The following is a 230686-nucleotide window of genomic DNA, read 5'->3' as shown; positions in this document are numbered from 1 at the left end:
TAGGATCTCTTCAATATGGCGGTTTCCCACGATATTGCCAACATGTACATATACTCGATCTAGACTTGCGAGGCCTAAATTCTCACGTAAATCGATTGGCTTACCAGCTGCTGTAGCGTTGGGAGCGTTATAGATTACGCGTACATGTAATCCTGGATAGCTTTTCCTATACCACTCCGCGATAGATTTATTAACTACAAACACCACTCCACATTGTCGAATGAATCGTCGTTCAATAAATTTGAATAAAAGACCTTGGAAACCTCGTGCCGTAGAGGTCTCGGTCTCTAGCTCGTGAGTATCGTATATCAACGCAGCTTGATGCCGTCTGGCAATAGCTGCGCATAGGGGTAAAACTGCTACAGAGTGAGCATTCACCACTGAGACCGGTTTACGAAAACACCAAATGAATACACTTAACGACCACCGAAGTTGTTCAAATATTCGGCCTAGCGACGACTTTGGCCTTCCCCTGATCATTCGTCCGACACGGACGATACTACGAACGGAATCTAGTTCTTCGATTTGGTCCAAACCTGGGGAGTTTTGGCCACAGACAATCACTTCATCGAAAAGATTCGACTCTGCTACGGCTAAGCTCTCTCGCATAATTCGACTGGCGTTAATGATAGGGGCTGGATATATATGTAGGTTCGAACCTAAACTCATCGTTGCTAGGACGTCTTTCAGTATAAGATTCTGACCGTATAGGCAGAAATTAAATTATTGATTTGTCAATAATTGTATTTTAATACGATCATTGATATTATTATTTTTTATCATTTTCTTTAGATCGAATAAATGATAGCTATAATTTATTTATGCGTACCATTGAATTTTTCCATCGTTACGTGGCCTTCTTGCGTGATTCCATCGCGACGAAACACTGTCTTCACTGTGCCAAAGATAATCTCAAGATCTAACAAAAAATTTCTCCGTTGAACATACTCAACGTCGAATGATAACTTTTTTCCCCAACTAATCGAGTTTCGACCACTAACCTGGGCCAGCCCGGTTATTCCAGGACGGACCAAATGCCGTCCTGATTGCTCGCTCGTGTAGTAGTCCATATATTCGACGAGTAATGGACGGGGGCCCACGAAGCTCATGTCCCCCCGCAAAACATTTATTAATGAAGGTAACTCGTCCAGACTCGTTGAGCGCAAAAACTTTCCGAATTCGGTTAGTCGGTCGGCATCGCTAAACAGTCCATGCTTCTCATCAACTTCAAGCATGCTTCGAAACTTATAAAGTTTAAAAATCTTGCCATATAATCCGGGGCGTTCCTGAACGAAAATCACAGGACTTCCCAGTTTGATGCGCACAGCAATCGCCGTCACGCAAATTAGTGGAGACAGCAGGAGGATGCTCGTACTCGCCCCAACAATATCAAGCCCACGTTTAACCGAATCATACGGACATTGATTCAAACTGATTTACCTCTCTCAACAAATTCATATATTTTTTCCAGTACAAAGCGACGCTGGGCGGCAGTCATGGCCGAACCACTTGGAAGTGTTAGATGACTATCAAATATTTTTTCTGACGCTCCAGAAATTTCTCCATGAAACTCTGCAAAAATTGGTTGAAGGTGCATCGGCTTCCATAATGGACGGCTTTCGATGTTCTGTTCAGAGAGGAACTTCGAAAGCTCAGCGGTAGTCCAACCGGTTATCGAATTATCAACGGATATAGCTGTCAGCCATGCATTGTCCTCAATATCCTCTGATGTCCCAAAAACTTCGATTCCATCAATTTTTGAGAATAAATCTTTGTACTCATCGCGCAGGTTACGACGTTTCAAGATCATTGAGTCAAGTCGCGAAAGTTGTGCGCGTCCAAGTGCAGCTAGAATATTACTCAAACGGTAATTGTAGCCAACATCATGATGCTCATAATGAACTACGGGTTGTCTAGCCTGAGTAGCTAAATAGCGTACTTGCTGGGCGATGTCTGCATCGTCTGTCATTAACATGCCACCGCCGGAAGTGGTCATGATCTTGTTTCCATTGAACGAAAAAGCCGAAGCTTTCCCAAAGCTCCCTACACATTTTCCCTTGTGTGTAGCACCCAAGGATTCCGCCGCATCAGATAATACCGGTATGCCGAATTCTTCTGCGATCTCGAGGATGCGCGTGTAGTCGATGGCCTTACCCAATAGGTCTACAGGAATGATGGCAGCAACATTCGATCCATTGGCGCGCAGTCGGGTGAGGCCTTTGCGCAATAATTCCGGATCCATATTGCCGGTCTCTGGCAAACAGTCAATAAAGTACGGTTCGGCCCCCGTATACATTATGGCGTTTGTGGTTGCCGCAAAAGTCATTGTCGACGTCACTACGACCGAACCAATCTTTGCGCCCAAGGTCAATAATCCTAAGTGCAAAGCTGCCGTTCCTGAGCTCAAAGCAATGGCGTGCTTCACGCCGATTCGCTCCGTCATTTCAACTTCAAACGCATCTACGTCTGGGCCTAGCGGAGCGATCCATCCACCTCGCATTGCCGTGAGAACGGCTTGTTCCTCAAGTTCCCCCACATCTGGGGGAGACATGTAAATACGTTCGCTCAAAACTGCACCCGCTCCTCATCTGACAACTGCGATTCGTCAACGCCAATAGTTCGTTTTTTCGATCCCATTCGTTCCATCCAGATATTCTCGTCCAGACAATCCGGACTCAAAGAATCTGCATGTGTATGTGATATCTGAGGGTGGAAGGGCCTTACAAGGTTTTCGTGCTCACCTACGAGAACCTCATGTAACTTTTCCCCCTCACGCAGTCCGGTGAAGACTATTTCGACTCTTTTTCCAGACATTGCGATCATTCGCCTTGCAATGTCTAAGATACGAACAGGCTTTCCCATATCAAGAATTAGCACCTCACCAGCACGACCGATACCACCAGCCTGGATAACGAGTTGACATGCTTCCGGAATTGTCATGAAGAAACGAGTTGCTTCTGGGTGGGTTACGGTCACCGGTCCACCGGATTCAATCAGAGTTTGAAAGGTTGGGAGCATCGATCCGCGGCTACCGATAACATTTCCGAAACGAACCGAGAGGTACTTCAGTCCTGTGTCCTCGGCGGCCCATGATGTGATCTTTTCTGCAACTCGTTTGGAGTGTCCCAACACGCTAGTCGGACTCGCAGCCTTATCGGTGGATATATTTACGAAGGTCGTCACCCCGACGGACCTAGCAGCGTTAACCACGTTGAGCGTACCTAGAACATTTGTTTTCCAAGCTTCGCGTGGGTACTGCTCCAGCATTGGCAGGTGTTTGAGGGCAGCGGCATGGAAGACTACTTCCGGCCTACGGTCTTGAAAAATATCCAGCAAGGTTTCGTTCTCGCGGATATTAGCAAGGACTACCTCGCGTGAATCGAGCAGCCCATTCCCCATGGTTCGCAACTGAGCATGTTGTAGGCCCGTTTCGTCACGATCCAACATGATCAGTTCTTTGGGGCCGAACTTATGGAGCTGCTGGCAAAGCTCGGATCCGATAGATCCGCCGGCTCCCGTAACCAAGACACGTTTACCGGTGACATAGTCTGCGATTTTCTCAATACCAGTATCTAAAGGCTCGCGGCCGAGGAGATCTTCAATCTTGATGTTCCTCAAATCGGATACGGTGACCGTTCTTGAAACCATCTGCTGGACGCTAGGGGTGATCAGCACTTGTAGCCCCGCCTCCACGCCATCGTCGGTTAGTTTTCGTAACATCGCTGAATCAGCGTTAGCAATGGCTATAACAAGAACCTCTGCGCTGGTTTCACGTGCCGTCTCAATAATTCGATTGGTACCACCAAGAACTTGAACAGTATGTAGTTTGAGCCGACGTTTAGATGGATCATCGTCTAGAAGACCAACCGGACGTAGTGGGGAATCGGGATCGGTCAACATACTACGGACGAGAAGACCGCCGGCGTTGCCGGCACCTACTACGATGGTGGGTAGTGCTTCTAAATCCGGTCTACGTGCCACTTCTAAGGAGATGCGACGAAGATAACGCACCCCAAACATCATCACCAGAGCCAGCGGAAACGCTATGAGGACCGTACTACGGGGAATTCCAACCGCGGTTCCAAAGATCAAGACAATAATTGTAAGAGCTAACGATTCAATAGAGACTGCTATGGAAACTGCTCTAACTTCTCCAAAAGATCCGTACGGGAAATGGCCTGAGTACAGACCTAAAATGAATCCAATACCGCTGTGCAGGAAACCAGCGCCAAATCCCAGCAGGATAACGGGTATCCAGGTTACCAATTCCAAGCTAAATTCGTATCGTAAGATAACTGCCACGACAAGCGAGATAAGCCAGATAGCACAGTCAATAATTAATTGTACTAGCGAACGCAAACGAGCGCTTCGTAGTTGAGCTTCTCTAAGCTGCACAATCCCCCCAGTTCCTTCTGAAGCCCCCAACGGACCATCTATTAGATTCTGCACTCATATTAGTAGACGCAACAAGCAGATACTAATCTCTGCTTACCATTGAAACCGAGAAAAACATACTCCGGTGTGCTAGCTTGGGGTAAATTCATATATTACTCTTGAGGGAAAGGTAATTATTAGACTGTCCTTACGACGAGAAATAACAGAATTTTTATGCGAGCTAAAGATATTGCATACAGAATAGGCTCTGGTAAGGAACATTTTCGGCTATAAAAAAGACTCATAAGCCGCGGTATAAACGATGCGTTGCCTCTTACTTGGTTCGGCCGCTTCCTGAAACTCCAAGTAAATTCAGAGTTAAAGCACTGAGCCATCATCGCGGGCATAATTCGTGAATCTGAAGTACTCATTTCAGTAACAGACAGCCATGCATCGCAAAGGATACTAGAAGTTGCTTCGACAATACTTCGTCACGCTAGGAGTCGATCTATCATTTAGTTCGGCAAATAGTTAGACTGAAATTCGAGATAAACATCCACATGCTTAACAAAACTCGCGCATAGCAAGTTCATAATTAGCGAGAGGTTAGTCATCGTTACAATCTCTCTATACCGTCGATCCATCCGGTCTTGAACTATATGATTCCACGGACCCGGTTGAAATTTACATTTTTCTTAGGCTCGTAACCTGCCTTCGAGGTCGAAAATAAGGCTTGCTGGCCTGCCTTTTTTGGCGTGGTCAGCTCACCGGTAATCCAGGTTCGAGGGTGCTTTGACCAGGAGTTCGCAAAGCACAAACGATTTCGATAGGTGATCACCTCGGGTTGCTGGAGGCTATCGCATTGGCGACCTGGTCCTATGCCGAGGTTCCCTGTACTCCAGGGGTCGAATACTTGGCCCGTTAATGCGCACATGACGAGCATGGTCCTGTGGGGCTCGTCGTCGCTGGGCATCGGCACCGCGCTACAGGCCGAACTTAGCCCCTTGGGCGTCACCATCAACAACGAAGGTAAGGGGTCCGAGTTTGCCACCGGAACCGCTGCACGTATGGGTAGCGTCCCGGCCCGGCTAACGTTCGCCAACGACACCATTCCGGCCTCCGGCTCAGCCCTTGTCACCGCGGACGGAATCGAGGACATGGGCGCACCATATGTCAAGCCTTTTCACGGGACAGTGTCGGGTGCCCCTATGTAAAAAGTGAAGCGATTTTCAGCTCCGGAACGTCATAGAGTGCCCCGTCACGGATCAAGGCGAACAGGACTGTGAGCCGTCGGTGGGCCAATGCGATGAGTGCTTGGTTGTGGCGTATACCCTGCGCACGTTTCCGGTCATAGTAAGCACGGCTGGAAGGGTCGAACCTGATCGAGGCGAAGGCCGAGAGGAAGAGCGCTCGTTTCAACCTTTTGTTGCCTTCAATGACTGGCGCGTTCGGACTTGATCCAGGTGCCAGACTGGCGTGTGGTCGGTGCCAGTCCAGCGTAAGAGGACAGTGCTGCGGCGCTGGTGAAGGTCTTGACGGAGATCACGGCGATGATGACCGCGGCGGTCCTGACGGCGACCCCTGGCATGGATGTCAGGACCGGGTAAAGAGGGTGCGCCTCCACCATGGTTTCGAGGTGAGTGGCGACGTCAGCACACTGGGCGTGCAATGAGATCAGCTGGCGAGCCATGTGCGGGATGACTAGTCCTGCCGCATCGGTGCCGACCACGATGACGCTTTGCTCGTCGAGCGCATCCATGATGGCTGCGGCCCAGGCGGTGTGCCGGCGGGCTCCGTGTTTCTTGAGTTTCGCATCGATCCGCGCCTTGCCAGCGTGCTTCAGCAGCGCTGGGGTAGGCCATGCAGCGAGGACTTCAAGGATGGCGTCATAGTCCAACCATGGACCTAAGAGCCGCTCTAAAGGTGGGTGGATCTGGGTGAAGAGCCCGCGGATCCGGTTGCTGGTTTGAGTGATCTGACGGGCCAAATCAAGATCAAATCCGGTGAGCATGCCCAGCGCTGCTTCTTCTTCGTCGGTGAGTTGGAGGCTGCGCAGGGTATGGGGCATGGTGCGTGCCGCATCAGCGATGATGAAGGCGTCTTTTTCGTCGGTCTTGGCCGTCCCGGGATACTTATCTGCGATGCGTCGCATGGTCAGTCCGGGCAGGTACGCGACCTGGATGCCCAGCTGTTGGGCTACCGCAACGGCCAGGGCGCCGATGGTGGCTGGCTGATCAACGATCACTAAGACATGTACTTGAGCTAAAAGCTTCTGATACACGGCGGTGAGTTTGGCTTCGTCGTTGGGCAGGGTTTTGTTCCAGATTTTGGTGCCGTCTTGGGTGACGGCGCAGGCCCAGTGGTCAGTTTTCCCGACGTCCAGTCCGAGGAAAATCTCGATGTCTGTGGTGATCATGACTAGTGCTCCTTTGAACTAGTTTTTGTACAAGGTCGACCAACAGTCGGTAGCAAAGTCTTACATCCACGTTATGACAGGCGTCCATTTTGGCGCCGCGCCCCTAATTAGCAATCACCTCGCTGCCATCCCAATCTCGGTGGCAACACCCCCCGGACTATTGGATAAGCAGGGGGTAGACACCATGCCGAGATTGGTCGGCCGGCAGCTCCTATATTCCTCGGAGTCAAGGAGCTGTCAACAACACAACGGGTTCGCGGACTGTTGGACAGGGCTGGTGCGTCATACCGCTTGACTCGCACAACCGCAGGAACTGCAGTGAGTGTGAAAACCGGCTCACCGTTCGTTCCCGAACTGGGCGAGCAGTACCGGGGCAAATTGGCCCTGTTGTGGATGGGGAAAAATGACTTGTCCTATGATCCAGCTACAACGGATAGTAACCCGCCTTCTGTGGTCATTGCACGCACCGATGCCACTTTCGACCGACTGGCCCCGCTGATTATGCGTTCCTTAGTTCTGGGCTATTTCCTAAACCAGAGCGTCCAATGGACTGATGCGGAGACGAGGGCGCGAATTGCGGAAGTCAACGCGGCACACGCCGCCCGGTACGGTGATCTTTTCCTCGACATTCAGGCATTCATGGTGTCCCCGCTGATCTGGGAGCTGGCCGAGGTAACTCCCACGGCGGACGACCTTGCCTATCAGGTGGACGAGCGTAAGCCGCTCTCCCTGTCTGCCGACAACGCCCAATTCAACGCCGCAGGGTACCTGGCCATTTCACGCCTTATCTACCAGCGACTCATCGAACTGGGCTGGTACGAGGAACCGACCCCGGACGTGGCATCACTTCCTGTCGTGGATAACTTCGACCGGGCGAATGGACCCCTCGCCGGTACCTACCCAAACAGTGGCGGTGTGCGGTGGGTAAATATGGAAGGAATGTACAACATTCAAGAAAGCAAGGCCATTGCCGCCAACACAACCAGTGACACGGTGCTTATCGAGACCGGGAGCGCAGGATGTTGACCTTACTGTTACGGCGACCCGGACTGAGTTCTCGAGAGCTGGCGTACTGTTCCGGTCGCTGGACCTCATTAACCGCTACGTGATATTCCTATTCGGTGAGGAAGGTATTCGTATTTACAGCATGGTTAACGGTGTGAGTACCGTCGTGGCCCAAGCAACTCCTGGATCAAACGCTGGAACACACGAAATCAGCGTGCGGATACGAGGCGCACAAATCACCGCCACCGTGGGAACCCTCGGCGCATTGACCTACACAATCCCAGACGTGGCGGCTAAAGCGGACTGGACAAAGGTCGGATTCCGCGATGCTTCCATCACAACCGCTGTTAACAACCTCAGCGTCACCGCTCCATGATCTAGAACGCCTGCTCAGTCTGATCGCCGGCGGAATGGGCGTCGGCGCAAAACCCGCGGTGACCGGATGCGGCGCTGTCACGCAAAGTGATCAGCGCATTGCAATTGTCCTCAGCTACTGGGGTGTCCCCGTACCCACATTTTCGCGGGCTGTCTTCCCGACCGGCAAACAAAGACAGGAGACGATCAAGCGGCGTATTCATGTGCCGAGTCGAACAGTTGCACTAATTGTCGGAGTCATGAGTTGGTGGCATTTGATGCGTAGGGCCGAACCTCAGCGTTCAAGTACCAGTGGTTCGATCTTCTTCCAAACAACTTCTGACATTTGGCGACTAAACGTTGCTGTGAGATGGTGCGCGTCCCGATATACCAGTAGGTTACCGATAATCGGGGGGCACGATTCCTTGTTGCAAAGGTATGCATTGAAGTCAACGAAGGCCGCTCCGCCGTTTGCCGCGGCGTCCTTCTCAGCCGCTGCAACATCAACCCTTAACTGTTCGCCACGGGGAATCAAGCACGGGCTTACATTGTCAACGTGCGCTGAAAGGCATATCGCCGGCGTCGCCCCGTTATCCGGAACATCCGCAATCACCGCAACGGAGGTCGATGACATCGCGGCGAGCGTGCGCTCCAAGCCTTCCTGCCAAGCGATGATAAATGGTGCATCCGAAACGAGCTGGCTGTCACCGTAGTTCGCGAGCAAGACTAGCGCGGGCTGCTCGGCGCGAATCCTTTCGATGACACCTGCCCGCCAAGTTTCACAGGCAGTGTATTCGACTCCCTGGTTCAGATTCGACGCATCAACAGAGTGGCAAGAGCTTTTCGTATTCGAGTCGAGACGAATATCGCCACGCTCCGCCAAGACGGCAAGTGCCGGGTACCAGCTTGCGGCGTGAGAGTCCCCGAACAAGAAAACAAGAGGGGCTTTACCATTTGTACCAATCCGGCAGCCGGAAGCGTCCGAAGAGTCAACGCCTCGGTGGCATCCATCAGCATAGATCGGGGGGTTGTCCGACGAAGCGCCGCGTAGGGCCGGGGTCAAATTCGATGGAACGAAGGCGCTGCCTGTGGGTGACGGCTTGGGCGGAGCCTCGGAGGCAATGTTGGTACTCGCCAAGGGTACGTTCTTCACCGCGATGAAGGAGCCAGACGCCAAGAGCACGACAACCGCAGAAGCAGCGATTGCAGCCAGACCGGTTTTCAGCGGCCTGCCCTGCGCTATCGGGTTCCATTTCATCGCCGGCTGCTCGATGAAGCGGTAAACTGCCCAAGCCAACGGGAATGCAACAAGCCCGAGAAGCAGTCGACCCCACAAAGGCAACGTGTTGTTGAGGCCAACGGCAGCTTGCGGGATAACTTGTAGCGGCCAGTGCACGAGATACAGCGAATAAGAGATTGCGCCCACTTGCTGAAAATGCCTCCAACCCAGAACGGTACTAGTGGACAAGCCGCCGTTCACTGACCCTCCGATGATGAGCAGGGCCGTAGCCAACACGGGGAGGGCTGCATTGAAACCGGGGAACGTAATTGTCGAATCGTATGCAAACGCCGCGGTGAGCAGGCCAGCCATTCCGATCCAAGACAATATTCCAGTGGCTGCATGGGGCAACCATCGGACTCCTGATCGCATCAAGAATGCGACCAAGCCACCAACACCAAGTTCCCACGCCCGAGTCGGTAGGGAAAAGAATGTCCACGATTGGGAGATGTTCATACCGACGAGGCACAGAAGAAATGAACCTACAGTCAGAACGGCAACGGCGACGAACAAGGCACGCTCTTTGCGCTTGAATACCCAGAAGCCGAGAGCAAGAATAATCGGCCAGAAGACATAGAACTGTTCCTCTATGCCGAGTGACCAATAGTGCTGGAATGCAGAAGGCGAGGGCTCGCTCAAGTAATTGGTCCCTTGGACCGCAAACAGCATGTTAGGCACGTAGGCGGCAGTGGCGACCGCACCGAGGAGCACCTCGCGTATCAGAAGCGGAGGCATCCAAATTGAAGCTGCAATTACTGTTAGCGCGGCAACTAATAGGGACGCCGGCAATATTCGGCGGGCACGCTTCGCATAAAATCTAGCGAATTGGACTCGACCAGTCCGATCCAAGGAGTCCAGCAGGTGTGTCGTGATCAGGAAGCCTGAGATGACGAAGAAGACATCGACGCCGACATACCCTCCACTTATCCCAGGGACGCCCGAATGGTAGAGCACAACTAGGAGTACCGCGATGGCACGAAGCCCCTGAATATCAGGCCGGAAGTTGCTCCTGCGTGAAGTCTCTGGATACGCCCCGTGAGAATTGACAAACAATTTCGTGCTTGATGGCATATCTGGTTATCCCCCGGAGTCAATGAACAAATCTCGGATAGTTTATCCAGTGGTCGACGCAATACCTAAACAGACGCCCAATGCGACTATCTGCCGGAAAAGGTGATCTGAACTGGAAAATTGGGAGTATCCGAACTTCCAAATTACCAATCCCCTAGATCGTCTTTTCTTTAATGGTATTGGCAGGTCTGGTTACCCGCTGGCAATATCGATGCCAACCCGTCATAGCGTGACTCACACCTTTTCTGGCCATTGGCTTGTCCTTTGTGCTTTGTGCTTTGTGCTTTGTCGCTGACGTGTCCACTGTGATGGGCTGGCCTCGTCCCCACGCAGGCCTATCTATGCTCACCAAATTCCTTTATGCATTGGACTTCCGCAGGCTCTGCGAAGACCGGTTCGCCCAGTGCGTCCCCGCCACCCCAACACGCCGGTCGGGAAAGATTCTCGGCACCCTCGATCTGTCGTTGACAGTTGGTGGTGTACAAGCCACTGATATTAACCAGCTGCGGGCCTCACTAGACTTGTTCGGGTCCGTAGCCATGGTCAGCCGATTCATCGGTCGCGCCAAAGATCAGCCAGAGGCATTCTCCTACGGGGCCGCCACCTTGACCCGCATCCTGCGTTCCAAAGTTTGGAATGCGGTCGGGCCACGGAATCCGGCCCGGTTGGCTACGGCAGCCAACCCGCTGATTATCGACATCGATGCCTCCCTGGTGCACGTGCACTTTCGAGACGGAGGACAGCGCTGGCACCTATAAAGGCGGGTACGGGTTCTCACCGATGATTGCCATGGCTGACTGCGGCAAAGTCAGCGGCACCGGCGAAGTCCTCGCCGGGCGTCTGCGCCCGGGAAACCGGGGCGCGAATTCTGTGAAATCGCATATCGAGGTGTTCGGCCAATCATTGGCTCAGCTGCCTGATGATTTCTACGACGAGGACAGTAACCTGGCCGGTGATGCTAAATAGTCTTAGTCGGAACTGCTGTTCTGACGACATGGTATTTTGGTTCTGAACACCGGGTACTGCTTTCAACTGCAGACAAAAGTCCGGTGATGGGTCCAGTCAATTCACGAGAGAAAGACGTTTCCGCCAGTTCGTCCACGTGGCAGCTAAGAACGAGGCGCTGAACATATCCCACACAGCGGCTCAGGTCCATGTGCAGCAAACGGATTGATCGAGCGCTCACTGCCGTCCTCGATACCCACCGCCACGGTCCCACCTGGTACGGAGACCCCGAATTCCACTGCGAACTGGGTCCAGTGAACATTAGTAGGTTCGGGGACCACCCAATATTGCTTTTGGGAGCCAGCGTTATTGCCGTTGGGGACCAGCACCTCCCGGATAGGTGACGCTGGCCGCCAACGGCTCCACTCGCCGGGAAGCATGACTGAAGATAAAACGACCGTTACCCGGTGGCCAGAAACGAAGTACCACGTCGTCAGAACAGCCGTACCATCCGACGCTATTTTGCAGGTGAGAAGATCCTGGTCCGCACCGATTGCGCCGGCTCGTCCCGGGAGTCCTTGCACCATCTGCATTCGTTGGGGCTCCAGTTCTCCATCTCGTATTCGCTGCCGGTGCTCAAGGAGCAGTTCATCCGGTGGATCGAGGAGAAGAAGTACTGGGAACCAGCGCTTACTGCTGACGGGCAGGAACGCGATGATGCATGGGTGATTGACTCGACGAAGGTCTTGGAGCTGAAGGACTACCCGCCAGGGTCAAGGATCTATGTGCGCGCTGAGCCGCTGCATCCCGAAGCGAAAGCGAATTTGTTCGTTACCGATGGCAATCGGGTGACCGCGTTCTTGACCAACAGCCCGCGGTTCAACGTGGCGTTCCTTGACGCCCGGCATCGTGCCCGTGGCCGGTGCGAGAACAGGATCAAAACGGCTCTTCAAGTTTTAGCGTGGTGAGCCCGAAAAATAAGTAAGGCCCGCAGTCCCTTCTGCGAAAATGGATGTTGTCTAGACAAACCATTACGCAAGGAACTACGAGCCGTGTTTAAGGATACCGGTGGAAACGACGCTGCGTCGATTCTTCTCAACCTCACTGACTACCGCGTCATCGACGCAACCCAAGAACCAGCCGGACGACAAGTCCTTATCGAGCCCAAAGCCACAGAGGCAGCCTGTCCAACTTGTGGGGTGATCACCACCCGCATCCACTCCAGACCAGTGCACCGGGTCAAAGACCTCCCAACCGGTGGCAACGACATTCAGGTCCTGGTGCGCAAACGCCGGATGGCCTGCCAAGAGACCGCCTGCGAACGCCGCTCGTTCGTGCAAACCACCGAACAGCTACCGTTGAGGGCCCGGATCACCACCAGGCTCTCTCAAAAGCTCGTGGACGAGATGAGCTGCGAACTGCGAGCCGTGTCCAGGGTCGCTTCTGCGTACCAAGTTTCCTGGCCAACCGTGATGGCACGGCTGAACATTGAAGGTGAGCTCGCCGGTGACATTGACCGGATGTTCATCGGCAGGCTCGGTATTGATGAGCACCGTTTTCGTAAGGTCCGCTACGCCCGAGGCAGCAGCGGGAAAGTAGTCAGGATTGAGCCGTGGTCCATAGTCTTCACTGATCTGGATACTGGGAAGATCCTCGATATCGTGGACGGACGGCGAGGTGCTGCGGTGAAGAAGTGGTTGAAGTCCCGGCCACGGTACTGGCGTCAACGAGTGCAGTACGTGGCCATTGATATGTCTGCGTCAGTTCCGAAAAGCGGTGCGGGAGAACCTGCCGAAAGCAAAGATCAGCGTGGACCATTTTCACGTCATCGCGCGCGCGAACCTCATGATCACCCAAGTGCGCCGGCGCCGTTCCCATGAAGTCCATGAACGCCGAGGCAGAGTGGCTGATCCGGCCTACAAGTACCGGAAGCTATTGACCTGCAATTTGGAGAACTTGTCGATCAAACAAGTTGAACGACTGAAACTGATCCTTGAATCAGATCCTGAGCTGGGCGTGATTTATGGGGTTAAGGAACACGTGCGGGAGCTGCTGAAAACCAGGGATATCCATGAGTTTCAATCGAGGTGGGCGGTACTGGAGAAATCTGTGAAGGCAACGAAAATGGTGGAGGCGAAGTCGTTGTTCCGGACGCTGACTGCGTGGAGGCGCGAGTTGCTGGTGTTCGTGAGAACCAGGCTGACTAATGCCCGGAGTGAGGCGGCGAATCTGACGGCGAAGAACTTGAAGCGGATAGGGCGGGGTTATCGGAATCATGCGCATTACCGTGTTCGGATATTGTTATACACGGCGGGCCTCCGGCCGTGCTGAACATCCTGCACCACGCTTAAACTCGAAGAGCCATCAAAACGCTCAAGAGCACGGGATTGGGCAAACTGCCGTATTGGTCTTTGGCCGCGAACTAGGCGTGGGCTGACCTGGCAATGTTCGCGGTGAACTTGGTCGCATGGTTGCAATTGGCTGCATGGCTTGGTGGTCATGAAGCCAAGTGCTGAGATCTGAAGCGGTGGAGGTACCGGCTGTTTTCGATGGCCGGGAAAATCGTCTCTGGTGGGCGGCATCGCCGACTGTTGATCTCTGAGATAGCACCAGAAGCACAGCTGTTATGCGAACTGGACAAGGGCATCGGCTTGTTGTTCCAGCGGTGGCGGCACGGTGAGCTGGCCGCCTGAAATGGTGGTTTCATTGTTTATTTGGTTTTGAAAGGTCTTGCAGTTCCAGGTGGGTGAAGATTGGCATTCAGCGTCGGTGCAATTGGCGCTCTCTGGCGTGGGTGAAATCAGGAATGGCCACCGGAAATCCTTGGTATTGGATTTCGGTGGCCGTTGGAGCCTCGATGAAAAACCTGGGTAGGTCCATGAACCCCTAAAGTCGAATGAGTAAGGAACCCCACGACAGCCCTACTCCAAATCCCGCTAATAATGCGGTCTCTCCCTCTTTCACCTCTGAAGCGTCGATTGCTTCGCGGAGGGCAATTGGGATAGATGACGAGACCGTGTTCCCGCAGTGGTCCATCTTCACAACGAACTTTTCAACCGGCAACCTCATTTTCTTACGTAATGTATTGAGCATAAATTTATTTGCTTGGTGGAATACGAAGGCGTCAACCTCATCAATTGATAGGCCTGCCTTACTTAGAGTTTTCTGAAGGGTATCTGGAACCACACGAAGTGTGAAGTTAAAAACCTCAGGCCCATTCATATAAAGATCGAATCCATTTGTTTCAAGACCGCGAGCTTCTGCAGCGGCCTCTTCATTAATTCTGTTGACGTCTCCGAGTCCACCGTTCGGAAGCACGAGGTGTTGTGCACCAGAACCGTCAGTTCCGTAATTGATGCCAAAAATCGACTCTTTGTCAGCATCCGCTAACAACAAAGTTGCTGTTGCCGCATCCCCGAAAATCGTTCTTACCGACTTATCTGCCTCATTTACATAACGACTGTATGTGTCGGTAGTTATCAAAAGGACTTTACTAGCTTGTCGCGTCTCCAATATGCCTTTCGCCAACCCAAGTGCATAGATATATCCCGAACAGCCAAGGTTTACATCAACTGCTCCAACATCTGTGGAAAGCCCTATTTTTTCTTGGACAATGCAGGCTGTAGAGGGGAGAAGGAAATCGGGAGATTGGGTACAGACGATTAGATAGTCGATGCTTTGCGGGTCAATCGAGTGTTCTGCAAATAATTTTCGAGCAGCTGCCTCTGCAAGATCAGAAGCTGTTTCATCGTCGCCCACTACGTGGCGAGTGCTAATCCCGGTCTTACTGCCAATTTTTTCTACAGACCACTCCGGATATTGATTCGAGAGCATCTCGTTAGTCAACTCGTGTTCAGGCAACACATAGCTAACCGCGGCAATACGTGCAAATAATGGCATGTCGTCCAGTCTTTCGTTCTATATTGCTCTTGCAGGGACCCCGAACACGGTGGTCCCAGGTTTAACTTGCCGTACAACAGTGCTACCGATTCCGACCTTGGCGTTTTCGCCAATCGTCTTCTTGGGCGCGACCATTACACCAGCTCCCAAGAAGGCTCCATCGCGTACGGTAACTCCACCGGTGAGGACACATGCTGGGCTTACAGTTACATACGCACCAACTCGAACATCATGCCCGACGACACAACCAACGTTAATGTGCGAACCGACGCCTATTTCGACATCAGCGGTTAACGTGACTTGCGGACAAATGATAGTGCCCTCGGACAGCGAGACTCGTTCACCTATGATTACTGAATCGTGGACAAAGCTAGGCATGTATGCGCCACGAGTTTGCATTTGCGCGGAAATGATCCGTCGTAAGGCGGGATCTCCGATTGCGCAAACTACTAAGTCTGAACGATCCGGAATGTATTCAATAATAGAAGCGACAACCCGATATGGTGCTTCTGCTTCATGATTATCATCGACAAAAACGATTTCAGTAATCGCAAGTTTTTTGAACAGCTTCGGGGCGGTTAATCGCCAGGACGCAATTTCACGACCGAACCCGCCTGCGCCGATAATGACTAGCCGTTTAGGGTTATTCATCCTAACGAGTATCCTCCGTCCAAAACCATCGCAGTACCCGTCATCCATCTCGATTCATGCGACAACAAGAAACTGGCCGCTTTAGCAACATCTTCGGGGCTACCAAGACCGAGCGGATGTCGAGCTTTGATGGCCTCGTAAGCATCATTACCGATCAGATTCGCAAGCCGTTCAGTCATCGGGGTCTCAACGATTCCGGGGCACAGACAGTTTACGCGTATGCCTTCCGCAGCGAGCTCTAGGGCCAACGATTTTGTTAGTGAAATGATGGCGCCTTTGGAAGCGGCATACGCACTTAGACCTGCTTCCCCGGTGAGCCCTGAGACGGACGACAGAAACACCAAGGACGATTTCGGATTTCTAATTCGCTTATCCCGAAAACCCTTCGCCATTCCCAGTGCCGATGTTACATTCGCGGAAAACATTTCATCAGCACGGCGCATATCTAAACTGCGCAACGGGGTGATCGCGTGAATTCCCGCACAGTGCACGAGCCCATCTAAGCGTCCCATAGACGCGACGATTTCTTTAAGGACTGTAGTACCAGAATTTTCTTCCGTTAGATCCTGAGCGACCGTTACATGCCCTTCACCGGCTAATTGGTCAAGCGTTACAGCTAACGCTGACTGATCGCGACCTACTAGTCCTACACGTGCTCCACGTTTGGCCAGCAATATTGCAAGTGCGCGACCAATACCAGATGAAGCACCTGTGACTACAATTCTCTGACCGATGTGAGAATCCATTACAGCCAAGGCTTAACCTTGAGTTGCTTGCTTTACGAGCTGGAAAATGTCATCAAGAGTTTCAGCTTTTTTCAAAGTATCCGCATTAATCGTGGCGTTGAATTTCTCGTCCATCTCCGCAATGAGGGAAATGTTGGCCAGAGAATCCCAGTCAGCGTCGTCCAACGACTGCGTTAGGCTCAACTCTTCTGGTTCGGTTTCCAAAATTTCTGCTGCGAGAGTAAGAAAATCTTCTATTTGCACTTAACTACTCCGATTCCGACAAGTCAAAACTTGTGCCTTAAACGTACTTTTCGACTCAGATTAGCATGAAGCTAATCATTCATGCTCTGTCGAATTCATTGCTACGGTTCTTGCCCGCCAGTAACCACAACTTGTAACCGGTACTTGCTTTGCGATTATCGTCCGATCATTCGTTTGGAAAGGATTTCAGTCTGTGGATAATTTCGGTTATTTAGTCAAACCGTACCCGGAACCATTAGGCCCCTCGCAGTTGCCGTTCCCCAAGCTGTCGTTGTCTCGCCTCAGTTGATTTTTACCTTGATGGGGTTTCGTAGTTCTGAGCTTCCACTCGTACGGACACCGCAACGATCCACGATTCAACTATGTAAGCATCGTAGTACTCGAATGGTTATTTAGACTCTGATGGTAACTCTGTAGACTTTTAACTTATTTACCATGTCTGGAATATTGCTTTAATGGTTGCTAAATTCTCGTAGCCAATATGAGTAATCCAGCCCTTGGCCGATAGTTCTGTAGGTGCTGCAACGACATTCACATGAATATGTGCAGGCAAAGTTCGCTCAAAAATAAATCTGGTACGAAACACATGATATCGGCTAGTAACGACCACTACAGAGTCCCAGTCTTGAGCAAGAACAAGATTGCTCACAGATAGGGCTTCTCCGTATGTGCTATCTAGCTCTGGAGTGAAACAAAACACGGAGCCTACGTCCGGTGCCCGACATATCTGGCTTTCGAGCCAACCCAATTCTGGTTTGACCACCGCACCACTAATCAATTGTGGAAACCAGGATACGACAAGGTTTTCTGACATTCCAGATTCATGGTATTCCAATGCAGTAGGCAACCGGTGCTGTCCTGGAGCCAATGAAACTACAGCATCCACGTGACGCACTGGCCCCGAAACCGGTTTAAGAACCATAGCGCTGATAAATAAGAACCAGACGAGTGCAACAACGGGCAACAGCAATACAGAAACAGCGATGAACTGTCGTGCCATCCCCATGTGACGAACGTTGTTGAACAAGGTTAAAATATTCATGGTCCCCATCCCACGACGTTGCTCGCCTCTAAATCCATAGGAAGCAACAAATGATCCATAGAAACCTTCTATTCCGGTGACGAAATTCAGAATTTCGACACCTGTAAATTTCTCCTACACGTCGGCCTGATGACCAATTTTACTCACGCAAGATGTAATTCAGCCATCCATCATTTTGCAGTGCACAATCAGTCCTTGTTCAACCGTTTTTTGTCAAGATAAGCCACCGGAAGAAATCGAAGAATCCTTCATAAAAATAGGTCAGGCGTAGGAGTGTTCACTCCTCTTTCGTATTCGGAAGAATTCGCTGCAGTTAGTGAGGAGGGCGAGCTATACCTGATTACTCGGGCAGATAGCGGAGACGTCGAAGCTACAGCAACGCTCAATGGCTTAGCATCGAACGTGATGATCCTGCCGAAGTGAAGCGGGATGGCCTAATCCCTTCGCTTATATACAGCAATGGACATCCCGGGAGTTGCACTCACAATGATGCCACGAGATCTCACCGAAAAGTTTCGCACAGAAAGCTACCTACGGTTCAGGGAATTATGAAGTCCGCGTCCGTCACCAAAGCTCCATGCCGAAAAATTTTGGACTAGCCTTCATGCCCGTGTCCACCGAAACCGCGAATCAGCTCGGGCAGATCAGCATTCCTCGACGCGACGGATCGAAGTTCATGATGGAACCGAGCTAAGAGTCGCTACAGTTCAGCTTTACGAACCGCGAATTTCTACAGTGGCGCGTACACCAACAAGGTGAGATCCGGAGCCTCCGCCGGAGTCAGGTTGTGCTGCTCGTACCGGGTGAGACCCTTATCGGGGTGTTGGAAGAGTCTCTCGCGTGTGCCGAATCCGGCTACATCTCGTTCCTTCCAGATCGCGGCGAACTCCGGTGACGCTTCCGATACGCGTGCCACGATGCCACTATCCCCCGAGGGGCTGAGCCAGCCCCGGGTTTCGGCACGGAAGCTGCCCACGAAGCTTCGGCTCTGCGTTTCCCAGTCCGGGAGCATCTCTCTTAGTTGGTCATCGGTGAATACCAGCCAGAGCAGGTTCCTATCGGCCTCATCCAGAGAATCAATGCGCGGATAGAGCTTCGCATAATCCGCGTTCCAGCCGATAATCGTCCAGTCCGCGGCAAGTAAGAACGCGGGGAAACCAAGTGCATCCACTAACCGTCGGAGTGCCGGAGTAAATTCGCTGGCGACTTCTGGTGTTTTTTCTCCATGCCCACCCAATGACAGTAGATAAGTACTCTCCACTGGAGTCAACCGGAAGAGCCGGGCCAGCGAGTCCAGCACCTGGCGCGACGGATTGATATCGCGTGCCTGCTCCAGCCACGTGTACCAGGTGACCGAGACCCCGGCGAGGGTCGCAACTTCCTCGCGACGCAACCCGCGTACGCGGCTTCGTCCAACCTCAGGCAGTCCATGCGAGGCGCGCTCGGCACGTGCCCGGCGGTCTTTGAGGAAACCGGCAAGCTCTTCCCTGCGTCGCTGACCTGCATTCATTCTTGATCCTATTTATCATGGTAGTAGTACTACTAGTATCAATGCCGTCTGGGTTTGGGGGCAAATCTATGATGAGATTTTAAAATGACCACATATCGTTCACACACCATCACTCACGGCCGCAACATGGCAGGTGCCCGCGCGCTGCTGCGTGCAGCCGGCGTCAACGGCGCAGATCTCGGACGCAAGCCGATCATCGCCGTGGCCAACAGCTTCACCGAATTCGTTCCGGGACACACCCACCTGCAGCCAGTAGGCCGCATCGTCTCCGACGCCATCATCGAGGCCGGCGGCATCCCCCGCGAATTTAACACCATTGCCGTTGACGACGGCATTGCCATGGGTCACGGCGGCATGCTCTACTCCCTGCCTTCGCGGGATCTGATTGCCGACTCGGTCGAGTACATGGTCAACGCACACTGCGCGGACGCGCTGATCTGCATTTCCAACTGCGACAAGATCACCCCGGGCATGCTCATGGCAGCCCTGCGCTTGAATATCCCTACCGTGTTCGTCTCCGGCGGCCCCATGGAATCCGGCCGCGCCACGCTGGTTGACGGCACCGTGCGCACCCTGGACCTGGTCGATGCCATCTCCGAGGCAGTGAACGAGAACGTCTCTGATGCAGACCTGCTGCGCATCGAAGAATCGGCCTGCCCTACCTGTGGTTCATGCTCGGGGATGTTCACCGCTAACTCAATGAACTGCCTGACCGAAGCCATGGGTTTGGCCCTGCCGGGCAACGGCTCCACCCTGGCCACTCACACCGCACGCACCGCACTGTATCAAAACGCCGGTAAGACCATCGTGGATATCGCCAACCGCTTCTACGCGGACAGCGACCAGACGGTATTGCCACGCAATATCGCCACCATCGAGGCCTTCGGCAACGCGATGACCTTGGATATCGCCATGGGCGGCTCCACCAACACGATTCTTCACCTGCTGGCTGCAGCCCACGAGGCCGGCGTCGAGTTTGGGCTGGAAGAAATCAATGAAATTTCCGGCCGGGTACCATGCCTTGCCAAGGTCGCCCCGAACTCCGCCGGTGCAGGGAAGATCTACTACATGGAAGATGTCCACCGTGCCGGTGGCATCCCTGCCATCCTCGGCGAACTGCGCCGCGGCGGACTGCTCGATGACACCGTGAACACCGTGCATGCCGCCACCATGGGCGAGGTGCTGGACGACTGGGATATCCGCGGTGGCAAAGCCACCGCGGAGGCCCTGGAATTGTGGCACGCCGCTCCGGGTGGTGTACGTTCCTCCACCGCCGGCTCGCAGTCAGCACGCTGGGAAGAACTGGATACCGACGCAGCCGAAGGCTGCATCCACTCCGTGGAACACGCCTTCTCCAAGGACGGCGGATTGGCCGTGTTGCGCGGCAACATCGCCGTCGATGGTGCGGTCGTCAAGACCGCCGGCGTAGACCCCTCCATCTGGACCTTCTCCGGACCGGCAGTGGTCTGCGAGTCCCAGGACGAGGCGGTGGAGAAGATCCTGAACAAGCAGGTTAAGGCAGGCGACGTAGTCGTCATCCGTTACGAGGGGCCAAAGGGCGGTCCGGGTATGCAGGAAATGCTCTACCCAACCTCATTCCTCAAGGGACGCGGACTGGGCAAGTCTTGCGCACTGATCACCGATGGCCGCTTCTCCGGCGGCACTTCGGGACTATCCATTGGACACGTCTCCCCCGAGGCAGCTTCCGGTGGAATGATCGCCTTGGTAGAAGACGGGGATATCATCTCCATTGACATCCCAACCCGCGACCTGACGCTGAACGTAGCTGATGATGTGCTCGCCGAGCGCCGCGAGCGTTTGCTGGCTACTACCGGTTACCGTCCAGCAAGCCGTGAACGCGTGGTCTCCCCCGCGCTGCGCGCCTACGCCGCGATGGCATTGTCCGCGGACAAGGGCGCCGTGCGCGACGTTGATCGTGTAGAGCGCGCACTGCGCGAAGCTGATGAACGAGCTGCTGCGGCTATGCGCATCACCACCGACGCGTAACCAACAACGCTCCAACAGACAAGGACCCAGAATGATTCATCTTCATTCTGGGTCCTTGTCTGTTCCTCAATGCCAAGCCGAGTCTCAATCTTTCCAAACTACTGCTTGCCGACCTGAGAAGTAGAAATGAACCAAATTCGGTATCAAGTTGGAACCAGATCTGTGGCCTTCAGGGTGATTTTCGGGCTTAATTCAACCGTAAAACAGACTGCCAGCGTTCGAATATCCCCTTTACTCCACCATGTCTCTTCAATGTATTCAAGGCAAGGCGACTGGAATCTCGAAAGCCCCGGGGGCGGAGGAAAACTCTCCCAGCCGCGCCCATACGAAGTGTCGGCAGGAACTTCAGGACAAAGCTCTGGTGCGCGGCGCAACTTAGATCAAGGTCATCATGAATACTGGTCCCGGTACGGCTGACTCGTTCGCGTACCTCATTCCAGAGAGTGCTTCGGAACGCCATATTTGATCCCCAAAGAGGAACCGTGGCCAGAGCAGAACCGAGCAGGAAAAAATATCCCACGGCGTAAAGAGCTGAACCTATGGAGCGGGTTCCTAGGGGTAAATCATAAAAGAACCCCGGACCCGTCAGCGCGTCGGTAGTCGGATCTTCAACGAATTTCTTGTCGATTCTCGCGAGCCAATCCGCCGGAGGCCGAGAATCCGCATCACAGCGCACAATAATGTCCCCAGTTGCGTTGTCATATCCTGTGGCTGCCGCTGCGGGAATGCCGATAATTTTTTCGACAATGACTGTAGCACCGGCAGATCGCGCGACCGTGACGCTAGCATCTGTGCACCCGTTGTCGACAACAATAATCTCGTCGGCCGGTAAGCTCTGACGTGCCAGATGATCCAGGAGAATCTTCAAATACTCCTCATCGTTGAGCACGGGGATCACAATGCTGATTCGCATATCTACTGAAACTTTCTACTCGAACTGATCCAATACACAGTTCCAAGGGTGCCTAAAATACCGGCGAGAATATCAGTCACGCTATCTAATATTCCCACCCCAATCTCCTGGGAAATCAGGTAGTAGCCGGCCCATTCCCCGACCTCCCAGAGCACTGCGGCCAAAGACCCGTATGTTAGAAGCACGAAGGCTAGATTCCGTTGCTGGGCTTGGCTGGCCCTCTGGGTTAGGCCTTTTCGGTGGACGAGGATGTCGTAGATCAAAACGGTAACCACCGCCATGACTATGAGGTGCATCGCGAGATCCAACCACCAGATGACTTGGTAGAGTCCAATCATGCTAAATAGCCCAGCGGAGATGAAGACGAGCTGGCCAGTCAGGTCTTGTGCACGCGATCCTGCGTAATATCGAAGCAGGCATGTGCCACCGGCAACCAGAGCCATCGCCGCAGCTGCGGCAGGGCCTGAACTCATCCACGCCAGGGGGACCAAAAATATCGCGCCAAGTCTCCATAGATCACTAGCGTGGAATCTAAAAGTTGCCTCGTAAGCAGTTGAGACCAAGGTAGGGATACCGTTCCTTCCCTGCTGTTTGCACCGTAGAAAATTGTTGTAAGCCTACTGCACAGAGTTCACTGGTTATCCGCGAGGTGCTGCATATCCCGCAGCTTTTTCCACGGGAGCGCACACCTGCTGAAATACCCAAGCTGATTACTCATTCTTGAGTTACTGCCCTGCTCCAGTTTGGAAACGTATTTTTCAACTTTGCACCTTCACAGCACGTCAGGGAACACGCTCCACTACCTGGAATCAGCGCCGTCCCAGCGTTGATGACTGCAGGATCGACCTGCTCTTCTCTGACCTGCGCTACTCTTTCAAGCACCAGGTCAACTAGGCCACTGACAAATGGTGAGGAAGTCCCCACACTTTCTGCGCGTAGAAAAGACATCCCTAGTTCTTGGGCTGTTTCAGCAGCCTCGGTGTCCAAATCGAATTTGACCTCCATATGATCAGAGACAAACCCGATAGGAACTACGAGCACCCCCTCGATGCCCTCTTGGGACAGCTCACGCATACGATCATTGATGTCTGGTTCCAACCAAGGAGTATGCGGAGAGCCCGAACGGGAGCAAAAGACCAGTTCGGCATCGAGCTTGTCATCCCCTTCAAGTTCCTGTCCGATCCAGTTGATTAGTTCCTCATGCTGCACTTGGTACCCCGGTGTAAAACGTTCGGAGGTGCCTTGCATTGTGGAAGGGATTGAGTGGGTAACGTACAGAATCTTATGACGTATGGGGTCTAGCTCGCCGGCTATTTCCTTAAATCGTGACAGCCCATCCCGCACGCATTTAAGCTCTGCACCAGCGAATCCGGGGTGGTTGTAGTACTGCCGAATCTTTTCAAAAGTGATCTTTAGCCCCTCACCGTCTAGGGTGCCCACCGTTTCAGCAAAGTCTTCACGATATTGTCGGCATGACGAATAGGAGGAGTATGCCGAAGTATCAATGGCTAAGAAATTCCTCGCACCCGAGTTAGAAGCATGCTCCCGAATAACATCGGTAAGATATGGGTTCCAATTTCGATTTCCCCATAATATCGGCGTGAGAATTCCGCGAGAGCTGAATTCGTTCTTCAGAGCCTGCAGTAGTGCTTGATTCTGTTCGTTAATGGGAGATTTGCCGCCGAAAAGGTAGTAATGCTCCCCGACTTCCTTGAGACGTTCATCAGGGATTCCGCGTCCGCGAGTGACGTTTTGTAGAAACGGAAGAACGTCTTGGGGCTTTTCGGGGCCTCCAAACGACATCAGTACTACTGCATCAAAGGGCTGTAGATCCACATTTTCCATCGGTTTCACTCACTGATTCGTCGTCTGAATTTGGTTTTACCTGCATAAATTTCGAGGTCATGGTGCAGTAGGCAATCAATGTCGGGACACGCTGCGAAAGCATGAACCCTCCGTGCCCAAATGTTTTCCCGCCGAAATTTATCAAGCTCACAAAAGTATCTTACCTAGCTAACAATACACTTAGTGAATAAAGCTGATATCGACTGTAATTTCACAGGAAACCTCAAGGGGCGCTGAAAGGGGTCCATGCGCGAATTAGACCCTTAGTGCTCCTCATTAAAACCGTCGGATCATATATGCGATTTCGCAACTTCACCGTCCGGCAGGCGGGCTACTTCTCCCACCAATTCGGATTCCTAATAGTGGTTTTTTATCTTGTCGACAGGTGAGGAATCAAGGGTCACTTCCCCGAAATAACGCGAATATTGCCCTCGCGAAAGCCCCAACCTAGATCCGGAGAAGCAAATCCCCTTCAATGACTTGACACCGATTGAGATTGAGAGCACACTAGATCGTATACGATTTGATGTACGACGAAAGTGGGAAAATCAAAGATGAGTAATCCGATTCCGGTCAGCGAAGAAACTTTCGCTCAGGCTGGCAAGGTTCTTGCAGTACACCTGAGCTACTCCTCGCGAGCAGCACAGCGTGGACGCACTCCTAAATTCCCGAGCTACTTCATGAAGGCTTCCAGCTCACTGGCAACCACCGGCTCAACTGTGGAACGTCCAGCTGGTACCGAATTGCTCGCCTTCGAAGGCGAAATCGCATTGATCATCGGCAAGGCTGCCCGCCGCGTTTCCGTTGAAGAAGCCTGGAGCTACGTCGGTTCGGTCACCGCCTCCAACGACTTGGGTGTCCATGACATCAAGTACGCGGATAAGGGATCAAATATCCGCTCGAAGTCCGGCGACGGTTACACCCCAATGGGCCCAACCGCTCTCGCTGCAGCCGAGCTGGATCCCGCCAAGCTACGCGTACAGACCTGGGTCAATGGCAACCTCGTTCAGGATGCAGATACCTCGGAACTGCTCTTCTCCTTCGCGCAGATCGTTGCAGATCTTTCGCAGCAGATGACTTTGCAGCCAGGCGACGTCATCCTCACCGGTACCCCAGCAGGCTCCTCCGTATTCTTCCCAGGCGACGTCGTCGAGGTCGAGGTCACCGACCTACTCACCGGTGCTACCACCGGCCGCTTGAAGACCACCGCTGTTGAAGGCACTTCCACTTTCGCGGACTTCGGCAACCAGCCAAAGGTCACCGATAAGGATAAGGAAGACGCTTACGGCGACCGTGAAACCGCAGGCATGCCGGCACTGGTCACCGGCAAGTCGGTACTCACCGATGATGTCCGTGAACAGCTCGCTACCGTAGCTACCGCAACCTTGTCAGCTACCTTGCGCAAGCGCGGACTGAATAACGTCAACATTGAAGTACCCGGTGCAACCAAGGGCATGAAGCGTGTCATCGGTACCGCCCGCACCCTGCGCTACATTCCAAACCGCGAAGACCTGTTCAAGGCTCACGGTGCCGGATACAACATGCAGAAGCAGTCAATTGATTCCTTGCAGGATGGCGAAATCCTGGTCATGGAAGCCCGCGGGGAAACCGGCTCGGCAACCTTGGGTGACATCCTGGCACTGCGTAGCCAGCAGCTTGGCGCCGCAGGCATCATCTCCGACGGTGGGGTGCGTGACCTTGACGCAGTCTCCGGCCTGGAAATCCCAGTGTTCTACAACGGTGCCCACCCGGCAGTCTTGGGTCGCAAGCACGTGGCCTGGGACAAGGACATCACCGTGGCTTGCGGTGGCGTCTCCGTCCAGCCAGGTGACGTCATCGTTGCAGATTCTGATGGCATCGTAGTGATCCCACCGGCAATGGTCGCCGAGGTCGCCGCGGAAGCCATGGTCACCGAGTCCAATGACGAATTCATCTTCGCCATGGTCCAGCGTGGCCACGGTATCGAGGGCCTGTTCCCTATGAACGCCGAGTGGAAAGCAAAGTACAACGCCTGGAAGGACGCCGGATCCCCGGATCTGGCCACCTGGGAGCTGTAATGACTACCTCCAAGTCAGAGGTCGCCTACGCGCTGGTCTCCGAACGAATCGTCAACGGGGCGTACTCCCCCGGATACCGACTCGTTCTGGGAACCATCGCCGAGGAACTGGGCTGCTCCGTAGTCCCGGTCCGCGAGGCGATCCGGCGCTTGGAGGCCGAAGGTCTGGTGCACTTCACCCGCAACGTAGGTGCCACCGTGGCGCAGGTGGATTCAACCCTCTACCTGCACACCATGCAGACCCTCGCGGTCATCGAACCAGCAGCCACCGCGTTGGCCGCGTCCGCCATGGACGAGGCTTGGCTGGCCAAAGCGCAGGATCTCAATGATCAAATGCGCCGGTGCCTGGAAGCGTTTGACCCGGTGGCCTTCACCGAGTTGAACAACGAGTTCCACCAGCAGCTCTACAGCCAGTGCCCTAACCCGCACATCTTGGATCTGGTCCAACGCGGATGGCGCCGACTCGCAGCAATGCGAGCCAGCTCCTTCACCCACATCCCGCACCGTGCCAAGCAGTCGGTGGAAGAACACCAGCATCTGCTGGAGCTCATCGGGGCGCATGCTTCTCCGAAAGAAATCGAAGAAGCCGCTCGCATCCACCGCACCAACACGCTCAACGCCTACCTGGCCCAGGCCAATATGGCACCCAGCGCCATCTAGACCCCATAATTTTTCATTATTTCAAGTCTTTCATTGATGAAAGCAACGCGAAAGGAAAACATCCATGAGCAACGTTCCAGAAAATCTCCCAACTCACCTGCAGCACTACATCGATGGAAAGTTCGTCGATTCCATCTCGGGCAAAACCTTCGATGTGCAGGAGCCGGTCAAGAACGAAAACTACGCCACCGTAGCTTCGGCTCAGCCAGAAGACGTTGACCTGGCAGTAGCCGCCGCCAACAAGGCCTTCAAGGAAGGTCCATGGTCCAAGATGCTGCCGCGTGAGCGTTCCCGCGTGCTGCACAAAATTGCTGACATCGTCGAGTCCCGCGACGAAGAGCTGGCACTGCTGGAGTCCTTCGACTCCGGTCTGCCAATCACCCAGGCCAAGGGCCAGGCCCGCCGCGCGGCTGAGAACTTCCGTTTCTTCGCTGATCTGATCGTCGCCCAGGTGGATAACACCTTCCGTGTTCCAGGTCGCCAGATGAACTACGTGAACCGCAAGCCAATTGGCGTCGCAGCACTGATCACCCCTTGGAACGTTCCGTTCATGCAGGAATCATGGAAGCTAGCTCCGGCCATCGCTACCGGCAACTCGGTCGTACTCAAGCCTGCCAGCTACACCCCGCTGTCGGCGGTACTGTGGCCAGAAATCTTCCGCGAAGCAGGACTGCCAGAGGGCGTCTTCAACCTGGTCTTCGGCTCGGGCGGAGTGGCCGGCGACTACCTGGTCAAGCACCCGGACGTGCCACTGGTGTCCTTCACCGGTGACAGCTCCACCGGCGCCACCATCTCCACCGCGGCGGCCCCACAGTTCAAGGGCTTGTCCCTGGAACTGGGTGGCAAGTCCCCAGCCATCGTCTTCGCAGACGCCGACCTAGACGCAGCACTGGATGCCACCGTCTTCGGTGTGTTCTCGCTGAACGGTGAGCGTTGCACCGCCGGCTCCCGCGTGCTGGTTCAGCGCGAAATCTATGATGATTTTGTTGCTAAGTTTGCGCAGCGCGCCAAGAACATCCGCGTTGGCCTGCCAAGCGATCCAAAGACCGAGGTCGGCTCGCTGGTTCACCCGAACCACTTCGACAAGGTCATGAGCTACATCGAAATCGGCAAGAAGGAAGGCCGTTTGCTCGCCGGTGGCGGACGCGCAGAAGGCTTCGAGACGGGCAACTACGTTGCTCCGACCGTCTTCGCCGATGTTGCTCCAGAGGCACAGATCTTCCAGGACGAAATCTTCGGCCCAGTCGTAGCGATCACCCCGTTCGACACCGATGAAGAAGCGCTGGAACTGGCCAACAACACCAAGTACGGCCTAGCCGCTTACGTGTGGACCACCAACCTGAAGCGTGCGCACAACTTCGCACACGCCATCGATTCGGGCATGGTCTGGCTGAACTCAAACAACGTCCGTGACCTGCGCACCCCATTCGGTGGCGTGAAGGCTTCGGGTCTGGGCCGCGAGGGAGGCTACCGCTCGGTGGACTTCTACACCACCCAGCAGTCGATTCAGATCACCCTGAACGAGTCCCACTCCCCTAAGTTCGGCGTCTAACCCACCTTCTCGCTTTTGCAAAGGAGCAAACACCATGGCTAAAGAAATCAATAACCCAATCCCTACCCCATCGGTTCCAGCGCCGGATATCCTGCGCTGCGCCTACGCGGAACTGGTCGTCACCGACCTGGCCGCATCGCGCAAGTTCTACGTAGACGTTCTGGGTCTGCACGTCTCCTACGAGGATGACACCCAGATCTACCTGCGTTCCTTCGAAGAGTTCATCCACCACAACCTGGTCCTGACTCTCGGCCCGGTAGCAGCACTGAAGGCTATGGCTTTCCGTGTGCGCTCCACCGCCGAGGTAGACGCCGCTGAAGCGTACTACAAGGAATTGGGTTGCCGCACCGAGCGTCGCGCCGAGGGCTTTGTCCGCGGAATCGGCGATTCGGTCCGCGTGGAAGATCCACTGGGCTTCCCATACGAGTTCTTCTTCGAGACCGAGCACGTAGAACGCCTGCACATGCGCTACGACCTCTACTCGGCTGGCGAATTGGTCCGTCTGGACCACTTCAACCAGGTCACCCCGGACGTGCCACGCGGCCGCGCTTACCTCGAGGACCTGGGCTTCCGCGTCACCGAAGACATCCAGGACGAAGAAGGCACCACCTACGCAGCATGGATGCACCGCAAGGGCACCGTACACGACACCGCGCTCACCGGTGGCAACGGTCCACGCCTGCACCACGTAGCCTTCTCCACCCACGAGAAGCACAACATCATCCAGATCTGCGACAAGATGGGCGCACTGCGCATCTCGGACCGCATCGAGCGCGGCCCAGGCCGCCACGGTGTCTCCAACGCGTTCTACCTGTACATCCTGGATCCAGATGACCACCGCATCGAGATCTACACCCAGGATTACTACACCGGCGACCCGGACAACCCGGTCATCACCTGGGACGTGCATGACAACCAGCGCCGCGACTGGTGGGGCAACCCGGTAGTCCCATCGTGGTACACCGAAGCCTCAAAGGTCCTTGACCTGGATGGCAACGTGCAGGAAGTTATCACCCGCACCGACAGCTCCGAAATGGATGTCACCGTCGGCGCCGATGGCTTCTCCTACACCCGCGAGAAGGACGAAGACGGCACCTACCGCGGCGAGCCTTCCAAGGGCTTCAAGCTCGGCAACCAGGTCTAGGACCTCGCCGAGGCAGCTTCCCTGAGCTGCTACGTGAAGATCCCGGGTCACCAGCGATTGAATTCGCTGGTGACCCGGGATTTTTGGCCTTCAAGCATGATTAATTAGCGGCGCACCGGGTAACGCAGGTGGAGCGCCGGGCCGCCAACCTCGCCGGCGGAGACCTTGACACTGCGTTCACCGGCGGGTTGCTGCGCCTTGGCCACGGCTACCGAGACAGAGTCGACGAAGTGGAATGGCACCTTGGGGTCCCAGCCCTTAGATCTTGGCAGGTCGTTTTCGTCCGCGATGAAGCCGTCCACCGACGCCGAGCCGCAAATGACAACCTTGCTCAAAGTCTCCTTCAAAAGTGCGGTTCATTACCGAACGAGTGGACAATACCTAAACAAAGTTCAACAGTGCGGCGAGAGATCCCCGAGCTCACAATGCGAGAGCTGCTTATGGCAACGGTCCGTAAAGCTTCCGGCCATTGCACATGTTGTATCCCGATTCATTCTCTCTCCCGTTCCCATTCTTTGATTCGCCCGTGGTGCGAAAGATTCCCGCATTCAAAGTGCCATGTCCATTTCCGAGTCATCAGCAATTTATCCTCTCCAAACATCACACCCGAGCTGGCAAAGAAGGAGCAATTCCACTGGCCAAAACCCCCTAGAATGAGAGCCATGACTGCAACACTGGTGGCCAAGGACCTTTCCGGGGGCCATGCCGATCGAACTCTCTTCTCCAAACTCAGCTTCACCCTCTCTCCGGGGGATGTGTATGGAATCGTAGGTGCCAACGGCGCAGGGAAAACCACGTTGCTTCGCCTGCTCGCAGGCGTTGACGAACCCATGGGCGGCACCGTCTCCACCGCACCCGATGGTGCATTCATCGGCTGGATGCCGCAGGAACACGACCGTCTTGAAGGCGAAACTATCGCCGGGTATCTAGCCCGCCGCACCGGTTGCGCGCAGGCCACCGCGGCCATGGAAGCGACCGCCGAGGCACTGGGTTCCGGGGCTCCCGGAGCAGATGACGCCTATGCCTTGGCCTTTGACCATTGGATGGCCTCGGGCGCCATGGACTTGGATGACCGCGCCCCTGAAGTCCTCGCGGAACTTGGCTTTGAGCTTTCCACCGACTCGCTGATGACCTCTTTGTCCGGCGGACAGGTAGCGCGCATCGCGCTGGCCGCTTTGCTGCTGAGCCGTTTTGATATCGTCCTGCTTGATGAGCCGACCAATGACCTCGATTTGGCCGGGCTGGAACGGCTGGAAACCTTTATCAATTCACTGCGCGCCGGCGTGGTGCTGGTATCCCACGACCGTGAATTCCTGGCACGTTGCACTACCGGGATCGTGGAGCTGGATCTGGCGCAGAACCAAGTCGCCGTGTACGAAGGCGGCTATGATTCGTATCTTGAAGAGCGGGACATCAACCGCCGTCATGCACGTGAAGCCTATGACGAATTCGCAGACAAAAAAGCAGATCTTGTCTCCCGTGCCCGCACCCAGCGTGAGTGGTCTTCCCAAGGCGTTCGAAATGCCATGAAGAAGAACCCGGATAATGACAAGCTGCGCCGCAAAGCATCCAATGAGTCCTCGGAAAAGCAGGCACAGAAGGTCCGCCAGATGGAGTCACGGATTAAGCGGCTCGATGAGGTCATCGAGCCTCGCAAGGAATGGGTGCTGCAATTTGAAATTGCGACGGCCCCGCGTTCTTCCACCGTGGTTTCCACACTCAATGAGGTGGCCCTGAACCGTGGACATTTCAGCTTCGGTCCACTGTCAATCCAGTTGAACGCCGCAGAGCGCATCGGCATCACCGGTCCCAACGGAGCCGGAAAATCGACATTGCTCAACTTGTTGCTGGGCAAAATCACCCCTGATTCGGGAAGCGCCTCGCTGGGTGCCTCGGTGAAGATTGGTGAAATCGATCAGGCGCGCAGCTACTTGCCCGCCGGGCTCCCTTTGGGAGAAGCATTCGAGCTCGAATTGCCGGAAATGACTTCGGCGGACGCTCGGACTTTGCTCGCAAAATTCGGCCTGAAAGCCAACCAGGCTGCTTCACTGGTCTCTGCGCTCTCCCCCGGTGAACGCACCCGTGCTGGTCTGGCTCTTTTGCAAGCACGTGGTGTGAACCTGTTGGTCCTCGATGAGCCAACCAACCACCTGGACCTACCAGCAATTGAGCAACTTGAAGAAGCTTTGGAATCCTATGAGGGTGCCTTGCTGCTCGTCACACACGACCGGCGGATGCTTGAAAATGTGCGCCTTGACGCACGCTGGGAAATAACAGACGGCCAGTTGACAGTACGGCACTAACTGTTGCCTGGCTTGGGCGGAAAATGTTGAGTATCGTCTATTACTCGATATTTCAAATTTTGGCACCGACCGGACAGTTGCTTCACAGTTTTACCAAGTAAGCTAAGGATATGGGAGCCGAGATTTTCAGTTCTTTCGACTGTAATGTCGACGCCTATCACCCAAGGATGTTTTCTTGAGCAGTAGTTCAGTACTGGACCCCGCAGGCCCGTCGGTCAAACCGGGAGATCCTAAAAGCTTTTTCCACGTCAAAAAATTGGTCGGCGACGCTGGATTAATCCAACGCCGCCGCGGACACTACGTTGGCATCGCCACCGTGCTGACGGTTCTCCTTGCAGGTACAGTTGCCGGCTTTTTCCTGCTCGGAGATAGCTGGTTCCAGCTGCTGATGGCCGGTGCACTGGGTCTGTTGCTGACCCAGTTCGCTTTCTTGGCCCATGAGGCGGCTCACCGCCAGATCCTTGCCTCGCACAAGCGCAACGACAAGCTGGGCCAGTTCTTGGCAAATATTGTTGTCGGTATCAGCTACCAGTGGTGGATGAACAAGCACAATAAGCACCACGCCACTCCGAACACCATCGGCAAGGACCCGGACATCGAGTGGGACACCATCTCGTTCCAGCCTGAAGATGCCAAGCGACAGCGTGGTTTCCTCAAGTGGATCACCGAACGCCAGGGTTACTTGTTTTTCCCGCTGCTCACACTTGAGGGCTTGAACCTGCACATGCAGTCAATCAAGTACCTATTCCAGGCTAACCGCGTGAAGAACCGCAAGCGTGAAATGACCGGTATTGCACTGCGTATCGCGCTCTACCTAGCTGCCATCTTCTACTTCCTGCCTGTCGGTATGGCATTTGCGTTCATCGGCGTGCAGCTGGCAGTCTTCGGCGTTTACATGGGTGCGTCATTCGCTCCGAATCACAAGGGCATGCCCATGGTTCCCGAGAATGCACGTATCGACTTTTTCTCCCGCCAGGTACTCACCGGACGTAACGTGATGGCCAAGTCCAACTGGGGAAACCGTATTCTTTCCCACGTCTATGGCGGATTGAATTACCAGGTCGAGCATCACTTGTTCCCATCGATGCCACGCGCCAACCTGGCTGCGGTATCAAAAATCGTTCGCGAGTACTGCGACGAGCATCAGGTGCCTTACACCATTGCCAGCGTTCGTGAATCCTACTCGCAGGTCATTACCTACCTGAACAAGGTTGGCCTCTCGGCCCGCGATCCATTCGATTGCCCGCTGGTTAGCGGATACCGAATCGTCTAGTTCGAATCACTTACAAAAAATACCTCGGAATGCACCAAAAGGTTCATTCCGAGGTATTTTTGTTTTTTACCAAACAACTACCCGGCTCGCTTCAGCGTTCCAAGTTCGGCATTTTCCGCATCCAGCACCAGCATGCTGTCACCATTGATCTGCGCGGTAACAGCAGAGGAGAGCCACGGGTCGATTCCAAGGCAGAACATCTTGGTGCTGCTCAACTGTTCAAAATTGATCTCTCCATCGTTGCCAGCCCATTGACCTGCGATACGGTTGCATCCGTCGTTGCCTGATACTTTCCCATCTGCTGAAAGTTCAATCCAAGGTTTACCTTGGGCCTGTTCGCCCCATACCCCCTCGGGCGCCGAAGCGCCACCGGAAGACGAGGCGCAGGAGGCCAAGGCAAACATCAGAAGTGGGATGGCTAGGACCATGGTAAGACGCTTCATCCCTCCAGCGTAGAGCGATCACAGGAGCCTTCCAACGACTTTGCCCATATTCGCCGGTACTACCCGGTGCGCCCCAATGCTCCGCCCAGCTTCAGGGTGTGGCGCTGCCTCTGTACCAGCTCAGGAAACCGCTGCTTCGTCGCGTTGTCCCCTGCGCAGATCTCCAATGGCCACGCACATGGTGATCAGCACCAGCAATGCGATGGCGGCAAAGGACAAGCTCATCGCGTTAGTCCAGCCCGAGATGTGATTGACTCCGTAGAAGATCGCAGTAATGACCGCAATGCCTACCGCCGTGCCAATACGTTGGGAGGTCTGCATCAGCCCACCGGCGCTGCCGGAGTTTTCCAGCGGTACCTCCATCAGCGTCAGCGTTTGGTTCGGCGAAATAATGAAACCTTGGGCCAGACCGATAAATGACAGTGCCAGCATCATCCACCAGATATTCAACCCCGCGCGTGCTTCCAGCTCCACTACCGCCACCGTGGCCAGCAGTCCGAACAGTGCACTCGCGGTACCGAACACGATCATCTTGCGCCCGATACTCATCACGTAATTTCCCGCCAATTGCGAGCTCACCGCAGAGAGCAGTGCCGCCGGAAGACAGATCAATCCGGCTTCCAGTGCACTGAAATCGAGTGCGCTTTGCACATAAATGGCCACGAGCACCCATACGCTGCTGACACCCATAAAATACAGTCCGGCAATCAATGAGCCGTTGGTAAAGCTGGAAATCTTAAATAGGGCCAGTTCCACCATCGGGGCACGGCCCCGCGCCTTATATTTCTTCTCCCAGTAAACCCAGAAGACCAAGATCGCTAGACCCACTACCAGCAGTGCCCACAGCGCAGGATTCTCGCGTCCCTGGACGAACGGAAGCAGGAAAGCCAACAATCCCACCGCCAGTAAGACCCCTCCCACGGGGTCTAGGTCCAGCTTTCCGGTACCGCGGATCAGCAAGGGGCGTGGCAACCACATCAATGCCAGTAGTACCGCGATGATTCCCACCGGAACGTTAATCAAAAAAGTCCAACGCCAGCCGGCATCCGGGCCAAGCCAGCCGATCAAAAAACCACCAAGAACCGGGCCAATAGCCACCGAAACGCCGATGACCGTGCCCAACAGTCCGTAAGCGCGTCCGCGCTCGTGACCTTTAAAGTGTTGTTGAATCATGCCCATAACCTGCGGGTTCAGCAGGCCAGAACCAAATCCCATAATAAAACGTGCGATATTCAGGCTGGTGGGATCCGGAGCTAGGCCGGCGAAGATTGAGGAGAGCGTAAAGATGACCACTCCGGCCACAAACATCACCCCGCGCCCCAGCACATCTCCGGCACGTCCGGCGGCAACTAACACCACGCCGAAGGTTAGCGCATATCCGGCGAGCACCCATTGCATGTCGGCTTCGGTGGCGCCGAGGGTGGACTCAATGGACGGCAGCACCACGTTGACAATGCTGACCGAAACCAATGACATAAACATCGTCGCTAGGAGCACCCCAAGCAAGCGCCACCGTGCCGCGGAGGATAAGGGCTCGGGCAGCTTTTGATCTCGCTGTGGCATGGTCCAACTTTCAACTGGTAGGCCGATACCTGACGAACTCCGCAGGAGGTCCAAAAATTTATGCGAACAAGTACTCAAGCGTCCAGGGCGAGGAAGTTATTCCCTAGTGATGCTCAGTTTCTCGCGAGAATCACTTCGATGGACAGGATCCGCATCTCCACTAGTTCAGCGAAGATCTCGTCACTGGTCTGTTCGGGAAGCTCAAGCGAAGCCCGACACATTGGCGCATCCACCTCTGGGTAGTTATCCAGCCAGCGTTCGGCCACGACTCTAGTGACTACGTCGCGGTATTGCTCCGGGGCACGGTCATAGGGGTAGTCATATTTCAGTGCGAAGCCGAGCACGTCCTGTTCTAAACAACGTGACAGACTGACCGCATTTTTTAGTGGCAGACCAATGTCTACAAAAAACTTCAGTAACCGTTCCAGCAACTCGGTGTGCCTCGGCCCGATATCGGCGGTCACACTTTCTTCCATTCCCACCAAGGTGGCGCGTGGGAACATCCGATAGACCTCACGTGAGCGGTTATAGGCTTCGCCCACGGAATCACGCCAGTTCTCCGGATCAAAATCGATGAACGGAGCCTTTTCCAAAAACTGCGCTACCGCGAGGTTGATAATCTCTTGGCGGTCAGCCACGTAGTTATACAGCGCCCGCGGGGTCACGGAGAACTCTGCCGCCAACCGGTGCATAGTCACCGCGGAGAAGCCTTCATTTCCAGCGATGTGCAAGGCACGGGCAGCTAGTTCGTCACGTGAGAACGTCGCCCAATTTGAGTCTTTTCGGGGTCGGCCTCGCCCACGCTTAGCTGGCGGTGTCGGCAAGGAATTTGGGGCGTCGCTCATAGTTCTATTCTAAGCAGTCGGGCACCTGTATTCCGGAAACTACTTGGCTGTTTGTCCTGCTGTCATCCATCAGATTCGATAACAGAACTAATACAGGGCCAAGAGCTTGCGTACCCGCTCGTGCCACAGTCCACCGGCGAGCGCTAAATGCCCGACGGCGAATGCCAGTCCCCCAACCACCCAGGTGTCGATTAATGCTGGATGGCCCAGGTTGCCGAGTGCGGCAGTTAGTCCGGCGGCAATTACCAAGATCCCGACAGTAATCAATGCTACTTGGACCCAGAATTTGCGGGTCGGAAGTAGGACTGCCAGCAGTCCCAAGACAATCGCGGGTGAAATGATCAGCCAGATGTTATTGGTGCTCTCGTCTAAGGCCGGACGCACCGCCCATACCAGTCCTAAGAGCACCAGCAAGGCACCTGAAATCAACCAGAGAGCTCCAGGATAAGCCATGGATCCACGCATCATGATCATCGGGGTAAGTACCTGCGCCCAAAGCAACACGGTGATCGGGATGAAATACAGCCCAATGCCCGCGGCACCAAAGATCACTACGAGCGTGAAAAGTACCGCGCCGAGTACTCCAAGAGTCCAGGTGAACTTATTCTGCGCCCACAGTCGCAGTGAGCTGAACAACACCGGCAGCACCGCAAGCCAGATGATCTGAGCTCCCACTGCAGCTTCCCACGTGGACAACATAGTCTCTGCCAACGCTGTGCCGTCTGGCTCGACGGAGGCAATAGGACCGAAGTAAAGCACCACGGCGGTCAGCAGAGCAAAGGCAAGAATCGGCCAGCCAAGAATTCGGTTCAAGAATTCTTTGCCACTACGTACCGCCAGTGCTTCGGGTTCGGTCCGCCGGAACTTTTCAGCTCGCATAGCTGCGGTACCGAGGTGCTCAAATAGCTCTACCTGATTGCGGCCGCGTCCGGGCAGTTGACGGATCTTCGCGTTGGTTTGTTCAATGATCCTGTTTCGCTCTTCAATGTTCAGGTGTCCCAATTCGAGGCGCAATTGATCCAAGTATTTGCGTGCTGCGCGTGGGAGGCGTGACTTCATGAGGCTTACTTTAGCCGGTGCGCTCCCCAGTTTGGCGGATGCCACCGTTGCGTCTGACACATGGTGCCTGATGACGTGGTGAGCCCTTTTCGTGTTTCGAAAAACCTATTTGCCGGCTCCTGCGGTCAGCCCGCCTACAATGTATTTCTGCAAGAACAAGAACAGTGCCATGACCGGGATGGCTGCGAGCACCGCACCAGCGGCGAACACCGACCAGTTTGAGGTGAATTCTTCAGAGACGTAGGAGTACAGCCCTACCGCTAGCGTTTGATTCTCCGGGCTGACCAATACCACGGAGGCGATCACGAAGTCGCTGGTGGTGGAGATGAATGACAGCAATCCCACCACTGCAAGGATCGGTGCCACCAGGCGCAGGATCATGGTGAAGAAGATGCGCGCATGCCCAGCCCCATCAATCTTGGCAGCCTCATCAATTTCTATCGGCACAGTATTGAAGAACCCATACATTAAGTAGGTGTTTACACCCAGTGCGCCACCGAGATACACCATGATTAGAGCAATCTGGTTATCGATACCCAGTGCTGGGTACACATCCCCCAGGGTCGTGAGCAAAATGAAGATTGCTACCACTGCCAGCAATTGCGGGAAAATCTGGACTACCAATAAGGACACCAGGCCAAAGCGGCGGCCTTTGAAGCGCATCCTGCTAAAGCTGTAGGCGGCGAGTGCACCAAGCAGCACGGACGCGGCAGCGGTAGTTAGTCCGATAAACATTGTGTTAGCAAACCATGCAGCGAAGGGACGCTGTTCATTAGCGAAGAGCTTCTCGTAGCTTTCCAAACCAATGGTGCTGAAGAATCCGTTGGAGGAAAGCAGGGTGCCGTTGGGATTGAGCGACGCGGAAAGAACATAGAGCAGCGGGAAGGCCGCGTAGATGCACAGCGCCACACCAATGAGGTGGCGCCAGCCGGTTGCCGCGAACCACTGACCGAAGGTTTTTTTCGGTCCCTTGGATGAGATTGAGGTTGCAGTGCTCATTAGTTCAATTCCTCCAGAGCTTTGGTCTGCTTAAAGCTGATGACCGCGATCAGCGAAACGATCAAGAAGATGATGATGGAGAATGCGCTAGCCAACCCGTAGTCGCGCTGTGAGCCGACGAACGCTACCTTGTACACCATCGAAATGAGGATGTCCGTGGAACCCACGTTCATGGCGCCGTCCGCTAGACGTGGTCCGCCCTCGGTCAGCATGTAGATGATGTTGAAGTTGTTGAAGTTGAACGCGAAAGAAGAGATCAGCAGCGGCGCTACGGATACCAGTAGCAATGGCATCTTGATCAACCGGAAGATCTGGAAGGGTTTCGCCCCGTCAATTTTCGCGGCTTCAGAAAGCTCTTCTGGAATCGATTGCAAGGCGCCAGTGCAGACGAGGAACATATAAGGGAATCCAAGCCAGAGGTTGACCCAGAGCACGGAGAACTTGGCTAGCCATGGGTCGGTAAGCCAGGGTATCGAGGCTCCGTTGAAAAGTACCTGGTTAACAAAACCGAAGTCCTTGTTCAGCATGCCTGCCCAGACCAGGCCGCCAAGGAATGCAGGGAACGCATAAGGCAGGATCGAGATGACTCGGTAGATCTTACGCCCCTTCATCCGCAGGTCGTTGAACACAATCGCAAGGAATAATCCAAGGAAGAAGGTCGTGGCGACCGAGAGAAATGCGAAGACGAAGGTCCACACGGTGACCGAGATCAACGAGCTGCGGATCGAGGAGTCAGTGATAGCCCGAGTGAAGTTGTCAAAACCTACGTTGATGGACCAGCCCGGCATTAATTGCTCACCATCCGGTGCGGTATAGGCGCCCACGCCGGTGTCGCTATATACCGTCCCAGTGATCGAGTCGGTCATCGTATCTGCACCCTTGTCGTAGACCAGGGTGGAAGTGTACTGATATGCGGTCCGTCCATCGGAGGTGCGAAGAGTTCCCTGGGTCGGGTCTTCGCTCATGGGCACCGCTAAGGACGTGACCTCCTGTTGCCGGCCAAGTAAATCAGCGAAGTTCAGCTGGGTGTATTTTCCAAGTGCTGCCGGGTCAATCGGTGCCAGAGGGTCATCGGAGTCCCCCACAAGCTGCTGCCCTTCACGCTGTACCAAGAGCGCCAGCCCGTCGGCACCATCCAGCACCGTCACCGGGTAGCTGGCCGAGTCAGGCACACGTTGCTGATTGGTTTGCAGCAGCGACATGATCGCGTCGTCCTGATCCGAGTTGTGCCCGGATCCATAGTTGGTAAAGGCGATATAACCGGTGTAACCAATGACAAAAACTTGGAAGATCAGCAGAAATACGGCGCCGGGTGCCAAATACTTAGCCGGCAGCCACCCTCGTTTGAGGTAGATGACGTTGATCAATAAGGTAATGACACCGATGATGCTGGCAATAAGCACCGCGTCTTTAGCTACTGCGAGGAAAATTGCAAATACTGCGGTAGCGTCCAGGACCGCCAGCGCGACGATCTTGAAGAGCATCGTGCCCAGTCCGCCGCTAAATTGGAGCGAAGTACTTTTTTCCCCGGAAGCACGTTCAGGGGCGGCTTCTTGTGGCGCGGTGGTTTTGAGATTCATCTACGTGGTCCTTGAACGATTCTGCCAGCGGTTATCGGTGTGGTTAGGCCGGGGTGTGAGTCCAAGACTTATACCCCGGCCAACGCAGAACTACTTGGAAATTGCTGCTTCGATGTCCTCAGCCATCTTGTCCCAGCGCTTGGCTGGATCTTTGGCCTTGCCGGAGATGATGTCAGCTTCTGCGACACCCCAGAATTCCCAGACCGCAGCCATTTCGGGAACGTTTGGCATCGGAACACCGTTGGCTCCAACTTCACCGAAGGCCGCAACTACTTCGTCAGATTTCGCGGCCTCGAAGGCTGCCTTGTTTGCTGGTGGACGGTCGCCAACCTTATAGAGCTCGGTCTGCACCGCCTCGGTACCAATGTAGTTGGTCAAAAATTCTGTAGCTGCCAACAGGTTTTCGGTCTTCGAAGAGACGAAGAATCCCTGGACTGCCACGAACGGTTGTGCTGGTTCGCCACCGGCGCTTGGGATTGGGTCAATGGACAACTCAATCTTGGCTTTTTCGGCCGCTTCGACGTTCCATGGGCCAGTAATCAAGAATGGTGAATCGCCGGAAACAAACTTTTCCTTGGCAATATCTGAGTCCACGGAGGTTTTCAGTGTGCCTTCTTTGCCCTGTTCAGCCATCCACTGAGCGAATTTCTCGCCGCCGGAGTTGTTCAATTCCAGCTTGCTGGCGTCATAGGCACCATCGGCATTGGTACCGAACACTGGTGCGCCGAATGAAGTCTGGAATGGGTAGAGATGGAATGGATCACCGGTTTCGGAGACCTGCACCAGGAATGGGAAGTCTGCCCCTGATTTTTCACCGGCAGTGATCATCTCGTCAAAGGTGGCAGGTGCTTTATCAGCCAGCTTGGTGTTGCGTAGCAGTGCCAAGTTTTCGGTGGCATAGGGGACGCCGTAGGCTTTTCCTTCATAGCTCATCGCGTTGACCGCGACATCCTGGAAGTCTGCTGCTTTGTCGCCCAGTTCTACCGGCTGAACAACGCCGTTATTGACGAGATTGCCCAACCAGTCATGGGCGCCGATGGTGATATCAGGACCCTTGCCGGTAGGTACCTGACGCAGGAAGTCTTCTTGAATCTTCGAGAAATCCTTGATGACCAGATCTACCTTCACGCCACTGGCTGCCTGGAAGTCCTTGGCCGCCAGTTTCAGCACTGGTTCACGGTTTGCGTCAACCCAGACGGTCAACGATCCGGCTTCAGAAGGCGCCGAGGCAGAAGCCACGGGCGAGCTGGAAGTGGTGGGTTCGGTCGTAGTGCCGGATCCGCCGCAGGCGGTCAGCGAGAGTGCGGCGATGGCCGTCATGGCCCCGCCGACAATCAGGGAGCGAGCGTTCACCTTCATTGGTGTACCTTTCGTGACAACCTCGGTCCAAGGTCGGGACCGGGCGGAACTGAGCGTCGAAGGTTTTCGACAAATATGTAAGCGTTTCCAGAGTGACATAAATCATTGACGTTGGCAACACTCAGCAAAGAATCAATCATTCTTCCTTGCTGCGCAAGCCCACCTCTACGCGAAGCAGAAGAATTACTGGAAGCGTTTACAAGCACGTACTCATCGCCTATCGTTATCGTCATGACTCAAACGCGCGCGCTTTCGACCACGCCATCAACCGAGCCCGGCTCGGAATGGTGGCGCACCTCGGTGATCTACCAGATCTATCCACGCTCCTTCGCAGACGCCAACGGAGATGGAATCGGAGATCTGCAGGGCATTACCTCCCGCCTGGAACAGCTGGCCACCATGGATATTGACGCAATCTGGCTCTCGCCCTTTTTCACCTCACCCCAAAAAGATGGAGGCTACGACGTCTCCAACTATGTGGACGTGGACCCGCTCTTTGGCACCTTGGCCGATTACGACGCAATGGTGGCCCGCGCCCATGATCTCGGATTACGCGTCATCATTGATCTTGTTCCAAACCACTGCTCCGATCAGCACCCCTGGTTCCAGGAAGCATTGAACTCCCCGGCCGGCTCCCCCGAACGCGATCGCTTCATCTTCCGCGACGCCGACGAAGGAACCTTGCCCAATAACTGGGAATCGGTGTTCGGCGGACCCATGTGGACCCGGACCGCCAACGAAGACGGCACCCCCGGCCAGGTGTACCTGCATATCTTCGATGCCACGCAACCAGACTTCAACTGGCACAACGAGGAAGTTCGCGCGATGTTCCGCGACGTACTGCGCTTCTGGCTGGACCGCGGCACCGACGGTTTCCGTGTGGACGTTGCCCACGGCATGATCAAGGCCGAAGGGCTTCCAGATTTCACCCCCGACCCCAAGGGTGCATCCATGGGCGGAACCGAAGAACTTGCCCCGTGGTGGGGCCAGGACGGCGTGCATGAAATCTACCGCGACTGGCGTACCGTCATGGATGAATATGAAGGCCAGCGCGTGCTCTGCGCCGAAGCCTGGGTCAACCCACTAGATCTAATGGCCAAGTGGGTGCGTGAAGATGAAATGCATCAAGCCTTCAATTTCCCTTATCTCAGCACCGGCTGGGATGCCTCGGCGCTGCGTGAAGTAATCAATGAGTCAATGGCCGCCTTCGGCGCGGTTGGCGCGCCGAGCACCTGGGTACTGTCCAACCACGATGTGGTGCGCCACGCCTCACGGTTAGCACTCACCGACGACAACCCGCAGGGTGAAGGCATCGGCCCACTAACCCCAAACCATCCAGATCCGGTCATCGGTTTGCGCCGCGCCCGGGCCGCCTCCACGCTCATGCTTGCGCTACCCGGTGGCGCCTACCTCTATCAGGGTGAAGAGCTCGGCTTACCCGAAGCCATGGAGCTACCGGACGAGGCACGCCAAGACCCGACCTGGTTCCGCACCAATCACGAGCGCTACGGCCGAGATGGCTGCCGTGTCCCGCTTCCGTGGGAAGCCGACGCCCCGGCCTACGGCTTTAATACCACCGGAGAAAGCTGGCTACCCCAGCCCGAGCAATGGGCCGGTTATGCCCGTTCATTGCAGGAAAACGACGCCGACTCAACCCTGCATCTATATCAAGAACTACTGCGTTTGCGCCGCGAACATACACTGGGTTCCGGAGACGTACAATGGCTAGCTAGCAATGATGAGAAGCTACTGACCCTGCAAAATGGCTCGGTTATTATCGTGATGAATTTTTGTGCGGACCCGGTTCGCTTACCGCCGGAGCTAGCAAAACTACCACGACTGGTCTCAAGCGCCTTGCAGGTCTCGGAGTCAAGCATCGAAGGCGAAACCGCGCTATGGCTTGACGCTACGCGAAGCTAACTGCCGGTAAGCTCAAAAAGTAGCTGTGGCGTCCACTAGGTGGTCGCCACAGCACTAGACATACTTCGTGAAAGGGTCATCGTGGCCAGCATCAAAGACGTGGCTGAGGCCGCAGGTGTCTCCATCGCCACCGTCTCTAGGGCCCTGTCGGGTCGCGGAAACGTCTCGGCCACCACCCTCGCGGCGGTCCGCCGGGCAGCACACGAGCTGGACTACGTGGTTTCCGCCAGCGCCTCAGGTCTGGCCTCGGGCCGCACCCGGAATATCGGCGTGCTGGTACCAATGATTAACCGCTGGTATTACGCCTCGGTGCTTGAAGGCATTAGCGCGGCACTGATGCGTGAAGGTTATGACACCACCTTGTATCAGCTGAGCAAGGAAGTGGACCAACGCGAAAAGGTATTCTCTGACTTCCTGCTACGCCAACGGGTAGACGCGGTCATCGCAGTCAACGTGGAGTTAGGCGAGGCCGAGATGAAAGCCCTGCACGCACTGGATAAACCACTGGTCGGAGTAGGCGGACCATTACCCGGCGCTCCCACCCTCTTCTGGGATGAAGAAGCGGTGGCGGCCTTAGCTACCGAGCACCTCATCGCGCTGGGCCACACACGTATCGCCCACATTGGTGGCAGCCAAGAAACCGACCAGGACTTCCACTTACCTACCCGCCGCCGGGCCGGATACGAGCGCGCCATGCGTGAGGCTTCACTGACCGTAGATGACCGGCTCTACCTGGGCGCCGATTTCAGCATGGCCCAGGGCTATCAGGCGGCAAAGCAGCTGCTCGGCCACCCGGTCAATCGTCCCACCGCCATTTTTGCTGCCAGCGATGAGATGGCTATCGGTGCGATGCTCGCCGCCCGGGACTTAGGCCTGCAGCTGCCCCATGATCTGTCGGTGATTGGTATCGACAACCACGAACTTGCAGACATGTTTGGGCTGACCACCATTGAACAGCGACCCCACCAGCAGGGTGAAACTGCGGTAGCCATGTTGTTGCGCACCATTCGCGGGTTAGAGCCGGCTGCGGGCCATCCCATTGAACATCGGCTGATTGTGCGTTCATCAACAACGCGCCCACCGGCATGATGCCAGCGAGCGCGTTGTTGTTGTTATTCAGTTCTACCTGCCATTAGTTAGCGAACGGTAGGAACTTCCTCGTCCTCAACTTCTTCGAGGTGCAGGTTACGTCCCTGCGTTTCGCCCACCCACAGCACCGCGGCCACGGAGATGATGGTCAACACCATAATGTAGATCGCGATGGAACCGGACCATCCGGTGGAGGTCAGCAAGACCTGCGCCACGGTAGCGGCGAAGGCGCCACCGAGAATCGAACCCAGTGCGTAACCAATCGAGATGCCCGAGTAGCGGATACGAGCCGGGAACATCTCGGCGTACATGGCCGACTGTGGACCGTAGGACAGACCCAGGCCAATGGTGAGCACGAAGATACCCACGGTGTAAAGCACGATATTTCCGGTGTCCACCAACATAAACATTGGAATCATCCAGACAAATACGATGCCGTAACCGAGCAAGAAGGTGTTCCGGCGTCCTAACTTATCCGAGAGCCAGCCACCGACCAGCGTGAAGATCAGCCAGCCGACTGAGCCAACGGTGGTAGCCAACAAGACCGGAGCCAGTTCCATCTTCAGTACCTTGGTGGTGTAGGAGATGAAGAAGGCGATCACCAGGTAACCGGCGGCGTTGTTCGAAACGAAGATCAAAGCAGCTTGCATCACCGGCTTCAGGTGCCCGGTCATCAGCTCCTTCAGCGGAGTGTGCTCGGCGGCCTTACGCTGAGCCATGGCTTTGAAGACCGGGGATTCTTCCACCGCACGGCGGATCATGTAACCAACCAGGATCAGCACGACCGACAGGAGGAATGGAATACGCCAGCCCCACGATTGGAACTGTTCTGGAGTCATCGAGACCCGCAGGATGTAGAGCAAACCAGTTGCCAGGATCATGCCGATAGGCACGCCGATCTGCGGGAAAGCTCCGAAGTAACCGCGGCGGGCCTTCGGTGCGTGCTCCACTGCCATCAGCGCTGCGCCACCCCATTCTCCACCTGCGGAGAAGCCCTGGATCACACGTAGAAGCACCAGCAAGATAGGTGCTCCGATGCCAATTGCGGCGTAGGTTGGCAGCACACCGATCAGCGAGGTGGCCGCTCCCATGAGGATCAAGGTCAGCACCAGAATCTTCTTGCGTCCATAGCGGTCACCTAAGTGTCCTGCCACGATGGCCCCCAAGGGGCGGAAGAAGAAGGAGATGCCAATCATGGCAAAGGACAGGATCTGGGCTACAGCTGGATTTGATTCACCGAGCGGTTCCAGGAACAGCGGGGTCAACAGCGTCGCGGTGAGCTGAGCGAAAATGAAGAAGTCGTACCACTCGATGGTGGTACCTACCAGGGTGCCGGCCAGAACGCGCCGTTCTTCCTGGGTACGTGATGCGGTTGTAGACATGTGCGAGTGTCCTCAGATGAAGATGCGGATAATTACCGACCGTTCGGACGGGTAATAGATACATAGTAAACTAGGAGTGACTGTCCTCACAAGCTGCATTAGTCACACTCCCGTCGAACAGTTCAAAAAAAGAATTCGCTGTTCGGATAAAGAACCCCTAGACTCGAATCAAGTACACCAGCGTCGAGCCTAAGGCTGACTGTGCACCGAAGAAATCGTGGCCAGCGCCGGAATGAAGAAGATGTCATCCTCGCAAACCCTATCCCGCGGAATTCGAGCCTTAGAGATCGTTGCCGAGTCTCCAGTCAACCTCACCATCGCGGAAATCGCCGAGCGGCTCGACGTCCATCGCTCCATCGCCTACCGGATCCTGCGCACGCTTGAAGAACACCGCCTGCTCAGCCGGGATGAATCCGGCAGGATTCGTTCAGCCTCTGGGCTGGCAGTCCTTGCCCGCTCCGTGCAGCGCGACCTGCAATCTGCCGCGCTGCCCGAGCTCACCAGGCTTGCTAATGAACTATCCATGACGGCTTTCTTGGCCGTCTGGGAACACGATATGTGCACCACCTTGCAGTCAGTTGAACCGGTGCACTCAGGAAGCGCCATTGTGCACCGCCCCGGCTCGGTGCACGGGATGGATATTGGCGCGCCAGGTATCGCCATCCAATCCCAATACACGCGCAGCCAATGGGATGCGATGGAGACCGGCATTGAGTACCGTGAGCCTGCGCGCACCGCACGGATTGAGGGATACTCCACCAGCGAGAACGAAGTGATCCAAGGCGTCACCGCCATAGCGGTACCGATTTCCCACACCGGCCCTACCCCTGCGGCCATCGCCGTCATCTTCGCTACCAGTACCGTCGACACCCGTGAGCACATTATTCGTGCGTTGAAAGAAGCTGCACTGAACGTGGGCGACGAACTCAGCTAAAAACTTGGTCCCCTCAGATTTAAGCACCGCAGGCTCCTTCCCCTAAGTGAAAGGAGCCTGCGGCTTAACGCTCTTTAGTTAGCGCACGCGTCGCAACGACGGAGCCTTTGCAACGATCAGCTTCATCAGCAGAGCCGCAAGCAGGATGAGGAACGCCGCAGCTGTAGAGACCCAGTAGGCCCCGAGGTAACCGGAAGATTCTGCCAATACTCCGGCCAATCCGTTACCGATTGATGTGCCCACCACGATTCCGGCCGACAGCAGCGTCATCACTGTGGACAGCACCTTCGGCGGAGCTACCTCGCCGCCCAAGGTCATGCCCGTGACGATTACCGGACCGACAGCAAAACCTGCCACAAACAGTGCTAAAAGCATCCACGGCACGGAGCTGGCATAGTGCAATCCAAAGCTGGCAATAGTCAGCGCCACACCGCAAGTGATCCAACGGTTGATCTGGCTAAATCCCTGTGGCCACGAAGCCACGGAAATCGCTGCCAGCGCACTGGAAAGACCCATTGCGCCATAGAGCAAGCCACCCTGATTGGAATTACCCAGCGCGCCGGCAAATGCCAGCGTGCCGGCGGCTGATGAGCCAAAGACCGTGCCTAAGCCAATCATGCCAAGTACTAGCGCACCAATGGCGGCCACTTGCGCCTTAGAGATGCGCACCTTCACTTCATGTTCGCCACTGCCATGCGGTTTAACCTCATCGACGGTGCGATGTTTCGCAAAGGTAGGAACCAGCACCACGGTGAGGACTGCAGCGATCAGCAGCGGCAAGGTTGGGTGTACCAGCGAGGCTAATAGACCTACGGCAACCGGTCCGAAGACGAAGCCAAGCTCGTCCAGCATGGATTCCAGGCTCAACGCCGCGGTGAGCACCTTAGGATTTTTTTGCTGCCGGCGCGTCATTGAAATCCAACGCACACGGGACATCGGTCCGACCTGTGGACCGCTGGCTCCTGCTAGCAAGGAAATCAGGACCAGCACACCGACCAGCATGTTCGAACCGCTATTGCCGTACCACGTCAACAGCAGAAGCAAAATGGTATGCAAGATTGATACTGGAATTAGCACCGGACGCTGACCGAAGCGGTCCGCGAGCATTCCGATACTCGGCCCGCCCACGGCAGAACCAAGTCCCACCATGGCCGCACTCAAGCCACCGAGTGCATAGGATCCGGAGCTTGCAGTCACCAAGGTCATCGACCCAATGGTGAGCATTGCCAGGGGCAATCTAGCAAAGAAAGATAGCGGAACGTAGGCCGTTCCAACCATAGGCACCAGAGAAGAGAACCCTGGCTTAGGTTCTAGTTTTTGGTTCGGTTCATTGGACAACATATGTTGAGTCAACAATTCTCCACAACAAAGCGTGTGTCGTCCCACGCCCCCCGACACACAAAATTTCCCAGACATGCCTGATGGCACTACTTTCAAGATACCAGCGTCTTGGTCAATGTCTAGTTCAGATAGTGAGCATCACTTCTGGGGTCATATCAATTGTGGAACCGTGCTGGGTTTTGATAACCGTCACTCGGTTGGTAATTCGTTGTTTCATCTCCGAAACATGGGACACCAGACCGATCATTCGTCCGCCTGCACGCAGTGATTCCAGCGCTTCCATCACCTGCTCTAGGGTCTCGGCATCAAGGGAGCCGAAACCTTCATCCACGAAGAGCGTCTGCATATCTACCGCACCACTGTGATGTGAGATTACGTCCGCCAGTCCCAATGCCAGAGCCAGTGAAGCCATGAATGTTTCACCGCCGGACAGCGTCTGAGTGTCGCGTTCTTTACCTGTCCATGAATCCCGGACGCGTAAGCCCAGCCCAGACTTTGAATTGCCACGGGTGGAATCATCATGATGCAGCGAATAACGTTCGGAGGACATGATCTTCAGCCGCTCGGTGGCGGCTTGTGCAACTTCTTCCAAACGCGCCGCCAGCACATAGGTACTCAGGGTCATCTTGTATTTGTTCTCTCCCCCGCCACGAATCACTTCGGCCAGATCGCGAAGCCTGCGATATGCATCCACTACCGGACCAGACTCGGCGCGGTACTCGCTCAGCGCGGCCACGGAAGTGCGAAGTCGCTCAAGCTGGGTCTGGGCGAGCACCTCATCTTGCCGTGCGGATTCGTAGAGTTCCTCAGCGGCCTTGACGTTCTCGTTCACTGTGGACTGCTCTTCCTCGGTGGGCGCGCCGATTCCTTGAGCAGCCAAGTCCTTGGCTCGCAAATGATCTTCGGAGGCTTTGAGAGTCGCGATGGCGCTGGAACGCACGGTGTCCTCGTGCTGCAGTGTTTGGTATTGCTCTCGTTTCTCGTCGCTCAGCAGGGCCACAACGTATTCCTTGTCGTTCACAAAACCGGCTTCATCACGTTGCTGGGTCCACGTGTCCGCCGCCTTTTTCGCTGCGTTGGCCGCGGCCAAATGGTCCGTAAGTGCCTTATGAGCACCATTAAAAACGGTGAATTCGGCCCGCACCTTCTTCACTAGCTCGGCAAGCCCCAAGTCGCTGCCTTCACGCAGCTGCGCTAGCTTCGCATCAAGCTCGTCAATCTGGGTGCTTAACGACTGAACTTGCTTGGTACCCGTGGCATGATCCAAGGCAGCCTGAGCGACCTTGGCGGTTTCCTTTTCGATACGGGCGCGGAGCAATTCAAGTTTTCGCGCCAGCTCGGTAGTCTCCGCCTGCTTGGCAGTGGCCGCATCAAGCTTTGTTTGCGCCAGTTCGGTCCGAGCCTTGCCGGTGTCCAGATCCGTATCTTTTGCGGATTCAGCGGCTGCCTCAAATTTGGTGGTCGCAACATCACGAATCTTGGCCTTGGTGCGTTGCAGTTCGCGTTCTGTCTGAACGACCTTCTCTAGCGCCTCGATCCGTTCGTCGTCGATGAGTTCGGCGTCATCCTCGCTCTGCGCCGGCTGGGGGTGTTCCAGCGAACCACAGACCAGACACGGCGAGCCATCTTCGAGCGCGGCGGCTAGACGCAGCGCGCTTTGTTCTAGCTGCATACGCTGCGCTGCAATCAGCTCAGTCTCGGCAGCGTTGAGTTTAAGGCTTTGCTCCGCATATTCGATGTCGGCTGCCGTTAATGATTTGTGCAACTTATCGCGCAGCTTGATCTGCACTACCAGTTCCTGCGCTGCTGTGAGTTCCTCGGTGGCTACTTGCTTGGCTCCAGCGGCAGCGACAAGATCTAGCTTTTGTGGTTCGGCCGCGATGTCATCTCGTTCAGCACGTAATTGCCCAAGAGTTTTCTCCGCATCTTCACGGATTTTCTTCTGCTTATTCACCTGTTCAAGAGCGTCTTTGAGATCTTTTTGCAGTTGTTCCTTCTTGGTTTCGTCGGCGAGCGCCGCGTTGAGCACCACGAGACGGTTATTCAGCTTCGCGGTTCGTGATCTAATCACGTCAAGATCATCAGCGTTCGCTTGAGCCCGAAGCTCATAACCATTGGCGACTTTCAGCTGGGACTCGTGCCATGCTTTGACGGTGGCTTCCAAGCTCTTCTTAGTTTCATTAACTTGCGCTTCATAGCCCCTAATTCCCGCGGCCTTACCATGAAGTTCCAAAGCCTGTCCGGCGCGTACGGCAGCGGGATGCTTTTCGCTGTGTTCGCTTTCTAAACCGCTCAATTCGGCGCGTCGCGCGAACACACGTCGGCGCTCATCCACTGATTTTTGGTTCTTCAGTGACTGCTCGCGGCGCAGACGCAACTTCGCCGTGCCCTCTTGGCGTGCGCAATGCATGGTGAGAATACGGGCATCATAGTCGGCGAACTCGGTCGCTAAGTCTGCCGGTGGCTCTATCTGGTTCTGAGCTACTTCGGGATCAGCTAGCTCGTGGCTAGCCAGGAAGGCGGTGGCGTCCTGACGAATACCATTTTCACGAGCGCTGAGCGTAGCCTCAATCTCCGCGGCCTTTTTACGTTCCTCGGTCAGACGCAGATTAAACTCGTCCTCGATTTTTCCGTAATCGCTGGTGTCGAAGAGGTTGCTGAGCAGGTCTTCACGTGCGGTGGCCTTGGCACGCAAAAAATCCGCGAACCCACCTTGCGGGAGCATGACCACCTTGGTGAACTGATCACGGTCTAGACCTAAAAGGCCACCGAGGATCTGCCCTACTTCATCATTACGGGTCGACAAGGCCTCCCACTGTCCTTTGACCAGTTCTCGCAGAGCACTGGAAGCCTTCTGTTCGGTGACCCCGTTCTTGCCACGCTTACTTGGGCGCATCCAGGCTGGGGAACGAGTCACCTCAAAGCGACGGTCCCCCACGGTCAATTCGCAGATGATCTGTGGTTCGAGACCTTCTGCTGCGTGATCCGAGCGGATCTGCCGACTACCGGCACGGTTTCCAGGCAACGAACCATAAATTCCGTAACAAATTGCGTCGAGAATACTGGATTTGCCGGCGCCCGTGGGGCCATCAAGTAAAAACAATCCGCCGGCCGACAATTCATCGAAGTCAACTTCTTCTACTCCGGCGAAAGGACCAAAGGCTTGGATACGAAGTTTATGAATTCTCATTTGCTCACCTGTGCTTCACGCGTGCTCCGGATCACCGAGTCGAGCAGTTCCCGTTCAAGTTCATCGGGCTGCCGGTCTCTGACATGTTCAATAAAGTCTGTGCAGACCTGTGCGGTACTTGTTGCTTTAGCCATCCGGTCTGAATACGTCGACTTTTCCTTTGCTTTGCCACCTTGTGGGTCAAAGGCGAGCACCACGGTGTCGGGGAAGCGAGTCCTCACCTTACTCATCGCATCTGCCGGGCGTTCCGGGTCGGTCAGCGTCACCTGACACCAAGCATCCTCGGCAAAGGCCAGTTCCTTATCGGCCAGAAGGTCTTCGAGATTCCCGCGCAGGATGGCGAGTTTTTTCGGTACCGAAAGCAGTATTTCTTCGTAACCGGTAATTCCCTGCGCATCGGTATCGATCAGCCAGATCCCCTTGCGCTGGTTCACTTCCGAGAAGGAGTAGGCCAGAGGAGAACCCGAGTAACGGATCTTCTCGGCGATGCGCTGGCGTCCATGGAGGTGACCTAACGCGGTGTAGTCAAAATTCTCAAAGAGCCGCGCGGGAACCACATCCAAGTTGCCGGTACTCAGCTCACGTTCCGAGTCACTGCCTTCACCGCCAGCGGCAAACAGATGTGCCATCGTCACAGACACGACCGGGGTGCCGCTCTTTCGTAGTTCTCCCAGGTGCTCGTCGATACGGTTTATGGCCGCTCCAACCACTGCCTCGTGACTGGCTTTATCCACCTGAAGCTCATCCATTACCATCCGTGGCTCCAGATACGGGATCCCGTACACGGCCACTCGGTGCCCCTCTGCTTCGAGAACCACCGGTTCGAGCATGCGTGAGGTATCAGCAAAAATATGTACTCCGGCGGAATCCAAGAGTTCCGAGGCGAATCCTAGCCGGGAGGCGGAATCGTGGTTGCCGCTAGTCAAAATCAAGGTGGCCCCGGTTTTGCGAAGTTCGGCCAACGCCCAGTTACACAAACGCACCGCATCCACATGGGGCAGTGCACGGTCATAAATGTCACCGGCCACCAACACCACGTCCACTTGGCGTTCGCGGGTGATATCGATGATTTCTTGCAGTACGTTGCGCTGGGCATCGAGTAGCGACGCACCATGGAAGGTACGACCCAAATGCCAGTCTGAGGTGTGAAGCAATCGCATGATCCCACCTTATGCAATACCTCGGACAGTTTGCGCACTAGAATGTACTTGTGAATGAAACCGGTGAAATTGCACTCCTGCCAGAGAACTACTCAGACAAGGTGTTCGCGATCCTGCTCGGCCTAGCCGACGGCGCAACCCACGCCCGGGACGATATCGATCCCGGTGCCACCGAACTACTCCCGCTCTATATGGTCGATGGGCTGCTTGAAGCCCTCGAATGGGCCAAAGACGGTGTGGGCAGCGACGAGTTAGCCTGCATGTGGCTCGCTTCGCTTCGCGCCTACTCTCAGCTAACTGGGTCCTTCCCGACCGGTGCGCCCGAGCCACTGAAGCGTTGGATTGATCTCGAAATGAAGAAGGTCGAGATTCATGACGGCCTGATGGCTGGCGATCCGCTCAACTTGTCGGGTCTAAAATCCAAAGATATGGGCCAACGCGGGCGTCCTACCGGTGTGAATGCGGACTCCACGGGCGTGCTTCCACGTGCCGCCGCGGTAGCACTGCTATCGCGCGTCCCAGAATCCACTACAGAGGCGTTATCCCGTGCCTCCGCGTATCTGACCCATGATGAGCAGGCTGCAAAAACCACGGTGGCTGCTGCCCGCATTGTCCGCTCCGCCATTGAACGCTCCCAGGCAGCTGGCAGTGAATGGGAAGCGCTGCTCGAAGGACTGGAAGGTCCCTCGGCGGATGCCCTGCGTCAGGTTGTGAGCGTGGTGCGCGATTCGTTGCACCTGTCCCCTACCGATGCCTATGCCGCTTACTTCAACGCCAGCGGCGCAGCCGAGGTAGAGGAAGAATCGGATATCGAGGCAGCTGATGCCCCAGTAGCTGAGGAAGACGACAGCCGTGATCCAGAAACCGACGCCTACGCGGTAGCCCTGCTGGCTGCCGTGTATGGTTCTGATGCTGTGGGTGACCGTCCAGCATCCGCGTTGGATGACATCATCTCCGAGCTTCACGACCGGTGGATGGCCTTGGTGGACTAACCCTCCCAAACGTTTTAGATGACTCGGCCCGGAACCAAATTTTTGGTTCCGGGCCGAGTCATTTGTACAACGTGAGACGTACCGCTAGAAAACTGCGGGTTCTCGCTTATCCCTTGGAAGGAACAAGTGATTCCTGTGGTTCCTGTGGCAGGTTAATTTTCTGTGAATCTGGGAAAACAAACTTATGCAGCGCCCACCAACGGAACACCATCGCTAGTAGTGTGCCGATAATCGGCCCGGAGATAAAGTCTGCTACTTCTTGGCTGAGAAAAGATACCTGCGGGTAGTGGAATCCCAAGATCCAGCGCGATACATATAGCGGTGCGGAGTTGATGGCAATGCCGATCAACGACACGGTAAAGAAGCCAATGGCTTGAATGCGCTTACGGTACGCGTCGTTTTGATTTTGGAACGTGTACTGCCGGGTCAGTACGAAGGAGACTACCGTCGCAACAGCATTAGCGATGATGAATGCCGTGGTTGGGTGCGCTTCAAGCACCGTGAATTTTAACCCGTAGTTGACTACCAAAGTTACTACGAAGCAGAATCCGCCAACTCCAATAAATCGCATGAGTCTAGTGAGCATGCCATTTTTGTTGTTCACGTATACCTCGTGGTGTTTAGTTGATGAAAAACTATTCGGACTGCAAGACTCAGCCTTGAACGGCCATTCCAAAGCCCTCGACTAGCTGCATGAATTCACCTTCCGAGATGATTTCCACGCGCTGGCCCTTATCGCGCAACTTCAGCACCTGCTTGGCTTTGTTGGTCAAACGTCCGTTAGCCAGATCCTGCGGAACAAATCCGTCGCCAACCACTAATGCGGTGGTCGCTCGGGTGACTCGCGAGGCGGTCTGTGCGCCATAGTTTGCCGCCCACTGTTTGGCCTTAGGCCGCGGTACCGAGAGGTTTCCGGTGAACACGATAACCTGCCCAAATAACGGGTGCGTTCGATCTGCATCCATATTTGGTTCGGGGTTCTCCCCCTCCTGCGGCCAGGAGCCAAAGGAATCTGAGGCAGGCATCGGGTGACCATTGGCCATCCAACCTTGCGCATCTCGGGTGGCACGGGAGAATTCTTCGCCCGGCTTCCATGACGCGGTGAGCCCCAACCCGACGTTGTAGTGATCCGCAGCGTGCAAGACGGAAGGAGCATCACTTCGCTGAGCGATATCGATCATTGCCCACGCGCAGGCTTCAGCGTCGGCGAGCGCCTGGTGGTGGTTTTCGATAGGGTGGCCGGCTTCTTCTGCGACAAACGGTAGCGAGTAGCTGGGCAAGTCATAGGCCTTGCGGGCAAGTTTGACCGTACAAAGATGTGCAATTTCGGGGACAGCGAGTTCGCTGGCTTCCGAGGCGGCACGAATGACTCCGGAGTCGAAGGCCGAGTTATGCGCTACAAGCACGTCGGATCCGACAAATTCGAGTAGATCTCCGAGCTTCTCCCCCACGCGTGGTGCGTCGGTGACCATGTCTTCGGTGATGTGGTGGATTGAGACGTTTCGCGGGTCGAAGTGGTCAAAACCTGCCGGCGGTCTAAGTAACCATTGTTCGGTTTCGACGATGCGTCCGGAACGGACCTTGATCAGGCCTACCGAGCAGGCCGATCCGATAAATCCGTTTGCAGTTTCAAAATCTAATGCTGTGAAGTCCAATGCCACGCATGACAGTTTACTCTTTAATGCTCAAAGGCCAGCATCCGAAGTCTAATGTGTGGATAATCCCTCCTCCTGAGTTGTGAATTCCGGAAGGCTGATATTCAACGACTAAACGTCTACTGACCTGTGACTCTGCGACAAAATGTCGATGTTGAATACGTGCGACAACACAGACTTGTCACACTCCCGCTTTGCAAGCACCGATAGCGAGTCGCTGATGCACGCACAGATGCCCTTGACACGTCGTAACGCATCAAGGGCATCTGGGCCGAACAACTACTAGGCTACGGTCGCTTTGCGCAGCGTCAGGTACGAACCGCCAGCCATCACTACTGCCACGACACCGCCCCACAGGGTGACACCTGCGGCGGTCCATGTCAGCGCCCAGGTCCAGAAGTTGCCCCAGAGCTGGTTGAAAGTCAGCAGTGCGATAACTCCGAGCAGCAGCACACCCAATGCTATGAAGAATACGAGCAGTCCAGTGGTGCGCCAGCGCATGTAGATGGTGGCAATCAAGAAGCCCACCATGAACAACAGCACCATCAGTACAAAGTAGAAGCCAATTTGTACCGCGCCATTGTTATCGGCCACCCATTCCAAGGCGAAGAACCGCGCATCCATCCACCATCCCCCGGTGGCCTTTTCGAGAAGACCCATCAGGTAGTAGAAGACGGACAAGGCCAGAGCACACACTCCAAAGAGCAACACCGTGCCAAGGTAAAAACTTCGGCGCGAAACGCTCATCGCTTGGGAGAACGGAAAGGTCAAGGTCAAGGCCTGGATTCCCAGTGCGAGAAAATACCACATCGGTGCCTGTGCGCCGCCGCCATACATTGTTCCTTCGCCACCGTTCTCGCGAACAATCCAGAAGATCGCTAACGAGAAGACAAACGCGCAGCCGAGAATCAGCAACGGCAAGCCAATAAAGACCCACTTGTTGATCAGCTGCATCCGAGCAACTTTGATTACGCGTTCCATGATGTCCTCTCCTTCGCTTGATCTTGGTGTGATGCAAGGACGTTGCGTCCCATGGCAGTTCGGACCACCAGCTGCTGCAGCGACAACGGCGACAGATCAAGACCGAGTTCTTTGGCTTCGGTTTGCTGGGCCGGTGTCAGCCGTTGCTGGATACTCACACTTGCCAGCGCACCCAACGAATCGCGATGGATCACCGGATAGTCCGCAACAAACTCGTCGACCACCTCTGCCTTGCCGCTGATCGTGACTGCGGCTCCCTGCAATGATTCTGCGTCCTCGTCCATCACAATGCGTCCCGAGTCGATAATGATCACGTGTTCCAGCAAGTTAGCTACCTCGTCAATCAGGTGACTTGAGAGCACAATGGTTCGCGGGTACAAGGCGAAATCTTCGACCAGTCGATCGTAGAAGATCTGCCTGGCCACCGCGTCTAGACCCAGGTACGGCTCATCGAAAAATGTGACTTCGGCACGTGAAGCCAACCCGATGACCACGCCCACCGCGGAGAGCTGACCACGTGAGAGTTTCTTGATTTTACGCTTGAGTGGAAGGTTAAAGTCAGCGATCAGTTCCTGGGCCAGCTGTTCATCCCAGTTTTCAAAGAAAAGTGCTGCGGCTTTGAATGCCTGAAAAGCCTTGTACTCATCGGGGTATTTCTGCGATTCCCTGATGAAGCAGATTCGTGAGAGTGTCCCGTCATGCTCAAAGGGAGTATGACCAAATACTTTGACTTCGCCAGCGTCGGGGAACCCCTGTCCAGTCAAGATGGACATGAGTGTGGTTTTGCCCGCTCCATTGCGTCCGAGCAATCCGTAGATTTTGTGAGAATCCAATTGCAGGTTGACGTCATCTAAGGCTTTAACATCTTTAAACGTTTTGCTGACGTTACGTACTAAAACTGGGGTTTGCTCAGACATGGTGAGATCCTCCTGGCCCTACATCGATGATGGGTTGCGCCGACTTGATCATGTCCATGAGTTCTTCGACTTCGATGCCGAGCTTCCCTGCTTCGGCTGCCAATGGCTGGACATATTGGTCATTGAATTTTTGCCTGCGCTTCTGCCGTAAGCGTTCCGGCGCGCCTTGCGCTACGAACATTCCGATTCCCCGTTTCTTGTAGAGCAAACCCTCTTCGACGAGTTTGTTTATTCCCTTAGCCGCGGTTGCCGGGTTTATCCGATAGAAGGCGGCGAATTCATTGGTGGATGGCACCTGACCTTCTTCGGCCAGGACGCCAGAGAAGATGTCGTTCTCGATCAACTCAGCGATCTGCATGAAAATTGGTTTTGAATCGTCAATCACACCACGCGCCTCCTGCCTTACTTGGAACCAACATCTGAACTTCAGTTCATTGGTTCATTACTTGTGTAACTAACCATAGAACCAACTCAACTTTATGGCAAGCCTTGGAGCGGTAAGTAACATCGATAAATACGAACTGAGAACTTGCGCGATCAGCTGAATATCGATGCTGACAAGCATAGATAAGTGCTTAGTTGAGCCCGGAAAATCCGAATAAAGGTGATTCCCCACCTGCGCAATGGGTCCACACAGACTGATGACGAAACATGAAAATGTAGGTATCGGAATTTCGATAACAAGTTAGGAGGCGTCACGATGTCCCTCAATCCTTTTCAGCCCGACTCATTTGACGGGCGAAGACGCGAATCGCAGAAACTCATGATGATGATTTCATCGCTGACCCTTGTGGCAGCGGCGTTAGCCGGATCCCCCGGCGACACCACGGCAACTGCATCCCAATCTCAGATCACCGATCACATCCAGAGCGGGAAAACTATCGCGCTAACATCCGCTTCAGGCGACGAGACAGAAGTTGCCGGCAGCAACGCACAACGCGCACTTCCCATGTCCGAAGCAGCAGAGAAAACTCGAGACAAGAACTCAGATTTAGCCGATCCCAGCTGACTAATCCCACTCTTATGTGCGCCATCCCCAGCAAATCGAACTACACCTAGACGCAAAAAAATCCGGGCGTTGCCAAGGCAACGTCCGGATTTTAATGTACTGAAAAGACTTGCTAGTTTGACCCCAGCACCTTGGTGACCTCGGCGATAATCACCGGAAGCAACTGTGCGAAGGCCTGCGCGCGATGCGAGATCGCGTTCTTTTCCTCGGCGCTGTACTGCGCCAGTGAACGATTGGAATCTGCAGGTTGGAAGACCGGGTCATAACCAAATCCGCCGTCCCCCGCACGCTCGGTACGCAAACTGCCCAACAGCTTACCCAGCTGAACATGTTCGGTGCCCTGCGGTGTCGCAATCGCTGCGGCGCAAACGAATGCACCGGTGCGATGTTCGGCGGAGATATCCCCCAGCTGTGCAAGCAACAGGTCAATATTCGCTTCGTCGTTTCCATGTACACCAGACCAGCGAGCAGAGAAGATCCCTGGTGCCCCACCAAGAACATCGATACTCAGACCCGAATCGTCGGCGAGCGCAATCAGCCCGGTCGCCGCGCTAATCTCCCGCGCCTTCTTCAACGCATTGCCTTCAAAAGTCACCTGATCCTCTACCGGATCCGGTGCCCCAGCGGTCGCTGCATCGATCACCTGGGTGTCGACGTCCAGACCTGGCACCTGGCCACGCAGCAACTCACGCAGTTCGCGTAGTTTGCCTTGATTACGTGAAGCTAGGACAAGAACCGGTTGGCTCATTTGGACTTCTTCAGGGTTTCGGTCTGGATCTGTGCCAATTCGGTGGTGCCGATCAAGGCGAGATCAAGCAGTGCATCGAGTTCGTCGCGCTTGAAGGGTGCGCCCTCGGCGGTGCCCTGTACCTCGACGAAGTCACCGCTACCGGTCACCACAACGTTCATGTCGGTTTCCGCGCGAACGTCTTCCTCATACGGCAGATCCAGCATCGGGGTGCCATCGATGATGCCCACCGAGATCGCTGCGACCGAATCGGTCAGTACCTTCGCGTTGGCCTTCAGGATCTTTTCGCCCCGAGCCCACTCGATAGCTTCGGCCAACGCTACATAGGCGCCGGTGATCGCTGCGGTACGAGTACCACCGTCGGCCTGCAATACATCGCAGTCCAATACGATGGTGTTTTCGCCCAGCTGCTTGGTATCAACTACCGCACGCAAGGAACGGCCGATCAGCCGGGAGATCTCGTGGGTGCGACCCGAAACCTTGCCCTTAACTGCTTCGCGGGAGTTACGAGTATTCGTAGCACGGGGCAGCATCGCGTATTCGGCGGTGACCCAGCCGGTACCTTCGCCCTTAAGCCAGCGCGGCACGCCTTGGGTGAAGGAAGCGGTACATAGTACTCGGGTGTTTCCGAATTCGATCAGGGCCGAACCTTCGGCTTGGGTGGACCATCCGCGGGTGATGGTGATGTCACGAAGTTGCGCGGCGCTGCGGCCGTCGGCACGTAAAGTCATACTTCCATCGTAGCGAAAACGTGGCATCCTTTTCGCCAGTGACGACACCTAATGCTAGGGGTGTTTAGCGCAACAGGAGCCCAGCGAGTAGACCTGGCCGGCGAAAATTACCTCGTGCTGTTTTGCGCCTTGGCCGGTGTAGACCGTGCAGTCGGTACAAATCGATCGAAGAGCCAGGAGAAGGCAAAGGTGTAAAACAAGAAGAACACCAATAACCCGGCTTCCAAGATCAAAGCATCTAACAACGTGACCGACAGAATCCAGGCCAGGATCGGTACGAGAATGAGCACCAGGCCAGCTTCGAAACCCACCGCGTGCACCACCCGACGGGACACGGACCGCGATTGCTCCTCTTGGCGTTTTTCCCAGGCTTCGAACGCAGAGGTCCAAGCGTAATTCCAGATCAGGGCCACGGCCGAAGAAGTTATCGCGACAATCCCGGAGTTTCCTCCACCAAATCCCATCAGGATCAAGGCTGTCGAGGTGAGCAGAATAGCAAATAGCTCGTAAGAAAAAACGTAGACAATACGTCGCAGAATCGGGGACACGAGGTGCTCCTTATGAATAGTCCATAGGAAGTCCTGGCGGGTTCGCGTCCACGGTGTAGCAATTTTTTAGTTCCGCGGGTCAACTGCGGAATCATTTCCAAGCTAGCACGCAAGGAGTCGGCCCGCTAGGCTTCGATGAGCAAACTCACCAGCTTAGAAGTCCGCGGGCGCGATTCGATTCGCGGGCTGTGCCGACTATGGAGCAACCGGGTAGTGGCTTTGAATGGCAATTCGATTCCATCCGTTCATCACAATCGCCAACCAGCTAATCGCTGACACCTGTTCGTCACTGAGTACCCCGGTGTTCCACGACTTATGCTGCGGCACCGGGAGCTGAGTAATTTCCTCGGCCAACGCCAAGGCGGCCTGCTCTACCTCGGAAAAGTACTGCGATTCCCACCAAGCTGCCACGACCGCGAGCCGATCCATGGACTCACCTAGTTTGATCGCATCACGCTGATGCATGCGCAAGCAGAAAGCACACCCATTAAGTTGCGACACCCGAATTTTGATGAGTTCAGCTACTAGCGGGTCAAGTCCTGAAGCCTTGAATGCGCTATCTGCCTGCTGATTAAACTGGATCATGGCCTGATAAACCTCGGGATGTACCTTGCCCAGATTAACCGCGTTATTTGATATTGCTGACATAGCGTCCATCTCTTCTCAGTGCAGAATGGCGGTGTTCCTCGCCTTCAGCTTAGCGATCTAGGCCAGCTAAACAGATAAAACTCTTAGGTTAAATCGGATTCCAATTCGGACACCCCGGGGCGGCCCAACTTCGCCACGCTGAGCAACACTGCGGAATCTTCAATGGCGCTCAGCTGAGAGCGCCCGGCAGGCATCAACAACAGGTCCCCCGTACGGGCCTCCCACGAATCACCATTCGAAGTGAGCGTAATCCGCCCGGAGAGCACCATCACCGTGGCTTCCCCCGGATTTTCATGCTCCTGAAGCGTCACTGAAGCTTTAATTCCAATCACGGTCTGCCGCATCGTGTGCTCATGACCGCCAAAGACGGTACTGGCACTGCGTCCGGCCGGAGCCACAATTGCCTGGCGAATCTGCGTACGAGCCAGAGCTGTGAGCGAAAATTTCTTCATCGGTGCCTCAACAATCAATCGGTGCGGTGGTTCTAAGGATGGCCGACGGTTCGAATCCGGGTCAAGGATAAGACTTTGGGTTAAACAGCTCACCGGCGGACCTTAAGTTCCGCCGGTGAGCTTAGTTGGCCTTAGTTTTTCGCTACTTCTTGCGCTTGAGCAGTGGGAACTTGCGGACCTTTTCGTAATTGATCTTTGGCAACGAGCCGGTACGGGATTTGAGGTAATCGGTACCCAAATCGCCTTTAAAGAGCGTTGGGTGCTTCTCTTCCTTCAGAGTTCCGGAATACACGCCGTAGGTCACCCCGGAAATTGCCACCGCAATACCGCGATCGTAGGTTTCCTTCGCCTCATTGACGATCTTGTTAATGTCGGTCCAGACCGGGATGTGAGTCAGCAAGAGGCGTTCGGCACCGGCTTGGGTGGCCATCGCTCCGGCACGTTTACCGGTTAGGTGCACTCCATCGATCGCGTCATCACGGCCTTCTTCAAAGGCCGCTTCGCACAAGAACATGTCTGAGTCCTTGGCGGCATCTACCAATCCCTGACAAGTATCGGTATCACCGGAATAGGTCAGCACACTAGTGAGCAGTTCCCCATCTGGGCCCGGCTCGTGGGCCTCGACGCGCAACGCGTAGGACTCCTCGATAGGGTGTCGCACCGGGTACGGGGTAATCGTAAACGGCCCAATGTTCACCGGTTTCAGCGGTGTCCAATGCTTAAAGTCGTAATCTTGGTGCATGGTGTCACCCTCGGGCAACCCATAAGCGGTCTCGATGCGATTCGCGGTATCAGCAGGACCATGTACCAGCATCTTTTCGCGATTCCAGCCGTTAGGATCCCAACGGATCGCCACGTGCATACCGCACAGATCCATGCAGTGATCCGGGTGCAGGTGGGAAATCATGATGCCGTCGAGGTCTTTAATATCGGTGTAGCGCTGCAGTACGCCCAGTGCACCAGAGCCCAAATCAAGCAAGATCTTCCAGTCACGGGTGCCGTCAAAGGCCGTCACCAGGTAACAGGACGCTGGAGAGCTCGGCCCGGGGAATGACCCGGTGCAACCGATAATGGTCAGCTTCATTGCTTACTCGCTTTCGCCGCGGCAATCAATTCCGGGGTTAGCCTGGTGATCGCACCGGTGGGATAGTGGGCGGCCACATGGTCCACATGGCGCACCTGCAACACTTCTGGTCCGAGGAACCGGCGAGCCAATACCCCAAAACTATCAGCGTTACCGGTGGCAAGGAATTCATGACGCGCCGCCAACTGGTCATCACGCATCAATTGGTGGGTCGTCAGCGCACGGAACGCGTCCTTCGCGGTCTCCTCGGCGCTGGACACCAAGGTCACCGAATCCCCCATCACATAAGAAATCACGCCGGTCAGCAACGGGTAGTGTGTGCATCCCAAGATGAGGGTGTCTACCCCGGCCTCTTTAAGCGGAGCCAAATACTCTTCGGCCTGTTCCAATAGTTCGGCTCCAGCGGTAATCCCGGACTCCACAAATTCGACAAACCGTGGGCAAGCCACCGCATGTACCTTCAATGCTGGAGCGGCCGCAAATGCGTCCTCATAGGCACGCGAGCCCACGGTAGCTTGGGTACCGATCAGCCCGATCTTCCCGTTTTTAGTCGCCGCCACCGCACGGCGCACCGCAGGCTGAATCACCTCAACCACCGGGATTCCGTAGCGCGCGGTATAACGCTCACGCGCATCACGCAGCACCGCGGAGGAGGCCGAGTTACACGCAATCACCAACAGCTTCACCCCGGCGTCCACCAGCTCATCCATCACACCCAACGCGTTAGCGCGCACCTGGGCTATGGGCAGCGGACCGTAGGGCGAATTGGCGGTATCTCCCACATAAATCAGAGATTCACCGGGCAGCTGATCGATGATGGCACGTGCCACCGTCAGCCCACCCACCCCGGAGTCAAAAATACCGATGGGTGTATTAGCTTGTGGCGCACTGACCGGACCGGAGGCGAAATAAGAATTCATGACCTAGCGCTCCGCGCTCATCAACGCCTGCATCAAGGTGTCCTGCACCCAGGAAACCAGGTTATAGACCAGTCCTAGGTATTCTTCGGAGGTAGTGACCTTCGCGGCATCCACCAACTGTGCGATCCGCTCCGAATCAGCTTCGCTTTGAATGTTCAGCCGTTCGGCAAGCACCAGCCGCACATCGTTCAGTGCGCGCGCAAAACCTTGGGCCTCGGATACGGAAAGCACCAGCTTCTCGGTCTCCAGCAACAGCTGAGAACGACGTAACAAAGAAATCTTTTCGGTAATCAGATCCAACTCGGTCAGCCGGCGGAATTCATCTGCCACATCTTCATCGTCCGAGGCATCCGGTAGCAGGCGCTTAACCGCCGCGTCGGCAGGTTCGGGCAGGTTCGCCGATTCTGGGCGCATTCCGGTCAGCGCGTACAGCGGGTCAAGATCTTCGGGTAGCTCGTGGATCTGTGCACGTTCTTCGAGCACGGTGATCACGTCGCTAAATAGTTCGCGCAATAATTTTCGTTCCGCGCTCGCCAAGGAACCGGTGATGCCGCGGGCACCATTTTTAAAGGCTTTAGCCACGTAGCTTAGGCCTCCTGAGTCATGGTCGCCTGCAAACCGAAGCCGTGCATCGCATGCACATCGAATTCGATGGCCTCCCGGGAGCCGGAACGCACCACACAAAAACCATCGTTGTGCACCTGCAACATCAGCTGGTCGGCGCGCTCGCGAGTGAACCCAAAGTAGGACTGGAACACGTAAGAAACGTAGTTCATCAGGTTTACCGGGTCATTCCACACGATCAGACGCCAGGCCTTATCCTGCGCCTTGACGGTCTCGGGGTTAGATATTACATCGGGCATAGCGGTCATAATTTCCATTTTACGCCCCAACACCGCGGTACACACGGTGCGTTGTGAATATCACCGCAAGCGTGAGCCGTTATACAGTAAAGGCCGGTCCATTCATTCTTCGATCAGGAGCACCACATGCTCACCAGCCTTTTCACCGACCACTACGAGCTGACCATGCTGCAGGCGGCCCTCGCCTCCGGCGCGGCTCACCGCCCCTCGGTCTTCGAAGCCTTCGCTCGCCGCCTTCCCGAGGGACGACGCTACGGCGTGGTTGCCGGCACCGGGCGTCTGCTCGAAGGGCTAAAGAACTTCCACTTCGACGATGCACAGCTGAAGTTCCTTTCGGACACCAAGGTGGTGAACAAGGAAACCCTGAGCTACCTGGAAAATTTCAAGTTCACCGGAGAGGTCACCGGCTACGCCGAAGGCGAGCTGTACTTCCCGAATTCACCCATCCTCACGGTGCGTTCTTCCTTCGCCGAGGCCTGCGTCATTGAAACCTACATCCTCTCGATCCTGAACCACGATTCGGCCATCGCCTCGGCCGCCTCACGGATGATCGCCTCCGCCGGTACCCGACCGTGCATTGAAATGGGCTCCCGACGTACCCACGAGGAATCAGCGGTCGCCGCGGCACGCGCAGCGATCATTGCCGGCTTTGATTCCACCTCTAACTTGGAGGCTGGAGCACGCTACGGCATCAAAACCGTCGGCACCTCCGCCCACTCCTTCACCCTGCTCCACGATTCCGAGGAAGCCGCGTTCACCGCGCAAGTCAACTCCTTAGGCAAGGACACCACGCTGTTAGTAGACACCTACGATGTGGAAGCCGGCGTGCGCACCGCGGTCAAGGTCGGCGGCCCGCAGCTGGGCGGAGTACGCCTGGACTCCGGAGATCTCATCGCGCAGGCCGGTTGGGTCCGTGAGCTGCTCGATGACCTTGGCAATTGGAACACCAAGATCACCGTCACCTCAGATCTCGACGAATACGCGATCGCCGCGCTAGCCAGCGCCCCGGTCGACTCCTACGGAGTGGGCACCGCACTGGTGACCGGCTCCGGGCACCCTACCGCCTCAATGGTTTACAAGTTGGTGGCCCGGCAGGATTCGGCAGGGCAATGGATTCCAGTGGCCAAGGCTGCGGCAAATAAGACCAGCGTGGGCGGACGCAAGCACGCGATCCGTCAGCTCAACGAACGCAACCGTGCCACCGCCGAGGTCGTCTCACTTTCCGAATTCAGCACCGGTGGTCCGGAACGTAAGCTCTCGATCCCATTTGTTACCAACGGTGAAATCGATGAGTCCTACATTGGAGCGTCCGGCGTTAAAAAGGCGCGCGCTCGTCACTACGCGTCGATTCAGGAAATGCCCGGTGTAGCACGCAAACTGCAGCGCGGCGAGCCGGTCATTCCCACGATTATGCGCGAAGACTAAGCACTCAGGCAGTATCATGGTTAAAACCCCTACTCACTCGCAATGATTAGGAGAAACTTATGAGCAGAGCACTGCTAATTGTCGATGTCCAGCCCGATTTCTGTGAAGGCGGCGCGCTGGCGGTGACCGGAGGTAACGCTGTCGCGTCGGCTATCGCCAGCGACGCGGACACCCGCCGCGACTCCTACGCAGCCATCATCACCACTCAGGACTGGCATATCAGCCCGGGTGCCCACTTCTCGGACACCCCTGATTTTGTCGATTCCTGGCCGGTGCACTGTGTGGCTGGAACCACCGGTGCGGCTCTGCACCCGCAGATCGCCGCACTGGAAGTTGACGCGCACTTCGCCAAGGGCCGCTTCGCTGCCGCCTACTCGGGTTTTGAGGCACGCCTGCTCGATCCGAACGCCGCGCCCGAGGATGAATCGGGCATGTTGTTGGCCGATTGGTTGCGCGAGCGAGAAATCACCACGGTAGACATCGTGGGTATCGCTACCGATCACTGCGTACGAGCCACCGCGATCGATGCCGCAGCCGCCGGGTTCACCACCACCGTGCTCGCCCCGCTGACCGCGGCGGTCACGCCGGAAAACCTGCCGAAGGTTTATACGGAACTGCGCGAGGCTGGCGCCACGGTGCTCACCCTTGGGTTGGAACCGCTCAGCCCCGCACCCTAAACCAATGTTTAACTGACCAACGCCGCCGGACAATATATTTGTTCGGCGGCGTTGGTGTTTAAGTTTGTGGCTTCGCCCCATCTAGGGCCGCTAGATCTAGGCAGAGCGCCGAGAAGGCGAGAGTTTGCACCCGTTGCACCACTCCTGGAAGCAGCTTGGGAAACAGCACCGTGAGCGTTTCGCTGAGCAGCAGCAATCCCACAGCCGGACCCGCGCAGGTGCGCAAGATCCGCCAATGCTCTAGGCAGATCCCGGCAGCGGCCACCCCTGCCACGGTGGTGGTCACATAGTGCATCGTGTGGCTAACACTTGGTGTCCAGTCCTTCTGCGCGTGCCCCGGGCGTAAATGATCATGGGAAATCGGATAATCCAGTGGGCTGAGCGCATCGCCGATAGTTGCCGCACCAAAAAGTTCCAGCCAGCTTCCTAACCATTTGGAACCGCCACTGCGCTGAGTCATCCCGGCGGTAATAAATAAGCTCCCCGCCCCTAGGTCAAGGACTTGGAACAGCCGTCGATGCTCACGGTCGCGCGCCGCCAATTCGGAAAGCAGGGTCACCTGTGGGTCCAATTTCCAACCCAGCAGCGCCTCACCGAGCATTCCGCCCGAATAGGACACCGCGCCGACGCGCAACGCCGTGCGGTAGATCTTGGCCCGATCCAACGTTTTCATGTTCCTCGCCCTGCCATCTTTTCTTCGTCTTCGTGTGTGCTCTGAGCTTCATGCACCGGGTCCGCTCCGGGTTGTTTAGCCAACCACACGCAGGCCAGCAAACTCAGTGCGATCGCCACAAACTTAGCTACTTCCCAGCCTGGCCGGGAGGCATCCCCCAGCAGCATCATGCCCGCCACCCCGGGGACTACCACCTCGATCACCGTGAATACGGCCGTCATTGCACCCACCGAGCCATGCTCCAATGCCCTGGTGTAACTGGCCATAGCCACCACCCCGGCCACACATAGCACCCAAAGCAACGGTTGCATCAGGATCTGCCACAGCGAACCGCCCAGTTCCAGGCCGCGCGCGGCCAACGCGGAAACGCTGGCAGCGAGACCGGCTAAGATCGACATCGCCAATGGCACCCGGCGGCGGTATAACACCAGCAATGCCACCGTCAGCAGCAACATCACGGCACCAAGCACCGGAGCCAAGAGGCGCGGCGCACCGGTGGCAGGTTGTTCTCCGGTAGCTAGTGCGATCACCACCAACCCGGCAACCAACAGTCCCATGGCCCACCAGGTCGAGGTACCCAGCCGCGTAGAAAAAACCATCTTGGCCAGCAGTACGGTCACAATGAGCGAACCGGCTATGAGCGCCTGCACGGTGAACAGGGTCAAAAACTGTAGCGCCACTAACGAGGCTACCCACGCCACACCGTCCAAGCCCAGACCCATCAGGTATAGCGACTGGGTAAAAACTTTTAAACCTTCGGCACGTCGCGCGGCCACGGCTTCCAGCACCGAGGCGCTTCCATAACAAATACTTGCGATCAGCGCGGTGATCAGTCCCGTCACCATTAGTTCTGCTCCGGCGTTCTACTACGTGAGGAAAGACCGGGCACCTCGGCATAACCTTCGGCCTGAGCCATCGCCAATCCCTGGGTCAACCACAGATCCACGGTGCCCACCGCGGCATAGCGTGGTTGCCAACGTGGATCGTATTTCGCATTAAACTTCCACAGTGAGGCGACCTGGGCATGTTTAGAGGCTTGGCGTGCCACCAGCTTCTCAAAGAGCGAGGCATCAGGTGCCCCGGCGATCGCTTCGCGCAGGACCGCAAAGTTCAGCCCCAATCCGCCAGCACCCTCGGCGCGCAGCTTAAAAATGGTTTCCAGGATGACAAAGTCGGTGAGCCCGCCGGGCACCTGCTCGGCGGTGCTGCGACGCATCACGTCCAAGGACCAGCCGTTAACCGCGGGCGCCGGAACCCACTGGATAAACGCTTGAGCGACCCCCTCGGCATCTAGCGCAATGGAGAGCAGCAGTTCTTTATCTGCCGGGTCAAAGAGGCGCGAAAGCGTCATGGAAAATCCGCGTTCCACCTCGCCCTGCCGGCTCTCGGTAGCAAGCTCGGTCAACCGTTCGCGTAGCTTTGCATCAATCTCCAGCGGGTTGCGGTGCACCACCGTGTAACCGGCGCGGCCCAACCGGGCATGGCCCTGGCGTAAGGATTTGAACCTTTTACCATCGAGCGAAAACCCTTGAGTCTCAACGATCGCCTCATCGCCCAGATACACCGCACGCAAACCCGAGCGTTCGTAAATATCCAGCCAGTTCGCCGCCGCGCCGAGCACACTGACCGTCAGGCCGCGGCGCTCTGCCAGCAACATAAATTCAGCCCAAATTTCTTCCTGCTGCGCCGCGGGGCCGATCGGATCCGGGGATACCAAACAGACCGATCCGCGCACCGCATAGGCGATGACAGAATCGGCAAGGAAAAAGTACTGCTTGTCATCGCGCAAGGCAAAGTAGTCAAGGGTACCGCCACCATGGGCCAGCACCACCGCTCGGGCGCGTTCTCGTTGTGCGAGCTGTTCGCGGGTTCCGGCGGGCCGGGTACGGTTCGAGTCATAGAGGAACCACAGCATCATCGCGGTGAGGCAAATGATCAGCGCCGCGGCCAACTCCCAGCGCGGATGGGCACCACGCTCCTGTAGCTCCCCGCCGAAGGCTCCGAACAGGATTTGAACTTCGCCACCGATGCTCTGATGCCCGGCCTTCATCTGGCGCACAAAAAATCCGCCCGCGATCAGTGTGGCGACGCCCAGCGCGCCGGCGCTGATCAACAGCACCCGCCGGGTCAAAAATTTGCCCGGCCACACCGGAAAGGCACGGTGCTTGGCGGCTAACCAGAGTCCGCCGGCCACGGATAACACCATCACTGGCCAGTCGCTGAACTTGCCTAAGTGGAGCACGGCGTTGGCCAGTAGCAAGACCAACGATCCGGCCCACGCCACCGCATTTCCGGTGCGCAGATACCGGGCGACAATAAATAATCCAAAGGCACCGAACACCGCGTAAATGCGCGAGATCTGCGTCAAAAATTCGGGGAACAAGGTCACAGGACCCTGCAACCACCCGGAAATCAGTGAGGTCAGCGGGTGCAATAGCGGACCAAAAAGGCTCACCACCGCCAAAAAGATGGCTAAATAAGACGCGGCAGCCCGGGCGCGATCGCGTTGATGCACCCGGGCTGCGGCAGAAATATTACTACTGGTCATAGCGGTAGTATCGCACCGGTTGGACCCGGTACGCGGCACCGCGAAGGTTATTTACGTCCCACAAACCAGTCTTGGAGCTTGTCGATCCGTGCCTGGAGCTGATCAACGGTAGCTTGCGGCACCGCCGGACCACCACAGACGCTGCGCAACTTATTGTGCACCTGCCCGTGCGGCATCCCGGTGCGCGAGGCCCACGCGGACACGTTCTTCGACAGCTTCGAGCGCAAATCCATCATCCGCCGATGATCACTGACCGGTGCCGGCTTCGTGGCGCCACGGTTAATCTGCTTATTTTGCTGCTCACGCAACAGCGCGGAGACCTGCTCGGTATCGAGCAGGCCAGGGATCCCCAAGAAGCCGAGCTCCTCGTCGCTACCCAGCTCGGCGCCGGTACCAAATTCACCGCCGTCAAAGAGCACCCGGTCAAAGGCCGCCTGAGAATTCAGCGCCTCAAACTTGGATTTGTTCAGCTCATCGCTGGCCTTCTCCTCGCGGTTAGCCTCCTCCAAAAACGCGTCATCCAACCCGTCTTCGAGCTTGTCCCCCGCGCGGTCCAGCGCATGGTCGCGTTCAACTTCCATCTCGTTGGCCAGCGCCATCAGCACCGGTACCGAGGGCAAGAACACGCTGGCGACCTCGCCGCGCTTGCGGCTACGCACAAAACGTCCGACCGCCTGAGCGAAGAACAACGGCGTCGAGGTGCTCGTCGCATACACACCCACACACAGCCGGGGCACGTCCACGCCCTCAGAAACCATGCGCACCGCCACCATCCAACGCGAATCGGAGGCCGCAAATTCGTCGATTTTCTGCGAGGCTTTGGGGTCATCAGAGAGGATCGTGGTGACCTTCTCGCCACAAATCGCCTCTAGCTGCGTGGCATAACCGCGCGCATCCTCATGGTCGGTGGCGATCACCAGGGCGCCGGCGTCCTTCACGGTACGACGCACCTCGGAAAGCCGCCGATCCGCGGCGCGCAGCACCGAGGGAATCCAATCCCCATGCGGGTCTAGCGCGGTACGCCAGGCGTGCGCGGTGACGTCCTTGGTAAATCCGGCGCCCAGCTCGGCTTCCATCTCTTCGCCCGCGGCGGTACGCCAACGCATCGCCCCGGAATAGGCCATAAAGAGCACTGGGCGGACCACATTATCCTTCAGCGCCTTGCCGTAACCGTAGGAGTAATCCGCGGTCGATCGACGAATCCCGTCGCCCTCATCAACATACTGCACAAAAGGAATCGGAGCGGCGTCCGAGCGGAACGGCGTACCGGTCAGCGCAAGCCGGCGGGTAGCCGGTTCAAAGGCCTCACGAATACCGTCGCCCCAGGACAGCGCGTCCCCGGCGTGGTGCACCTCGTCCATGATCACCAGCGTGCGAGCACCTTCGGTTTTTGCCCGGTGCACCGCAGGCTTCTGCGCAACCTGCGCATAGGTCACCACCACCCCCAGATAATGCGAGCCGTGCCGACCATCGGAGTTCTTATAATTGGGGTCCAGCGAGATTCCCACGCGCGCCGCCGCATCGGCCCACTGCTTTTTCAGGTGGTCCGTGGGCGCGACGACGATCAGCCGGTTGATCTTGCCCGAATCCACCAGCACTTTCGCCAGGCGCAGCGCAAAGGTAGTTTTACCCGCGCCGGGGGTCGCCACGGCCATAAAGTCCCGTGGTTCGGTGTCAAAATATTTGGCCAGCGCCTCGGCCTGCCAGGCGCGAAGTTTCGGCCCGGTCCCCCAGGCCGCCCGTTCCGGGTACGCCGGCGGGAGCTTGTCTTCCAGTGGAAGCTTGTCACCAAAGTCAAAAAGTGTCTCGGTCATATACCTTTTCCCGAACGTGCCTGCTGCTTGCCGTATTACCTAGTGCTTAGCGCAGCAATTTAGCCCATCAGGGTTTCGTAAATTTCCTTGCATTCGGGGCATACCGGGAACTTCTTCGGGTCCCGCCCCGGGGTCCATACCTTGCCGCACAGCGCGATCACCGGCTCGCCGGACATCGCCGACTCCATGATCTTTTCCTTCTGCACGTAGTGTGCAAAGCGCTCATGATCTCCGGCTTCGACACTTTGACTCGTGTCTGTGCGCTCGATCGTTGCCGTTCCGCCACGGGTTTCCTCAGACTGTTCCACCATGGCTTCAAGTCTAGTACGCATTGCCCGCCGCGGGCACCTCAAACGGTGGGAGCTTATCCACACACGCTACCCCTTGACCAGTCCCCCACCTCCTTGCCCAACATCTTTCCTCGCAGCAAACCCCACGCCACAATTATCGGTACTACCAGCACCTTTACCCACCCCAACTCTCCTACCGCCGATCCCCACCAACCACCGCCACCGCCCGCCCCACACGCTCCCCGACGCTAACAAATGTTCGATCCAACCGGGTGTGTCCGCACTTATCCACAGTCGGTTCGCACCCCCACCTACCCGGCCCACCCTTCCGCGCATACTCAAATCATGAACACCACCGCCGGGGCCACCCTCACCGACCTGCATGCGACGCTCACCGAGCTCACCGCAGCCACCGGCACGTCAGAAAACCTCACCGGCGAAACCCTGCGGACTCTCGCCACGACCGGCACCGCCCTCTTCACCTTCCTACGCTTACACCTCGCAGACACCACCGATCCCCGCCTCGCCCTAGAGCTCGCCACCACCGGCCAACACCTCGAAGATGAAGCAGCCCGGATCCGGGTCACCGGCGCAGACCGGCTCGCCGCCACCAACGCCCACACCCTTCATGAAACAGAACTCGACACGCTGCGCACCACCGCCCCAGACACCAGCCGCCAAGCGCACCGCTGCGCTGGTAAATCAAGCTTCCAAACACCCGCAGCACTGTTAGCTTCCTGGACACATATCCCGTTTAGTGAAGCGAACAAACTCATCGGCGACGCCAGCGATCTCATTAGCCGCCGCGATATGGCAGGCAACCAGCTCCCACCGCGCTTTGAACACCTCGCCACGTTATTCACCACCCCTGGCCCGGAACAATCACTGGCACTGCACCCATCGGTGGTGCGTGAGACCAGTCAGAAACTCGCCAAACGTGAACCGAAAGATCAAACCTTTGACGGGGTCCGCACCGAGCCGACGTTGTTTCATGCCGATGGCCGCCCGGTCGAAGAACACGCGGCCAACCTGTTATCTGCCGGGCAGAGTGTCGCCGAAACGAACAAGCAGGTCAAAGAGCTGATCACTACCGCGAGCACCACTGCGGGTACTGCGACGTCTTCGTCGTTGCGGAGGGGGTTCTTCCCGCTGCCGATTAAAAACGAGTTCACCCGCGAGTTTTTACTGCGGGTCACCACCGTGGAAGGTGAGTATTTTGATTCGTTGGCGGCGCATGCAGCTAACGGACGCACCCGTGCGGGGGCGCAGGCTAGGGTCAACCGGCCTCCACAGGCCGGCACGGTTGATGAGCCGGCTAGTGCTACGGACTCTTCCTCCACTGAACAAGCTACTGCCGAACCCGACCCCGCACCCGCTGAGCCAACCGCCACACCAGAACCACAAGACGAAGCACCAGAGCAGACAACCCCAGCAGAACCCACAGTAGAACCCAGCATCTTGGATTTCTTACCCGAAGGGGCGTTGGAGGAAGCAATCTGGGAACCAGAAACCACCGAACCCCCAGCGACGGTCCCCGAACGAGCGCTCAACGCTCTGATGGACATCCTCACCACCATCCCGACCACCGGTGGTGGTAGCCAACGGATCACACCTGAAGTTCTCGTGCATTTGAAGCTCGAAAATTTGCAGGACCTCGCCTCCGGAGATGCCCGCACCGCCCACGGGGTGAAACTTCCACCCGGGGATTTGAGACGGTTGTTATGCGAAGCAGATATCCTCCCGGCAGTGTTCAATTCGAAAAGTGAACTGCTCGATTATGGTCGAGCCCAACGGTTGGTGCCGGAGAAACTCAAACGCGCCGTGCTCGCGCGTGATCATGGGTGTATTGTGCCTGGTTGTACCGAGCCACCGGAGAAGATTGAGTTCCATCATATTGATCCGTGGTGGATGGGCGGCGAAACGAAGCTGATCAACTTGGCTGGGCTGTGCCGGGGTGCGCATATGGATGCTGATTCGGGTCGGATCAAGATAGTGGTGATTGACGGGCTACCGCACGTGATTTTGCCGAAGCATATTGACCCGCAACAGTTACCGCGACGTAATACTTACTGGGACTGACCCCGCCGGTCAGCGAGGGCAATACCGCGTCGGTCAGCGAGGGCAATACCGCGTCGGACCCCACACGAAACGACTCAGTCGAAACGCCCCCCCTAAAACGCGACAACGCCCGCAGCCCTCGAACCAGATTTCTCCGGTCCGAGCGCTGCGGGCGTTGTCGCTGGATACCTCTAGCGGTTGATCATGACCGACTGCATCAGCTCAGGCGCACGTTGATCCATAGTCCTGCCGCCAATCCGGATGCCAAAGAACAGCATCAGCGAACCGGTAATCAGTCCCACGGCCAAGCTAATGTATCCGGCCAACGACGAGTGCATCACCCAACCGGTGATGTACGGAATCAGCGTCGGAATCAGCAGCACACCCATGATGCCGAAGATCGCCAGCTGAGTCACCGCCACACGCGCTCCACTTCCCGGTGGAGTTTTCATCGGGTTATCTCCCGGCAGCGGTACCGCGTAGGTGTAGCGGGCCGAGGCGATCGAGGAAACACCCAGCGCAATCAAGAATGCGCCGAGCGACAGCCCCAAGTCTCCGGGGATGCGCCACGGCTGACCGGTCAGCGCGGCAGGAAGTACCGCGGCCAAAATCAGCGGCACGATCACCAGCACGAAGCAGGCCATCACGCGTCCCAAACGATCGGCCTTGCCCGAGACGCCGGTGAGCACATGCAACGCAAAGGCGGTGTTGTCATAAGACACATCGGCGGAGATCGCAAACCCCATCAGGATGCCGATCATCGGTCCCAACAACAGCATCATCGTGTAGCTACCGGTAGATCCACCGGCAAAGTAGAAGATCACCGGCAACATCGGCACCATGATCACGCTCAGTGCGTAGCGCGGGTCCTTGAACCAATAGGTCAGGGCGCGAGCGGCCACCGCACCGGCGGGTGTAGCCGGGGTGAGTTTGAAGAAGCCCAAGCCTTTGGCGCTCGACGCACGCTGCGCCGCAGGAGGGGTCACCGTCGCCTTACCGGTAGCCCGGGTGAGCAAGAAGTACAGTCCGATCAGGTACACCAGAGCTAGGCCGGCATACATCGCAGTCATGCCCATCTCCCCGGCAGCCAACGCGCCGGGCACCGCAGCAAAAGCACCCAAGGGGGTGTAGCCGAGCACCGCGGAAATCGGCACCAACACTTCAAAGATAGATTCCGCGTTTGAGCCGATGGTACTGAAGATCGGCCCCAGGCCAACCAGCAATAAGAACAACAAGGCAAAGGACAATTCGCGGAAGCGTCGCTTGCCACGCAGCGCGGTGGCCACGATCGTCAGGTACTGACAGGCGAACATTGCCATCAGCCAGGTACCCACCGCACAGAGCAGCCCGACCACGAACACCGCCGGGTCAAGCCGCCAGATCGTGGAGAACCCTAGGGCGGCGAGCAGCGTCAACGCCGCCGGGATGGAGATGAACCCGGCCAGGATCAGCCCGCGCGCCAATGTCTTTTCTTCGATCCCAAAGTGCACAAAGCGCTGTGGTTCAAGGGTTAGATCCACACCGGTAATCAACGGCGGAATCACCGCCCAGCCCAGCACGATCACCGATCCGGCCAGAATAGCTACCCAGCCGCGCAGATCACTTTGGTCGGCGGTAAACCAGCCGGCCAGCGAAAGCATCACCACGATCCCCAGCGCGTAGAGCCCACCGATGATCACGCCCACCAGTTGCCAGGGGCTTCGTTTAAACCCGTTGCCTAGCAGTCGTAACTTCAGCCTTAGGAGGTGCGCAACCATGACAGCCCTTCGCTGGTTCCGCGCCCGCCGACCAGATCCACAAAGCGATCTTCGAGGCTCATGCCGTCGCGTACCTCGTCCACCGATCCGGAGGCTTTAAGCATGCCGCCGTCGATGACCGCCACGTGCGAGCACATCCGCTGCACCAGGTCCATCACGTGGCTGGAGACGATCACGGTGCCGCCAAAGGACACATAGTCATTGAGGATGTCGCGGATATTCGCCGCCGACACCGGGTCCACCGCCTCGAAAGGCTCATCGAGCACCAGCAGCTTCGGTGAGTGAATCATCGCGGTCGCCAGGGAAATTTTCTTTGTCATACCTGCGGAGTAGTCCACGACGAGCTTGTCGCCGTCCTCGCCGAGGTCCATCACGCGTAGCAAATCTTCGGTGCGCGTGGCCACTTCCTCGCGATCCATGCCGCGCAGCAGTCCGGCATAGGTCACCAGCTGCCGTCCGGTCAGCCGGTCAAACTGACGTACCCCATCGGCAAGTACGCCTAGCGTAGCCTTGGCCTCGTGTGGAGCGGCCCAGATATCTACGCCGTTGACTAGTGCACTTCCCTGGTCCGGGCGTAGCAACCCGGTGGCCATCGATAACATCGTGGTTTTACCCGCCCCATTGGGTCCGACCAGTCCGTAAAAGGATCCGGTGGGCACCTGAAGGCTGACGTTATTCACCGCCACCTTGTCGCCAAACTGCTTGGCAAGATTTCTAATTTCGAGCGCCATGCTATTCATGTTTCGAGACTATCAATCGCCCAAGTCAACTCGCATCATCCTTTGGAGTTAATCTCGAAGCCCAGCGCTCTGCTAGGGCGGAGCCCAATCGATGGGGATGCCACGTCAGGGCGCAAAAAAGGCGACCGGCCACATCAGCTAAAAATGTGGCCGGTCGCCTCTACGACGGGTAAAGCTGCACGGGTTAGAAGAGCACGCGAGATAATTTCTGGCGCGAAGCTGCCACGCGCGGATCGGCGTTGCCGATCACCGCATACAGTTCAATCAACCGACGACGCACACGCTCACGGTCCTCATCGGCCAGTCGGGAAATCAACGTAACCAACCGCGCGAAGGCGTCTTCCACATGCCCGCCGACCAAATCCAGGTCGGCAACGTTGAGCTGCATGTCAAGATCATCGGGGTTCGCTGCCGCCGCGGCGCGCGAATCGTTCAAATCAAGATTTGCCGTACGCGAAAGCAAACGCACCTGATACACGCCCACCTGCGCGTCGTGATCATTAGGCTTTTCGGCCAAAGCTTCGAGGTATGCGGCCTCCGCGGCCGCATAATCACCGGCGTCGATCGCATCCACCGCCTTCTGATGCAACGGCGGCAGTTCTGCTTCGCCGCTGTCACCGGAGAACGCCGGAACGCTCCCGCCAAGCCCCTGCTGCGTCGCCAGTTCGGCCAGCTGGTTGAGCACCTGGTCGATCTGTTCGGCAGCTGCCGGACCTTGGAACAAAGGCACCGGCTGCCCGTTGACCAGCGCGATCACCATCGGGATCTGCTCGGCGTTGAAGGCCTTAGCGATATTTGGGTACTTCTCCGCGTCGACCACACCGAGCACCATCTTGCCGGCACGGCGATCGACGAGGGTTTTGAGCGCAGCATCAAGATCGACCGAAACCTGCACGCGCGGCGAGCCCAGGGAGACGATCGCCGGAACCCGCTGAGACAGGGCAACAAACGGCTGGAACGCGGCCTCATCAAGGTTCATCGTCCAGCTGGCAACTGTCGCAGCCGCGCTATCTGACTCGGTGGCCTGTGGCCCGGAACTTGCCAGCGCGCCGAGGTCGATGGCTCCGCGCGCGGAAGGGATATGTGGTTCAGTCATTAGTTTTCCTCCACCTGCTTGACGCTCAGCAACGAAACCTCGCTGGCGACCAGCTGAATCTTGTCGTCGTTACCGGATGCGGGGATGTACATCATCACCGGTTCGGCGTACGTGATCTCTACGTTACCGTTTGAGGTGCTCGATCCAAGCAGCTTCTTGGTCAGCTCGTCGGCGCTCTCCAATGGGTCGGCATCCTCGGTGCGTTCAAAGACTGCCTTCTGGTTCAGTCGACCGGTGACGATCGCCCCGCCATCGGGAGTGGAAACCACCGTGGTGTCCTTATCGGTGACCGTGCGCGAGTACTTCACCTTCGCCTCCTTGGCATCCTTCTGCTCGGTCTTCTGCCCGGAGTGGATCGCCTTAATAAATTCGGATTCCGCGAAGTTGTCCTTGTGCTTGGACTTTTCGTTGGTCAGCACGTCGGCCAGCTGCGTCAGCGCGTCTTTTGGCTTCACCTTCAGCCCCTCGGCATTGGCGTCGAGCTGCGTCACCGATGGGTCACCGACCGCAATCCCGGGGAAGGTTGAGTTCGGCAGCATCTGCGCCGCGAAGGTGAGCTTGTAGTTATCCCGGGCACTGTTCTGTTGCAGGGTCAACGCGATTGGCAAGGTGGCCGGATCGGAATCCTTCGCGGTCACCACGGTGATCACGCGCGGGAACTTCGCCTCGGAGCTATTAGGCACCGCGGCCGAACGAATGACCGAGGTCTTCAGCGCCAGTGGCTTAGCGATCTTGATCTTGTCGTTGAGGATGTCGTAACGCTTGGTGCGCAGGTCCTTAAAGGCACCGGAGGCACGCGAGTCCAAATCCTTCTTGGTGTTCTTCTCGTCGGCCTTGCCGATCTGCTTCTCCACGTCGCTGAGCACGCGCTGCAGCTGTTCTTCGGTGAGTACCGGGTAGCTCGGCTTTTCCTCCGCAGTAGATTCCGAAGGTTTTGCCGAGGCCGACGCAGATTCAGAGGCCGACGCAGATTCTGAGGCCGACGCAGATTCAGAGGCTTTTGGCGAGTCCGATGGCTTATCGCTGGTCGGCGCCATCGGTACGCTAATTCCGCTCACCGCGAGGGCCAGCACCGCGGCAACCGCGAGCGAATTCTGCTTCGTCGGTCCGTTCATAGTATTTGCTACCGCGGTTTCTGCCCGACGCCCGGAGTTAGCCGATTTAGCCGGCTTGATCACGCGCATCACCAGCAGTGCCACACCGAGTACCAACAGCAGTGCACCGATGATGATCAGTGGCAACGCCCATGGCATGGCGTCATCGTTGGCGTAGGTCACCGAGATCTCACTGGGCGCCGCCTTGGTGCCGTCGGCTGCCAGCAGCAGCGACCAGTCACCGTCATCCGGGGCGGTCCAGCGGTAGGTCATCGTGCCGTCGGCCTTCTGCGAATCGAAGAACAGGTCATCTCCTGCGGGGTTCGGAGTCTTCTTCTCCCCATCGATGCGCTCGGCGATCAGCTGATGATTTTCGCGATCCACACCGGTCAGCTCCACGTGGGCAGCGTCGCCCACCCAGGCTTCCACGTCATAACTGCGCGCCAGCGAGGCGGTAAATTCGCCCTTGCCGGTGATCACCAGCTCCACCGGCTCGGAGCCCGGGTTCTGCACCGAGGGTTGAATAACCGTCAGCGGCGACTCTTCCTTAAACTCTGGCATGCTTGCGGTGACCGTTTCGGGCGGGGCCCAAAAGGTCTTCTGTCCGATGCCTACTACCAGGGCAATTGCCCCCAGTAGGATCGCGATCACGGAGATAACTTTTCGCACGACTTCACCTATTCGCCAACGGTCACAGCTGTTCTTTCACAAGTCTAACGAGTCCTTAGCCCCAATGGTTCCGAGAACAGACTGTGAACTGCCTCAAATGCACATGTCGGGGTGTCATAGAGCACTTTGTCACGCTCGCCGAGCGGTATGCTCAGTGCCATGGACAGTAATCAGTCGCCCGATCAGCGCGGCGATGCGGCAAAGCACCACGCCGCACAAAGCCCGGCCAGCGAACCGGCACACCCCACACAGTCCGCCACACCCTCCGGGCAGCCGCCAATCCCCAAAGCTAGCGGCCCGGCGCCCGGCTCGCCTCACGCATCCCCGGCCACCGGCGCGCATTCCCACGGCTCATCACCGCGGCCCGCAGCCGAGGCAGATCCCGAAGATCCCGCCGAGAGTCGTTCTGCCGCTACCCGCTGGGCGCGTCGGCTCTCGCGCACGGTCAACTCACTGTTCAAAGCCCCGAACCACCCCGGTGCACTTGATGAACTACCCGAGAGCGAAACCGATACTCCCCAGCCGATCCCTGCGTTACACCCGATCTCCATGGGATTTCTTGGCACCATCGGCGTCGGCATCGCGCTGGCCGGCTACTACCTGCTGACAAATGTCGGCTCGCTGATCACCTGGATTTCGATCGCGCTGTTCATCGCACTGGGCCTTGACCCGGTGGTGCGCTTCCTGATGCGCCGCGGACTGAACCGTCCGCTGGCGGTGACCAGCACAATGGTGGGCCTGCTCGCAATTTTTGGCGGCTTCATGGCGCTGATCATTCCTACCCTGATCGCGCAGATCACCCAATTCATCTCCCGCGCCCCGGAGATCGTGGATAACTTCTTAAACAGTGCCTGGGTCAAGCAAATCGACGCGCAATACGCGGTCTCGTCGCGCATTAATACCGAGGTGGAACGCTTCTTTGGCGATTCCGGCGCGGTCACCAATGTATTCGGTGGCGTCTTGGGCGTGTCGCAGACCGTCGCGCAGTCGATGTTCGGGGTACTGATCGTGCTGGTGCTGGCGATCTACTTCCTCGCCTCGCTGCCGGGCATGATGTCTTTCTCGCTGCGCCTGGTCCCGCGTTCCAAGCGCAACCGCGCCGATCAGATCATCACGCGCATCACCCGCTCGGTGGGTAATTATGTGATGGGTCAGGCCAGCGTCGCGGTGCTCAACGCCCTGGTCGCGCTTATTTTGATGACACTGCTGAAGGTCCCCTTTGCGGCCTTGCTGACCCTATTGGTCGCGATGCTCGCCTTCATTCCGCTGGTCGGAGCGGTGATCGCCGGGGTCTTGGTCACCCTGGTCACGCTCACCCTAGGCTGGCAAACCGCGCTGATCTACGCGATCTGCTACTTCGGTTACCTTCAGGTCGAGGCGTACTTCATCTCCCCGCGCATTATGAACAAGGCGGTCGCGGTCCCCGGCGCGGTCGCGGTGATCTCGGTAATCGCCGGCGGCACACTGGTGGGCATCACCGGCGCGCTGATGGCCATTCCGGTCGCCGCCAGCGCCATGATTTTGCTGCGTGAGGTGTTCATCGCCCGCCAAGACCGGCTTTAATGTCCGATCCGTGCGCACACCGGGCACATCTCAGTACCGGTAGGAGCGCGATTCCCAGCAGTTCGGGTGCCAATGCCGACGGTTTCCGGCCGCCGCCTCATCACCGGACCAATGATCGGCCCGCCAGGTCACCAGGTGAGCCACCCCGGGGGTAATCGGCCGATGACAGCCCGGGCAGGTATAGGTTTTTTGCGCGTTCAGCGGGGAAACCTTGCGCACATGCCACTGCCCATCGGGGGCATCTTGCAACTTTGCCACCCCGTAGCGGGCGCGCTGCATCCAGTCATCTTCCGCGCCCTGATCACGGGTTGGCCCCGCGGATCGCGACCTGGATTTTGCGGCGGGTCCGCTGGAGCGGCGTGGACGGTTCGAGCGTGGCATGCCTTTAATCATGCCGTATCGCCGGCCTCGCAGACGAACTGCGCGCAGATCGGGTCGCAAACCTCGCCGGCTTAGCGGTAGGCTTGATCGCGTGCGTTTAGTGGTTGCAAAGTGTTCAGTAGATTACGAGGGCCGTCTTCGAGCCCACCTCCCCCTAGCTACCCGGCTGATTATGGTCAAGGCCGATGGTTCGGTGTTGATCCACTCCGACGGCGGCAGTTACAAGCCGCTGAACTGGATGAATCCGCCGCTGGTATTACGTGAGGCGAGTCCCGATGAGGACGCCGCCGCACTTGGCGCGCTCAGCGTCTGGAACGTCTCCAGCGCGAAGACCGATGACAAGCTGACCATTTACTTCCACTCCATCGAACACGATTCGGCCCACGAGTTGGGGACCGACCCGGGGCTGATCAAAGATGGTGTGGAGGCCGATCTGCAACGCCTGCTGGCCGAACAGATCGAACTTTTGGGCACCGGGCACCGGCTGGTACGCCGCGAATATATGACCGCGATCGGCCCGGTAGACATCCTGGCCCGCGATGCTTCGGGCGCCGCGGTGGCCGTGGAGCTTAAACGCCGCGGCGACATCGACGGGGTGGAACAACTCACCCGGTACCTAGAACTGCTCAACCGCGACCCGCTGCTCAAGCCGGTCACCGGAGTCTTCGCCGCCCAGCAGATCAAACCACAGGCGCGCACCCTGGCCGAGGACCGCGGAATCCGCTGCCTGACCCTAGATTACGATGCAATGCGCGGAATCGATGACTCTTCGGGCAGACTCTTCTAAGCTAGGTACATGAATACCGCTTCGCGTTACGCCATCTTCGCCACGCTCATCTCCGACGGGCAGAAAATCAGCGATGGCGCACTGGCCATCGAGGACGATCGCATCCGTTTTGCCGGTAGCCGCGATGACTGGCTCACCCAGTCCGACGCCGACCAATTCCCCGAGCACCCGGTGCCACTCGGTTCCATCCTGATCCCCGGGCTAATCGACCTGCACAACCACGGGGCGCTGGGCGCGGACTTCGCTAACCCGGAACACGGACAGGTCTCCGACGCCCTGGACTACCTGCACCGCGCAGGCACCACCACGTTGCTGGCCTCATTGGTCACCGCCGAACCGGCAGAAATGCTGCGCGCCGCGGAAATCCTTGCCGAATTCGCCGAGGCCGGAAAGATCGCCGGCATCCACGCCGAAGGTCCGTTCCTCTCCGAGGCCCGCTGCGGCGCCCAAGACCCACGATTCCTGCGCGATCCGGATCCAGAATTTATCGACGAGTTGATCTCCGCCAGTCGTGGCCAGCTGCGCACGATGACCTACGCACCCGAACGCCCTGGCAGCGAGGAGCTCATCGAACAGCTAGTCGCACTCGGTGTGGTGCCCTCACTGGGCCATACCAACGCCAGTGCGCAGGTCACCGCCACCTCACTACAGTTCGCCCGCGAACAGCTTCAAAACGCCGGCGTGGATGGTTTCACCGAAAAGCCGACCGTCACCCACCTGTTTAACGGCATGCCCTCGCTGCATCACCGTAAGCCGGGTCCGGTAGCCGCCTGCCTGGAAGAAGCCGCGCGAGGCAACGCCTACCTCGAATTGATCGCCGACGATGTCCACCTGTCCCCAGAGACCGTGCGATTGGTGTTTAACCTCATCGGTGGCCACCGTGTGGTGCTGGTCAGCGATTCGATGTCCGCTACCGGACTTTCCGACGGGCAGTACACCTTAGGCCCGGCCAAGGTCACCGTCAGCGACGGCCAAGCCCGCCTTGCCGACGGTTCGCTGGCCGGGGGCACCGCCACGCTACTTGAGGTGTTGCGCTGTACGGTCAGCGCCGGTATCGCGCTCACCCGCGCGGTCGAGTCCGCGACCTCCATCCCCGCCTCGCTGATCGGCCTGGCCGACGAGGTAGGCTCGCTGCATTACGGTTTCTGCGCCGATGTGGTGGTACTCGACGCCCAGCTGGAGCTGCACCAGGTCATCCGCAACGGCCAGGTACTCTAAAACAAAATTACCCCCACGCAAAAAATCCCGTCGCATAACACCTAATAGGTGCCATGCGGCGGGATTCGTACTGCGGGTGGGCCCCGCAGAAAAACTTAGATTTGCCAGCTACCGGCGATCGGCCCGGCTTCAAGCCAGGCGGAAAAACCGGTGTAGTCACGGTAATCCATGGCCAGTTCCCGATCTTCGCCGGCCTGTACCAGTTGCACGATGATAAATCCCGGGGGAATTAGCATCGCTTCGTTCGCCGTTGGCCGGCGCCAGCCATTGAGGTCTAGTCCGTGGCGCTGCAGTACAAAACGCGGCACCGGGGAGACAGAGAAAAACCGCAACAGATCCACATGTCCCCCGCCGTAGCGGGCGATCACCATCATCCACCGGCCTTTCGGCGTGAGGATGGAGGCGTCGAAGGTGCCCAGCGTGCGCCGCAGTTGAATGCGGCGCACGGCCATGGCCCCGAAGAACAGCACGATGCACGTCAAAACGAGCAGTGCGAGCAGAACTGGTGCGGTTATCTCAATCAATGGTTCGCCTACGCTGCGGTACCAATCACAGCGTTATCGGCGACGATCACTACGCGGTCCGAATCGACTGAGAAGAATCCTCCGTCGATCTGCACCGTGAAGCGAGCTTCGGAAACTGGAGCGATTTCCAGATCCCCAGAGGCAAGCACCGAAAGCATCGGAACGTGACCGGGCAAAACGCCGATCTCGCCGTCAACCGACCGTGCCTTGACCAGCTTCGCAGCGCCGGACCACACGAAGTGATCCGCCGCAACGATTTCTACCTGAAGCTCAGCCATAATTAGCTGGCCTTCTGGATTTCGGCCCACTGGCGCTCGACGTCGTCAAGACCGCCGATGTTGAAGAACGCCTGCTCTGCAATGTGGTCCAATTCGCCATCGGCGATGGCCTTGAAGCCTTCGATGGTGTCCTTGATGTCCACGGTCGAACCCTCAACACCGGTGAACTGCTTCGCGGTGTAGGTGTTCTGCGAGAGGAACTGCTGCATACGACGTGCACGGGCGACAACAATCTTGTCTTCTTCGCCCAGTTCGTCGATACCCAGGATCGCGATGATGTCCTGAAGTTCCTTGTTCTTCTGCAGAATCGCCTTCACACGGATGGCGGTATCGTAGTGATCCTGTCCGATGTACTGCGGATCCAGGATGCGCGAGGTCGAGGTCAGCGGATCGATCGCTGGGTACAGACCACGCGAGGCGATTTCACGCGACAGCTCGGTGGTTGCATCCAAGTGAGCGAAGGTTGCTGCTGGAGCCGGGTCGGTGTAGTCATCGGCCGGGACGTAGACTGCCTGCATCGAGGTGATCGAGCGGCCCTTCGTCGAGGTGATGCGTTCCTGCAGCAGACCCATTTCATCGGCCAAGTTCGGCTGGTAACCCACGGCCGAAGGCATGCGGCCCAACAGGGTCGACACCTCGGAACCGGCCTGGGTGAAGCGGAAGATGTTGTCGATGAACAGCAGCACGTCCTGGTTCTGCACATCGCGGAAGTATTCCGCCATGGTCAGTGCCGACAGTGCCACGCGCAAACGAGTTCCAGGTGGCTCATCCATCTGGCCGAACACCAAGGCGGTGTCCTTCAGAACGTTGGCTTCTTCCATTTCGACCCAGAGGTCGTTACCTTCACGGGTGCGCTCGCCCACACCGGCGAATACCGAAGTACCACCGAAGTTACGTGCAACACGGGTGATCATTTCCTGGATCAGCACGGTCTTACCCACGCCTGCGCCGCCGAACAGACCAATCTTGCCACCCTTGATGTAAGGGGTGAGAAGGTCGATCGATTTGATGCCAGTTTCCATCATCTCGGTCGAACCCTCAAGGTCCGCGAACTTCGGTGCTGGGCGGTGGATTGGCCAGCGCTCGGTGACCTGAATCTCCGAGTTATCAACGTCTAGGGCATCGCCCAATACGTTGAAGATGTGGCCCTTGACGCCGTCGCCTACTGGGACGGAGATCGAAGCGCCGGTGTCCTTCACCTGGGCACCGCGAACCAGGCCGTCAGTGGCCTGAAGCGATACCGCACGGACCAGGCCCTCACCGAGGTGCTGGCTGGTTTCGAAGGTAATAGTTTTGGTTACACCGTTGAGGGTTAGCTCTGCGGTGAGTGCGTTGTAGATTGAAGGCAGTGCATCGGCAGGGAACTCGACGTCCACGACCGGGCCAATCACGCGGGCAATACGGCCGGTGGCCCCTGCGGTAACCTGCTCGTTGATTTGGGCAGTCATCTTTCTCACTTCTTATCTGGTCGGAGAGAAACGGAAATTTAGCTGTCCAGCGCGTCTGCGCCGGCAATAATTTCCGAAAGCTCCTGGGTGATTTCAGCCTGACGGGCGTTGTTAAGCAATCGCGTGAACTTCTTGATCAGTTCGCCGGCGTTGTCGCCTGCAGCCTTCATCGCGCGCTGACGTGCAGCAAGCTCCGAGGCTGCGGACTGCAGCTGGGCATTGAACAATCGAGAATCGATGTATCGCGGAAGCAGTGCGTCCAGCACTTCTTCCGGCGATGGCTCAAACTCGTACAGTGGCAAAAGCTCGTCGGTTGGAGTCTCGGAATCATCCTCGACAACCTCCAACGGCAACAGACGGATGACCGTCGGTTCCTGCGTAACCATCGACTTGAACTGGGTGTATACGACGTGGATTTCGTCCACGCCACCCTGCTCGTAGTCGGTGGCGAAATCCTCTAGGAGGATATCGCGCAGCTCGCGTGCGGTTTCGAAACGCGGAGAATCGGTATCCCCGGTCCACACTCGCTCATATCCGCGTGAACGGAAATCGAAGTAAGCCTGAGCCTTGCGGCCGACCAAATAGGTCTTGACTTCCTTACCATCCTCACGCAGGAGTTCCACGAGGTGCTCAGCCTGCTTCAGAACGCTGGCGGAGTAGGACCCGGCAAGTCCTCGGTCCGAAGTCATCACCAAAACGGCTGCCCGTCGAACCTGTGCAGGCTCGGTGGTCAGTGGGTGTTCGACATCGGCCTGGGACGCGACGGCGGTTACTGCACGGGTAATCGCATTGGCATACGGCAATGAAGCCGAAACACGCGTACGTGCCTTACCAATGCGGGATGCAGCAATCAGTTCCATCGCCTTGAAGATCTTGGCCATCGACTTAGTCGATCCGATCTTCTGGCGGTAGACCCGAATCTGGGCTCCCATGTGTGTCCTTTCCTTATTCCCTACGTTCGGGGTGTGGCGCCGCTAGCGACGCCGCACCCCAAAACGTGAAGGAAATTGTCAGCGCTTCTGCTTGACGATCTTTTCCTGGTCAACGGACTCGGCATCGAGAGCGTCGTGCTCTTCGTGTCCGGCGGCGACCAGCTGGTCATCACCGTCACCGAAGAATCCGGCCTTGAAGTCTACAACCGCAGTCTTCATGGCTTCCAGAGTCTCGTTCTCCAGCTTGCCGGTCTGGCCGATCACGTTCAGTACCTCGGTGCGGTGACGCAGGTAGTCGATGAATTCAGCTTCGAAACGCTGAACATCTTCCACTGGTACATCGTCGAGGTAACCGTTGGTGCCCGACCAGATCGAAACGACCTGATCTTCAACCGGGTACGGGGTGTACTGACCCTGCTTGAGCAGCTCCATCAGACGTGCACCACGGGTCAGCTGCTGCTTGGAAGCAGCATCCAGGTCCGAGGCGAACATCGCGAAGGCAGCCATGTCGCGGTACTGAGCCAATTCAAGCTTCAAAGTACCGGAAACCTTCTTCATGGCCTTGACCTGTGCCGAACCACCCACGCGGGACACCGAGATGCCCACATCGACGGCTGGACGCTGGTTAGCGTTGAACAGGTCCGACTGCAAGAAGATCTGACCATCGGTAATCGAGATAACGTTGGTCGGGATGAACGCGCCTACGTCGTTAGCCTTGGTTTCGATGATTGGCAGACCAGTCATCGAACCTGCACCGAGCTCGTCCGAAAGCTTGGCACAACGCTCAAGCAGACGGGAGTGTAGGTAGAAGACGTCGCCTGGGTAAGCTTCGCGTCCTGGTGGACGGCGCAGCAACAGCGATACCGCACGGTAAGCTTCAGCCTGCTTGGACAGATCATCAAAGACGATCAGAACGTGCTTGCCACCGTACATCCAGTGCTGGCCGATGGCCGAGCCTGCGTAAGGTGCCAGGTACTTGAAGCCTGCTGGGTCAGATGCTGGGGACGCCACGATCGTGGTGTATTCCAGTGCACCCTTATCTGCGAGGGTCTGACGAACGGCAGCGATAGTCGATGCCTTCTGTCCGATAGCCACGTAGATGCAGCGAACCTGCTTGGTTTCGTCTCCGGTTGCCCAGTTGGCGCGCTGGTTCAGAATGGTGTCAACCGCAATAGCGGTCTTACCGGTCTGGCGGTCACCAATGATCAGCTGACGCTGGCCACGGCCGATCGGGATCATGGCGTCGATAGCCTTCAGACCGGTCTGCATTGGCTCGTGCACGCTCTTACGCTGAGTGACACCTGGTGCCTGAAGCTCCAAGGCACGACGGCCTTCGGCTTCAATTGGGCCCAGGTTATCCATTGGCTCACCCAGTGGGTCAACCACGCGGCCCAAGTAGCCGTCGCCGACTGGAACCGAAAGGATCTCGCCGGTGCGCTCGACCTTCTGGCCAGCTTCGATGCCGGTGAAGTCACCAAGCACAACAACACCGATTTCGCGGGTGTCAAGGTTCTGGGCTAGGCCCAGGGTGCCATCAGCGAATTTCAGCAATTCGTTGGCCATGACGGAAGGAAGACCTTCCACCTTGGCGATGCCGTCGCTCGCGGCGACGACGCGTCCCACCTCGGTACGCTCTGCCTTACCCGGTTCGTAGGAAGATGCGAACTCGTTTAGGGCATTACGGACGTCGTTGGCATTGATGGTCAAATCGGCCATCTGCAGTCCCTGCTCTCCTAAATTGTGACTCGTGTCTGAAAAGAAAAGATACGAATCGAATGTGAATGAAGTCTGTTGTGGTCCTGGTAGCTAGGACATTGGATTCGGGATTACTCCCGGTTCCAATGAGACCTAGCTAGCCAGGGCGCGGCGCAAGTCGGCCACGCGTGATGCCACGGAAGCGTCGACAACTTCGTCGCCAACCTTGACCACCAGTCCACCGACCAGCGATGGGTCGGTGGTGGCATTGAGCTTAAGCTGACGACCGTAAAGCTTGTTCAGGCTGGTCTCCAGACGCGATAGCTGAGCCTCAGAGAGCTGCACAGTGCTGGTCACCGAAGCGATCCAACGCTGCTGGCGCTTGGCCACGAGCTCAACAAAACGTGCAACCAAAGCTGCTGGCTTCAAACCGCGAGGGTTTGAAACAGCCTGGGAGATCAAAACCTGCGCGGTCTGCGACGCGTTAGGCACGAGCTTGAGCGCCAGTGCACGCTTAGCCTCGTCTGGGGCCTGAGCATCATCCAACGCACGCTGCAGCTCGTGGTTAGCACGAACTACCTCGATGAAGGAGAACAGATCCTGCTCCAGCTTGTTCAGCCCATTAACGCCGTCCTGCTGCTCGGCTACCGCGGAGACCGCGGTAACTGCCAGCGTTTCGAGCGCATCGCTAATGTCGCGTTCCGAGCTCCAGCGGGTGGAAGCCAACTGCGCAACGGTAGCCTCGGCATCAGCCGAAACCTTTCCGCGCAAAAGCTGTGCCAGAAGGCCTGCCTTATCGGCAACTTCACGGGCTGGATCAGTCATTGCGCGGCGAAGACCGGCATTTGCATCCAGTACTTCCAGGACCGCGAACAGTTCCTTTGGCAGATCAATAGATGCCTGTGCCAGCTTGGGTTCTAAAAACTCCAAAGCCTTTGCTAGTGACTCGCTCGATACACTTGCCATTAGTTCGATGCACCTGCGTTCTGCTGAGCTTCTAAATCGGTCAGGAACTGATCAACCACGCGCTGTGCACGGGCGTCGTCCTTGAGAGCTTCGTCAACTACCTTGCTTGCAAGCTCGGTAGCCAATACGCCCACGTCGGTGCGGAGCGAAGTCAGAGCAGCAACGCGCTCTGCCTCAATCTGACGGTGCGACTGCTCGGTGATACGAGTAGCCTCATCGGTTGCTTTGGTCTTCAGATCTGCAAGGATCTGAGCGCCTTCGCTACGAGCTTCCTCACGGATGCGGTTGGCTTCCGTGCGGGCTTCGAGAAGCTGAGCCTTGTACAGTGCCAAGGTCTCTTCTGCTTCTTTCTGCGCTGCTTCAGCCTTCTCCAGGCCACCTTCGATCGCGGTGACGCGATCTTCATAGGACTGCTCGAACTTCGGAGCAATTACCTTGATGACGATGAACAGAAGGACCGCGAAACCAACGCCCGTGACGAGAATCTCCCACGGGTTCGGCAACAACGGGTTAACCGATTCGCTCGCAGCGAGGATGAAATCAGTGCTGTTCATTCTCACTATTCCTTATCTACTAGTTTCCGCTTTGTGTGTACGCCTCGCGATAGTGGCGAGGCCACTACAAGTTGCGAAAAGACTAGGCGCCGACGACGAAGGCGAAGACCAAGCCCAAAATTGCAAGTGCTTCAGCAAGTGCGAAGCCAAGCATTGCGATTGGCTGCAGGATGCGCTGTGCTTCTGGCTGACGTGCAACACCATTGATGTAAGCAGCGAAGATCATGCCAACGCCGATAGCCGAACCAATTGCAGCCAGGCCGTAGCCGATCATATTCAGGGAGCCATGCAACATGTGATTATGTTCCTTTCAAGATACCGGGCTTTTGCCGGTAGGTTGTGAGGTATTCCTTGAGCGATTCAAGGAAGATCTTTAGTGGGTGGAAGAAGTGTTGGCCTTAGTGGGCGTCGGCTTCAATTGCACCCTGGAGGTAGATCGCGGTCAGCAGGGTGAAAACAAAGGCCTGCAGGACCATGATCAGAAGTTCCAGGAAGTACATTGCGACCGATCCGAGGATGACCAAGACGCCAAGACCATTCATAGCCAAGGAATCCTGAACAACAATCAGGTGACGAGCACCGGAAGCTGCCAACATCACGATCATGTGACCGGCCAGCATCGTTGCCATCAAACGCAGCGAGTGCGTCAGCGGGCGAACGATGAAGTTAGAGATGATTTCCAGTGGAATCATCAGTGGCATGATCCAGCCCGGAACACCGGACGGAACGACGGCCAACTTGAAGTAGCGAATACCATGGTTTTTCAAACCTACGGCAATCCAGGTGCCGTAGATGATGATGGCCATCGCATATGCAGAACCAGCGTGTGAGAACGATGGAATCTGCAGGAATGGGATTGCTCCGAAGAGGTTATTCAGCAGGACGAAGAAGAAGGTCGCGAACAGCAGAGGAATCCAAGGACGGAAGTTCTTCTCACCAATGATGTCGCGGCCAATTCCGTTACGCACGAAAGCGTAGCCGGACTCGGCGAGGTACTGCGTCTTGCTTGGAACCAGCTTCGGGTTCTTGATGGCCGCGGTGAAGAACCAAGTAATGAGCACGATCGAAAGTACGATCATGAACATCTGCTTGCCGAAACCGGTTCCGTACTCAGCGAACCACGGGAAAATGTCCGGGAGGTGAGTATCGGATACGGATGGCGGAATAAATCCGCCTTCTTCTGAGGCCATTGGGAGCGCAAACGCGAACAACGCGCTGTCCTCTCTGCAGTAACGGTCACGGGCAAAAGGCGGTGACTGGCGGTAACTGCCTCTCACCGTGTGAAGAAAAAATCAAACGGGTTACATCGGAGTTTTTGCGAAACGCATCGACGCTGATGAAGTGCCATCCTCAGGTTGCCCCAAGGATGCCAGTCATAGACGGCCGATCACCGTTAAGCAACCCACCAAAAATGACCCGTAGTAAGCTTATCAAACTCACAGCTCGCCCCAGACCTAAAGACTGGTGGCACTATGTCTATGCTTCGTTGTAGATGGCAAGACGTGTCTTCATAAAGGCACGAATCTCACCGGTCTGCCAGGCAACGAGGCTGACTGCAGCTGCAAGCACGAATCCCTGTCGATTGACCCAGTCAGGCAATCCCAGGTTCAACAGCAAGAAGGCAATACCAAATACCTTGATGACGAAAGTTCCCAGAAACGCGGGCATGGCCCACGTGCTGCGGAATCGTCCGGCGGCCTCAGCAATCAAAATGCTGACGGCGAAAAAGCCGATCACTAAGCCGTAAGCTAAAGCCCCGGACAGTGCATATCGCAAATCTGCAAACAACCACGAAATCAGGAAAAATGCGGCCGCTGCGATCAACGAGTACAGCATGGAGATACCAAGAATTGGTAGCCAGATGGATTTCGGAGCGGCAGAGACGACAACGCGAGCCGAATGTGAATTCATGGCCGCACTCTCCCTCTAGTTCGCTGTCAAAGATCTATCTGCAACCGAATAATGCTGATGAAACTCATTACCCCCGCGCAGTATAAAACTACTTGGGAGATGATCCGTAATGAATTCTACACGAGATAGAAACTGATTGCTTGGGAATTACTTGTCAAGCCTTCTTCGCAGATTCACAAAACGAACCGAGACCAACGGCCACCAGGTCAGCAAAGCGGCGCCAATGACCAGAATTACAATGATTGGGATCAACACCGCAAGCGGGATGAACGCGATCAAAACCACCGTGGCAGCAACCAAAGCGGCCCAAACATAGAGCAACACCACACTTTTGCGCACCGAGTGGCCTTGGGAGAGCATCCGGTGGTGAATGTGCTTGGAGTCAGGTGAGAACGGTGAGCGCTTGTTGAGTAGCCGGCGCACCACCGACAGGCTCAGATCGAGCACCGGCAAGAAGACGATCACCATCGGCAAGACCATCGGCATATAGGCCGGCACGTTGCGGAAGCGGTGCGCGTCCAGCCCCTGCACGTCTCCGGTGACGGCAATTGCAGAGACCGAGAGAATCAGCCCGATGGTGAGCACCCCGGTCTCCCCCATGAAGATATTCGCGGGGTTAAAATTATGTGGCAAGAATCCCAAACAAGCGCCGAGTAACAATGCGCAAAGAAGCGCGCCGACATTGGCGTAGTCATCGGCGCTTACATGGGTAGCCAGGATGTAGGAGTAGATAAAGAAGGTGGCCGCGCCGATGGCTGCGAGCCCGGCGGCGAGTCCGTCGAGCCCGTCGGAGAAGTTGATCGCGTTCATTGTCAGCACGACCAGAAAGACCGTGAGGGCGCCTTGCACCCACGGTTCTTCGATTCGCCAGGTACCTACCGGCAAGGATCGGATCACTAGCCCATGCGCGGCGATCACGATGCCGATCACCACCTGGCCGGCGGCCTTATAGTACCAGCGCAGATCTCCGACATCGTCCCAGAGGCCGAGCACGGCGATCAGGATCAGCGCGATCCCGACTCCACGCAGCGGGTCCGAGTTCTCAAAGACCCCGGAGAAGAAACTTAGTTGGCTGGCCAGCCAGAGTCCCGCGCCGAAGGCGATCATGATGCCCAGGCCACCAAATTTCACGATCGGTGCCTGGTGCTGGTCGCGTTCGCGCACCAGTTGTCCGCGGATAAAGCGTTCTCCCACCGAACGAATCATCGGGGTGAGCAAAAATGCGGTCGCGAAGCTAAACGCGATCAGTACGACGTAGCTTCTCATGCGTCCTGATTCGGCGTGTCAGGCTTCGCGGGGAGAATATTGGGCACTACCACGCGCAGCTCGTCGATGTCGATCGCTCCCGCGCGCACCACCACCAGGGTGTCCCCGGTGGCATCGACGATGGTCGAGGGCAAGGTGCTTTCCGCCTCGTCGGTGGCACGCGAGCCGCCGTCGAGGTACACCTCAACGCTGTCACCCAACTGGGCGATGGCCTCTTCTACGGTGGTGGCAGCCGGCTGACCGGTGCGGTTTGCCGAGGAGACCGCCAGCGGTCCGGTGGCGCGCAAAAGTTCTAGCGCGGTTTCATCGTTGGGTACACGCAGCGCGACGGTGCCGCGGGTCTCCCCCAGATCCCAGGTCAGCGAGGGCTGAGCGGGCAGGATCAGGGTCAGCGCACCGGGCCAGAAAGCGTCGGCAAGTTTGCGCGCGTCATCGGGGATGTCGCGGGCCAACCCATCCATGGTGGCGACCTGTGCGATCAGCACCGGAGGTGGCATATTTCGTGAGCGCCCCTTGGCCGCCATCAGCATCGCTACCCCCTGAGGGCTGAACGCGTCGGCGCCGATCCCGTACACGGTATCGGTGGGCAGCACGATGCAACGCTTCTCACCTAAGGTGGCTTTTGCTGCGGCGATCGCTGCCTCGCGCTGCGCTTCGGTGCTAACCAAGTATGTTGTGCTCACGGGTTTATTCTTTCATGCGTTGAACGGTTATTAGGTCAGCGGGGCCAGCGCGCTGGTGGCTCGCGGACGACCACTGAGGTCAAGGTGTCCAGTAACCTGTGTGAATCCGAGTTCGATCAGCATGGCCGCGGCGCTTGCGGCTTGCACCTCGGCGTGTTCCATCACGTAGAGTCCCCCGCCGCGCAGCAGGCGTTTGGCTTCCGCGGAAACTAAGCGCGGGATCTGCAGCCCGTCCTCGCCCAAACCGTAGAGCGCCATCTGCGGGTCATGCTCGCGCACTTCTTGTTCGCGTGGCACCGCATGAGGCGGAATGTAGGGCGGGTTGGAGATCACCAGGTCGATGCTGCCGTGCAATTGCTGCGGTAGCGCCGAGGCGTCCTGATGAAGCACGGTGACCCCATAGGGCTCACAATTTGCGCGGGTGTAGCTAATGGCCTCGTCGGATAGTTCCACCGCCCACACCTGTGCTGATCTAAGTTCCGTGGCCAACGCCGCGGCGATCGCCCCGGAGCCCGAACACAAATCTACACAGCGTGAACCTTGTACATCGCCGAGGAAGTCCAGTCCGACCTGCACCACGGTTTCGGTTTCCGGACGCGGAGAGAAGACCCCGGGGCCAACTTTCAGCGTCAGGTAGCGAAAATACGCTTCACCGGTCAGGTGTTGCAACGGAATACGCTGCGCACGCCGATTCACAAGGTCCAGATATTGTGCGTACTGCCCCTCGGTGAGGCTCTCCCCGCGCAGTTCGCGCAGTTTGAGCTCCGCACGGCTATCGCCGGTCACAAAACTCAGTAACAGGTCCGCATCAACACCCGGCGAGGGAACCGCCGCTTCGCTAAGTTGCGCGGCGGCGGTGCGCCGGGCGGTATTCAGTTGCTCCACAAGAATCCGCTGGCGCTTACTGCTCGCCCAGCGCTGCCAGGCGCTCTTCTTCATCCATCTGGATGCAGGATTCGATCACCGGCGCCAATTCGCCGTCCATCACCGCGTCAAGGTTGTACGCCTTGTACCCGGTGCGGTGATCGGCGATGCGGTTTTCCGGGTAGTTGTAGGTGCGGATGCGCTCGGAACGGTCCATGGTGCGGATCTGGCTGGCACGCACGGCCGAGTTCTCTTCGTCGATGATGGCCTGCTGGTGGGCCAGCAAACGCGAACGAAGCACACGCATCGCGGCTTCACGGTTCTGGATCTGCGACTTTTCGTTCTGCATGGCCACCACGATGCCGGTAGGCAAGTGGGTTAGGCGCACCGCGGAGTCGGTGGTGTTCACGGACTGCCCGCCGGGGCCCGAGGAACGGTACACGTCGACCTTCAGATCGTTCGCGTGGATGTCGACCTCTTCGGGCTCGTCCACCTCGGGCAGCACCAACACGCCGGCGGCCGAGGTGTGGATGCGGCCCTGGGACTCGGTCTGCGGCACGCGCTGCACGCGGTGCACGCCGCCCTCGAACTTCAGCTGCGCGTAGACGCCTTCGGCCGGATCATTCGACTTGCCCTTGATCGCCACCTGGGCGTCCTTGTAGCCGCCCAGATCGGACTCGTTGAAGGAGATCATCTCCACCTTCCAGCCCTTGTGCTCGGCGAAGCGGGTGTACATGCGCAGCAGGTCTGCGGCGAACAGCGCCGCCTCGTCGCCGCCTTCGCCACCCTTGACCTCTAGAATCACGTCGCGTGCGTCGTTGGGGTCGCGTGGGATCAGCAGCCGGCGAAGCTTTTCTTCCAGCTCCGGCAAGGTGACCTGCAGGCTCGCGACTTCCTCGGCGAAATCCGGGTCCTCGTCGGCCATTTCCTGGGCGGTTTCCAGATCTTCGGTCGCCGACTTCCAGCGGTTATATGCGTCGACGATACCGTTGAGCTGCGCCGAGCGCCGGCCGAGCTTGCGGGCCTTAGCCTGGTCGGCGTAAACCGCTGGGTCTGAGAGCTCCGCCTGAATCGCGGCGTGCTCCTGAAGTAGCGTCTTGACGGATTCAAACATAATCGCTGTTCTTCCTGTTCTGCGGTGCCCGGCTCACGGATCGTGTGTCGCGGACTCTCTAAGTCAAAGTCTAAGTGGTGTGACGCGCCGATGGCGTCCAGGCGGTCGGCGTGAATGCCAACTGCCTGAACGCCATGGCGGTCAGCGGTGCTAATCCTTGGTGGGGGTGGTCTTGTTGACCAACATCAAGAATTCAGCGTTCGATCCGGTCTCGCGGATCTTTCCGGTGAGTACTTCCAGTGCCTGCTGTGGTTCGATGCCCGAGAGCATCCGGCGCAGACGCCACATGATGCGCACCTCTTCGGCGCTCATCAGCTGCTCTTCACGGCGGGTGCTCGACTCGTTGACGTCGACCGCTGGGAAGATGCGCTTGTCGGCGAGCTTGCGCGAGAGGCGTAGCTCCATGTTGCCGGTGCCCTTGAACTCCTCGAAGATGACCTCGTCCATCTTGGACCCGGTCTCCACCAGTGCGGTAGCCAAGATGGTCAGCGAGCCACCGTTTTCGATATTACGTGCGGCACCGAAGAAACGCTTCGGTGGGTACAGCGCGGCCGAATCCACACCACCGGACAGGATACGTCCGGAGGCAGGGGCTGCCAGGTTGTAGGCACGGCCCAGGCGGGTCATCGAGTCCAGCAGGACCACGACGTCCATGCCCATTTCCACCAGGCGCTTGGCACGCTCGATGGCGAGCTCCGCGACGGTGGTGTGGTCATCGGCCGGACGGTCGAAGGTGGAGGCAATAACCTCACCCTTGACGGTGCGCTGCATGTCGGTGACTTCCTCGGGACGTTCGTCCACGAGCACCATCATCAGGTGCACCTCTGGGTTGTTGACGGTGATCGCGTTCGCGATAGCCTGCAAGATCATCGTCTTACCGGCCTTTGGAGGCGACACGATCAGACCACGCTGGCCCTTACCGATCGGAGCGACCAGGTCGATCACACGAGGACCGACCAGCTTCGGATCGGTTTCCAGGCGCAGGCGCTCGGTCGGGTACAGCGGAACGAGCTTGTTGAACTCGACGCGTTCCATATTGTCTTCAGGCTTTTTGCCGTTCACCGAGGTCAACTGCACCAGCGCGTTGAACTTCTGGCGTGGGTTCGGGGTCTCGCCATCACGCGGCGCACGCACGGCGCCGACGATCGCATCACCCTTGCGCAGGTTGTACTTCTTCACCTGGCCCAGGGTCACGTAGATGTCGTTGGTACCTGGCAGGTAGCCGGAGGTGCGGACGAACGCGTAGTTCTCCAGCACGTCCAGGATGCCTGCCACCGGCAGCAAGACATCGTCTTCGCTCAGCTGTGGCTCGTCCAGGTCATCGCGGCGGTTGCGACGGTTGCGGTTGTTGCGATCATTACGATCGTTACGGTCACCGCGGTCGTTCCGGTCCCCGCGATCATTACGGTCGTTGCGGTTGCGTTCGCGACGGTTGCGGTTACGCTCGGTGCGCTCTGCATTACGGTCGTTGCGATCGTTGGAGCGGTCCTCGGAGTCCTGGCCGCCCTGCTCATCGTTACGATCGTTGGTACGCTCGTTGCGGTCATTACGGTCGTTGTTTCGCTCGTTGCGCTCATTACGATCGTTGTTTCGCTCGCGACGCTCGTTGGAGCGCTCACGGCGATCGTTGCGATCGTTGGAACGATCCTCGGAATCCTGGCCGCCCTGCTCATCGTTACGCTCAGCATTACGGTCGTTATTACGATCGTTGTTGCGGTCGTTGTTACGCTCACGACGCTCGTTGGAACGCTCACGGCGATCGTTGCGATCATTGCGATCGTTGGAACGATCCTCGGAATCCTGGCCGCCCTGCTCGTCGTTACGCTCAGCACTACGATCAGCATTGCGATCGTTGTTGCGGTCGTTATTACGTTCACGACGGTTCGAGTTGCGATCGCGACGGTTGCCACGTTCGCGACGCTCATCGCGTGCCTCACCGGACTGCTCGGTCTCGGCAGCACCGTTCGAAGTAGCCTGCTCAGCTGGTGCTTGCGCCTCAGAGCCGGTGTTTTCGCTGGTTTCTGGCTGCTCAACCTTGGCGCGTGAATTACGACGCTGACGGGTAGCGCGAACCGGCTCTGCGTCAGCCTGTGGCGCTTGCTCGGTCTGCGGTGCCTGTGACGCCTGGGCAGCTTCGGTGTTTTCGGCCGATGCCGGAGCGTTGATCTTGCCCGAATCGGTCACGCGGCGCGAGGTGCGACGAGCGCGCACAGGCTTTTCGGCCTGCTGCGCGGCTGGGGCCGGGGCTTCGGTCACGGCAACGTTTTCGGTTGCTGCTGGCGCTTCGGCTGCCTTCGGTGCCCGACGACCGCGGGTGGCCTTGGCCGGTGCCTTGGTCTCGGACTTCGCCGGAGCCTGTGCGGTTTCGGTCTGCTGGGTAGCAGGTGCCGAAGCGGTTTTAGCCGATTCCTTAGCTGCGTCCTTCGCGGCAATGGAGCCGCCACGCTGATGATCGCCAATGGACTTCACCAGGTCGGCTTTGCGCATGCGCGAGCCGCCGGTGATGCCGAGCTGGGAGGCCAGCTGCTGGAGCTGGGTCATCTTCAAAGAGGCCAGGCCGGCGCTCTTGGTTTCGGAAGTCTTGGTGTCCACGCCTTCGTTGAGGCTTGTGGTTTCGGTCACGAAAGTTCCTTCTGACTCGTAGGATGGGCTGGTTCAAACAGACCCACTGTGCCGTTTATATGAGGTGCCACCGCCGGTAAACAGTGGTTGTGACACCGTCCAAGCCGCTCACGGCACATAGAATGCCTGAGGCGAACGCTGGACTTAATGGGTAGATACCTCCGGGCACAAGCGTGCACAAAAAAGGGGTATCAAGGGTGCTGTGAACTGCAGAAAAGATCCGGAAGGGCTGGACGAAGAGAATTGCGGAACCCGCGTTTCCTCCGGTCAACACTGGCCAAGTGGATTCGCTACAGCGCAGTGCGCTTAGCAATCCGGTCTGCCTTGAGTGTTACAGCACTTCTACTGTAACACCGTTCGATGCCAACGCAGGCACTTTGATGTCCCATTGCACCGAAGAATCTGTGGCGAAGGACTCGATGACCGCGCGTGCGGCCTGCACGCCGGCCTCGTCGGCGACCAAGGTCAGCACCGTCGGCCCGGCACCAGAAATCACCGCGGCCAAGGAATTTTCGCGCAAAGCCGCGAGCAACGCCGCGCTTTGCGGCATCGCCACCGCCCGGTAATCCTGGTGCAGGTAGTCACGGGTACCGGCCAAAAGCACGGCCGGGTCGTTACTCAGCGCGTGAATCAGCAAGGCGGCGCTGGCGGAGTTTGCGGCGGCCTTTGCATGTTCGATCTGGGCGGGCAACACCCCGCGCGCGGCCTCGGTAGACAATCCGTTAGATGGCACCGCGAGCACCGCGCGCACCGCAGGGTGCAGCGGAACCTGCACGGAGCTAAAGCTTCCATCGGCGTTGGTCGTGGAAATGCTCAATCCCCCGAACACCGCCGGCGCCACATTATCCGGGTGTCCTTCCCAGGCGGCGGCAGCTTGGAAAATCGCGTCAATCCCACCTTGGGCTGACGCCGGTAGCAGCGCGTCGGCGGCGGCAAAGGCGGCGACGATGGCCGCGGCGGAGGATCCCATACCGCGGGCGTGAGCGATGTTGTTCTCCGCGTGCAGTTCGATGCCCACCGGCGCAAAACCGCGCGCCTTCCAGTAATTATGGATCTGCGCGATGATCAGGTGCGACTCATCGGTTGGGAGGGTGTCCGCGCCCTCGCCGAGCAGCGTGACGCGGCTGTGCTGCGCGGTGCGGATGGTAAGCCGGTCGCGGTATTCCAGGGCCAGACCTAGCGAGTCAAAACCCGGTCCGAGGTTTGCGCTGGTGGCCGGTGGGGCCACGATGATCTGCTGGCCCAGGGCGATCTGCTGCGTCATGATTCCTTCGAGGTTCGCGCGCTAGCGCTTGGGAGAAAATGCCGGTGGTCGTACTCGGCCCGCCGCGCCCTTTTTAAGGACACGGCGGGCCGGAACTTCATGGTTAGGACAGGCCCAATGCGGTGGCAACTTCCACCACGTCGAAGCCGACCTTGGTGGGTTCTACGGTGCTGCCGTCGGGATTCTGCAGGGCCCAGTTCGGGTCCTTCAGGCCGTGGCCGGTGACCGTGATGACGATCTTCTTGCCGGTCGGTACGTTGCCGGCGGCCTGGTGCTTGATCAGACCTGCCACCCCGGCGGCGGAACCAGGTTCCACAAACACGCCTTCACGCGCCGAGAGCCAGCGGTGTGCAGCAAGGATCTCTTCGTCGGTGACCGAGTCGATCAGTCCGCCGGATTCATCACGCGCCGCCTCTGCCTGTTCCCAGGAAGCCGGGTTGCCGATGCGAATGGCGGTAGCGATGGTGTCCGGCTCGGTGACCGGGTGACCTAGCACGATCGGGGCGGCCCCGGCAGCCTGGAAGCCCCACATGATCGGGGTCTTGCTGGACACCGCGTCGAGCACCTGCCCGGCCTGGTTGGTGTAGGGAGCGGCGTACTCCTTGTAGCCCTTCCAGTAGGCGGTGATATTGCCGGCGTTACCCACCGGAAGCACGTGGTAATCCGGCGCGTCACCCAAAAAGTCGACCACTTCAAAGGCGCCGGTCTTCTGGCCTTCGATGCGCGCCGGGTTCACCGAGTTCACCAGGAACACCGGGTAGCTTTCGCTGAGCTTACGCGCGACATCCAAGCAGTTATCAAAGTTGCCGTCGATCTGAATGATGTCCGCACCGTGGGCGATCGCCTGGGACATTTTTCCCATGGAGATTTTGCCCTCCGGGACCAGCACCGCACATTTGAGCCCGGCCTGGGTGGCGTAGGCGGCGGCGGAGGCCGAGGTGTTACCGGTGGAAGCGCAGACGACAGCCTTCGCGCCGGCGGCCACCGCGGCGGTCATCGCCATCGTCATCCCACGGTCCTTGAACGACCCGGTGGGGTTCATCCCCTCAACCTTGAGGTACACCTGGCAACCGGTGAGCTGCGAAAGCGCCGGGGCGAAGACTAACGGGGTGCCACCTTCGCCCAGCGTGACCACTTGGGTGTTCTCATCGACCGGCAGACGGTCGGCATATTCGCGGATGACTCCACGCCACTGATGAGCCATGTTAGTTTCCTTCAACTCGCATTACGGATAGAACGGTGTCCACCGCGTCCAGCGCCTTGAGCGCGGCGACGGTGGAGGCCAGAGCAGCTTCGGTGCCCCGGTGGGTGAGGATGCGCAGCGCGGCCGGACCGTCGCCGAGCGCAGCCTGCTGGTTCATGGATTCGATCGATACCCCATGTTCGCCAAAGATCGCAGCGATCCGGGCGAGCACCCCGGGCTCGTCAAAAACGGTCAAACCGATCCAGTAGCGGGTGCTGATCGCGGAGAAATCGATCAACTGCGCCGCGCTATCAGCCGAACCATGAGGCAGCGGGGCCCCGGCAGAGAGCTGACGGGCCACCGCAACAACATCGCCCATAACCGCGCTGGCGGTCGGGTTTCCCCCGGCGCCGGCGCCATAGAACATCAGGTCGCCAGCATTTTCTGCCTCCACAAACACCGCGTTGAACGCGCCGCGTACGGAGGCCAGCGGGTGATCCCTTTTGATCAGCGACGGGTACACGCGCACGGAAATGCCCGCCTCAAGCTTTTCCGCGATCGCCAGAAGTTTGATCACATATCCGGCGGCGGCGGCAGCAGTAACGTCGGCGGCCGACACCTCGGTGATGCCTTCGGTGTGCACCTGATCCGAGGAGACGGTGGTGTGGAAGGCCAGCGAGGCGAGGATTGCTGCCTTCGCGGCGGCGTCGAGCCCGCCCACGTCGGCGGTGGGATCGGCCTCGGCATAACCCAGCGCCTGAGCTTCGGCGAGCACGTCGTCAAAGGCCGCACCGGTGGAATCCATCGCGTCGAGGATGAAGTTTGTGGTGCCGTTGACGATGCCCATGACCTTGTTAATGTGGTCTCCGGCCAGCGAATCGGCGATCGGACGCAGGATCGGAATTGCGCCGGCCACCGCTGCCTCGTAGCGTAGCTGCGCGCCGGTGGACGCGGCCACGGCGTTGAGCGCGGCACCGCGGGCGGCGATCAACGCCTTATTACCGGTGATCACGCTCGCCCCGCGGGCCAGCGCACGTTCGATATACGCCCCGGCCGGTTCCATCCCGCCGAGCAGTTCGATGACCACGTCGGCGGAATCGATCAGCGCCTCGGCGTCGAGCGTGAAGAGCTTCGCGTCGAGCTGCACATCACGCTTGGCTTCCAGGTTGCGCACGGCAATCCCGGTCAATTCCAAGCTGGCGCCGCTGCGGGCCGCCAGCGCGCCACCGTCCTCGATCAGGATTCGTGCCACCTGGGCACCCACCGTGCCGCAACCTAGTAGTGCGACCTTCAGGCTTTTTTCACCGCTCACTTAAACTCCCATGTCACGGGCCAACAAATCGGATTCGGTTTCCCTGCGCACGATCAAACGGGCTGCGCCGTCGGCCACCGCAACTACCGCCGGACGGGTCAGATAGTTGTAGTTGCTAGACAGCGCCCAGCAATAGGCTCCGGTGCCCGGAACCGCCAGCAAATCTTGGGCGGCTACGTCGTCGGGCAGGTAAACGTCTTTCACGACTATGTCACCTGACTCGCAGTGTTTCCCAACTACGCGAGAAATAATCGCGTCGTTTTGCGTCATACGGTTGGCCAGCACCGCGGAATAATCCGCGTCGTAGAGCACCGGGCGGGCGTTGTCGCTCATCCCGCCGTCCACCGACACATAGCGCCGCGGGCTTGTGGACCCGGAACCATCCTCGACGTTGACGTCCTTGCGCACGCCCACCTCGTACAGGGTGAAGGTCGAGGGGCCTGCGATCGCACGTCCCGGTTCGATCGAGATGCGCGGGCAATCCAGCGCGAGTTCCTGACAGGTTTGCGCGACCACCTCGGCCATCTGCCCGGCAAGGATCGCCGGGGTGGAGGGGGTGTCCGCCTCGGTGTAGGCGATGCCATAACCGCCGCCTAGGTCCAGCTCGGGCAGGCTCGCCGAATGGATTTCACGCACCTGGGCCACAATGCCCAGCATCGTGCGGGCGACGATCGCAAAACCGTCGGACTCAAAAATTTGTGAGCCAATATGCGCGTGCAAACCGAGCAGGTTGATGGCAGGGGCTTCGATGGCGCGGGCGATCGCCTGCATGGCCGGCGAGGTACCGGTGGCGCCGGGCTGGATGGAGAGCCCGAACTTCTGGTCCTCGTGCGCGGTGGCGATCGCCTCATGGGTGGAGGCGTGCACCCCGGGGGTCAGCCGCAGCATCACCGGTGCGCTCACCCCAAGTTCGGTGGCGATCAGAATCACGCGTTCTAATTCATCGAGCGAGTCGATCACGATGCGCCCCACACCCATGTTCAGCGCCCGGGTGATTTCAGCGACCGACTTGTTGTTGCCGTGCAGCGAGAGCTTGGCCCCCGGCACCCCGGCGGCCGCGGCCACGGCAAGTTCGCCACCCGAACAGGTGTCCAGGCGCAAGCCCTGGTTGATCACGGTGCGGGCCACGGAGGTGCACAAAAACGCCTTGCCGGCGTAGTACACGTCGACGCCCCCGCACAGCTGGTTAAACGCTGCGTCGAACGCGGTCTTAAAACCCCGGGCGCGCGCGGCGAAGTCATCCTCGTCCATGACAAACAGCGGCGTCCCAAATTCCTTGGCGAGGGCGCTCACGCCCAGCCCCTGCACCGAAAGCTCACCGGCGGGATCCCGGGAAACCCCGGCGGCCCACTGGATCTCGCGCAGGGCGTTGACGTCGGTCGGGAAAGAGAGCCAGGCCGGAGCCAGCGGTGAAGCGGTCATAAAATTACATCCTCTCGGGCGCGGAGACGCCCAGCAGTGACAGTCCGTTGGCCAAAACCTGGGTGGTCGCGTCGTTGAGCCACAACCGGGTGTGGTGTACTTCTTGCACCGGCTCGTCCCCCAGCGGGGTGACGCGGGTGGCGGCATACCAGGAGTGGTACGCGCCGGCGACCTGTTCGAGGTAGCGGGCGATGCGGTGTGGTTCGCGTGATTGCGCGGCGCCGGCAACCACCGAAGGGAACTGGCCGAGCACCGCCAACAATTCGTTTTCGCTCGGATCGGTGAGCAGCGAGGCGTCGAAGGATGCGCGGGTCACACCCTTGGCCTGCGCGTTGGCCGAGGCGCCGAAGGAGCGTGCGTGAGCGTACTGCACGTAGAAGACCGGGTTGTCGTTGGTGTTCTTCTTCAGCTGTTCCGGGTCCAGTGCGATCGGCGAATCGGCCGGGTAGCGCGCCAGCGAATAACGCAGCGCGTCGGCACCGATCCAGTTGATCAGATCGCGCAGCTCGATGATGTTGCCGGCACGCTTGGACAGCTTTGCACCATTAACGCTGATCAATTGTCCGATCAGCACCTCGATATTTTTGTCCTTGTCATCCCCCGCACAGGCGGCGATGGCCTTGAGCCGGTTCACATACCCGTGGTGATCGGCACCCAGCAGGTAGATTTTTTCGCTGAAGCCACGATCCTTTTTGGACAGGTAGTACGCGGCGTCGGCGGCGAAGTAGGTTGGTTCGCCATTCGCGCGGATCAGCACGCGGTCCTTGTCATCGCCGAAGTCGGTGGTGCGCAGCCAGACCGCGCCCTCCAGATCGAAGATGTGGCCCTGTGCGCGCAAGCGTGCCACCGCGTCGGCCACCGCCCCGCCATCGTGCAAGGCACTTTCGGAGAAGAAGACGTCGAAGTTCACGCCGAAGTCTGCCAGCGTGGACTTAATATCTGCCAGCTGCGCGGTGTAAGCAAGTTCGCGCAGTGTTGGCAGCGCGGTTTTCTCGTCCTGCTCGGCAAGCTGTGGAGCTTCGCGCAGCACAATGTCCGCCAGCTCCTTGATGTACTCGCCCGGGTATCCACCGTCGGGAACCGGCAGGCCGTGCATGCGGTTGTAGACCGAACGCGCGAACACGTTCATCTGGTTGCCGGCGTCGTTGATGTAGTACTCGCTGGTGACCTGTGCGCCAGAAGCGCGAAGTACGCGGGCGATCGCATCGCCCAGCGCGGCCCAGCGGGTGTGGCCGATGTGCAGCGGTCCGGTGGGGTTCGCGGAGACAAATTCCATGTTCACCACGTGACCGGTCAGCGCCTGGTTGTGGCCGAAGTTCTCCCCCGCCTCCACGATGGTGCGCGCCAGCTCGCCGGCCGCGGCGGTATCAAGGGTGATGTTCAGGAAGCCAGGCCCGGCGATCTCTACGCCGCCGATGCCTTCAACCTCGGAAAGTCGTCGCACCAGCATGGCCGCGAAGTCGCGCGGCGCCATGGACGCCTTCTTGCCCAGTTGCAGCGCGATGTTCGTGGACCAGTCGCCGTGCTCACGGCTTTTGGGTCGCTCGACGCGTACGGTGTCGGGTACTTCGACGGCGATTTCGCCGGCGGCTACGGCCTGCGAAAGGCATGCGGATATGGCAGCGGAGAGTTCTTCAGGAGTCACCGTACAAGAATAGCGGTTTTTCGTGCGCTTCTTAGGCATTCATGACATAACCGCTTGTGATGCTGTAGGCATTTGACCGCCGCGTGCGGCCCGGATGGATTGCGCAGATGCCGCGGTCACCTGATAGTATTTTTCCTGTTGCTTAGCAACACGCCTCTGTAGCTCAGTGGATAGAGCGTCTGCCTCCGGAGCAGAAGGCCGAAGGTTCGATTCCTTTCAGGGGCACCAGCAAAAAGGTTCCGCGTCGCTGCGGGGCCTTTTTCTTTACCCTTTTCCAGCGCCCGATCTTACCGCGCTGCCGCCAGATCTCACCGCGCTGCACCCGGTTGCACCCGGCTGGGCTAGGCGCTGAGCCGTGCGTGGCGTTGTAACCGACGCATTCCCGCAGCATCCGCCGCCCCGCTTGGTTGCACCGCGGTTTCCAGCACCGCGCGCACCGCCTGTTCATCGATCCCCACACCGATGGCCACCAGCCCCGGTTGGTTGCTGGCCCGATCGCTGGCCCGATGGCTGGCCACATGGATCTGCCGGCCGGTGAGATTCACCGCCCACCACTTTGCGCCACGCGCGGTAGCCACCGGCACAATTCCCTTCAACCGGTACACCCCGGACGGCGGGCGTTCAAGCAGATCGACCAGCGCGCTCGCGGAAATCGGCTCCGGCGCGTCCACCGTCACCGCCGCCGCATGCTGGTGGGTGTGCGATCCATGTTCGGCGCGCAGCAGTGCGCCCAGCGGTAGCTGATCCTCGGGATCTTCTGCCAGGGCCACATCGAAGACCAGATCCGGGTCGATCGCCCCACGCCGGGCCCGTATCAATGGCAGCTGCCCGTTACGTAGCGCGATCCGCGCCGCGATGCGCGCCAGCTGAGCCTCGTGGTCTTGCTCGCTGCCCTCGAGCAGGTCGATCTTGTTCAGCACCACCAGCGAGGCGGCTTCAAAACGTGCAGGTGGTTGATCGTGGGTATCCACCGTGTCAAAGTAGTTCGCCGCGTCCACCACCTCGATCAGCCCGCCGGGGCGCACATTTTTTGCCTGACTGAAACGAATCAGCCGGGCGAGCGCCAAGGGTTCGGCCACCCCGCTGGCCTCGATGATGATCGCATCCAGTCGCAGCCGAGGGGCCGCAAGCGTGGCCAACGCCTGGTCTAATCCCCCGGAGTCATCCAGACAGCACACGCAGCCGCCGGCGATCGACTCGGCGGCATCCACCTGCCCGGTGATCAGTCCCGCGTCGACGTTGATCACCCCAAAGTCGTTGACCACTACGCCGATCCGGGCGCCGGGAGTGCGCAGCAAATGGTTGAGCAGCGTGGTTTTTCCGGCGCCTAAATACCCGGTTAACCCGATGACCGGAATCTGTGTGCGTGCCATCTACCCTCGCCTGTCTGCCCTTGCTTGATCTGCCCGGCCTGCCGTGCTTGTTCTGGCCCAGCGGTTTCGACTTCCACAGTAGTACGGCGCGGCGCCTTCAACCCAAAGATCGGCAGGTTAACGCAGCAAGCCGCCGGTGAATCCCGTCAAACGAAGGGAACACCGGCGGCTAGCAATACTGCACGGGCAAAACTACCCAAGCGACCTTACTGAAGCATCGTGCGATCATCGAGCTGCGCGCCCTTGATCTTCTCGAACTCGCCGAGCAGCCCCTTGACCGTCATCGCGGACTTCGCCTCCTGGTCCAGATCCAGAATGATCTGCCCATCGTGCATCATGATCAACCTGGTGCCCAGCGCGAGCGCCTGCTCCATATTGTGGGTGACCATCAGCGTGGTGAGCCGGTGGCGTTGCACGATCTCGTTGGTCAGCCGGGAAACCAGCGCCGCACGCTGCGGATCAAGCGCCGCGGTGTGCTCGTCAAGCAGCAGGATCTTCGGCTTCGAGAAGGTGGCCATCAGCAGGCTCAGCGCCTGACGCTGACCACCGGAGAGCAGCCCCACCTTGGTTTTCAGCCGGTTTTCCAGCCCGAGCTCCAAGGACTTGAGCTCTTCGACGAACAGCTCCCGACGCTTGGCGCTCACTCCCATGCTCAGTCCACGGAATCGGCCGCGGGCGTGAGCCAGCGCCATATTCTCTTCGATGCTCATCGTCGGCGCGGTGCCGGCCATCGGATCCTGGAAGACCCGGCCGATGTACTTCGCACGGCGGTAATCGGCCATCCGGGTGACGTTTTTACCGTCGACGGTGACCGAACCGGTGTCCGGGTACAGCTTGCCAGCGACCATGTTCAGCACCGTGGATTTACCGGCGCCGTTGGAGCCGATGACGGTGACAAATTCGCCGGAGCCCAGCGAGAGGTTGATATCGCGGAGCGCCTTGCGCTCGTTGACCGTTCCGGGGAAGAAGGTCCGTGACAGGTTCTTAATTTCAAGCATTGCTGCGCACCTCTTCGGTGATCGGTTCGGCGTCCGAGTCCTTGCGTTTGAAGTTTTTCATAATTTTCTGGAAGCCCTTCCACTTGGGAAGCAGCAGCGCAACGACCACCAGCACCGCAGAAATCAGCTTCATGTCGTTGACCTCCAGGCCGGCGACCAGCGCAAACTGGATGACCAGGCGATAGATGACCGCACCGAAGACGACGGCCACCGCGGCCAGCCAAATGTAACGCTGGGTGAAGATTGCCTGACCGACGATCACCGAGGCCAAACCAATGAGGATCACGCCGATACCCATGCCCACGTCGGCGAAGCCCTGGTACTGGGCGATCACCGCACCGGAAAGCGCCACAAAACCGTTAGACAATGCCAGGCCGAGGATCTTCTGGTTGTCGGTGGAGACACCGAAGGAGCGGATCATCTCGTGGTTATCGCCGGTGGCGCGCATGGCCATGCCCATCTCGGTGTGCAGAAACCAGACGATCGCGGCCACAAAGAGCAACGCGACGGCGAAGAGGATCAGCACCGAGCTGGCAGAGCCGAGAATTCCGGCCGCACGCAAGGGGCTGATCAGCGTGTCTTCGCCCAGCAACGGCGTATTTGCCTTGCCCATAATGCGCAGGTTGATCGAATAGAGCGCGATCATCGTCAAAATACCGGCGAGCAGGCCGTCGATCTTGCCCTTGGTGTGCAGCAGACCGGTGATCGCCCCGGCGACCATGCCGGCTAAGAAGGCCAACGCGGTGGCCAGCCACGGATTCATTCCGTTCACGATGCCTACCGCGGCGACCGCGGCACCGGTGGTGAAGCTGCCGTCGACGGTCAGGTCCGGGAAGTCCAGAATGCGGAACGTCAGATATACCCCGAGCGCCATCAACGCGTAAATCAGCCCGAGTTCAACCGCTGTGATCATTTGTGGATCCTTGAGTGGTAAGAAAGTTCATAGGTCACGAAGAAGGCGAGGCGTTAATTTCTCGCGCCTCGCCTCATTCGATGGTGGGTAGTGCTAAAGCCCTAGTAGGTTTCGATCGCCTGATCCTTGAGCTCCGCTGGGAATTCAAGGCCGATCTTCTTCGCTGCGGTCTCGTTCAGGTACAGGTCAACCTCGGTCAGCGTTTCTACCGGCATGCTGGCAGGCTTTGCTTCACCCTTGAGGATCTTGTCTGCCATCTTTGCGGTCTGCACGCCGAGCTTCTCGTAGTTGATGCCGAAGGTGGCGGTAGCGCCACGCTTGACCGAATCACCATCGGCGGCGATCACCGGGATCTTCTTGGTCTGTGCGGTCTGCAGCAGGCCTTCCAACGCGGAAACTACGGCGTTGTCGGTGGGCACGTAGAACGCGTCGACGTCTAGCGAGTTAGCCGCCTGCTGTACTTCCGAGGGAGCGGAGATTGCCGACTCTTCGATGGTTAGGCCCAGCTGCGCGGCCGCATCCTTGGCCCACTGGACCTGAACGGCGGAGTTCGCTTCGCCCGAGGAGTAGACGATGCCGACCTTCTTGGCGTCTGGGGAGATCTGCTTGAGCAGTTCGAGCTGTTCCTTCACCGGGTTCTTGTCCGAGGTGCCGGTGACATTTGCGCCCGGTGCCTCGTTGGAAGCTACCAGCTTCGCGTCCACTGGATCGGTGACGGCGGAGAAGAGTACCGGAATGCTGGTGATCGACTGCGCCGCAGCCTGAGCCGATGGGGTGGCGATCGCGAGAACCAGATCGATGTCCGAATCTGAGGCGAGCTTGCCGACGATCGAGGCGTTGGTGGCCTGATCGCCCTGGGCGTTGTTGTCGTCGTAGGAAATCTTGTCGCCGGTGTACCCAGCTTCTTCCATACCCTTTTTGAAGCCCTTGGTGACTGCGTCCAGTGACGGGTGCGAAACGTACTGGATGGTGCCGATCTTGACCGGCCCCTCCGCAGCGGCGCCGTTGCCTGCGGCTTCCTCCCCGGTACTGCCGCCACAAGCGGTCAGTGCCAGCGCGCCGGAGGCGGCAAGTGCAACAAGTTTCAAAGCGGTGAAGCTCTTCATGGTGTTCCTTTCAACAAGTTCCCATATGCGAGTGATGTCCCCATGCCCGACCGATTCGGTAACCGGCCCGTCAGCGAAGACGAACCGGAGCGGGAACTACCCGAACCACGTGCAGGTGATTACCCACGATCTTACATGTGAACGACCTCACCTAGGCTTCAAACCCGAGGTGAGTAAAGACGTTTAACCCCACAATCGCCCCCTAACGCGCACAACTGCACGATTTGCGCCGATCCTCAGGCAAATCCGTATCTTCGTTCGCGAAACTGGGCGCGGGACACTGGACGGAACGAAAAATTGACAGCCCCGCAAATGTGACACAAATCAACGGTTTATCCCGCGAGCGGGGGCCTCGCACGGCCTGCGGTGCCCGAAGTCGGCGTTGCTGAGCATCGGGCCATAGAATGGGATCATCATGGCCATCAGCATTTCTTATCCCGAAACCCTTCCGGTATCCGCGCGTCGCGAGGACATCATCGAGATGATCCGCGCAAACCAGGTGGTGATCATCGCCGGCGAGACCGGGTCCGGTAAAACCACGCAGCTACCCAAAATGCTGCTGGAACTCGGGCTGGCACAGAATGGCATGATCGGGCATACCCAACCGCGCCGCCTCGCCGCACGCACCGTGGCCGAGCGCATCGCCGAGGAGCTGGGCACCAAGATCGGCGACGAGGTGGGCTTCCACGTGCGTTTCACCGGCGAAGTCTCCCGCCAAACGCAGCTGAAGGTGATGACCGACGGCATCCTGCTGGCAGAAATCCAGCGCGACAAGCTGCTCAAAAAGTATTCCGCGATCATCATCGATGAGGCGCACGAACGCAGCCTGAACATCGACTTTTTGCTCGGTTACCTGAAAGAAATTCTGCCTAAACGGCCGGACTTTAAACTCATCATCACCTCCGCGACCATCGACCCACAACGTTTTGCCACACACTTTGGCACACTCCTGGACTCCGGTGAGGTTGACCCCGCGCCCATCATCGAGGTTTCCGGGCGTACCTTCCCCGTCGAAATCCGCTACCGTCCGCTGGAGGCATCCACCGAGGAATTATCCGACGAGGACACTAATTCGCTCGAAGATGACCGTGATCCGTTGGACGCGGTCACCGACGCGGTGCGTGAGCTGGCAAACGAGGCGCCCGGGGATATCCTGATCTTCTTCTCCGGGGAGCGCGAAATTCGCGATGCCGCCGACGCGTTACGCGCGCTGGTGGTGGCAAACAAAAAGTTGCCGCGCTACCAGGTGTTACCTCTGTTCGCCCGGCTCTCGCTGACCGAACAGCATGCGGTCTTCCACCCGGGGGCCGCGCCACGCATTATTTTGGCAACCAACGTGGCCGAAACTTCGCTGACGGTGCCCGGCATCAAGTACGTGATCGACACCGGCACCGCGCGCATCTCGCGCTACAGCCACCGCACCAAGGTGCAGCGGCTGCCGATCGAACGGGTCTCCCAGGCCAGCGCTAATCAGCGTTCGGGGCGTTGTGGGCGTGTCTCGGAGGGCATCGCGATCAGGCTGTACTCCGAGGCAGACTTCGAGTCGCGCCCGGAATTTACCGACCCGGAAATTCTGCGCACCTCGCTGGCAAGTGTCATCTTGCAAATGATTTCGATGGGTGTGGTGGCCACCGCCGCCGAGGTCTCAAACTTCGGTTTTGTGCAGCCGCCTGACGCGCGGGCGATCTCCGACGGGGTGAACCTGCTGCGCGAGCTCGGGGCGCTGAGCGAAGACAAGCGCGCGGTGGTGACCGATGTGGGACGCAAACTCGCGTTGCTTCCGCTCGATGTGCGGTTGGGCCGGATGATTTTGGAATCCGCGAACCGTTCGGTGGCTAAGGAACTGATGGTGCTGGCTGCCGCGCTGAGCATCCAAGATCCGCGCGAACGACCCAGCGAAGACACCGGGCAGCGCGAAAAAGCCGCGCTGCTGCATAAGCGCTTCGCCGACGAAAAGTCGGACTTCATCGGGCTGCTGAACCTCTGGGCTTACCTCCAAGAACAGCAAAAAGAGCTGTCTTCCTCGGCGTTTCGCCGGCTGTGCAAGTCCGAACACATTAACTACCTGCGGGTGCGCGAGTGGCAGGATCTGTTCACCCAGCTGCGCCAGCTGTCCAAGTCGCTGCAGATTACCGTGGCCGCCGCACCGATTGACCCGGCGGCGAACGAGGATCAGGTCCACAAGTCGCTGCTGGCCGGGTTGCTGGGGCACATCGGGCTCTATGATGAACGCAAACGCGATTACCAGGGGGCACGTGGCGGGCGCTTCGCGATCTTCCCGGGATCTGCCCTGTTTAAGAAGTCACCGACCTGGGTGATGGCCGCCGAACTGGTGGAAACCTCTCGGCTGTGGGCGCGCACCGCGGCGGTCATCGACCCGGCCTGGGTGGAGGAACTCGCGCCGAATCTGCTCAAGCACAGTTATTCGGAGCCGCACTGGTCCAAAAAAATGGGCTCGGTGATGGGCTACGAGAAGGTCACGCTCTTCGGGCTGCCGATCGTGGCCAAGCGTCGCATGCACTACTGGCGGGTGGATCAGCCGCTGGCCCGCGAACTGTTTATCCGCCACGCCCTGGTAGAGGGCGATTGGCGTACCCACCACAAGTTCTTCGCCCGCAACCGGGCGGTGCTTGCCGAAGTTGAAGAGCTCGAAACCCGGATGCGCCGTCATGACCTGCGCATTAGCGATGAGGACCTCTTCGACTTCTACGACTCGCGTCTGGGCGAAAATGTTGTCTCCGAGCGGCACTTTGACCGCTGGTATAAGCGTGCGGCGGCCGCCGATCCTGGGCTACTGGACTTTGATCCGGCGGCGGTGCTTGCCTCGGATGCAGATCAGTTGGATGAGACCGCGTTCCCGCGCACCTGGTCCCACGGTTCCATCGCGCTTCCGCTGTCTTATGAGTACAACCCGGCGGCTACCGGGCCCGAGGGTGACGGCGTCTCGCTGCAGGTTCCGGTGGTGTTCTTGAACCAGTTGGATCCGGCACGTTTTAGCTGGCTGATCCCGGGGCTGCGCCACGAACTGATCACCGCGTTGATTCGTTCGATGCCCAAGGCGATTCGCAAGAACTTTGTTCCGGCTCCCGATGTGGCCGGCCGTGCGCTCACCATGTTGGAGGCCGATTTTGACCCGGACAGCGACGATTTGGCGCAATCCTTAGCGCTGGTGCTGCGCCGTTTGGGCGGCATTGTGGTGGACCCGGGCGTGTTTGATTTTTCCACGCTTCCAGCGCACCTGCGCTTCGGTTTTGAGGTGGTTGACTCGGCCGGCACGGTGCTTGGACGAGGCGATGACCTGGCCGCGTTGCAGTATAAGTTGGCGGCGGCGAACCGGGCGGCGCTGGCCAGTGGGGTCAACTCCCCTAGCTCCGCTCGACCGGCGGCCCCGGCGGCCGGTAAGACTGGTGCTGCCGGTAAGACTGGTGCTGCCGGTAAGGCTGGCGCGAAGGGCAAAAATGTCCAGGGCGCGAAGGGGGCGCAGGCTTCGGCAGTTGCCGGGTCTTCGGAATCTTCCGGATCTTCCGGCCAGTGGGATCAGCATGGGCTAACCGCCTGGCCGGCGCTGCACACTCAGGCGGACGTACTGCCGACAAAGGTCACCACCACCGTGATGGGGCAGGAAATTACCGCTTATCCGGGGTTGGTGGATACCGGCAAGGATGTGAGCCTGAGCGTTTATCGCAGCTCCGCCGAACGCGACAGCGCACATCGCGGCGGAATTATCCGTTTGCTGATGCTGCGCCTGCCGGCCGCCTCAAAGTTTGTCATCGGGCATCTGAATAATGCCGAGCGGCTGGCCTTTAGCCAAAATCCGCATGGTTCGATCGATGAGCTGATCGCCGATTGCACGATGGCCGCGGTGGACAAATTGGTCCCCGAGGCACTGCCGATGGATCGTGCCGGATTTGAGAAGTTGTTTGAAACGGTGCGCGCCGAGCAAATCGACACAGTTTTTGCGATCACCGCGGTCATTTCCAAGGTGTTTGGCTCCGCAACCCGGGTACACACCGCGCTGAAGTCGACCAAGTCGCTGGCGATGTTTGCCGCGGTCAGCGACATTCGCTCGCAGCTGGAACAGCTCATTTACCCAGGGTTTATCGCCGCAACCGGGGCCGGCCACCTGATGCGCTTGCCGCGCTATTTGGAAGGCATCGAATCACGTCTGGCCAAGCTCACCTCCGGGGCGGTGACCAGGGATGGCCACGGGCTGATGGTGATCCAGAAATTAGAGGATGACTACGACGCGGCGCTGGCCAAGGTCCCCGAGGGAGCTCGCACTCCGGCGGGGCTGCGCGAGGTGAAGTGGATGCTCGAAGAGATGCGCATCTCGCTGTTTGCCCAAGAGTTGGGTACCGCGTATTCGGTCAGCGAGAAGCGCATCCGCAAGGCGATTAAGGATTCGCTGGCGGCGCTGTAGGGTGCGCCTAGTCGGCCGGGACGAACTGCGCGTAGCCGTCTTCACGCAAGGCCGCGCGCAGTGTGGCCGCATTCTCATCCATGCGTGCCGGATCCGGGTTGACCGCCGCGTTGGACAGGTCAAAGTCGGCTAGCGAATTGGTCGGCCAGACGTGCACGTGCAGGTGTGGAACCTCAAAACCGGCGATCATCAGCCCGACACGCGCCGCATTAAACGCACGTTTCTGCGCGCGGCCGATCTTCACCGCCACCAGGTTCAGGTGCGTGAGCAGTGCGTCGTCCGCGTCGGTAAATTCGTCGATCTCCGCGCGCGGCACCACCAGGGTGTGGCCATCGCGCAGCGGTCCGATGGAAAGGAACGCGACGCAGGTCTGATCGGACCAGATAAAGCGTCCCGGGATGTCTCCGTTAATAATTTTGCTAAAGAGCGTGCTCATAAAGGGCCTTTCGGTTAGTGACGGTGTTGTTCATCGCTGGTGGTGACTGGCGCCTGCGGGTAGGAACAGTATTGTGACCAGCTGCCCGGGTAGAGCGCGATCTGAAGCCCGGCCTGGGCGCCGGCGAGCACCTGGTGGCAGGCGGTCACCCCGGACCCGCAATAGGCGGCTAACCGCGCGTCATCCCCGGCTGTTTTCGCGCCCTGTTGCAGAGTTTGAAAGGCGCGGGCTAGGTCGGCGGGTGGCAAAAATTTGGCTTGCGCGTCGAGGTTGTCGGTGGTTGGCCGATTACGCGCCCCGGGAATATGCCCGGCCACCGGGTCGATAGGTTCCTCGATTCCCAGGTAGCGGGCGGTGGCGCGCGAATCGATCAGCGTGCCGGTAAAACCCTCTAGCTGCGCAAAGTCGAGCACCGGCATGGCGCCCCAGCTGAGTTGCACGTCCCCGGGCGGGTTATTTTCCTCCCCGCTTGCCAGCTGTCCGCCTAGCTCTTTATACGCGTCCAATCCGCCGTCGAGCACCGCCACCTGGTCAAAATCCGCGTGGCGCAGTAACCACCAGGCGCGGGCTGCGGCCAGCGCGCCGGAATCATCGTAAATTACCACGGAGGAATCCTGACCGATCCCCCACCTGCGCGCGCTCGCCTCAAATTCTGCGGGCATTGGCAGCGGGTGGCGGCCAGAATGCGTGGTGGTGGTGGTCCCCGACAGTTCGGTGTCTAGGTCGACGAACACCGCGCCGGGAATGTGTTGTGCGGCATAGTGCGCCTTGCCGTCGGTGCGGCCCAGCACCCAGCGCACGTCAAGGAGCACTAACGTGGGCTCGGCCAGCCGTGCGGCCAGCTCGGAGGCCGAAATTAGTGGTTTCATGCGTCCGTTCCGATCTGTGCAAGTTCGTAGCTGGTGCCCGGCTCTAGTCGGCGCAGCCTCGCGCCGGAGCCCTGGGCTCGGGTCGATAGTTGGGTGTCAAAGAGGTTGCGGCCACGCTCGTTGAGCAGCCCGTCGTGGATCGGCACCCATACCGGCGCACCCACCGCGGTAGCAAAATCCATGGTCTCCGCGATTTTTGCCCACGGGGCCATCAGCGGCAGCGCCAACACCTGCGGCCGAATCCCGATGGGCACCTGATAGCTGTCACCGGGGTGGAAGAGCTCGCTCTCGCCGAGCAGGTAGCCGAGGTTCGCCACCAGCTCGATCGAACTATGAATGGTGGCGTGGGTGCCACCGAAGGCGCGCACGCGGATTCCGCCGACCACAAAGTCGTCCCCGGCCTGTACCGTCGTAATCTGCGCCTGGTGCGGGCCGGGCAGCGCCGCACGCAGGGCCCGGGCCAACGCGTCGGGCGCATAGACGCGCAACATCGAATTTTCGATCACCGCGCTCACAATCCGTGGCTGATCTGCGTGGTCCGCATGCTGATGGGTGAGCAGCACCGCGTTAATGCCGGTGAAGGCCCCGGCAAGCTCGGACCAAACGCCCGGATCGAGCAACAACGAACCGTCGATGGTGGCCACGTGAATGGCGGAATGCCCGCGTAATGTGATGCGCATAGCTTCAGCCTAGGCCGACGGCGCGCCCTCGGCCAGTCACAGACACGGATCTTGCTGGGAAGTTGGCTAAAATTGAGGTTCTAAGGGCGCGCTTGGGCGGGCCCGGACCAAAAAGTTTTCAGGAAGGAACGGTGCAGCGAGATGACGCAGCCAGAAACCCGCGTGACCAAACAGAGGCTCGCGGTATCCGAGGCGTTGGGCGAGGTCGACGATTTTGCCACCGCTCAGGAACTGCACCGCTGGCTGGTGGACACGCAGAAGAAGGTCTCGCTGGCCACCGTATACCGGCTGCTGCAGTCGATGGCCGACGATGGCCTGGTCGATGTGTTGCGCAGCGGTGACGGCGAGGCGCGTTTTCGGCGCTGTGAGACCGAGGTGCACCACCACCATCTGGTCTGCCGGGTGTGTTCGAAGACCGTTGAGGTGCTCGCCCCGGCGGTGGAACGCTGGGCGGCGCGGGTGGCCGCGGAAAATGGGTTCACCGACCCGGAGCACACCGTAGAAATTTATGGGCTCTGCGAGGACTGCCGACGCAAAGCCAGCTGAGCAAAGCCGCGACTCAACCGCCGGATCGTCCGGCGGATCAGTCCGCGGACCTGCTGGCGGTTAAACCTGGTGTTTACGCGGACTACGCAGCGCTTCCACGCCGCGGCAGACCAGGTAGATCACGAAGGAAATGGTGGTCACGTACGGGCTGATCGGCAGCGAACCGGCCAATGCGAGCAGGATTCCGCCGAGCACCGAAATTTCGGCAAACACGATCGCTAAGATCACCGTCAGTGCCGGGTTGGAGCTGATCCGCAGTGCCGCGGCGGCCGGGGTGATCAGCAGCGCCAACACCAATAGCGCGCCAACCACCTGGATGGCGACGGCCACCGCCAACGCCAAAATCACCATAAAGATGATCGATAGTCCGCCGGTGCGGACGCCTCGGGCGTTGGCCAATACCGGGTCCACCGAGGCGAAGGTCAGCGGGCGCCAGATAAGGATCAGCGCCAGCACCACCACCGCGCACAACGCCAGCATGCCTCCTAGCTGCACGTCGTCGACCGCGACAATCTGCCCGGTGAGCAGGCCAAACTTATTTGCACTGCGCCCTTCATAGAGCGAGAGGAATAGGATGCCCAGGCCCAGGCCGAAGGGCATCAGCACCCCGGTGATCGAGTTGCGATCCTTAGCCCGGGTTCCTAAGACGCCGAGCACCAGTGCGGCGATCAGCGAGCCGGCCACCGACCCGGTCACCACATCGACCCCGATGAGCAGCGCAAAGGCCGCCCCGGCGAAGGAAAGTTCGGCGATCCCGTGGACCGCGAAGGCCATATCGCGCATCATGATGAAGATGCCGATCAGCCCGCCGACGATGCCCAGGGCGGCGCCGGCGATCAGCGAGTTGGACACCAGCGGCAGCAGTAGCCCATAGTCGTCAAAGTTCAACGTGCGGTCGATAAAATCTGCGAAGTTCATCGTCGTTTACTTCCCGCTCTCTCGCGTGGCATCCTCGGCGTGCTCATGCCCGTCGGGCGGTAATTGGCGTTGCCCATCGCCGCTGACCACCACGATCCGTCCGTTGACGCGCAGAACTTCCACCGGGGCACCATAAAGCCTGCTCAACACCGAGGACTGCATCACCTCGTCCACGCTGCCGAGGTGGAACTTGCCCTCGGCCAGATAGAGCACCCGGTCCACATAGGGCAAGATCGGGTTGATCTCGTGGGTGACGAAGATGACCGCGGCGCCGTGCTGCGCGGCCTGGTGGTGAATGACCTGGCTGATCGCCTGCTGATGGTGCAGGTCAAGGGAGAGCAATGGTTCATCGCACAGCAGCACCCGAGGATCCCCGGCCAACGCTTGGGCGGCGCGTAAACGTTGCTGTTCGCCGCCGGAGAGGTCACTCACCGGGCGGTCCGCGTACGCGCTGGCGCCGACCAATTCAAGTAGCTGATCGACCTTGGTGTGCACCGCCTTGCGGGCGATGCGGATACCGGGCCGGTTGCCGTCCACCCCGAGTGCCACCAGATCCCGCGCGCGTAAGGGAACGTTGTCACCAAAAGGGCGTTGTTGCGGGATCAGGCCGACCAGGTTCGAGCCGCGGCGAACCGGGGCCCCGGCGATGGACACGGTCCCGGAATTCAGCGCGGTGGTGCCCAGCATGGTGTTGATAAAACTGGTTTTGCCCGAACCGTTGGGCCCGAGCACCGCCAAAAATTCCCCGGGCCGCACCTGCAGGTTCAGCTCTTGCCACAGCACCCGCGAGCCGAAGGCCAGGGTAGCTGCGTCGAAGGTGACGATCGGGGATGTACTCATGAACCGGCTTCCACATGTAAAGAAAAACTTAAAGAAAAACTGCGGCATCGTGGGCACGATGCCGCAGTTAACTCTACCAGTTGAGACTGGTTCGCAATACGCGTTTGTTTGTGAGGCTAGTTGCCCTGTTGGGAGCTCGGCGGGGCGTGACGCTTCTGCGTCGAATCGCTAATCTCGCCCACCAACACCTCGATAATGTCCTCCAAGAACAGCACACCGATGGTGGCACCGGCCTCGTTGACCACTGCCGAGAGGTGATTGCCCTCCTGACGCATGCTCTCCAGCGCCTCCTCGATTTCGGTATCCTGCTTCACCACACCCAGTGGGTGCAGCGGCAGATCCCGCAGCGGCGCGGTGGAGTGTGCATCGTCGATCAGCATCACGTCCTTCACATGCCAGTAGCCCACCGGCACGTCCTCGCGGGTGATCAGCATGCGCGAATAACCGGTCTTGCCGACCTTCTTTTCAAATTCGCGCGCCGTGGTCTGCCCCCACTCTAGGGTGAAAAGCTTGTCAACTTTCACCATGCAGGAGGCCGCCGAGACGGTGGAGAACTCCAGCGCCTTGGTCAGCCGCAGTGCGTGCTTGTTTTCTAGCGTGCCCTCCTGCGAGGAGGTATCGATAATCGAACGCACCTCGGCGGCGGTATAGGAGCTAGTCACCTCGTCCTGCGGTTCCACACCGAAGAGCTTCAGGAACAGGTTCGCCGCGCCGTTAAGCATCGAGATGATCGGCTTGAGCACCTTGGAGACGCCCACCAGCGGCATCGCCAACAGCATCACCGCCTTGTCCGCGACGGACACCGAAATGTTCTTCGGCACCATCTCGCCGAAGGTCACGTGCAAGAAGGTCACCAGGACCAGCGCGATCAGGAAGGCGGCGGTGTCCGCAACCTCGACCGGCATCCCCAGTGCCATCATCGGCACGCCGAGCAGGTGGTGCAGCGCAGGTTCGGAAATGTTCAGGATCAGCAACGAGCAGACGGTGATGCCCAATTGGCAGACCGCGAGCATGATCGAGACGTGCTCCATGGCGAACAGGGCAACCTTCGCGCGTTTATTTCCCTCATCGGCCAGCGGTTCAATCTGTGAGCGGCGCGCCGACATCACGGCAAATTCGCCGGCCACGAAAAACGCGTTGATCGCCAGCAGAATGAAGAGCCAGGCGATTCCCATTAGGTCACTCATGGGTGTCCTCCGCTACGGCCGGGGCAGGTTCAAAACGTACCTGCGCGATTCTTCGGCCATCAAGTTCGGTCACCGTGAAGGTGCCGGCCTCGGTGTGCACCGTGTCGTTCAATTCGGCCAGGCGTCCAAGCTGCGAAAGCATAAAGCCGCCGATGGTGTCGTAGGCCGAGTCATCGGGGATCACATCCGTGTCGAAGTGCTCGTTAATGTGGTCCGGGCGGTTCATCCCGGGGAACAGCCATTGGCCATCGGGCTGGGTGACCGCTTCTTCCTCGTCCTCGTCATGCTCATCGGAGACTTCCCCGACGATCTCTTCGACCAGGTCTTCCAGGGTCACCAGTCCGGCGGTGCCACCGTATTCATCCATCACGATCGCTACCTGGAATTCCGCGGCGCGAAGTTGTTCGAGCAATACATCGAGGTGAATGGTTTCCGGTACGTAGAGCGCGTCGCGCGCAAATTCGCCGACCTGCAGCGCCGCACGACGTTCGCGTGGCACCGAAACGACGGCTTTGACGTGGCAGATGCCCTGAATTTCGTCGCTGGAGCCCTCGGTGACCGGGAACCTGGAGAACCCGGTATCCGCGCTCATTGCGATCAGTTCGGACAGGTCCGCCTCGGATTCAATGGTGGCCATCGAGGTGCGCGGGGTCATCACATCGGCCGCGGTGCGTTCGGAAAATTCAATGGTTGATTCCACAAATCGCGCGGTCTGAATGTCGAGGGTGCCAAGTTCCGCGGAACGGCGAACCAGCGAGGCAAGTTCTTGGGCACTGCGGGCGGCGGAAATTTCTTCCTTCGCTTCGAGGCCGAAGAACCTGCGCAGGATCATGTTCGAAAAACCGTTGAGCAGCACGATCGCGGGCTTAAAGATGGCGGTGAATACCAGTTGTGGGCGGGCCAGCACCTTGCCCACGGCCATCGCCTTGGCGATCGCCAGGTTCTTGGGTACCAACTCGCCGATCAGCATCGACAGCAGCGTGGCCACCACCATGGAGATGACTACGGCGACCGCGGTGGCGCTGCCGCCGCCAATGCCGAAGTTTTCAAGCACCGGGGCGAGCAGCTTACTCATCGCCGGTTCAAGTACATAACCGGTGAGCAGCGTGGTCAGCGTGATACCTAGCTGACAGCTGGATAGTTGTGTGGACAGCGAGGTCAGGCACTGCAGTAGTGGTTTTGCGCCTGCTTCGCCGCGATCGATGGCCTGCTGGACCGTGCTCTTATCGAGGGCGACGAGCGAAAACTCGACCGCCACAAAAAAGCCGGTGCCAAGAATAAGCAGTACACCGAAAAGTATGAAGATCCATTCCATGGGCGGTTAGCCACGCCCCTGGAATCGTTGGGTCAGAAGGCCTCTAGTTTGCTCTAAGCGGCAACTAGAAGGCTCCAATCGGGAGGCAGAATCTGCCAGGCGTTCGGTGTGATGGCCGGTGCTGCGCCCGCGGGCGACGGACCGGCTTGGAGAATGAGATTCCATAGTGCGATTTAGTCTAACGAAAGATCGCCGATCGCGCACAATATTCTCCGACGCGCGATATACGGTAGTTAGCTCAGGGTAAATGGTAGGTGTTTAGCGACACTTTCGTGATATTCCCGACGACTCGTGGCAAAACCTTGCAACATGTCACTAGACTGGAGCGCAGGTCTAGAAATCTTGTGAGTATCGGTGGCCATTTTCACGTCCTCGGGCTACCACCGGCTCAAGCTAGAACAACGTAGAAATCAGGGAAGAGGCGTTGCACGTGCCAGAGCAAGCACACCACCGACTTACTGAAGAGTTTGGTGGAAACGAGTGGCTAGTAGACGAGCTGTACCAGCAGTATCTCGTCGATAAGAACTCGGTCGATAAAAAATGGTGGGATATTTTCGAGTCCCTCACCACCGAAAACAATGCATCGGCTGCCCCCGCGGCACCGACGGCGAAGGCGGAGCCAAGCGCACCACCGGCGCCAGCACCCAAGACTGCCCCGGCAGCACCGGTAGCGTCGAGCAATGGTCAGGGTGCACCGCGCGCCGCGGCCGCGGCTCGCACCACCGAATCCTCGCCAGAAGCACCGGCACCGGCCAAGGCCGAAGCGGCTCCAGCGAAGGACGCAGCACCGAAAACCGCTCCGATCCCGGCACAGGCCCCGAAGCCTGCCCCGTCGACCGAGCTCTACGGCGAGGAAAAACGCACCCCATTGCGCGGGCCAATGAAGGCCATCGCCACCAATATGGATGCCTCGCTCACCGTGCCCACCGCGACTACCGTGCGTGCCGTACCGGCGAAGGTGATGATCGACAACCGCATCGTCATCAACAACCACCTCAAGCGTGCCCGCGGCGGCAAGATCTCCTTCACCCACCTGATCGGCTTCGCCGTGATCCGTGCGTTGAGCCAGATCCCATCGATGAACGTCACCTACGACGTGATCGACAAGAAGCCAACCGCGATCCAGCCGGCGCACGTGAACTTCGGAATCGCGATCGACATTCCCAAGCCTGACGGCTCGCGGATGCTCGCGGTACCAAATATTAAGGCCGCGGAGACCCTGAGCTTTAACGAGTTCTGGACCACCTACGAAGACCTGATCAAGCGCGCACGCAATAACAAGCTGACCGCCGACGATTACTCGGGCACCACCGTATCGCTGACCAACCCAGGCGGCATCGGCACCGTACACTCGGTACCTCGCCTTTCCAAGGGCCAGGCCGCCATCGTTGGCGTCGGCGCACTGGAATACCCAGCGGAATACCGTGGCTCCTCGGAAAAGACCGTCGCCAATTTGGGCATCGGCAAGCACATTACGCTGACCTCCACCTACGATCACCGCGTGATCCAGGGCGCGGGTTCCGGCGAATTCCTGAAGCTCATTGAATCCCTCTTGCTCGGCGAGCAGGGTTTCTACGACGAAATCTTCGAACAGCTGCGCATCCCTTACGAGCCGGTACGCTGGGCCATCGACAACCAGGTCGACGTCGACCTGGTAGTCAACAAGGTCGCGCGAATCCAGCACCTGATCAACTCCTACCGCGTGCGTGGCCACCTGATGGCGGACACCAACCCGCTGGAATACGTGCAGCGCAAGCACCCGGACCTGGACATCCAGACCTATGGGCTGACCCTGTGGGACCTGGATCGCGAATGGGTTGCCGGCGGATTGGGCGGTAAAAACCGTGCACTGCTCCGCGACATCCTAGGTATCCTGCGTGACGCGTACTGCCGTACCACCGGTACCGAGTACATGCACCTGCAGAACCCGGTGGAGCGCGAATGGTTCCAGTCGAAGCTGGAATCCGGGTACGCGAAGCCATCACGCGATGAGCAGCTGCGCATCCTTTCGAAGCTGAACGCCGCCGAAGCGTTTGAAACCTTCTTGCAGACCAAGTTCGTCGGCCAGAAGCGCTTCTCCCTTGAGGGTGGCGAATCGCTGATCCCACTGTTGGACGCGATCATTTCCGACGCCGCCGACGAGCAACTGGACGAGGTCGCCATCGGTATGGCGCACCGCGGCCGCTTGAACGTGCTGACAAACATCGCCGGCAAGACCTACGCACAGGTGTTCCGCGAATTTGAGGGCACCGCAACTCCGGGCTCGGTCCAGGGTTCGGGCGACGTGAAGTACCACCTGGGCACCGAGGGTTCCTACACCTCGGATGCCGGCAACCAGACCAAGGTCTACCTGGCTGCGAACCCATCTCACCTAGAAGCCGTGGATCCGGTGCTCGAGGGCATCACCCGCGCGAAGCTAGACCGCATGGATTCGAAGAACAACGTGCTGCCAATTCTGGTGCACGGCGACGCAGCATTCGCCGGCCAGGGCGTAGTTTCCGAGGTTCTGGCGATGAGCCAGCTGCCAGGTTACAAGACCGGCGGCACCGTGCACGTGATCGTGAACAACCAGATCGGTTTCACCACCGCTCCAAGTTCTTCGCGCTCTTCCGTGTACGCCACCGATGTGGCACGCACCGTGCAGGCTCCAATCTTCCACGTCAACGGGGATGACCCGGAGGCCGTCGTACACGTAGGCCAGCTGGCCTTCGAGTACCGCCAGAAGTTCGGCAAGGACGTGGTCATCGACCTCATCTGCTACCGCCGCCGCGGCCACAACGAGGGCGACGATCCGTCGATGACCCAGCCGATCATGTACAACCTGATCGAGGCGAAGCGCTCCACCCGCAAGCTATACACCGAGGCCCTGGTGGGTCGCGGGGATATCACCGCGGAGGAAGCCGAGAACGTGTTGGCCGAGTACAAGGGGAACCTGGAACGGATCTTCTCCGAAACTCACGCCGCACAGACCTCGCCGATCCCGATCATCACCCCGGGATCGACCATCAACGACCTGGAGAAGCCTTTCGCTCAGGCCGCCGACGAGAACACCGTCGACGGCGCCCGCGGTTCGGCGATCACCGAGTCCACGCTGGCGAAGATCGGCGCAGCCCACCTGGCCGTGCCAGAGGACTTCACCATGCACACCAAGCTCAAGGCCTTGCTGGAGCGCCGCGAGAAGATGTCCCGCGAAGGCGGCATTGACTGGGGCTTCGCCGAGCTGGCTGCGCTGGGATCGCTGTCCATGGAAGGTGTGCCGGTACGTCTGGCAGGCCAGGACTCACGCCGCGGCACCTTCGTACAGCGTCACTCGGTCTTCCACGACCGGGAGAACGACAACGAGTGGTACCCGCTGCACCACCTGTCCGATGACCAAGCCCCACTGTGGATCTACGACTCGCTGCTCTCCGAATACGCGGCCCTAGGCTTCGAATACGGTTACTCGGTGGAACGCCCAGATGCACTGGTCTTGTGGGAAGCGCAGTTCGGTGACTTCGTCAACGGCGCGCAGACCGTGATCGACGAGTTCATCTCCTCGGCCGAGCAGAAGTGGTCCCAGTCCTCCTCGCTGGTTATGCTTTTGCCGCACGGCTACGAGGGTCAGGGTCCAGACCACTCCTCGGCACGCATCGAACGCTTCTTGCAGATGTGCGCGGAGAACAACATGGTTGTCGCTCAGCCTTCCAACGGTGCAAACCACTTCCACCTGCTGCGTCGCCAGGCTTACGCCCGTCCACGCAAGCCGCTGATCGTTTTCACCCCGAAGCAGCTGCTTCGTTTGAAGGCCGCGGCAACTCAGGTGGAGGACTTCACCACCGGTGGTTTCCAGGAGGTCATCGGCGATTCGACGATCACCAACAAGGATGCCGTCGAAAAGGTGCTGCTGGTTTCCGGTCGCCTGTATTACGACCTGATCGCTGCGCGCACCAAGGCGCAGGACGAGAAGGTCGCGATCGTGCGTGTTGAGCAGCTCTACCCGGCACCTGTGAAGCAGATTGCCGACGAGCTGGCCAAATACCCGAACGCCAGTGTTTCGTGGGTTCAGGACGAACCTGCGAACCAGGGCCCATGGCCGTTCTTCGGTCTGTATGTGGCCCCTGAGCTCGATGCGAAGGTTAACCTCGTATCGCGTCCGGCCTCGGCTGCGACCTCCGCGGGTAACGCGAAGCGTCACGAAGCCGAAGCTGCGGTGCTGCTCAAGGCCGCGTTCGCACGCTAAGCGACACGCTCGTCTCTGCGTAAACTACAGCCGGCGAACCTGATCCTCTCACCACGGAGTCAGGTCCGCCGGCTGTGGTCTTTAACCCGCTCTTACCTCCCCGATCTGGCAACTGGACACTGCTAAGGTTGACGAAGATTTAGTTTTACCAACGAAAGGTCGCCAAGTTGGAATTTCGCACCATCCGCATCACCGCCATCGGCGATGAGTTACTTGCAGGACACGGCGACCCGCGCGCACTGGGCTGGTTCGGCCGAGTGATGGCTCGAACCCAAGACCCCGCTCTACGTTTACAGTCTTTCGTGCTCGCCGCGCCGGCAGAAGGTTCCGAAGCACTAGCCGAACGCTGGATGGGCGAAGCCTCCCGGCGCTTTGGCGATCAGGTCGAGAACCGTCTGGTCATTGCCCTCTCCGATCGTGACGTGGACTTGGGACTGACCACTGCGCGCAGCCGCTTAAATCTGGCCAATATCCTCGATTCGGCCTCGCAGATGAGCATTAAAGCACTGTTGGTGGGTCCGGCTCCGGGGTTAGATGACGCACGCAATGAGCGCGTCGCCGAACTGAACCGGGTCTACTCTGATGTGGCGCTGCGGCGCAACCACCATTACATCGACACCTTCACTCCGCTGCGCGCCCACTCGCAGTGGCGCAGTGACCTGACCGCTTCCGGCGGCGTGCCGGGTCAGGCCGGTTATGGTTTGATGGCCTGGCTGGTGCTGCACCGCGGCTGGTATTCCTGGTTGGATCTGCCCGAACCAGACGCCAGCTAGAGCCTTAGAATCGTCGACTCACCACCGGCGCACCGGTTAGGCAATGGTGCCAAGGTATGAAAGACTATTAGCCGGCCCGAGCATTCGGGAAGGCAATTATTGATCCCGCAAAGGAGTCACCATGTCGAAGCGTTCACGTAAGCGTAAAGATCGTAAGCGTGGCGGTGCCAACCACGGCAAGCGCCCAAACAGCTAAGCGATTTGAGCACAAAGAACCCCGTACCATTCGAAGTAGTTTCGAAGGATACGGGGTTTTCTTTTTGGGTCTTTGAACGCGTGGCTTAGTGCCCGGATTCGGTGCGGATCTGCGAGATGCGCGTAATAATATTCATCTTCAGCTGCTGCGGGGCAGCCTCCTGGCAGCTACGGCGCACCACCGATCGAATGATGCACTCCAGATCGTACTGCTCGGTGCATTCCGGGCAGTGATCAAGATGTGCTTTAACATCTTTTAGGTCGCCCAGCGTCAACGCGCCGTCGAGGTACTCATAAATGCGTACCATGCGGTCATCGGCGCAGTCCCCCAATGAGTTACAGTCCATCGCTACTTCTCCGCTTTCTTCGCTGTGGCCTTGGTGCCCGGCCCGGCGGCTTTGATGCCACGGTCTGCGGCGTAATCGGCCAGTAGTTCGCGCAACGACTTACGTCCGCGGTGCAACCGTGACATCACGGTTCCGATCGGCACCCCTAAAATTTCGGCGGCTTCCTTGTAGCTGAAACCCTCGACGTCCACGAAGTAAACCGCGAGCCTGAAATCCTCACCGATAGACTGCAAGGCAGCCTTCACATCGGAATCTGGCAGGTGATCAAGCGCCTGGACTTCCGCGGAGCGCAACCCGGTGGGACTATGTTCCATCGCCGCGGCCATCTGCCAATCCTCGATGGTGTCCGTCGAGGTGCGCAGCGGTTCGCGTTGGCGCTTGCGATACAGGTTGATGTAGGTGTTGGTCAGAATTCGGTACAGCCAAGCCTTCAGGTTAGTCCCGGGCTTGTACTGGTGGAATGCCGAGTAGGCCTTCGTGAAGGCCTCCTGCACCAGATCTTCGGCGTCGGCCGGGTTACGCGCCATGCGCAACGCCGCCGAGTACAGCTGGTCGACATAACCGAGTGCGTCGTGCTCAAAACGCGCACGACGTTCGTCCTCGGTCTCCTTGCTCACATCGGGCAAGTCCGTGTCCACGGTGTTATCAGTCATCACCGACGAGTCTACGCGCTTGACCCGGCTAGTGGACAGGGCGCGGCTCACACCGGGCCGAGCCTTGCATGGTGTCTGTGTCTGTGTCTGTGTCTGTTCCATCGTCGTCACACATATTTCAACCGCCGACTGCTGACGGTTATTCCCGGCGCGCTCTCGGCTAGAATTAGGCAAAGAGTTCAACGGCCGATTTAGACGGGAAGTGCGATTATCTCTGTGAGCGCTCATGGATGCGAACTGAACTGGTGGGAGGCACCTTTTGCCTCCGGTGCGCTGGATGCGACGGTGCACGTGCCGGCCTCAAAATCGCTGACCAACCGGTATCTGCTGTTGGCCGCGCTGGCCGACACGCCCTCCACGATCCACAACACGCTGATTAGTCGCGACACCGAGCTGATGCTGCGTGCCCTGCAAGCCTTTGGCGTGCAGATCAGCCGTGAGACTCAGGATGATGGGTCAACCACCGTGGTGCTGCGCCCCGCCGATGCGCAAGCGCGCAGCGCGGCCAGGGCACAGACCTTGCACGTCGACTGCGGGCTAGCCGGAACCGTGATGCGTTTTGTGCCGGCGCTGGCTGCGGTCACCGGGGCACGTGTGCACTTTGACGGTGATGAGGCCGCTCGGGCACGTCCGATGGCCCCGGTGCTTGATGCCCTGGCGGAGCTCGGGGTGGAGTTTAGCTTTGCTGATCAGCCAGGGCTAATGCCCTTTACGCTCGATGCGAGCTCGGTGAGCGTGCGCGATACCGTAAGCATCGATGCGTCGGCCAGTTCGCAGTTCATTTCTGCGATGCTGCTCATCGGCCATGCGCTGCCGGGCGGTTTGCACCTGCGTGCGGCGCCCGGGCATATCGCGAGCCCCGACCACATTGTGATGACCGTGGCGACGCTGCGCGAACTCGGTGTGCAGGTGGCTACGGACGCCGACGGCCGCGGCTGGAAGATCGCACCGGGCCGATTGGACGGCTTCACCGTCACCGTCGAACCAGACCTTTCTAATGCCGGACCGTTTTTGGCTGCCGCGCTCGCCTCGCAGGGCACCGTGCGGGTACCGTTCTGGCCCGCGCAGACCACCCAGGTCGGCGGTAAATGGGTACAAATCCTTTCAGCCATGGGCGCTCACGTGTCCTTGGACGAGGACGGGGTGCTCACCGTAACGGGTACCGGCACCATTCGCGGGATCGATTATTCCGATGCCTCGGAACTCGCCCCGACACTGGCGGCCCTGTGCGTGCTGGCCGATTCGCCGAGCACGCTGCGCGGCATCGGGCACCTGCGCGGACATGAGACCGACCGGCTGGCGGCGCTAGAAACCGAACTGAGCAAGGTCGGTGCCAGCGTGCGCGCCACCGACGACGGGCTACAGATTGACCCCGGGGTCTTGCAGGCCGCGGATCTGCACAGCTATGAAGATCACCGGATGGCGACCGCGGGAGCGCTATTGGGCCTCGCCATCGACGGGGTGCGGGTGGAAAATATTGCGACTACCGCCAAAACCATGCCCGATTTTCCCGCACTGTGGGAGCAGATGGCCCGGACCGCTAACACCTCAAGCACCTCAAGCACCTCAAGCACCTCAAGCCAGGCAGGCTAATGCGTTATAGCGACTACGACGAATCATCGGTGCGGGTACGCCCGAACAAGAAGGGCACCCGTCCGCGCACCAAGGACCGTCCCGCCTACGACAAGGCAGTGATCGGGCGCATTATTACCGTGGACCGCGGACGCTACACCGCAATTCTGGATGAGGATACCGCCCAAGAGCGCATCGTTATCGCCGCCCGTGCCCGCGAACTGCGCCGCCAGGCGATCGTGCCCGGGGATCTGGTAGCGCTGGTGGGTGACACCAGCGGCAAGCCCGACACGCTGGCGCGACTAGTGCGCATTCAGGAACGCAGCACACTGCTGCGGCGCAGCGCCGACGACACCGACGCGACCGAGCGGGTGGTGGTGGCCAACGTGGACAAATTGGTGATCGTGGTCGCCGCCGCGAACCCCGAACCACGCACCGGCTTTGTGGATCGCGCGCTGGTGGCCGCCTACGATGCGGGCATTTCCCCGGTACTGTGCGTGACCAAGGCCGATGTGAAAGACCCGGCCGAATTTTTGAAACACTATGAGGGGTTGCCGCTGGAAGTGGTGATCTCGCGGACCACCGACTCGGAAGCCACCGGCGTGGATGCGCGCGGTGCCGACGGCTCCAGCGCGCGCCTAGCCGTCGGCGCATTAGATGAGCTCGAAGAACTCTTGGCCGGTGGTGTTTCGGTAGTCATCGGGCACTCCGGGGTGGGTAAATCCACGCTGGTTAATGCGCTCACCGGCTCCACCAGAGCCACCGGACAGGTGAACTCGGTAACCGGCCGCGGCCGGCACACCTCCTCCAGCGCGCTGGCCTTGCGCCTGGGCGAAGCACCCGGCGGCTGGCTGATCGACACCCCGGGTATCCGTTCCTTCGGGCTCGGGCTGGTTGACCCGGATAATATTCTGGGCGCCTTCGGCGAGCTGGCGCAGATCGCGACCGGCTGCCCACGCGGTTGCAACCATCAGGCCAACGCCGCTGGCTGCGCGTTGGAAGCCTGGGTGCAAGACCCCGAGACTCCACCGGCCGCAGCCTCCAGGCTCGCCTCGTACCGCCGACTGATCACCACCGAAGACCTCTCGCACGAAAAGGAGCTGGGCGCACTCTAGCGCCACTACCCCATGGCCGAATACACCTTGCAACAGGACCTCGACTTCGCCCTGATGATGGCGCAGCGGGTCGATGAACTGACCCTGGCCCGCTACGGAGCCAACGACCTGCGCGTGGATACCAAACCCGACATGACCCCGGTCACCGATGCTGACCGCGGGGCAGAAGAGCTGATCCTAGCGATGCTCGCCGAACATCGCCCGGAGGACTCGGTGCTTGGCGAAGAATTTGGGGTGCACGGCAGTGGATCGCGGCGCTGGGTGATCGACCCGATCGACGGAACAAAAAACTTTGTGCGCCACGTACCGGTCTGGGCGACACTGATCGCGCTGGTCATCGACGATGAACCGGTAGTGGGTGTGGTCTCGGCACCGGCGCTGTCCCGGCGCTGGCACGCCGCCACGTCGTTAGGCGCGTATGTCAGCGAACCAGGGCTCGATGCCCCACGCAGACTGCACGTTTCACAGGTCACCGAACTGGCTGATGCTTCGCTGTCCTACGCTTCACTCAACGGCTGGAAGGCGCTGGGCAAGCTCGATGATCTGCTCGAACTGCTCGATCAGGCCTGGCGCACCCGCGGCTACGGAGACTTCTTCTCCTACGCACTGCTCGCCGAGGGCGCGGTAGACGCGGCCTTCGAACCGGAACTAGAACTCTACGACATGGCTGCGCTGGTCCCACTGGTTCGTGAAGCCGGCGGAACTTTCACCTCGATCGCGGGCGTCGAAGGCTGCCACGGCGGTAATGCGCTGGCCAGCAATGGCGCGCTACACCCGCTGATCCTGCCCTACCTGAACCGCGGTTAACCATGCCCGGCCTGCACCCGCACAAGCTGACCACCAGCGAGGAAGACTACCTCAAGGCGCTCTACCTGCTCACCGAATGGGAAGATGAGCCAGTGGGCACCGGAGCGTTAGCCGATCAGCTGGGGCTCTCCCCCGCCTCGGCCACCTCGATGGTGCAAAAGCTTGCGGTTAAAGGTCTGGTCGATCATGTTCCGCGTGGCGCCATCTCGTTGAGCGACATCGGGCGACGCGAGGCGCTGCGCATGGTGCGCCGACACCGGATTTTAGAAACCTTCCTGCGCGATGAACTCGGATATGACTGGGACGAGGTGCATGATGAGGCTGAGGCGCTTGAACACACCGTCACCGACAGATTCATCGATGCCTTACACGCCCGGCTGGGACACCCCGAGGTCGATCCGCATGGCGACTCGATCCCCTCGGCCGCGGGGGTGCTAGCTACCCGCGATGCGCAGCGCCTCGATCGGTTCCACGGCGCGCAGGCGATCGTGTGTCGCGTGAGCGACGAAGACCCAGAGTTTCTGCGTCGCGCCAAGAAGTTAGGAATCGTGCCCGGGGCAATGATCGAGCTTCCACACCAGCTGAACTACATCGAAGCCTCGCTGGTCTGGGTCTGCGCTCCATGATCGATCGAGCTCAGCTCGCTAAATTCCTGGCGGTGGCACTCGGCGGAGCCTTGGGCGCGCTGGCCCGAGTAGCCATTGACATGCTCACCCCGGCCAACGTCTGGGCCGCCTCAACCTTGATCGTCAACGTCCTTGGTTGCGTCGCTTTGGCTGCGTTGAGCGCCTATGCTGCGCACAGGCCGCTGGCACCGCTGCTGCAGCTTTTTGCGGGCACCGGTTTTTGTGGTTCCTTCACCACCCTTTCGACGGTACTGCTGTTATTTACTAGTTTGAGCGCTGCCGGATACATCGGCTACCTCTTACTCAGCGTGGTGCTCTGTCTAGCTGCCGTCTTCTTGACGCACACGTTGCTGGACCGACACCTAGCTCGCCCGCAGGAGCTGTCGTGATCTGGCTGCTGTTGCTCGCTGGCGCAATCGGCGCGATGATTCGTTACCTCTTGGACCGTTCGCTTCCTGCAACACACGATTTGGCGCAGGGCCTGTTCGCTGGCTGGCCGCGCGGAATCCTGCTTGCGAACATTCTCGGTAGCTTTGCGTTAGGCGTGGTGCTCGGTTACGCACGCAGCCACCAGTTGGATCTCACGCACGAAAACTTTGTGCACACCATACCTGCAGCCGATCGGCTCTGGCTGCTGGCCTCTGGGGTCTGTGGCTCACTGACTACCGCCAGTACCCTATTTGTCGGGTTCCGCCTGATTTATGAGGTCAACAAGGCCCGCGCAATCGTGTATCTATGCTCCACCTTCGTGATTGCCGGCGGCGCTGGTGCACTGGGTTGGCTGATGACTAGATAGTCCAACGTGGGAAAATTATGGGTACGACCAATTGGCCGTACCCATAATGTTTACTTTAAGTTTTTTAGCGTGCCGCGCGGCGTCCGCGAGGTGCATTGCGTGTCGCATCCTTAGACTGGCCTGGCGACTGCGGAGTTCTCTTTTCTCGGTCGTGTGGCACCACGTATCCGCCCGTGGCTAGAACCAGGATGGCGCTTATACCCGTCAGAGCAAGCATCGCGATCGCCCAGATCTGGGACTGATCGGTAAATGAGTGATCAACGCTCAGCCACAACACGTAGGCACCGACGAGGTAGATCAGGTGCAGTAGCGTCAACCTAATACGAAGACGCAGACGGAACTTGGCTTTAGGTGAGAAGAAGAGTGCCCAAATAATTAGTAGCGGCACTACCACCACGAGGATCGACGGGATAGTTGGCCATGGCACGAAGGCGATGGCGGCCAACGCTGCCGCGAAAATCAGACCAACTTCGAGGAGGAATGCGATCACAGCATAGATAGCCGAAATAGCCGGTGATACCCGCTGGGAACCGTTTTTACCCATCGTTTCTGATCTCACTCCGTTTCAGCAATCTGGCCGTCTGCTTAGCCGTTCAATTCCAGTCTATGTGGTAAACAGCGACCTCGCGACATGACTCGCGCGCAAGGCACCGTGTTACCTAGTGTGGCCATCATCTATCTACGCGCCAAGATCTGCCCTAGGCCGTCCATGCCCGGCCTTGACACTTCGGCCCGAGGTACGCACCACGCGCCAATGAGAACCCAGCTAAGAACCGGAATTACCAACGAACCGCTGTCTCTGCAACCTCGGTAGCGCTCCCCTGCGTTCAACATCTGAAGTCCGTTCGGGCAGAGGCAACCGGATCACGCTCACGTACTCACTTCAGGTAAGCCCCAAGTCCCAAAGGATTGAGCAGACGACTAATTCAAGCAGAATCCCCATGTCCCAAGTGTCTGCCATTCGCTAACGCCACGAAGGACCTAGCGAATCTTTATCAGAAACTGAAGATCACTCACTGGGCAATAGGTCGTATACCGCACATAGGTTAACGACAGAACCCCCGAGATCATAAGGATCTCGAGGGTTCAAATACGTGGAGATGGGGAGAATTGAACTCCCGTCCGATGTGGTGTTGCCAGGTCTTCTCCGGGCGCAGTTTGCTGCGGAATTTCTCTGCCCCAACCATCACGCAAACATGTGGTTGATCCAGGCACAGTTACCTAAGTATGTGTTCGGTAGCGGTAACGTCCGCCGAACACAGGGGCTACCTAAATGACGTTAGGATCAGGGGCGATAGCATCCCCTGGCTAACGGACTGTCTGGCTGCTTAGGCAGCGAGAGCGAAGTCAGTGCGCTTTGATTCGGCACTTATTGTTTTGCAAAGAGCGTTTACGAGATAACTTTGCATCCTCGGCCCGCTTCATCTGTCGCGACTCACACCGTCGAAACCGATCATCCCCGTATTTTGTTGTCAGTCCCGGTTTCCCGGGTACAACCACACCAAAAGGCGTGTTAAATAATCATAGCGCAATCTGCTCTGCTAACCCAACGAGATTCACGCCACGCCTAGGCTTGTCCGCGATTACGTTCACGCATGGCACGCAGTGCCTCACGGTTATCCTGCTGCTCGCGCAACGTCTGACGCTTGTCATACTCACGCTTACCGCGAGCGACACCGATTTCAATTTTTACGCGACCTGACTTGAAGTAAATCTTCAGCGGAACAATAGTCAGGCCCGCTTCGGAGATCTTACGTTCAATTTTCAGCAGCTCTGCACGGTGCAGCAATAATTTACGACGACGACGAGCGGTGTGGTTGGTCCACGAACCGTTCAGGTACTCCGGGATGTAGCAATTCTCAATGAACAGTTCATTGCGGTAGAACTGACCAAAGCCATCCACTAACGAAGCCTTACCTTCACGTAGCGACTTAACTTCGGTCCCAGTCAGCACCATGCCCGCTTCGAAGGTATCTAGAATCTCAAAATCGTGGCGCGCCTTGCGGTTGCTCGCGATAATGCGATCTTCTTGGTTCTTCTTAGCCATGACACTCCTTGCATGTCGCGGGCGGATTCCCGCGCACAACTACCAAGTCTAGCGTTAGAGCAGTCCCAATGGATTCACATGCGAACCGTTGATGATCGTTTCGAAGTGAAGGTGGCAGCCAGTGGAGTTACCGGTGGTGCCCACATACCCGATGACCTGGCCCTGTTTTACGTGCTGGCCATTGCTCACAGCGATGCGTGACATGTGGTGGTAATTGGTTGCTAGTGCCTTGCCTTTTACGACGCCGTGCGACACGGTCACCTTGTTACCTGAGGAACCGCCCCAGCCGGCGAACCAAATTTCTCCGCTGGCAGCCGCACGAATCGGTGAGCCACACTGGCCGCCGAAGCCCCAGTCGACACCTGCGTGGACGTAGCCGCCCTGTCCCGAGTAGTCAATCGTTCCTGCAGGAGTTGGACGCCATCCAAAGCTGGAGGTAATTCGCGCGCTGCTCGTGGGCTTGACCAAGCCCCAGCTGCTTGGTTCCGAGTATGTTTCGGTCTTTGGCTTCGCTTTAGGAGCCACGTACTGCTTTTTCTTGTAAGTCTTCTGCTTGCGCTTGGCTTCCGCTGCCTGACGCTCCTGCTCGGCTTCGTAGGCGGCTTTTTCCTTGGCGACGCGCTGACGCTCCGCTTCGGCTTCCTTACGGGCCTTCTCCTCTGCCTTACGCTTACGTTCAGCGGCTTCTTTGATCAGGCGTTCTTGGCGTTCTTTGATCTGCTGGTTGATCGAAGCAGATTCCTGCTCTTGAACTTTTAGCTTCGCTTGAATCTGCGGCTTTTTTGCTTCCAATTCGGCGCTAAGAGATTCGGTGCTTGCAACCAAGGCATTCAACTCATCTTTGGCAGACTGGGCCGCATCACGGGCGCTTTGCTCTTGAGCTAAAGCTTCTTCAGCCTGGCCCTTGAGCGAAGAGATTTCATCCTCGACAGCAACCAAACGCAGTTTGTTGCTCTCGTCGGTGGCTTTTTCTTGAGCTAGATCGTTATATGCGGCGTTCTGTGAATCCATGGCACGGTTAGCCATGTCTAAGCCATCAGCCATTGCGGTCGCCGAATCCATATTCAAGATCATGTCTAACCCACTGGACACCCCTCCGCGCTTATACGCTTCGGAGGCGATCTGCGCCATGGTGTTTTCCGCTTCTGCAATCTTGGCGGCGTTCTCTTCGATTGCCTTAGCAACCTTGTCCCTCGTGGCTTGAGCGCTGATCAGCCGGTTCGTTAGATCCGCGACAGTAGCTTGTGCATTGGAGACACGGCTTTGGGCATCTGCGAGAGCTGCCTCGGCAGCTGGAACCTGAGCTTGTTGGGCCCGAAGTTTCTTATCTGTGGCAACAATATCCGAATCAAGAACTTCCATGTCCTGTTCCAAATTGTCGATGTTTTTCTCGACGTCAACCTTACGGTCATCGAGTTCATCGGCAATAACAATCCCCGCAGGCAAGGTAAGTGACAATGCTAGGGCTCCACCAATGGTGGCGCGCAGGAACTTACGTCGCACGGCGTTGGATAGCATACTGCTCCTTAAAGATTTTCGTGCTTCAGGCATAACCGAACACTCAAGATAACGATTGGCTATACCTTCAGGTAACGCTTCAACGTTACCACTGAAGAAATTGTGGCCAAAACGATACCAATAATCAAGAGCCCGGGTGCAACTAAGAGAACTTCATTGGTTGAAATGAAGGCCACGCCAACATTTTCGCTCGCCAATTTGTCTTGAACTAGGAACTTAACTAACAACCACAGTGTGCCTGATGCAAGGACACCACCGATAATGGATGCGATCACACCCTCGATGATAAATGGCAACTGAATAGTCGTTTTTGATGCCCCAACTAGTCTCATGATGGTGGTTTCTAGCCGTCGATGCATGGCCGAGAGTTGAATAGTTGTGCCTGTCAGCAACACGGCACAGGCAATCATCACAATTGCCACCACAGCTGCGGCGGCGGAGGCCACTCGCACTAGCTGGAAGACCTTCTCCAAGAGTTCGCGTTGGTCCACGACCGAATCAACGCCCGCTACGGTCGAAAAAGCTTCATTGATAACGGGATACTTCTCGGGGTCTACTAGACCGATACGGAACGATTCTGGTAGCTGATCTTCGGTAACCTGATCAACCAAGGAAGAATTCTTGTACTGTTCCTTAAAGTTTTTGAGTGCATCGGCTTTTGACTCATACGCGAATTCCTTGATGTATGGAGCCATCTCATCTGATTCGAGCAGTTGCTTGATGCTTGTGCGTTGCTCGTCGGTGACGCCTTCACCCGCGCAGTTTGGCGCAGCGGTGTTGTCGTCACAGAGAAAGACCGCAACTTCCATGCGGTCATACCAGTAGCCCTTCATCTGGTTGATCTGTAGTTGCAATAGTGCCGAAGCACCAACAAAGGTCAGCGATACGAAGGTCACCAAAACCACGGATACGACCATGATGATGTTTTGACGAAGGCCCTTCGCAGCCTCGCGGAGAATAAATCCTAATCTCACTGGCGCTCGTCCTTCTCTTCATTCATTGCAGCTTCACTAGATGCTTCCATGGCGGCCTCACCAGTTAGGAGCTCACGTGAACCGTCCTGATTGATCACGGTCGTCATTGCGGTGTACTGACCATCAGCTTCGTCGCGCACAACGCTGCCTTTGCTCAATTCAATGACTCGGTGGCGGAACTCGCTGACGAGTTCGTGAGCGTGAGTGGCCATCAGCACGGTGGTGCCGTTTTGGTTAATGCGATCGAGCACATTCATTACCTCGACGCTGTTCTTACGGTCGAGGTTACCGGTCGGTTCATCGGCCAGCAGGATCGAAGGCTTGTTAACGATCGCTCGGGCAATGCCGACGCGTTGCTGCTCTCCACCGGAAAGTTCGGTGGGCTTACGGCGGGCTTTATCTTCCAAGCCCACCATACGCAGCGCGTCAGGCACACGATCGCGAATCTGTGCGCGTGAGGCACCAATAACTTCCATTGCAAAAGCAACGTTATCGAACACGGTACGTTCACGAAGGAGACGGAAATCCTGGAACACGAAACCAATATCGCGACGCAGTTTTGGCACACGTCGGCTCGGTATACGGTTCAGGTTTTGCCCTGCGACGTAGACCGCTCCATTTGTGGCGCGCTTTTCGCGCAGGATCAAGCTTAGAAAAGTAGACTTTCCAGAGCCAGATTCTCCGACTAAGAAGGCGAACTCGCCACGGTTTACCTCGATGTTTACGTCGTTCAAAGCAGCATTTCGTTGCTTTGGCTCGTAAACCATCGAGACATTTTCGAATTTAATCATGTCTTCAATCGCTAGTTGCCGTCGGGGCGCGACCCACGGAAACTCAGGTCGAGATCGAACGTTTTTTGATGCGCCAGTCTTCCAAACCTTATAGGGGCAACATGTACAACAGGCGCCGATAGTGTGGTGTGTTGCCACATTCATGCCGTTTATACAGACTCGACGTTGCGCAAGGTAACGCATTGACTTGCAAGATTTTGACTACCGCAAGATCCCTCGGTGACCTTTAGCACACCAGCAAAAGCTCCTGCCGTCCGACTATCTTTTCCGCGGACGCAAGCCAATACCAAGGTCTAAAAATTGAACGGTAAGCACCGGCGCAAACCGATGCTTACCGTACAATTCATGGCTTAAATCAGTGGCTCACCGTTGCGTTTGGCTTCCCGCGCTTCGGAAATGAACGCCCTGGCAATAAAGAAGGCAACTCCCGCGACAACGACGGGCCAGGCTAGTACATAAATGGTCAGGGCTAACATTATTCATTCCTTTCGGAGTTGTTCGAATCGTTGCTACGAGCGGCACCCTTAGTCGCACTGACGACAATTTCTTCAACGGGGTCAAAATCTCCGGCTCGTTCTGCGATGACCGAGAAGTCAAAGTCCATCTTTGAACGGAACGACATGAAGTAACAGATCAATGTACTGATTGAATAGGCGACAAGTGATGCCGATAGCGTCGTGTAGTCACGCAGGAATCCGAAGCAGAACGGTGCAGCTACCAGCGTGGCCATTGTGCCAACGATAATTGCAACACGAAGCCCGAAGAATCCGAATGACATCAGGCCCAAAACGATTCCTATACCAAGAATTGCCAACAGCTCGATGATTACCGCGGTAAAACCGGTCATAGGGATCAGCTCGAAACGCACCGGAATGAATACAACGAGAGCTACCAAGACTGCAGTTGTGAATGCCTTGTTCGTAACCTTTTTCCAGTAGAAGCTGGCGAGCACTGGGAAAACCAAGGCCCCCCATAGCGCACCTACGAAGACCAAAAGATCCAATATGTTTAATTGCAAACTGGCCAAACAGACGGCAACCACGGTTGCGACGATCATGGTCATACGTCCGACCAACAGCATCGTCTTTGGATTAGCTTTCTTCTTGCCCGCAACGTTCTGGCCGTAAACATCGGCCATCATGATGGAAGACAGCGCCGCAAGATCCGAGTCAGCGGTGGAGGAAAGCGCACCAATGATCATGATGAAGAACAACGCCAACAGGATTCCCGGCAGATAACTCATGGCCATCTCAGGGATGATGTTGTTCTGGTCCCCGCCCGTGGGTTCAAAACCGAGGTACAAGGCAAGTACGCCGAGCATACCTACACCGATCACCATGGCACCATAGCCAATGGTGGCGGTGATGAAGGTTGGCTTAATTAGGTCTTCACGAACCGCAAAGAGACGCTGAGCGATGGTCTGATTACCAATCGCGTAGGCCAAAACCGCAGCGATATATGGTGCACCCTGGTTCAAAAACGCGTCTGACGAGAAGAAGTTCGACTGTTGGGCGGTAAGGTTTCCAGCTCCGGTTTCGAAGGCTGCAGGGAACCCCGCTGCGAAGAAAATGAACGGAACAATAATTGCTACCGCGCCGAGCATTGCCATGACCTGCATGAAGTCAGTCAAAACCGAGGCACGGAATCCCGACCAAAGGGTGTAGAGCAATACGCCACCGGCTACCGCCAGCACGCCCTGGATGAAATTGAATGGGGAGAGCATCGAAATAAGCACGCCACCGGCAATGAAGTTAGACATCAATGAGATGACTGAACCGACCACATTCGAGCCGGCCAGCATTAACTGGCTGGAACGTCCATGTCGCGCGTGCATGACCTCTGCGAGGGTGTGCGCTTTCGGAGCAACCTTACGGATTCTCTTACCGAATGGGTAAATGAACAGAATCATCAGTGCACCCCAGAGGCCGTAGTGGATAGGTCCACTGATGCCATAGGTATAGCCCGAAGACGCCGAGGCGTACATTGATGAAGCCCAAATCCACGTCGCGGTCATACTGGCCGCGGAGATTCCGAATCCGATTTTGTTGCCAGCGGTCATATAACCGTCAGCGTTTTCATTTTTCTGGCCGATCTTTGTGGACACCAAGAATGTTCCACCATAGAAAAGGACCAGTAAAAGTATGATGACCAAGGCGCTGAAACCGACCGTTTCCGGGTTGTTCACACGCCACCTCCTTCAAACGACGTAGTTGTGAATTGGCATCGTCCAGGTCTTACCTGGAACTTTTGATGCGTGGTTCGCACGTCTCATCCCGGGGAATACTCCACGAGGATTCGTTTAGCCGACGTACCTAAGCTCTAAGCCCATCAACCACTTCCTTCACTTCAGTTACGTATCGTTTTATCTAGGCCGCATCGCACTCCCGGCATGCAAAGCGCTGCCCCTTCTTCAGGACAGCACCGCCGTATAGATGCGTTTTTCCATTGACGAACCGAATTTCCATGCAAAATTCAACTCAGAAATCCATGATTACTTAAAGGTTCATGTTCGTTCATTTGCCGTCTTGCGATCTTCAAAAGATGCATCTAATTTTCGAGCGAAATCACCGCTATTAGTCATGTCACTGGCAGGGCGGCAACAAGAAAATTGCCTATTTCATGCGGTGTCTGACACGGAATGATTCGCGAAAATTTGAGGGTATAGATCACTCAACGACTTTGCCATCCTAGCATGCACTCAGATTTCGGGCCTATATGACCCTCTATTCCTACTCGAATTCAGGCACTCAATCGAAGTTTTATGTTACAAAATTATGATAAAAATTAGCACAAAAAAGGCCTGAAAACTTTTCAGTTTTCAGGCCTTTTTGAGAGCTTCTACGTCCTAATTGGAGGGACGTCGATTACCCGCGCGCCATCGAATTCCTGCATTAATGAAGTCGTCAATTTCTCCATCAAGCACAGCTTGCGTATTACCAACTTCGTGGTCGGTGCGCAGGTCCTTAACCATTTGGTACGGGTTAAGAACATAGGACCGCATCTGATCGCCCCAGGAAGCCTTAACATCTCCAGCGAATTCCTTCTTCTGTGCGCTCTCTGCTTCTTTCTTCAGCAAAAGCAGTCGTGACTGCATAACGCGTAAGGCCGCGGCCCGGTTTTGAATCTGGGACTTCTCATTCTGCATCGACACGACAGTGCCGGTAGGAATGTGTGTCATGCGAACAGCGGAGTCGGTGGTGTTCACGCTCTGCCCGCCCGGTCCCGAGGATCGGAAGACGTCTACGCGCAACTCTGACTCGGGAATCTCGATGGTATCGGTCTGCTCAATCAACGGCACCACTTCAACGGCTGCGAACGAAGTTTGACGACGCCCTTGATTATCAAACGGTGAAATACGCACCAATCGGTGGGTGCCCGCTTCCACCGAAAGCGTGCCGAAAACGTAAGGAACATCGATTTCGAAGGTCGCGGATTTTAAGCCTGCCTCTTCAGCATAAGAAGTATCCATCACGGTGGCTTTATATCCGTGTTTCTCAGCCCATCGCAAGTACATGCGCAGCAGCATTTCCGCGAAATCTGCCGCGTCTACGCCACCTGCACCGGAACGGATCGTTACGACGGCACCACGTGAGTCGAATTCACCATTGAGCAAGGTGACGATCTCCAACTCGGCGAGTGCCTTCCGAATGGAGATTAATTCCTTATCAGCTTCGGCGAGGGTCTCGTCATCGTTTTCCATTTCGGCTAGTTCCACCAGCACTTCAAGGTCTTCGATTCTTGTACGGATCTTGTTCAAGCGTTCAAGTTCCGATTGTCGGTGCGACAATTTACTGGTGACAATCTGCGCGCTGGCCGGGTCGTCCCATAGGTCCGGCACCCCGGCCTCTTCGGAGAGTACGGCGATGTCGGCCTTAATTTGAGCAACGTCGCTCACGTCCTCAATCGCAGAGAAAGTGGATCGGAGCGAACGGATTTCAGCGGGGAAGTCAGTTTTTGCCATAGTTATCTAAGCCTACGCCATGCAGCCTAACGGCTTAAGTTCACGTCGCTACCGGCTCAGTACCGTGCGTGCGGTTGAACTGACCTGGATGCTCACGCCCGACGGCACGATCCAACCAATGATTGGTGGTTGCACCGAGCCAGTGAGCAGGAGCGTCGCACCTTGCCCGTCAGGCAGAATTTGGACGGACCCGATCCTAAGGTTATCAATCCGCTGTCCTGCTTCCACATCTTGTAGGTACCGCTGAACTGCGGCCTGGACCTGTGAATGATTCAATTCAATACGTGGTTGGCCTCCATCACCAACAAACTCGAATTCGTCTACTGCCGCGACGATAGCGCCATCGGCGACCGATAAGAGCTGGCGTGCCTTGAGATTAACCGCGCTCGCGGCGAGCACGACCGAAATTGTCAACAAGGTGATCGCGCATAGTCCAATCGCAAGTACCAAAGACTGTCCGTCCTCGGAACGAAACTTGCGGATCAATTTGGCCCACCGATTTCCGCTAACCAAAACGATCAATTCGTTGGGTCGACGACGCATCGACGGTGAAGACGGAGGCATCAAGATACTCAGAGATAAAGGGTAACTGAACCCGTAGGGAGACCTTGACCGTGACCACGCTACCTGGGCTTAGGCAGGTTTTGTCACAAGAAATGTTTGTGGTGGCTCCCGCTAATCCAAAATTATTCATCGCTCGCTCAACGACTTGATGGGCGTGTGAACGTGCTTGCATCGGATCTTCTGCCACCGCAAAAACCTTGGCAGCTTGGTCTGCTGCGCCAACAACTGCATATGATCCTGCTTGAAGCTGCCCGGCGGCAAGGATCAGATAAATCATGGGGATCAGCAAAACCGTAGACGCAAAAATAAATTCGACGATGGCACTACCTTTTTCGGCTTCACCAGCGTTAGTCATAGCGCACCGCATCACCATGCACTGTTAGGTCCCACCCGTTGGGTAACAGTCCGATCAGTGGGACACGGGTGCTCACAGTAACGGAGACTAATTCCCCCTCCCCCACAGCGCCAGTTGATACCTGCACGTTACGGGCAAACCCACTGTGCAGAGACTCGGCGATCAGCGTGCGGGTTCGCCCTGCAGCGTCCCCGGGTGAACGGTTAGCTAACGCACCGTAATGCGCTCCGTTGGCGGCGGCATCGATGAGGGTATTGCGCACATGAAGCACAAGCGTCAATTGAATCAAGGTCACCGCGATCACGATCAGCAAACTAGTGATCATGACAAATTCGGCCACGGCCGAGCCTGCCTCTTCTGGTCCCAGCCTCCAGAAGCGGCGAGCATTGGCATGTGTAGCCCGATTCATTTTGAGAACACCGGCTTAGCCTAGGCCGGATACTCGATCGATCGCCTGATTGAACAGGTCTTGTAGCCGGGGGCCTGCTATGGCCAACAGCGCTGCAACAAGTAATGCTGACATAAGCGTGATCATCACCCATCCGGGGACATCTCCACGCTCGTCACGCAGTTTCGTAGTGAGCTGTCGCCATAATCGCTGTCCTGCTTCGAGCAGGCTTAGGGCTAACATCATGAACCAAGAGTGGATGCTGGACATCGGAATTCTTCCTAACTTCTGCGGAGTATAGATATTGTGAAGGTGTTTTAGCTGTCAATAGCTCATCTCCAATAAGGCCAATCCAGGGAATACCGCAAAGACAATAGTCAGTGGAAGCACGCCGAAAACTATGGGCACGAGCATGCCAATTTCCCGTTTGCCGGCAACTTCCATCAGCTCACGTTTTGAGGCGTCACGGACATCTTGGGCCTGGTCACGGAGCACTTGAGCCAGTGGTGTGCCGCGTTCGGTGGCGACCACGATGGCATCAACAAAGCGCGTCATCGCACCGACTTGGATTCGATCGGACATATTCTGCATGGCTTGAATCATGGAATTTCCCGAGTGGATGTCGTTCAATGTTTCGGTAAATTCCTCGCCGATCACCCCGTGACAGATGCGTGAAATGCGTTCGATCGCCCCGGTGGTTGATTCTCCAGCGCCCACCGTCAGTGCCAGAACCTCGGCGACCGTCGGAAATTGGGTCAAGACTCTGCGTGCGCGACGTTGTATTTGTTCGTTCAGCCACCATCCTCGCGCAAGAAATCCGAAGATCCCACAGCCAAGGACCACGATGAGCGCGAACGCGAAGTTTGTCGGACGCCCCAGCGCGAACAGTGCCATCAGTGCAGCACCAACCAGCAGTCCCAGCAGCGCGCAAATGATCTCTTGGGAACGGTAGTCCACCACATTCATCTTAAGTCCGGCTGCGCGCAGGCGATTGCGGACAGTCTCGGTGCCGGGGTTGTGCAAACTGGCCAAGCGTTTGATCTGTTGGAGGACCGGGGCCGCAAATTGCACCAAGGCCGGACTGCGCGATTCTGCGCGCCAAGAATCTTCGAGCATCCGCGAGGAACGTGTTCCAACCCGGATGTGCGGGGCGACTCTTTCGGCAAAGGACAGCGGGCGCCACGCTGGAAGGTTCACCACGATCATCCACAATCCCAGGCCTAGACCAAAACCGCAGAGCACTGCCCACGGGACTAGCGAGTTCATGCCAGTACCCGCTCTTCTACAGGTAAGTTGCCTAGGCGCAGCATCACTCGGTAACACAACAGTGAAATCACCAGCCCGGCGGCCAGCACTACTACCCCGCCGGGGGTCAGATAGGCATTTTTTGCAGCTTCTTGAGTGCCTAAGACGAGCAACATAATCCACGGGGCCGCCACGGCCAATCTGGCCGCGGAAACAATCCACGACTGGCGGGCTGCAAGTTCTCCACGGGTACGAACGTCATCACGCAAAAACGCGGCAAGTGTACTCAGCGTCTGGCCAAGATCGGTGCCACCAACCTCCCGGGTAATGCGTAGTGTTGCGAGGATCTTGTCGGAAACCGGATCTGCGAGCCGGTCACCGAGTTGTTCGAGCGCCAACGAAAAGTTTGAGGTGGCCCGGTAATCCAGTGCAAAGTCGCTAAAAGCAGGACGCAGCAGTTCCGGCCCCATACTAGAGAGCTGGCTTAGGGACTCTGGCAATGACAGTCCGGCTCGGATCGCGCTTCGCAGATGATCGACCACCTCGGGCCATTGCTCGTGCAATGCAGCCTGACGTTTAGCGGCTTGATGACGCAGATAAACCCACGGCGCCCAGAAGCCAAAGAGCAAAAATACGGAGGCAAATAACCATGAACCGGTCAAGGCCAGCGTGATCAGCACAAAAACTATTCCGCTGGCGGCACAGATAGCCACAAATTTTGCGGGGCTGAGATTCACGATGCCTGCGCGCAATAGCGATAGTCGAATGAGCGACTGCCGTTTGGGCTTTGGCGGACTGGGGTCAAAAAGCAGCCAATCCACCACGAGGGCAACGCCCAAGCCACCGAGTAAACCGCACAAAGCGATCATGACCGCTCCATGAGCAATTGTGCGACGTTGATACCGGCGAGCGCGAATTTGTCATGTGACCAATCGGCTCCTGGTGCTTGGCTCAGCTCACCATCGGTGTAGTCGAACAGCGTGGAGGTTTCGAACTGACCGTCTTCAACGCGTCCACGCACGCTGAGGATTTCTTGCACGTAGCGTTTTCCATTGGGGTCGCGAGTACAGTGGACCACCAGATCAATGCAGGCTGCCACGGTTCGCACGGTGAAATCACTGGTGATATTCGGGCCTGCCAGTAGCGGCAGCGTACAAATTTTGGTGATTGCGTCGCGAGCAGAGTTTGCATGGAGAGTACATAGGCCGGCGATTCCCGAGTTCAGGGCGATCAGCATGTCTAGCGATTCTGCTTCGCGTACCTCCCCGACGATGATCCGATCGGGCCGCATGCGCAGTGCTTCCTTGACTAACCGGCGCATCGTGATTTCTCCGGTACCTTCCAGATTTGGTAGCCGTGTTTGCATACTCACCACGTCGCGCAAGGCAAGGTTCAGTTCAAAAATTTCTTCAATCGTGATGATACGTTCGCGCGAACCGATGGAGGACGCCAAACAGTTGAGCATCGTCGTCTTGCCTGCCTGGGTGGGCCCGGTAACCACCACGTTGAGTCCCGCACCGATCGACCAACCTAAAAATGCTGCTGCATCCTCGCTGAGTGATCCTAGTTCTACAAGGTCTTCGAGTTTATTGGCGCGAGCGATAAATTTGCGGATATTCACCGCCCAATGTTCATGGGTGATATCTGGAATGACCACGTGTAACCGAGAGCCATCGGGAAGTTGGCAGTCCACGAAGGGCTGAGAAAGATCCAGTCTGCGTCCTGAGGATTTCAGCATCCGTTCAACCAACGCTGCCACTTCAGCACTTTCAAGCCGAATATGGGTGAGTTCACTTTGCCCGCCACGAGCGCAAAAAATCTGATGAGGCGAGTTGATCCACAATTCCTCGACGGTGGGGTCATCGAGCAATGGTTGTAATTGCCCAAACCCTGCCACGTTGTCATACACCTGACGGCGGGCTTCGTCTAACGGACCGATGGCAGGCACTGCGCCGAGTAATGCTCGTTCGTCGTAGTCGCGCAAGACATCGTCAATCAAAGAGCGTATGAGCACCGGTTGCTTGCCGGGGTCTAGCCCGCGTCGACGGACTAGCTCACGTACTTCGTCTTCCACGATGGATAGGGCGTCCACGTCAAGTCCTCAGCCGAAACTATGAAGATATTCCCGAATGATCGAGGTACACCGGCCACCGAAGCGCCAGCACAACATCGTGCCACCCATTTTTGCTCGTGTTCTGGGCGAAGTGGGTATGTGATGGGAGCCTAGCCCCAGAATCGTTGTCTTTCAATACCCAAGCGGAGATGTGGATAAGCCGAAGGCAACGTTCTCCACATCCGGTGAAGCACCCAGTTGCGCTGTGACCAGTAGATGCTGAAGTACTCATAAGTGGCGGGTCCGATTGAGGAGGAAACATCATGGTGCGTTATGAGCTGTTGCTTGTTTCGCGATCTTTTGCACAGCCGCGCCAGTTTCACCTGCAGGTTTCCGCTGCCCTCGATGGTCAGCAATTGTCCGAGATCTTAACCGCAAGTTTCGGTGCAACGCGCTGGTTCCTCGGACCACTCGCCTTGGAAGAATCTGCGGAGCTGAGCTCGCGCACACACTTGTTGCTAACAGACCTTCCGCGTCCGGTTCTACCGCGCGAGCACCAGATGCCTTCGGCCTTGCAGCTCTTTGTCGCTTCCGGGCCAGATGCAGGCGCGAGCTTACTACTGGTTCAAGGCACTCATGATGTAGGGCGTTGTGCTCCCTTATGGCTGCAAGACCCGCAGATCGCGCGGCGTCATGCGCGCATTCGAGTGGATCAATCCCAACTGTTGCTGACCTGCGAATCATCCAACACGCTGCGAATTTCTCCACAACGGCCCGCCAATGAGTCGCTGAGCGAACTATCTTTGGAACGCGGCACTCGTTTCTGGCTGGGTGATACCGAGTTATGTGTGGGTGATCCGGTGATGCTTGATAACGCACAGTCGATCAATGCCGAGCAACTTCACTGGGCACTACCGGATAAGCCCGAACTTCAACGCCTGATCGCCCTATGTTTAGCAGCCCTTCTGCCGATGCTTTCCGGAGTGATGCTGGCGGTATTCACCGGATCAATGTTGTTTCTACTACTCAGTGGCGCCTCAGCGCTACTTGGAATTTTCCCTGCTATCCAGTTGATTGGCGAACGTCGTCGGTGGAAGGCCAAAGCCGTGGTGTACCGCGAAAACATCATCAATGCCCGAGCAGCCTATGCCTCGCCCCTGGGAATTAGCACCCTGGCAGGATTGGCACGCGCCGAATTACAGATACCGACAGCCAGTTTGCCTCCTCTGGTCTTTGGCCAGGGACTGTGGGCCCCGGCCGCCGAAGAACCTTCAGCTAAGACTAAGCGACGTAGAAAGTCGCGTACTTCCTTGGACGCCCCGTGCCCGTCACCGGTGTTCTCCCCCAGTGTGCCGGGTGCTTGGCAGATCGTTGGCGCGCAGGACAAACCAAGCACCGAACTGCTCTTCGCGATCTTGGCCCGCTATCTCCCGGCGGTTTTATGTGGACGCTTAGAACTGGTACTCGATCCGAGATTGCAATGCCTCCCGGCGAGTCTACTTTTGTTACCCGGAGTCAGCACCGGACTGCCACCGTTGGCGGTCACTCCCACCATGCTGGAAACAAAATCAGACGGCTTGGTGCGTACCTTGTACGTGGTGTCTACCCCTGCACAGACTTGCGACCAGTCGTTAGTGATCGGCATGAGTCAAAACCCAGTACCAAACGGCACACGGTGGGTGAATCCGCGAACTCCCGAGGTCGCACTCGAAGATACACAGCTGACGCTGCACACTGCACTACGGCTCAGCGTGCAACGCTTCGTTCGGCTAATTGATCGCTGCCTCAGCTTGGCCGAATCCCAAGCAATGCGAGGCCGCACAGAATCCAACGAATTAGCACCCTGCGATCCAGCTCGTGCCTTAACGGCGCTTATTGGGGCTACCGATCAGCAGGATCCCATTGTTCTCGACTTCGGCGCAGACGGACCACACATGCTGATCTGTGGAACGACTGGTTCTGGAAAGTCTGAAGCACTTCGCCGGATCGTGAAGCAATTGGCCAGCGACTATTCGCCTGAGCAGGTGGCCTTTGCGCTCGTCGATTTTAAAGGCGGTGCAGGTCTATCCGTATTCGCACAGTTGCCCCACGTTCAGCTGTTCGCCAGTGATTTGGACTCAGCGGCCGCTCAACGCGCGTTGGCCCAGTTGGAAATTGAAGTGACCCGGCGTGAGGAGTTGTTAGCCGAATATCGTTGTAGCGACTTGCTCGAATACAGACAGCTAGTTCAGCCTGGTCCTGCGCTTCCGAGCCTCGTAGTGGTGATTGACGAATTTCGGGTGTTCAGTGAATCCATCCCCGAAGCCAACCCACGAATCGACCGTCTCGCTGCGGTTGGTCGGGCGTTGGGCATACACCTATTGCTCAGCACCCAGCGACCGGCCGGCACCTTAACCGGACAGACCAGAGCCAACCTCAATACTGTAATAGCCCTACGCGTCAATGACCCCGGCGAATCCATCGAGCTAGTCGGCATTCCTGACGCCGCAACACTGACAAGCCCAGGACAGGCAGTAATTCACTGTGCCACACGGTCTACCCGTAAATTTCAGTTTGCACTCGCCTATGATCCACCACCCCATGGCGAGTTAGCCGAACGTGGCCCGCGCGATCTCACCGCCAAGCAGGTGTGCACCTTTGGCAGGCATCCCACTGCGCACGAGAGTATGCAAGCACTGCACCGACAGATCGCTGTCTTGGCCTTAGAATGGCAGTCGTTCACCATGGGCCGCTCGCCGTTTGCTGAGGCGTTACCGCAAACCCCTACGCCCCCTAGAACACCATGGATGTCCGGCCAAACAGAAGAAATCTGGTGTGGGCTTGTGGATCGACTCGATTGTGGGACGTTGGAACCCTTACTTATCGGGGGGCAAGCCGGTCATAGCATTCTGGTGTGCGGACTGCCAGAAGCTGGCCCGCGACAGTTGCTTACCAACTTGTGCCAATTACCTAGAAAGGTTCTAAGTTTTGGCCCGGAATTACTCATCAACGCGGCGCAATTTCCTCACTTGCTGCAGGTCACTGGGCAAGATACTTACGACTTTCTTGACGCCGTCGATTATCTTAATGAACCACGTGAAGATGAGGAGTTGTTAGTACTCATCCACGGAGTCGGCCAATTACAGTCGTCCTTGCACCCACAGCAATTTCAGCATTTTGATGAGGTCCTTGGTGCACTCCTGCGACGCGGTGGCTTTGGGCCAACCGTAGTCATAGCTGTCGATCGAGATCAAGCACTGCTCAAAGCTGCTGGTTTGTGCACCGAACAATGGTATTTTCCATTCCACGCCACCGACTCATTAAAAATGGCTTGGCCACGAATACCGGCCGTGGCCAACCACGTTGGACGTGGAATTCTGATGAGCGGAACCGACGTTGCACGCAGCATTCAACTAGGTGCTGCACAATCGCTCTCTATGACTGATCGTCCTTGGTCCGCGGGCAACTCAGATTCTCAGAACGCCAGCTCCCCTGGATTACTCCGACTAGGAACACGATCTTTGGAGGATACCGTCATTTCGTTGCCCGCCACCGCGATGTCCTTAGTAATTTGCGCCGACACCACCATGCGACAAGAACTGAGCCAGGTTTTGTGCCAGCGGTGGGGCATCGAGCGCGTGGAAAGAATCGAAGACCTCGAAGCGTTACTAAACCGTTCAACCAATCGAGGTGTCGGGCTGGTTCTCGAACATACGAATGACCCGAGGCTTGCCCCGTTGCTTAATTCCGCAGTGAGCCGTGCAGTGATTCCCGTGCTTTTCGTTCCACCTTCAAGCCGGCTCGCTTACGAAGTCGGTGCACCAGGGATGGCTCTCGACGATCGATGTGTGGTGGTAGTTGAGGCCCATCACCCACACGATCTACAACCAATGCCTTGGGAACCTTTGGGTCCTACTCAGACTCTGGATGCTAAAAACCAATGGCGCGCGATAGCAAATTCTCATGGACTACCACGCGCCGTTTTGATCGATAAAGAAAGTATTTAGGACTGTGGACGATCGCCGAGGAAAGCCGTTGTTTTCGGAGCAAATAACATCACGATAGTCACGGCGGCCACCACAATCGCAGCAATGGCGACGCCGGTAAATGGTCCTTGCATGAATGAGAACGAGAGGATTAGTTGGAAGAGTTGCCACACGATAATGGGGGCGCGGGTGAAAGCTTTCCCCTTGAAGAAGTTCAGCGAAACACTAACCTGCCAGGCGCCTGCAGCTAGGCACAGCACGAGCATGAAAATACGCCCGCCCATATTGAGGTTTCCCTCGTCCGAAAGATGCAAAAGGTAGTTCGCTGCGTAGACCAGAACTGCTATTGCTTCGAGCATCGTTAGTGCTGCCACAGTTAAAACGCTGGTGGGACGGGGTACCGAAGATTCGTTGTTGCTCACGAGACCAATTTTCGTGCAAGTGTCTCAGGAACTCAAACGGGTGTTGTCCTAGGGAAAGATCAGCTCTGCCTAGCGTTCGTCAGATAGCGCAGAGGGCACCGGAAAGCCATGTGAGAAAGCACTCAGGGATTCAGCCACATTTCACTTCCATGACTCTTGTTTACTTTCTCGTAACATGAAAACCTAATGTGGTTGGTTAAATGAACATCTCAGTTCGTACCTGACCGACTCCTCGAAGATGATTTCAGTACTCACAACGTAACGCACCTGCTTTTCCAATTCGCAGTTGTTTTCTCTTTGTGACGTTTTCTGGAGGGCCTTCGTTTCCCCAAATATTTCAAGGAGCATCAATAAGCATGGATTGGCGTAGCCGCGCGGCGTGTCTGGAAAAGGACCCGGAACTTTTCTTCCCGGTGGGTAACACCGGTCCGGCCCTCTTGCAGATCGAAGAGGCCAAAAGCGTATGCCGTCGATGCGACGTCACCGAAACCTGTCTGCAGTGGGCCATCGAGTCCGGACAGGACGCTGGCGTATGGGGCGGTATGAGTGAAGATGAGCGTCGTGCCCTAAAGCGTCGTGCTGCTCGGGCTCGTCGCGCTTCTTAGAGTAAAAGCTGCACCCGAGGTAGATCTCGCAACCCGGGATGCTGTCTGAAATCCGCCAGTGGGAATCCTACTGGCGGATTTCGACTTTAACTCGTGAAACACTCAGGCCAGCTGGGTAACCTACACTTAGTATCTGTGTTCGAAAGGAGCCGTGCAGTGTCTCAGACCCTTCAACTGTGCTCCCCTGTGGCAGGAGTTTGTCCTTGATAACCCCTGAACGACCAGACCAGCTCGTAGGACAAGTGCTCGGTCACCGGTACCGGTTAGATACTCTCATCGCTTTAGGTGGAATGTCTCGGGTCTACCGGGCCATGGATCTCAATTTGCACCGTTCGGTGGCAGTGAAGGTGCTGGACGAAAACTTCGCTAGCGAATCACTCGTTCGCGAACGTTTTGAGTCTGAAGCCATTATCGCCGCGAATATATCTCACCCGAATGTGGTGTCAATTCGCGATCATGCAATTTCGGGCAGTCACGTGTATCTCGTAATGGAATATGTGCGTGGCCAGAATCTTGCCGAGGTCATCGAAGAACGCGGACGTTTCACTCCACGCCAGATGCTCAGCATTCTAGAGCGCATCTGCAGTGGACTTCGCGCGGCTCATCTCGAAGGCATCGTGCATAGAGATATGAAGCCCGCCAACGTTTTGCTCTCAGACAACGGCGAAATCAAAATCACCGACTTTGGCTTAGCCCGGGCAGCTAGTGCCCATACCCAGTCCGCCACACTGGTTGCGACACTTTCCCATGTGTCCCCCGAGCTGGTTTCTGGCGCTCCTTCCGACTCACGTAGCGATATCTACGCAGTGGGCATCATGATCTATCAAATGCTCACCGGACAATTGCCCTTCCCCATGACTAATCCGGCAGCCATGATGAAGCATCACCTCGATTCGCCCATGCCAATGCCTTCTAATTTGGTACCAGGGCTGAGTGAAGATCTGGACGAACTGGTGCGCTATTGCACCGAAAAGGATCCTGAACGGCGTCCCCAAAATGCTGGATTTTTACTTGATGATGTCATCCAGATCCGATCAACGTTAACTGACGACGAGCTGGATCTCGATGCCGAGTCCTTAGGTGACGTTTCAGATCTTGCGCCTCTCGCAGCGGCTGCAATGCCGACCACGGTCCAGCAGCGACTCGATGAGTGGCAGCGTCATCGCGATGAACAACGTCAACCTTGGTGGATGGACGAAGATACCCTCGGCGAAACCGCAGCGACATCGTCCGAAGATTACTCTGCCGTGCCAGAGGACGACGCCACCACAGTAATCAGCACCTCCGATGCCACCGAAGTACTGGACCTGCGTGACCACACCACGACGGTACCCCGCATGGCCAATGAACACGAAGCCCCGGAGCCCTCGTTTTCCTCAGCCACTGCTGCTTATTCGCGAGAAGACTTGGACCAATTCGAGGATTCAGCTCCCACAGCAACCGACCTTGCGGTCCCAACAGTTCAAGACAAAGTATCGGCCCGTGCACTGAAGCAAGAACAAAAGCGGGCGGCCAAGGAATGGCGCAAAACTGCGCAGGTTCCAACCCACCAGCTGGTGAGACCTAAAACTGGTGGGCGTCGGGCGATGATCACCGTGGTGCTAATCTTCGTCGTTGCCTTAGTCGCTGCCTGCGCATGGTTCTTCGGCCGTGGCCCGGGAACAATCATTCGTGTCCCGTCGCTCACCGGAATGCTGCAAACTCAGGCAGTCTCCCAGTTTGATAGTCAAGGTGTCCCGGTACGTGTGAACTCGGTCTACGACGATGAAATCGCCGTCGGCAGAGTTGTGCAGTCCAAGCCAAACACCGGCGAAAGTTTGATGAAATTTCAGGGCGTCAACCTGCTAGTTTCCCGTGGCCCTGAACTTTTTGAAATTCCTGCACTGCAAGGTTTGAGCCAAACTGAAGCAACTTCCCGCCTCGCCGATAAGGGTTTGACGAAGGTAAAGACGAGTCAGGAGTATTCATCCTCTGTTGAAGATGGCAAGGTTATTTCCAGCTCTCCTGCCGCGGGTGAAATGGCTAGCCGGAAAAACACCATCTCGCTGACTCTCTCCCGTGGCCCGGCCCCAGTCCAGGTGCCGAATGTTCTCGGACTGACCCATGAACAAGCAAAACAGAAATTTAACGATGTAGGACTGAAACTGGTTGTCGGCGAGAAGCAGTATTCTTCTGATATCGCCCCCGAATTGGTGGTAGCGCAAAGCACGCAGAATCAGACGGTCCCCTACGGCAGTTCCGTTACGGTGAACCTCTCCAAGGGGCCAGAACTCCTCCAGGTCCCCTCTGTCCTTGGCCAGAGTCTCACGGAAGCCACCGCCACTCTTGAAGCTGCCGGGTTTACCGTTTCTAATCGATCGATGCTCGGCGGCTTCTCAGATACCGTACGCATGCAAACCCCGCTGAATCAGCAGGCCGAGCGTGGTAGCGAGGTCAGTCTGTATACGTTCTAGTTTTTTGGTTTGTGGTAACAAAAAATCCTGGCTTCTCTCACTACGAGAGAAGCCAGGATTTTTGTGCGTTGGACGGGTTAGCGTCGGCCGCGGCTTTGCAGGGCACCAGAAACGAGGAACGCCATTTCCAGTGACTGCTTGTGGTTCAGTCGAGGGTCGCAGACCGACTCGTAGAGATCGTCGAACTGCTCTTGACGGATCGGATCGGCGCCACCGAGGCACTCTGCTACATCGTCACCGGTCATTTCCACGTGCAAGCCACCCGGGAAGGTGCCAAGCGAATCGTGGACTTCGAAGAAGCCGCGGACTTCGTCCATAACATCGTCGAACCTGCGGGTTTTGTAACCGTTTTCGCTGGTGACGGTGTTGCCGTGCATTGGGTCGGTGACCCAAAGTACCTGCGCACCGGAAGCGGTAACCTTCTCGACCAGGTTTGGCAGCTTCTCGCGAATGTTCTGCGCACCCATGCGGGTAATGAAGGTCAGGCGTCCTGGCTCGCGGTTCGGATCAAGTTTCTCGATCAATGCCAGCGCGTCTTCTGGCTTGGTATTCGGACCAAGCTTCACGCCAATTGGGTTGCGTACGCGCGACAGGAAGTCCACGTGTGCGTGATCCAGCTGACGGGTACGCTCACCGATCCACAGGAAGTGTCCCGAGGTGTCATATGGCTGCCCGGTACGTGAATCAGTTCGCGTTAGTGCGCGTTCGTAATCCAGCAACAATGCTTCGTGGGAAGCAAAGAACTCGGTACGCTTCAGTGCTTCGAAGTCGGCTCCGCAGGCATCCATAAAACGGATCGCCGAGTCGATTTCTCCGGCAAGCTGCTCGTAAGCCGAGTGTGCTGGGTTCGCCATGAAACCTGCGTTCCACGAGTGAACGCTGCGCAGGTCAGCGAAACCGCCCTGGGTGAACGCACGAATCAAGTTCAGCGTCGCCGAGGAGGTGTTGTAAGCCTGCACCAGACGCTTAGGATCGTGAGCACGGGTCTCTGGAGTGAAGTCATAACCGTTGACGATGTCGCCGCGGAATGCCGGCAGAGTCACGCCGTCTCGGGTCTCATCGTTAGAAGAACGTGGCTTGGCAAATTGCCCAGCCATGCGTCCCATCTTGATGACCGGCATCGAAGCGCCATAGGTCAGCACAACAGCCATCTGCAAAATCGTTTTCACACGCGAAGAGATCTTGTCTGCGGTCGCTCCGTCAAAGGTTTCGGCGCAGTCGCCACCCTGAAGGAGGAAGGCTTTGCCCTGTGCCGCGGCTGCAAGACGTTCACGCAAAATGTCCACTTCACCAGCAAAAACCAGTGGCGGACGTGAACCCAGTTCGGAAATTGAAGCGCTATAGTCCGGGTGCTCACGCCAGGTGGGCTGTTGGGCAATAGGCAGATCACGCCACGCATCAAGTTGAGGGTCGGTGGCGGGGCCGGCTACAGAGGAGCCAGGCAATGGGGTTCGGTTTTCTTCGCTCACCCTAAAGATTCTACGTGTGAGAGCCTCAAAGCACCGCGATGAATGTAACAACTTGGCGTAACACACCGAATCTGGACACTGCCGAGCATCTCTGTACTAGCTATTTTTAGTTTTTTTCGGAGCGTATACGTCTACGTAGTTCTGACCGGAGAGCTCGTTGATGGCCTTGCGAATATCATCGGCCACCAGGCGCAAGATCTGCGGGTCATCAGCTTGGCCAGCGTACTGGCTGAAATCCAAGGGGGTTCCCAGATGTATGCCGATCCGCCCAGGTTTGGGGATCCCTCGCCCAATGGGCTGGACTTTGTCGGTACCGATCATAGCGATAGGGATAACGGGCGCACCGGATTCAATGGCTAGTTTTGCGACACCAAGTTTGGCGCGGTAAAGCCGACCGTCTGGCGAACGTGTTCCTTCTGGGTAGATACCCAGTAACTTGCCTTCTTTTAATGCGCGGTTGGCGCTAGCTAGCGCTGCCGCTGAACCTTTACCGCCGGAACGGTCCATCGGCAGCTGATTAATGTTGCGGAAGAACCACGCGACCAATCGTCCTTTGGGTCCTTTGCCTTTAAAATAATCGTCCTTGGCCAAAAAGATCACCGGGCGTTCGAGGCTGGCCGGTAGGAATACCGAATCACTTACCGAGAGGTGGTTTGAGGCAAGAATCGCCGCGCCCTGTACGGGAATGTTGTCGATACCTTGAAGATCGATCTTGAAAAAGATACGCAACAAGGGCCGAACCGCGAACCGTTTGAGAAAGTCGTAGAGCACGGGGTGGCATTCCTTCGTTTTGTCTTCGAACGTTTATGCGTGGGTTCGCTGCTGCGTGCGTTGATTCCACTCCATACAATTGTGCACTACGCTCGACTATGAACCGTTAAATTATTAGGGGTGCACATGATGAAAGACGCTACTTCGATCTCAGGGACCACGTCGGACGTGGATTTTGCTGTGCTGTTAATCCATGGCTTTACCGGCTCCACTACAGCTATGCGCCCCTGGGCTGACTCCCTAGAAGAGCAGGGTGTGCCCACCAGCGTTCCGATACTTCCCGGTCATGAAACCCACTGGCAAGACATGATTGGACGTCCTTATCACCAGTGGATCCAACGCACCGAAGATGCCTACGATGAACTCGCAGCAACACATCGAAGAGTTTTTGTCGCCGGCCTGTCCATGGGTGGCGCTTTGGCGTTACACCTTGCCACACGCAGAAACGTCGCTGGTGTGTCATTGGTTAATCCCGGATTGGTCATCGATTCACAGGTGGCACCTTACGCGGGATATTTGCGCCGAGTCGTTCGTTCGGTCGCTCCAATCAGCAATGACATTGCGCTGCCAGGAGCCGATGAAAATGCCTATCCTCGCACGCCGGTAGCCGCCGTACAAGAGTTGTATAAGCTCTTCGCACAAACCCGTGCCCGACTTCCCTTGGTGGGCGCACCGGTTCAATTATTTCGTTCCGCTGTGGACAACGTCGTTTCGGATGCATCCGTACACGAATTGCTCAAAGGACTGGAGCCGGGAATTCTTCGCGAACGTATCGCGTTGTCACGCAGTAGGCACGTGGCGACGTTGGATTATGATGCGCCGAAAATTTTCAAAGAATCACTGCGTTTTTTCACCGATGTGACAGCGCGGGAAGAGGCTAAGTGAATCCGGCAGAGCAAGAGCCATCAAACACCGAAGATCCCCGCTGGGATGAGTTGGTGGACAACTTTAGAAACCTAGAGGTGCCCGCTCCGCGTGAGCCGAGCGCAGAAGAGCGCGCTGACGAATTAGCAAAATTGTTTAATACCGGACCGCTGGCACGCGGTCCGCGTGATTACGTGGCCGATGAAACACCGGAAGAGTTCATTCCCGAAGAACCTGCCGCCATAGGCAGCGGCAACCCGATGCTCAACCTAGCGTGGGTTGGCGCCGTGGGCGGTCCCTTTGGACTGCTTTTTTGTGTAATCTTCTTTCGAAGCGCTCCAGGCTTTATTTATCTTGGCCTAGCGGCCGCCGCGATCATCGGTATTTTTTACTTGCTGCGAAGACTTCCGACTCAGCGAGATCCGGGAGATGATGGGGCTAAGGTCTAACCAACTTGGAACACTTCCATAGCTACGTTACTATCAAGTAATATAGATGTGACACAGCTTACGTATTGTCATAGCCCGAACACTTAGCACAGGAGATGAGTACCAGATGCGCGAATACAGCTCGCCACTTCGCATCCACTCGCCGGAAAATTCGAACATTACCGATCTGCTCCTAAGGCATGCTAATTCAGCAGCCAATCCGGCGCTCTTCTCGGTACCCGCTGCTAATGGGGATTGGCAGGACATCACCGCTTCACAGTTTGCCGCCGATGTCTCGGCAATCGCACGTGGATTTATCGCTTCGGGTATTGAACAAGGCTCGCGCATCGGCCTAATGGCGCGCACTCGCTACGAATGGACACTAGTTGACTTCGCAATCTGGTACGCCGGTTGCATCACCGTACCGATCTATGAAACTTCCTCCCCCAGCCAGGTTGCCTGGATCATTGCCGACTCTGGCGCCCGCGCGGTGGTAGTGGAATCTGCCAAACATGAAAATGTTGTCCGTCAGGCGGCCCATCAAGAATCCTTAGACGAGCTGGACGAGGTGTGGCAATTTGACGCTGGCCTTGATGAGCTGCGCGAGCTCGGGAAAAACGTGAGCGATGAGCAACTCGAAGCGCGTCGATCCGCGGCTACGCTCAATGACGTAGCCACGGTAATTTATACTTCCGGGACTACCGGACGCCCCAAGGGCTGCGAATTGACCCACGGCAACTTCGTTGAGCTTTCTGACAACGCTGCCGCGGAACTTCCTGAATGTGTCTACCCCGGCGCAGCGACCATCATGTTCCTGCCACTAGCGCACATCTTCGCCCGCTATATCTCGATACTGGCCGTTTCCGTTGGCTGCCGTGTCGGCCATACCCCAGACGTCAAAAACCTGCTGCCTGACCTCCAGTCATTTCAACCAAGCTTCATTCTCGCCGTACCCCGTGTGTTCGAAAAGGTATACAACTCAGCCATGCTGAAGGCCGAAGACGGCGGTAAGGGCAAGATCTTCCACGCTGGTGTTGACGTCGCAGTTGCTTATTCTCGCGCGCTGGAAAACGGCAATGTTCCACTAGTACTCAAAGCCAAGCACAAACTCTTTGATGTGTTGCTCTATAACAAGTTGCGCACCGCTATGGGTGGAAAAATTCGCTATGCAGTCTCCGGCGGCGCTCCCCTGGGCCAGCGTCTAGGACACTTCTTTAACGGAATTGGCGTGACAATTCTCGAAGGTTACGGCCTGACCGAAACCACAGCTCCAATCAGCGTAAACACCCCCGGCAAGATCAAGATCGGCACCGTCGGTCGCCCATTGCCTGGCAACGCAGTCCGTATTGCAGAAGACGGCGAGATCCTGACCAAGGGTATTTGCGTGATGCGCGGTTACCACAACCGGCCAGATCTCGAAGCAGAAACGTTCACCGATGGCTGGTTCCGTACCGGTGACGTTGGAGAGCTCGATTCTGACGGGTTCTTGAAAATCACCGGCCGTAAGAAGGAAATTATCGTTACCGCCAGCGGTAAGAACGTTATTCCAGCATTGCTCGAAGATCAGATTCGTGCCGACGCATTAGTTTCACAGTGCGTCGTCCTAGGTGACGGTCGCCCGTTCATCTCGGCACTAGTCACGCTAGACGCCGAGTCGCTACCGGGCTGGCTGGAACGCAACCAGTTAGATAAGTCATTGACTATCGAACAAGCTGGAGAACTCGACGTGGTCAAGACTCATATTCAGTCGCTGGTCGACAAAGCGAACAAATCTGTGAGTCGCGCCGAAGCGATCAAGGCGTTCCGCATTGTGCCCACGGATTTCACCGAGACCTCCGGTCATTTGACCCCCTCGATGAAGATCAAGCGTGCTGTGGTGTTCAAGGACTACGAACAGGTCATTGACGAAATCTATTCGGCAGCTAAGCCAGTCGCATAAGTTAGCACCGCATCAGCAAGTGCCCACTGTTCGTGGGATGAAGCGGCCCAGGGAAACCTGCGGCCGCTTTGTTGTACCCGCTCAGCAAAATCTAAGGGTAGGATCACACGTTCAAAAACTGGTGCGACAGTCCCTGATTTAGCTGATCCCAACTGCGCGTAAAGTAAGTTCTCTGCCAAATTTGTTTGCCCATTGAGCAAGAGCCATTGCACTAGATCCATGAGCGCGGGTTCTGCTTTCGCGGAGGTATCACCCAACACAACCAGAACGTCTGCTTTGGTAAAGTGCCCGGTCAACGCCGCTTGAACTCGTTCGGGGCCTGCTGCCCGAACCTGCGAAGACAACGAGAGCTCTTGAAATTGGGCTTGCAGGAAACCCGCGAGTGTTTCTGCCGGCAACGATGAGTCTAGGGCGAAAACACTAACGTTCAGGGATGCTCGTATTTTTCCTGCGGCGAGGGCTTTCGCCCGTAGCATTGCTGGTTTAAGTGTTACGTCCTGCTTGCGTGATAAACGCATCGCTCTCCTTGCCCAAGATTTGAGTTTAAACCGTTTCCTTGACGATTTCGAGACCACCAGTGAGCATCGTTCCATAGATGCCCCTAGTGTTCCAGTTTGCTAGCCCGCAATGTTGTACAAACATTGATATGTCATAACAATGGCGTGGCACCTAGGGAGCAATCCCTAGGTGCCACGCCATTGCAGTTTGGTAAACGCTACCTATACCGGCGTTTACTTAGGTTCAATAACCAGGAGCAAATCTCCACCCTGAACCTGGCTGGTTCCCTCGAAAGTCACCTGAGAAACGACGCCTGACGCATTAGTAGTAATGCCAGCTTCCATCTTCATCGCTTCAATGGTGGCTACCGATTGTCCGGACTCGACCAAGTCTCCGACCTTAACATTGATCGTCACCGCGCCAGCGAATGGCGCTGCCACGTGACCGGAGTTCTTCGGATCGGCCTTTGGCGCGCTCTTTACCGTTGATTCAACGGATTCATCGCGAACCTTAATCTGACGAGACTGACCATTGAGCGAGAACACCACAGTGCGCAGGCCCTTTTCGTCGGCTTCAGAAACCGAAATCAGCTTGACCAGCAAGCGGACACCGGTGCCAAGCGAAACCACGCGCTCCACGTCCGGGCTCAGCCCGAAGAGGTAATCACGGGTGTGCAATACCGAGAGGTCGCCGTAGTTCTCCACCGACTTTTCGAAGTCGCGAGTTGGACCAGCAAACAATAAGCGGTTCAGCGTCGCGCGGATAGTCTCGTCGTCGCTAGTCAGCGCCGCCAAGTCCTCATCCGAGAGCGCCTCTACGTGATTGCGCACGGTACGACCCTGTAATGCCTTGGTGCGGAACGGTTCTGGCCAGCCTCCAGGAGGGTTACCCAATTCGCCCGAAAGGAACTGGATGACCGAATCTGGGATGTCGAAGTTCTGCGGGTTGGATTCGAATTCAGCAGCCGGCACGCTGGAGCCGACGAGCTGGAGCGCTAGATCGCCAACCACCTTGGATGATGGGGTCACCTTCACTACGTTACCCAGCATGTCGTTGACCGACGCGTACATGGACTCAATGGCTTCGAAGCGTTCGCCCAGTCCCAATGCAATGGCCTGCTGGCGCAGGTTTGAGAGCTGACCCCCAGGGATTTCGTGCTGGTAAACGCGTCCGGTGGGAGCCGGCAGTCCGGATTCGAATGGCTTGTACATGGCGCGCACAGCTTCCCAGTAAGGCTCTAGGGAGGCAACTGCAGCCAGTGATAGGCCAGAATCGCGTTCGGTGTGCTCCAAGGCAGCGACCAATGCCGAAGCCGATGGCTGGCTGGTAGTGCCTGCCATCGCTGCCGAGGCAACGTCTACCGCATCCACGCCAGCCTCGATGGCTGCCGTAAGGGTAGCCATCTGGCCACCAGCAGTATCGTGGGTGTGCAGGTGAACCGGCACGTCGAAACGTGCTCGCAAGGCGGTGACAAGCTTCTTCGCCGCAGCAGGACGAAGCAGGCCGGCCATATCCTTGATGGCGATGATGTGTGCGCCAGCATCGATGATCTGCTGAGCTAGATTCAGGTAGTAATCCAGCGTGTATAGCTTCTCATTGGGATCAAGCAGGTTGCCGGTGTAGCACAAGGCCACTTCTGCGACCGCGGTTCCGGTTTCACGGACCGCCTTGATAGCCGGAGCCATCTGCGCCACGTCGTTCAGTGCATCGAAGATACGGAAGATATCGACGCCACTCTTAGCTGCCTGCTTCACAAAGGCATCGGTCACCTCAGTTGGGTACGGAGTGTAACCAACGGTGTTACGACCACGAAGAAGCATCTGCAATGGAATATTCGGCAGTTCGGCGCGCAGTAGCTCCAAACGCTTCCATGGATCTTCACCTAGGAATCGCAGCGATACATCGTAGGTTGCCCCGCCCCAGACCTCCATGGAGAACAACTGCGGCACGGTGTGTGCATACGCAGGAGCGGCCGCAAGCAGATCACGGGTACGAACACGTGTTGCTAGCAACGATTGATGGGCGTCACGGAAAGTGGTGTCGGTGATACCCACCGCGGTTGAATCGCGCAGCGCCTTGGCAAAGCCTTCAGGACCCAGGTCGATAAGTTTCTGGCGCCAGCCAGCTGGCGGTGTTACCGACTTCGAAGGGCCATCAAATGGCGAGCGCTCAGGCTCGGAGGCTTTGTCGCCTGGGAAACTTGGAAGCTTCTTACGAGGATCAATGCCATCGATGCGTTCGCCGTTGGGCTTATTGACAGTTACGTGCGCCAAGTAGTTAAGCGCCTTGGTACCGCGGTCCTGAGATTCATTACCGGTCAGCAGGTCCGGACGCGAGTCAATGAAGTCTGTGGCGACATCGCCGGCGATGAACTGCGGATCGTTCAAAACGTTCTGAATGAACGGGATGTTGGTCGCAACGCCACGCACGCGGAATTCAGCGAGAGCTCTGCGTGCACGTGCCACGGCAGTGGCGTAATCGCGGCCACGGCAGGTGAGCTTGACCAGCATCGAGTCAAAGTGCGGTGAAACTTCAGCACCGGTGTAAATCGTGCCGCCGTCTAGACGCACGCCAGAACCACCGGCAGAGCGGTAAACAGTAATTGTTCCAACGTCCGGGCGGAATCCATTAGCCGGATCCTCGGTAGTGATACGAGACTGGATGGCCCAACCACGAACTTGAATGGTGTCCTGGCTGATATCCAGGTCGCTCAGGGTTTCGCCTGCGGCAATGCGCATCTGGGCCTGGACCAAGTCAATATCGGTGACTTCTTCAGTCACCGTGTGCTCTACCTGGATACGTGGGTTCATTTCGATGAACACGTGCTGTCCGGCACGCTCACCGACGGTATCCACCAAGAATTCCACGGTACCGGCGTTCTGGTATCCCAGAGCCTTAGCGAACTTAACCGCATCGCGGAATAGAGCCTGCCGGATCGAATCATCGAGGTTTGGAGCGGGCGCAATCTCCACAACCTTCTGATGACGACGCTGCAAGGAGCAATCACGCTCATGCAGGTGGACCACGTTGCCCTGTTCGTCGGCGAGGATCTGAACTTCAATGTGACGCGGACGAAGTACTGCCTGCTCTAGGAAAACTGTGGGATCGCCGAAAGCCGTACCGGCTTCGCGCATTGCCGCGCCCATCAGCTCTGGTAAGTCTTCGCGCTTGTCCACACGGCGCATACCGCGCCCACCGCCACCGGCAACTGCCTTGACGAAGATTGGGAAACCAATACGGTCAGCTTCGGCTAATAGGAAGTCCACATCGTCGCTTGGCTCCGAGGATTCCAGCACGGGAATGCCTGCCTTGCGTGCAGCCTTCAGCGCTGCGACCTTATTACCAGCTAGCTCAAGAACGTCCGCCTTTGGACCAATGAACTTAATGCCGCTTTCTGCTGCCTTGCGTGCCAGGTCTGGGTTTTCCGAGAGGAAACCATAGCCTGGGTAAATAGCATCTGCGCCGGCTTCTTTGGCGACGCGAATGATTTCGTCAATGTCCAGGTAAGCGCGAACAGGGTGTCCCTCTTCGCCAATCTGGTAGGCCTCTCCAGCCTTCTGCCGGTGGATCGAGTTTCGGTCTTCATATGGGTAGACGGCAACTGTTTTAGCGCCGAGTTCGTATCCAGCGCGGAAAGCACGAATTGCAATCTCACCGCGGTTGGCGACCAAGATCTTCTCAAACATATTTTCCCTACATCGATTCAGCACACCCGTTTGGGTTCGGATTCGCGTCCACATATGGACGCTTCATCTCGTATTACCCGGGTGCGGGGCTTCGCATAACGGATATTTTTAACCGCTGCTGTGGATACCCTACCGTGATCGGGTACACAATTACCAAACATTTCGCCCTGTGGTCTGACCACAAACTTAACTAGACAGTTTATGGATCTTTTTTGGCATAGGTACATTCGTGCTAAAAATCCCACGTTGCGGAGTCGGGGAATTACCGCTTGGCACACTATGATAAAGGGAGACTAAATATTCGGTGGGACACATAATCAGCGAACAGTGAAAGGCGTGGTCTGGTCCGTGCATGTAGTGAGCATCAGCAGCCTCAAGGGTGGCGTAGGAAAAACCTCCGTAACACTCGGATTGGCCTCAGCAGCACTCGCAGCCGGAATTCCGACGCTCGTGATCGACTTAGATCCGCACGCGGACGCGAGCACTGGCTTGGGAGTACGAGTAAACGGTAAGCAGCCAATTGGGCAAATGCTCAAGAACGTTCGCCGTGCACGCCTACAGGACAATGTCGCAGCAAGCGCATGGCAGTCCAAAGCGGCCGAAAAGAAATCGCGGACACGTATTCCTGTACTAGATGTTGCCGTCGGCGATGCCTTTACCGGAATTTATGACCGTCCGGATTTACGTACTCGTGACTTACGCCGTCTGTCCCAGTTATTGAGTCGCACTAGCGGTTACCAGCTTGTTCTTATCGACTGCCCACCTTCGCTAAACGGTCTAACCCGCATGGCATGGAGCGCGTCGGACCAACTATTGCTCGTTGCCGAGCCAAGCTTATTCTCCGTTGCGGGAACGGAACGAACCCAGCGTGCCTTGGAACTATTCCGCCGCGAATTCGCTCCATCGCTAGGCCCCGTCCGTGTTGTCGCGAACCGAGTGCGTAAAGACTCCGCAGAGCATACATTCCGTCTCAACGAAATGCGTCAAATGTTCGGCGACTCAATGGTGAAGCCGGAAATTCCTGAGCACCCTGAGTGGCAGCAGATCCAGGGCGCCGCTTATTCGGTGCATCAGTGGCCAAGTAAGGCCACTGCGCCCATGCTTGGCCAGTTCGATGCATTACTCAAGGAACTCATGTCGGCTGCACCCACGCCAAACAGCTAGAGACACCACTTATACATAAAAAGCTTCGGCTCTAACCACTTGAAAAAGTTGGTTAGAGCCGAAGCTTTTTGTTTCTAATTAAGTATTTAGCCGACGTTCCGAGCGGCCTTTGCCGCACGGCGAGCAGAGAGCTCGTCGGTAGCCAATTGATCACTGGTACTTTCGGACGGAAGCGCCGCCAATGATCCTTCGACCTCACGCCAGACTCGGCCCACAGCAATGCCGAAGACCCCTTGCCCAGCTTGAACCAGGTCAATTACTTCATCGGCACTGGTGCATTCGTAGACCGATGCTCCGTCACTCATCAAAGTAATTTGCGCCAGATCTTCAACTCCACGTTCACGAAGATGGCTGACTGCGGTCCGAATTTGTTGCAAAGAAACCCCGGTGTCCAAAAGTCGCTTGACTACTTTCAAGACCAGAATGTCGCGGAAGGAGTAGAGTCGCTGCGTGCCCGAGCCTTTAGCACCGCGCACTGCTGGTTCAACCAGACCTGTTCGGGCCCAGTAATCAAGCTGACGGTAGGTAATCCCGGCCGCCTTGCACACTACCGGTCCACGGTAACCAGCATGTTCATCTAGTTCAGGTAGATCATCAGTGAAGAGCAAGCCTTGAGTATTGGATCGCTGAACGCCACCGGTGGTCCCAAGACGAGGACCGGTCTGGCTAGACTCCATCCAAATACTCCTAGTGTGTAAGCAAAATCCATTGAGAGATGAGAGATTTCCAAGCGACTGATAGGTGCGAGTGATGGCGAACCATGGATCGGTCAACAGGAATTTTCCCTATGCTTCGACGGTACGGCCATAAGGGGCTTTGGTCAAAGACCTTCAAGCTTAACTTTAAGGCGTGTCGCTTTTGAGACTTGCATGCTGGGTTAGGCGGAGAAATCCTCAGGATCAATATTGTCCAGAAACTCCCTGAATTCACGCATTTGCGCTTCGGGCAGCTCTTCATCTTCCGACTCAATTTCAATGGCTACTCCCGCAGATTCCATGACCTCTTCGGTGCAAAGAATCGGGCACTGAGCGCGGACCGCTAAAGCAATGGCATCCGATGATCTAGAATCCACACGTTTGCCATTTGAGAGCACAAGTTCCGCCGTGAAAATCGCGTTTTGCACCGAGACGATTTCAACTCGCTGTAGGCTCACTTCGAGCGCTTCCAGTAAGTTGATCAGTAAATCATGTGTCATCGGCCTTGGCGGCGTTAAGCCCTGTTCAGACATGGCTATCGCAGAGGCTTCGGGTGCCCCGATCCACAGCGGAAGATAGAGATTCTGTTCATGACGCTTTAACAGCAGAAGCGGCTGGTTCGAAGGAAGTTGGATTCGAATCCCGGCAAACTCTAGTTCAAGCATGGACTCCCCCTAGTGTTGCGAACTCGTTGCTAAGCTCAGCCTAGCGATCAAGTTGTGAAATCGCACGCTGCACCAGCGCCTCATGCAATTCAAGGCACTGACGAGATATTTCTTGGGCCTCTTCAGCGGCTCTAGCACGCGCCGAAACTTCAGGCTTTTTCAAGTCCGCACCAATGATTGATTCGATGAGCGAGAATTCGCGCTCGGCAGCCGTACGGAACTGTCGCAGGTGACGTGGTTCAATTCCGTGATTTGAGAGCTCGACGGCAGACTTCGTGACTCGCACGCTATGCGAATCGAACCGACCCGATTCCGGCTCTATCAAGCCAAAATTAACTAGTTCGTTAACTAGTTCCTCGCTCGCAGCGGTCAGCCCGCACAACTCAGCTAGCGAAACCGGACGGGAATGCCGATCGATTGCTTCAGCCATCTCGCTGTTAACTGCCTGTGGTGCTGCTGGAGCGCCTCCTGGAAGCGCTGCAGGAGCTTCCCCGCGATCGATCGCGTCCAGGTGATCTTTGATGACCTTCAATGGCAGGTATTGATCCCGCTGGACCGAGAGGATAAAGCGCAGTCGGCTGACATCTGAAGCTATGTACTTACGGTATCCCGCCGAGGTGCGTTGCGGAATAATCAAACCTTTGTCCTCTAAGAAACGAATTTTGGAGGCAGTAACTCGAGGAAACTCATCTTTTAGCTCGGAGAGCACTTCGCCAATGTTCAGTGCTGCCGTTCTCACGTTCTCGTGGCGAACTGCCTCGAGTCGTGGGCTACGGGCTGCATCAAAGACTGGCAAAGGAGAGGCTCCTCAAATTGTTAGGTTGAAAGATAGCCCGAACCGCAGGCCACCAGGAAACTAGTTCAGTACCTAGCTTAAACGTTTGGCACGCTCTGGTAGAAATTGAGTCGGAATTTACCGATCTGCACCTGTACCGCATTGGCTAGAGTCACCGAATCAATACGATCACCATTGATGTAGGTTCCGTTTAGCGACCCAATGTCGCTGAGCGTAAATCCCTGGCCAACGCGCTCAAATTTTGCATGACGACGGGAAACAGTCACATCATCTAGAAAAATATCGGCATCCGGGTGACGACCAGCGATATTCGAATCCGTATCCAACAAGAAGCGCGCACCTTTGTTTGGCCCGGTATGGGCAATCAACAAGGCGGATCCCGCAGGAAGAGCTGCGACCGCAGTACGTTCATCATCCGACAATGGATAGATTACCGAGGGCTCTGCAGACTTGTGAGCCGCCGGCAAAGAGATATTGGTCGTTTCGGAGGCAGACTCGATATGCGGGTCAACCGGCCCATGTTCAGACATTTGGGGTCCTCCAAGAAAATTTGCTCTCAAGCTTGCGCTTGACGACCTTTAGGTAAACGGGTGATCAATGCTTTACACCAGACTATCTCCAGATTAGCCTACTCAGCGCCCAAGAGATAACACGATATTACAAATTTTTGAGGCTCGGCATGCTCAAACGTGCAATGATTCCTGCATGGAAGAGAAAACGCGCTCTGCGAGTGGCCCAACAAGCAATGAAGCCAAGACTCCTAGACCACGCTCAAATTGGAAAGTTTGATTGCTTCTAGGCGTAATTGCACTTGTCACCCTGCTAGTCATTTACGCGATCGCTACGATTTTCATGCCTGTTTGGTGGGCTACTAAAATTTCCAGCCATAATGCAGGTTCCGCGACCGGAGGCTGGATTTCAGGATTCTCCATCGGCTTCGTTTTTACGTTAATTCCAATTCTGGTACTTTGGCAGGTTCGTTACCGGAAGTTGAGCTGGCGGTGGCGCGGGGTAATCGCAATATTAGCGGTTGTTCTCGCTTTACCTAATTGGCTCACCCTTGGGATCTTCTGGAATCCCTCGGATGCGGCGCAGAAGGCACAGGCCATCTTGAATACCGGGGCAACTTGGTTCGGCGGCGCCACGCTCGTTGGTGCGATAAGCGCCGCGGTCATCGCTATGATCCTTGTCATTATCTGGCTGGTCTTCCGTCGACGAGGTGCACGCATCAGAGTTCTAGAAGCGCAACAGAAGTCACCGCTAGACTCCACAACTCATGACTACGACTAAGGAGAGGGACGACAATGACTGAAATTCGACTCAAACGTGCCTATGTAGCTGCTGAAGAAGCTGACGGCTACCGGATCTTGGTTGATCGCTTATGGCCACGAGGACAGACCAAAGAAGTACTCAAGTTGGACCGTTGGGCAAAAGGCATCGCACCTTCTAGCGAACTGCGTAAGGCGTGGCATCATGATGCAGACAGATTTCCGGAATTTGCGGAGCATTATCGTCAAGAGCTCAACCAGAATCCTGCTGTCGACGAGTTCTTAGAACTTGTCGAAGTGCAACCGATAGTCACCCTCGTCTATGCGGCCAAAAATGTAGAAATCAACCATGCGATGGTGCTTCGTGACTTTCTGCGTGAACAGCTGACTCAGTAGCTTCATCCGTTGTTTTCGTTAGCGGAACAAAACAGACTCCGTCAACGCAAGCCATCTCGGATTCCGAGACTTGTTGAAGATCAAATTTGAATTCCATGAGTTCTCCTCTAGGGCTACTTCCTACCCAAGTAGAACGACAAAATAGCCTCTAGTATTCCGCAAGCCAAACAATTACCCTGCCACAAGAATGCGTGACAGGGCAATTGAATAACGTTCGAGACTAGATTTGCGGGAGCAAGACTGCGTCAAAGAAAGTTGCCAGATCGGTGCGAGCATCTAATGGCAAAACATTAGCTACATACTGATCTGGACGCACGATTACAATCGCACCGTTCCGCGAGATCTCACGCTGCTCGTAGATATCGTTACCGTCGAGCACGGCATAGACCTTTTCGTAGTCCATCAGTCCAAACGTGCCGTGGTTCGGGCGGAACACCTTCGGTGCGTCGTTGTGGTTGAAAGTGGTGTAGTCCTGCTGGTAAACGACCTTTACGTCAAAAAGCGAGTCAATGTCAGCGTCAGCCGGGGTGTATTTAACAACTGGCGACTCTGGCGATTCAAGTAACCACTTCGATAATTCGCTCATCTTAGATTCAGCGCCCGCTACAGACTGATCTGCGAAGACATAGATTCGGTAACGTCCGTCGGCACGGTGGTGGTGGCCCAAATGCACCGGATTATTGTCACCTAGACGCATGACCTCGGCGGACTTAAAGCGCTTGCCAATCGGGAAGCCCTTGGCCAAATGCTGGTGGTCCTTGGAACCGGTCAACTCAGACGGGGCGTATTCGGTCATGAAGCCTGCTGGGAATTCAGCGGTGCGCACGTAGAATTCCGCGACACCTTCCTTGCCTTCGAGATCTTCAGGCATTGCGGCCATCAGCGAGGACCACTGCTTATCAAAGTCGATCAGGTTCTTTGCGATGTCCTGACGTTCCGCCGAGTAGGTGCGCAGCAGGCTTTCGGGCCCACATCCGGACAGGACGTAGCCGATCTTCCAGGCCAGGTTGAAACCGTCCTGCATGGAAACGTTCATTCCCTGACCGGCCTTGGCCGAGTGCGTATGGCAAGCATCGCCGGTAATGAAGACGCGTGGCTCGCGGGTGCCAATTTCCTCGACCGGCACATCGTCGAAACGGTCGGTCAGACGGTGGCCCACTTCGTAGACGCTGTGCCAGACAACGTTTTTCACGTCCAGCGTGTAGGGACGCAGGATTGCCTGGGCGTGCTCGATGATCTCTTCCAGCGGAGTTTCGCGGACCTTGCCGTTGTCATCTTCGGGAACTTCGCCCAGATCGACGTAGAGGCGGAAGAGCTGTCCGCCTTCACGCGGGATCAGCAGGATTGAGCCAGCATTAGAGTGGATGGCGCTTTTGGTGCGCACGTCGGGGAAGTCGGTCAGTCCGAGGGTGTCCATGACGCCCCATGCGTGGTTGGCCTTGTCCCCGGTGAGCTTGGCGCCGATGGAGCGGCGCACATTGCTTCGGGCTCCGTCGGAGCCGACGACGTATTTCGCGCGGACGACGCGCTCGATGCCGCTGTTATTCTCGCCGCATCCGACCAAGGTGACCTTAACCGGATATTCTGCACCGTCTTCGACTTCCAGTACTTTGAAGTCCCATCCGTAGTCCGGGGTGATTCGTGCCGGTGAGTTCGCGGCGAACTCGGCGAAGTAGTCGATAACTCGCGCCTGGTTGACCACCAGGTGCGGGAATTCGCTGACGCCGCTGGGATCATCAGCGGTGCGGTCGGTGCGGATAATGTTTTCCGGGTTCTGCGGATCAGGATTCCAGAAGGTGGTTTCCTTGATGATGTAGGCCTCAGCTGTGATGTGCTCGGCGAACCCGAAGGCCTGGAAGGTTTCGACGGTGCGCGACTGGATGCCGTCGGCCTGACCAATCTGAAGTCTGCCCGGGCGGCGGTCGATGATCCGGGTGTGAACGTCGGGGAACTGCGAAAGCTGGGCAGCAGTGATGATACCGGCTGGGCCTGCGCCAACAATCAACACGTCCATCACGTCAGGCAGTTCCTCGGGACGGCTTAGGCCGGTTCCGGCAGCTGGTTGGACCCGCGGATCCGCGGAAACATATCCATTGTGGTGAAACTGCACAGCTTCATCCTCACTTCTCTGTGAAACGCTTAGACTCAAAATTCATGTGTTCGATAATAGAACATCAGATTCGCATATCGCACACTAACTATAAGTGCATTGTGAACACCGACACAAGCCCGCATTGTTTGTGTCTCATCTTTTCCGAAGTCAGCATCCCAAAATCAAATAAATAGCACCACGGTGACTCTCAATGTTGTCCCAGGAGAAAGGCATATGCCTGCGCGTGTGCATCACTGATACTTGTCAGCCCGTGGTCACTACACCGCCAGCGCTTACCGTGAGCCGTTAAACATGAGAGTGCTCCATGAGGTTCTGTTGCCAACGCCGATGGTGAGTTACCTTGATTACGGTTCAGGCATAATCCGTCAACGCGTCCTCCACCCGTTCCACCAGCTCCGGCGATAGAAGGTTTGTTGGTTCGTCTAATAGCAGCAGATCCGCACCGCTGGATAAGGCGACGGCCAATTCCAGCTTTCGCGGTTGACCTGCCGAGAGGCTTCGTGGGTGCCGAGTGAAATCCTGCGGTTCAAAAAGCCCCAGCTGCGCTAAACGCAGCTATGCGTGAGGCAGGTATGCGTCAGTTGCCAAGGCAAAAGATTCCACCAAACTGTCCCCTGGGAGAATTCGCAATTCCTGTCGAAGCCATCGCACACTCAGTTCCGGTGCGTAAAAAGTTATTCCGCCGTCCACCGCTGGCTCTCCGGCAAGTACCCTCCATAAGGTAGTTTTTCCGGCAGCGTTTGCTCCTGAAACCAGCCACCGTTCACCCACCCGAATAGTCAACTTGTTTATGCACGGTTTGGGAGAGTGCAACCGTGCCTAATTCTGTGCCGAGTTGTGCTGCGTGGACGGGTACAGAAACTCCTGGTGGCTCCATGCATATTTGGTGCCGAAGCTTCGTGCCGATAGAAGTGTTGAGGATAACCGGTGAACCAGCGTCATGGTTGCAGTGGAAGGACGAGATCTTCATTTGACGCAAGCGCGGACCTAGCGCCGAAAGCACATCGGCCCGTGTTCTTAACTGTGTGATCAGAGGTCGATCTGCCCCGCGATGGCCACGTGAGTTGCGCCGCCAACCCAGACCTTGCCGTCGGCGACGGAAATTTCGAGACGGCCACGTCGATCCATCGCAGTTCCCTGCCGAACCGAGTACGGTGCCCGAGCACGATCGGTATCCAGCATCCATGCGGCGGCTGCCGCGTTGAAACTTCCCGTCACCGGATCCTCCCGCATGTCGAAGCCGTCTTCGGTGAAGAAGGTGCGCACTTCAAAGTCCTCCCCGGTCGGACTCTCCCCCGGCTCCAAGGCGCCGATGACACCGATATTCCAATTCCCTGGATGGCCGGCAGCGTTGGGGGCCAGCTCCAAGACCGTTGCCGCGTCGGCGAGCTGCAGCCCTACCCAACCCGGGCCGTTGTCCATCCACTGGGCGGCGAGCACGCTATCGGCGGCGACGCCCAGGATCTCGATGACCTGGGCCAGGTAGCCGGGTTCAACGTCGCCGGTGCGGGTAGCGGGAGGAGAGACGAAACTGAGCAGGTCTTCCTCGATTCGGATCGGCACGAGACCGGCCTCGCATTCGGCAATAATCAGTCCCTGTTGGCGAGGCACACCGCCCTGGTCCAGCCACGCACGTGCGGTTCCCAACGTGGGGTGTCCAGCAAATGGAAGCTCGGTGCTCAGGCTGAAAATTCGGAAACGATAGTCGGCTTGCCCCGTGGAGGGCGGGTAGACAAAGGTGCACTCCGACAAATTTGACCACACCGAATAATCGCGCAGGTCATCGTCGCTCAATCCCATCGCGTCCAGAACGACGCCTACCGGATTGCCCTTATAGTGCTGTACGCCGAAAACATCGACCTGTCGAAAATTGCGCAGCATGAGTTGAGACCTTTCACCCGAGTATAAAAAATAGTAGCGAAAGCGGTACTCACCTGCGAATCGACATGACAAAACCCCGGCGAAAACGAATTTTTCGCCGGGGTTTTGAACTGGTCGGGCTAGCGGGATTTGAACCCACGGCCTCCTGACCCCCAGTCAGGCGCGCTACCAAGCTGCGCCATAGCCCGATGCTCTCGCAGCCGTTATCCCTGCGCCCGAAGGCGAGGGTGCCGTCTACGAAAAGCTCCTTAATTACCCTACCTCAAACGAGGTGTAATTTTCGAACCGTTACCGATTACGGCTACGACGCTCACGAATGCGCATCGAAACTTCGATCGGAGTACCCTCAAAACCGAAGGTTTCACGCAGACGTCGCGCGATGAAACGGCGGTAGCCTGGATCCAAGAATCCGGAGGTGAAGAGCACGAACTTCGGCGGACGCGAGGACGCCTGGGTACCGAACAGGATGCGTGGCTGCTTACCACCGCGTACCGGGTGAGGGTGCGCCGCGACGAGCTCGCCAAGGAACGCGTTGAGCTTGCCAGTTGGAATGCGCTTATCCCACGAATCCAGCGAGGTGTGTAGAGCGGCAACGATCTTGTCCTTGTGCCAGCCGGTCAACGCCGACATGTTCACACGCGGCGCCCACTCGATGTGGGCCAGATCGCGCTCAATTTCCTGCTCCAGGACGTAGCGACGATCTTCGTCGACTTCATCCCACTTGTTGAACACGAGCACCAGCGCGCGGCCGGCTTCGATGGTCAGCTGGATGATGCGTACGTCCTGCTCGGAGACGGTCTCATTGGCGGCCAACAGCACTACTGCGACTTCAGCCTTTTCCAAGGCGGTCTGGGTGCGTAGCGACGCGTAGTAATCCGAGCCCTGAGCCATGTGCTGTCGGCGGCGGATACCTGCGGTATCCACGAAGCGCCATACTTCGCCACCGAGTTCCAGAAGCTCATCGACCGGGTCGCGGGTGGTGCCGGCATAGTCGTCAACAACCACGCGCTCGGAGCCTGCAAGCTTGTTCAGCAGCGAGCTCTTACCCACGTTTGGTCGGCCAATCAGCGCGATACGTCGCGGACCACCGGAAGGAATCATTCCACCGAAGGCCGAATGTGCGGGAAGCTTTTCCATCACCGCGTCCAACAAGTCCGCGGTACCGCGGCCGTGTAGTGCGGAAACTGGCCATGGCTGACCAAAGCCCAGACCCCACAGCGAGGCTGCTTCGGCTTCTTGGTTAAAATCATCAACCTTGTTGGCGACCAGGAAGACTGGCTTGCGCTTCTTGCGCAGCATCTTCACTACGGCCTCGTCGGTCGCGGTAGCGCCCACATGTGAGTCGACTACAAAAAGGATTGCATCGGCTACGTCTGCAGCGATTTCAGCCTGCTCGGCAACCGAAGCGTGGATGCCCTTCGCGTCGTGCTCCCAACCACCGGTGTCCACCACGGTGAACGGGCGGCCTAGCCACTCGGCCGAGTAGGAAACACGGTCACGGGTGACTCCCGGAACGTCTTCCACTACTGCTTCGCGGCGACCGAGGATGCGGTTGACCAGCGTTGATTTGCCCACGTTGGGGCGGCCGATGATGGCCAGCACCGGTGGGATGATGACGTCTGCATCATCTTCGGAGTCGTCGTCCAGACCGGAGAGCAGCGCGGCGTCTTCGGCGTCCAGATCGTAATCATCGAGTCCGGAGAGCAGAGCTCGAGTACGGATTTCCGCGTCTTCCTCGCTCAGTTCGGCTAGGCGCTCGGCGATATCGTCGTCTACGAGGGGGGTGTATTCCCCATCGTGGGAGTTGTTGTGGTCGCTCATGATATTCCCTTCAAGGCGATAGGTCCTGCCCAAGGTGGCGGGCGGAACGTGAATCTTCATCGGCTCTCGCCGAGGATGGGCGCCGGTTAAGGCTTAGTTAGTACTACTTTTTCGCAGCCGTGTTGATTGCGTCAAGCACGGCGTTGATGGTCTGCTCAAAATCCAGGTCCGAGGAGTCAACCGTAATCACTCCATCGGCGGCCTGGGTAAAGTTCACAACCGTCGAATCTTTCTTATCGCGTTCAAGCACCTGGGATGCAAGCGCGCTAGCGTCCTGAGTTCCGCCAAGCTGGATTCCGCGACGGCGCAGGCGCGCCTCTTCGGAAGCAGTCAGCAGGATTCGGGCATTTGCATCGGGGGCGACAACGGTGGTGATATCGCGACCCTCGGCGACAATGCGCACGTTGGTTGCGATGATTTCACGTTGTCGGCGGACCAGCTCAGCACGCGCTTCCAGATTGGTTGCCACCGCAGAAACCTGCTCTGAGATGCGTGGTTCACGAATTGCGTCGGTCACCACGGTATCGCCGATGACCACATGTTCGTGATCCGGATCTACCGAGATTTCCAGCTTTGCTTCGCGCACCGCGGTAGCTATCGCGGCAGCATCGGACAGGTCAGTTCCCGCGTCGAGCACCGAGTAGGTGATCGCCCGGTACATTGCTCCGGTGTCCAGATAGGCAGCGCCTAGTGCGCGGGCCACTGCCTTGGAAACCGAGGACTTGCCAGAACCACTTGGTCCGTCAATGGCGATGACAAGGTTCGTTGGGTTAGCTGCGTGCGTCACTGGGCTACTTTCCATCCGTTGTTCGTCAATACGTTGATCAGTTCATCGCGCCGTCCGGGCAATACCGACACGTCCACCAGTCCTACCTGGTGTCCGGCGGAATGCTCCATGCGCATATCTTCAAGGTTGATACCTGCCTCGCCGATATCCGCCACGAGTGCCGCGATCTGCCCGGGTTTGTCATCAACGACGACGGTAACCAGTGCGAAAGCTTGCGGTGGGGCACCGTGTTTGCCCGGAATTCGAGCCTGCCCGGCGTTGCCCTCGCTCATCAATTGCGACAAATCCAGTAAGGCGCCATGGCCCGTTGGATTGTTCAACGTATTGATCAGCCGGTCCAGATCTTCTTTCATACCCGAAAGGATCGGGATCAACGCTTTCGCGTTATGTGAGAAAATCTGGATCCACAACTTTTCATCGCTTGCAGCGATGCGCGTCATGTCACGCAGTCCGTTGCCGGCCAATCCCAACTGGTGGGCTTGAGCGTTTAACAAACGCGAAGCGATCATCGAGCTGGCAGCCTGTGGAAAGTGGCTGGTCAGAGCGACCGATTCGTCGTGGTCGGTGACGTCCATGCGGTGCAAGGTCGCCCCCAGATCGATGGCCAACGCCTCGGCGGTTTTCACGCTCGCGGCGGAGGCCAACTGGTGCGCGCAGATCACCCACGGCATCGAGGTAAACAACGCGCCACGCGCGGCGGCCGGACCTGATTTCTCCCGTCCTGCCATCGGGTGTGTACCCACATAGCGGGCACGATCTGCGTCGCTGAGACGCACATCGGCATTCACCGCGTCAAGGATTGAACCCTTCACGCTGGCGATGTCGACCACCGTCGAATTCGGGTACTTTAGCAACGATTCGGCCACCAGTGTCGCGGTGACATCTGGCGGAGCGCCGATGACCACCAGTTCCGGGGCGACTCGCGCCTCGGAATCCAGCGGTTGGCCAGCGCCGATGTCATGAGCCACAGCTTGTGCGGTCGGCGAAATGTCCTGCAGGTAAACTGCTACGCCCTTAGCGCGCAGCCCCAGACCCACCGAGGTGCCCAGTAGTCCGGTGCCAATCACCAGCACTGGGCCGGCAAGGTGAGAAGTGGGCATAGGTTACATCCCCACCATGGACATCAGGTGTCCGACTTCCTGGTTACCCAGAGGTCGGATGACGCCTTGCTTCTGATCGCCGAGCTGAATCGGACCGATACCCACGCGAACGAGGCGCTCTACAGGGTGTCCGACTGCATCGAACATACGACGTACGATGCGGTTGCGACCCGAGTGCAGGGTCACCTCAACCATCACGGACTTCGGCGTGGTGTCGATTACTTTAAGATCGTCAACCTTGATCCAGCCGTCTTCCAAGCGGACGCCTTCGCGCAGGGCGTTGCTCGCGGCGCGCGAAATTGGGCCAGGAACCTGTACCAGGTAAGTTTTTGGAACCTCATACTTCGGGTGCTGCAGGCGGTTGGCCAGTTCCCCGTCGTTGGTCAGGATCAGCAGACCCTCGGTCTTGTAGTCCAGGCGGCCCACATGGAAGAGGCGCAGCTGAGCATGCTCGTGACGGAAGTAATCGGCGATGGTACGACGACCCTCAGGATCATCCATCGTGCACATCACGTGCTTTGGCTTGTTAAAAACGAAGTACTTGTTTGTCTGGTTCAGCTGCAAACGCATGCCGTCGACGTGGATGGAATCCTTGGTCGGATCCACGCGGGCGCCGAGTTCAACAATGAGCTTGCCGTTGACCTCAACGCGGCCCTCGGTGATCATTTCTTCACAGACGCGCCGTGAAGCGACTCCGGCGTTAGCCATGGCCTTCTGCAGACGAACGCCGTCCTGGCTATCGGTGCGGTTTGCCTGGTTTTCGACGCGAGCCTGGGCCCGAGCACGCTGGGTTGGGCGGGCATAGTTTGACTGCACCGAGTTACCGAAACGTTCCTTACCAAAGGCCGCCTCGGAGTTCTTTCCAAATGCTGAGGAGCTGGACTTGTCACGGCTTGCGCCTGGTCGACCGGAACGATCGCCCTGCTTATTGCCAAAGGACTTGCCACCTTCGGAACGGTTACCGTAAGGCTTGTTACCCTCGGAACGATTGCCGTAAGGCTTATCGCCGTAGGACTTACCACCCTCGGAGCGATTGCCGTATGGCTTATCGCCGTAGGACTTACCACCCTCGGAACGGTTGCCGTAGGACTTACCACCCTCGGAACGGTTACCGTATGGCTTATCGCCGTAGGACTTACCACCCTCGGAGCGATTGCCGTATGGCTTATCGCCGTAGGACTTACCACCCTCGGAGCGATTACCGTATGGCTTATCGCCGTAGGACTTGTTGCCAGCGGATTTGCCGCCGAAGCTCTTGGGGCCACGCGAGTTGCGCGGTGCCGAGGAACCCTTGTTCATGGTTCGTAATTCCTTTGTCTGTTAAGTATCGCGGGCGCACCGCTTAAAAAGCGGAACGCATCTGGTGTCCGGTCGACATCCGTTTCATACGCGGATGCCTAGTCGTCGTAGGTTGCCGAATCGAGCGATTCAAGGTCGGCTACCCCGGGAAGATAAGGAGAAAGCGCCGGAAGGTCTTCCAACGCACTCAATCCCAGTCGTTCCAAGAAATACTCGGTTGTTTGGTACAGCGTCGCTCCGCCGTCGCCAATCTCCGGGTGTTCCGTGATCAACCCACGAGTCAGTAGCGTGCGCACTACAGAATCGACGTTGACACCTCGAATCGCCGAAATACGTCCACGCGAGACCGGCTGTCGGTAAGCGATGACAGCCAGAGTTTCTAGGGCGGCCTGTGAAAGGCGTGCTGTTTGCCCGTCGAGTACATAACTGGAGACGAAATCGGCGTAATCGGTCCGCGTGTAAAAGCGCCAGCCAGAGGCGACACGGCGCAGTTCAAATCCGCGCGGACGATCTTTACCATCATACTCGGTCGCGAGTTCTTCCAAAGTGGTGGCGATCCGGGCTATTGGAAGGTCGAAGATTTGGGCCAAACGTGCCGTAGATACGGGAGAATCGGCGACCATCAGCACCGCTTCAAGACCCGATTTGAGCCCTCCAGGCAGCTCGTCGATGGGTGCAATCTCACTCATGATCCCGCTCACCTGCGCTCCCCTCGTACTGATCCTGTACCTCGTGCACATCAAAGTCGCTCTCGCCTGCCAGAGAAACCTCTAGCCGTCCCAGCGGACTCTCCTGCGCAAACACGATTACCTTCTGTCTGAACATCTCCAACAATGCCAGAAAACGCACCACGACGACTAGCTGCTCATTGGTATCTGCGATCAACGCAACAAAATCCAAGGTGCCATGCTCGGTGAGCATGGCGGTCATCGTTGCCGCTTCCTCGCCAATGGTGACATTTGCACCGTGCAAGTGCGCCAATCCCACTTCGGTCACCGGTTCTGGTTTGGGCGCCAGTGCAGAAGCCGCAAGCTGCGCAAACTTCTCCGGTCCAATGTTGAATATCAGGTCCGGAAGCAGCGCTGCGAACTGCGGTTCCAGCGAAACCTCGCGTGGGTGGCGAGAGGATTCCTCGTGATACCGCTCGCCCAAAAATTGAGCCGCATGCTTGAACGCCTTGTATTGCAAGAGCCGAGCAAAAAGCAGGTCTCGCTCTTCAAGCAGTTCGAAGTCATCGGCATCGGCCATCTCCCCGCGCGGAAGCAGTCGAGATGCTTTAAGATCCAGCAAGGTGGAGGCAACAACCAAAAATTCGGTGGTTTCATCCAGCAGCTTCAGCCCGTCTCCGGTGCCTTGAAGCGCCTTCAAGTATGCGATGAACTCGTCGGTGACCTCGGCTAGGGCCACCTCGGTAATGTCCATTTCACGCTGGGTGATCAGGTGCAGTAAGACATCGAAGGGGCCGTTAAAATTCTCTAGTGCAAGGCGAAAACCGCCAGCCGTCTCATCCGTGGATGAATCGGTGGCGGTTTTTTCTGCGGCCTGCGCGCTCATTACGGGGCGCCACCGCGGAAGATCAGTTCCTTAGCCAAGTTGCGGTATGCCTCGGCGCCAGGGTGGTTACCGGCGTAGGTAGTAATTGGTTCTGCCGCCACGTTGGCATCGGCAAACTTGATGGTTCGCTTGATGACGGTTTCGAAAAGTTTGTCCCCGAAGGCTTCCTCTAGACGGGACATCACTTCGCGGCTGTGCAGGGTTCGAGCGTCGTACATGGTGGCTACCACGCCGTCGACCTCCAAAACCTGATTCAGTCGGTCCTTGACCTTGTCAATGGTTTCCATCAGTAGCGCCACAGCTCGCAGCGCGAAGAACTCCGCGGTCAGCGGGATAATCACGCCATGTGCGGCGGTTAGCGCGTTGACCGTCAGCAAGCCCAGCGATGGCTGGCAGTCGATAAGCACCACGTCGTAGTCGTCGATCACGTTGCGCAGTGCACGTTCCAGCGCCTGCTCGCGGGCTACCTCGTTGACCAGTTGAACCTCGGCGGCTGACAAATCGATATTGGCTGGCAACAGATCGATATTCTCGACGTCGGTGGTTCGGATCGCATCGGTGATCTGAACTTTACGATCCATGAGCACGTTGTAAACGGTCATATCCAGCTCGTGCGGGTTCATACCGAAACCGGCAGATAACGCGCCCTGTGGGTCAAAATCAACCAATAGCACCTTGCGACCGTACTCGGCGAGCGCCGCGGCGAGGTTGATGGTGGAGGTGGTTTTACCCACGCCACCCTTCTGGTTGACCATCGCGATCACGCGCGCCGGCCCGTGCGAAGGCAGGGGCTGCGGGGTCGGGAACTCGGTTAGCGGTTTACCTGTGGGGCCCAACGGACGAGGTTCCTTGAGCATTCCTGTGCCACGCTGTTTGCTTCCCTGCTGTTCGCTCACGATGGGTGAACCACGCTTCCCGTTCGGATCGGACGATGTACTTGGTTTAAGGTTAACGGTTCGGCGTAATAATTCTTGTGTATAGGGCCGTTATACGGCGAGCCTTTACCTTGAACCTTAACTCAAATGTTGTAAGGGAGCTGGGCGTACTCTCGTGGTGCCAACGAATGAAGGATCCGCGAGGAATTCGCGGCCTCCGCGCCGATTCGACGATGCTCCCCCATGAACCGCTCGGCGGATCTCTGTGCCACTTTTGGTAACCATTCACACTACATCGAACGAAGCTCGTCGATGGCAGAACACCTGCCACAGGACGCTATATTCGATAAACGGCTGAGGGAAACGCTAGCGGTGGATTCCGCTCCCCGGTTCCCCAGCTGACCGTATCAAGCATTTGAAGGAATCATGAGCAATGCACAGCAGATAACGGTCGAACAGCTTGAGCACGCATTGTCCTCGGTCGCACGGCTCATTTTGGGGAATGAGCCCGCGCAATTCTCGGCACCCACCCCGTGCACGGATTGGACTTTGCATGATTTGGTGGCGCATCTGGTGGGCATGAACCTCGTCTTCGCCGCATTTATGACCGAGCAGTCGCCACCGCAGCGTACCACTGACGTCCTAGACGATGATCTGCTCGCTGCTTACCTCGATTCCTCTGCCCGGCTGCTCGCCACCTTCGAGCATCCCTGAGCGCTTAAACGAAGCTTTCAGAGCCCACTGGGTGCAGCCACCGGTCAGGAGCTGTTGCAGATTCGAATGTACGATCTGCTCGCACTTAGCTGGGATCTTGCCATAGCCACCGGCCAGCAACTAGAGCCGTAAGAAGCCATGGCAGAACAAGCCTTGCAGTTCGTTCAGCTTCAGCTCGCGGACCAGTCCAGAAACGGGCGCTTAGCCCCTACCCAGGCCATCGCGGATGATGCGCCCGCGATCGAAGAGCTCGTTGCATTCCTTGGCCGTCGCGTCGGAGAAATTCCAAGCTCGTAGTTGAGGAAACCGGTCTGCTCAAAAAGCTTGCAGCAGTCCAACTGCCGTGGTCGACTGGAACACAACATGCCGAACCCAGCAACAAAGGACAGGGCCATGATCAAAGGAATACTTGCCAATTGCACGGTAACCGATCTAGCGCGTGCCGAAGAGTGGTACACCATCTTGTTCGGGCGCAAACCGGATCAACGGCCCATGCCAGGCCTGCTTGAATGGCACCTAGGCAGAGGCTACGGCGTGCAACTCTGGTCTGAACCTGACCGCGCCGGCAACTCAACCATTGTGCTCGACGAGTCCGACCTCGATGCCCAGGCCGCCCGGCTGCTCGAGGTCGGAATTGCGCATCAGGGTCCGCAATTAGGTGGGGGTGCGCATATCCTACAGTTGGCGGATCCCGATGGAAATCGCGTCGTGCTCGCTGGAGCACTAGTTATTCCGCTGCCCTAAACTCCGCGGGAGGACAGGCAACTTACCCCAGTCGAGCTAACCCGATAATCTCAGAGAGGCAGAGCAGCGAGAAAATCAGTGCAGCGTGGATCGAATTTTTATTTCAAGGTTCAACTACTTCATAGTAATGTCTGCGCTTGAAACACTGATGGAATGAGAAAATCACTCGCACCCATCGCTCTTGCGCTCACCGTAATGCTCGTCGGATGCTCCAATACACCTACGGCTACCGATCAACCCGCGGAGAAAACCAACGCACAAGTCGTACAGGAAGCGAAACCGGCGGACCTGACTGGGCACTGGAAACAGGTAAACTCCCAAAGCGACGATGCCTTCCAAAGTGCCACCGTCACCGATGACACGATCACCATAGATTGGGTGACCAATAATGGTGATACAAAGTCCGTGTATTGGGTTGGCACTTTTAAATCTCCTACCGAAGCTGCGGAGTCGTACGTCTGGACTTCGAAACGGGATAAAGGAGCTACCGATAGCGCGTTGCTGGCTTCGACTTCGGACAATAAAGAATTCACATTCAGCGACGAACAGATCAGCTACGAAGCCGGCATTATGGGCACCACTACAACGGTTCGCCTTGCCAAGGACTAGTTCTAGGAGCTGACCCCAAGATTGGTTCGCCATGGCGTCCCAACTGAGCCTAGGAAAACGTCAGCTACGCAATGCCGGCGATTGCCTTGTGTTCGGTCCTTGCCAATGGGCCAAGCCAATGACCGTTAGATCGACCTAGTTTCCCAACATAAACACGAAAGTCCGCGGACCCTCCAGTGGAGGAACCGCGGACTTTTGATTTTTAAAGTGCGCCTAAATTAGTGGGCGTCTGGATCCATCGACTGCTCGTCGAACGGACGCTCGCCGGACAGCACGGCACGGGCCTGCTCCATATCGATCTCCTTGGTCCACTTGCCAATTAGCAAGGTGGCCACGGCGTTGCCGGTGAAGTTGGTCAGCGCACGAGCCTCGGACATGAACTTATCGATACCCACGATAACGCCCATACCGCCGAGCAGTTCCGGACGGTGAGCCTGCAGGCCGGCTGCCAGGGTTGCCAGGCCGGCACCGGTGACACCGGCAGCCCCCTTGGAAGCGATGATCATGAACAGCAACAGGCCGATCTGTTGGCCGAGGTTCATCGGCATGTTCATAGCGGTGGAAACGAACAGCGCCGACATGGTCAGGTAGATGGCGGTGCCATCAAGGTTGAACGAGTAACCGGTTGGCACGGTGATGCCCACCACTGGCTTGGAGACGCCGGCGTGCTCCATCTTCGCGATCAGGCGTGGCAGCGCCGACTCGGACGAAGAGGTAGAGAAGATCAGCAGGTATTCGCGGGCCAGGTACTTCAGCAACGCGAAGATGTTCAGCCCGGTCACCAGGCGCAGCATGGTTCCGAGAATGACCACGATAAATACTGCACAGGTAGCGTAGAAGGCGCCCATCAGAATCGCCATGGAACCGATGGCTGCCCAACCGGTGGCGCCAACCACTGCGGCGATGGCACCGAAAGCGCCAATCGGCGCGATCCACATGATCATCATCATGATTCGGAAAACAACCTGCTGAATGCTCTTGACGGCGTTCAGCACCGGCTCGCCGGACTTGCCCATCGATTGCAAAGCGAAACCGACGATCAGCGCGAGGACCAGGGTTGGCAAGACCGGCAGATCGCCGGGGATCAGTTCAAGCAGGAACGCGACGGTGGCGTTTTCTTCACCTGCGCCACCTGCTTCGTAAGGCTTGAGCTCAAGGCCTTCACCCGGGTGGATCAAGTTACCCACCAGCAGGCCGATGGCCAGGGCGAAGGTAGACATCGTCATGAAGTACAGCAGCGCCAAGCCGCCCACCTTGCCGACCGTAGCCGCTTTGGCAATCGAGCCAATGCCAAGGACAATGGTGCAGAAGATCACCGGGGCGATGATCATCTTGATCAGCGCGACGAAGCCGGTGCCCAGCGGCTTAAGCGCCTTGCCGAGTTCAGGGAAGATCAGGCCAACGGCCGCGCCGAGGATCACCGCGGCGATCACCATGATGTATAGCCAGTGAGTGCGGTCTTTTTTCTTGACCGGCGTCTGCGACTCCGGGTTCTGCGGGACTTGTTCTGTGACAGCCATGGTGAATCCAGCCTTCATATGCCGAGGGGCCAGCTGGACTGCATTGTCAGGCTGGCGCGTAAGATCGTTCTTGTTCAATGGTGCGCGCTCGGGTGATGTGCATCTCTATTGCGTTCATATTGTTCACACAGCAAAACTTTAACGTTCGATCAAGGAGCCAAGTTCATGGCCAGCGACCAGCACGATAGTGCCGCAGCCAACGCACCGGTCCCGTTGACCCGCGACGGCTGGTCATTTGCCGCCCGTATTTTTGCCGCACAAATGCTGCTGGTCATCGTGGTGATCGTTTGGCTTGGCATCGCTTCCTATCAGCACGTGGCCCGAGTGGCCCTGGACGTACGGCAATCAACGGTTGCCACCGTGTCCACTACCTTGGCCAACGACCCCTTCGTGGCCAACGCCCTGCAAGAAGATGACCCCAGCGCCAGCCTGCAGCCCTATACCCAGGACATTTTGAGCCACGCACAAACCATTGATTTCATCACCATCATGACCCCGGACCTGTTGCGCGTGACCCACCCCAACCCGGCGCAACTGGGTAAGCCCTATTCCGGGTCCACCGCAGAAGTCCTGAGCGGTGAGGTCTTCTCCGAGCAGGCGGTCGGAACCCTAGGACGCTCGGTACGTACCATCGCCCCGGTCTACGCGAAGGACGGGAAGATAGTGGGCATGGTCGCCACCGGCATCACGCTGGAAAGTCTGCAGGTGCTTTACCGCGAAGAGCTGCCGCAAATCCTGCTGGTCTCACTGTTTGCGCTGCTGCTGGCCGGGTTCACTTCCTGGTCATTCTCCAAATACATTCAAAGCGCCACCCTGGGCTTCGGCCCGCACGGGCTGCGCCGGCTCTACGCGTTCTACTTCTCCGCACTGCACTCGGTACGCGAGGGATTGATTCTGCTGGACCGCAGGCACCGCATTGTGCTCTATAACTCCGAAGCAGCCCGCCTCTTAAAGCTGCCGGCGCAGGCCCCGGGCGACGGTTTGGAACTTTCGGATGCCAGGCTGCCCGACACCCTGCGTGAATTAATGTCCAGCGGCCGGGCCGCGCGCGATGAAATCCACTTGGGCCACAACTCGGTGCTTGCAGTGTCACAGAGCAACGCCAGACTGACCGGAACCCAGCTGCCCGGCAGGTACCGGCTGCCATTGCGCTGGCTACGGGTACAGGCACCCAGCGGCCAGGTGCTCACCCTGCGCGATCTGACCGAGGTGCAGGAACTGACCGGCGAGGTGCAGTCGCTGAAAACTTTCTCCACCGCGCTACGTGCCCAGACCCATGAGCACGCCAACCGCCTGCATACCATCGCCACGCTGATCGAAAATGGCAGCGCGGACAAGGCGCTGGCCTTCGCCGTCGATGACCGGCAGAATTCCCAAGCGCTCACCGACGCGATCGTGCAAAACATCGATGACGTGTACCTGTCTAGTTTGTTGGTCGCTAAATCGGCACAGGCCCACGAACGCGGAGTCACCCTCAGCATTACCGCCACCGGGGTGGTCCGCCCGGATACCTTCCACGCCACCGACATCGTGACCATCGTCGGCAACTTGCTGGATAATGCGCTGGACGTTTCGGTGGGTACCGAGGAGTCGACCGTCTGGGTGGAGGTTAATGCCCTGACGGACGAGGTGATCATCTCCGTCGCGGATTCCGGGCCGGGCATCGAACCCGAATTCCTGGAAAACCTGCTGCGTTTCGGAGTGAGCACCAAACAGGGCAACGCGCCGCGCGGACTCGGGCTCGCTCTGGTGCAGCAGGCGGTGACGCGGCTTCATGGAACAATGACCATAGACAACGATGCCGGGGCGATATTCACCATCACCCTGCCGGTACTGCCTGAGGAGGACAGCGCGTGAGCTTAACCGAGCCGAGCAGCGACTTCCGGGTACTGGTGGTTGACGACGAACCGGAGACCGCCCGCGCCCACGCCATGTATGTGGATCGGGTTCCCGGGTTCCGCACCGGCGCCATCGCTGCCAATGGGTACGGCGCACTGCAAATGCTCAGCGACGCCCACGAGGCAGGTGCCCCCTTCGACTTGGTCCTGCTGGATATGACGCTGCCGGACTTGCACGGAATTGACGTGGCCCGCCGAATGCGCGGGCGCGGTTATACGCTCGATATTATTGCCATTACCGCGGTGCGTGACCTGGCCGTGGTCCGATCTGCGGTAGCTACGGGAATCACCCAGTACCTGATCAAGCCGTTTAGCTTCGCGGTCTTTGCCGAAAAACTGGAAAACCATCAGGCGTTTATTGCGACCATGCGCTCGGGTGGGTCCTCCACCTCGCAGGCCGCCTTGGATACCGCGTTTTCGGCGTTGCGCACCACTAGCGCCTCAGTGTCGCTGCCCAAGGGACTGATCAGCCAAACGCTGGAACAGGTCCAAAACCATTTGGCATCCAGCCCGACCCGCGCCTTTTCGGCTACCGAACTGGGTGAGGAATTAGGACTCTCGCGGGTGACTGCGCGCCGATACCTAGAACATTTAGCGTTGGTTAAGACCGCGGTGAAACAACCACGCCATGGCACCCGTGGCCGGCCGGAATTTGAATACCAGCACAATTCGCACTGACTAGCTGCCCTGCTTGCGTTTTCTTTTCGAAGGATGCGCGACGTTGATCTGCTATCTGGGCTCAATTGATAGGCCCAGCATCCTAGTGGCGCGCAAATAAGTATTTCAGTTACCTAGCTCTCAGGGCTACGTTAGCGAAGTAACATTCGCCCAAGCCCCTCAGGATCATCCTTGTCACAAGATGTGCAAATCAGCGTGAGCGATGCAGCACGCGTCGAACCCTCCGCGCCGACGACCGCTCCGCCGAGCCGCAAGCTGCTGTCCTTGCTTACTGGCCCCTTAGTTGGTTTTCTCCTTTTCTTGGCCCTACCCGAGTCACTATCCTTCCAGGGACAGGCAGTCGCCGGGTGTGCCGCGTGGATGGCAATCTGGTGGATCACCGAAGCCGCACCTATTCCAGTGACCTCGCTGCTTCCATTGGTACTCTTCCCGTTATTCGGGATGGACACGATGACCAACGTGGCCGCGCCTTACGCCAACCCGGTAGTTTTCCTCGTCATGGGCGGCGTGATCCTGGGGCTCGCCACGGAGCGCAGTAATCTTCACCGGCGCATCGCACTGCTCACGATCCGTGCCGTAGGCACACGTCCGGATCAGATCGTCTTCGGGCTGATGCTTGCCTCCGCGTTTATCTCGGCCTGGGTTTCCAACACCGCCACCGCGGTGATTATGGTCCCGATCGGTGTCTCGATCCTGCAGCTGGTCCGCAATATCGATCCCAAAGCCGTAGACGCGAAGTTCTCAGCCTCGATGATGTTGGGCATTGCCTACGGTGTGACCATCGGCTCCATGGCCACGCTCATCGGTCAGCCACCGATGGCGTTGATGGCTGCATACCTTGATGCAGAGCTGAACTACGAGATGCAGCTCGGCAAGTGGATGCTCGTGGGCGTCCCGGTAGCAGTCTTCATGCTGCTGGTCGCGTGGCTGGTGCTGACCAAACTGGTTTTCCGCACCGGACTGAAACAAATCCCCGGTGGCAAGGATCTGATTCGCGCCGAACTGACAAAGCTGGGCACCATGTCCACCTCCGAACATCGCGTTGCCGCGATTTTCCTCATCGCGATTTTCTGCTGGGTTGCTCTGCCATTTATCGCTAAGATTCCCGCAATTGCGCAGTCGATGCCGTTCCTCGGCGGAATCTCGGATACTCAGGTTGCGATGGGCGCGGCCATAGCCTGCTTCCTAGTTCCTGCGGGCAAGAGCGCTGGCCCGTTATTAAAATGGGAATCGGCGCGTGATATCCCTTGGGGTCTGCTGCTACTTTTCGGCGGCGGCCTGTCGCTATCGGCGATGTTCACCTCCACTGGGCTATCAAAGTGGATCGGCGATCAGGTGAGCACGCTCGGAGACCTGCCACCCATCCTCGTGCTGCTTGTGGCCGCGCTTGTTGGCTTGGGACTGACCGAACTAACCAGCAATACGGCCACCGCGGCCGCATTCTTCCCGATCATGGGTGCGGTGGCAGTCGGCGTCGGCGTGGATCCGTTGCTGATGATCATCGTGATGACCTTGGCGGTGTGTTCCGCGTACATGTTGCCGGTAGCTACGCCGTCTAATGCCGTGGCTTTCGGATCCGGCGAGGTCTCCATCAGGCAGATGGTACGAGCCGGCGTCTGGCTGAACCTGATCTCGATGGTGCTGATCGTGGGCGTCATCTACACGTTGGTTCCGTGGGTTTTCGGCGTGAGCATCTAACCCCGCAAAACATTTCAAGGCCTGTCCCCCACGATTTCTGTGGTTCGGACAGGCCTTGAGTGTTTTAATGCTGCTGATTATCCTTGCGGGCGCAGGTAGTTCGCAAGGTCATCGAGCACCGCTGGATCCTCGATGGTCGAAGGCACCGTGTACTCCTTGCCGTCGGCGATCTGCCGCATGGTTTTGCGCAGAATCTTTCCCGAGCGCGTCTTCGGCAGCCCGGCCACCACGGTCACCTCACGGAAGTCCGCCACCGGTCCGATATGCTGGCGCACCAGCGCAACGATCTCCTTTTTCAGTGTTTCCTCGTCCGTGTCCACACCGGATTTGAGCACCACATATCCGCTGGCACGCTGGCCTTTGAGTGCGTCGTTGATGCCGATCACCGCGCATTCGGCGACCGCCGGATGGCTGGCGAGCACCTGCTCCATGGCGCCGGTGGACAACCGGTGTCCGGACACGTTGATCACGTCATCGGTGCGCCCCATGACAAACAGGTAACCGTCCTCATCGAGGAAGCCCGAATCACCGGTGAGGTAGAAGCCTTCGATCTGCGTGAGATAGGTGTCGATGAAGCGCTGGTCATTGCCCCACAGCGTGGTCAGTGCGCCCGGTGGCAACGGCAGCTTGATGACGATATTTCCCTCATCGCCAGCAGCTACCTGAGCGCCGAGGGCGTCACGGATTTCTACGTTAAAACCGGGTACCGGGGTGGTGGGGCTGCCGGCTTTCGCAGTCAGCTCCTCCAGTCCCAGCGGGTTGGAGGCGATAGGCCAACCGGTTTCGGTCTGCCACCAGTTATCCACGACCGGGATGCCCAGCAGATCCACCGCAAAGTGGTAAGTGTCCGGGTCCAGCCGCTCTCCGGCAACAAATAGTGCGCGCAGCGAGGACAGGTCATGAGCGGCGATCAGCGCTCCGGACGGGTCGGCCTTACGCACCGCACGCAGCGCGGTGGGTGCGGTGAACATCGTGGTGACCTTGTGGTCCTCGATAATGCGCCCAAACACGCCGGCATCCGGGGTGCCAATTGGCTTGCCCTCGTAGAGTACGGAGGTCGCGCCGGCGATCAATGGTGCGTACACGATGTAGGAGTGGCCCACGACCCAGCCCACATCCGAAGCGGTAAACATGACGTCACCGGGGTGTACGTCGTAAATCGCGTTCATGGAGAACTGCAGCGCCGTGGTGTAACCACCGGTATCGCGTACGACTCCCTTAGGGGAACCGGTGGTTCCGGAGGTGTAGAGCACGTAGAGCGGGTGGGTGGAGTCCAGTGACACTGGCGCGGCGGGCTGGGCCACCTTGGCTAGCTCATCCCAATCCAGCCAATTGACCTCGGAAGCATCCTGGTACTCACTGGGGCTGTGTTCAAACCCGTCGCGGTGGCTCACGATGACATCTCGCACAGATTTTTCGGCGAGCGCCAAAGCCTCGGCGACGGCCGGCAGGTATTCAATATGACGCGAGGGTTCGATACCGCCCGAGGCCGTGACGATGGCTACCGGCTCGCAGTCGGTAATACGAGCGGCCAGCTCTTTCGGAGCGAAACCACCAAAAACTACCGAGTGCACTGCACCGAGGCGCGCACAGGCAAGCATCGAGATGACAGCCTGCGGAATCATCGGTAGGTAGATCAAGACACGGTCACCGGTTTTTACACCGCGGTCGCGCAAAACGCCGGCGAAGATTTCCACTTCGCGCAAAAGTTCACTGTAGCTGTACTCGGTTTTGCTATTCAGCATTGCCGAATCGTAAATGAGTGCGGCCTGATCCCCGCGCCCGGCAGCCACATGTCGATCCAGTGCGTTGGCCGATAGGTTCAGCTTTCCGTCCGGGAACCAGTTGTACAGTGGCGCCTTCGAATCATCGATCGCTTGGGTGGGCGCCTTGTCCCACTGCACATCTCGGGCGGCGGTGAGCCAAAACGCGGCCGGATCGGTAGCGGCCTGGTTAAAGGCCTGGCGGTATTCCTGTGCCATGTTTCCCTCCTGGGGCCGGGCGTCGTCACCCGGCGGCTGTGCGGTTGCTACATCTACTAGCGTATGAGGGCAGTCACATGTTCGCAAGTTATTTGTATACATTTCTACGAAGATTACGAAAAAATTTACGCTTTACTATCCCTTTCCCGCCATTCATGTATACAATCGAACCATGAAAGCAAGCGACAAGGTCTACGAGAGCCTGCGCCGCGACATCGTCGAATGGCGGTTGTCACCGGGTACGGTACTCGCCGAGGTGGAGCAGTCCGACAGGCTTGGAGTTTCCCGTACCCCAGTGCGTGAAGCCTTGGCCCGACTGGTCGCTGATGGACTAGCGGTGCAACAGCGCGGACGCGGTGCGATCGTCTCCGAAATCTCCGATACCCACGTCGAAGACCTCTTCGTTTTGCGCCGGGCGTTGGAATGCGAAAGCGCACGCCTCGCAGCACGCTCCACTCATGGCGCTGATTTTGCCCTGTTGGCACAGCGTTTCGAAACCGCGGCGCAGCAATTGCGCGCCGAAGCCGCCACCGAAGGCTACTACCAGTTGGTCAGCGAACTCGACGAGATGATCGACACGGCAGCGAACAATACGTACCTCTCCGGTGCGCTGCGCACACTACGCGTTCATCTGCAACGCGTCCGTCGGCTAGCAAAAGACAATCCAGAGCGATTATTAGAATCCGCCGGAGAACATGCGGCGATTGCCAGGGCGATCGCCAGCGGGAAACCAGAGGTCGCTGCCGCGGCCACCACGGTCCACCTACACCAATCGTTTGAACACATCATGACCCACGCGGTCGCCACTGAAAGGACACCATGATCAATCATCCAGTTCGCGTTTACCGCTCCGAAGAAAACCTCGCCCGCGAGGATCAGCTAGCACACAAGATCGCAACCGTTGCAGCCGATCCGGTAGAAGTGACCGCTGAGGTCACCGACATGATCATTAACCGCATCATCGACAACGCTTCGGTGGCCATCGCCTCACTGAACCGCGGTCCAATCGTTGCCGCTCGATCCCAAGCGCTAACCCATGCACCGTCCACCGGTGGCAAGGGCGCCAACGTCTTCGGCATCACCGAAAAGGTCTCCCCCGAGTGGGCAGCCTGGGCTAACGGCGTTGCAGTGCGCGAGCTCGATTACCATGACACCTTCCTGGCCGCCGAGTACTCACACCCAGGCGATAACATCCCACCCATCTTGGCCGTCGCCCAGCACACCGGTGCTTCGGGCAAGGATCTGATCCGTGGCATCGCCACCGGTTACGAAATCCAGGTAGACCTAGTGAAGGCCATCTGCCTGCACAAGCACAAGATCGACCACGTAGCCCATCTGGGCCCATCGGCTTCGGCCGGCATCGGCACCCTGTTGGGTCTAGATGTTGAAACCATCTTCCAGGCTGTCGGCCAGGGCCTGCACACCACCACCGCAACCCGCCAGTCACGTAAGGGCGAAATTTCCACCTGGAAGGCACATGCCCCAGCCTTCGCCGGCAAGATGGCAGTTGAAGCAGCTGACCGTGCGATGCGCGGCCAGACCTCACCAGTGCCAATCTATGAAGGCGAAGATGGCGTGATCGCCTGGATGCTAGACGGCAAGGATGCCGCCTACGAGGTGCCGTTGCCAGAAGCTGGCGAAGCAAAGCGCGCCATCATGGACACCTACACCAAGGAACACTCGGCTGAATACCAGGCGCAGGCCTGGATCGACCTGGCTCGCAAGCTGCATGGTGAGCACCCAGAAGCCACCGAGGCGAAGAATGTGAAGTCGGTGCTGATCAAGACCAGCCACCACACTCACTACGTCATTGGTTCCGGCGCCAACGATCCACAGAAGTACGATCCAACCGCTTCACGCGAGACCCTGGATCACTCGATTCCGTACATCTTCACCGTCGCCCTGCAGGACGGCGCATGGCACCACGTGGATTCCTACTCCCCTGAGCGTGCCGGCCGTGAAGACACCGTGGCACTGTGGCACAAGGTCACCACCGAAGAAGACGCTGAGTGGACCCGTCGCTACCACTCGCTGGACATCGCAGAGAAGGCCTTCGGCGGCAGCGTCGAAATCACGCTGAACGATGGCACCGTGATCACCGACCAGATCGCTGTGGCCGACGCGCACCCACTAGGCGCTCGACCATTCGCTCGCGAGCAGTACATCAACAAGTTCCGCAGCCTTGCCACCGGCCTGGTCGACGACGCGGAAATCGACCGCTTCATCGCCGCCGCCGAAAACCTGGAAAATCTGGGTGCCGGCGAGCTGGAGCAGCTAAACATCGTTGCGGCAGCCGGAGTTATCGACGCCGCAGCCGCACCGAAGGGCCTGTTCTAGGATGTTGTACTCAACTAAAACCCCAGCGGCCAAGCGTGCCGCGCTACGCGAAATGCTCACCCCGGGAGCTGCTCGCCAGTTCCCCGGAGCGTTCAACCCACTCTCGGCCAAGCTGATCAGTGAGAAGAACTTCGACGGCATCTACATTTCCGGTGCAGTGCTCGCCAACGACCTGGGCCTCCCCGACATTGGACTGACCTCTCTGACCGAGGTCGCCACGCGTGCCGGACAGATCGCCCGAATGAGCGATTTGCCTTCGATCGTGGACGCAGACACCGGGTTTGGTGAACCGATGAACGTGGCCCGCTCGATCCAAGAGCTGGAATACGCTGGCTTGGCCGGCTGCCATATCGAAGACCAGTTCAATCCGAAGCGCTGCGGCCACTTGGACGGCAAGAACGTGGTGGATACCGAGACCATGCTCAAGCGCATCGCCGCGGCAGCCGACGCACGCATTGATGAGAACTTCTTGATCATGGCGCGCACCGACATCCGTGCGGTGGAAGGTCTGGATGCTGCGATCGACCGGGCAAAGGCGATGGTTGATGCCGGGGCGGACTCCATCTTCCCTGAGGCCATGAAGAATGTGTCGGAATTTGAAGCCATCTGTAATGCGGTTGATGTACCGGTGTTGGCGAATATGACCGAGTTCGGCAAGTCCGAGCTTTTCAACCGCCAGGAGCTGGCCGATGCCGGTGTTGCACTAATCATTTACCCGGTGACCTTGCTGCGTAGCGCCATGGGTGCGGCCGAGCGAGTACTCGACGCAATTAGCGAAGATGGAACTCAAGAGCGCGAAGTGGATAACATGTTAACCAGGTCACGTCTCTACGAGCTAGTCGACTATGAGGCGTACAACCGATTCGACACCGGGATCTTCAACTTCCAAGTTCCCACCCTCGACATCGATACCAATAACTCGAACCTCTAGTACGGGGATCCATCAACGAAGAGGATGCACTTATGAGCACCACCGAGGATATCAAGAAGGGCCTTGCCGGCGTCGTCGTGGATTACACGGCGGTCTCTAAGGTCAATCCGGAGACCAACTCGCTGCTTTATCGTGGCTACCCGGTACAGGATCTCGCGGCAAGCAAGTCCTTCGAAGAAGTCGCGCTACTGCTGTGGACTGGTGAATTGCCAAGCGAGTCGGAGCTGACCGAATTCAGCGCCTTCGAGCGAGCTAATCGTGCGCTCGATCCACGCGTGAAGGCTGCTATTGACCTACTGCCTACCGATTGCCATCCAATGGATGTTGGACGCACGGCCGTATCGGTGATCGGCGCCAACCACGCAGAGGCAGAAAATTCCTCCCCCGAGGCGGAACTGCGCAAGGCCAAGGAACTGTTCGCGGCTTTCCCAGCGGTCGTCGCCTATGATCAGCGCCGTCGTCGTGGCCAAGAGCTCGTGGCACCACGCGAGGATTTGGACTACTCGTCGAACTTCTTATGGATGAGCTTCGGTGAAGAGGCTGCCCCCGAGGTAGTCGACGCGTTCCGCGTGTCGATGGTGCTCTATGCGGAGCACTCCTTCAATGCCTCCACCTTCACCGCACGCGTAATTACCTCGACGCTCTCGGACCTGCACTCGGCTGTCACCGGCGCCATCGGTGCTTTGAAGGGTCCTTTGCACGGCGGCGCCAACGAGGCGGTGATGCACACCTTCGACGAGATCGGTATCGACAAGAACGAATCCCGCAAGGATGCTGCCGTCCGTGCGAAGGCGTGGATGGAAGATGCGCTGGCACAGAAGAAGAAGGTCATGGGTTTCGGCCACCGCGTGTACAAGCACGGTGACTCGCGGGTACCAACGATGAAGGCTGCGCTGGACAAGATGATCGAGCATTACGGTCGTTCCGAAATGCTTGGACTCTACGATGGCCTGGAGTCGGCCATGGATGAGGCGAAGGCGATCAAACCAAACCTCGACTACCCAGCCGGCCCGACCTATCACTTGATGGGTTTTGACACCGAAATGTTCACCCCGATCTTCATCGCGGCACGCATCACCGGCTGGACCGCCCACATCTTCGAGCAGCGCGCCTCAAACGCACTGATCCGTCCGTTGTCCGCGTACAACGGTCCGGAGCAGCGCGCGCTGTAACAAGAATCCGTACACAAGAGCGGAGTCGGGCCGATCGGTTCGACTCCGCTCTTGTGTTAACTGACACGGCGGTATGTTGCTTATCGATAAGTGTTCATCGTAAGAGGACAACAGGTGTATCTTCCATGGGCACATCGAGTACCCTCGCAGTGAGAATCGTGCTGGGTCTGATCATCGTCGCGATTTCCATGGGCTCACTGATGACATTTATTCTGGGCACGGTCATGGCCCCAGACGATGCAGTAGCACCGACAGTAGTGCTCTTGGTGGGTGGATTCGGAGTCCTGCTAGCTGGGATCGCGCTCATTGTGTGGGTCCTGCGCCAATTGTTTTTCCAAGCCTCAACCACCGAAGCCCAGGCAGCGGCGTTGCGCACGGAGTTGGGCGTCGTGATCTAATGGCCATCAGAGTAGACATCGATGTCATGCTCTCCCGCCGAAAATGGCGGTTGGTGAACTAGTCGAAAAATCGGCATCACCCATGCAAATCTTGCAGTTCTCAAAAATGGGCGTACCAAAGCCGTCCGCTTCAGCACGTTGGAAGCCTGATCTGAAGCACTCGATTGCCAGCCCGGAGACCTGCTAATTTACGAGCCCAACCCCGCCCAGGCTAGCGAAGAAAGACCCTCGATCCTCAGTACCGCAGAATAATCCTAGATCCTGGTGCTTTACTCAGGCCAAGGCGCCAAGGCGATCTCTTGCAGGGTTTGATTATCCGCCGCATAACTGATGTGGGCGGTGAATTGTTCTCCCGCCAGCATGCGTGGAAGCCATAACGGGGAATCTTCCCACATTTGTGTCACCGGCAATGCGCTGGCTGAAAACCACAACGGTTCCAGTTCCTCGCTGGGTGCAAGACTCCCGCTGGCTAAACGCGCGATGAATACTGCACAGTCCATGTCAGAGCTCGGATTGGCCGGAAAATTGAAGACTATCTTGGCCGCTGGCCGAAGCTGGTCCGAAGCCACAAGCAGCCCGGTTTCTTCGAAGAACTCACGAATTCCAGCTTGCTCGGATGTTTCGCCGGGCTCAATCTTCCCGCCGGGCAAAACGATCTTGCCGATGCCAAAACCACGCAGTTTTCTCCCAAGCAGTACCTCGGTACCGAATTCACCGTCGCGTAGCAAAGCAAGTAAAGCAACGGGTTTCGGCCGGGACAAATTCATTGACATGCCCAAAAACCTAGTTCACCCTCGGGTGCGCAAAAAGGTAAGCCTCACGCAATGAATCGACGGTGACCTTCGTGTAAATCTGCGTGGTGGTGACCGAGGCATGACCCAATAATTCTTGAACCACTCGCACATCTGCTCCGCCCTCTAGAAGATGAGTGGCAAAGGAATGTCGAAGCGTGTGTGGAGAAACCTCACCCTCGATCCCCGCGCGCTGAGCGGCCTTGGCCAGAATCAGCCACACCGACTGGCGTGAAAGCCTGCCACCGCGCTGATTCAGAAATAAGGCAGGTGTCCCTTTGCCCTTGGTAGCCAGTCCCGGACGGGCACGCACCAGATAGTCGCTGACCGCGCGCTGGGCATAACCACCAACCGGTACAACCCGTTCTTTCGAGCCCTTACCGAACAAACGCACTACCGCGTCATCGGCAAAATGCAGATCATCTACATCCAGCCCGACAACCTCGGAGATACGGGCACCGGTCGAGTACAAAAATTCTAGAATCGCCCGATCTCTCAGCCCAGCGGGAGTATCCAACGCAATGGAATCGAGAATCTGAGTCACCGCAGAAATGCTGATCGCCTTCGGCAACGACTGGCCCACCGTCGGAGGTTGCACCTCACGAGCAGGATTAGGCGCACAAATCTCCTCTAGCTCCCAATACTTATGCAGCTGCCGAATGGCCACCGTATGGCGTGCGACCGATCTAGGCCCCAGAGCCTGATGCTCGTCATCGCCGCGTGCCAACTGCTGTAGGTAGCCACTGACATCATTTTCAGTGATCAATGCGGGATCAGTGATGCCACGTGTTTCCAAAGTTTCTTGGTAACGAGTTAGATCCCGACGATAGGAGTCCAAGGTATTTTTTGCCAGGCCACGCTCGATCGCCAAGTGTTGGAGGTAGCGGCGTAGCGCGGACTCAAACTTGCCGGATTTCGGTGCCTGTTGGGCAGTTGCTTCGGGCAAACTCATGGTGCGCTTTAGGCCCCGCGCAATCCGGGGTGCGCGTCGAATGCACTATCAGCCGGTCGCAACGTGGAGTAATTGCTCGCACGTGCAGCAAAGGCTGCCAAGAGGCCTACTACCGCCGAGGGGTTATGGATTCGGCCGTCAAGCACTGCGGCTACAGCCTCGTCTAGGGGCACCCAGCGGGTGATGATTTCGGCTTCTTCATCAGTGCGTTCGTGACGCTGTCCTTCCGGCGCCAGATTCACATCACGCGCTAAAAATATTCGTAGCGCCTCGGAAGAAGACCCTGGAGAGAGAAAAACGTCGGTAAGGACGGCCCAAGATTCAGCGGTTCGATCCGCTTCCTCCCAGAGTTCTCGCTTGGCGCCTTCAAGTGGCGGCTCCCCCGCCACGTCGAGCAATCCGGCGGGAAGTTCCCACAGCCGCATACCGACAGGGTGACGGTATTGGTTAACTAAAAGGACCCGTTCGCGTTCATCGAGGGCGAGGATCGACACGGCACCGGGGTGCACGATGTAGTCTCGCTCGATGCGGGATCCATCATCCGAAAGTTGCACCGTATCGTGGACGACATTCCAGATGCGTCCTTCATATACGGTTTCACGTCCAATCAACTCTCGAGGTGAAAGTTCATCGGATATCGGTTGTGGTTCCACGCGAACGGGCCCTTCTATTGGTATGACCTAACAGGTACTACCTTAGACGGTTTATGACCGGTATTGCTCAGGCGTTGCGCTTTGCCAGAGCCGCGGCGACCAGACCTGCAAAGAGCGGGTGTGGGCGAGTTGGGCGGCTGGAAAGTTCTGGGTGAGCCTGCGTGGAGACGTAGTACGGATGTACGTCCTTAGGCAGTTCAACGAACTCAACGAGCTTGCCATCTGGGGAGGTTCCCGAGAAGACTAGTCCCGCCTCTTCAAGCTGCGCACGGTAAGCATTGTTGACTTCGTAGCGGTGACGGTGACGTTCAGCAACCTCGGTCTTGCCGTAGGTTTCGGCCAGGACAGAACCTGGCAGAAGCTTCGCGTCATACAAACCTAAGCGCATGGTTCCGCCTAGGTCACCCTTGCCGTCAACAATGTCCAGCTGTTCGGCCATAGTCGCGATGACTGGGGTGGAAGACTCCGGATCAAACTCGGTAGAGGAAGCTTCTGGTAGATCAGCCATATTGCGGGCGTACTCGATCACCATGGACTGCAGACCTAGGCACAGGCCCAAGGTAGGAATCTGGTTTTCACGAGCAAATCGCAGCGCGCCGAGCTTTCCTTCAAGACCGCGAATACCGAAGCCACCAGGTACACAGATTGCTTCCGCACCATCGAGAGCCTTGCGGGCTCCTTCTTCGGTAGCGCAGTCATCGGACGGTACCCAACGGATCTTGACCTTGGAATCGTTAGCGAAACCGCCGGCCTTCAAAGCTTCGGTGACCGAGAGATAAGCATCTGGAAGTTCGATGTATTTTCCGACCAAAGCGATGGTCAGTTCATGCTTCGGGTTGCGGACGACGTCTAGCAGTCGGTCCCAACCTTCCCAATCCACGTCGCGGAACTTCATATCCAGAGTCTGCACGATGTAAGCATCAAGGCCCTGTGCATGCAGGATCTTTGGAACTTCGTAGATACTCGGCGCATCCGGGCAGCTGATGACTGCTTCGGTTTCCACGTCGCAGGTACGTCCGAGCTTTGCGCGCATCTCGTCTGGGATTGCACGATCAGAGCGGATGACCAGAGCGTCCGGCTGAATGCCGATGGAACGCAGAGCAGCCACCGAGTGCTGAGTTGGTTTGGTCTTCAGCTCGTGGCTCGGGCCAATGTAGGGAACGAGGGAAACGTGAACGAAGAAGGCGTTCTTTCGTCCAATGTCCTGGCGGACCTGGCGAGCTGCCTCAAGGAATGGCTGGGATTCAATATCACCTACCGTGCCACCGATTTCGGTGATAATAACGTCAGGGGCCGATTTGCCTTCACCTGGCTCGGTGGCCGCCAAACGCATACGACGCTTGATTTCGTCAGTAATGTGAGGAATGACTTGAACTGTATCGCCTAGGTATTCACCGCGACGTTCACGTTCCAGAACGGTTGAATAAACCTGACCGGTGGTCACGTTGGCGGAACCCGGAAGATTTTCATCCAGGAAGCGCTCGTAGTGTCCGATGTCCAGGTCGGTTTCTGCGCCATCGTCAGTAACGAAGACTTCACCATGCTGGAAAGGGTTCATAGTACCTGGATCGACGTTCAGGTACGGATCGAGCTTCTGCATGGTCACGGAGAGACCACGAGCTCGAATTAAGTGTCCAAGGCTGGATGCCGTCAATCCCTTACCCAGGGAGGAGGCTACACCGCCGGTGACGAAGATATGTTTTGTCGTTTCAGACGACCGAGAATCACGAGTTAATTTACGCTGCACCACGGGATTTCATCCTATCACCATTGCTCGCTTTCGCGAATACCGACCATCCACTTTGCAACTCTACGACACCTGCCGAAGATGCCAAAGTCCGTCTCTGCCATTTAGCGTGCGCTCTTCGTCACCAATGATTCGACCATCTTCCGCGCATCAGCCAGAAGCTCTTCTGCATGCGCTTGAGCGGTGTCAGATTCCTCCTGACCTGCCAACATCCGGGCCAGCTCACGGACACGTTCTGTATCATCAAGAGTGATTACGTCACTGGCGGTAAACCCGGCGCCGGCCGCTGACTTACCGTTTGAGGTCTTGATCACGCGGATATGACGATCAGCATAGGCCGCCACTTGGGGTAGGTGCGTGACCACAATGACTTGCACATGTCGGGCAAGCATCGCCAATCGCTCACCGATGCTCACCGCAGCTTTGCCACCAACTCCGGAATCCACTTCATCAAAGACGAAGGTTGGCACCGGATCTACTGCTGCGAGGACTACCTCGATAGCTAGCATCACGCGCGACAGCTCACCGCCGCTGGCCCCCTTACCCAGTGGGCGAGGCGCGGCACCTGCATGGGGCGCTAACAGCATTTCGATCTGGTCTTGCCCATATGCACCGAGCTCCGGCAAATCACCGATCTCGACAAAGAGATTCGCATCAGGCATGGCCAATGCGGTTAGCTCGGCGCTGACCCGCTTGGAAAGCTTCGTGGCAGCCTTGCGTCGGGCTTCAGAGAGATCAGTAGCCAGAGCTGAGACCTTCTGCTCCAGCTGGACCACAGCGTCCTCGAGTTCCTCGATGCGAATGTCGTCCGAACCAAGCCGTTCCAAACGTTGCCGGGATTCTTCGGCCCAGGAAATAACTTCATCGATGCTTGGCGCATATTTACGCATGAGTTTATTCAAATCTGCACGACGTGCTTCAATCTGAGCCAGCCGCTCAGGACCCTCTTCATCAAGATCTGAGACGTAGCTTGCCATATCGCTCGATAGTTCCGAAGCAAGAATGCCAAGTTCTGCGGCGCGGTCAGCAAAGGCTGCTAGGGCCGGGTCATCATCACTTGCTTGCGCCAAAATTCCGCGAACAGATTCTGCCAAAGTAGTAATCCCTGGGGATTCAAAATCTTCACTATCGACAATGGCTCTAGCCTGCAGGCTAGCGTTTCGCAGTGATTCGACGTTACCCAACTTCATCGCCGTTTCACGTAAATTCTCGTATTCACCCGGCAACGGCTCTAGCGAATCAATCTCGTCGAGCGCGAGTTTTAGGTTTTCGGCTTCACGAACCCGATCACGCGAGTCTTGCTTAAGCGCAGTTAGTTCTTTACTCGACGCACGCCACTGTCGGTAGGTCCGCTGATACTCCTTGAGCGTGCGCGCCAGGCCTGAACCGGCAAATCGGTCAAGTGCATCACGTTGCGCGCCAGCCTCTTTCAGACGAATCTGATCAGACTGACCGTGGACAGCCACCAGCTCCTGCCCTAGTTCGGCCAACAAACCGACCGGGGCACTTCGTCCACCGACTGTCGCTTTGGAACGACCTTGAGCGGACAGAGAGCGAGTGAGTAACAGTTCACTCTTATCGCCTACTTCATCAACAAACGCCCCGGCATGAGTCGCCGCCTCGAGCGCGTGATGGTCTGGGTCTAGACGCACGACAGCCTCGGCTAGTGCGTGATCGGCACCGTTTCGCACTGCACCGGCATCGGCTCGACGGCCAAGCAGTAAGGACAGAGCGGTGATCACCATTGTTTTACCCGCACCGGTTTCGCCGGTGACAACAGTCAACCCCGGCCCAAGTGGCAGAGTCGCCTTGGTAATCACGCCAAGGTTAGAGATCGAAATTTCTTGAATCATCGCCCGCTCCCGGTCGTTCTAGTGCATTCGTTCCAGTTCTCGTCCCAATAGTACTTGTTGAATCGTAAGTTTGTTCGAATATGAGTGTTGTGAGTCGTAAATTCTCTTATTTCATTTCGTCACGAGCCACTAACGGGATCCCAGGTTCATCCTTGTGATGCGGTTCGACGCTCTGAAAGCCGGGCCCGATGACCGGCAGAGCAGTGGTTGCTGGACGGCGTTCGTCCTCGTCCGCCGGGCCGCGCCATCCCTGAATCGGAAGCTCAAATTTATTCACCAGTCGCTCCGAGAATGGAGTCGTATTAAGCCTTGCTAAAAGCACTGGCTTGTCACTCCGAGTAACCTCAATACGAGCTCCAGGCGGCAGGTCAATTGTTCGACGACCATCGCACCACAGCACAGCGCCGGCTTCGGAACGGGTTAAGATTTCAACCGCCATAATCGAGTCTGGCGAAACCACCAGTGGCTTAGCAAATAGTGCGTGGGCACTAATGGGAACCATGATCAGCGCTGCCACTTCGGGCCAAACTACGGGGCCACCAGCAGAAAATGCATAGGCAGTGGACCCTGTTGGCGTAGCCATGACGACGCCATCGCAACCAAAAGTAGATATCGGTCGTCCATCGACTTCGATGACAACCTCAATCATGCGTTCGCGATTAGCCTTTTCAACCGCGGCTTCGTTAAGTGCCCAAGTTTCCGCAAGACAAACGTTGTCCCGCCAAACCTGAACTTCGATAGCCATCCGTTCTTCAACGGTGTAAGCACCAATCACCAAAGCATGTACTGTGTCCGCTAATTCGGATCTCTCGGCCTCGGCTAGAAAACCAACATGTCCAAGATTTACGCCAACCAACGGCAAAGATGCATCACGCACTAGTTCCGCTGCGCGCAGTACTGAACCGTCTCCACCCAGAACTACGCCTAAATCGACCTGTTCAATGGTGCAATCCTGACCAAGAATGTCGATTTGCAGCCGGAGTCCGGTGCTTGCAGTTTGTATTGCTTCATGATCTTTTTTGCGCATCACTGGACGCACACCGGCAGCATGGAGCAACCCACAAGTTTCAATAGCCGCGGCGATCGCTTCTTTGCGACCCGTGTGTGTGAAAACTAGGATGCGGCGCAAGGCAGGCTGCCCCTCTCGGGTTAGAAGTATGCGCTTGGTGATGAGGAATTCACCGCTCAAGCAATTCACTTCTAAGAATAGTCAACTACTTCCCACAATTTGGCTTCATCGACGGATTGTTGATTACTCATGGGAGGTTTTCCGAGCCAGAGAAAAAATTCAACGTTTCCGTCTTGTCCGGGCAAGGGACTGCGGGCCAGACCACACAATTGCAAACCAACGTCCTGCGCTGATGCTACGACGCTTTCAATGGCACTGCGACGTAACTCGGGAGATAAAACCACGCCGGTTCGATTTATGTGTTCACGTCCAACTTCGAATTGTGGCTTTACCATCAACACGAGCGAACCACCCGGGCGTGTCGTGCCTGCCAGAGCGTCGATCACTAAGCGCAATGAAATGAACGATAAGTCGGCTACGACCAAGTCGACTTCTCCCCCAATGTCCTCGGGGTTCATATACCTAACGTTGAGACCTTCAAACACCGATACTCGGGAGTCTTCACGAATTTGGTTCACGAGTTGTCCATGCCCGACATCCGCGGCCATCACCTGTTTGGCACCGCGACGCAGTAAGACATCTGTAAATCCGCCGGTAGAGGCACCAGCATCTAGACAGCGCAACGACTCGGGCGAAATGGTCGTAAATACATCTAGCGCACCAGCCAGTTTATGGCCGGCACGGGAAACGTATTCTTCACCCTCACTAGCTAAGACTTCGAGCTCGGATTCCGGAGCAACGTTCTTCGAAGCCTTGGTAGCAACAACCCCATTGAGCAGAACTCGTTTTGCGTCAATAAGCTTGGCCGCTTCGGTCCGCGAACGAGCTAGCGACCGAAGTACTAGTACTTGATCAAGCCGGTTCACGCGCGGTACTCCGTTGAGTTAAGCTGCGACTGAAGAGTTGCCAGTAGCTGCTCGTATATTGCTGAATGTTCTGTTATATCCTGCTGGGCAAGGGATGAGAGCGTGTCGTCCAGCGCTTCATCTTCCAACATTGATGCCGACTTGTCGCCAGGCGTTGGCATATTCATGTGGGCTACCTCTGAGCTCGTCGCAGGGTGTCCAATCCGCGCGAGGTGAATTGGATTTCGGGACTAACATGATCTTGCTGGCGCGAATGAGCCAGCCACCAAGCATGGCATGCGGCACGCCATGCATTTAGGTCTGATTCATTGCCACTGACCTCTATAGACTCACCATCAACCTTAGCAATTGACTCTCCGACTTGTACGCCGTAGCCAAGCACTTTGATTGTTGGGTACGGTCGGTAAAGATCTGCGAGGCTGGAAATAAGGTAGTTTGGGCGCTCCGATACCGGGGCACCAAGTGCGCTACGGGGAGAATCCACACCCGTCAATACCAGCGCAGTAGAAAAGCCCGCTCGATATCCTCCAAGGATATCGGTATCCAAACGATCCCCTACTACAAGGGGGCGCCGCGAATCTAAACGATCCGCTGCACGCGCAAATAAGAACGACTCTGGTTTTCCTGCAACGCGGGGTGTCACCCCGGTGGCTAGTTTCACCGCTTGGACTAATGATCCGTTACCTGGTGCGATACCCTCGGCCCGAGGAATGGTTAGGTCGGTGTTCGTCGCGACCCACTGTGCCCCGTTATTGATGGCATAGCTGGCCTCGGCAAGATCGTTCCAAGAAACGGCCGGGTCGAAACCTTGAATAACCGCCACTGGTTTATCTTTATGCGACTCTACGACTTCGAGTCCCCGCACCGCAATGCATTCACGCAGGTACGGGGACCCCACAACTAGTACCTTGCTGCCCGGATTTAATTCACGCGCCAATAGCTCGGCTCCGGCATCAGCAGATCCAAAGACCTGCTCCGCACCGGTTTTCACACCCAGTTGACGCAAATGCGCGGCAACTGACATTGGCGAACGTCCCGCATTGTTCGTTATGAACGCAAGAGCGACATTAACTTCTGCGAGTGCGTTCAATGACTCGACGGCGTCTGGGATCCCATTGGGACCCGCGTAGACGACACCATCGAGATCTGAAAGAACGGAATCAAATCCGGAGATCAGCATTCGGTACTAGTTCCTACTTCTGTGAGTCGGTTTCGGTTTCGGTGACGTTATCAGTTTCGGTTTCAACCTCTACTGAATCTACCTCAACTAGGCCGTCTTCCTCATCGATGCCGATTTCTTCGGTCTCAACGTCGGCATCATCGATATCGGCTTCCGCGGTGTCTTCGACGGCCACTTCGCTCTCAATCGAGTCAGCTGCGTCAACAACAGCTTCATCTCCGGAGTCCACAGCAACATTCTCATCAACAAGATCCCTAGCGCGTGGGCGTTCGTCCTCTTCATCCATCTCTGGAGCTAGGTCCATGATGAAGGAATCGGCTTCTTCCTCGATGCCAAGAGCACGCTCTGCGACAGAAACCTGAGCGAACCAACGCTTGGAATCCTCGGTGCGGCCAGCTCCTGCAAGCAGATCAGCATAAGCGGTAAACAAACGCGGGCTGAACGAGTAAGCGCGATTGAAGTCAAGCTGTTCTAGAGATTCCAACTCGGCAAGAGCCAGATCTAATTTGCCCAAGTCGCCGTAGGCACCTGCGGCAACGATGTGCATCTCGACCTTGACCGCAGATTCCAGATTCGCGCACTCATCTGAGTGTGCAAGCTCAATGGCTTTTTCAGCACGACCCAAGCCACGCAGCGAGTCTGCGATCAAGGGAAGGTTGTAATCCGAACCGGAGATACGTCGGTGAGTACGAAGCTCGCGTAGTGAGTCCGCGTACTTGCCTGCGTGGTAGGCAGCAATGCCTACGGCTTCACGGACAACTGCAACGCGGCCGCCACGACGGGAGGCTGCCATGGTGTGCTCATAGGCAAGCTCGGGATCTTCTTCAAGTAGACGGCCAGCCATGACCAAGTGCTTAGCTACCCAGCTTGCCGAGCGTTCTTCGAGGTACCGAAGCTGGGCGCGTGCAACACGATCCAATTCCTTACCGGTAACGTCCTCATCGATATCTGGGGACTGTTCACGGTCTGGGCGGTTCGAAATGCGTAGGTCGCCAGGGTTGTGAGCGCGTGGTGCTTCGTTGGAACGATCATCGAAGCGGTTCCCACGTTCTGGGCGATCGCTCGTACCGCGGAAGCCACCTTCACGGTTGTCATCACGCTTGAAGCCACCTTCACGGTTGTCATCACGCTTGAAGCCACCACCACGGTTGTCGTCACGCTTGAAGCCGCCACGGTTTTCGTCGCGGTTACCGCGGAATCCACCTTCACGGTTGTCATCGCGCTTGAAGCCGCCACCACGGTTGTCGTCACGCTTGAAGCCGCCACGGTTTTCGTCGCGGTTACCGCGGAATCCACCTTCACGGTTGTCATCGCGCTTGAAGCCGCCACCACGGTTGTCGTCACGCTTGAAGCCGCCACGGTTTTCGTCGCGGTTACCGCGGAATCCACCTTCACGGTTGTCATCGCGCTTGAAGCCGCCACCACGGTTGTCGTCACGCTTGAAGCCGCCACCGCGGTTTTCTTCGCGGTTACCGCGGAAGCCACCTTCACGGTTGTCATCACGCTTGAAGCCACCACCACGGTTGTCATCACGCTTGAAGCCACCACCACGATTGTCGTCACGCTTGAAGCCACCACCACGGTTGTCGTCACGGTTACCGCGGAATCCACCTTCACGGTTGTCATCACGCTTGAAGCCACCACCACGGTTGTCGTCACGGTTACCGCGGAATCCACCTTCACGGTTGTCGTCACGCTTGAAGCCGCCACCACGGTTGTCGTCACGCTTGAAGCCGCCACCACGGTTGTCGTCACGCTTGAAGCCGCCACCGCGGTTTTCGTCACGCTTGAAGCCACCTTCACGGTTGTCGTCACGCTTGAAGCCGCCACGGTTTTCGTCGCGGTTACCGCGGAATCCACCTTCACGGTTGTCGTCACGCTTGAAGCCGCCACGGTTTTCGTCGCGGTTACCGCGGAATCCACCTTCACGGTTGTCATCGCGCTTGAAGCCACCACGGTTGTCGTCACGCTTGAAGCCGCCACCGCGGTTTTCGTCGCGGTTACCGCGGAAGCCACCTTCACGGTTGTCATCACGCTTGAAGCCACCGCGGTTTTCGTCGCGGTTACCGCGGAATCCACCTTCACGGTTGTCGTCACGCTTGAAGCCGCCACGGTTTTCGTCGCGGTTACCGCGGAATCCACCTTCACGGTTGTCATCGCGCTTGAAGCCGCCACCACGATTGTCGTCACGCTTGAAGCCACCACCACGGTTGTCGTCACGGTTACCGCGGAATCCACCTTCACGGTTGTCGTCACGCTTGAAGCCACCACGGTTTTCGTCGCGGTTACCGCGGAAGCCACCTTCACGGTTGTCATCGCGCTTGAAGCCACCACCACGGTGATCGTCGTTGCGCTTAAAGCCATCACGCGAGTTGTTGCGGTTTGAATCTGAGCTCCGGAAGTCGCCCTGTCCTCGTTCTGAACTACGGCGGAATTCGTTAGACATGTAATGTCCCCTTCAGCGGCTATCTCAAAACCGCAACCTTCGTGATCGCCTCTGCGATGCACTTCACTATTTAGTATTTATCATGCCGAGTGGCATGTACATCTTTATCAAGTCTACGGGAGGTAACTCCTCATACCATAGGAAACTAGGACAATGTGGGCAGACACTCAATATGAAATAGGGGGCAGCCATCTCCTTTTAAACAGCACAAGGGCCCCACCCTTCCAGGCAGAACCCCACACACCACCCACACCAACCCAGCCAGCAGCAACCACGCAGCCGGCAACCAGCAGCAGCAACAGCAACAGCAACCCAGCCAGCATCTACTGGTTAAACAGGTGAGGCCCCGAACACCATAAGTGTCCAGGGCCTCAAACCATCATCATTACTGACATAACTACTTCAAGTTAAGTCCGGCGGTGACCTACTCTCCCACACCCTCACGAGTGCAGTACCATCGGCGCAGTGGGCCTTAGCTTCCGGGTTCGGTATGGGACCGGGCGTTTCCCCCACGCTATGACCGCCGTAACAGTCTCGAAACAACATCAGGCATCCCAATGCTCATCCAAAAAATATTATGTACCAACACCCCGTCAAAGCAAGCCAACCACACACCAAACCCACCAAGAGTGGATCCAATGAACAGCCAACCCCCTTCTACAAGGAATCAGTGTGTTACAAGGTTGTTGTCTCGTAACCGTATAGTGAACGCGAACAATAATTGTCTCAAATAATTGCTTTACAGTGTGTTGTAAGTCATCGGCCTATTAGTACAGGTCAGCTACACAAGTCTTTAGTCCTTGCTTCCACATCCTGCCTATCAACCCAGTGGTCTAGCTGGGGGCCTCTCACACTCAAGGTGCATGGAAATCTCATCTCGAAGCAGGCTTCCCGCTTAGATGCTTTCAGCGGTTATCCCTTCCAAACGTAGCTAATCAGCGGTGCACTTGGCAGTACAACTGACACACCAGAGGTTTGTCCGTCCCGGTCCTCTCGTACTAAGGACAGCCCTTCTCAAATTTCCAACGCGCGCAGCGGATAGGGACCGAACTGTCTCACGACGTTCTAAACCCAGCTCGCGTACCGCTTTAATGGGCGAACAGCCCAACCCTTGGGACCTACTCCAGCCCCAGGATGCGACGAGCCGACATCGAGGTGCCAAACCATGCCGTCGATATGGACTCTTGGGCAAGATCAGCCTGTTATCCCCGAGGTACCTTTTATCCGTTGAGCGACGGCCCTTCCACGAGGTGCCGCCGGATCACTAGTCCCGACTTTCGTCCCTGCTCGAGCTGTCACTCTCACAGTCAAGCTCCCTTGTGCACTTACACTCGACACCTGATTGCCAACCAGGCTGAGGGAACCTTTGGGCGCCTCCGTTACATTTTAGGAGGCAACCGCCCCAGTTAAACTACCCATCAGGCACTGTCCCTGAACCAGATCATGGTCCGAAGTTAGGTGACCGGTACAGCCAGAGTGGTATTTCAACGATGACTCCACCCGAACTAGCGTCCGAGCTTCACAGTCTCCCACCTATCCTACACAAGCTGCACCGAACACCAATACCAAACTATAGTAAAGGTCTCGGGGTCTTTCCGTCCTGCTGCGCGTAACGAGCATCTTTACTCGTACTGCAATTTCGCCGAGTTCATGGTTGAGACAGCGGGGAAGTCGTTACTCCATTCGTGCAGGTCGGAACTTACCCGACAAGGAATTTCGCTACCTTAGGATGGTTATAGTTACCACCGCCGTTTACTGGGGCTTAAATTCTCAGCTTCGCAACAAGTTGCTAACCGGTCCTCTTAACCTTCCAGCACCGGGCAGGAGTCAGTCCGTATACATCGTCTTGCGACTTCGCACGGACCTGTGTTTTTAGTAAACAGTCGCTTCCCCCTGGTCTCTGCGGCCCACACCCGCAAAAGAAGAGCAAGTCTTCTCCACGGGGCAGGCCCCCCTTCTTCCGAAGTTACGGGGGCATTTTGCCGAGTTCCTTAACCATGATTCTCTCGATCGCCTTAGTATTCTCTACCTGATCACCTGTGTCGGTTTGGGGTACGGGCGACTAGAACCTCGCGCCGATGCTTTTCTAGGCAGCATAGGATCACCAAATCACCCACCAAAGTGGGCGCCTATCAGGTCTCAGGCTATATGAGTCACGGATTTGCCTATGACTCGCCCTACACCCTTGGACCAGGTCAATTCCATTGCCTGGCTCGGCTACCTTCCTGCGTCACACCTGTTAATACGCTGACCTCACAACATCGGTTCCCAACACCTCACACAACAAACAACCCGAAGGTCGCAACAGTCATGCTCAACACTGGTTAGCATCAATCGCTCAGTATGGGCGGTTCTTCGCCGGTACGGGAATATCAACCCGTTGTCCATCGACTACGCCTGTCGGCCTCGCCTTAGGTCCCGACTCACCCAGGGCAGATTAGCTTGACCCTGGAACCCTTGATCATTCGGCGGACGGGTTTCTCACCCGTCATTCGCTACTCATGCCTGCATTCTCACTCGTGTGGTCTCCACCGCTGGTTTACACCGCGACTTCACCGTCCACACGACGCTCCCCTACCCATCCAAACACCCAATCGAAACCGGGTAAATATCTGAATGACGCAACTTCGGCGGTGTGCTTGAGCCCCGCTACATTATCGGCGCGGAATCACTTGACCAGTGAGCTATTACGCACTCTTTCAAGGGTGGCTGCTTCTAAGCCAACCTCCTGGTTGTCACAGCAACTCCACATCCTTTTCCACTTAGCACACGCTTAGGGGCCTTAGTTGGCGTTCTGGGCTGTTTCCCTCTCGACTATGAAGCTTATCCCCCACAGTCTCACTGCTACGCTCTCACTTACCGGCATTCGGAGTTTGGCTAACGTCAGTAACCTTTTAGGGCCCATTAGCTATCCAGTAGCTCTACCTCCGGTAAGAAACACATAACGCTGCACCTAAATGCATTTCGGGGAGAACCAGCTATCACGAAGTTTGATTGGCCTTTCACCCCTACCCACAGCTCATCCCCTCCATTTTCAACTGAAGTGGGTTCGGTCCTCCACGCGCTCTTACACACGCTTCAACCTGGCCATGGGTAGATCACTTCGCTTCGGGTCTAGACCGTGCCACTCAAACGCCCTATTCAGACTCGCTTTCGCTACGGCTTCCCCACACGGGTTAACCTCGCGACACAGCACTAACTCGCAGGCTCATTCTTCAAAAGGCACGCCATCACACAACCACAAGGGTCATGCTCTAACGGATTGTAAGCGCACGGTTTCAGGTACTATTTCACTCCCCTCCCGGGGTACTTTTCACCATTCCCTCACGGTACTGATTCACTATCGGTCATCAGGTAGTATTCAGGCTTACCAGGTGGTCCTGGCAGATTCACACAAGATTTCTCGAGCCCCGTGCTACTCGGGTACCCACACTAGAACGGCAGACACGCATTACACCTACGGGACTATCACCCTCTCTGGTCCGGCATTCCAACCGATTCACCTATACGCCTGCACCTCATCCCGCCAACCAGATAGGGTTGGCACATGTGGGCCCCACAACCCCGGTGATGCAACGCCTATCCGCTATCACACACCAACCGGTTTAGCCCCATCCGCGTTCGCTCGCCACTACTAACGGAATCACTATTGTTTTCTCTTCCTGCGGGTACTGAGATGTTTCACTTCCCCGCGTTCCCTCCACGCAACCTATACATTCAGCTGCGGGTCATACGGCATGACACCGTACGGGGTTTCCCCATTCGGAAATCCTGGTCTCAACGTCAGGTTATCGACTCCACCAGGCTTATCGCAGATTCCCACGTCCTTCATCGGCTCCTGATGCCAAGGCATCCACCGTGCGCCCTTAAAAACTTCAACACAAAACAAGTTCTCAAGTTTGAGCTATAAAACAATCAACAAAATCACAAAACAACCACACCAAAAAACCCCAAAAGGCTCTCTAACATGGTCATCTTATAAGATGCTCGCGTTCACTATACAGTTCCCAAACAACAACCCCACACCCCCACACAAACCACCAACAACCCACCCCCTAAAGAGCGAACCATCACGATGACCGTGCAAAGACACAGGACAAACACTGAAACACCAAACCCCTCAACAAAAGGGGGCTTGTTGCCTCAAAACCCAACAGCATGCCAAACCATACAAACCACCTGGCCCCCACACCCTCATTCCAACACCCACAACCCCCAAAGGAGAAGCAAACGCGTACTAAGAAAGCATGAACACCATGCAGCCACAGCCAATACCACCAAACACAACATGAGCTGCATCTGTTTTTCCGGTATTGAGTTCATTGATATTCCACCCATGAGCAACCCGCCTGCCAACACTCGTGACAGAAACGGGCAACCAATAATTGGTTAGCTCCTTAGAAAGGAGGTGATCCAGCCGCACCTTCCGGTACGGCTACCTTGTTACGACTTAGTCCCAATCGCCAGTCCCACCTTCGACGACTCCCTCCACACAAGGTGGTTAGGCCATCGGCTTCGGGTGTTACCAACTTTCGTGACTTGACGGGCGGTGTGTACAAGGCCCGGGAACGTATTCACCGCAGCGTTGCTGATCTGCGATTACTAGCGACTCCGACTTCATGGGGTCGAGTTGCAGACCCCAATCCGAACTGAGACCGGCTTTTAGGGATTAGCTCCACCTCACAGTATCGCAACCCATTGTACCGGCCATTGTAGCATGCGTGAAGCCCAAGACATAAGGGGCATGATGATTTGACGTCATCCCCACCTTCCTCCGAGTTGACCCCGGCAGTCTCCCATGAGTCCCCACCTTTACGTGCTGGCAACATGGAACGAGGGTTGCGCTCGTTGCGGGACTTAACCCAACATCTCACGACACGAGCTGACGACAACCATGCACCACCTGTGAACCAGCCCCGAAGGGAAACCCCATCTCTGAGGCGGTCTGGAACATGTCAAGCCTTGGTAAGGTTCTTCGCGTTGCATCGAATTAATCCGCATGCTCCGCCGCTTGTGCGGGCCCCCGTCAATTCCTTTGAGTTTTAGCCTTGCGGCCGTACTCCCCAGGCGGGGCACTTAATGCGTTAGCTACGGCGCGGAAAACGTGGAATGTTCCCCACACCTAGTGCCCAACGTTTACGGCATGGACTACCAGGGTATCTAATCCTGTTCGCTCCCCATGCTTTCGCTCCTCAGCGTCAGTAGATGCCCAGAGACCTGCCTTCGCCATCGGTGTTCCTCCTGATATCTGCGCATTTCACCGCTACACCAGGAATTCCAGTCTCCCCTACATCACTCTAGTCTGCCCGTACCCACCGCAGATCCGAGGTTGAGCCTCGGACTTTCACGGCAGACGCGACAAACCGCCTACGAGCTCTTTACGCCCAATAAATCCGGATAACGCTTGCGCCCTACGTATTACCGCGGCTGCTGGCACGTAGTTAGCCGGCGCTTCTTCTGCAGGTACCGTCACTTTCGCTTCTTCCCTACTGAAAGAGGTTTACAACCCGAAGGCCGTCATCCCTCACGCGGCGTCGCTGCATCAGGCTTTCGCCCATTGTGCAATATTCCCCACTGCTGCCTCCCGTAGGAGTCTGGGCCGTGTCTCAGTCCCAGTGTGGCCGGTCACCCTCTCAGGCCGGCTACCCGTCGTCGCCTTGGTGAGCCATTACCTCACCAACAAGCTGATAGGCCGCGAGTCCATCCCCAACCGATAAATCTTTCCACCAAAAACCATGCGGTTAAAGGTCATATCCAGTATTAGACCCAGTTTCCCGGGCTTATCCCAGAGTCAGGGGCAGGTTACTCACGTGTTACTCACCCGTTCGCCACTAATCACCCGTGCAAGCACGGGGTCATCGTTCGACTTGCATGTGTTAAGCACGCCGCCAGCGTTCATCCTGAGCCAGGATCAAACTCTCCATAAAAAACAAAAAGCCACCGAAACCCCTTGGAAAATAAGGGAAGAATCGATGATAAAATCCTGGCGAATAAAAACACTTGAAACAACACACGGGGGTGCATCATTCCAAGCAAATGTTATATATCCACCAAATTAAAAATAATTCGGTATCAACAAACTTGGCACACTATTGAGTTCTCAAACAACAAACACTCTCGACACCACAACCACCAAAACTCGGTGACTGCTTCGCTCCGGAGCAGCTTTTCAACTTTAGCATGTTTCGTGAACCGGTCATAACCAGTCGAAACGCCTTGTGAAAAGCTCTTTGCTACCGAATGAATTCTTCGTGTATTCCACGTTGTTTTCGTTTCGGCAACAGAGAAAAACTATACGTTCATTCTCGGCGACGCGCAAATCGGCTATTCCCACCAAAAATCACCAATAAACTTAGCCTGACTAGTAGTTTAGTGTTTTGAACACAAGAAAACCGCCAGAAAGGTGTCGTGGTTCACAGACTTTTCTGACGGTTTCTCTTTTTTAGCTGAAATACGTTGGTACTTGACTAAGCGGTTAGCTCGACAACTGCCATGTTCTTCTTGCCGCGGCGCACGATGGCGTACTTACCGTGCAGGAAGTCCTCGTTGCTAAGCACCGAATCGATGCCGGTTACCTTTTCGTTATTTACGTAGGCGCCACCCTCGTTCACGGTACGGCGCGCTGCCGAAAGTGATTCGCTAAGCCCCGATGCATGAAGCACATTCAAGATACCTAGATCATCGGCGCTTATCTGAGCCGAAGGCAGCTCAACCAGCACTGATTCCAGTGTTGGCAGATCGATCTCGTTCAGATCTCCGTTGCCGAATACTGCGGCCGAGGCAGCGATGACTTTATTGGTGGCGTCTTCACCGTGAACCAATGAGGTCACCAACCAGGCAAGTTCGCGCTGAGCTTGGCGCTTGAACGGACGTTCGGCGACCTCGACCGCCAACGCCTCAATCTGCTCGCGGGTTAAGAAAGTGAAGACTTTCAAACGATCAATTACATCGGCATCGGCGGTATTGAGCCAGAATTGGTAGAGCGCGTATGGGCTGCACATTTCTGCGTCCAACCAGATGGCGTTACCTTCGGACTTGCCGAACTTGGTGCCATCGGAGTTGGTGATCAATGGAGTGCCGTAGGCGTGAGCGGACTTGCCCTGAACCTTGCGGATCAGGTCGGTACCACTGGTCAGGTTGCCCCATTGGTCAGAGCCACCGGTCTGTAAGGTACAACCGTATTGGCGGTTGAGCTCCAAGAAGTCATAACCCTGCAACACCTGGTAGGAGAACTCGGTGTAGCTGATGCCCTCATCGGAGTTCAGCCGTGCAGAAACAATTTCCTTTTTGATCATTGTCCCCACACGGAAGTACTTACCCACGTCGCGCAGGAAGTCCAACGCTGATAACTGTGAGGTCCAGTCCAGGTTGTTCACCAGACGTACCGCGTTCGGCCCCTGGTTGGACAGGAAGCGCGAGACCTGCCCCTGAAGACGAGTGACCCATTCGGTCACGGTTTCTTTGGTATTCAGGGTGCGCTCGGCAGTCTGCCGCGGATCACCGATCAGTCCGGTGGAACCACCGACCAGGGCCAGTGGCTGGTGACCGGCCAACTGTAGTCGACGCATATTCAACAACTGAACGAGGTTGCCTAGGTGTAGTGAGGGTGCGGTCGGATCGAACCCGCAATAGTAAGTGATACTCTCCTCGGCCAGGGCTCGCTCTAGCTCGGTTTCATCGGTGGACACGTGCACTAGGCCGCGCCACTTTAGTTCCTGCCAGATGTTCTCGAAGGAGGGATCATTACTCTGTCCCGCAATGACGGGATTCTGCTTATTCTCAGACACGCTCTCAACATTAGCAAAATCCCGTCGCCACGGCGTAGTTTGTACCGCCGATCACACCCACAAAAACTCGTGCGGGAGTAAAACCTTGGCCTTAGGCTTCGGTAAACCCGGCCGGCAGTGGTTGGTTGTGGATCACGTGCAGACGCTGGGTGGTGCGGGTCATCGCTACATACAGGTCGCCCACTCCCCCGTCTACCTCTGCCACCAGCAGTGCCGGTTCCACGATCATGACCCCGTCGAATTCCAGACCCTTCGATTCGCGGGCGGAAATCACCACGATGTCCTGTGCCAGGCCACCGGATCCGGTGCCCACCCGCTCTGTGTAGAGCTCGGTGACCGCAGCACGGGCGGCAGCCAACAATTCTTGTGGCACGATCACCGCTTGCAACCCGCCGGCTGAGTATTCCAATTCGCCAGGCAGTTGCTCGATCAGGCTCTGGATCAACTCACCCTTGCCTACGGTGGTGATCACCGGTGGCCAGTCACCTTCGCGTACCGCTTGCGGCGTGGTGATTCGCAAGCCCGCGGCCTGAGCCACGCGCACCGCAGCATCGGCAATCTGTGCCGGGGTGCGGTAATTGACAGTGAGTTCTTCGAGTTTGTAGCGGTCCGCGAAGAACGGTTCCAATGCTTGGGCCCAGCTATTGGCACCCGAGGCGGCGGAGGTCTGCGCGATATCCCCGACGATGGTGAAGGACTTCATCGGGCAACGGCGTACCAAAAGCCGCCACTGCATCGGCGAAAGCTCCTGGGCTTCGTCGACCACAATGTGCCCGTAGGCCCAGGTGCGATCGGAGACTGCACGTTCGGCCGCGCTGGCCGAGGCGGCGGTTTCCTGATTGACCGCGGCTACCTGCTCCGCGGTCACCACTCCATCGATCCCCGCGTTGGCGAGCATCGTATCCATATTGTCCAGCGCCCGTTTGGCGTTTTCCACGTCGCGCTCGTACTGCGAGGTATCGGGCAGATCCTGTGGGTTCACAAACTCGCCCAACAGTTCCGCTGCCTCGTCGAGCAACGGCACGTCAGCTTCGGTGAAGGGCGAACCGGCCGGGCGGAACAGGGCATCGCGGTCCGCCGGCGACATCCGCGGGGCGGCGGCCTCCAACAAATGCGGTTTAGCAAAAAGCTCGGAGAGCAGGCCCTGCGGGGTCATCGGCATCCAGCAGAGGTTGATGGCCACGCGCACATCCCAGGATTCGCGTACCTCCTGTGGAAGGTATGAACGATCCGCGGCGCTTGGCTGGCCGGCAGATTCCTCCAGCTTACGGCGCAACTGCTCGGCCAAATCCCCGACGATCACCTTGGTAAAGGTTTCGCGCGCCTCGTTATACGGCTTATGCGTATGCCGGGCACGTTCGCGGGCGTTGCGCACCATACCGCGAGTCAGCGTGAGCCGGGTGCCTTCGACAACTACCGTGCGGTCTTCGGCCAGCAGACGCTGGCGGTTGCGCACCGCGGCGCCGATGACCTTCGCCATCGATAGTCGACCCTTCACCCGGGCGACATTACGTGCGGTTTCCGGACCAGCATGTACCCCGTGGTACAGCTCGCCCACCGAGGACATGACTACGCCGGTTTCACCCAGCGAAGGCAGCACCCGTTCGATATAGCGCATAAATGAATTGGACGGGCCAACAATGAGCACGCCTGCGTGCTTGAGCCGTTCGCGGTATTCATAGAGCAGAAAAGCGGCACGATGTAGCGCGACGGCGGTTTTACCGGTACCCGGTCCACCCTGAACCACTACGGCCCCAGGAAGATCGGCGCGAATGATCGCATCCTGCTCGGCCTGGATGGTGCCGACGATGTCGCCCATACGGCCGGTGCGCTTTTCGCGCAGCGCGGCCATCAACGCACCTTCACCGTGGTGCGTATGCCCCTCATCGAGCCAGGTTCCGTCGAGCACATCGTCTTCGATACCGGCCACGGTGCGGCCCTTGAGCATCAGGTGGCGCCGTCGGCGCACACCGCGCGGGTTTAGCGCGGTCGCCTGATAAAACGGTGCGGCTTCCGAGGCGCGCCAGTCGATCATCAACCGGTTCAGTTCCTCATCGGAGAGCCCGATGCGTCCAATATAGCGCGGCGAATTCCCCGCACCGTTGGACTCCGCTTGCGCTTCGCCCTGCTCGGCCAGGTCCAACCGGCCAAAGACCAACCGGTCTTGCACCGCGTCCAATTGCGCGATGCGGTCCTCGTAAAGGCTCGCAAAGGAGTCACGTTCGGACTGGTTTTGGAAGGTGCCTACCGCGCCGGTAGCCCGGGTGCGTGCAAGCTGCTGAACCTTTTCGGCGCGCAACTCATCAAGCCGGTCATATAGTCGTGAGACATACTGGCTTTCGGCGAGCAGATCCTGCTCGATCGTACCGCTCAATCTTGGTTCCCCTCGCGCTCATATCGCTTATATACAGGACAGATTATGATACGCGCGTTGTTCGGCGCGGGGTTAATCCCGCGAAGTCACGTACGTCATCTTCCGGCCATGACCGGTGACCGGCTCCGGTGCGAAACACTAAACTTTTTGTAAGCTGAGCACCTGGTGATCGCCCAAGTTGGCACGTCCGCCGAGTTCTTCGAGCTCCAAAATTACGCCGACTCCGGCCACCACACCGCCGGCACGTTCGATCAAACGTACCGCCGAACCCACGGTTCCACCGGTGGCGAGCACATCGTCAAGCACCAACACTCGGGTGCCTGGCGCGATCTCATCCTTGTGCAGCTCCAGCGAGGCGGAGCCATATTCCAAGGTGTAATCATCGCGGTATACCTCGCGCGGCAACTTTCCGGCCTTACGGATGGTCAGCATTCCGCGGCCCGAGGCGTAGGCGGCCGCGGCGGCAAGCACAAATCCACGCGCTTCAAGCCCGGCAACGATGTCGAACTGTCCGGCGAAGGGCGCGATCAGCTCATCTACCAGTCGGCGCAACCCCTGAGGGTCGGCAAACACCGGGGTGAGGTCTTTAAAAGAGACCCCGGGTTGTGGGTAGTCTGCCACCACTGCGCACAGTCGGTCTAGCAGCTCACTTATACTCTCGTTATTAGTCACGCGTAATATTTTAGTGCGCCAAACGGCTTAAGAAGGACCGGAAGTCGTCTTTTGCTCTGCGATCGCGCACACGTTTGGAGTCGACCGGGGTTTAACGCGCCATCAATACGTCGCTGGGCCACGGCAGTAAGGTGGGGAAATCGGCCGAATCCGCGGCCTGCGTGGCACGAACCACCCCGCCCACCGGCCGGCCGGACAACCAGGCGGCCAAGTCAAAATCTGTTCCTTCAAGTACCCAGGATCGCTCTCCCTCACCAATCACCTGACGCTGGCGGCCATGGGGTTGCAATACGATGCGGTCCTCTGGCTTCACCCGAGCCGCCAGGGCACGCAGGAGGTGATCGGAAAATTCTTGGGGCCAGCTAGCGGCGGGACGGATAAATTCGTTCAGGTCGGTGGCGTGGATCAGCATTTCTCGCCAGACCGCGTAGACCATATCGGCCACCTTCGCTCCCGGACGATAGCCCACTGGCTCTTCGAAATGCGGTTGCACGGTGGTGAGGGTTTCACGTAACTGGCCTAAGGATGCGCTCACCAGTTCGCGTAGTTTTTCCGGTCGCATCAGCGCGGCCATATTGATCGCCTCGATCCGCCCGGCCGCTCCCCCGTCGTACATCGGTGGTAACTGCGCGGAACCGGCCTGCTCAAATTGCCGGTTTGCGGCCAGCGCCAACGAATGCAGGTGCGCCACCAGTTGCGCGGTGCTCCAGCCGGGCAACGAACTGGGCTTGGCGAAATCTTCGTCAGCCAAGCTGGAAAGCTGCGCGACCAGTTCGTCCAAGGCGGTGGTCACGTGTGCAATGAGTTGGGCTGGAGGCAGTTGAAGTGTCATGGCACACACTCTAGCGCGAGCCGGTTCCCGGGCAGAAGTCCGGCACCCACAACGCGCCGGGCGGCCGCTCAACCATGCGGTATGCGTGGCTAATCGGCCGCCCGGAAAGCGGATTATTAGTGCAGTGTTGCTTTAGCCTTTGACCCAGGCGCGAATCTGATCAAGCTGGCGTTCAAACTCGACAATCTGCTCTGCGACGGCGCTCGGGGCGGTGCCACCCTGGCCATTACGGGCATTGAGCGAACCCTCGGTGGACAAGACCTCGCGCACCTTCGGGGTTAAGTGCTCCGAGATGCCGGCGTATTCTTCGTCGGTCAAATCCCACAGCTCCACGCCACGCGATTCGGCCAGCTGCACCGCGGCACCGGAAAGTTCGTGCGCGTCACGGAACGGCACACCCTGACGGACCAACCATTCGGCAATGTCGGTGGCCAGTGCAAAACCCTGCGGCGCGAGCTGCGCCATGCGCTCGGTGTTAAAGGTCAGCGTGCCCATCATGCCTGCCATCGCCGGCAGCAACATTTCTAGGGTGTCCGCCGCGTCAAATACCGGTTCTTTGTCTTCCTGCAGGTCGCGGTTGTAGGCCAACGGCAGTGCCTTGAGCGTAGCCATCAGTCCGGTTAGGTCGCCGATCAAACGTCCGGCCTTGCCACGAGCAAGCTCGGCAATATCCGGGTTCTTTTTCTGCGGCATGATCGAGGAGCCGGTGGAGAACGCATCGTGCAACTTCACGAAGCTAAACTCCTTCGTGGCCCACAGGATGACTTCTTCGCTCACCCGGGACAGGTCTACGCCGATCATCGCGGTAATCCAGGAGAATTCCGCGAAGACATCGCGTGCAGCGGTGCCATCGATCGAGTTGAAGACCGCCGAGTCGAAGCCCAATTCCGCGGCGACGAAGTTAGGATCAAGCCCGAGGGTCTGCCCGGCCAGCGCACCGGAACCATAAGGGGAAACCGCCGCGCGCTTGTCCCAATCGGCAAAGCGCTGCACATCGCGCAGCAACGGCCACGCGTAAGCGAGCAACAGGTGCGAAAGTAGGATCGGCTGGGCGTGCTGCAGGTGGGTGCGGCCGGGCATCGGCGCGTACGGGTGCGCCTTGGCCTGGTCGAGCATCGCGTCGATGGTATCGATAACACCGGAAGCGATGATCCGTGCGTGGTCGCGCAGGAACATCCGGCCTAAGGTGGCGATCTGGTCGTTGCGGGAACGGCCAGCACGCAGCTTGCCGCCCAATTGGGTGCCGGCACGTTCCAGCAACCCGCGCTCCAACGAGCCGTGCACATCTTCATCCGATTCGGCGGCAACGTAGGCTTGGGACTTCACATCTGCTTCGAGCTGGTTCAGCGCGGCGAGCATGTCGGTCAGTTCGGTCTCGGTCAGCAGCCCGGCGCGCTGGAGCACCTTGGCGTGAGCGCGGGACCCGGCGATGTCGTAGCCGGCTAAGCGCCAGTCGAAGTGGGTGGACTTGCTCAGTGCTGCCATCGCTTCTGCTGGCCCACCGGAGAAGCGGCCACCCCAGAGCGATCCTTCATTTGTTGACGAGGACATAACTCGTTCCTTTCAGCCAGATCCCGCCGGGCGACGGGCAAAGTTGATGATGCGCTGCTTCCACTCTAGCAAAGCATTATGCATTGACACTCATAATTATTCAGCGAGTTCGGCGTGCACTACTAAGACCTCGGCACGATCGTCGGCAAATTTATCGCCGATGCCGCCGTTCGCCACGCGCTGCCAGGCGCCGCACCCAACGCAAATGCCGGATCGGGGCCGAACCTGTGAACTAGGTATAGATTTTTTGTCAGGACACGGTGAGTTGTGCGTTTGCTACTTCCGCCGGTGCCAGCGCGAGCGTATGGTGAGAGACACAAAGCCGAATACGGATACTTCGTTGGAGGAAACCCCATGGAAATCCAGTTGTACCGCGGTGATATCACCACGTTGAACGTTGATGCCATCGTCAATGCAGCCAATCCCTCGTTATTGGGTGGGGGCGGCGTCGATGGAGCTATTCATGCGGCGGCCGGGCCTGCCCTGCTGGCCGCCTGTCGTGCAGTTCGTGCGGCCAGATACCCCGACGGAATCCCTTCAGGTATTGCGGTGGCGACGAAGGCCGGAAACCTTAGCGCGAAGTGGGTCATCCATACCGCGGCGCCAAACCTCGCACTGATTAAACCCAACCCGAAGATCCTGGCCGATTGTTTTAGCAATTCGCTCTATCTGGCGGCGCGGCATGAGGCGCACTCCGTCGCGTTTCCTGCAGTGGGTGCCGGCGCTTTCGGCTGGCCTGCACAAACGGTCGCTCGAATTGGTTTTAACACCATTAGCGCATGGGTGGAAACGAATAAGCATGTTTCGCCAATCCGCCGCATCGTCATGGTGTCGCATACTGACGAAGTTCAAGAGGCCTTCGAAGAGGCCTTTGGAATGTCTTCGGTAGACCAGTTGGCTGCCTAGCACCACGAGCCTAACCGTCAGAAAACATCATTACCCGTCACCGCGCGTCAGCGGTGACGGGTAATTTTATCTCTGACCATGTGAGCTGTGCGCCCATGATGCGCCGACGTAATGACGGGTTAACGCAACGCGCCACCGCGGGTGGAAACCCTTTCGGTGGCGCGCTGATCGTGCATGAAATTTGTGTGCGTCCCGCCCGGCTAGCGCGGTTCGGCCAGCTGTAAAAAGCGGCTGGCCACTTCTCTGGCCCCGTCGGCGGCGCGGGTGATCACCATAATCGTGTCATCGCCCGCGATACAGCCCAGAATTGCGGGAATCTGCGAGTGGTCGATGGCCAGCGCCAACAGGTTCGCGGCCCCCGGCGGGGTGCGCAAAACAACGATATTTGCCGAGCCCTCGGCGGTGACCAACTGCTCCTGACAGATCTTAGCCAGGCGCGCGTCGAGCACCTCCTGGGTGATGGCGGTCTGCGGGGAACGGTCCCCACCCTCTTGGCGGATCGCATAAATCAGTTGGCCCAGGTGGTCGCGGATCCGCACGGCTCCGATCTCCACCAGATCCCGGGAAAGCGTAGCCTGGGTGACCTCCAACCCGTCATCTTTGAGCAACCCGAGCAGTTCTGCCTGAGATTTAACCGAATTATTGCCCAAGAACGCACGAATCCGGGCTTGGCGCGCGGTTTTGGTGCTTGGCTGTACCGACATTTAGAGCTCCACTCGGGGATCTTGCGCCAGACCGGAGGCGACCATCAGCCAGGTCATGATGGCCTTCTGCGCGTGCACCCGGTTCTCGGCCTCGTCGAACACGACCGACTGTGGGCCGTCGAGCACCTCGGCGGAAATCTCGTAGCCGCGGTAGGCCGGTAGGCAGTGCAGTACGATCGCATCGTCCTTGGCAAGCATCATCGCCTCGGCATCCACCGCGTAATCCACGAAGAGCTTCTGTCGCGCCGCCTTCTCATCTTCCTGCCCCATGGATACCCAGGTGTCGGTGACGACCACGTCGGCATCTTCCAGCGCTTGCGCCGCGTCGGTGGTGATGACCACCGAACCGCCGGTTTCTTCGGCACGAATCTGGGCGGCGGCGATAATCTCGGCCGACGGCAGGTAGCCTTCGGGACCGGCGATACGCACGTGCATGCCGGCGGTGACCCCGGCTAGCAGGTAGGAGTTGGCCATATTGTTGGCGGAGTCGCCCAGGTAGACCATGGTCAGCCCCGCGGTTTTGCCCTTGTGTTCCCGCACGGTGAGCAGGTCCGCCAGCAGCTGGCAGGGGTGGTAATCGTCAGATAGCGCGTTAATGACCGGCACCGTCGAGTTCGCAGCCATCTCTTCGAGCCCGGACTGGGCGTAGGTGCGCCACACGATAGTGGATACCATTCGCGCCAACACCTGGGCGGAATCGGCGATGGTCTCCTTATGCCCCAGCTGCGAATCGGTGGAGTTGATGATCAGCGGTGAGCCGCCCAACTCGGCAATGCCCGCGTGGAAGGAAACGCGGGTACGCGTGGAAGTTTTGTCGAAGAAGACCGCGACGGATTGTGGGCCCGCGTAGGGTGTGAAGCCGTATTTATCGGCCTTCATCGCTGCGGCGAGGTCCAAGACCTTGGACTGCTCTGCCGGGCTTAGATCAAGGTCGGTGAGGAAGTGGCGGGTAAGACTCATGGGATGATTCCTTAGTTTCCGGCGGTAGCCGGGCTGTTCGTTCGCAAGGTTTAGACGGCCGCGGTCAGCAGCTGTGGCACGGCGGCGAGGAAGGTTTCGAGTTGTTCGCGGGTAATAATCAGTGGTGGGGCCAGGCGGATGGTGTGTTCGTCGGTGGCGTTGACGATGAACCCGGCATCTAGCGCGGCGGAAACAAACTTCGGCGCTACCGCCGTTTGCAATTCAAAGGCGGTCAGCAGGCCGCGGCCGCGCACGGCGCTAATCCCGTCCAGCTCGGCCAGCGCGGCGCGTAACCAGTCACCGGTTTCGCGCACATGCTCCAGTAGTTTCTCGTTTTCAATGGTGTGGATGACGGCTAGCCCCGCGGCGCAGGCCACCGGGTTGCCACCAAAGGTGGTGCCGTGGTCCCCCGGGGTCAGCCAGCTGGTATTTTCTTCACCGAAGACGATCATCGCGCCGATCGGGAATCCGCCGCCCAGCCCCTTAGCCAGGGTCATCACGTCCGGGAGCACCGGTGCGGAGGCGAAAAATTGCCCGGTGCGGCCCATGCCGGTCTGCACCTCGTCAAAAACCAATAGTGCACCGGCGGCCTGGGTGATCTCGCGCGCCGCGCGCAGGTACTCTGTCTCCAGCTCACGCACCCCGGCTTCACCCTGAATAGGTTCGATGAACACCGCCGCAACGGTTTCGTCAACCGCCTCGCGCAGCGCCTGGATATCTCCGGCCGGAATCCAGCTGACATTATCTGGCAGCGGGGCGAAGGGTTCACGGTACTTGTGCTTATAGGTCAGCGACAGCGCGCCGAGGGTGCGGCCATGGAAGGAGTGTTCCAGGGCAATCACCTTGGTGCGCGGGGTCTGCTCGGTCCCGACATTACGCCGGGTGAGCTTCAACGCCGCCTCATTCGCCTCGGTACCGGAGTTCGTGAAGAACACCTTGGAACCGGCCGGCGCGGCAGAAATTTCTAGTAGCTTCTCCGCCAGGGCAATCTGCGTGGGGGTGCTGAAAAAGTTCGACACGTGCCCCAGGGTGGCCAACTGACTGGTGATCACACTGGTCAGCAAAGGGTTCGCGTGACCGAGGGTGTTGACCGCGATGCCGCCAAGCAAGTCCAGGTAGCGGTTGCCGTCGGCGTCCCACACATGGCAGCCGGCGCCACGCACCAAAACCCGTGAGGGGGTGCCAAAAACGCCGAGCAGTGACTTGTTGTAACGCTCAGTCAGCTCGGCCCCATGCATCGAGGAGAGCTCATTGGCCTGATTCAGCGCACCGTTTGGGTGCAATTCCTGACTCACTTAGATTCCTTATCCTGGGGTACCACCTGGGTGCCAACCCCGGCAGTGGTGAAAATTTCGAGCAGCATCGAGTGCGCCTCACGGCCGTCGACGATATGGGCCTGGGCCACTCCCTCGTCGACCGCCTTCAGGCAGGCACCCATCTTCGGGATCATGCCCGATTCCAAGGTGGGCAGCATGGTGCGCAGCTCATCGTTGGTAATCGAGCTGATCAGCGAGGACTTGTCCGGCCATGCCGCGTAAAGGCCCTCCACGTCGGTGAGGATGACCAGTTTGGCGGCGCCCAGCGCGGTGGCCAGCGCCGCGGCCGCGGTATCCGCGTTAACGTTGAGAATCGCCCCGGTTGGCTCCCCCGCCGCATCAAATTCCGGTGCCACGGTGGAAATAACCGGGATCATTCCGGCTTCCACCAGCGAGTCCACCTGATCGGTGCGTACGCGGGTCACCTCGCCGACCAAACCCAAATCAACGGGCAGCCCGTCGACGAGGGTACCGGTGCGAACCGCTTGGAGCATCGCGCCGTCCTCCCCAGACATGCCCACCGAGTAGGGCCCGTGCGAGTTGATCAGGCCCACCAGGTCACGCTGCACCTGGCCGGTGAGCACCATGCGCACCACATCCATCGCCTCGGGTGTGGTCACCCGAAGCCCGCCACGAAATTCTGACTTGATGCCCAGCGTGTCGAGCATCTTGTTGATCTGCGGTCCGCCGCCGTGCACCACCACCGGGTTGATTCCGGCGTGACGCAGGAACACGATGTCTTCGGCGAAGGCGCGGCGTAGCGACTCGTTGACCATCGCGTTGCCACCGTATTTGATGACCATCGTGGTTCCGGCAAAACGTTGAATCCAGGGCAGCGCTTCGATGAGCGCTTCGGCCTTGGTACGGGCGGCGCCGAGGTGACTTTGTGCGGTGTGCGGCATCGTGGCCGGGCTCCTAGGGTGCGTGCCTAGCTGGAGTAGGCGGAGTTTTCGTGGACGTAGTCATGGGTTAGATCGTTGGTCAAGATGGTGGCCTGCGCGGATCCGGCGTTCAAATCGATGTCGATCGACACGTTACGATCCTCTAGCGAGACCAGCGAACGATCCTCGCCGACACCACCGTTTTTGCAGACCATCACCGAGTTGATCGAGACGTTCAGTTCATCGGGTTCAAAGGCGGCGCGCGTGGTGCCGACCTCGGAGAGCACCCGCCCCCAGTTGGGGTCCTTGCCGAAGATCGCGGTTTTCACCAGGTTCGATCGGGATACCGCGCGGGAGACCTCCAGCGCGTCGGCCTCGGTGGCGGCATTAAACGTCCGGACCGCGATGGTGTGTTGTGCACCCTCAGCGTCGTCGATGAGCTTTGCGGCCAACTCTTGGCACATATCGGCCAGCGCGGCGGTGAACTCTTGCGCGTCCGGGGTGATCCCGGAGGCGCCGGAGGACATCAGCAGCACCGTGTCATTGGTGGACATGCAGCCATCGGAGTCCGCCCGGTCAAAGCTGACCGAGGTCGCGGCGCGCAACGCGGCATCTAACTGTGTGGCGTCGAGCACCGCGTCGGTGGTCAGCACCACCAGCATCGTGGCCAGCGCCGGGGCGAGCATGCCCGCGCCCTTGGCCATACCGCCCAAGGTGTAACCATTCACGGTGCGCGAGGCGATCTTCGGCACGGTATCGGTGGTCATAATGCCGGCCGCCGCCTGATCGGAAGCGTCCTGACCGCCGGCGAGCGCGGTTGCTGCGCGCTCTACTCCGGGTAGCAGCTTGTCCATCGGCAGTTGTTCGCCGATCAACCCGGTGGAGGCTACGGCCACGTCACCGGAGGAAATGTTCAAAAGTTGGGCCACATGTTCGGCCGTCTGGTGGGTGTTGGCAAAGCCTTCGGCTCCGGTGCAGGCGTTGGCGCCGCCGGAGTTCAGCACGATCGCGTCCACTCGGCCATCGGTGATCACCTGTTTGGACCAGTGCACCGGAGCCGCCGCCACGCGGTTGGCGGTGAAGACCGCGGCCGCCGCATAGTTCGGGCCCTGGTTGGTCACGAGCACCACGTCGTTTTTACCCGTGGATTTCAGGCCCGCTGGCACACCTGCGGCGCTAAATCCTGCCGGTGCGGTGACTCCGGCCAGTGTGGCCTGCGGAAAGGTTGGGGTGTGGGTCAGGCTCACGGTGCGACTCCTTGCATTAACAATCCGGTGGTTTCGGGCAAGCCCAGTGCGATGTTCATCGATTGCACGGCGGCGCCGGCGGTGCCCTTGGTGAGGTTATCCAGCGCGGCGGTGACGATCACTCGTCCGGCGTGCTCGTCGAACGCTAATTGCATGTGCACGTGGTTTGAGGCTTGCACCGCGCCGGTGGTGGGCCACTGGCCCTCGGGCAGCAGGTGCACAAATGGTTCGTTGGCGTAGGCCGATGCCCAGGCCTCGCGTAATTGGGCGGCGCGCACTCCTGGCTTGACCCGCGCGGTGGCGGTGGTCAGGATACCGCGCGGCATTGGGGCCAGCGTCGGGGTGAAGGACACGGTCACGTCCTCCCCGGCCAGTTTGGAAAGGCCCTGTTCCATTTCGGGAATGTGGCGGTGGATACCGCCGACGCCATAGGTGCTCATCGAGCCCATGGTTTCGCTGCCCAGCAGGTGGGTTTTGGCGCTTTTTCCCGCGCCGGAGGTGCCGGAGGCGGAAACGATCACTACGTCTTGTGGCTCAAGTAACCCGGCGTGGTAGCCCGGGGCGAGGGCCAGCTGGCCGCCGGTGGGGTAACAACCAGGTACTGCTACGCGTTTGGCGCCGGCGAGTTTCTCGCGCGCCCCGGGAAGTTCGGGCAGTCCGTAGGGCCAGGATCCGGCGTGTGGTGAGCCGTAGAATTTTTCCCAGGCGCTCGCCGATTCCAGGCGGTGATCCGCGCCGGCGTCGATGACCAGGGTAGATTCGGGCAGGGCCGCCGCCACCGCTGCGCTCGCGCCGTGCGGAAGGGCAAGAAAGACCACGTCGTGTCCGGCAAGGTTTTCCACGGTGGTTTCCACCAGCACTCGATCGGCCAGGGAGTGAAGATGCGCGGCGATGCCGCCTAGTCGCAATCCGGCTTGGGAATGCGCGGTGATCGCACCAATCTCTACCTCTGGGTGATTGGCTAAAATTCTAAGGACTTCGCCTCCGGCGTATCCGCTGGCGCCGGAGACAGCAACTGAAATCGTCATGACCTCACTCTACAACCGGTTATGCATCAAACCTAATAAATATGCATAAATTGTTCGTCATTTCATGCCAGCTCTGGGTTGTCGCTCATCGAGCTCACACCCGCCACACTTAGACTGGGATCAGGCAACGGCCAGCAACTTGGCAAGGGACAAAGATTGGAAGCGCATCGTATGAATCAGCAGAGCATACTCGTCTCCCACGCAGGTGGACCCGAAGTGATGGAACTAGGTGATGCCCCCATCGAAGCCCCGGGCGAGGGCCAGGTCCTGGTAAAGATCGAAGCGGTCGGCGTGAACTTCATTGAAACCTATCAACGCTCCGGCGTCTACGCGGTGGACTACCCCTTCACCCCGGGAACCGAATTTTCTGGCACCGTGACCGAGCTAGGTGAGAACGTGCGTCACCTGAAGGTCGGGGACCGCGTTGCTACCTCCAGCGGTACCAAGGGCTACGCGCAATTTGCGGTGGTCGACGAAAACCAACTGGGCAAGGTGCCGGCCAACGTTGATCTGCGCCTGGCCGCGGCGCTGCCCTTGCAGGGCATGACCTCGCACTACCTGACGCATTCGAGCTACCTGGTCCGTTCGGGCGACGTCATTCTCACCTACGCCGGCGCCGGCGGAGTGGGCCTGTTACTGACTCAGATCCTGAAGATGAAGGGCGCGACGGTGATCACCACCGCCTCCACCCAAGAAAAGAAAGACCTGGCGCGTGCCGCCGGAGCAGATTACGTGGTGGATTACGACCAGGTGGAGGCCACCGTTGACAAGGTCACCAAGGGCCAGGGCGTGCATGCGGTCTACGACGGCATCGGCAAAGACACCTTTGACATTTCGCTGAAGGTACTCAAGCGCCGCGGCACACTCGCACTCTTTGGAGGAGCCAGCGGCCAGGTGCCACCCTTTGATCTGCAGCGCTTAAACGCGGGTGGATCATTAACCGTCACGCGCCCGAAGCTCGCAGACTTTTTGGCCACCGACGAAGAACGCGCCTGGCGTTTTGGCGATGTATTCGGCTGGGTGGCTTCCGGTGAGCTCGATATTCGGGTGGGCCAGGAGTTCGCGCTCAAAGATGCGGATCAGGCGCATCGGGCGCTGGAATCGCGAAAGACCACCGGCAAGGTGCTCCTCGTTCCCTAAACGCCTGCCCGCGCGCGAAGGCACCGCGTAGCACTACGTAGCGAAGGCCTGTCACCGATTTTGGTGGCAGGCCTTCGCCGTGAGTTTCAGTAGTTGCGGCGCAACATTAGAAGTGCGAGGAGCCTCCGGCGCCGGAGAAACTACCTCCACCGGAGTAGCCCTGGGAAACACCCGAAGACCCACCCGATGAGCGTGAGCTATCCACCGAGCTGACCGCTTGGCTGTAGCCGGTGCTGTAGGAACCCACGGACCAGTACATCGCGGCCGGGTAGCTGACGTCCAAAATTGTGCCGACAGCGCGCGGCCTTTGATTTGTTGCGTCATAGCGTGAGCGCTTTAGCTCCGTGCGCATTTCTTCTTCCTCTTCCGGACTCTTCGCATAGGTCACGATTTGTGCGTTGGCCAAAGCATCAAGTTTTTCGGTCAGTTGCACGCGCAAATCTGAGAGAGCATCAAGCGCATCATCAACCTCGATGCTTTCACTTTTCAGCTCGTCGCCCAGACGTTGCAACTGATTGCGGGCTTGAGCCGCGAAGGAATTCAACGCGGCCACGCTGGCTCGAACCTCTTCGTCGCCGCCTTCCGCGGCGTCAGTAGAATTTTCTGTCAGTTCGGGCAACGCGTTGAGGTCTTCAAGTAGCGGGGCGATCTGCCTGCGCCAGGCCGCTTCCCAGTTGGCATCGCGGGTATAGAGGGATGCGGCATCAATGATCGCGTCGTCGGTCAAATCCAGAGTTTGTGCGGTGGACAAAAAATCCTTAGCCCGAAGCACTCCAACACTGCGTGACCGCAGCTTTTTAGTCGTTGCCTCCAACTCCTGGCGCTCACTGAACACCACACGGTAGTCGGCGCTGAAGTTGGCGAAGCGGCTAGCGAGCACGGTTGCGTGCGCGGCGTCGGCCGGGAGCGTGCTCGCTGCAAGTTCGGTGGCATCCAAGTCCAGCGTGACCCGGGTCAGGTGTTCGGTGCCCTCACCCAGCGCTTGGCCAAAACGTTTGCGATTGTGTGCGCGCACCGCGGCGGTGATCCCCACCGTGCCCAGCGCTCCGAGTCCGCCAAGTCCCACGGTCCATCCCAGTGCCGGATGCTGATACCAGGGGCGATTCATGATTTTGGACCCGCGCTCGGCCACCGCGATCACCCCGTCGGACCAGCGTCCGGCGTTAAAATCCTCGTACCCGGCCTCGTGAATGGAACCCATTTGCCCCTCGGAGACTTTACGATCCTCACCGAAGTAGGTGCCGACCTGCCCGTCGCCTTGGCCTTCCACCGACAAGGTGATGATGAAGTAGCCATCGGCCCAGTAATCCCCGTAGTCTTCGGGCTTATCCGAAATCCATTCGCTGTGGCTGCTGCGCGCAAAATCTAGGGTTTTCGTGTTGATGTCATCGGAATACTCTCCGTTGCGCGTATACACGGCCACCTTGGTCGGCTCGTTAAAGTCCAGGCCTTCGATTGCGTCGCGCAGTTTGTCTTCGTTGAGCACGTTTGCGGTGTCATCAACGGTGATCGATTCGAGCGTGTCCGGCTCAGCTGCGACGGCATAAGCCCCGGGGATCACGCTGGCCATCAGCAACGTGGCGGCAAATCCGGCAGCCACGGTGCGACGCGCCGCCACCGCAACGCTGCTCAGGCCTGTTGACTGGGGCTGATGCATGGAAAATTCCTCCAGAGGGGGTGTCGAGATTTATTCCGATCGATGCGCTTATCACCCAGCCTACTCGGTGGCTGCGCTTGCGCGCATCCCCACGATGGACGGGGCACGGCCTCAAACGGCGAGAATTTGGCCGCCCGTTATGTGTCCGAGCAGCGAAATTGTTGATGTGATCCATACGACCAAAAGCACCCAAAGCTTCCCCGTGACCGTTTTGAGGGGCTTTAATAGGTGCAGGACGTCGCAACGTCCGATCCCCTCCAGGATCCATACCCCTTTTTCATGCGAACCCGTCTCCCCCACGAACTCGCAGCCCACTGGTGCACCCCACCCGTACCGAAGGGACGGATCCGCCCGCTTATGGACTCCGTAGATAGTTCCACCCCCGAGAATTCGACGATCTACCCGGCGCAGTTTCCGGCCGGTTCGCTGGCCCCCGAGCCACGCACGCTGATCGAGATCTTGCAGGCCACCGCGCAGGCCCATCCCGACGCGCCGGCCATTGACGACGGCTCACACATCGAAAGTTACGCCGAGCTGATCGAAGAGGTTAAGACCAAAGCGCTACGCCTGCATCAGTCGGGCCTCGGCGCCGGGGACCGGATTGGCGTGCGTGTCACCTCCGGGACCGCCGCGCTCTACGAGTGGATCTTGGCGATCCTCTGGGTGGGTGCCGCCTACGTTCCGGTGGATGCCGACGATCCCGACGAGCGCGCCAAAACCGTGTTTGACGAGGCCCAGGTGGCCGGTTTCATCTCCGGCACCGATCAGCTCACCGTGATCGACCCGCTGCGTGCGACCCCCTTCCCCAACCCACGCGCCCCACGCCTTGGCGACGACGCGTGGATCATCTTCACCTCCGGGTCCACCGGCAAACCCAAGGGTGTTGCCGTCACGCACCGCTCCGCGGCCGCCTTTGTCGACGCCGAGGCGCAAATGTTTTTGCCCGCCGACCCGCTGAACACCAGCGACCGGGTACTTGCCGGACTGTCGGTGGCCTTCGACGCATCCTGCGAGGAAATGTGGATCGCCTGGCGCAACGGCTCCTGCCTGGTCCCGGCCCCGCGTGCCCTGGTCCGCAGCGGCATGGATCTGGGCCCCTGGCTGATCTCCCGTTCGATCACCGCGGTATCCACCGTGCCCACTCTGGCCGCGCTCTGGCCGGCCCAAGCGCTGGATTCGGTACGTCTGCTGATCTTCGGCGGGGAGGCCTGCCCGCCGGAACTTGCCGCACGCCTGGCCACCGACAGCCGCGAACTGTGGAACACCTACGGTCCGACCGAAGCCACCGTGGTGGCCTGCGGCGCCACCATGGACGGCAGTTTGCCGGTGCGTATCGGCCTGCCGCTAGCCGGCTGGGATCTAGCAGTAGTGGACCCCGAAGGTATCCCGGTGTCCGAGGGGGAATCCGGTGAACTGATCATCGGCGGCGTGGGCCTGGCCCGCTATCTGGATCCGGAAAAAGAAGCGGAAAAGTATGCGCCGATGCCCACCTTGGGCTGGGACCGCGCCTACCGCTCGGGCGACATGGTGATCAACGACCCGCTGGGGTTGGTGTTCATCGGGCGCGTGGATGACCAGGTGAAAATCGGCGGGCGGCGCATTGAACTGGGCGAAATCGACGCCGCACTGGCTTCGCTCGAAGGCGTGTCCAACGCCGCGGTGGCGGTGCGCGAAACCAATACCGGCAACAAGATGCTGGTCGGTTATCTCGCCGCAGCCGCAGATTACGATCTGAGCGCGGCACGCACCGCACTGCTCGAAGATTTACCGGCGGCGATGGTGCCGCTGTTAACCCTGGTGGACACCATGCCGATGAAAACCAGTGGCAAGGTGGACCGCAATGCCTTGCCTTGGCCGTTGGCAGGCGCCGGGGAGCAGAGCGAAGAGGAACTACACGGGCTAGACGAGACCGGGCAGTTTGTGGCCGACGCGTGGCAGGGCGCGTTGGGCGCGCCGGTGTCCAGCGCGGACGCCGACTTCTTCGGTTCCGGCGGCGGCTCGCTCTCGGCGGCCCAATTGGTCTCCGCGCTACGCTCTCGCTACCCGGACCTGACGGTTGCCGAACTTTACGACTACCCCCGCTTTGGCGCGTTGGTGGAATACCTCGGCGGGCAGCAGATCAACGACGAGGTCATCGAACCTCGCATCGTCAAGCGCACTCGGCGCATCACCCAAATCACCCAGACTCTGCTCGCGGTGCCGTTGTTCATCCTTTCCGGCTTGCGCTGGTTCACCTACCTGATGCTCGGGCATTGGTTCCTGCTCAGCGTGGGAATTCTCGAAGCCCAGTTGCCGATCCCGTGGTACTCGATTCTGGCCTCCTGGCTGATCTTCGTCACCCCGGCCGGGCGCATGTGCCTGTCGATCGTGGCCAGCAAGCTCTTGCTGCGCGGCCTGACACCGGGAACCTATCAGCGTTCGGGCTCGATGCACCTGCGTCTGTGGCTGGCACAGCACATTTCCGACGTGGTGGACCCGATTTCCCTGGCCAGCGCGCCACTGTTGCCTTGGTATGCCCGCATGCTCGGTGCGGATATCGACAAAACCGCCACCATGCACACCCTGCCGCCGGTCACCGGAATGCTGACCGTCGGACCGGGCGCCACCTTGGAACCCGAGGTCGACGTCTCCGGCTACTGGATCGACGGTGACAAGGTACATGTGGGCCACGTGAGCGTCGGAGACTTCGCCTCCGTCGGCGCCCGCACCACCCTGGTTCCCGGCGCCGTGGTTGCACCGCACACCATCGTGGAAGCCGGCTCCGCCATCTACGGTGAAACCCGCGAGAACTCGCGCTATGCAGGATCCCCGGCCGCCCGCGAGGGACGCGCCAAACCACGCTGGCCCGAGCAAATTCCTTCGTATCGCCTCCTTCCGCGCGTGCTGGGTGCTCTCGGTTCGGTGTTGCTGAACCTCTTGCAGTGGTTGCCGGTGGTTTTGGCCGTGTTGGCGGTCACTCCGTTGCTGCGTGCCGAAGATTCGCTGACGTCGATCGGCTGGAAATTCATTCCGGCGGTGTTGCTGGCCGCCCTGGTGTGGTTCCTG

194 protein-coding genes, 2 tRNA genes, 3 rRNA genes, 1 other RNA gene and 9 pseudogenes (2 of these 209 only partly in view) are annotated in these 230686 nt (G+C 57.6%); 62 read left to right on the top strand and 147 right to left on the bottom strand.

Annotated features, from left to right (window positions below; translation table 11 throughout):
* The 4 genes from ACX5K5_RS06140 to ACX5K5_RS06125 form a co-directional block, all read right to left on the bottom strand.
* Positions 1-609 carry the 5' portion of a glycosyltransferase gene (locus ACX5K5_RS06140; protein WP_459175426.1) on the bottom strand. The gene continues 477 nt to the left of window position 1, outside the view, so the window shows 609 of its 1086 coding nt (coding positions 1-609); the start codon lies at positions 607-609; its stop codon lies beyond the left edge, outside the window.
* Positions 610-815: 206 nt separating this feature from the next.
* Positions 816-1430 carry a sugar transferase gene (locus tag ACX5K5_RS06135; RefSeq protein ID WP_459175178.1) on the bottom strand — a complete coding sequence of 205 codons (615 nt, stop codon included), beginning with the start codon at positions 1428-1430 and terminating at the stop codon, positions 816-818.
* Positions 1427-2569 carry a DegT/DnrJ/EryC1/StrS family aminotransferase gene (locus ACX5K5_RS06130; protein WP_459175177.1) on the bottom strand — a complete coding sequence of 381 codons (1143 nt, stop codon included), beginning with the start codon at positions 2567-2569 and terminating at the stop codon, positions 1427-1429. Before ACX5K5_RS06130 ends, ACX5K5_RS06135 begins: the two co-directional genes overlap by 4 nt.
* Entirely contained in the window at positions 2566-4272 is a 1707-nt protein-coding gene (locus tag ACX5K5_RS06125; RefSeq protein WP_459175176.1) for a polysaccharide biosynthesis protein, read from the bottom strand. The genes ACX5K5_RS06130 and ACX5K5_RS06125 overlap by 4 nt, the downstream gene beginning before the upstream one ends.
* Before the next feature lie 1034 nt (positions 4273-5306).
* On the opposite strand from ACX5K5_RS06125, the gene ACX5K5_RS06120 reads away from it, so the two are divergent.
* The gene (locus ACX5K5_RS06120) at positions 5307-5588 is read left to right on the top strand and encodes a hypothetical protein (protein ID WP_459175175.1); all 282 of its coding nucleotides are present in this window, start codon (positions 5307-5309) and stop codon (positions 5586-5588) included.
* On the opposite strand, the pseudogene ACX5K5_RS06115 reads toward ACX5K5_RS06120, so the two are convergent.
* Positions 5581-6790: pseudogene (locus ACX5K5_RS06115) on the bottom strand (IS110 family RNA-guided transposase). The gene ACX5K5_RS06120 and the pseudogene ACX5K5_RS06115 sit on opposite strands and share 8 nt — an antisense overlap.
* 318 nt (positions 6791-7108) lie before the next feature.
* Here ACX5K5_RS06115 and ACX5K5_RS06110 point away from each other — a divergent pair.
* The gene (locus ACX5K5_RS06110) at positions 7109-7816 is read left to right on the top strand and encodes a hypothetical protein (RefSeq protein ID WP_459175174.1); all 708 of its coding nucleotides are present in this window, start codon (positions 7109-7111) and stop codon (positions 7814-7816) included.
* A gap of 133 nt (positions 7817-7949) precedes the next feature.
* Entirely contained in the window at positions 7950-8171 is a 222-nt protein-coding gene (locus ACX5K5_RS06105) for a hypothetical protein (RefSeq protein ID WP_459175173.1), read from the top strand.
* A 273-nt stretch (positions 8172-8444) separates the two neighbouring features.
* On the opposite strand, the gene ACX5K5_RS06100 is transcribed toward ACX5K5_RS06105, so the two are convergent.
* Positions 8445-10499 carry an acyltransferase family protein gene (locus ACX5K5_RS06100; protein ID WP_459175172.1) on the bottom strand — a complete coding sequence of 685 codons (2055 nt, stop codon included), beginning with the start codon at positions 10497-10499 and terminating at the stop codon, positions 8445-8447.
* A gap of 326 nt (positions 10500-10825) precedes the next feature.
* On the opposite strand from ACX5K5_RS06100, the pseudogene ACX5K5_RS06095 reads away from it, so the two are divergent.
* The 4 pseudogenes from ACX5K5_RS06095 to ACX5K5_RS06080 form a co-directional block, all read left to right on the top strand.
* A pseudogene (locus ACX5K5_RS06095) lies at positions 10826-11456 on the top strand (transposase family protein); the annotation flags it as partial.
* Between the two features lie 515 nt (positions 11457-11971).
* Positions 11972-12388, top strand: a pseudogene (locus ACX5K5_RS06090) (IS1380 family transposase); the annotation flags it as partial.
* A gap of 108 nt (positions 12389-12496) precedes the next feature.
* Positions 12497-13775: pseudogene (locus tag ACX5K5_RS06085) on the top strand (ISL3 family transposase).
* 32 nt (positions 13776-13807) lie between these two features.
* A pseudogene (locus tag ACX5K5_RS06080) lies at positions 13808-14137 on the top strand (transposase); the annotation flags it as partial.
* A gap of 193 nt (positions 14138-14330) precedes the next feature.
* On the opposite strand, the gene ACX5K5_RS06075 reads toward ACX5K5_RS06080, so the two are convergent.
* From ACX5K5_RS06075 to ACX5K5_RS06050, 6 genes are all read right to left on the bottom strand, one after another.
* Positions 14331-15344 (bottom strand): ketoacyl-ACP synthase III, encoded by a 1014-nt coding sequence (locus ACX5K5_RS06075; RefSeq protein ID WP_459175171.1) that lies wholly within the window; start codon positions 15342-15344, stop codon positions 14331-14333.
* Between the two features lie 18 nt (positions 15345-15362).
* A complete protein-coding gene (locus tag ACX5K5_RS06070; protein ID WP_459175170.1) occupies positions 15363-15995 on the bottom strand; it encodes an acetyltransferase in 633 nt (210 codons plus the stop codon).
* A complete protein-coding gene (locus tag ACX5K5_RS06065; RefSeq protein ID WP_459175425.1) occupies positions 15992-16741 on the bottom strand; it encodes an SDR family NAD(P)-dependent oxidoreductase in 750 nt (249 codons plus the stop codon). Before ACX5K5_RS06065 ends, ACX5K5_RS06070 begins: the two co-directional genes overlap by 4 nt.
* Before the next feature lie 12 nt (positions 16742-16753).
* A complete protein-coding gene (locus ACX5K5_RS06060) occupies positions 16754-16984 on the bottom strand; it encodes an acyl carrier protein (RefSeq protein ID WP_459175169.1) in 231 nt (76 codons plus the stop codon).
* Between the two features lie 430 nt (positions 16985-17414).
* A complete protein-coding gene (locus ACX5K5_RS06055) occupies positions 17415-18026 on the bottom strand; it encodes a YdcF family protein (protein WP_459175168.1) in 612 nt (203 codons plus the stop codon).
* A 730-nt stretch (positions 18027-18756) separates the two neighbouring features.
* On the bottom strand, positions 18757-19536 hold the full coding sequence (locus ACX5K5_RS06050) for a helix-turn-helix transcriptional regulator (RefSeq protein ID WP_459175167.1): 780 nt from the start codon (positions 19534-19536) through the stop codon (positions 18757-18759).
* A gap of 84 nt (positions 19537-19620) precedes the next feature.
* Between ACX5K5_RS06050 and ilvD the strand changes: the two genes are divergently transcribed.
* A complete protein-coding gene (gene ilvD / locus ACX5K5_RS06045) occupies positions 19621-21543 on the top strand; it encodes a dihydroxy-acid dehydratase (RefSeq protein WP_459175166.1) in 1923 nt (640 codons plus the stop codon).
* Between the two features lie 187 nt (positions 21544-21730).
* Here ilvD and ACX5K5_RS06040 read toward each other — a convergent pair whose 3' ends face one another.
* The 3 genes from ACX5K5_RS06040 to ACX5K5_RS06030 form a co-directional block, all read right to left on the bottom strand.
* Entirely contained in the window at positions 21731-22456 is a 726-nt protein-coding gene (locus tag ACX5K5_RS06040) for a glycosyltransferase family 2 protein (RefSeq protein WP_459175165.1), read from the bottom strand.
* A 2-nt stretch (positions 22457-22458) separates the two neighbouring features.
* Positions 22459-22929, bottom strand: a complete 471-nt coding sequence (locus tag ACX5K5_RS06035) for a DUF2238 domain-containing protein (protein ID WP_459175164.1) — start codon at positions 22927-22929, stop codon at positions 22459-22461.
* A 241-nt stretch (positions 22930-23170) separates the two neighbouring features.
* The gene (locus ACX5K5_RS06030) at positions 23171-24301 is read right to left on the bottom strand and encodes a ferrochelatase (protein ID WP_459175424.1); all 1131 of its coding nucleotides are present in this window, start codon (positions 24299-24301) and stop codon (positions 23171-23173) included.
* Between the two features lie 554 nt (positions 24302-24855).
* Between ACX5K5_RS06030 and ACX5K5_RS06025 the strand changes: the two genes are divergently transcribed.
* The 4 genes from ACX5K5_RS06025 to hpaD all read left to right on the top strand — a co-directional run bounded on the left by ACX5K5_RS06025 (position 24856) and on the right by hpaD (position 29713).
* Positions 24856-26358: a fumarylacetoacetate hydrolase family protein gene (locus ACX5K5_RS06025; RefSeq protein WP_459175163.1), complete on the top strand. Its 1503-nt coding sequence runs from the start codon at positions 24856-24858 to the stop codon at positions 26356-26358.
* The gene (locus tag ACX5K5_RS06020) at positions 26358-27017 is read left to right on the top strand and encodes a GntR family transcriptional regulator (protein WP_459175162.1); all 660 of its coding nucleotides are present in this window, start codon (positions 26358-26360) and stop codon (positions 27015-27017) included. The genes ACX5K5_RS06025 and ACX5K5_RS06020 overlap by 1 nt, the downstream gene beginning before the upstream one ends.
* 64 nt (positions 27018-27081) lie before the next feature.
* Positions 27082-28569, top strand: coding sequence for a 5-carboxymethyl-2-hydroxymuconate semialdehyde dehydrogenase (hpaE, locus tag ACX5K5_RS06015; protein ID WP_188686464.1), 1488 nt, complete (start codon positions 27082-27084; stop codon positions 28567-28569).
* Between the two features lie 46 nt (positions 28570-28615).
* Positions 28616-29713, top strand: coding sequence for a 3,4-dihydroxyphenylacetate 2,3-dioxygenase (hpaD, locus tag ACX5K5_RS06010; RefSeq protein ID WP_096256364.1), 1098 nt, complete (start codon positions 28616-28618; stop codon positions 29711-29713).
* A 104-nt stretch (positions 29714-29817) separates the two neighbouring features.
* Here hpaD and ACX5K5_RS06005 read toward each other — a convergent pair whose 3' ends face one another.
* Complete coding sequence (locus ACX5K5_RS06005; RefSeq protein ID WP_459175161.1) at positions 29818-30048, bottom strand: hypothetical protein; 231 nt, start codon at positions 30046-30048, stop codon at positions 29818-29820.
* A gap of 327 nt (positions 30049-30375) precedes the next feature.
* Between ACX5K5_RS06005 and ACX5K5_RS06000 the strand changes: the two genes are divergently transcribed.
* Both ACX5K5_RS06000 and ACX5K5_RS05995 read left to right on the top strand, forming a co-directional pair.
* Complete coding sequence (locus ACX5K5_RS06000) at positions 30376-32016, top strand: ABC-F family ATP-binding cassette domain-containing protein (protein WP_459175160.1); 1641 nt, start codon at positions 30376-30378, stop codon at positions 32014-32016.
* Positions 32017-32191: 175 nt separating this feature from the next.
* On the top strand, positions 32192-33289 hold the full coding sequence (locus ACX5K5_RS05995; RefSeq protein ID WP_096256328.1) for a fatty acid desaturase family protein: 1098 nt from the start codon (positions 32192-32194) through the stop codon (positions 33287-33289).
* A gap of 77 nt (positions 33290-33366) precedes the next feature.
* Here ACX5K5_RS05995 and ACX5K5_RS05990 read toward each other — a convergent pair whose 3' ends face one another.
* The 7 genes from ACX5K5_RS05990 to ACX5K5_RS05960 form a co-directional block, all read right to left on the bottom strand.
* Positions 33367-33732, bottom strand: a complete 366-nt coding sequence (locus tag ACX5K5_RS05990) for an META domain-containing protein (RefSeq protein ID WP_096256329.1) — start codon at positions 33730-33732, stop codon at positions 33367-33369.
* Positions 33733-33852: 120 nt separating this feature from the next.
* Positions 33853-35295: an MFS transporter gene (locus ACX5K5_RS05985; protein ID WP_459175159.1), complete on the bottom strand. Its 1443-nt coding sequence runs from the start codon at positions 35293-35295 to the stop codon at positions 33853-33855.
* Positions 35296-35408: 113 nt separating this feature from the next.
* Positions 35409-36140, bottom strand: a complete 732-nt coding sequence (locus ACX5K5_RS05980) for a TetR/AcrR family transcriptional regulator (RefSeq protein ID WP_096256331.1) — start codon at positions 36138-36140, stop codon at positions 35409-35411.
* Positions 36141-36227: 87 nt separating this feature from the next.
* Positions 36228-37199: a hypothetical protein gene (locus tag ACX5K5_RS05975; protein ID WP_096256332.1), complete on the bottom strand. Its 972-nt coding sequence runs from the start codon at positions 37197-37199 to the stop codon at positions 36228-36230.
* A 105-nt stretch (positions 37200-37304) separates the two neighbouring features.
* Entirely contained in the window at positions 37305-38198 is an 894-nt protein-coding gene (locus tag ACX5K5_RS05970) for a sugar ABC transporter permease (protein ID WP_096256333.1), read from the bottom strand.
* The gene (locus tag ACX5K5_RS05965; RefSeq protein ID WP_096256334.1) at positions 38198-39778 is read right to left on the bottom strand and encodes an ABC transporter permease subunit; all 1581 of its coding nucleotides are present in this window, start codon (positions 39776-39778) and stop codon (positions 38198-38200) included. Before ACX5K5_RS05965 ends, ACX5K5_RS05970 begins: the two co-directional genes overlap by 1 nt.
* A 90-nt stretch (positions 39779-39868) precedes the next feature.
* On the bottom strand, positions 39869-41137 hold the full coding sequence (locus ACX5K5_RS05960) for a sugar ABC transporter substrate-binding protein (RefSeq protein WP_459175158.1): 1269 nt from the start codon (positions 41135-41137) through the stop codon (positions 39869-39871).
* A 231-nt stretch (positions 41138-41368) separates the two neighbouring features.
* Here ACX5K5_RS05960 and ACX5K5_RS05955 point away from each other — a divergent pair, with 231 nt between their 5' ends.
* Both ACX5K5_RS05955 and ACX5K5_RS05950 read left to right on the top strand, forming a co-directional pair.
* On the top strand, positions 41369-43057 hold the full coding sequence (locus ACX5K5_RS05955) for a glycoside hydrolase family 13 protein (protein ID WP_459175157.1): 1689 nt from the start codon (positions 41369-41371) through the stop codon (positions 43055-43057).
* An 81-nt stretch (positions 43058-43138) separates the two neighbouring features.
* Positions 43139-44146, top strand: coding sequence for a LacI family DNA-binding transcriptional regulator (locus ACX5K5_RS05950; RefSeq protein ID WP_096256337.1), 1008 nt, complete (start codon positions 43139-43141; stop codon positions 44144-44146).
* 47 nt (positions 44147-44193) lie between these two features.
* Here ACX5K5_RS05950 and ACX5K5_RS05945 read toward each other — a convergent pair whose 3' ends face one another.
* Positions 44194-45528, bottom strand: coding sequence for an MFS transporter (locus ACX5K5_RS05945; protein ID WP_096256338.1), 1335 nt, complete (start codon positions 45526-45528; stop codon positions 44194-44196).
* Positions 45529-45745: 217 nt separating this feature from the next.
* Between ACX5K5_RS05945 and ACX5K5_RS05940 the strand changes: the two genes are divergently transcribed.
* A complete protein-coding gene (locus ACX5K5_RS05940) occupies positions 45746-46462 on the top strand; it encodes an IclR family transcriptional regulator (protein ID WP_443460119.1) in 717 nt (238 codons plus the stop codon).
* Positions 46463-46540: 78 nt separating this feature from the next.
* On the opposite strand, the gene ACX5K5_RS05935 is transcribed toward ACX5K5_RS05940, so the two are convergent.
* The 3 genes from ACX5K5_RS05935 to ACX5K5_RS05925 form a co-directional block, all read right to left on the bottom strand.
* The gene (locus ACX5K5_RS05935; RefSeq protein WP_229677161.1) at positions 46541-47686 is read right to left on the bottom strand and encodes an MFS transporter; all 1146 of its coding nucleotides are present in this window, start codon (positions 47684-47686) and stop codon (positions 46541-46543) included.
* A gap of 241 nt (positions 47687-47927) precedes the next feature.
* Positions 47928-50993: an AAA family ATPase gene (locus ACX5K5_RS05930; RefSeq protein ID WP_459175156.1), complete on the bottom strand. Its 3066-nt coding sequence runs from the start codon at positions 50991-50993 to the stop codon at positions 47928-47930.
* The gene (locus tag ACX5K5_RS05925; protein WP_459175155.1) at positions 50990-52153 is read right to left on the bottom strand and encodes an exonuclease SbcCD subunit D; all 1164 of its coding nucleotides are present in this window, start codon (positions 52151-52153) and stop codon (positions 50990-50992) included. Before ACX5K5_RS05925 ends, ACX5K5_RS05930 begins: the two co-directional genes overlap by 4 nt.
* Before the next feature lie 50 nt (positions 52154-52203).
* Between ACX5K5_RS05925 and ACX5K5_RS05920 the strand changes: the two genes are divergently transcribed.
* On the top strand, positions 52204-53145 hold the full coding sequence (locus ACX5K5_RS05920) for an ADP-ribosylglycohydrolase family protein (RefSeq protein ID WP_188686489.1): 942 nt from the start codon (positions 52204-52206) through the stop codon (positions 53143-53145).
* Between the two features lie 106 nt (positions 53146-53251).
* Here ACX5K5_RS05920 and ACX5K5_RS05915 read toward each other — a convergent pair whose 3' ends face one another.
* The 5 genes from ACX5K5_RS05915 to ACX5K5_RS05895 all read right to left on the bottom strand — a co-directional run bounded on the left by ACX5K5_RS05915 (position 53252) and on the right by ACX5K5_RS05895 (position 57083).
* Positions 53252-53749 carry a GtrA family protein gene (locus tag ACX5K5_RS05915; protein WP_096256344.1) on the bottom strand — a complete coding sequence of 166 codons (498 nt, stop codon included), beginning with the start codon at positions 53747-53749 and terminating at the stop codon, positions 53252-53254.
* Positions 53750-53798: 49 nt separating this feature from the next.
* A complete protein-coding gene (locus ACX5K5_RS05910) occupies positions 53799-54806 on the bottom strand; it encodes a 3'-5' exonuclease (RefSeq protein ID WP_096256345.1) in 1008 nt (335 codons plus the stop codon).
* A gap of 276 nt (positions 54807-55082) precedes the next feature.
* Positions 55083-55781 carry a hypothetical protein gene (locus tag ACX5K5_RS05905; RefSeq protein ID WP_096256346.1) on the bottom strand — a complete coding sequence of 233 codons (699 nt, stop codon included), beginning with the start codon at positions 55779-55781 and terminating at the stop codon, positions 55083-55085.
* Complete coding sequence (locus ACX5K5_RS05900; RefSeq protein WP_096256347.1) at positions 55769-56698, bottom strand: ATP-binding cassette domain-containing protein; 930 nt, start codon at positions 56696-56698, stop codon at positions 55769-55771. Before ACX5K5_RS05900 ends, ACX5K5_RS05905 begins: the two co-directional genes overlap by 13 nt.
* A complete protein-coding gene (locus ACX5K5_RS05895) occupies positions 56691-57083 on the bottom strand; it encodes a GntR family transcriptional regulator (RefSeq protein WP_229677162.1) in 393 nt (130 codons plus the stop codon). Before ACX5K5_RS05895 ends, ACX5K5_RS05900 begins: the two co-directional genes overlap by 8 nt.
* Before the next feature lie 315 nt (positions 57084-57398).
* On the opposite strand from ACX5K5_RS05895, the gene ACX5K5_RS05890 reads away from it, so the two are divergent.
* Positions 57399-57707 (top strand): hypothetical protein, encoded by a 309-nt coding sequence (locus ACX5K5_RS05890; protein ID WP_459175154.1) that lies wholly within the window; start codon positions 57399-57401, stop codon positions 57705-57707.
* Between the two features lie 112 nt (positions 57708-57819).
* Here ACX5K5_RS05890 and rdgB read toward each other — a convergent pair whose 3' ends face one another.
* The 9 genes and pseudogenes from rdgB to clpS all read right to left on the bottom strand — a co-directional run bounded on the left by rdgB (position 57820) and on the right by clpS (position 63719).
* Positions 57820-58455, bottom strand: coding sequence for an RdgB/HAM1 family non-canonical purine NTP pyrophosphatase (gene rdgB / locus ACX5K5_RS05885; RefSeq protein ID WP_441664619.1), 636 nt, complete (start codon positions 58453-58455; stop codon positions 57820-57822).
* Positions 58452-59186 carry a ribonuclease PH gene (rph, locus tag ACX5K5_RS05880; RefSeq protein ID WP_096256350.1) on the bottom strand — a complete coding sequence of 245 codons (735 nt, stop codon included), beginning with the start codon at positions 59184-59186 and terminating at the stop codon, positions 58452-58454. The genes rdgB and rph overlap by 4 nt, the downstream gene beginning before the upstream one ends.
* A gap of 107 nt (positions 59187-59293) precedes the next feature.
* On the bottom strand, positions 59294-59734 hold the full coding sequence (locus tag ACX5K5_RS05875; RefSeq protein WP_096256351.1) for a PACE efflux transporter: 441 nt from the start codon (positions 59732-59734) through the stop codon (positions 59294-59296).
* A 195-nt stretch (positions 59735-59929) separates the two neighbouring features.
* Positions 59930-60382, bottom strand: a complete 453-nt coding sequence (locus ACX5K5_RS05870; RefSeq protein ID WP_443461911.1) for a carboxymuconolactone decarboxylase family protein — start codon at positions 60380-60382, stop codon at positions 59930-59932.
* Between the two features lie 83 nt (positions 60383-60465).
* A complete protein-coding gene (locus ACX5K5_RS05865; protein ID WP_188686519.1) occupies positions 60466-60834 on the bottom strand; it encodes a cupin domain-containing protein in 369 nt (122 codons plus the stop codon).
* 289 nt (positions 60835-61123) lie between these two features.
* Positions 61124-61918 (bottom strand): annotated as a pseudogene (locus ACX5K5_RS05860) (MBL fold metallo-hydrolase); the annotation flags it as partial.
* Positions 61915-62838, bottom strand: a complete 924-nt coding sequence (murI, locus tag ACX5K5_RS05855; protein ID WP_096256354.1) for a glutamate racemase — start codon at positions 62836-62838, stop codon at positions 61915-61917. The gene murI and the pseudogene ACX5K5_RS05860, both read right to left, overlap by 4 nt.
* A gap of 3 nt (positions 62839-62841) precedes the next feature.
* The gene (locus tag ACX5K5_RS05850) at positions 62842-63420 is read right to left on the bottom strand and encodes a DUF2017 domain-containing protein (protein ID WP_096256355.1); all 579 of its coding nucleotides are present in this window, start codon (positions 63418-63420) and stop codon (positions 62842-62844) included.
* 5 nt (positions 63421-63425) lie between these two features.
* Complete coding sequence (gene clpS / locus ACX5K5_RS05845) at positions 63426-63719, bottom strand: ATP-dependent Clp protease adapter ClpS (protein WP_459175153.1); 294 nt, start codon at positions 63717-63719, stop codon at positions 63426-63428.
* A gap of 108 nt (positions 63720-63827) precedes the next feature.
* Here clpS and ACX5K5_RS05840 point away from each other — a divergent pair, with 108 nt between their 5' ends.
* Positions 63828-65126, top strand: coding sequence for a nicotinate phosphoribosyltransferase (locus ACX5K5_RS05840; protein ID WP_096256357.1), 1299 nt, complete (start codon positions 63828-63830; stop codon positions 65124-65126).
* A gap of 59 nt (positions 65127-65185) precedes the next feature.
* The gene (locus ACX5K5_RS05835) at positions 65186-65803 is read left to right on the top strand and encodes an isochorismatase family protein (RefSeq protein ID WP_096256358.1); all 618 of its coding nucleotides are present in this window, start codon (positions 65186-65188) and stop codon (positions 65801-65803) included.
* A 58-nt stretch (positions 65804-65861) separates the two neighbouring features.
* On the opposite strand, the gene ACX5K5_RS05830 is transcribed toward ACX5K5_RS05835, so the two are convergent.
* The 5 genes from ACX5K5_RS05830 to ACX5K5_RS05810 all read right to left on the bottom strand — a co-directional run bounded on the left by ACX5K5_RS05830 (position 65862) and on the right by ACX5K5_RS05810 (position 71170).
* Positions 65862-66476: a DUF998 domain-containing protein gene (locus tag ACX5K5_RS05830; protein WP_459175152.1), complete on the bottom strand. Its 615-nt coding sequence runs from the start codon at positions 66474-66476 to the stop codon at positions 65862-65864.
* Positions 66473-67321: a DMT family transporter gene (locus tag ACX5K5_RS05825; protein WP_443465840.1), complete on the bottom strand. Its 849-nt coding sequence runs from the start codon at positions 67319-67321 to the stop codon at positions 66473-66475. Before ACX5K5_RS05825 ends, ACX5K5_RS05830 begins: the two co-directional genes overlap by 4 nt.
* Positions 67321-68391 (bottom strand): MprF family protein, encoded by a 1071-nt coding sequence (locus ACX5K5_RS05820; RefSeq protein WP_382344688.1) that lies wholly within the window; start codon positions 68389-68391, stop codon positions 67321-67323. The genes ACX5K5_RS05825 and ACX5K5_RS05820 overlap by 1 nt, the downstream gene beginning before the upstream one ends.
* Positions 68392-69071: 680 nt before the next feature.
* Complete coding sequence (locus tag ACX5K5_RS05815; protein WP_096256362.1) at positions 69072-70838, bottom strand: DEAD/DEAH box helicase; 1767 nt, start codon at positions 70836-70838, stop codon at positions 69072-69074.
* Between the two features lie 59 nt (positions 70839-70897).
* Positions 70898-71170 (bottom strand): DUF3039 domain-containing protein, encoded by a 273-nt coding sequence (locus ACX5K5_RS05810; RefSeq protein ID WP_229677163.1) that lies wholly within the window; start codon positions 71168-71170, stop codon positions 70898-70900.
* 213 nt (positions 71171-71383) lie between these two features.
* Between ACX5K5_RS05810 and ACX5K5_RS05805 the strand changes: the two genes are divergently transcribed.
* Entirely contained in the window at positions 71384-73207 is a 1824-nt protein-coding gene (locus ACX5K5_RS05805; protein WP_459175151.1) for an HNH endonuclease signature motif containing protein, read from the top strand.
* A 170-nt stretch (positions 73208-73377) separates the two neighbouring features.
* On the opposite strand, the gene ACX5K5_RS05800 is transcribed toward ACX5K5_RS05805, so the two are convergent.
* The 4 genes from ACX5K5_RS05800 to ACX5K5_RS05785 form a co-directional block, all read right to left on the bottom strand.
* Positions 73378-74943, bottom strand: coding sequence for a transporter (locus ACX5K5_RS05800; RefSeq protein WP_459175150.1), 1566 nt, complete (start codon positions 74941-74943; stop codon positions 73378-73380).
* Positions 74925-75683, bottom strand: a complete 759-nt coding sequence (locus ACX5K5_RS05795) for an ABC transporter ATP-binding protein (protein WP_096256453.1) — start codon at positions 75681-75683, stop codon at positions 74925-74927. Before ACX5K5_RS05795 ends, ACX5K5_RS05800 begins: the two co-directional genes overlap by 19 nt.
* Positions 75684-75867: 184 nt before the next feature.
* Positions 75868-76779 (bottom strand): co-chaperone YbbN, encoded by a 912-nt coding sequence (locus ACX5K5_RS05790; protein WP_096256452.1) that lies wholly within the window; start codon positions 76777-76779, stop codon positions 75868-75870.
* Positions 76779-78542 (bottom strand): hypothetical protein, encoded by a 1764-nt coding sequence (locus ACX5K5_RS05785; protein ID WP_459175149.1) that lies wholly within the window; start codon positions 78540-78542, stop codon positions 76779-76781. The genes ACX5K5_RS05790 and ACX5K5_RS05785 overlap by 1 nt, the downstream gene beginning before the upstream one ends.
* A 159-nt stretch (positions 78543-78701) precedes the next feature.
* Between ACX5K5_RS05785 and ACX5K5_RS05780 the strand changes: the two genes are divergently transcribed.
* The gene (locus tag ACX5K5_RS05780) at positions 78702-80105 is read left to right on the top strand and encodes an AI-2E family transporter (RefSeq protein ID WP_459175148.1); all 1404 of its coding nucleotides are present in this window, start codon (positions 78702-78704) and stop codon (positions 80103-80105) included.
* Positions 80106-80135: 30 nt separating this feature from the next.
* Here ACX5K5_RS05780 and ACX5K5_RS05775 read toward each other — a convergent pair whose 3' ends face one another.
* Entirely contained in the window at positions 80136-80486 is a 351-nt protein-coding gene (locus ACX5K5_RS05775; RefSeq protein WP_096256450.1) for an Rv1322 family protein, read from the bottom strand.
* 91 nt (positions 80487-80577) lie between these two features.
* Between ACX5K5_RS05775 and nucS the strand changes: the two genes are divergently transcribed.
* Both nucS and ACX5K5_RS05765 read left to right on the top strand, forming a co-directional pair.
* Positions 80578-81273: an endonuclease NucS gene (gene nucS, locus ACX5K5_RS05770; RefSeq protein WP_096256449.1), complete on the top strand. Its 696-nt coding sequence runs from the start codon at positions 80578-80580 to the stop codon at positions 81271-81273.
* Between the two features lie 9 nt (positions 81274-81282).
* A complete protein-coding gene (locus ACX5K5_RS05765; protein WP_459175147.1) occupies positions 81283-82491 on the top strand; it encodes an N-acetylglucosamine-6-phosphate deacetylase in 1209 nt (402 codons plus the stop codon).
* Positions 82492-82586: 95 nt separating this feature from the next.
* Here the strand turns inward: ACX5K5_RS05765 and ACX5K5_RS05760 are convergent, their stop codons facing one another.
* The 20 genes from ACX5K5_RS05760 to argS all read right to left on the bottom strand — a co-directional run bounded on the left by ACX5K5_RS05760 (position 82587) and on the right by argS (position 104174).
* A complete protein-coding gene (locus tag ACX5K5_RS05760; RefSeq protein WP_096256447.1) occupies positions 82587-83015 on the bottom strand; it encodes a DUF2550 domain-containing protein in 429 nt (142 codons plus the stop codon).
* 8 nt (positions 83016-83023) lie between these two features.
* The gene (locus ACX5K5_RS05755) at positions 83024-83293 is read right to left on the bottom strand and encodes a F0F1 ATP synthase subunit epsilon (RefSeq protein ID WP_096256446.1); all 270 of its coding nucleotides are present in this window, start codon (positions 83291-83293) and stop codon (positions 83024-83026) included.
* A gap of 2 nt (positions 83294-83295) precedes the next feature.
* Positions 83296-84741, bottom strand: a complete 1446-nt coding sequence (gene atpD, locus ACX5K5_RS05750; protein ID WP_096256445.1) for a F0F1 ATP synthase subunit beta — start codon at positions 84739-84741, stop codon at positions 83296-83298.
* Between the two features lie 38 nt (positions 84742-84779).
* A complete protein-coding gene (locus ACX5K5_RS05745) occupies positions 84780-85673 on the bottom strand; it encodes a F0F1 ATP synthase subunit gamma (RefSeq protein WP_096256444.1) in 894 nt (297 codons plus the stop codon).
* A gap of 78 nt (positions 85674-85751) precedes the next feature.
* A complete protein-coding gene (atpA, locus tag ACX5K5_RS05740) occupies positions 85752-87389 on the bottom strand; it encodes a F0F1 ATP synthase subunit alpha (RefSeq protein ID WP_096256443.1) in 1638 nt (545 codons plus the stop codon).
* Positions 87390-87521: 132 nt separating this feature from the next.
* Entirely contained in the window at positions 87522-88334 is an 813-nt protein-coding gene (locus tag ACX5K5_RS05735; protein WP_096256442.1) for a F0F1 ATP synthase subunit delta, read from the bottom strand.
* Positions 88334-88888, bottom strand: coding sequence for a F0F1 ATP synthase subunit B (locus tag ACX5K5_RS05730; RefSeq protein ID WP_096256441.1), 555 nt, complete (start codon positions 88886-88888; stop codon positions 88334-88336). Before ACX5K5_RS05730 ends, ACX5K5_RS05735 begins: the two co-directional genes overlap by 1 nt.
* An 82-nt stretch (positions 88889-88970) precedes the next feature.
* Positions 88971-89183: an ATP synthase subunit C-like protein gene (locus ACX5K5_RS05725; protein WP_096256440.1), complete on the bottom strand. Its 213-nt coding sequence runs from the start codon at positions 89181-89183 to the stop codon at positions 88971-88973.
* A gap of 103 nt (positions 89184-89286) precedes the next feature.
* Positions 89287-90078, bottom strand: coding sequence for a F0F1 ATP synthase subunit A (atpB, locus tag ACX5K5_RS05720; RefSeq protein WP_346059007.1), 792 nt, complete (start codon positions 90076-90078; stop codon positions 89287-89289).
* A gap of 286 nt (positions 90079-90364) precedes the next feature.
* On the bottom strand, positions 90365-90799 hold the full coding sequence (locus tag ACX5K5_RS05715; protein WP_096256438.1) for a hypothetical protein: 435 nt from the start codon (positions 90797-90799) through the stop codon (positions 90365-90367).
* 147 nt (positions 90800-90946) lie between these two features.
* Positions 90947-92065 carry an MraY family glycosyltransferase gene (locus ACX5K5_RS05710; protein ID WP_096256437.1) on the bottom strand — a complete coding sequence of 373 codons (1119 nt, stop codon included), beginning with the start codon at positions 92063-92065 and terminating at the stop codon, positions 90947-90949.
* Entirely contained in the window at positions 92062-92748 is a 687-nt protein-coding gene (locus ACX5K5_RS05705) for an L-threonylcarbamoyladenylate synthase (RefSeq protein WP_459175146.1), read from the bottom strand. The genes ACX5K5_RS05710 and ACX5K5_RS05705 overlap by 4 nt, the downstream gene beginning before the upstream one ends.
* Before the next feature lie 30 nt (positions 92749-92778).
* Positions 92779-93687 carry a peptide chain release factor N(5)-glutamine methyltransferase gene (gene prmC, locus ACX5K5_RS05700; RefSeq protein WP_443443779.1) on the bottom strand — a complete coding sequence of 303 codons (909 nt, stop codon included), beginning with the start codon at positions 93685-93687 and terminating at the stop codon, positions 92779-92781.
* Positions 93650-94726, bottom strand: a complete 1077-nt coding sequence (gene prfA / locus ACX5K5_RS05695; RefSeq protein ID WP_096256434.1) for a peptide chain release factor 1 — start codon at positions 94724-94726, stop codon at positions 93650-93652. The genes prmC and prfA overlap by 38 nt, the downstream gene beginning before the upstream one ends.
* Positions 94727-94876: 150 nt before the next feature.
* On the bottom strand, positions 94877-97348 hold the full coding sequence (gene rho / locus ACX5K5_RS05690) for a transcription termination factor Rho (protein ID WP_443460002.1): 2472 nt from the start codon (positions 97346-97348) through the stop codon (positions 94877-94879).
* 331 nt (positions 97349-97679) lie between these two features.
* Positions 97680-98612 carry a homoserine kinase gene (gene thrB / locus ACX5K5_RS05685; protein WP_096256432.1) on the bottom strand — a complete coding sequence of 311 codons (933 nt, stop codon included), beginning with the start codon at positions 98610-98612 and terminating at the stop codon, positions 97680-97682.
* 103 nt (positions 98613-98715) lie between these two features.
* On the bottom strand, positions 98716-99816 hold the full coding sequence (thrC, locus tag ACX5K5_RS05680; protein ID WP_096256431.1) for a threonine synthase: 1101 nt from the start codon (positions 99814-99816) through the stop codon (positions 98716-98718).
* A 1-nt stretch (position 99817) separates the two neighbouring features.
* Positions 99818-101107: a homoserine dehydrogenase gene (locus tag ACX5K5_RS05675; RefSeq protein WP_188686567.1), complete on the bottom strand. Its 1290-nt coding sequence runs from the start codon at positions 101105-101107 to the stop codon at positions 99818-99820.
* Positions 101108-102529 carry a diaminopimelate decarboxylase gene (lysA, locus tag ACX5K5_RS05670; RefSeq protein WP_459175145.1) on the bottom strand — a complete coding sequence of 474 codons (1422 nt, stop codon included), beginning with the start codon at positions 102527-102529 and terminating at the stop codon, positions 101108-101110.
* A gap of 4 nt (positions 102530-102533) precedes the next feature.
* The gene (argS, locus tag ACX5K5_RS05665; RefSeq protein WP_096256428.1) at positions 102534-104174 is read right to left on the bottom strand and encodes an arginine--tRNA ligase; all 1641 of its coding nucleotides are present in this window, start codon (positions 104172-104174) and stop codon (positions 102534-102536) included.
* Positions 104175-104326: 152 nt separating this feature from the next.
* Between argS and ACX5K5_RS05660 the strand changes: the two genes are divergently transcribed.
* A tRNA-Arg gene (locus ACX5K5_RS05660) sits at positions 104327-104402 on the top strand.
* Positions 104403-104515: 113 nt separating this feature from the next.
* Here ACX5K5_RS05660 and ACX5K5_RS05655 read toward each other — a convergent pair.
* From ACX5K5_RS05655 to ACX5K5_RS05640, 4 genes are all read right to left on the bottom strand, one after another.
* Positions 104516-105547 carry a CobW family GTP-binding protein gene (locus tag ACX5K5_RS05655; protein WP_188686572.1) on the bottom strand — a complete coding sequence of 344 codons (1032 nt, stop codon included), beginning with the start codon at positions 105545-105547 and terminating at the stop codon, positions 104516-104518.
* A gap of 206 nt (positions 105548-105753) precedes the next feature.
* Complete coding sequence (locus tag ACX5K5_RS05650; RefSeq protein ID WP_096256426.1) at positions 105754-106545, bottom strand: ABC transporter ATP-binding protein; 792 nt, start codon at positions 106543-106545, stop codon at positions 105754-105756.
* The gene (locus ACX5K5_RS05645; protein ID WP_096256425.1) at positions 106538-107458 is read right to left on the bottom strand and encodes an ABC transporter permease; all 921 of its coding nucleotides are present in this window, start codon (positions 107456-107458) and stop codon (positions 106538-106540) included. Before ACX5K5_RS05645 ends, ACX5K5_RS05650 begins: the two co-directional genes overlap by 8 nt.
* A 101-nt stretch (positions 107459-107559) precedes the next feature.
* Positions 107560-108564 (bottom strand): ABC transporter substrate-binding protein, encoded by a 1005-nt coding sequence (locus ACX5K5_RS05640; RefSeq protein WP_096256424.1) that lies wholly within the window; start codon positions 108562-108564, stop codon positions 107560-107562.
* A 415-nt stretch (positions 108565-108979) separates the two neighbouring features.
* On the opposite strand from ACX5K5_RS05640, the gene hrpA reads away from it, so the two are divergent.
* Positions 108980-112984 (top strand): ATP-dependent RNA helicase HrpA, encoded by a 4005-nt coding sequence (gene hrpA / locus ACX5K5_RS05635; protein WP_459175144.1) that lies wholly within the window; start codon positions 108980-108982, stop codon positions 112982-112984.
* A gap of 7 nt (positions 112985-112991) precedes the next feature.
* On the opposite strand, the gene ACX5K5_RS05630 is transcribed toward hrpA, so the two are convergent.
* From ACX5K5_RS05630 to ACX5K5_RS05620, 3 genes are read right to left on the bottom strand one after another with little or no spacing between them, the layout of a single operon-like run.
* Positions 112992-113420 (bottom strand): HIT family protein, encoded by a 429-nt coding sequence (locus ACX5K5_RS05630; RefSeq protein WP_443447520.1) that lies wholly within the window; start codon positions 113418-113420, stop codon positions 112992-112994.
* 14 nt (positions 113421-113434) lie between these two features.
* On the bottom strand, positions 113435-114289 hold the full coding sequence (locus ACX5K5_RS05625) for a sulfurtransferase (protein WP_443458786.1): 855 nt from the start codon (positions 114287-114289) through the stop codon (positions 113435-113437).
* Positions 114286-114969 carry an MBL fold metallo-hydrolase gene (locus ACX5K5_RS05620; protein ID WP_096256420.1) on the bottom strand — a complete coding sequence of 228 codons (684 nt, stop codon included), beginning with the start codon at positions 114967-114969 and terminating at the stop codon, positions 114286-114288. Before ACX5K5_RS05620 ends, ACX5K5_RS05625 begins: the two co-directional genes overlap by 4 nt.
* 141 nt (positions 114970-115110) lie before the next feature.
* Here ACX5K5_RS05620 and ACX5K5_RS05615 point away from each other — a divergent pair, with 141 nt between their 5' ends.
* Positions 115111-115515, top strand: a complete 405-nt coding sequence (locus tag ACX5K5_RS05615; RefSeq protein WP_096256419.1) for a Fur family transcriptional regulator — start codon at positions 115111-115113, stop codon at positions 115513-115515.
* A gap of 60 nt (positions 115516-115575) precedes the next feature.
* Here the strand turns inward: ACX5K5_RS05615 and ACX5K5_RS05610 are convergent, their stop codons facing one another.
* From ACX5K5_RS05610 to ACX5K5_RS05595, 4 genes are all read right to left on the bottom strand, one after another.
* Complete coding sequence (locus tag ACX5K5_RS05610; RefSeq protein ID WP_096256418.1) at positions 115576-116433, bottom strand: metal ABC transporter permease; 858 nt, start codon at positions 116431-116433, stop codon at positions 115576-115578.
* 6 nt (positions 116434-116439) lie between these two features.
* Positions 116440-117273: a metal ABC transporter ATP-binding protein gene (locus ACX5K5_RS05605; protein ID WP_459175143.1), complete on the bottom strand. Its 834-nt coding sequence runs from the start codon at positions 117271-117273 to the stop codon at positions 116440-116442.
* 116 nt (positions 117274-117389) lie between these two features.
* Positions 117390-118460 carry a hemolysin family protein gene (locus ACX5K5_RS05600; RefSeq protein ID WP_441664568.1) on the bottom strand — a complete coding sequence of 357 codons (1071 nt, stop codon included), beginning with the start codon at positions 118458-118460 and terminating at the stop codon, positions 117390-117392.
* Entirely contained in the window at positions 118453-119775 is a 1323-nt protein-coding gene (locus tag ACX5K5_RS05595; RefSeq protein WP_188686586.1) for a hemolysin family protein, read from the bottom strand. Before ACX5K5_RS05595 ends, ACX5K5_RS05600 begins: the two co-directional genes overlap by 8 nt.
* 430 nt (positions 119776-120205) lie before the next feature.
* Here ACX5K5_RS05595 and ACX5K5_RS05590 point away from each other — a divergent pair, with 430 nt between their 5' ends.
* The 3 genes from ACX5K5_RS05590 to ACX5K5_RS05580 all read left to right on the top strand — a co-directional run bounded on the left by ACX5K5_RS05590 (position 120206) and on the right by ACX5K5_RS05580 (position 124963).
* Positions 120206-123994, top strand: coding sequence for a multifunctional oxoglutarate decarboxylase/oxoglutarate dehydrogenase thiamine pyrophosphate-binding subunit/dihydrolipoyllysine-residue succinyltransferase subunit (locus tag ACX5K5_RS05590; protein ID WP_459175142.1), 3789 nt, complete (start codon positions 120206-120208; stop codon positions 123992-123994).
* A 167-nt stretch (positions 123995-124161) separates the two neighbouring features.
* Entirely contained in the window at positions 124162-124767 is a 606-nt protein-coding gene (locus ACX5K5_RS05585; RefSeq protein ID WP_096256413.1) for a GDSL-type esterase/lipase family protein, read from the top strand.
* 121 nt (positions 124768-124888) lie between these two features.
* A complete protein-coding gene (locus ACX5K5_RS05580) occupies positions 124889-124963 on the top strand; it encodes a 50S ribosomal protein bL37 (RefSeq protein ID WP_374954809.1) in 75 nt (24 codons plus the stop codon).
* Between the two features lie 85 nt (positions 124964-125048).
* Here ACX5K5_RS05580 and rsrA read toward each other — a convergent pair whose 3' ends face one another.
* Together rsrA and ACX5K5_RS05570 are read right to left on the bottom strand one after the other, a co-directional pair.
* A complete protein-coding gene (gene rsrA / locus ACX5K5_RS05575; RefSeq protein ID WP_096256412.1) occupies positions 125049-125309 on the bottom strand; it encodes a mycothiol system anti-sigma-R factor in 261 nt (86 codons plus the stop codon).
* 2 nt (positions 125310-125311) lie between these two features.
* Positions 125312-125962: a sigma-70 family RNA polymerase sigma factor gene (locus ACX5K5_RS05570; protein WP_170947860.1), complete on the bottom strand. Its 651-nt coding sequence runs from the start codon at positions 125960-125962 to the stop codon at positions 125312-125314.
* Positions 125963-126178: 216 nt separating this feature from the next.
* Here ACX5K5_RS05570 and aroA point away from each other — a divergent pair, with 216 nt between their 5' ends.
* The 6 genes from aroA to ACX5K5_RS05540 are packed head-to-tail and all read left to right on the top strand — an operon-like array spanning position 126179 to position 130878.
* On the top strand, positions 126179-127555 hold the full coding sequence (gene aroA, locus ACX5K5_RS05565) for a 3-phosphoshikimate 1-carboxyvinyltransferase (RefSeq protein WP_459175141.1): 1377 nt from the start codon (positions 126179-126181) through the stop codon (positions 127553-127555).
* Positions 127555-128649 carry a ribosome small subunit-dependent GTPase A gene (rsgA, locus tag ACX5K5_RS05560; protein WP_096256409.1) on the top strand — a complete coding sequence of 365 codons (1095 nt, stop codon included), beginning with the start codon at positions 127555-127557 and terminating at the stop codon, positions 128647-128649. Before aroA ends, rsgA begins: the two co-directional genes overlap by 1 nt.
* Before the next feature lie 12 nt (positions 128650-128661).
* A complete protein-coding gene (locus tag ACX5K5_RS05555; protein ID WP_096256408.1) occupies positions 128662-129456 on the top strand; it encodes an inositol monophosphatase family protein in 795 nt (264 codons plus the stop codon).
* A gap of 2 nt (positions 129457-129458) precedes the next feature.
* Positions 129459-130082, top strand: coding sequence for a metal-dependent transcriptional regulator (locus tag ACX5K5_RS05550; protein ID WP_096256407.1), 624 nt, complete (start codon positions 129459-129461; stop codon positions 130080-130082).
* Complete coding sequence (locus ACX5K5_RS05545; protein WP_188686591.1) at positions 130079-130471, top strand: FluC/FEX family fluoride channel; 393 nt, start codon at positions 130079-130081, stop codon at positions 130469-130471. Before ACX5K5_RS05550 ends, ACX5K5_RS05545 begins: the two co-directional genes overlap by 4 nt.
* Positions 130468-130878, top strand: coding sequence for a fluoride efflux transporter FluC (locus ACX5K5_RS05540; RefSeq protein ID WP_096256405.1), 411 nt, complete (start codon positions 130468-130470; stop codon positions 130876-130878). Before ACX5K5_RS05545 ends, ACX5K5_RS05540 begins: the two co-directional genes overlap by 4 nt.
* Positions 130879-130942: 64 nt before the next feature.
* Here ACX5K5_RS05540 and ACX5K5_RS05535 read toward each other — a convergent pair whose 3' ends face one another.
* The 16 genes from ACX5K5_RS05535 to ACX5K5_RS05460 form a co-directional block, all read right to left on the bottom strand.
* The gene (locus ACX5K5_RS05535) at positions 130943-131422 is read right to left on the bottom strand and encodes a DUF2568 domain-containing protein (RefSeq protein WP_096256404.1); all 480 of its coding nucleotides are present in this window, start codon (positions 131420-131422) and stop codon (positions 130943-130945) included.
* A gap of 548 nt (positions 131423-131970) precedes the next feature.
* Positions 131971-132339, bottom strand: a transfer-messenger RNA (tmRNA) gene (gene ssrA, locus ACX5K5_RS05530).
* Between the two features lie 106 nt (positions 132340-132445).
* Positions 132446-132925, bottom strand: coding sequence for an SsrA-binding protein SmpB (smpB, locus tag ACX5K5_RS05525; protein WP_096256403.1), 480 nt, complete (start codon positions 132923-132925; stop codon positions 132446-132448).
* Positions 132926-132979: 54 nt separating this feature from the next.
* Positions 132980-134443, bottom strand: coding sequence for a M23 family metallopeptidase (locus tag ACX5K5_RS05520; RefSeq protein WP_096256402.1), 1464 nt, complete (start codon positions 134441-134443; stop codon positions 132980-132982).
* 59 nt (positions 134444-134502) lie between these two features.
* Complete coding sequence (gene ftsX, locus ACX5K5_RS05515; protein WP_096256401.1) at positions 134503-135417, bottom strand: permease-like cell division protein FtsX; 915 nt, start codon at positions 135415-135417, stop codon at positions 134503-134505.
* Positions 135414-136208 carry a cell division ATP-binding protein FtsE gene (gene ftsE, locus ACX5K5_RS05510; RefSeq protein ID WP_188686595.1) on the bottom strand — a complete coding sequence of 265 codons (795 nt, stop codon included), beginning with the start codon at positions 136206-136208 and terminating at the stop codon, positions 135414-135416. Before ftsE ends, ftsX begins: the two co-directional genes overlap by 4 nt.
* Positions 136209-136558: 350 nt before the next feature.
* Positions 136559-136684: a putative transporter small subunit gene (locus ACX5K5_RS05505; RefSeq protein WP_324090673.1), complete on the bottom strand. Its 126-nt coding sequence runs from the start codon at positions 136682-136684 to the stop codon at positions 136559-136561.
* Entirely contained in the window at positions 136684-138393 is a 1710-nt protein-coding gene (locus ACX5K5_RS05500; RefSeq protein ID WP_443449953.1) for a sodium:solute symporter family protein, read from the bottom strand. The genes ACX5K5_RS05505 and ACX5K5_RS05500 overlap by 1 nt, the downstream gene beginning before the upstream one ends.
* A 660-nt stretch (positions 138394-139053) precedes the next feature.
* Complete coding sequence (prfB, locus tag ACX5K5_RS05495) at positions 139054-140169, bottom strand: peptide chain release factor 2 (RefSeq protein WP_105678836.1); 1116 nt, start codon at positions 140167-140169, stop codon at positions 139054-139056.
* A 48-nt stretch (positions 140170-140217) separates the two neighbouring features.
* Entirely contained in the window at positions 140218-140655 is a 438-nt protein-coding gene (locus ACX5K5_RS05490) for a hypothetical protein (RefSeq protein WP_188686600.1), read from the bottom strand.
* Positions 140656-140674: 19 nt separating this feature from the next.
* Entirely contained in the window at positions 140675-141088 is a 414-nt protein-coding gene (locus ACX5K5_RS05485) for a hypothetical protein (protein ID WP_443449952.1), read from the bottom strand.
* Entirely contained in the window at positions 141081-141497 is a 417-nt protein-coding gene (locus tag ACX5K5_RS05480; protein ID WP_443458784.1) for a TadE family protein, read from the bottom strand. The genes ACX5K5_RS05485 and ACX5K5_RS05480 overlap by 8 nt, the downstream gene beginning before the upstream one ends.
* A 15-nt stretch (positions 141498-141512) precedes the next feature.
* Positions 141513-141719, bottom strand: a complete 207-nt coding sequence (locus tag ACX5K5_RS05475; protein WP_188686678.1) for a hypothetical protein — start codon at positions 141717-141719, stop codon at positions 141513-141515.
* A gap of 81 nt (positions 141720-141800) precedes the next feature.
* A complete protein-coding gene (locus ACX5K5_RS05470) occupies positions 141801-142742 on the bottom strand; it encodes a type II secretion system F family protein (protein ID WP_443449950.1) in 942 nt (313 codons plus the stop codon).
* Entirely contained in the window at positions 142739-143590 is an 852-nt protein-coding gene (locus ACX5K5_RS05465) for a type II secretion system F family protein (RefSeq protein WP_188686622.1), read from the bottom strand. Before ACX5K5_RS05465 ends, ACX5K5_RS05470 begins: the two co-directional genes overlap by 4 nt.
* Positions 143587-144813 (bottom strand): TadA family conjugal transfer-associated ATPase, encoded by a 1227-nt coding sequence (locus tag ACX5K5_RS05460; protein ID WP_459175140.1) that lies wholly within the window; start codon positions 144811-144813, stop codon positions 143587-143589. Before ACX5K5_RS05460 ends, ACX5K5_RS05465 begins: the two co-directional genes overlap by 4 nt.
* 284 nt (positions 144814-145097) lie before the next feature.
* Here ACX5K5_RS05460 and ACX5K5_RS05455 point away from each other — a divergent pair, with 284 nt between their 5' ends.
* Positions 145098-148760 carry an FHA domain-containing protein gene (locus tag ACX5K5_RS05455; protein WP_096256390.1) on the top strand — a complete coding sequence of 1221 codons (3663 nt, stop codon included), beginning with the start codon at positions 145098-145100 and terminating at the stop codon, positions 148758-148760.
* Here ACX5K5_RS05455 and ACX5K5_RS05450 read toward each other — a convergent pair.
* The gene (locus ACX5K5_RS05450) at positions 148757-149161 is read right to left on the bottom strand and encodes a hypothetical protein (RefSeq protein WP_188686627.1); all 405 of its coding nucleotides are present in this window, start codon (positions 149159-149161) and stop codon (positions 148757-148759) included. The two genes, ACX5K5_RS05455 and ACX5K5_RS05450, sit on opposite strands and share 4 nt — an antisense overlap.
* Positions 149162-149517: 356 nt before the next feature.
* Here ACX5K5_RS05450 and ACX5K5_RS05445 point away from each other — a divergent pair, with 356 nt between their 5' ends.
* Positions 149518-149766 carry a WhiB family transcriptional regulator gene (locus ACX5K5_RS05445; RefSeq protein WP_096256388.1) on the top strand — a complete coding sequence of 83 codons (249 nt, stop codon included), beginning with the start codon at positions 149518-149520 and terminating at the stop codon, positions 149764-149766.
* A gap of 203 nt (positions 149767-149969) precedes the next feature.
* On the top strand, positions 149970-152219 hold the full coding sequence (locus ACX5K5_RS05440; RefSeq protein WP_459175139.1) for a Stk1 family PASTA domain-containing Ser/Thr kinase: 2250 nt from the start codon (positions 149970-149972) through the stop codon (positions 152217-152219).
* 77 nt (positions 152220-152296) lie between these two features.
* Here the strand turns inward: ACX5K5_RS05440 and ACX5K5_RS05435 are convergent, their stop codons facing one another.
* Together ACX5K5_RS05435 and ACX5K5_RS05430 are read right to left on the bottom strand one after the other, a co-directional pair.
* The gene (locus ACX5K5_RS05435) at positions 152297-153688 is read right to left on the bottom strand and encodes a class II 3-deoxy-7-phosphoheptulonate synthase (RefSeq protein WP_170947857.1); all 1392 of its coding nucleotides are present in this window, start codon (positions 153686-153688) and stop codon (positions 152297-152299) included.
* A gap of 96 nt (positions 153689-153784) precedes the next feature.
* Positions 153785-154459 (bottom strand): lysophospholipid acyltransferase family protein, encoded by a 675-nt coding sequence (locus ACX5K5_RS05430; protein ID WP_096256386.1) that lies wholly within the window; start codon positions 154457-154459, stop codon positions 153785-153787.
* A 126-nt stretch (positions 154460-154585) separates the two neighbouring features.
* Between ACX5K5_RS05430 and ACX5K5_RS05425 the strand changes: the two genes are divergently transcribed.
* From ACX5K5_RS05425 to ACX5K5_RS05415, 3 genes are all read left to right on the top strand, one after another.
* A complete protein-coding gene (locus ACX5K5_RS05425; RefSeq protein ID WP_188686629.1) occupies positions 154586-155344 on the top strand; it encodes an alpha/beta hydrolase in 759 nt (252 codons plus the stop codon).
* Positions 155341-155772, top strand: coding sequence for a hypothetical protein (locus ACX5K5_RS05420; RefSeq protein ID WP_459175138.1), 432 nt, complete (start codon positions 155341-155343; stop codon positions 155770-155772). Before ACX5K5_RS05425 ends, ACX5K5_RS05420 begins: the two co-directional genes overlap by 4 nt.
* A gap of 106 nt (positions 155773-155878) precedes the next feature.
* Positions 155879-157690, top strand: a complete 1812-nt coding sequence (locus ACX5K5_RS05415; RefSeq protein WP_188686631.1) for an AMP-dependent synthetase/ligase — start codon at positions 155879-155881, stop codon at positions 157688-157690.
* Here ACX5K5_RS05415 and ACX5K5_RS05410 read toward each other — a convergent pair.
* Entirely contained in the window at positions 157663-158208 is a 546-nt protein-coding gene (locus tag ACX5K5_RS05410; RefSeq protein ID WP_459175137.1) for a hypothetical protein, read from the bottom strand. The two genes, ACX5K5_RS05415 and ACX5K5_RS05410, sit on opposite strands and share 28 nt — an antisense overlap.
* A gap of 213 nt (positions 158209-158421) precedes the next feature.
* Entirely contained in the window at positions 158422-161874 is a 3453-nt protein-coding gene (locus ACX5K5_RS05405; RefSeq protein WP_346058728.1) for a pyruvate carboxylase, read from the bottom strand.
* Positions 161875-162222: 348 nt separating this feature from the next.
* Here ACX5K5_RS05405 and ACX5K5_RS05400 point away from each other — a divergent pair, with 348 nt between their 5' ends.
* The gene (locus ACX5K5_RS05400; RefSeq protein WP_096256455.1) at positions 162223-163038 is read left to right on the top strand and encodes a ParA family protein; all 816 of its coding nucleotides are present in this window, start codon (positions 162223-162225) and stop codon (positions 163036-163038) included.
* A gap of 86 nt (positions 163039-163124) precedes the next feature.
* Here the strand turns inward: ACX5K5_RS05400 and ACX5K5_RS05395 are convergent, their stop codons facing one another.
* From ACX5K5_RS05395 to ACX5K5_RS05380, 4 genes are all read right to left on the bottom strand, one after another.
* Positions 163125-163715 carry a MerR family transcriptional regulator gene (locus tag ACX5K5_RS05395; protein WP_096256380.1) on the bottom strand — a complete coding sequence of 197 codons (591 nt, stop codon included), beginning with the start codon at positions 163713-163715 and terminating at the stop codon, positions 163125-163127.
* 200 nt (positions 163716-163915) lie between these two features.
* Positions 163916-164398, bottom strand: a complete 483-nt coding sequence (locus tag ACX5K5_RS05390; protein WP_096256379.1) for a bifunctional nuclease family protein — start codon at positions 164396-164398, stop codon at positions 163916-163918.
* 40 nt (positions 164399-164438) lie between these two features.
* Entirely contained in the window at positions 164439-165194 is a 756-nt protein-coding gene (ftsR, locus tag ACX5K5_RS05385; protein ID WP_096256378.1) for a transcriptional regulator FtsR, read from the bottom strand.
* Between the two features lie 77 nt (positions 165195-165271).
* The gene (locus tag ACX5K5_RS05380; RefSeq protein ID WP_096256377.1) at positions 165272-165724 is read right to left on the bottom strand and encodes an FHA domain-containing protein; all 453 of its coding nucleotides are present in this window, start codon (positions 165722-165724) and stop codon (positions 165272-165274) included.
* Between the two features lie 259 nt (positions 165725-165983).
* Here ACX5K5_RS05380 and ACX5K5_RS05375 point away from each other — a divergent pair, with 259 nt between their 5' ends.
* Together ACX5K5_RS05375 and ACX5K5_RS05370 are read left to right on the top strand one after the other, a co-directional pair.
* Positions 165984-166484 carry a hypothetical protein gene (locus tag ACX5K5_RS05375; RefSeq protein WP_459175136.1) on the top strand — a complete coding sequence of 167 codons (501 nt, stop codon included), beginning with the start codon at positions 165984-165986 and terminating at the stop codon, positions 166482-166484.
* Positions 166485-166498: 14 nt separating this feature from the next.
* Entirely contained in the window at positions 166499-166858 is a 360-nt protein-coding gene (locus ACX5K5_RS05370; protein WP_096256375.1) for a DUF488 domain-containing protein, read from the top strand.
* A gap of 220 nt (positions 166859-167078) precedes the next feature.
* Here the strand turns inward: ACX5K5_RS05370 and ACX5K5_RS05365 are convergent, their stop codons facing one another.
* From ACX5K5_RS05365 to ACX5K5_RS05315, 11 genes and pseudogenes are all read right to left on the bottom strand, one after another.
* Complete coding sequence (locus ACX5K5_RS05365; protein WP_459175135.1) at positions 167079-168968, bottom strand: FAD-binding monooxygenase; 1890 nt, start codon at positions 168966-168968, stop codon at positions 167079-167081.
* Positions 168969-169322: 354 nt separating this feature from the next.
* Positions 169323-169742: pseudogene (locus ACX5K5_RS05360) on the bottom strand (ATP-binding cassette domain-containing protein).
* A 258-nt stretch (positions 169743-170000) separates the two neighbouring features.
* A complete protein-coding gene (locus ACX5K5_RS05355; protein ID WP_346058731.1) occupies positions 170001-170852 on the bottom strand; it encodes a PhzF family protein in 852 nt (283 codons plus the stop codon).
* 111 nt (positions 170853-170963) lie between these two features.
* A tRNA-Pro gene (locus tag ACX5K5_RS05350) sits at positions 170964-171040 on the bottom strand.
* Positions 171041-171140: 100 nt separating this feature from the next.
* Positions 171141-172673, bottom strand: a complete 1533-nt coding sequence (der, locus tag ACX5K5_RS05345) for a ribosome biogenesis GTPase Der (protein ID WP_443438481.1) — start codon at positions 172671-172673, stop codon at positions 171141-171143.
* A gap of 103 nt (positions 172674-172776) precedes the next feature.
* Positions 172777-173475 (bottom strand): (d)CMP kinase, encoded by a 699-nt coding sequence (gene cmk / locus ACX5K5_RS05340; RefSeq protein ID WP_096257596.1) that lies wholly within the window; start codon positions 173473-173475, stop codon positions 172777-172779.
* Positions 173457-174560: a prephenate dehydrogenase gene (locus tag ACX5K5_RS05335; RefSeq protein WP_096257594.1), complete on the bottom strand. Its 1104-nt coding sequence runs from the start codon at positions 174558-174560 to the stop codon at positions 173457-173459. Before ACX5K5_RS05335 ends, cmk begins: the two co-directional genes overlap by 19 nt.
* A 3-nt stretch (positions 174561-174563) precedes the next feature.
* Positions 174564-175859: a pseudouridine synthase gene (locus ACX5K5_RS05330; protein ID WP_443450604.1), complete on the bottom strand. Its 1296-nt coding sequence runs from the start codon at positions 175857-175859 to the stop codon at positions 174564-174566.
* A 98-nt stretch (positions 175860-175957) separates the two neighbouring features.
* Positions 175958-176548 carry an SMC-Scp complex subunit ScpB gene (gene scpB, locus ACX5K5_RS05325; RefSeq protein WP_096257590.1) on the bottom strand — a complete coding sequence of 197 codons (591 nt, stop codon included), beginning with the start codon at positions 176546-176548 and terminating at the stop codon, positions 175958-175960.
* A complete protein-coding gene (locus ACX5K5_RS05320; protein WP_096257588.1) occupies positions 176541-177413 on the bottom strand; it encodes a segregation and condensation protein A in 873 nt (290 codons plus the stop codon). Before ACX5K5_RS05320 ends, scpB begins: the two co-directional genes overlap by 8 nt.
* Complete coding sequence (locus tag ACX5K5_RS05315) at positions 177413-178270, bottom strand: ParA family protein (protein WP_170947937.1); 858 nt, start codon at positions 178268-178270, stop codon at positions 177413-177415. Before ACX5K5_RS05315 ends, ACX5K5_RS05320 begins: the two co-directional genes overlap by 1 nt.
* 444 nt (positions 178271-178714) lie before the next feature.
* Between ACX5K5_RS05315 and ACX5K5_RS05310 the strand changes: the two genes are divergently transcribed.
* From ACX5K5_RS05310 to ACX5K5_RS05295, 4 genes are all read left to right on the top strand, one after another.
* Complete coding sequence (locus ACX5K5_RS05310) at positions 178715-179002, top strand: maleylpyruvate isomerase N-terminal domain-containing protein (protein WP_096257584.1); 288 nt, start codon at positions 178715-178717, stop codon at positions 179000-179002.
* A 138-nt stretch (positions 179003-179140) separates the two neighbouring features.
* Entirely contained in the window at positions 179141-179299 is a 159-nt protein-coding gene (locus tag ACX5K5_RS05305) for a hypothetical protein (protein ID WP_170947928.1), read from the top strand.
* A 96-nt stretch (positions 179300-179395) separates the two neighbouring features.
* Complete coding sequence (locus ACX5K5_RS05300; protein ID WP_459175134.1) at positions 179396-179746, top strand: VOC family protein; 351 nt, start codon at positions 179396-179398, stop codon at positions 179744-179746.
* 153 nt (positions 179747-179899) lie between these two features.
* A complete protein-coding gene (locus ACX5K5_RS05295; protein WP_096257581.1) occupies positions 179900-180355 on the top strand; it encodes a hypothetical protein in 456 nt (151 codons plus the stop codon).
* A gap of 218 nt (positions 180356-180573) precedes the next feature.
* Here ACX5K5_RS05295 and ACX5K5_RS05290 read toward each other — a convergent pair whose 3' ends face one another.
* The gene (locus ACX5K5_RS05290; RefSeq protein ID WP_188686646.1) at positions 180574-181875 is read right to left on the bottom strand and encodes a cation:dicarboxylate symporter family transporter; all 1302 of its coding nucleotides are present in this window, start codon (positions 181873-181875) and stop codon (positions 180574-180576) included.
* Positions 181876-182040: 165 nt separating this feature from the next.
* Here ACX5K5_RS05290 and ACX5K5_RS05285 point away from each other — a divergent pair, with 165 nt between their 5' ends.
* From ACX5K5_RS05285 to ACX5K5_RS05275, 3 genes are all read left to right on the top strand, one after another.
* Positions 182041-183732: a sensor histidine kinase gene (locus tag ACX5K5_RS05285; RefSeq protein WP_459175133.1), complete on the top strand. Its 1692-nt coding sequence runs from the start codon at positions 182041-182043 to the stop codon at positions 183730-183732.
* Positions 183729-184451, top strand: coding sequence for a response regulator (locus ACX5K5_RS05280; protein WP_346058789.1), 723 nt, complete (start codon positions 183729-183731; stop codon positions 184449-184451). The genes ACX5K5_RS05285 and ACX5K5_RS05280 overlap by 4 nt, the downstream gene beginning before the upstream one ends.
* A gap of 195 nt (positions 184452-184646) precedes the next feature.
* Positions 184647-186149, top strand: coding sequence for an SLC13 family permease (locus ACX5K5_RS05275; RefSeq protein ID WP_459175132.1), 1503 nt, complete (start codon positions 184647-184649; stop codon positions 186147-186149).
* A gap of 77 nt (positions 186150-186226) precedes the next feature.
* Here the strand turns inward: ACX5K5_RS05275 and ACX5K5_RS05270 are convergent, their stop codons facing one another.
* Entirely contained in the window at positions 186227-188131 is a 1905-nt protein-coding gene (locus ACX5K5_RS05270) for an acetate--CoA ligase (protein WP_096257576.1), read from the bottom strand.
* Positions 188132-188303: 172 nt separating this feature from the next.
* On the opposite strand from ACX5K5_RS05270, the gene ACX5K5_RS05265 reads away from it, so the two are divergent.
* The 6 genes and pseudogenes from ACX5K5_RS05265 (at position 188304) to ACX5K5_RS05240 (ending at position 193221) form a co-directional block, all read left to right on the top strand.
* The gene (locus tag ACX5K5_RS05265) at positions 188304-188954 is read left to right on the top strand and encodes a GntR family transcriptional regulator (protein WP_459175131.1); all 651 of its coding nucleotides are present in this window, start codon (positions 188304-188306) and stop codon (positions 188952-188954) included.
* Positions 188951-190468, top strand: coding sequence for an MmgE/PrpD family protein (locus ACX5K5_RS05260; RefSeq protein WP_188686657.1), 1518 nt, complete (start codon positions 188951-188953; stop codon positions 190466-190468). The genes ACX5K5_RS05265 and ACX5K5_RS05260 overlap by 4 nt, the downstream gene beginning before the upstream one ends.
* 1 nt (position 190469) lies before the next feature.
* Complete coding sequence (gene prpB, locus ACX5K5_RS05255) at positions 190470-191399, top strand: methylisocitrate lyase (protein ID WP_188686659.1); 930 nt, start codon at positions 190470-190472, stop codon at positions 191397-191399.
* Positions 191400-191431: 32 nt separating this feature from the next.
* On the top strand, positions 191432-192571 hold the full coding sequence (locus ACX5K5_RS05250; protein WP_096257572.1) for a bifunctional 2-methylcitrate synthase/citrate synthase: 1140 nt from the start codon (positions 191432-191434) through the stop codon (positions 192569-192571).
* Positions 192572-192696: 125 nt separating this feature from the next.
* Entirely contained in the window at positions 192697-192969 is a 273-nt protein-coding gene (locus ACX5K5_RS05245; protein ID WP_096257571.1) for a DUF2975 domain-containing protein, read from the top strand.
* A pseudogene (locus tag ACX5K5_RS05240) lies at positions 192969-193221 on the top strand (helix-turn-helix domain-containing protein). Before ACX5K5_RS05245 ends, ACX5K5_RS05240 begins: the two are co-directional and overlap by 1 nt.
* 17 nt (positions 193222-193238) lie before the next feature.
* On the opposite strand, the gene ACX5K5_RS05235 reads toward ACX5K5_RS05240, so the two are convergent.
* From ACX5K5_RS05235 to argH, 18 genes and pseudogenes are all read right to left on the bottom strand, one after another.
* Complete coding sequence (locus ACX5K5_RS05235; protein ID WP_188686662.1) at positions 193239-193742, bottom strand: 8-oxo-dGTP diphosphatase; 504 nt, start codon at positions 193740-193742, stop codon at positions 193239-193241.
* A 10-nt stretch (positions 193743-193752) separates the two neighbouring features.
* The gene (gene xerD / locus ACX5K5_RS05230) at positions 193753-194712 is read right to left on the bottom strand and encodes a site-specific tyrosine recombinase XerD (RefSeq protein WP_459175130.1); all 960 of its coding nucleotides are present in this window, start codon (positions 194710-194712) and stop codon (positions 193753-193755) included.
* 8 nt (positions 194713-194720) lie between these two features.
* Positions 194721-195365 carry an NUDIX domain-containing protein gene (locus ACX5K5_RS05225; RefSeq protein ID WP_096257568.1) on the bottom strand — a complete coding sequence of 215 codons (645 nt, stop codon included), beginning with the start codon at positions 195363-195365 and terminating at the stop codon, positions 194721-194723.
* 67 nt (positions 195366-195432) lie between these two features.
* Positions 195433-197115 carry a CTP synthase gene (locus ACX5K5_RS05220; protein ID WP_096257567.1) on the bottom strand — a complete coding sequence of 561 codons (1683 nt, stop codon included), beginning with the start codon at positions 197113-197115 and terminating at the stop codon, positions 195433-195435.
* 101 nt (positions 197116-197216) lie between these two features.
* Positions 197217-198965 (bottom strand): DNA repair protein RecN, encoded by a 1749-nt coding sequence (gene recN, locus ACX5K5_RS05215; protein WP_459175129.1) that lies wholly within the window; start codon positions 198963-198965, stop codon positions 197217-197219.
* Between the two features lie 106 nt (positions 198966-199071).
* Complete coding sequence (locus tag ACX5K5_RS05210; RefSeq protein WP_096257699.1) at positions 199072-200094, bottom strand: NAD kinase; 1023 nt, start codon at positions 200092-200094, stop codon at positions 199072-199074.
* Between the two features lie 71 nt (positions 200095-200165).
* Positions 200166-200960, bottom strand: coding sequence for a TlyA family RNA methyltransferase (locus ACX5K5_RS05205; protein ID WP_188686668.1), 795 nt, complete (start codon positions 200958-200960; stop codon positions 200166-200168).
* 172 nt (positions 200961-201132) lie between these two features.
* Positions 201133-202140: an HAD-IIA family hydrolase gene (locus ACX5K5_RS05200; RefSeq protein WP_096257564.1), complete on the bottom strand. Its 1008-nt coding sequence runs from the start codon at positions 202138-202140 to the stop codon at positions 201133-201135.
* Positions 202141-202153: 13 nt separating this feature from the next.
* The gene (locus ACX5K5_RS05195; protein WP_188686671.1) at positions 202154-203059 is read right to left on the bottom strand and encodes a tetratricopeptide repeat protein; all 906 of its coding nucleotides are present in this window, start codon (positions 203057-203059) and stop codon (positions 202154-202156) included.
* A 123-nt stretch (positions 203060-203182) separates the two neighbouring features.
* Positions 203183-204586 (bottom strand): annotated as a pseudogene (locus ACX5K5_RS05190) (hypothetical protein); the annotation flags it as partial.
* A gap of 411 nt (positions 204587-204997) precedes the next feature.
* Positions 204998-205114 (bottom strand): 5S ribosomal RNA (gene rrf, locus ACX5K5_RS05185).
* A 218-nt stretch (positions 205115-205332) separates the two neighbouring features.
* Positions 205333-208466, bottom strand: a 23S ribosomal RNA gene (locus tag ACX5K5_RS05180).
* 521 nt (positions 208467-208987) lie between these two features.
* Positions 208988-210513, bottom strand: a 16S ribosomal RNA gene (locus ACX5K5_RS05175).
* Together the 16S, 23S and 5S rRNA genes form the textbook arrangement of a ribosomal RNA operon.
* A gap of 540 nt (positions 210514-211053) precedes the next feature.
* Positions 211054-212373, bottom strand: a complete 1320-nt coding sequence (gene tyrS, locus ACX5K5_RS05170; protein WP_170947734.1) for a tyrosine--tRNA ligase — start codon at positions 212371-212373, stop codon at positions 211054-211056.
* Between the two features lie 91 nt (positions 212374-212464).
* Positions 212465-214747, bottom strand: coding sequence for a HelD family protein (locus ACX5K5_RS05165; RefSeq protein WP_346060342.1), 2283 nt, complete (start codon positions 214745-214747; stop codon positions 212465-212467).
* Positions 214748-214885: 138 nt separating this feature from the next.
* Positions 214886-215419: an adenine phosphoribosyltransferase gene (locus ACX5K5_RS05160; RefSeq protein WP_382344629.1), complete on the bottom strand. Its 534-nt coding sequence runs from the start codon at positions 215417-215419 to the stop codon at positions 214886-214888.
* A gap of 91 nt (positions 215420-215510) precedes the next feature.
* Positions 215511-216251, bottom strand: coding sequence for a maleylpyruvate isomerase family mycothiol-dependent enzyme (locus ACX5K5_RS05155; protein ID WP_459175128.1), 741 nt, complete (start codon positions 216249-216251; stop codon positions 215511-215513).
* A 132-nt stretch (positions 216252-216383) separates the two neighbouring features.
* On the bottom strand, positions 216384-217802 hold the full coding sequence (argH, locus tag ACX5K5_RS05150; protein WP_096254454.1) for an argininosuccinate lyase: 1419 nt from the start codon (positions 217800-217802) through the stop codon (positions 216384-216386).
* 354 nt (positions 217803-218156) lie between these two features.
* On the opposite strand from argH, the gene ACX5K5_RS05145 reads away from it, so the two are divergent.
* Positions 218157-218708, top strand: a complete 552-nt coding sequence (locus ACX5K5_RS05145; RefSeq protein ID WP_459175127.1) for an O-acetyl-ADP-ribose deacetylase — start codon at positions 218157-218159, stop codon at positions 218706-218708.
* Between the two features lie 200 nt (positions 218709-218908).
* Here ACX5K5_RS05145 and ACX5K5_RS05140 read toward each other — a convergent pair whose 3' ends face one another.
* Genes ACX5K5_RS05140 through argC form a run of 6 tightly spaced genes read right to left on the bottom strand, consistent with a single transcriptional unit; the run spans position 218909 to position 224844 of the window.
* Complete coding sequence (locus tag ACX5K5_RS05140) at positions 218909-219412, bottom strand: arginine repressor (protein WP_096254456.1); 504 nt, start codon at positions 219410-219412, stop codon at positions 218909-218911.
* Positions 219413-220372, bottom strand: a complete 960-nt coding sequence (argF, locus tag ACX5K5_RS05135) for an ornithine carbamoyltransferase (protein ID WP_459175126.1) — start codon at positions 220370-220372, stop codon at positions 219413-219415.
* Between the two features lie 50 nt (positions 220373-220422).
* Entirely contained in the window at positions 220423-221610 is a 1188-nt protein-coding gene (locus ACX5K5_RS05130; protein WP_188684906.1) for an acetylornithine transaminase, read from the bottom strand.
* A gap of 53 nt (positions 221611-221663) precedes the next feature.
* A complete protein-coding gene (argB, locus tag ACX5K5_RS05125; RefSeq protein WP_442346962.1) occupies positions 221664-222590 on the bottom strand; it encodes an acetylglutamate kinase in 927 nt (308 codons plus the stop codon).
* 26 nt (positions 222591-222616) lie between these two features.
* Entirely contained in the window at positions 222617-223816 is a 1200-nt protein-coding gene (gene argJ / locus ACX5K5_RS05120; protein WP_170947735.1) for a bifunctional glutamate N-acetyltransferase/amino-acid acetyltransferase ArgJ, read from the bottom strand.
* Positions 223813-224844, bottom strand: a complete 1032-nt coding sequence (gene argC / locus ACX5K5_RS05115; RefSeq protein ID WP_188684847.1) for an N-acetyl-gamma-glutamyl-phosphate reductase — start codon at positions 224842-224844, stop codon at positions 223813-223815. The genes argJ and argC overlap by 4 nt, the downstream gene beginning before the upstream one ends.
* Positions 224845-225015: 171 nt before the next feature.
* Between argC and ACX5K5_RS05110 the strand changes: the two genes are divergently transcribed.
* Complete coding sequence (locus tag ACX5K5_RS05110; RefSeq protein ID WP_459175125.1) at positions 225016-225984, top strand: quinone oxidoreductase family protein; 969 nt, start codon at positions 225016-225018, stop codon at positions 225982-225984.
* A gap of 106 nt (positions 225985-226090) precedes the next feature.
* On the opposite strand, the gene ACX5K5_RS05105 is transcribed toward ACX5K5_RS05110, so the two are convergent.
* The gene (locus ACX5K5_RS05105; protein WP_459175124.1) at positions 226091-227641 is read right to left on the bottom strand and encodes a DUF5129 domain-containing protein; all 1551 of its coding nucleotides are present in this window, start codon (positions 227639-227641) and stop codon (positions 226091-226093) included.
* A 357-nt stretch (positions 227642-227998) separates the two neighbouring features.
* Between ACX5K5_RS05105 and ACX5K5_RS05100 the strand changes: the two genes are divergently transcribed.
* Positions 227999-230686, top strand: partial view of a Pls/PosA family non-ribosomal peptide synthetase gene (locus tag ACX5K5_RS05100; RefSeq protein WP_443450088.1) — the 5' portion only. The gene runs 1233 nt beyond the window's last position; the window shows 2688 of its 3921 coding nt (coding positions 1-2688); its start codon is at positions 227999-228001; the stop codon falls past the right edge of the window.

The sequence above is a fragment of the Glutamicibacter bergerei genome, from assembly GCF_054495185.1.
This window is presented reverse-complemented; position numbering and strand designations above follow the sequence as displayed.

What these genes read in the sequence shown, in the direction of transcription:
- ACX5K5_RS06120 (WP_459175175.1), top strand. Translation starts at nt 5,307, where the DNA reads ATGACGAGCATGGTCCTGTGGGGCTCGTCGTCGCTGGGCATCGGCACC.
- ACX5K5_RS06100 (WP_459175172.1), bottom strand. Translation starts at nt 10,499, where the DNA reads ATGCCATCAAGCACGAAATTGTTTGTCAATTCTCACGGGGCGTATCCA.
- ACX5K5_RS06075 (WP_459175171.1), bottom strand. Translation starts at nt 15,344, where the DNA reads ATGCCATTATTTGCACGTATTGCCGCGGTTAGCTATGTGTTGCCTGAA.
- ACX5K5_RS06070 (WP_459175170.1), bottom strand. Translation starts at nt 15,995, where the DNA reads ATGAATAACCCTAAACGGCTAGTCATTATCGGCGCAGGCGGGTTCGGT.
- ACX5K5_RS06065 (WP_459175425.1), bottom strand. Translation starts at nt 16,741, where the DNA reads ATGGATTCTCACATCGGTCAGAGAATTGTAGTCACAGGTGCTTCATCT.
- ACX5K5_RS06055 (WP_459175168.1), bottom strand. Translation starts at nt 18,026, where the DNA reads ATGAATATTTTAACCTTGTTCAACAACGTTCGTCACATGGGGATGGCA.
- ACX5K5_RS06050 (WP_459175167.1), bottom strand. Translation starts at nt 19,536, where the DNA reads ATGAATGCAGGTCAGCGACGCAGGGAAGAGCTTGCCGGTTTCCTCAAA.
- ilvD (WP_459175166.1), top strand. Translation starts at nt 19,621, where the DNA reads ATGACCACATATCGTTCACACACCATCACTCACGGCCGCAACATGGCA.
- ACX5K5_RS06040 (WP_459175165.1), bottom strand. Translation starts at nt 22,456, where the DNA reads ATGCGAATCAGCATTGTGATCCCCGTGCTCAACGATGAGGAGTATTTG.
- ACX5K5_RS06035 (WP_459175164.1), bottom strand. Translation starts at nt 22,929, where the DNA reads ATGAGTTCAGGCCCTGCCGCAGCTGCGGCGATGGCTCTGGTTGCCGGT.
- ACX5K5_RS06030 (WP_459175424.1), bottom strand. Translation starts at nt 24,301, where the DNA reads ATGGAAAATGTGGATCTACAGCCCTTTGATGCAGTAGTACTGATGTCG.
- ACX5K5_RS06025 (WP_459175163.1), top strand. Translation starts at nt 24,856, where the DNA reads ATGAGTAATCCGATTCCGGTCAGCGAAGAAACTTTCGCTCAGGCTGGC.
- ACX5K5_RS06020 (WP_459175162.1), top strand. Translation starts at nt 26,358, where the DNA reads ATGACTACCTCCAAGTCAGAGGTCGCCTACGCGCTGGTCTCCGAACGA.
- hpaE (WP_188686464.1), top strand. Translation starts at nt 27,082, where the DNA reads ATGAGCAACGTTCCAGAAAATCTCCCAACTCACCTGCAGCACTACATC.
- ACX5K5_RS06000 (WP_459175160.1), top strand. Translation starts at nt 30,376, where the DNA reads ATGACTGCAACACTGGTGGCCAAGGACCTTTCCGGGGGCCATGCCGAT.
- ACX5K5_RS05990 (WP_096256329.1), bottom strand. Translation starts at nt 33,732, where the DNA reads ATGAAGCGTCTTACCATGGTCCTAGCCATCCCACTTCTGATGTTTGCC.
- ACX5K5_RS05985 (WP_459175159.1), bottom strand. Translation starts at nt 35,295, where the DNA reads ATGCCACAGCGAGATCAAAAGCTGCCCGAGCCCTTATCCTCCGCGGCA.
- ACX5K5_RS05980 (WP_096256331.1), bottom strand. Translation starts at nt 36,140, where the DNA reads ATGAGCGACGCCCCAAATTCCTTGCCGACACCGCCAGCTAAGCGTGGG.
- ACX5K5_RS05975 (WP_096256332.1), bottom strand. Translation starts at nt 37,199, where the DNA reads ATGAAGTCACGCCTCCCACGCGCAGCACGCAAATACTTGGATCAATTG.
- ACX5K5_RS05970 (WP_096256333.1), bottom strand. Translation starts at nt 38,198, where the DNA reads ATGAGCACTGCAACCTCAATCTCATCCAAGGGACCGAAAAAAACCTTC.
- ACX5K5_RS05965 (WP_096256334.1), bottom strand. Translation starts at nt 39,778, where the DNA reads ATGAATCTCAAAACCACCGCGCCACAAGAAGCCGCCCCTGAACGTGCT.
- ACX5K5_RS05960 (WP_459175158.1), bottom strand. Translation starts at nt 41,137, where the DNA reads ATGAAGGTGAACGCTCGCTCCCTGATTGTCGGCGGGGCCATGACGGCC.
- ACX5K5_RS05955 (WP_459175157.1), top strand. Translation starts at nt 41,369, where the DNA reads ATGACTCAAACGCGCGCGCTTTCGACCACGCCATCAACCGAGCCCGGC.
- ACX5K5_RS05945 (WP_096256338.1), bottom strand. Translation starts at nt 45,528, where the DNA reads ATGTCTACAACCGCATCACGTACCCAGGAAGAACGGCGCGTTCTGGCC.
- ACX5K5_RS05935 (WP_229677161.1), bottom strand. Translation starts at nt 47,686, where the DNA reads ATGCTCACCATTGGGTCGATGACCTTGGTGACTGCAAGCTCCGGATCC.
- ACX5K5_RS05930 (WP_459175156.1), bottom strand. Translation starts at nt 50,993, where the DNA reads ATGAGAATTCATAAACTTCGTATCCAAGCCTTTGGTCCTTTCGCCGGA.
- ACX5K5_RS05925 (WP_459175155.1), bottom strand. Translation starts at nt 52,153, where the DNA reads ATGCGATTGCTTCACACCTCAGACTGGCATTTGGGTCGTACCTTCCAT.
- ACX5K5_RS05905 (WP_096256346.1), bottom strand. Translation starts at nt 55,781, where the DNA reads ATGGAACGCGTAATCAAAGTTGCTCGGATGCAGCTGATCAACAAGTGG.
- ACX5K5_RS05900 (WP_096256347.1), bottom strand. Translation starts at nt 56,698, where the DNA reads ATGTCTGAGCAAACCCCAGTTTTAGTACGTAACGTCAGCAAAACGTTT.
- ACX5K5_RS05890 (WP_459175154.1), top strand. Translation starts at nt 57,399, where the DNA reads ATGTCCCTCAATCCTTTTCAGCCCGACTCATTTGACGGGCGAAGACGC.
- rdgB (WP_441664619.1), bottom strand. Translation starts at nt 58,455, where the DNA reads ATGAGCCAACCGGTTCTTGTCCTAGCTTCACGTAATCAAGGCAAACTA.
- rph (WP_096256350.1), bottom strand. Translation starts at nt 59,186, where the DNA reads ATGACTTTACGTGCCGACGGCCGCAGCGCCGCGCAACTTCGTGACATC.
- ACX5K5_RS05870 (WP_443461911.1), bottom strand. Translation starts at nt 60,382, where the DNA reads ATGTCAGCAATATCAAATAACGCGGTTAATCTGGGCAAGGTACATCCC.
- ACX5K5_RS05865 (WP_188686519.1), bottom strand. Translation starts at nt 60,834, where the DNA reads ATGAAGAAATTTTCGCTCACAGCTCTGGCTCGTACGCAGATTCGCCAG.
- murI (WP_096256354.1), bottom strand. Translation starts at nt 62,838, where the DNA reads ATGAATTCTTATTTCGCCTCCGGTCCGGTCAGTGCGCCACAAGCTAAT.
- clpS (WP_459175153.1), bottom strand. Translation starts at nt 63,719, where the DNA reads ATGGAAATTATGACCGCTATGCCCGATGTAATATCTAACCCCGAGACC.
- ACX5K5_RS05840 (WP_096256357.1), top strand. Translation starts at nt 63,828, where the DNA reads ATGCTCACCAGCCTTTTCACCGACCACTACGAGCTGACCATGCTGCAG.
- ACX5K5_RS05835 (WP_096256358.1), top strand. Translation starts at nt 65,186, where the DNA reads ATGAGCAGAGCACTGCTAATTGTCGATGTCCAGCCCGATTTCTGTGAA.
- ACX5K5_RS05830 (WP_459175152.1), bottom strand. Translation starts at nt 66,476, where the DNA reads ATGAAAACGTTGGATCGGGCCAAGATCTACCGCACGGCGTTGCGCGTC.
- ACX5K5_RS05825 (WP_443465840.1), bottom strand. Translation starts at nt 67,321, where the DNA reads ATGGTGACGGGACTGATCACCGCGCTGATCGCAAGTATTTGTTATGGA.
- ACX5K5_RS05820 (WP_382344688.1), bottom strand. Translation starts at nt 68,391, where the DNA reads ATGCTGTGGTTCCTCTATGACTCGAACCGTACCCGGCCCGCCGGAACC.
- ACX5K5_RS05815 (WP_096256362.1), bottom strand. Translation starts at nt 70,838, where the DNA reads ATGACCGAGACACTTTTTGACTTTGGTGACAAGCTTCCACTGGAAGAC.
- ACX5K5_RS05810 (WP_229677163.1), bottom strand. Translation starts at nt 71,170, where the DNA reads ATGCGTACTAGACTTGAAGCCATGGTGGAACAGTCTGAGGAAACCCGT.
- ACX5K5_RS05805 (WP_459175151.1), top strand. Translation starts at nt 71,384, where the DNA reads ATGTTCGATCCAACCGGGTGTGTCCGCACTTATCCACAGTCGGTTCGC.
- ACX5K5_RS05800 (WP_459175150.1), bottom strand. Translation starts at nt 74,943, where the DNA reads ATGGTTGCGCACCTCCTAAGGCTGAAGTTACGACTGCTAGGCAACGGG.
- ACX5K5_RS05795 (WP_096256453.1), bottom strand. Translation starts at nt 75,683, where the DNA reads ATGAATAGCATGGCGCTCGAAATTAGAAATCTTGCCAAGCAGTTTGGC.
- ACX5K5_RS05790 (WP_096256452.1), bottom strand. Translation starts at nt 76,779, where the DNA reads ATGACTGAACCACATATCCCTTCCGCGCGCGGAGCCATCGACCTCGGC.
- ACX5K5_RS05780 (WP_459175148.1), top strand. Translation starts at nt 78,702, where the DNA reads ATGGACAGTAATCAGTCGCCCGATCAGCGCGGCGATGCGGCAAAGCAC.
- ACX5K5_RS05775 (WP_096256450.1), bottom strand. Translation starts at nt 80,486, where the DNA reads ATGCCACGCTCGAACCGTCCACGCCGCTCCAGCGGACCCGCCGCAAAA.
- ACX5K5_RS05765 (WP_459175147.1), top strand. Translation starts at nt 81,283, where the DNA reads ATGAATACCGCTTCGCGTTACGCCATCTTCGCCACGCTCATCTCCGAC.
- ACX5K5_RS05755 (WP_096256446.1), bottom strand. Translation starts at nt 83,293, where the DNA reads ATGGCTGAGCTTCAGGTAGAAATCGTTGCGGCGGATCACTTCGTGTGG.
- atpD (WP_096256445.1), bottom strand. Translation starts at nt 84,741, where the DNA reads ATGACTGCCCAAATCAACGAGCAGGTTACCGCAGGGGCCACCGGCCGT.
- ACX5K5_RS05745 (WP_096256444.1), bottom strand. Translation starts at nt 85,673, where the DNA reads ATGGGAGCCCAGATTCGGGTCTACCGCCAGAAGATCGGATCGACTAAG.
- atpA (WP_096256443.1), bottom strand. Translation starts at nt 87,389, where the DNA reads ATGGCCGATTTGACCATCAATGCCAACGACGTCCGTAATGCCCTAAAC.
- ACX5K5_RS05735 (WP_096256442.1), bottom strand. Translation starts at nt 88,334, where the DNA reads ATGGCAAGTGTATCGAGCGAGTCACTAGCAAAGGCTTTGGAGTTTTTA.
- ACX5K5_RS05730 (WP_096256441.1), bottom strand. Translation starts at nt 88,888, where the DNA reads ATGAACAGCACTGATTTCATCCTCGCTGCGAGCGAATCGGTTAACCCG.
- ACX5K5_RS05725 (WP_096256440.1), bottom strand. Translation starts at nt 89,183, where the DNA reads ATGTTGCATGGCTCCCTGAATATGATCGGCTACGGCCTGGCTGCAATT.
- atpB (WP_346059007.1), bottom strand. Translation starts at nt 90,078, where the DNA reads ATGGCCTCAGAAGAAGGCGGATTTATTCCGCCATCCGTATCCGATACT.
- ACX5K5_RS05715 (WP_096256438.1), bottom strand. Translation starts at nt 90,799, where the DNA reads ATGAATTCACATTCGGCTCGCGTTGTCGTCTCTGCCGCTCCGAAATCC.
- ACX5K5_RS05710 (WP_096256437.1), bottom strand. Translation starts at nt 92,065, where the DNA reads ATGAGAAGCTACGTCGTACTGATCGCGTTTAGCTTCGCGACCGCATTT.
- prmC (WP_443443779.1), bottom strand. Translation starts at nt 93,687, where the DNA reads ATGAAGAAGAGCGCCTGGCAGCGCTGGGCGAGCAGTAAGCGCCAGCGG.
- prfA (WP_096256434.1), bottom strand. Translation starts at nt 94,726, where the DNA reads ATGTTTGAATCCGTCAAGACGCTACTTCAGGAGCACGCCGCGATTCAG.
- thrB (WP_096256432.1), bottom strand. Translation starts at nt 98,612, where the DNA reads ATGACGCAGCAGATCGCCCTGGGCCAGCAGATCATCGTGGCCCCACCG.
- thrC (WP_096256431.1), bottom strand. Translation starts at nt 99,816, where the DNA reads ATGGCTCATCAGTGGCGTGGAGTCATCCGCGAATATGCCGACCGTCTG.
- lysA (WP_459175145.1), bottom strand. Translation starts at nt 102,529, where the DNA reads ATGACCGCTTCACCGCTGGCTCCGGCCTGGCTCTCTTTCCCGACCGAC.
- ACX5K5_RS05655 (WP_188686572.1), bottom strand. Translation starts at nt 105,547, where the DNA reads ATGGCACGCACACAGATTCCGGTCATCGGGTTAACCGGGTATTTAGGC.
- ACX5K5_RS05650 (WP_096256426.1), bottom strand. Translation starts at nt 106,545, where the DNA reads ATGCTTGAAATTAAGAACCTGTCACGGACCTTCTTCCCCGGAACGGTC.
- ACX5K5_RS05645 (WP_096256425.1), bottom strand. Translation starts at nt 107,458, where the DNA reads ATGATCACAGCGGTTGAACTCGGGCTGATTTACGCGTTGATGGCGCTC.
- ACX5K5_RS05640 (WP_096256424.1), bottom strand. Translation starts at nt 108,564, where the DNA reads ATGAAGAGCTTCACCGCTTTGAAACTTGTTGCACTTGCCGCCTCCGGC.
- hrpA (WP_459175144.1), top strand. Translation starts at nt 108,980, where the DNA reads ATGGCCATCAGCATTTCTTATCCCGAAACCCTTCCGGTATCCGCGCGT.
- ACX5K5_RS05630 (WP_443447520.1), bottom strand. Translation starts at nt 113,420, where the DNA reads ATGAGCACGCTCTTTAGCAAAATTATTAACGGAGACATCCCGGGACGC.
- ACX5K5_RS05625 (WP_443458786.1), bottom strand. Translation starts at nt 114,289, where the DNA reads ATGAAACCACTAATTTCGGCCTCCGAGCTGGCCGCACGGCTGGCCGAG.
- ACX5K5_RS05620 (WP_096256420.1), bottom strand. Translation starts at nt 114,969, where the DNA reads ATGCGCATCACATTACGCGGGCATTCCGCCATTCACGTGGCCACCATC.
- ACX5K5_RS05615 (WP_096256419.1), top strand. Translation starts at nt 115,111, where the DNA reads ATGACGCAGCCAGAAACCCGCGTGACCAAACAGAGGCTCGCGGTATCC.
- ACX5K5_RS05610 (WP_096256418.1), bottom strand. Translation starts at nt 116,433, where the DNA reads ATGAACTTCGCAGATTTTATCGACCGCACGTTGAACTTTGACGACTAT.
- ACX5K5_RS05605 (WP_459175143.1), bottom strand. Translation starts at nt 117,273, where the DNA reads ATGAGTACATCCCCGATCGTCACCTTCGACGCAGCTACCCTGGCCTTC.
- ACX5K5_RS05600 (WP_441664568.1), bottom strand. Translation starts at nt 118,460, where the DNA reads ATGAGTGACCTAATGGGAATCGCCTGGCTCTTCATTCTGCTGGCGATC.
- ACX5K5_RS05595 (WP_188686586.1), bottom strand. Translation starts at nt 119,775, where the DNA reads ATGGAATGGATCTTCATACTTTTCGGTGTACTGCTTATTCTTGGCACC.
- rsrA (WP_096256412.1), bottom strand. Translation starts at nt 125,309, where the DNA reads ATGGACTGTAACTCATTGGGGGACTGCGCCGATGACCGCATGGTACGC.
- ACX5K5_RS05570 (WP_170947860.1), bottom strand. Translation starts at nt 125,962, where the DNA reads ATGACTGATAACACCGTGGACACGGACTTGCCCGATGTGAGCAAGGAG.
- rsgA (WP_096256409.1), top strand. Translation starts at nt 127,555, where the DNA reads ATGCGTTATAGCGACTACGACGAATCATCGGTGCGGGTACGCCCGAAC.
- ACX5K5_RS05555 (WP_096256408.1), top strand. Translation starts at nt 128,662, where the DNA reads ATGGCCGAATACACCTTGCAACAGGACCTCGACTTCGCCCTGATGATG.
- ACX5K5_RS05550 (WP_096256407.1), top strand. Translation starts at nt 129,459, where the DNA reads ATGCCCGGCCTGCACCCGCACAAGCTGACCACCAGCGAGGAAGACTAC.
- ACX5K5_RS05545 (WP_188686591.1), top strand. Translation starts at nt 130,079, where the DNA reads ATGATCGATCGAGCTCAGCTCGCTAAATTCCTGGCGGTGGCACTCGGC.
- ACX5K5_RS05535 (WP_096256404.1), bottom strand. Translation starts at nt 131,422, where the DNA reads ATGGGTAAAAACGGTTCCCAGCGGGTATCACCGGCTATTTCGGCTATC.
- smpB (WP_096256403.1), bottom strand. Translation starts at nt 132,925, where the DNA reads ATGGCTAAGAAGAACCAAGAAGATCGCATTATCGCGAGCAACCGCAAG.
- ACX5K5_RS05520 (WP_096256402.1), bottom strand. Translation starts at nt 134,443, where the DNA reads ATGCTATCCAACGCCGTGCGACGTAAGTTCCTGCGCGCCACCATTGGT.
- ftsE (WP_188686595.1), bottom strand. Translation starts at nt 136,208, where the DNA reads ATGATTAAATTCGAAAATGTCTCGATGGTTTACGAGCCAAAGCAACGA.
- ACX5K5_RS05505 (WP_324090673.1), bottom strand. Translation starts at nt 136,684, where the DNA reads ATGTTAGCCCTGACCATTTATGTACTAGCCTGGCCCGTCGTTGTCGCG.
- prfB (WP_105678836.1), bottom strand. Translation starts at nt 140,169, where the DNA reads ATGGCAAAAACTGACTTCCCCGCTGAAATCCGTTCGCTCCGATCCACT.
- ACX5K5_RS05485 (WP_443449952.1), bottom strand. Translation starts at nt 141,088, where the DNA reads ATGACTAACGCTGGTGAAGCCGAAAAAGGTAGTGCCATCGTCGAATTT.
- ACX5K5_RS05480 (WP_443458784.1), bottom strand. Translation starts at nt 141,497, where the DNA reads ATGAATCGGGCTACACATGCCAATGCTCGCCGCTTCTGGAGGCTGGGA.
- ACX5K5_RS05475 (WP_188686678.1), bottom strand. Translation starts at nt 141,719, where the DNA reads ATGTTAGCCCTAAGCCTGCTCGAAGCAGGACAGCGATTATGGCGACAG.
- ACX5K5_RS05470 (WP_443449950.1), bottom strand. Translation starts at nt 142,742, where the DNA reads ATGAACTCGCTAGTCCCGTGGGCAGTGCTCTGCGGTTTTGGTCTAGGC.
- ACX5K5_RS05465 (WP_188686622.1), bottom strand. Translation starts at nt 143,590, where the DNA reads ATGATCGCTTTGTGCGGTTTACTCGGTGGCTTGGGCGTTGCCCTCGTG.
- ACX5K5_RS05455 (WP_096256390.1), top strand. Translation starts at nt 145,098, where the DNA reads ATGGTGCGTTATGAGCTGTTGCTTGTTTCGCGATCTTTTGCACAGCCG.
- ACX5K5_RS05445 (WP_096256388.1), top strand. Translation starts at nt 149,518, where the DNA reads ATGGATTGGCGTAGCCGCGCGGCGTGTCTGGAAAAGGACCCGGAACTT.
- ACX5K5_RS05425 (WP_188686629.1), top strand. Translation starts at nt 154,586, where the DNA reads ATGATGAAAGACGCTACTTCGATCTCAGGGACCACGTCGGACGTGGAT.
- ACX5K5_RS05415 (WP_188686631.1), top strand. Translation starts at nt 155,879, where the DNA reads ATGCGCGAATACAGCTCGCCACTTCGCATCCACTCGCCGGAAAATTCG.
- ACX5K5_RS05410 (WP_459175137.1), bottom strand. Translation starts at nt 158,208, where the DNA reads ATGCGTTTATCACGCAAGCAGGACGTAACACTTAAACCAGCAATGCTA.
- ACX5K5_RS05405 (WP_346058728.1), bottom strand. Translation starts at nt 161,874, where the DNA reads ATGTTTGAGAAGATCTTGGTCGCCAACCGCGGTGAGATTGCAATTCGT.
- ACX5K5_RS05395 (WP_096256380.1), bottom strand. Translation starts at nt 163,715, where the DNA reads ATGGAGTCTAGCCAGACCGGTCCTCGTCTTGGGACCACCGGTGGCGTT.
- ACX5K5_RS05390 (WP_096256379.1), bottom strand. Translation starts at nt 164,398, where the DNA reads ATGCTTGAACTAGAGTTTGCCGGGATTCGAATCCAACTTCCTTCGAAC.
- ACX5K5_RS05380 (WP_096256377.1), bottom strand. Translation starts at nt 165,724, where the DNA reads ATGTCTGAACATGGGCCGGTTGACCCGCATATCGAGTCTGCCTCCGAA.
- ACX5K5_RS05370 (WP_096256375.1), top strand. Translation starts at nt 166,499, where the DNA reads ATGACTGAAATTCGACTCAAACGTGCCTATGTAGCTGCTGAAGAAGCT.
- ACX5K5_RS05355 (WP_346058731.1), bottom strand. Translation starts at nt 170,852, where the DNA reads ATGCTGCGCAATTTTCGACAGGTCGATGTTTTCGGCGTACAGCACTAT.
- der (WP_443438481.1), bottom strand. Translation starts at nt 172,673, where the DNA reads ATGAGCGACCACAACAACTCCCACGATGGGGAATACACCCCCCTCGTA.
- cmk (WP_096257596.1), bottom strand. Translation starts at nt 173,475, where the DNA reads ATGGAAAGTAGCCCAGTGACGCACGCAGCTAACCCAACGAACCTTGTC.
- ACX5K5_RS05335 (WP_096257594.1), bottom strand. Translation starts at nt 174,560, where the DNA reads ATGCCCACTTCTCACCTTGCCGGCCCAGTGCTGGTGATTGGCACCGGA.
- ACX5K5_RS05330 (WP_443450604.1), bottom strand. Translation starts at nt 175,859, where the DNA reads ATGAACAAGGGTTCCTCGGCACCGCGCAACTCGCGTGGCCCCAAGAGC.
- scpB (WP_096257590.1), bottom strand. Translation starts at nt 176,548, where the DNA reads ATGAGTGAGATTGCACCCATCGACGAGCTGCCTGGAGGGCTCAAATCG.
- ACX5K5_RS05320 (WP_096257588.1), bottom strand. Translation starts at nt 177,413, where the DNA reads ATGAGCGCGCAGGCCGCAGAAAAAACCGCCACCGATTCATCCACGGAT.
- ACX5K5_RS05315 (WP_170947937.1), bottom strand. Translation starts at nt 178,270, where the DNA reads ATGCTCAAGGAACCTCGTCCGTTGGGCCCCACAGGTAAACCGCTAACC.
- ACX5K5_RS05310 (WP_096257584.1), top strand. Translation starts at nt 178,715, where the DNA reads ATGAGCAATGCACAGCAGATAACGGTCGAACAGCTTGAGCACGCATTG.
- ACX5K5_RS05305 (WP_170947928.1), top strand. Translation starts at nt 179,141, where the DNA reads ATGGCAGAACAAGCCTTGCAGTTCGTTCAGCTTCAGCTCGCGGACCAG.
- ACX5K5_RS05300 (WP_459175134.1), top strand. Translation starts at nt 179,396, where the DNA reads ATGATCAAAGGAATACTTGCCAATTGCACGGTAACCGATCTAGCGCGT.
- ACX5K5_RS05295 (WP_096257581.1), top strand. Translation starts at nt 179,900, where the DNA reads ATGAGAAAATCACTCGCACCCATCGCTCTTGCGCTCACCGTAATGCTC.
- ACX5K5_RS05290 (WP_188686646.1), bottom strand. Translation starts at nt 181,875, where the DNA reads ATGGCTGTCACAGAACAAGTCCCGCAGAACCCGGAGTCGCAGACGCCG.
- ACX5K5_RS05285 (WP_459175133.1), top strand. Translation starts at nt 182,041, where the DNA reads ATGGCCAGCGACCAGCACGATAGTGCCGCAGCCAACGCACCGGTCCCG.
- ACX5K5_RS05270 (WP_096257576.1), bottom strand. Translation starts at nt 188,131, where the DNA reads ATGGCACAGGAATACCGCCAGGCCTTTAACCAGGCCGCTACCGATCCG.
- ACX5K5_RS05265 (WP_459175131.1), top strand. Translation starts at nt 188,304, where the DNA reads ATGAAAGCAAGCGACAAGGTCTACGAGAGCCTGCGCCGCGACATCGTC.
- ACX5K5_RS05260 (WP_188686657.1), top strand. Translation starts at nt 188,951, where the DNA reads ATGATCAATCATCCAGTTCGCGTTTACCGCTCCGAAGAAAACCTCGCC.
- prpB (WP_188686659.1), top strand. Translation starts at nt 190,470, where the DNA reads ATGTTGTACTCAACTAAAACCCCAGCGGCCAAGCGTGCCGCGCTACGC.
- ACX5K5_RS05250 (WP_096257572.1), top strand. Translation starts at nt 191,432, where the DNA reads ATGAGCACCACCGAGGATATCAAGAAGGGCCTTGCCGGCGTCGTCGTG.
- ACX5K5_RS05245 (WP_096257571.1), top strand. Translation starts at nt 192,697, where the DNA reads ATGGGCACATCGAGTACCCTCGCAGTGAGAATCGTGCTGGGTCTGATC.
- ACX5K5_RS05235 (WP_188686662.1), bottom strand. Translation starts at nt 193,742, where the DNA reads ATGTCAATGAATTTGTCCCGGCCGAAACCCGTTGCTTTACTTGCTTTG.
- xerD (WP_459175130.1), bottom strand. Translation starts at nt 194,712, where the DNA reads ATGAGTTTGCCCGAAGCAACTGCCCAACAGGCACCGAAATCCGGCAAG.
- recN (WP_459175129.1), bottom strand. Translation starts at nt 198,965, where the DNA reads ATGATTCAAGAAATTTCGATCTCTAACCTTGGCGTGATTACCAAGGCG.
- ACX5K5_RS05200 (WP_096257564.1), bottom strand. Translation starts at nt 202,140, where the DNA reads ATGCTGATCTCCGGATTTGATTCCGTTCTTTCAGATCTCGATGGTGTC.
- ACX5K5_RS05155 (WP_459175128.1), bottom strand. Translation starts at nt 216,251, where the DNA reads ATGACACTTCAACTGCCTCCAGCCCAACTCATTGCACACGTGACCACC.
- argH (WP_096254454.1), bottom strand. Translation starts at nt 217,802, where the DNA reads ATGTCCTCGTCAACAAATGAAGGATCGCTCTGGGGTGGCCGCTTCTCC.
- ACX5K5_RS05145 (WP_459175127.1), top strand. Translation starts at nt 218,157, where the DNA reads ATGGAAATCCAGTTGTACCGCGGTGATATCACCACGTTGAACGTTGAT.
- ACX5K5_RS05140 (WP_096254456.1), bottom strand. Translation starts at nt 219,412, where the DNA reads ATGTCGGTACAGCCAAGCACCAAAACCGCGCGCCAAGCCCGGATTCGT.
- argF (WP_459175126.1), bottom strand. Translation starts at nt 220,372, where the DNA reads ATGAGTCTTACCCGCCACTTCCTCACCGACCTTGATCTAAGCCCGGCA.
- ACX5K5_RS05130 (WP_188684906.1), bottom strand. Translation starts at nt 221,610, where the DNA reads ATGCATGGGGCCGAGCTGACTGAGCGTTACAACAAGTCACTGCTCGGC.
- argB (WP_442346962.1), bottom strand. Translation starts at nt 222,590, where the DNA reads ATGCCGCACACCGCACAAAGTCACCTCGGCGCCGCCCGTACCAAGGCC.
- argC (WP_188684847.1), bottom strand. Translation starts at nt 224,844, where the DNA reads ATGACGATTTCAGTTGCTGTCTCCGGCGCCAGCGGATACGCCGGAGGC.
- ACX5K5_RS05110 (WP_459175125.1), top strand. Translation starts at nt 225,016, where the DNA reads ATGAATCAGCAGAGCATACTCGTCTCCCACGCAGGTGGACCCGAAGTG.
- ACX5K5_RS05105 (WP_459175124.1), bottom strand. Translation starts at nt 227,641, where the DNA reads ATGCATCAGCCCCAGTCAACAGGCCTGAGCAGCGTTGCGGTGGCGGCG.